Source organism: Cupriavidus nantongensis, from assembly GCF_001598055.1.
GTDB classification, from domain to species: Bacteria; Pseudomonadota; Gammaproteobacteria; order Burkholderiales; family Burkholderiaceae; genus Cupriavidus; species Cupriavidus nantongensis.
The window spans coordinates 1,728,967-1,954,308 of sequence record NZ_CP014844.1 but is presented as its reverse complement, the minus strand read 5'-3'; the positions used below and the strand labels follow the sequence as shown (position 1 = coordinate 1,954,308).

The 225,342-nt window shown below is 64.5% G+C and carries 220 protein-coding genes and 4 pseudogenes; 163 read left to right on the top strand and 61 right to left on the bottom strand.

Annotated features, from left to right (window positions below; all coding sequences use genetic code 11):
* Nucleotides 1-112: 112 nt before the first annotated feature.
* The 15 genes from A2G96_RS09170 (at nt 113) to A2G96_RS09100 (ending at nt 11,732) form a co-directional block, all read left to right on the top strand.
* Nucleotides 113-391: a hypothetical protein gene (locus A2G96_RS09170; protein ID WP_023108437.1), complete on the top strand. Its 279-nt coding sequence runs from the start codon at nt 113-115 to the stop codon at nt 389-391.
* A gap of 288 nt (nt 392-679) precedes the next feature.
* Nucleotides 680-1,504 carry a hypothetical protein gene (locus A2G96_RS09165; RefSeq protein WP_023108438.1) on the top strand — a complete coding sequence of 275 codons (825 nt, stop codon included), beginning with the start codon at nt 680-682 and terminating at the stop codon, nt 1,502-1,504.
* A gap of 123 nt (nt 1,505-1,627) precedes the next feature.
* On the top strand, nt 1,628-1,981 hold the full coding sequence (locus A2G96_RS09160; RefSeq protein ID WP_023108439.1) for a DUF3085 domain-containing protein: 354 nt from the start codon (nt 1,628-1,630) through the stop codon (nt 1,979-1,981).
* Between the two features lie 150 nt (nt 1,982-2,131).
* Nucleotides 2,132-2,974: a phosphoadenosine phosphosulfate reductase domain-containing protein gene (locus tag A2G96_RS09155; protein ID WP_033962283.1), complete on the top strand. Its 843-nt coding sequence runs from the start codon at nt 2,132-2,134 to the stop codon at nt 2,972-2,974.
* A gap of 5 nt (nt 2,975-2,979) precedes the next feature.
* Nucleotides 2,980-3,489 (top strand): XF1762 family protein, encoded by a 510-nt coding sequence (locus tag A2G96_RS09150; RefSeq protein WP_023108441.1) that lies wholly within the window; start codon nt 2,980-2,982, stop codon nt 3,487-3,489.
* Nucleotides 3,490-3,751: 262 nt separating this feature from the next.
* Complete coding sequence (locus tag A2G96_RS09145; RefSeq protein ID WP_011804694.1) at nt 3,752-4,681, top strand: DUF3577 domain-containing protein; 930 nt, start codon at nt 3,752-3,754, stop codon at nt 4,679-4,681.
* Nucleotides 4,682-4,737: 56 nt separating this feature from the next.
* Nucleotides 4,738-5,427: a DUF3275 family protein gene (locus A2G96_RS09140; protein ID WP_011804693.1), complete on the top strand. Its 690-nt coding sequence runs from the start codon at nt 4,738-4,740 to the stop codon at nt 5,425-5,427.
* Between the two features lie 92 nt (nt 5,428-5,519).
* Nucleotides 5,520-5,861 carry a hypothetical protein gene (locus A2G96_RS09135; protein WP_023108442.1) on the top strand — a complete coding sequence of 114 codons (342 nt, stop codon included), beginning with the start codon at nt 5,520-5,522 and terminating at the stop codon, nt 5,859-5,861.
* Between the two features lie 106 nt (nt 5,862-5,967).
* Entirely contained in the window at nt 5,968-6,375 is a 408-nt protein-coding gene (locus A2G96_RS09130; protein WP_011804742.1) for a hypothetical protein, read from the top strand.
* A gap of 16 nt (nt 6,376-6,391) precedes the next feature.
* The gene (locus A2G96_RS09125; RefSeq protein WP_003098905.1) at nt 6,392-6,652 is read left to right on the top strand and encodes a hypothetical protein; all 261 of its coding nucleotides are present in this window, start codon (nt 6,392-6,394) and stop codon (nt 6,650-6,652) included.
* A 76-nt stretch (nt 6,653-6,728) separates the two neighbouring features.
* Nucleotides 6,729-7,376 (top strand): hypothetical protein, encoded by a 648-nt coding sequence (locus A2G96_RS09120; RefSeq protein ID WP_003098901.1) that lies wholly within the window; start codon nt 6,729-6,731, stop codon nt 7,374-7,376.
* 40 nt (nt 7,377-7,416) lie between these two features.
* Nucleotides 7,417-8,550 (top strand): DUF6094 domain-containing protein, encoded by a 1,134-nt coding sequence (locus A2G96_RS09115; protein ID WP_254917107.1) that lies wholly within the window; start codon nt 7,417-7,419, stop codon nt 8,548-8,550.
* A 50-nt stretch (nt 8,551-8,600) separates the two neighbouring features.
* Complete coding sequence (locus A2G96_RS09110) at nt 8,601-8,921, top strand: hypothetical protein (RefSeq protein ID WP_023108443.1); 321 nt, start codon at nt 8,601-8,603, stop codon at nt 8,919-8,921.
* 89 nt (nt 8,922-9,010) lie between these two features.
* Nucleotides 9,011-9,316: a hypothetical protein gene (locus A2G96_RS09105; RefSeq protein WP_011804740.1), complete on the top strand. Its 306-nt coding sequence runs from the start codon at nt 9,011-9,013 to the stop codon at nt 9,314-9,316.
* Nucleotides 9,317-9,452: 136 nt separating this feature from the next.
* On the top strand, nt 9,453-11,732 hold the full coding sequence (locus A2G96_RS09100; protein WP_033986397.1) for a helicase-related protein: 2,280 nt from the start codon (nt 9,453-9,455) through the stop codon (nt 11,730-11,732).
* A 58-nt stretch (nt 11,733-11,790) separates the two neighbouring features.
* On the opposite strand, the gene arsH is transcribed toward A2G96_RS09100, so the two are convergent.
* Genes arsH through A2G96_RS09075 form a run of 5 tightly spaced genes read right to left on the bottom strand, consistent with a single transcriptional unit; the run spans nt 11,791 to nt 14,849 of the window.
* Nucleotides 11,791-12,513 carry an arsenical resistance protein ArsH gene (gene arsH, locus A2G96_RS09095; RefSeq protein WP_023108446.1) on the bottom strand — a complete coding sequence of 241 codons (723 nt, stop codon included), beginning with the start codon at nt 12,511-12,513 and terminating at the stop codon, nt 11,791-11,793.
* Nucleotides 12,506-12,928 carry an arsenate reductase (glutaredoxin) gene (arsC, locus tag A2G96_RS09090; RefSeq protein ID WP_011804686.1) on the bottom strand — a complete coding sequence of 141 codons (423 nt, stop codon included), beginning with the start codon at nt 12,926-12,928 and terminating at the stop codon, nt 12,506-12,508. The genes arsH and arsC overlap by 8 nt, the downstream gene beginning before the upstream one ends.
* 16 nt (nt 12,929-12,944) lie before the next feature.
* Entirely contained in the window at nt 12,945-14,021 is a 1,077-nt protein-coding gene (arsB, locus tag A2G96_RS09085) for an ACR3 family arsenite efflux transporter (RefSeq protein WP_023108447.1), read from the bottom strand.
* A gap of 10 nt (nt 14,022-14,031) precedes the next feature.
* Nucleotides 14,032-14,526: an arsenate reductase ArsC gene (locus tag A2G96_RS09080; RefSeq protein ID WP_011804684.1), complete on the bottom strand. Its 495-nt coding sequence runs from the start codon at nt 14,524-14,526 to the stop codon at nt 14,032-14,034.
* Nucleotides 14,527-14,528: 2 nt separating this feature from the next.
* Entirely contained in the window at nt 14,529-14,849 is a 321-nt protein-coding gene (locus A2G96_RS09075; protein ID WP_023108449.1) for an ArsR/SmtB family transcription factor, read from the bottom strand.
* A 168-nt stretch (nt 14,850-15,017) separates the two neighbouring features.
* Here A2G96_RS09075 and pilL2 (A2G96_RS09070) point away from each other — a divergent pair, with 168 nt between their 5' ends.
* The 7 genes from pilL2 (A2G96_RS09070) to A2G96_RS09040 are packed head-to-tail and all read left to right on the top strand — an operon-like array spanning nt 15,018 to nt 21,126.
* Complete coding sequence (gene pilL2, locus A2G96_RS09070; RefSeq protein ID WP_011804682.1) at nt 15,018-15,584, top strand: PFGI-1 class ICE element type IV pilus protein PilL2; 567 nt, start codon at nt 15,018-15,020, stop codon at nt 15,582-15,584.
* Nucleotides 15,581-16,216 carry a hypothetical protein gene (locus A2G96_RS09065; RefSeq protein ID WP_011804681.1) on the top strand — a complete coding sequence of 212 codons (636 nt, stop codon included), beginning with the start codon at nt 15,581-15,583 and terminating at the stop codon, nt 16,214-16,216. Before pilL2 (A2G96_RS09070) ends, A2G96_RS09065 begins: the two co-directional genes overlap by 4 nt.
* Nucleotides 16,217-16,232: 16 nt before the next feature.
* Complete coding sequence (locus tag A2G96_RS09060; protein ID WP_011804680.1) at nt 16,233-16,958, top strand: TIGR03759 family integrating conjugative element protein; 726 nt, start codon at nt 16,233-16,235, stop codon at nt 16,956-16,958.
* The gene (locus tag A2G96_RS09055) at nt 16,940-17,530 is read left to right on the top strand and encodes a transglycosylase SLT domain-containing protein (protein WP_062798599.1); all 591 of its coding nucleotides are present in this window, start codon (nt 16,940-16,942) and stop codon (nt 17,528-17,530) included. The genes A2G96_RS09060 and A2G96_RS09055 overlap by 19 nt, the downstream gene beginning before the upstream one ends.
* Entirely contained in the window at nt 17,527-18,075 is a 549-nt protein-coding gene (locus A2G96_RS09050; RefSeq protein ID WP_062798596.1) for an integrating conjugative element protein, read from the top strand. Before A2G96_RS09055 ends, A2G96_RS09050 begins: the two co-directional genes overlap by 4 nt.
* A gap of 4 nt (nt 18,076-18,079) precedes the next feature.
* A complete protein-coding gene (gene traD, locus A2G96_RS09045; protein ID WP_231909633.1) occupies nt 18,080-20,341 on the top strand; it encodes a type IV conjugative transfer system coupling protein TraD in 2,262 nt (753 codons plus the stop codon).
* Complete coding sequence (locus tag A2G96_RS09040) at nt 20,338-21,126, top strand: TIGR03747 family integrating conjugative element membrane protein (protein ID WP_062798594.1); 789 nt, start codon at nt 20,338-20,340, stop codon at nt 21,124-21,126. The genes traD (A2G96_RS09045) and A2G96_RS09040 overlap by 4 nt, the downstream gene beginning before the upstream one ends.
* Before the next feature lie 25 nt (nt 21,127-21,151).
* On the opposite strand, the gene A2G96_RS09035 is transcribed toward A2G96_RS09040, so the two are convergent.
* From A2G96_RS09035 to mads1 (A2G96_RS09005), 7 genes are all read right to left on the bottom strand, one after another.
* Complete coding sequence (locus tag A2G96_RS09035; protein WP_062798592.1) at nt 21,152-22,906, bottom strand: ATP-binding protein; 1,755 nt, start codon at nt 22,904-22,906, stop codon at nt 21,152-21,154.
* 35 nt (nt 22,907-22,941) lie between these two features.
* Nucleotides 22,942-25,677, bottom strand: coding sequence for a DEAD/DEAH box helicase (locus A2G96_RS09030; protein WP_062798589.1), 2,736 nt, complete (start codon nt 25,675-25,677; stop codon nt 22,942-22,944).
* Nucleotides 25,677-27,383 carry a site-specific DNA-methyltransferase gene (locus A2G96_RS09025; protein WP_062798587.1) on the bottom strand — a complete coding sequence of 569 codons (1,707 nt, stop codon included), beginning with the start codon at nt 27,381-27,383 and terminating at the stop codon, nt 25,677-25,679. Before A2G96_RS09025 ends, A2G96_RS09030 begins: the two co-directional genes overlap by 1 nt.
* Before the next feature lie 10 nt (nt 27,384-27,393).
* A complete protein-coding gene (locus A2G96_RS09020) occupies nt 27,394-29,160 on the bottom strand; it encodes an AIPR family protein (RefSeq protein ID WP_231909632.1) in 1,767 nt (588 codons plus the stop codon).
* A gap of 25 nt (nt 29,161-29,185) precedes the next feature.
* Entirely contained in the window at nt 29,186-32,272 is a 3,087-nt protein-coding gene (locus tag A2G96_RS09015; protein WP_082818880.1) for a TrlF family AAA-like ATPase, read from the bottom strand.
* A complete protein-coding gene (locus tag A2G96_RS09010) occupies nt 32,269-35,142 on the bottom strand; it encodes an SNF2-related protein (RefSeq protein ID WP_174549300.1) in 2,874 nt (957 codons plus the stop codon). Before A2G96_RS09010 ends, A2G96_RS09015 begins: the two co-directional genes overlap by 4 nt.
* Before the next feature lie 63 nt (nt 35,143-35,205).
* On the bottom strand, nt 35,206-35,406 hold the full coding sequence (mads1, locus tag A2G96_RS09005; RefSeq protein WP_062798581.1) for a methylation-associated defense system helix-turn-helix domain-containing protein MAD1: 201 nt from the start codon (nt 35,404-35,406) through the stop codon (nt 35,206-35,208).
* Nucleotides 35,407-35,614: 208 nt separating this feature from the next.
* On the opposite strand from mads1 (A2G96_RS09005), the gene A2G96_RS09000 reads away from it, so the two are divergent.
* The 16 genes from A2G96_RS09000 (at nt 35,615) to A2G96_RS08925 (ending at nt 49,664) form a co-directional block, all read left to right on the top strand.
* A complete protein-coding gene (locus A2G96_RS09000) occupies nt 35,615-35,998 on the top strand; it encodes an integrative conjugative element protein, RAQPRD family (protein ID WP_062798579.1) in 384 nt (127 codons plus the stop codon).
* Nucleotides 35,995-36,228, top strand: a complete 234-nt coding sequence (locus A2G96_RS08995) for a TIGR03758 family integrating conjugative element protein (protein ID WP_003050225.1) — start codon at nt 35,995-35,997, stop codon at nt 36,226-36,228. Before A2G96_RS09000 ends, A2G96_RS08995 begins: the two co-directional genes overlap by 4 nt.
* Before the next feature lie 16 nt (nt 36,229-36,244).
* A complete protein-coding gene (locus A2G96_RS08990; protein WP_003153634.1) occupies nt 36,245-36,604 on the top strand; it encodes a TIGR03745 family integrating conjugative element membrane protein in 360 nt (119 codons plus the stop codon).
* Nucleotides 36,605-36,616: 12 nt separating this feature from the next.
* Complete coding sequence (locus tag A2G96_RS08985) at nt 36,617-37,015, top strand: TIGR03750 family conjugal transfer protein (RefSeq protein WP_003105639.1); 399 nt, start codon at nt 36,617-36,619, stop codon at nt 37,013-37,015.
* Entirely contained in the window at nt 37,012-37,704 is a 693-nt protein-coding gene (locus A2G96_RS08980) for a PFL_4703 family integrating conjugative element protein (protein ID WP_023100424.1), read from the top strand. The genes A2G96_RS08985 and A2G96_RS08980 overlap by 4 nt, the downstream gene beginning before the upstream one ends.
* Complete coding sequence (locus A2G96_RS08975; protein ID WP_062798577.1) at nt 37,701-38,612, top strand: TIGR03749 family integrating conjugative element protein; 912 nt, start codon at nt 37,701-37,703, stop codon at nt 38,610-38,612. Before A2G96_RS08980 ends, A2G96_RS08975 begins: the two co-directional genes overlap by 4 nt.
* Nucleotides 38,602-40,032: a TIGR03752 family integrating conjugative element protein gene (locus A2G96_RS08970; protein WP_062798575.1), complete on the top strand. Its 1,431-nt coding sequence runs from the start codon at nt 38,602-38,604 to the stop codon at nt 40,030-40,032. Before A2G96_RS08975 ends, A2G96_RS08970 begins: the two co-directional genes overlap by 11 nt.
* The gene (locus tag A2G96_RS08965) at nt 40,013-40,468 is read left to right on the top strand and encodes a TIGR03751 family conjugal transfer lipoprotein (RefSeq protein WP_023124695.1); all 456 of its coding nucleotides are present in this window, start codon (nt 40,013-40,015) and stop codon (nt 40,466-40,468) included. Before A2G96_RS08970 ends, A2G96_RS08965 begins: the two co-directional genes overlap by 20 nt.
* Nucleotides 40,468-43,359, top strand: a complete 2,892-nt coding sequence (locus A2G96_RS08960; protein ID WP_023108456.1) for a conjugative transfer ATPase — start codon at nt 40,468-40,470, stop codon at nt 43,357-43,359. The genes A2G96_RS08965 and A2G96_RS08960 overlap by 1 nt, the downstream gene beginning before the upstream one ends.
* Nucleotides 43,360-43,383: 24 nt before the next feature.
* Entirely contained in the window at nt 43,384-44,148 is a 765-nt protein-coding gene (locus A2G96_RS08955; protein WP_023098544.1) for a DsbA family protein, read from the top strand.
* Nucleotides 44,149-44,323: 175 nt separating this feature from the next.
* The gene (radC, locus tag A2G96_RS08950; RefSeq protein WP_009518518.1) at nt 44,324-44,818 is read left to right on the top strand and encodes a RadC family protein; all 495 of its coding nucleotides are present in this window, start codon (nt 44,324-44,326) and stop codon (nt 44,816-44,818) included.
* 163 nt (nt 44,819-44,981) lie between these two features.
* A complete protein-coding gene (locus tag A2G96_RS08945) occupies nt 44,982-45,428 on the top strand; it encodes a TIGR03757 family integrating conjugative element protein (protein WP_009518519.1) in 447 nt (148 codons plus the stop codon).
* Entirely contained in the window at nt 45,425-46,372 is a 948-nt protein-coding gene (locus A2G96_RS08940; protein WP_023108457.1) for a TIGR03756 family integrating conjugative element protein, read from the top strand. The genes A2G96_RS08945 and A2G96_RS08940 overlap by 4 nt, the downstream gene beginning before the upstream one ends.
* Before the next feature lie 9 nt (nt 46,373-46,381).
* A complete protein-coding gene (locus A2G96_RS08935; RefSeq protein ID WP_009518521.1) occupies nt 46,382-47,776 on the top strand; it encodes an integrating conjugative element protein in 1,395 nt (464 codons plus the stop codon).
* A complete protein-coding gene (locus A2G96_RS08930; RefSeq protein WP_009518522.1) occupies nt 47,773-48,132 on the top strand; it encodes a hypothetical protein in 360 nt (119 codons plus the stop codon). The genes A2G96_RS08935 and A2G96_RS08930 overlap by 4 nt, the downstream gene beginning before the upstream one ends.
* A gap of 14 nt (nt 48,133-48,146) precedes the next feature.
* Nucleotides 48,147-49,664 (top strand): conjugal transfer protein TraG N-terminal domain-containing protein, encoded by a 1,518-nt coding sequence (locus A2G96_RS08925; protein ID WP_009518523.1) that lies wholly within the window; start codon nt 48,147-48,149, stop codon nt 49,662-49,664.
* Nucleotides 49,665-49,679: 15 nt separating this feature from the next.
* Here A2G96_RS08925 and A2G96_RS08920 read toward each other — a convergent pair whose 3' ends face one another.
* Genes A2G96_RS08920 through A2G96_RS08910 form a run of 3 tightly spaced genes read right to left on the bottom strand, consistent with a single transcriptional unit; the run spans nt 49,680 to nt 50,859 of the window.
* Nucleotides 49,680-50,057: a DUF3742 family protein gene (locus A2G96_RS08920; protein ID WP_009518524.1), complete on the bottom strand. Its 378-nt coding sequence runs from the start codon at nt 50,055-50,057 to the stop codon at nt 49,680-49,682.
* A 26-nt stretch (nt 50,058-50,083) separates the two neighbouring features.
* A complete protein-coding gene (locus A2G96_RS08915) occupies nt 50,084-50,542 on the bottom strand; it encodes a type II toxin-antitoxin system YhaV family toxin (RefSeq protein ID WP_009518525.1) in 459 nt (152 codons plus the stop codon).
* The gene (locus A2G96_RS08910; RefSeq protein WP_023098543.1) at nt 50,542-50,859 is read right to left on the bottom strand and encodes a type II toxin-antitoxin system PrlF family antitoxin; all 318 of its coding nucleotides are present in this window, start codon (nt 50,857-50,859) and stop codon (nt 50,542-50,544) included. Before A2G96_RS08910 ends, A2G96_RS08915 begins: the two co-directional genes overlap by 1 nt.
* Before the next feature lie 299 nt (nt 50,860-51,158).
* Between A2G96_RS08910 and mobH (A2G96_RS08905) the strand changes: the two genes are divergently transcribed.
* Nucleotides 51,159-52,976 carry a MobH family relaxase gene (gene mobH, locus A2G96_RS08905; RefSeq protein WP_023108460.1) on the top strand — a complete coding sequence of 606 codons (1,818 nt, stop codon included), beginning with the start codon at nt 51,159-51,161 and terminating at the stop codon, nt 52,974-52,976.
* Here mobH (A2G96_RS08905) and A2G96_RS34075 read toward each other — a convergent pair.
* From A2G96_RS34075 to A2G96_RS33115, 3 genes are all read right to left on the bottom strand, one after another.
* Entirely contained in the window at nt 52,958-53,200 is a 243-nt protein-coding gene (locus A2G96_RS34075; protein ID WP_073674113.1) for a MerR family DNA-binding transcriptional regulator, read from the bottom strand. The genes mobH (A2G96_RS08905) and A2G96_RS34075 overlap by 19 nt on opposite strands.
* 52 nt (nt 53,201-53,252) lie before the next feature.
* Nucleotides 53,253-54,164 (bottom strand): NAD(P)H-binding protein, encoded by a 912-nt coding sequence (locus A2G96_RS32325; protein ID WP_158213205.1) that lies wholly within the window; start codon nt 54,162-54,164, stop codon nt 53,253-53,255.
* A gap of 73 nt (nt 54,165-54,237) precedes the next feature.
* Nucleotides 54,238-54,435: a hypothetical protein gene (locus A2G96_RS33115; protein ID WP_023108461.1), complete on the bottom strand. Its 198-nt coding sequence runs from the start codon at nt 54,433-54,435 to the stop codon at nt 54,238-54,240.
* Here A2G96_RS33115 and soxR point away from each other — a divergent pair.
* Nucleotides 54,386-54,718: a redox-sensitive transcriptional activator SoxR gene (gene soxR, locus A2G96_RS08895; protein WP_231909631.1), complete on the top strand. Its 333-nt coding sequence runs from the start codon at nt 54,386-54,388 to the stop codon at nt 54,716-54,718. The two genes, A2G96_RS33115 and soxR, sit on opposite strands and share 50 nt — an antisense overlap.
* 234 nt (nt 54,719-54,952) lie before the next feature.
* Here soxR and A2G96_RS08890 read toward each other — a convergent pair whose 3' ends face one another.
* Nucleotides 54,953-55,375 carry a MerR family transcriptional regulator gene (locus A2G96_RS08890; RefSeq protein WP_003090234.1) on the bottom strand — a complete coding sequence of 141 codons (423 nt, stop codon included), beginning with the start codon at nt 55,373-55,375 and terminating at the stop codon, nt 54,953-54,955.
* 143 nt (nt 55,376-55,518) lie between these two features.
* Between A2G96_RS08890 and A2G96_RS33710 the strand changes: the two genes are divergently transcribed.
* From A2G96_RS33710 to A2G96_RS08795, 20 genes are all read left to right on the top strand, one after another.
* Nucleotides 55,519-55,953 carry a hypothetical protein gene (locus tag A2G96_RS33710; protein ID WP_079279895.1) on the top strand — a complete coding sequence of 145 codons (435 nt, stop codon included), beginning with the start codon at nt 55,519-55,521 and terminating at the stop codon, nt 55,951-55,953.
* Between the two features lie 154 nt (nt 55,954-56,107).
* Nucleotides 56,108-56,509, top strand: a complete 402-nt coding sequence (locus tag A2G96_RS08880) for a hypothetical protein (RefSeq protein WP_003090236.1) — start codon at nt 56,108-56,110, stop codon at nt 56,507-56,509.
* A gap of 11 nt (nt 56,510-56,520) precedes the next feature.
* Nucleotides 56,521-56,760, top strand: a complete 240-nt coding sequence (locus A2G96_RS08875) for a DUF2933 domain-containing protein (RefSeq protein WP_003090237.1) — start codon at nt 56,521-56,523, stop codon at nt 56,758-56,760.
* Entirely contained in the window at nt 56,757-57,407 is a 651-nt protein-coding gene (locus A2G96_RS08870) for a methyltransferase family protein (protein ID WP_003090238.1), read from the top strand. The genes A2G96_RS08875 and A2G96_RS08870 overlap by 4 nt, the downstream gene beginning before the upstream one ends.
* Nucleotide 57,408: 1 nt before the next feature.
* Nucleotides 57,409-57,567, top strand: coding sequence for a hypothetical protein (locus A2G96_RS33830; RefSeq protein WP_010791738.1), 159 nt, complete (start codon nt 57,409-57,411; stop codon nt 57,565-57,567).
* A gap of 10 nt (nt 57,568-57,577) precedes the next feature.
* Nucleotides 57,578-58,441 (top strand): polyphosphate kinase 2, encoded by an 864-nt coding sequence (gene ppk2 / locus A2G96_RS08865; RefSeq protein ID WP_003090242.1) that lies wholly within the window; start codon nt 57,578-57,580, stop codon nt 58,439-58,441.
* 32 nt (nt 58,442-58,473) lie between these two features.
* Nucleotides 58,474-60,939 carry a heavy metal translocating P-type ATPase gene (locus tag A2G96_RS08860; protein ID WP_062798571.1) on the top strand — a complete coding sequence of 822 codons (2,466 nt, stop codon included), beginning with the start codon at nt 58,474-58,476 and terminating at the stop codon, nt 60,937-60,939.
* 13 nt (nt 60,940-60,952) lie between these two features.
* Nucleotides 60,953-62,278: an MFS transporter gene (locus tag A2G96_RS08855; protein ID WP_062798569.1), complete on the top strand. Its 1,326-nt coding sequence runs from the start codon at nt 60,953-60,955 to the stop codon at nt 62,276-62,278.
* Nucleotides 62,275-62,886, top strand: a complete 612-nt coding sequence (locus tag A2G96_RS08850) for a LemA family protein (protein ID WP_023087277.1) — start codon at nt 62,275-62,277, stop codon at nt 62,884-62,886. Before A2G96_RS08855 ends, A2G96_RS08850 begins: the two co-directional genes overlap by 4 nt.
* A gap of 1 nt (nt 62,887) precedes the next feature.
* Nucleotides 62,888-63,793, top strand: coding sequence for a TPM domain-containing protein (locus A2G96_RS08845; protein WP_062798567.1), 906 nt, complete (start codon nt 62,888-62,890; stop codon nt 63,791-63,793).
* A 1-nt stretch (nt 63,794) separates the two neighbouring features.
* Nucleotides 63,795-64,292 carry a TPM domain-containing protein gene (locus A2G96_RS08840; protein ID WP_062802113.1) on the top strand — a complete coding sequence of 166 codons (498 nt, stop codon included), beginning with the start codon at nt 63,795-63,797 and terminating at the stop codon, nt 64,290-64,292.
* A 25-nt stretch (nt 64,293-64,317) separates the two neighbouring features.
* A complete protein-coding gene (locus A2G96_RS08835; protein ID WP_062798565.1) occupies nt 64,318-65,679 on the top strand; it encodes an MBL fold metallo-hydrolase in 1,362 nt (453 codons plus the stop codon).
* On the top strand, nt 65,676-67,217 hold the full coding sequence (locus A2G96_RS08830) for a thymidine phosphorylase family protein (protein WP_062798563.1): 1,542 nt from the start codon (nt 65,676-65,678) through the stop codon (nt 67,215-67,217). Before A2G96_RS08835 ends, A2G96_RS08830 begins: the two co-directional genes overlap by 4 nt.
* Nucleotides 67,214-68,113: a ribose-phosphate pyrophosphokinase gene (locus A2G96_RS08825; protein ID WP_062798561.1), complete on the top strand. Its 900-nt coding sequence runs from the start codon at nt 67,214-67,216 to the stop codon at nt 68,111-68,113. Before A2G96_RS08830 ends, A2G96_RS08825 begins: the two co-directional genes overlap by 4 nt.
* Nucleotides 68,114-68,166: 53 nt before the next feature.
* Nucleotides 68,167-68,811, top strand: a complete 645-nt coding sequence (locus tag A2G96_RS08820) for a DUF6629 family protein (RefSeq protein WP_003121541.1) — start codon at nt 68,167-68,169, stop codon at nt 68,809-68,811.
* Nucleotides 68,808-69,062, top strand: a complete 255-nt coding sequence (locus A2G96_RS08815; RefSeq protein WP_023098527.1) for a hypothetical protein — start codon at nt 68,808-68,810, stop codon at nt 69,060-69,062. Before A2G96_RS08820 ends, A2G96_RS08815 begins: the two co-directional genes overlap by 4 nt.
* Nucleotides 69,059-70,090, top strand: a complete 1,032-nt coding sequence (locus A2G96_RS08810) for a hydroxyacid dehydrogenase (protein ID WP_023098526.1) — start codon at nt 69,059-69,061, stop codon at nt 70,088-70,090. The genes A2G96_RS08815 and A2G96_RS08810 overlap by 4 nt, the downstream gene beginning before the upstream one ends.
* Before the next feature lie 86 nt (nt 70,091-70,176).
* Nucleotides 70,177-71,709 (top strand): ABC1 kinase family protein, encoded by a 1,533-nt coding sequence (locus A2G96_RS08805; RefSeq protein WP_174549313.1) that lies wholly within the window; start codon nt 70,177-70,179, stop codon nt 71,707-71,709.
* A 27-nt stretch (nt 71,710-71,736) separates the two neighbouring features.
* Nucleotides 71,737-72,792 (top strand): type II glyceraldehyde-3-phosphate dehydrogenase, encoded by a 1,056-nt coding sequence (locus A2G96_RS08800; RefSeq protein ID WP_062798557.1) that lies wholly within the window; start codon nt 71,737-71,739, stop codon nt 72,790-72,792.
* Nucleotides 72,789-74,051: an MgtC/SapB family protein gene (locus A2G96_RS08795; protein WP_062798556.1), complete on the top strand. Its 1,263-nt coding sequence runs from the start codon at nt 72,789-72,791 to the stop codon at nt 74,049-74,051. Before A2G96_RS08800 ends, A2G96_RS08795 begins: the two co-directional genes overlap by 4 nt.
* A gap of 161 nt (nt 74,052-74,212) precedes the next feature.
* Here the strand turns inward: A2G96_RS08795 and A2G96_RS08790 are convergent, their stop codons facing one another.
* From A2G96_RS08790 to A2G96_RS08755, 9 genes are all read right to left on the bottom strand, one after another.
* Nucleotides 74,213-76,642 carry a phosphoketolase family protein gene (locus tag A2G96_RS08790; protein WP_062798555.1) on the bottom strand — a complete coding sequence of 810 codons (2,430 nt, stop codon included), beginning with the start codon at nt 76,640-76,642 and terminating at the stop codon, nt 74,213-74,215.
* 106 nt (nt 76,643-76,748) lie between these two features.
* A complete protein-coding gene (locus A2G96_RS08785) occupies nt 76,749-78,077 on the bottom strand; it encodes an SAM-dependent methyltransferase (protein WP_062798554.1) in 1,329 nt (442 codons plus the stop codon).
* A gap of 154 nt (nt 78,078-78,231) precedes the next feature.
* The gene (locus tag A2G96_RS08780) at nt 78,232-78,684 is read right to left on the bottom strand and encodes a MerR family transcriptional regulator (RefSeq protein WP_062798553.1); all 453 of its coding nucleotides are present in this window, start codon (nt 78,682-78,684) and stop codon (nt 78,232-78,234) included.
* Nucleotides 78,685-78,901: 217 nt separating this feature from the next.
* On the bottom strand, nt 78,902-80,035 hold the full coding sequence (locus A2G96_RS08775; protein ID WP_031687137.1) for an acetate/propionate family kinase: 1,134 nt from the start codon (nt 80,033-80,035) through the stop codon (nt 78,902-78,904).
* A gap of 295 nt (nt 80,036-80,330) precedes the next feature.
* Entirely contained in the window at nt 80,331-81,998 is a 1,668-nt protein-coding gene (locus A2G96_RS08770; RefSeq protein ID WP_062798551.1) for a DUF3141 domain-containing protein, read from the bottom strand.
* A gap of 8 nt (nt 81,999-82,006) precedes the next feature.
* Nucleotides 82,007-82,306, bottom strand: coding sequence for a heavy-metal-associated domain-containing protein (locus tag A2G96_RS08765; protein WP_023093273.1), 300 nt, complete (start codon nt 82,304-82,306; stop codon nt 82,007-82,009).
* 18 nt (nt 82,307-82,324) lie between these two features.
* Entirely contained in the window at nt 82,325-82,651 is a 327-nt protein-coding gene (locus tag A2G96_RS32320) for a DUF2933 domain-containing protein (RefSeq protein WP_082818878.1), read from the bottom strand.
* Nucleotides 82,652-83,286: 635 nt separating this feature from the next.
* Nucleotides 83,287-84,711: a heavy metal sensor histidine kinase gene (locus A2G96_RS08760; protein ID WP_470290493.1), complete on the bottom strand. Its 1,425-nt coding sequence runs from the start codon at nt 84,709-84,711 to the stop codon at nt 83,287-83,289.
* The gene (locus A2G96_RS08755; RefSeq protein WP_062802112.1) at nt 84,695-85,387 is read right to left on the bottom strand and encodes a heavy metal response regulator transcription factor; all 693 of its coding nucleotides are present in this window, start codon (nt 85,385-85,387) and stop codon (nt 84,695-84,697) included. The genes A2G96_RS08760 and A2G96_RS08755 overlap by 17 nt, the downstream gene beginning before the upstream one ends.
* Nucleotides 85,388-85,641: 254 nt before the next feature.
* Here A2G96_RS08755 and A2G96_RS08750 point away from each other — a divergent pair, with 254 nt between their 5' ends.
* From A2G96_RS08750 to A2G96_RS08710, 9 genes are all read left to right on the top strand, one after another.
* Nucleotides 85,642-87,606: a copper resistance system multicopper oxidase gene (locus tag A2G96_RS08750; RefSeq protein WP_062798548.1), complete on the top strand. Its 1,965-nt coding sequence runs from the start codon at nt 85,642-85,644 to the stop codon at nt 87,604-87,606.
* A gap of 25 nt (nt 87,607-87,631) precedes the next feature.
* Nucleotides 87,632-88,612, top strand: a complete 981-nt coding sequence (locus A2G96_RS08745; RefSeq protein ID WP_005408883.1) for a copper resistance protein B — start codon at nt 87,632-87,634, stop codon at nt 88,610-88,612.
* Between the two features lie 37 nt (nt 88,613-88,649).
* Nucleotides 88,650-89,135 carry a DUF411 domain-containing protein gene (locus A2G96_RS08740; protein ID WP_003090303.1) on the top strand — a complete coding sequence of 162 codons (486 nt, stop codon included), beginning with the start codon at nt 88,650-88,652 and terminating at the stop codon, nt 89,133-89,135.
* A gap of 33 nt (nt 89,136-89,168) precedes the next feature.
* A complete protein-coding gene (locus A2G96_RS08735) occupies nt 89,169-89,441 on the top strand; it encodes a DUF2933 domain-containing protein (RefSeq protein ID WP_023108470.1) in 273 nt (90 codons plus the stop codon).
* A 113-nt stretch (nt 89,442-89,554) separates the two neighbouring features.
* A complete protein-coding gene (locus A2G96_RS08730; protein WP_071535739.1) occupies nt 89,555-92,035 on the top strand; it encodes a heavy metal translocating P-type ATPase in 2,481 nt (826 codons plus the stop codon).
* 141 nt (nt 92,036-92,176) lie between these two features.
* Entirely contained in the window at nt 92,177-92,563 is a 387-nt protein-coding gene (copC, locus tag A2G96_RS08725; RefSeq protein WP_003090319.1) for a copper homeostasis periplasmic binding protein CopC, read from the top strand.
* 4 nt (nt 92,564-92,567) lie between these two features.
* The gene (gene copD / locus A2G96_RS08720) at nt 92,568-93,494 is read left to right on the top strand and encodes a copper homeostasis membrane protein CopD (RefSeq protein ID WP_003090321.1); all 927 of its coding nucleotides are present in this window, start codon (nt 92,568-92,570) and stop codon (nt 93,492-93,494) included.
* 128 nt (nt 93,495-93,622) lie between these two features.
* Nucleotides 93,623-93,907, top strand: a complete 285-nt coding sequence (locus A2G96_RS08715; RefSeq protein WP_003090336.1) for a CopK family periplasmic copper-binding protein — start codon at nt 93,623-93,625, stop codon at nt 93,905-93,907.
* 230 nt (nt 93,908-94,137) lie between these two features.
* A complete protein-coding gene (locus tag A2G96_RS08710; RefSeq protein ID WP_003097524.1) occupies nt 94,138-95,028 on the top strand; it encodes a LysR family transcriptional regulator in 891 nt (296 codons plus the stop codon).
* A 4-nt stretch (nt 95,029-95,032) separates the two neighbouring features.
* Here the strand turns inward: A2G96_RS08710 and A2G96_RS32315 are convergent, their stop codons facing one another.
* Nucleotides 95,033-95,338 carry a helix-turn-helix domain-containing protein gene (locus A2G96_RS32315; RefSeq protein ID WP_071659031.1) on the bottom strand — a complete coding sequence of 102 codons (306 nt, stop codon included), beginning with the start codon at nt 95,336-95,338 and terminating at the stop codon, nt 95,033-95,035.
* A 107-nt stretch (nt 95,339-95,445) separates the two neighbouring features.
* Between A2G96_RS32315 and A2G96_RS32310 the strand changes: the two genes are divergently transcribed.
* The 5 genes from A2G96_RS32310 to A2G96_RS08685 all read left to right on the top strand — a co-directional run bounded on the left by A2G96_RS32310 (nt 95,446) and on the right by A2G96_RS08685 (nt 102,717).
* On the top strand, nt 95,446-96,087 hold the full coding sequence (locus A2G96_RS32310; RefSeq protein WP_071659050.1) for a LysR substrate-binding domain-containing protein: 642 nt from the start codon (nt 95,446-95,448) through the stop codon (nt 96,085-96,087).
* 286 nt (nt 96,088-96,373) lie between these two features.
* Nucleotides 96,374-96,685: a hypothetical protein gene (locus tag A2G96_RS08700; protein ID WP_006226245.1), complete on the top strand. Its 312-nt coding sequence runs from the start codon at nt 96,374-96,376 to the stop codon at nt 96,683-96,685.
* Between the two features lie 147 nt (nt 96,686-96,832).
* A complete protein-coding gene (locus A2G96_RS08695) occupies nt 96,833-98,068 on the top strand; it encodes a TolC family protein (protein ID WP_003090344.1) in 1,236 nt (411 codons plus the stop codon).
* Nucleotides 98,069-98,083: 15 nt separating this feature from the next.
* A complete protein-coding gene (locus tag A2G96_RS08690; protein WP_003090346.1) occupies nt 98,084-99,601 on the top strand; it encodes an efflux RND transporter periplasmic adaptor subunit in 1,518 nt (505 codons plus the stop codon).
* A complete protein-coding gene (locus A2G96_RS08685; RefSeq protein WP_003090347.1) occupies nt 99,598-102,717 on the top strand; it encodes an efflux RND transporter permease subunit in 3,120 nt (1,039 codons plus the stop codon). Before A2G96_RS08690 ends, A2G96_RS08685 begins: the two co-directional genes overlap by 4 nt.
* A gap of 133 nt (nt 102,718-102,850) precedes the next feature.
* Here A2G96_RS08685 and A2G96_RS34365 read toward each other — a convergent pair whose 3' ends face one another.
* The 11 genes from A2G96_RS34365 to A2G96_RS08635 all read right to left on the bottom strand — a co-directional run bounded on the left by A2G96_RS34365 (nt 102,851) and on the right by A2G96_RS08635 (nt 116,473).
* The gene (locus tag A2G96_RS34365) at nt 102,851-103,033 is read right to left on the bottom strand and encodes a DUF2790 domain-containing protein (protein WP_369824519.1); all 183 of its coding nucleotides are present in this window, start codon (nt 103,031-103,033) and stop codon (nt 102,851-102,853) included.
* Between the two features lie 274 nt (nt 103,034-103,307).
* On the bottom strand, nt 103,308-104,270 hold the full coding sequence (locus tag A2G96_RS08680) for an IS5 family transposase (RefSeq protein WP_062798546.1): 963 nt from the start codon (nt 104,268-104,270) through the stop codon (nt 103,308-103,310).
* A gap of 114 nt (nt 104,271-104,384) precedes the next feature.
* Entirely contained in the window at nt 104,385-104,591 is a 207-nt protein-coding gene (locus A2G96_RS08675) for a hypothetical protein (RefSeq protein ID WP_062797544.1), read from the bottom strand.
* On the bottom strand, nt 104,588-105,355 hold the full coding sequence (istB, locus tag A2G96_RS08670) for an IS21-like element helper ATPase IstB (protein WP_062797542.1): 768 nt from the start codon (nt 105,353-105,355) through the stop codon (nt 104,588-104,590). The genes A2G96_RS08675 and istB (A2G96_RS08670) overlap by 4 nt, the downstream gene beginning before the upstream one ends.
* Nucleotides 105,342-106,844: an IS21 family transposase gene (gene istA, locus A2G96_RS08665; RefSeq protein ID WP_062797539.1), complete on the bottom strand. Its 1,503-nt coding sequence runs from the start codon at nt 106,842-106,844 to the stop codon at nt 105,342-105,344. The genes istB (A2G96_RS08670) and istA (A2G96_RS08665) overlap by 14 nt, the downstream gene beginning before the upstream one ends.
* A gap of 1,168 nt (nt 106,845-108,012) precedes the next feature.
* Nucleotides 108,013-109,947 carry a tyrosine-type recombinase/integrase gene (locus tag A2G96_RS08660; protein ID WP_023083474.1) on the bottom strand — a complete coding sequence of 645 codons (1,935 nt, stop codon included), beginning with the start codon at nt 109,945-109,947 and terminating at the stop codon, nt 108,013-108,015.
* Between the two features lie 666 nt (nt 109,948-110,613).
* A complete protein-coding gene (locus A2G96_RS08655) occupies nt 110,614-111,522 on the bottom strand; it encodes a LysR family transcriptional regulator (protein ID WP_082047720.1) in 909 nt (302 codons plus the stop codon).
* A 285-nt stretch (nt 111,523-111,807) separates the two neighbouring features.
* The gene (phbB, locus tag A2G96_RS08650) at nt 111,808-112,554 is read right to left on the bottom strand and encodes an acetoacetyl-CoA reductase (protein ID WP_062798544.1); all 747 of its coding nucleotides are present in this window, start codon (nt 112,552-112,554) and stop codon (nt 111,808-111,810) included.
* Between the two features lie 10 nt (nt 112,555-112,564).
* Nucleotides 112,565-113,008, bottom strand: coding sequence for a phasin family protein (locus A2G96_RS08645; protein ID WP_013721835.1), 444 nt, complete (start codon nt 113,006-113,008; stop codon nt 112,565-112,567).
* Between the two features lie 108 nt (nt 113,009-113,116).
* Entirely contained in the window at nt 113,117-114,874 is a 1,758-nt protein-coding gene (locus A2G96_RS08640) for a PHA/PHB synthase family protein (protein WP_062798542.1), read from the bottom strand.
* 69 nt (nt 114,875-114,943) lie between these two features.
* Nucleotides 114,944-116,473 carry a transposase gene (locus A2G96_RS08635; protein ID WP_062798540.1) on the bottom strand — a complete coding sequence of 510 codons (1,530 nt, stop codon included), beginning with the start codon at nt 116,471-116,473 and terminating at the stop codon, nt 114,944-114,946.
* Between the two features lie 391 nt (nt 116,474-116,864).
* Here A2G96_RS08635 and A2G96_RS08630 point away from each other — a divergent pair, with 391 nt between their 5' ends.
* The 15 genes and pseudogenes from A2G96_RS08630 to A2G96_RS08560 all read left to right on the top strand — a co-directional run bounded on the left by A2G96_RS08630 (nt 116,865) and on the right by A2G96_RS08560 (nt 129,139).
* Nucleotides 116,865-117,473 carry a TetR/AcrR family transcriptional regulator gene (locus tag A2G96_RS08630; RefSeq protein WP_062798538.1) on the top strand — a complete coding sequence of 203 codons (609 nt, stop codon included), beginning with the start codon at nt 116,865-116,867 and terminating at the stop codon, nt 117,471-117,473.
* 187 nt (nt 117,474-117,660) lie between these two features.
* Nucleotides 117,661-118,086, top strand: a complete 426-nt coding sequence (locus A2G96_RS08625) for a hypothetical protein (protein WP_082818877.1) — start codon at nt 117,661-117,663, stop codon at nt 118,084-118,086.
* A gap of 27 nt (nt 118,087-118,113) precedes the next feature.
* A complete protein-coding gene (hlyD, locus tag A2G96_RS08620; protein ID WP_012584794.1) occupies nt 118,114-119,151 on the top strand; it encodes a secretion protein HlyD in 1,038 nt (345 codons plus the stop codon).
* 1 nt (nt 119,152) lies between these two features.
* A complete protein-coding gene (locus tag A2G96_RS08615; protein ID WP_062798533.1) occupies nt 119,153-120,925 on the top strand; it encodes an ATP-binding cassette domain-containing protein in 1,773 nt (590 codons plus the stop codon).
* A gap of 47 nt (nt 120,926-120,972) precedes the next feature.
* The gene (locus A2G96_RS08610; RefSeq protein WP_470290489.1) at nt 120,973-122,091 is read left to right on the top strand and encodes an ABC transporter permease; all 1,119 of its coding nucleotides are present in this window, start codon (nt 120,973-120,975) and stop codon (nt 122,089-122,091) included.
* Between the two features lie 4 nt (nt 122,092-122,095).
* A complete protein-coding gene (locus tag A2G96_RS08605) occupies nt 122,096-123,214 on the top strand; it encodes an ABC transporter permease (protein WP_004255143.1) in 1,119 nt (372 codons plus the stop codon).
* Nucleotides 123,211-124,749, top strand: a complete 1,539-nt coding sequence (locus tag A2G96_RS08600; RefSeq protein WP_004255142.1) for an efflux transporter outer membrane subunit — start codon at nt 123,211-123,213, stop codon at nt 124,747-124,749. The genes A2G96_RS08605 and A2G96_RS08600 overlap by 4 nt, the downstream gene beginning before the upstream one ends.
* Before the next feature lie 20 nt (nt 124,750-124,769).
* Nucleotides 124,770-124,979: a YgaP family membrane protein gene (locus A2G96_RS08595; protein WP_004255140.1), complete on the top strand. Its 210-nt coding sequence runs from the start codon at nt 124,770-124,772 to the stop codon at nt 124,977-124,979.
* Between the two features lie 160 nt (nt 124,980-125,139).
* Nucleotides 125,140-125,502, top strand: a pseudogene (locus tag A2G96_RS08590) (ATP-binding cassette domain-containing protein); the annotation flags it as partial.
* A 25-nt stretch (nt 125,503-125,527) separates the two neighbouring features.
* Complete coding sequence (locus tag A2G96_RS08585; RefSeq protein ID WP_062798529.1) at nt 125,528-126,112, top strand: hypothetical protein; 585 nt, start codon at nt 125,528-125,530, stop codon at nt 126,110-126,112.
* 48 nt (nt 126,113-126,160) lie between these two features.
* A complete protein-coding gene (locus tag A2G96_RS08580) occupies nt 126,161-126,580 on the top strand; it encodes a hypothetical protein (RefSeq protein WP_004255135.1) in 420 nt (139 codons plus the stop codon).
* Entirely contained in the window at nt 126,577-126,984 is a 408-nt protein-coding gene (locus A2G96_RS08575) for a hypothetical protein (RefSeq protein WP_043743379.1), read from the top strand. The genes A2G96_RS08580 and A2G96_RS08575 overlap by 4 nt, the downstream gene beginning before the upstream one ends.
* On the top strand, nt 126,981-127,424 hold the full coding sequence (locus A2G96_RS08570) for an LOG family protein (RefSeq protein ID WP_082047717.1): 444 nt from the start codon (nt 126,981-126,983) through the stop codon (nt 127,422-127,424). Before A2G96_RS08575 ends, A2G96_RS08570 begins: the two co-directional genes overlap by 4 nt.
* Nucleotides 127,421-128,617: a lipid A deacylase LpxR family protein gene (locus A2G96_RS08565; protein ID WP_043743378.1), complete on the top strand. Its 1,197-nt coding sequence runs from the start codon at nt 127,421-127,423 to the stop codon at nt 128,615-128,617. The genes A2G96_RS08570 and A2G96_RS08565 overlap by 4 nt, the downstream gene beginning before the upstream one ends.
* 48 nt (nt 128,618-128,665) lie before the next feature.
* Entirely contained in the window at nt 128,666-129,139 is a 474-nt protein-coding gene (locus tag A2G96_RS08560) for a cytochrome c (RefSeq protein ID WP_062798526.1), read from the top strand.
* 76 nt (nt 129,140-129,215) lie between these two features.
* Here A2G96_RS08560 and A2G96_RS08555 read toward each other — a convergent pair.
* Nucleotides 129,216-129,756: pseudogene (locus tag A2G96_RS08555) on the bottom strand (LysR substrate-binding domain-containing protein); the annotation flags it as partial.
* 396 nt (nt 129,757-130,152) lie between these two features.
* On the opposite strand from A2G96_RS08555, the gene A2G96_RS08550 reads away from it, so the two are divergent.
* From A2G96_RS08550 to A2G96_RS08445, 22 genes and pseudogenes are all read left to right on the top strand, one after another.
* Nucleotides 130,153-131,064, top strand: coding sequence for a LysR family transcriptional regulator (locus A2G96_RS08550; RefSeq protein ID WP_062798524.1), 912 nt, complete (start codon nt 130,153-130,155; stop codon nt 131,062-131,064).
* 554 nt (nt 131,065-131,618) lie between these two features.
* Nucleotides 131,619-132,374, top strand: coding sequence for a hypothetical protein (locus A2G96_RS08545; protein WP_062798522.1), 756 nt, complete (start codon nt 131,619-131,621; stop codon nt 132,372-132,374).
* Nucleotides 132,375-132,498: 124 nt separating this feature from the next.
* A complete protein-coding gene (locus A2G96_RS08540) occupies nt 132,499-132,717 on the top strand; it encodes an AlpA family transcriptional regulator (RefSeq protein WP_004255100.1) in 219 nt (72 codons plus the stop codon).
* Between the two features lie 40 nt (nt 132,718-132,757).
* Nucleotides 132,758-133,624, top strand: coding sequence for a ParA family protein (locus A2G96_RS08535; RefSeq protein WP_062798520.1), 867 nt, complete (start codon nt 132,758-132,760; stop codon nt 133,622-133,624).
* The gene (locus A2G96_RS08530; protein ID WP_062798518.1) at nt 133,608-133,844 is read left to right on the top strand and encodes a hypothetical protein; all 237 of its coding nucleotides are present in this window, start codon (nt 133,608-133,610) and stop codon (nt 133,842-133,844) included. Before A2G96_RS08535 ends, A2G96_RS08530 begins: the two co-directional genes overlap by 17 nt.
* Nucleotides 133,837-134,574 (top strand): annotated as a pseudogene (locus A2G96_RS08525) (ParB family protein); the annotation flags it as partial. The gene A2G96_RS08530 and the pseudogene A2G96_RS08525, both read left to right, overlap by 8 nt.
* Nucleotides 134,575-135,387: 813 nt before the next feature.
* Nucleotides 135,388-136,890, top strand: coding sequence for an IS21 family transposase (gene istA, locus A2G96_RS08520; RefSeq protein ID WP_062797539.1), 1,503 nt, complete (start codon nt 135,388-135,390; stop codon nt 136,888-136,890).
* Nucleotides 136,877-137,644, top strand: coding sequence for an IS21-like element helper ATPase IstB (gene istB, locus A2G96_RS08515; RefSeq protein WP_062797542.1), 768 nt, complete (start codon nt 136,877-136,879; stop codon nt 137,642-137,644). The genes istA (A2G96_RS08520) and istB (A2G96_RS08515) overlap by 14 nt, the downstream gene beginning before the upstream one ends.
* Entirely contained in the window at nt 137,641-137,847 is a 207-nt protein-coding gene (locus A2G96_RS08510; protein ID WP_062797544.1) for a hypothetical protein, read from the top strand. The genes istB (A2G96_RS08515) and A2G96_RS08510 overlap by 4 nt, the downstream gene beginning before the upstream one ends.
* A 104-nt stretch (nt 137,848-137,951) precedes the next feature.
* Nucleotides 137,952-138,881: pseudogene (locus tag A2G96_RS08505) on the top strand (ParB family protein); the annotation flags it as partial.
* A gap of 17 nt (nt 138,882-138,898) precedes the next feature.
* A complete protein-coding gene (locus tag A2G96_RS08500) occupies nt 138,899-139,459 on the top strand; it encodes a DUF2857 domain-containing protein (RefSeq protein WP_004255086.1) in 561 nt (186 codons plus the stop codon).
* 2 nt (nt 139,460-139,461) lie between these two features.
* Nucleotides 139,462-140,646 carry an STY4528 family pathogenicity island replication protein gene (locus tag A2G96_RS08495; RefSeq protein WP_062798516.1) on the top strand — a complete coding sequence of 395 codons (1,185 nt, stop codon included), beginning with the start codon at nt 139,462-139,464 and terminating at the stop codon, nt 140,644-140,646.
* A gap of 238 nt (nt 140,647-140,884) precedes the next feature.
* On the top strand, nt 140,885-141,637 hold the full coding sequence (locus A2G96_RS08490) for an OST-HTH/LOTUS domain-containing protein (RefSeq protein ID WP_062798514.1): 753 nt from the start codon (nt 140,885-140,887) through the stop codon (nt 141,635-141,637).
* Nucleotides 141,638-141,825: 188 nt separating this feature from the next.
* The gene (locus A2G96_RS08485; RefSeq protein ID WP_004362271.1) at nt 141,826-142,614 is read left to right on the top strand and encodes a PFL_4669 family integrating conjugative element protein; all 789 of its coding nucleotides are present in this window, start codon (nt 141,826-141,828) and stop codon (nt 142,612-142,614) included.
* A complete protein-coding gene (locus A2G96_RS08480; protein ID WP_062798512.1) occupies nt 142,611-143,159 on the top strand; it encodes a DUF3158 family protein in 549 nt (182 codons plus the stop codon). Before A2G96_RS08485 ends, A2G96_RS08480 begins: the two co-directional genes overlap by 4 nt.
* The gene (locus tag A2G96_RS08475; protein WP_062798511.1) at nt 143,156-143,539 is read left to right on the top strand and encodes a single-stranded DNA-binding protein; all 384 of its coding nucleotides are present in this window, start codon (nt 143,156-143,158) and stop codon (nt 143,537-143,539) included. Before A2G96_RS08480 ends, A2G96_RS08475 begins: the two co-directional genes overlap by 4 nt.
* 294 nt (nt 143,540-143,833) lie before the next feature.
* Nucleotides 143,834-145,849: a DNA topoisomerase III gene (locus A2G96_RS08470; RefSeq protein ID WP_062798508.1), complete on the top strand. Its 2,016-nt coding sequence runs from the start codon at nt 143,834-143,836 to the stop codon at nt 145,847-145,849.
* A 779-nt stretch (nt 145,850-146,628) separates the two neighbouring features.
* On the top strand, nt 146,629-146,865 hold the full coding sequence (locus A2G96_RS08465; protein WP_062798506.1) for a hypothetical protein: 237 nt from the start codon (nt 146,629-146,631) through the stop codon (nt 146,863-146,865).
* Nucleotides 146,866-146,890: 25 nt separating this feature from the next.
* Nucleotides 146,891-147,283 (top strand): hypothetical protein, encoded by a 393-nt coding sequence (locus A2G96_RS08460; RefSeq protein WP_011829941.1) that lies wholly within the window; start codon nt 146,891-146,893, stop codon nt 147,281-147,283.
* Nucleotides 147,284-147,533: 250 nt separating this feature from the next.
* Entirely contained in the window at nt 147,534-148,250 is a 717-nt protein-coding gene (locus A2G96_RS08455) for a DUF5983 family protein (RefSeq protein ID WP_062798504.1), read from the top strand.
* A gap of 290 nt (nt 148,251-148,540) precedes the next feature.
* Entirely contained in the window at nt 148,541-149,338 is a 798-nt protein-coding gene (locus tag A2G96_RS08450; protein ID WP_062798502.1) for a hypothetical protein, read from the top strand.
* 65 nt (nt 149,339-149,403) lie between these two features.
* A complete protein-coding gene (locus tag A2G96_RS08445; protein WP_062798499.1) occupies nt 149,404-149,769 on the top strand; it encodes a DUF3085 domain-containing protein in 366 nt (121 codons plus the stop codon).
* Between the two features lie 76 nt (nt 149,770-149,845).
* Here A2G96_RS08445 and A2G96_RS08440 read toward each other — a convergent pair whose 3' ends face one another.
* Nucleotides 149,846-151,093, bottom strand: coding sequence for an SH3 domain-containing protein (locus A2G96_RS08440; protein WP_062798497.1), 1,248 nt, complete (start codon nt 151,091-151,093; stop codon nt 149,846-149,848).
* A gap of 399 nt (nt 151,094-151,492) precedes the next feature.
* Between A2G96_RS08440 and A2G96_RS08435 the strand changes: the two genes are divergently transcribed.
* The 14 genes from A2G96_RS08435 (at nt 151,493) to A2G96_RS08370 (ending at nt 164,040) form a co-directional block, all read left to right on the top strand.
* Nucleotides 151,493-152,044 (top strand): STY4534 family ICE replication protein, encoded by a 552-nt coding sequence (locus A2G96_RS08435; RefSeq protein ID WP_062798495.1) that lies wholly within the window; start codon nt 151,493-151,495, stop codon nt 152,042-152,044.
* Nucleotides 152,045-152,099: 55 nt separating this feature from the next.
* Nucleotides 152,100-152,711, top strand: a complete 612-nt coding sequence (locus A2G96_RS08430; protein ID WP_062798493.1) for a DUF3275 family protein — start codon at nt 152,100-152,102, stop codon at nt 152,709-152,711.
* Nucleotides 152,712-152,800: 89 nt separating this feature from the next.
* Complete coding sequence (locus tag A2G96_RS08425) at nt 152,801-153,166, top strand: hypothetical protein (protein ID WP_062798491.1); 366 nt, start codon at nt 152,801-152,803, stop codon at nt 153,164-153,166.
* Between the two features lie 84 nt (nt 153,167-153,250).
* The gene (locus A2G96_RS08420) at nt 153,251-153,901 is read left to right on the top strand and encodes a hypothetical protein (protein WP_062798489.1); all 651 of its coding nucleotides are present in this window, start codon (nt 153,251-153,253) and stop codon (nt 153,899-153,901) included.
* A 65-nt stretch (nt 153,902-153,966) separates the two neighbouring features.
* Complete coding sequence (locus A2G96_RS08415; protein WP_062798486.1) at nt 153,967-155,076, top strand: DUF6094 domain-containing protein; 1,110 nt, start codon at nt 153,967-153,969, stop codon at nt 155,074-155,076.
* 101 nt (nt 155,077-155,177) lie between these two features.
* Nucleotides 155,178-155,483, top strand: coding sequence for a hypothetical protein (locus tag A2G96_RS08410; RefSeq protein WP_062798484.1), 306 nt, complete (start codon nt 155,178-155,180; stop codon nt 155,481-155,483).
* A 100-nt stretch (nt 155,484-155,583) separates the two neighbouring features.
* The gene (locus tag A2G96_RS08405; RefSeq protein ID WP_062798482.1) at nt 155,584-157,857 is read left to right on the top strand and encodes a helicase-related protein; all 2,274 of its coding nucleotides are present in this window, start codon (nt 155,584-155,586) and stop codon (nt 157,855-157,857) included.
* 197 nt (nt 157,858-158,054) lie between these two features.
* Nucleotides 158,055-158,624 (top strand): PFGI-1 class ICE element type IV pilus protein PilL2, encoded by a 570-nt coding sequence (gene pilL2, locus A2G96_RS08400; RefSeq protein WP_062798479.1) that lies wholly within the window; start codon nt 158,055-158,057, stop codon nt 158,622-158,624.
* Nucleotides 158,621-159,268: a hypothetical protein gene (locus tag A2G96_RS08395; RefSeq protein WP_062798477.1), complete on the top strand. Its 648-nt coding sequence runs from the start codon at nt 158,621-158,623 to the stop codon at nt 159,266-159,268. Before pilL2 (A2G96_RS08400) ends, A2G96_RS08395 begins: the two co-directional genes overlap by 4 nt.
* A 9-nt stretch (nt 159,269-159,277) precedes the next feature.
* Complete coding sequence (locus A2G96_RS08390; RefSeq protein ID WP_062798475.1) at nt 159,278-159,997, top strand: TIGR03759 family integrating conjugative element protein; 720 nt, start codon at nt 159,278-159,280, stop codon at nt 159,995-159,997.
* A complete protein-coding gene (locus A2G96_RS08385; protein WP_062798473.1) occupies nt 159,982-160,599 on the top strand; it encodes a lysozyme family protein in 618 nt (205 codons plus the stop codon). Before A2G96_RS08390 ends, A2G96_RS08385 begins: the two co-directional genes overlap by 16 nt.
* A complete protein-coding gene (locus A2G96_RS08380; RefSeq protein WP_062798471.1) occupies nt 160,596-161,129 on the top strand; it encodes an integrating conjugative element protein in 534 nt (177 codons plus the stop codon). The genes A2G96_RS08385 and A2G96_RS08380 overlap by 4 nt, the downstream gene beginning before the upstream one ends.
* An 8-nt stretch (nt 161,130-161,137) precedes the next feature.
* On the top strand, nt 161,138-163,294 hold the full coding sequence (gene traD, locus A2G96_RS08375; RefSeq protein ID WP_062798469.1) for a type IV conjugative transfer system coupling protein TraD: 2,157 nt from the start codon (nt 161,138-161,140) through the stop codon (nt 163,292-163,294).
* Complete coding sequence (locus A2G96_RS08370) at nt 163,291-164,040, top strand: TIGR03747 family integrating conjugative element membrane protein (RefSeq protein ID WP_062798466.1); 750 nt, start codon at nt 163,291-163,293, stop codon at nt 164,038-164,040. Before traD (A2G96_RS08375) ends, A2G96_RS08370 begins: the two co-directional genes overlap by 4 nt.
* 72 nt (nt 164,041-164,112) lie before the next feature.
* On the opposite strand, the gene A2G96_RS32290 is transcribed toward A2G96_RS08370, so the two are convergent.
* The 9 genes from A2G96_RS32290 to mads1 (A2G96_RS34515) form a co-directional block, all read right to left on the bottom strand.
* Nucleotides 164,113-165,810, bottom strand: a complete 1,698-nt coding sequence (locus A2G96_RS32290) for an ATP-binding protein (RefSeq protein WP_197672303.1) — start codon at nt 165,808-165,810, stop codon at nt 164,113-164,115.
* Nucleotides 165,807-166,964, bottom strand: coding sequence for an SIR2 family protein (locus A2G96_RS32285; RefSeq protein WP_082818876.1), 1,158 nt, complete (start codon nt 166,962-166,964; stop codon nt 165,807-165,809). Before A2G96_RS32285 ends, A2G96_RS32290 begins: the two co-directional genes overlap by 4 nt.
* A gap of 39 nt (nt 166,965-167,003) precedes the next feature.
* Entirely contained in the window at nt 167,004-170,042 is a 3,039-nt protein-coding gene (locus A2G96_RS08360; RefSeq protein WP_062798462.1) for a type III restriction-modification system endonuclease, read from the bottom strand.
* A 10-nt stretch (nt 170,043-170,052) separates the two neighbouring features.
* The gene (locus A2G96_RS08355; RefSeq protein WP_059301420.1) at nt 170,053-171,963 is read right to left on the bottom strand and encodes a site-specific DNA-methyltransferase; all 1,911 of its coding nucleotides are present in this window, start codon (nt 171,961-171,963) and stop codon (nt 170,053-170,055) included.
* 26 nt (nt 171,964-171,989) lie between these two features.
* Nucleotides 171,990-172,781, bottom strand: coding sequence for a DUF4391 domain-containing protein (locus A2G96_RS08350; RefSeq protein WP_059301308.1), 792 nt, complete (start codon nt 172,779-172,781; stop codon nt 171,990-171,992).
* A gap of 8 nt (nt 172,782-172,789) precedes the next feature.
* Nucleotides 172,790-175,012: a S8 family peptidase gene (locus A2G96_RS08345; RefSeq protein ID WP_059301422.1), complete on the bottom strand. Its 2,223-nt coding sequence runs from the start codon at nt 175,010-175,012 to the stop codon at nt 172,790-172,792.
* 129 nt (nt 175,013-175,141) lie between these two features.
* Nucleotides 175,142-176,128 (bottom strand): AAA family ATPase, encoded by a 987-nt coding sequence (locus A2G96_RS08340; protein ID WP_059301310.1) that lies wholly within the window; start codon nt 176,126-176,128, stop codon nt 175,142-175,144.
* 47 nt (nt 176,129-176,175) lie between these two features.
* The gene (locus A2G96_RS08335) at nt 176,176-179,376 is read right to left on the bottom strand and encodes a helicase-related protein (protein WP_062798460.1); all 3,201 of its coding nucleotides are present in this window, start codon (nt 179,374-179,376) and stop codon (nt 176,176-176,178) included.
* The gene (gene mads1 / locus A2G96_RS34515; RefSeq protein ID WP_277081877.1) at nt 179,373-179,825 is read right to left on the bottom strand and encodes a methylation-associated defense system helix-turn-helix domain-containing protein MAD1; all 453 of its coding nucleotides are present in this window, start codon (nt 179,823-179,825) and stop codon (nt 179,373-179,375) included. Before mads1 (A2G96_RS34515) ends, A2G96_RS08335 begins: the two co-directional genes overlap by 4 nt.
* Nucleotides 179,826-180,003: 178 nt before the next feature.
* Here mads1 (A2G96_RS34515) and A2G96_RS08325 point away from each other — a divergent pair, with 178 nt between their 5' ends.
* From A2G96_RS08325 to A2G96_RS08250, 16 genes are all read left to right on the top strand, one after another.
* Nucleotides 180,004-180,375 carry an integrative conjugative element protein, RAQPRD family gene (locus A2G96_RS08325; protein WP_062798455.1) on the top strand — a complete coding sequence of 124 codons (372 nt, stop codon included), beginning with the start codon at nt 180,004-180,006 and terminating at the stop codon, nt 180,373-180,375.
* Nucleotides 180,372-180,611, top strand: coding sequence for a TIGR03758 family integrating conjugative element protein (locus A2G96_RS08320; protein ID WP_062798453.1), 240 nt, complete (start codon nt 180,372-180,374; stop codon nt 180,609-180,611). The genes A2G96_RS08325 and A2G96_RS08320 overlap by 4 nt, the downstream gene beginning before the upstream one ends.
* A 22-nt stretch (nt 180,612-180,633) precedes the next feature.
* Nucleotides 180,634-181,002, top strand: a complete 369-nt coding sequence (locus A2G96_RS08315) for a TIGR03745 family integrating conjugative element membrane protein (RefSeq protein WP_031754986.1) — start codon at nt 180,634-180,636, stop codon at nt 181,000-181,002.
* 12 nt (nt 181,003-181,014) lie between these two features.
* On the top strand, nt 181,015-181,425 hold the full coding sequence (locus A2G96_RS08310; protein WP_062798450.1) for a TIGR03750 family conjugal transfer protein: 411 nt from the start codon (nt 181,015-181,017) through the stop codon (nt 181,423-181,425).
* On the top strand, nt 181,422-182,114 hold the full coding sequence (locus A2G96_RS08305; protein WP_062798447.1) for a PFL_4703 family integrating conjugative element protein: 693 nt from the start codon (nt 181,422-181,424) through the stop codon (nt 182,112-182,114). The genes A2G96_RS08310 and A2G96_RS08305 overlap by 4 nt, the downstream gene beginning before the upstream one ends.
* Nucleotides 182,111-183,025 (top strand): TIGR03749 family integrating conjugative element protein, encoded by a 915-nt coding sequence (locus A2G96_RS08300; RefSeq protein ID WP_062798445.1) that lies wholly within the window; start codon nt 182,111-182,113, stop codon nt 183,023-183,025. The genes A2G96_RS08305 and A2G96_RS08300 overlap by 4 nt, the downstream gene beginning before the upstream one ends.
* Nucleotides 183,015-184,448 (top strand): TIGR03752 family integrating conjugative element protein, encoded by a 1,434-nt coding sequence (locus A2G96_RS08295; protein ID WP_062798442.1) that lies wholly within the window; start codon nt 183,015-183,017, stop codon nt 184,446-184,448. Before A2G96_RS08300 ends, A2G96_RS08295 begins: the two co-directional genes overlap by 11 nt.
* Nucleotides 184,429-184,863 (top strand): TIGR03751 family conjugal transfer lipoprotein, encoded by a 435-nt coding sequence (locus A2G96_RS08290; protein ID WP_062798441.1) that lies wholly within the window; start codon nt 184,429-184,431, stop codon nt 184,861-184,863. The genes A2G96_RS08295 and A2G96_RS08290 overlap by 20 nt, the downstream gene beginning before the upstream one ends.
* Entirely contained in the window at nt 184,863-187,751 is a 2,889-nt protein-coding gene (locus tag A2G96_RS08285; protein ID WP_062798439.1) for a conjugative transfer ATPase, read from the top strand. The genes A2G96_RS08290 and A2G96_RS08285 overlap by 1 nt, the downstream gene beginning before the upstream one ends.
* A gap of 13 nt (nt 187,752-187,764) precedes the next feature.
* Nucleotides 187,765-188,508 (top strand): DsbA family protein, encoded by a 744-nt coding sequence (locus tag A2G96_RS08280; protein ID WP_062798437.1) that lies wholly within the window; start codon nt 187,765-187,767, stop codon nt 188,506-188,508.
* A gap of 195 nt (nt 188,509-188,703) precedes the next feature.
* Nucleotides 188,704-189,198 (top strand): RadC family protein, encoded by a 495-nt coding sequence (gene radC / locus A2G96_RS08275; RefSeq protein ID WP_062798435.1) that lies wholly within the window; start codon nt 188,704-188,706, stop codon nt 189,196-189,198.
* Between the two features lie 164 nt (nt 189,199-189,362).
* Nucleotides 189,363-189,812, top strand: coding sequence for a TIGR03757 family integrating conjugative element protein (locus tag A2G96_RS08270; RefSeq protein WP_062798433.1), 450 nt, complete (start codon nt 189,363-189,365; stop codon nt 189,810-189,812).
* A complete protein-coding gene (locus tag A2G96_RS08265; protein ID WP_062798431.1) occupies nt 189,809-190,753 on the top strand; it encodes a TIGR03756 family integrating conjugative element protein in 945 nt (314 codons plus the stop codon). Before A2G96_RS08270 ends, A2G96_RS08265 begins: the two co-directional genes overlap by 4 nt.
* Nucleotides 190,754-190,763: 10 nt before the next feature.
* On the top strand, nt 190,764-192,170 hold the full coding sequence (locus A2G96_RS08260) for an integrating conjugative element protein (RefSeq protein WP_043742202.1): 1,407 nt from the start codon (nt 190,764-190,766) through the stop codon (nt 192,168-192,170).
* Nucleotides 192,167-192,517, top strand: coding sequence for a hypothetical protein (locus tag A2G96_RS08255; RefSeq protein WP_043742204.1), 351 nt, complete (start codon nt 192,167-192,169; stop codon nt 192,515-192,517). Before A2G96_RS08260 ends, A2G96_RS08255 begins: the two co-directional genes overlap by 4 nt.
* A gap of 13 nt (nt 192,518-192,530) precedes the next feature.
* Complete coding sequence (locus tag A2G96_RS08250) at nt 192,531-194,048, top strand: conjugal transfer protein TraG N-terminal domain-containing protein (protein ID WP_043742206.1); 1,518 nt, start codon at nt 192,531-192,533, stop codon at nt 194,046-194,048.
* 14 nt (nt 194,049-194,062) lie between these two features.
* On the opposite strand, the gene A2G96_RS08245 is transcribed toward A2G96_RS08250, so the two are convergent.
* The 3 genes from A2G96_RS08245 to A2G96_RS08235 are packed head-to-tail and all read right to left on the bottom strand — an operon-like array spanning nt 194,063 to nt 195,236.
* A complete protein-coding gene (locus A2G96_RS08245) occupies nt 194,063-194,431 on the bottom strand; it encodes a DUF3742 family protein (RefSeq protein ID WP_043742208.1) in 369 nt (122 codons plus the stop codon).
* Between the two features lie 29 nt (nt 194,432-194,460).
* The gene (locus tag A2G96_RS08240) at nt 194,461-194,919 is read right to left on the bottom strand and encodes a type II toxin-antitoxin system YhaV family toxin (RefSeq protein ID WP_043742210.1); all 459 of its coding nucleotides are present in this window, start codon (nt 194,917-194,919) and stop codon (nt 194,461-194,463) included.
* Nucleotides 194,919-195,236 (bottom strand): type II toxin-antitoxin system PrlF family antitoxin, encoded by a 318-nt coding sequence (locus A2G96_RS08235; RefSeq protein ID WP_043742212.1) that lies wholly within the window; start codon nt 195,234-195,236, stop codon nt 194,919-194,921. The genes A2G96_RS08240 and A2G96_RS08235 overlap by 1 nt, the downstream gene beginning before the upstream one ends.
* Before the next feature lie 358 nt (nt 195,237-195,594).
* Here A2G96_RS08235 and mobH (A2G96_RS08230) point away from each other — a divergent pair, with 358 nt between their 5' ends.
* Nucleotides 195,595-197,415 carry a MobH family relaxase gene (gene mobH, locus A2G96_RS08230; RefSeq protein WP_043742214.1) on the top strand — a complete coding sequence of 607 codons (1,821 nt, stop codon included), beginning with the start codon at nt 195,595-195,597 and terminating at the stop codon, nt 197,413-197,415.
* Between the two features lie 117 nt (nt 197,416-197,532).
* Here the strand turns inward: mobH (A2G96_RS08230) and A2G96_RS08225 are convergent, their stop codons facing one another.
* The 6 genes from A2G96_RS08225 to A2G96_RS08200 all read right to left on the bottom strand — a co-directional run bounded on the left by A2G96_RS08225 (nt 197,533) and on the right by A2G96_RS08200 (nt 203,777).
* On the bottom strand, nt 197,533-199,566 hold the full coding sequence (locus A2G96_RS08225) for a DUF3732 domain-containing protein (RefSeq protein WP_043742215.1): 2,034 nt from the start codon (nt 199,564-199,566) through the stop codon (nt 197,533-197,535).
* Nucleotides 199,563-200,039 carry a three component ABC system middle component gene (locus A2G96_RS08220; RefSeq protein ID WP_043742199.1) on the bottom strand — a complete coding sequence of 159 codons (477 nt, stop codon included), beginning with the start codon at nt 200,037-200,039 and terminating at the stop codon, nt 199,563-199,565. Before A2G96_RS08220 ends, A2G96_RS08225 begins: the two co-directional genes overlap by 4 nt.
* Nucleotides 200,036-201,229, bottom strand: coding sequence for an ABC-three component system protein (locus A2G96_RS08215; RefSeq protein WP_150124079.1), 1,194 nt, complete (start codon nt 201,227-201,229; stop codon nt 200,036-200,038). The genes A2G96_RS08220 and A2G96_RS08215 overlap by 4 nt, the downstream gene beginning before the upstream one ends.
* A gap of 92 nt (nt 201,230-201,321) precedes the next feature.
* On the bottom strand, nt 201,322-202,218 hold the full coding sequence (locus A2G96_RS08210; protein WP_043742193.1) for a hypothetical protein: 897 nt from the start codon (nt 202,216-202,218) through the stop codon (nt 201,322-201,324).
* Nucleotides 202,218-203,303 carry a hypothetical protein gene (locus A2G96_RS08205; RefSeq protein ID WP_043742190.1) on the bottom strand — a complete coding sequence of 362 codons (1,086 nt, stop codon included), beginning with the start codon at nt 203,301-203,303 and terminating at the stop codon, nt 202,218-202,220. The genes A2G96_RS08210 and A2G96_RS08205 overlap by 1 nt, the downstream gene beginning before the upstream one ends.
* A 174-nt stretch (nt 203,304-203,477) precedes the next feature.
* Nucleotides 203,478-203,777: a helix-turn-helix domain-containing protein gene (locus A2G96_RS08200; protein ID WP_043742187.1), complete on the bottom strand. Its 300-nt coding sequence runs from the start codon at nt 203,775-203,777 to the stop codon at nt 203,478-203,480.
* 94 nt (nt 203,778-203,871) lie between these two features.
* On the opposite strand from A2G96_RS08200, the gene A2G96_RS08195 reads away from it, so the two are divergent.
* Nucleotides 203,872-204,555 (top strand): LysR family substrate-binding domain-containing protein, encoded by a 684-nt coding sequence (locus A2G96_RS08195; RefSeq protein WP_052484356.1) that lies wholly within the window; start codon nt 203,872-203,874, stop codon nt 204,553-204,555.
* Here the strand turns inward: A2G96_RS08195 and A2G96_RS08190 are convergent.
* On the bottom strand, nt 204,552-206,408 hold the full coding sequence (locus A2G96_RS08190; protein WP_052484355.1) for a tyrosine-type recombinase/integrase: 1,857 nt from the start codon (nt 206,406-206,408) through the stop codon (nt 204,552-204,554). The genes A2G96_RS08195 and A2G96_RS08190 overlap by 4 nt on opposite strands.
* Nucleotides 206,409-207,421: 1,013 nt before the next feature.
* Between A2G96_RS08190 and A2G96_RS08185 the strand changes: the two genes are divergently transcribed.
* The 20 genes from A2G96_RS08185 (at nt 207,422) to A2G96_RS08090 (ending at nt 225,302) form a co-directional block, all read left to right on the top strand.
* Nucleotides 207,422-208,177 (top strand): hypothetical protein, encoded by a 756-nt coding sequence (locus A2G96_RS08185; RefSeq protein WP_062798429.1) that lies wholly within the window; start codon nt 207,422-207,424, stop codon nt 208,175-208,177.
* Between the two features lie 119 nt (nt 208,178-208,296).
* Nucleotides 208,297-208,509 carry an AlpA family transcriptional regulator gene (locus A2G96_RS08180; RefSeq protein WP_003090093.1) on the top strand — a complete coding sequence of 71 codons (213 nt, stop codon included), beginning with the start codon at nt 208,297-208,299 and terminating at the stop codon, nt 208,507-208,509.
* A gap of 42 nt (nt 208,510-208,551) precedes the next feature.
* A complete protein-coding gene (locus tag A2G96_RS08175) occupies nt 208,552-209,427 on the top strand; it encodes a ParA family protein (RefSeq protein ID WP_062798426.1) in 876 nt (291 codons plus the stop codon).
* Nucleotides 209,411-209,680: a hypothetical protein gene (locus tag A2G96_RS08170; RefSeq protein ID WP_040277058.1), complete on the top strand. Its 270-nt coding sequence runs from the start codon at nt 209,411-209,413 to the stop codon at nt 209,678-209,680. The genes A2G96_RS08175 and A2G96_RS08170 overlap by 17 nt, the downstream gene beginning before the upstream one ends.
* Nucleotides 209,673-211,352, top strand: coding sequence for a ParB family protein (locus A2G96_RS08165; protein ID WP_040277057.1), 1,680 nt, complete (start codon nt 209,673-209,675; stop codon nt 211,350-211,352). The genes A2G96_RS08170 and A2G96_RS08165 overlap by 8 nt, the downstream gene beginning before the upstream one ends.
* Before the next feature lie 14 nt (nt 211,353-211,366).
* Nucleotides 211,367-211,927, top strand: coding sequence for a DUF2857 domain-containing protein (locus A2G96_RS08160; RefSeq protein ID WP_003090097.1), 561 nt, complete (start codon nt 211,367-211,369; stop codon nt 211,925-211,927).
* A gap of 3 nt (nt 211,928-211,930) precedes the next feature.
* The gene (locus A2G96_RS08155) at nt 211,931-213,163 is read left to right on the top strand and encodes an STY4528 family pathogenicity island replication protein (protein ID WP_062798424.1); all 1,233 of its coding nucleotides are present in this window, start codon (nt 211,931-211,933) and stop codon (nt 213,161-213,163) included.
* 430 nt (nt 213,164-213,593) lie between these two features.
* Nucleotides 213,594-214,388 carry a PFL_4669 family integrating conjugative element protein gene (locus tag A2G96_RS08150; protein WP_062798422.1) on the top strand — a complete coding sequence of 265 codons (795 nt, stop codon included), beginning with the start codon at nt 213,594-213,596 and terminating at the stop codon, nt 214,386-214,388.
* On the top strand, nt 214,385-214,912 hold the full coding sequence (locus A2G96_RS08145; RefSeq protein ID WP_062798420.1) for a DUF3158 family protein: 528 nt from the start codon (nt 214,385-214,387) through the stop codon (nt 214,910-214,912). The genes A2G96_RS08150 and A2G96_RS08145 overlap by 4 nt, the downstream gene beginning before the upstream one ends.
* Nucleotides 214,913-214,985: 73 nt before the next feature.
* Nucleotides 214,986-215,438, top strand: a complete 453-nt coding sequence (locus A2G96_RS08140; RefSeq protein WP_062798417.1) for a single-stranded DNA-binding protein — start codon at nt 214,986-214,988, stop codon at nt 215,436-215,438.
* Nucleotides 215,439-215,717: 279 nt separating this feature from the next.
* Nucleotides 215,718-217,739, top strand: a complete 2,022-nt coding sequence (locus A2G96_RS08135; RefSeq protein ID WP_062798414.1) for a DNA topoisomerase III — start codon at nt 215,718-215,720, stop codon at nt 217,737-217,739.
* A gap of 531 nt (nt 217,740-218,270) precedes the next feature.
* Nucleotides 218,271-219,881 (top strand): DNA cytosine methyltransferase, encoded by a 1,611-nt coding sequence (locus tag A2G96_RS08130; RefSeq protein WP_062798412.1) that lies wholly within the window; start codon nt 218,271-218,273, stop codon nt 219,879-219,881.
* Nucleotides 219,882-220,124: 243 nt separating this feature from the next.
* Nucleotides 220,125-220,682: a hypothetical protein gene (locus A2G96_RS08125; RefSeq protein ID WP_062798409.1), complete on the top strand. Its 558-nt coding sequence runs from the start codon at nt 220,125-220,127 to the stop codon at nt 220,680-220,682.
* Nucleotides 220,683-221,013: 331 nt separating this feature from the next.
* Nucleotides 221,014-221,235, top strand: coding sequence for a hypothetical protein (locus tag A2G96_RS08120; RefSeq protein ID WP_062798407.1), 222 nt, complete (start codon nt 221,014-221,016; stop codon nt 221,233-221,235).
* A 21-nt stretch (nt 221,236-221,256) separates the two neighbouring features.
* Nucleotides 221,257-221,649, top strand: coding sequence for a hypothetical protein (locus tag A2G96_RS08115; protein ID WP_062798405.1), 393 nt, complete (start codon nt 221,257-221,259; stop codon nt 221,647-221,649).
* Nucleotides 221,650-221,994: 345 nt separating this feature from the next.
* Entirely contained in the window at nt 221,995-222,516 is a 522-nt protein-coding gene (locus A2G96_RS08110) for a hypothetical protein (protein ID WP_470290488.1), read from the top strand.
* An 83-nt stretch (nt 222,517-222,599) separates the two neighbouring features.
* Entirely contained in the window at nt 222,600-223,337 is a 738-nt protein-coding gene (locus tag A2G96_RS08105) for a DUF5983 family protein (protein ID WP_062798402.1), read from the top strand.
* Nucleotides 223,338-223,433: 96 nt separating this feature from the next.
* The gene (locus tag A2G96_RS08100; RefSeq protein WP_023108437.1) at nt 223,434-223,712 is read left to right on the top strand and encodes a hypothetical protein; all 279 of its coding nucleotides are present in this window, start codon (nt 223,434-223,436) and stop codon (nt 223,710-223,712) included.
* 288 nt (nt 223,713-224,000) lie between these two features.
* Nucleotides 224,001-224,825, top strand: coding sequence for a hypothetical protein (locus A2G96_RS08095; protein ID WP_023108438.1), 825 nt, complete (start codon nt 224,001-224,003; stop codon nt 224,823-224,825).
* A gap of 123 nt (nt 224,826-224,948) precedes the next feature.
* Nucleotides 224,949-225,302: a DUF3085 domain-containing protein gene (locus A2G96_RS08090; RefSeq protein ID WP_023108439.1), complete on the top strand. Its 354-nt coding sequence runs from the start codon at nt 224,949-224,951 to the stop codon at nt 225,300-225,302.
* The last annotated feature ends 40 nt before the right edge of the window (nt 225,303-225,342 follow it).

Genomic DNA, 225,342 nt, shown 5'->3' with positions numbered 1-225,342 from the left:
GCTGGCCGGCGAATAGCTGCCAGACACATCTCCAGCCTTCCTTTTCATCACCGCATGCCGGCCCGTCTCCCACCAGGGAGCCGGGCCGGCGCACTTTCACAGGAGCGATCCCATGTTCCCCGACCTCATCACACCCGCATCCGACTTTGAGCACCAGCTTGGAGCCTGCGTCAACGCCATGAGCCAGGACGATGCCATCGGCCAGATCCTGGTATTCGAGCGCATGAGCGGCATGCTGCACATGCGCCATATCGCCAGCGCCGACCTGGTGGACACCGACGTGGATGACTACGAAATGGTCATCTTCGACGGTGGCAACACAAGCGGGGATACGTGGAAGCACGTGTTCTTTCCGCGTCAGCGCGAGCACTACTTCGTGTACCAAGCCTGACCCCTCCAGCCCCTTTCGAGGGGCTTTTTCTTGTATGCAGCACAGGAATGCGGGCGTGGTGCGGTGCCGTTTCCTGCGGGCAGGCCGATCACCCCGGGGCCATGCTTGCCCCATGTCCGTCGGCGCTGCCGACACATGCCCAGGCAGTCGAGACCTTCGAGGCTGCAAGCACGGGAAACCGTGCTGGTCGTTTCTTCCTACGGACCTACCGCGTCCGTCCACGCCACCCACAAGGGACCTCTCCCTTGCGGGCGGGGAATCCCTTGTTTTTCCTCAAGGAGTTTCCCCATGGACCGTTCCCTTATCAAATCCATGATGCCTTCGCTGGTCGCCGGCCATGTGCCCCGCAACGTGCGGTCGTTCAAGTACCGTGTGTTCGATGATCAGCCGCTGTCCTCAACGCTGGGCTTCGCCATCGATGCCCAACCCTTCGACGGCAAGGTGGTCGCCGCGACCGACGATGCCATCGTCGTCAAGCTCAAGCCTTCCGAGTTCGCGGTGCTCGATCCCAACCTGGTGACCACGGTTCCTGCCGAAGGCGCCAAGGTGCATGTCCAACCCTATGCCCGTCGTCGCTTCGACGGACTGCGCGCGGACACGCCGGAGGTCATCACCGAGAAGACTTCGGATGGAACGCCATACACCATCACGAGGCACATCCTCGGCTCGGCGCCGGCCAAGCTGCCCATTCCCACGCCGCAGTGCATGGAGTTGGGCCAGCTCATCGAGCAGTTGGAGGAGATGCCGGCCCCCGATCGCTTCCGGCGCCTCACCCACATGCTGGTGGATGCCGGTGCCCGCGACTTCACCTGGGTCGATCCCACGCCCTCCAAGATCATCGAGACCCCGCCGGCGATCAGCTTCACGGTCTCGACCGCGAAGTTCGAGGGCCGGGTGACGATCCTCTACGACCGCGGCGGAGACACCTACGTGGTGGAACTGCACCGTCAGAACGGTGAATCGGTCGAACTGGTCGATCGGCACGACGAGGTGTATTTCGACATGCTCGGCGAAGTGCTGGAGCGGCTCATCGACGACGGGCGCTGGCGCCAGATCGACGTGAGCATCCTCGACGCGAAGGCGGCCCGTAAGCGCCAAGCCGTCCCGGCATGACGCCCCTCGACTGACCCGAGGCACCCGCCACGGCGTTCCAGCCATTCCGGCCGCGTGCCCTACAGGCCCTTCATCCCATCGGGTGGAGGGCCTTTCTCTTTTTTCACACAGGAGATTTCATCCATGTCACTGCGATTCAAAGGCGCCGACCTGCGCCCCGTGCTGACCGAAGCCATCGCCAATCAGTGCCGCATCGTCCTGGTCAAGGACCAGGGCGTGTACTTCCTCGCCGAGCGTGGGGAGCGTCGCCCGGATGGACGCCAGCAACTGCTCGCCTACGCGGTCGGCTGCAACCCGGACACCGACCCGTTCGATGACTGGTGGCACCTCGCCGGCCGCGAGCTGGGCGGCGACGATTTTGCGGAGTATTTCGACCCGAAGGACGGCCTGTTCACGCGCCTCCTGCACTCGGCGGACGATCTCGTGCAGTCCGCCACCGCCACGCACCTGTCCTTGGCCGTGGTGCCTCCCGCCTGAAGCGGCAACCGCCGCGCAGCCCTCGCAGCCCCCGCACCGGGGGCTTTCTTTTGTTCGCACCGCGGCCATCGCCGCGCATGCGCGTTCGTCTCCAGCCGCCAAGGCACGCCCCGCCGGCCACAGCGCCGGCATGCCACCGGAGACGACCGCATGCACGACCCGTTCAAGATCAGTCAGCCCACCTGCATCAGCTTTTCGGGGGGACGCACCAGCGCCTACCTGCTCTGGCGCGTGCTGCAGGCCAACGGCGGCCTCCCTGCCGACACGGTGGTCTGCTTCGCCAACACCGGCAAGGAAGTGGAAGCAACCCTGCGCTTCGTGCGCGACTGCGCCGAGCACTGGCAGGTGCCGATCCACTGGCTGGAATACCTGCCCACGGAGCCTGGCTTCGCGCTGGTCGATTTCGACCAAGCCAGCCGTCAGGGCGGGCCATTCGAGGCGCTGATCCGTAAGCGCCAGTACCTGCCCAATCCCGTCGCTCGCGGCTGCACGACCAGCCTGAAGATACGCCCCATGCACCGCTATCTGCGGCATCTGGGCTGGACGGACTGGGACCAGATGATCGGCATCCGCGCCGACGAGCAGCGGCGTGTATCAAAGATCCGCGCACGCGGGCACTCCACCGAATCGACCCACGAGACCATGTGCATGCCGCTGGCGGACGCCGGCATCACCGTGCGCGATGTGGGCGCCTTCTGGCAGGTGCAGCCATTCAACCTGGACCTGCTGACAGTGAACGGGCGCACGCTCGAAGGCAACTGCGACCTATGCTTTCTGAAGCCGCGCGGGCAGCGCCTGGCGCTCATCAAGGCCCGGCCCGAGGCGGCGGTGTGGTGGATTCGCATGGAGTCCCTGAACCTGGCGAGCAAGCCCAGCGGCGCCAGATTCCGCGCCGATGGTCCCAGCTACGCCGACCTGGCGCGCTTCGCCGCCGACCAGGGTGACCTGTTCGACGCCGCCGAGGAATCGATCGCCTGCTTCTGCGGCGACTGACGCGCATGGATAAGACGCCGACCTCGCCGAGGCTGCATCTGCTGCCGGTGTCGCTCCGCACGGCCAATGCCTTCGTGCTGGCACACCATCGCCACCACCACCCGGTTCAGGGTGCGAAGTTCGCCCTGGCCGTCACGCTGGCCGACAGCGACCTGATCCGCGGCGTGGCCATCGTCGGCCGTCCGGTCGCGCGGCACCTGGACGATGGCTGGACGCTGGAAGTCACGCGGCTGTGCACCGACGGCGCACCCAACGCCTGCAGCAAGCTTTACCGCGCGGCCTGGAAGGTGGCAAGGGCGCTGGGCTACATCCGCCTGATCACCTACACCTTGTCCGACGAAGGTGGCGCCAGCCTGCGCGCCGCCGGCTGGCGGCTGGTCGGCGCGCGCGGCGGCGGCGCCTGGAGCCGTCCCGGCCGGCCGCGCGCCGATACCCCCGAGCACCTGCGCGGCCCTAAGTGCCTGTGGCAGGCGCCCGGCGGCGAGGACAAAGGGAAGCGCCCGGATGCCGATTGATTGCTGCCGCGCACGCAAGGCCCGGCCATGCTGACCCCATGCCTGCTGACGTTGTCAGCGACATGCCAGGCGACCATCGGTCTTCGAGGTTGCGGCGCAGTTCCCACTGCGTGACCGAGCCAGCTCGCACCGCATCCATCCGCGAGCGGCCACCAGCCTCTGGTGGCGGATGCTTTCGCCTTATCAACCCACCGCGGGGTTACGCACCTTCCCCGCATGCGTGGGCCGGTGTGTCTCCGCTTCATCCCAATGGAGATTCACCATGAACACCACGTCCAACGAGAAATCGTATTTCGACCTCCACACCTCGGGCATCGGCTACATCCAGCGTGTCCGTGAAGTGCCCGTCCGGGGCGGCCGCCGTGCGCAGCCTTTCCTGGCTTGCACCATCGCCGCGCTGGTCGGCCCCGCCCGGGACCCCAGCTACCGCTACTTCGACGTCAAGGTCTCGGGAGCCGAGGCCAAGAAGCTCGTTCAGCGCTACATCGGCGTTGACGATCCCAAGCAGCGCCCGCTGGTGCGCTTTCGCCTCGGTGACCTGTGGGGCGATGCGTACATCCGCGACAAGGGTGAGCAGAAGGGTCAGGCCGCCGCGTCCCTCAAGGCGCGACTGCTCAAGGCCGAACTGATCGACCGGGCCGAACTGGCTTCGATCGAGCAGCACGAGCTGATCACCCGCGGCATCGGCTATCTCAATCGTGTGAAGGACGTCACCCCGAAGGCTGGCGACTCGTTCCTCTCTTGCACGGTCGCAGCACTGGCCGGGCCTGTCGATGAACCGGAGTATCGGTACTTCGACATCATCGTCGCCACCCCGGAAGCCGAGCATCTGGCTCGCCGGTGCGTCCAGGCCATCGAGGGGGACCGTAAGGTCCTGATCGCCTTCCGTCTGAACGACATGAAGATCGATCCGTACATCCGCACCAAGGGCGAGCACGCCGGGGAACCGGCCGCAAGCCTGGAATCGACGCTGGTCCACATCGGTCTCATCAAGATCGACGGTACCCAGGTCTATCCGACGAGCCAGGCGCAAGCCGAGGCGTCGCCGGCCGAAGACGCATCCGCGTCCGAAGCCGACGAAGCCATCGACACTGCTGCCGACCCCGCTGCAGACCAGCCTGCCGAGCCCGCCGAGCGCGAGCCCGAGGCGCAAGTCGAGGAGCAGGAGCCGGCATTGGCTGCTTCGTTCTGATCCGGCATGGCCCCTCACGGGGCCTTGCTTTTTCCTATTCTTCAAGGAGAACCATCATGGCAGCCACACCGGCACCCGAGAAATCGGTCGCGCCCATCGTCGTCCCCGGCCAGCTCACGCTGCGCACCATTCGCGGCAAGAACGGCCCGTTCACGGTCGGCCGCCTCGCGACGCACCTCGGTACGTTCGAGGTCAAAGACCCGGAACTGGAGCAGTACCCCGAAGGGAAATACGACGGGGAGTTTGTGATCCGCTACATCTTTCCGAAGTCCTACCCGGTCGGGGGCGGCATGCGGTTCGAGATCCGCGCCAGCCTCGACGGGATGACGCTCAATGGCATCGACAAACTGAGCCGCGACGAAGCCCGCAGCTTCGCCACCCAGGACGTCGATCCGCTCGATGAAGAGCAAGGGGCGCAGCCTGCGGCAACGCCGGCCAAGCCCGCCAAGGCATCCAGGCCTGCCAAGCCCGCACCCGTGCAGGCGTCCGCGGACCCGCTGGTCGATACCACGCCCTTCGGCGTGGATGCGCCACCGCCTGCTGCGGCCGCTGCCCCCGGCAGCACCGAAGACGGTGACGCCGCGCTGTTCGGCCTGCTGTGGCCGCTGGGCGAGTCCGTGAAACTGGATTCGACCATCGACCGCCGCACCCTGCGCGCGCAGATCGCCCGCCTGGGCGAGCTGGGCTACGCGCTGGACTTCAAGACGCAGGAGTGGAGCCGCCAGGCCGAACCACAAGCTGCGTGAGCAGACGCCGCATGCGCGGTGTTCTTCATCCACCTGCCGGGGTTCCTTCCCCATGCGGGGGAGGCCCTGGCCATTTTCTGGAGGTCCCCATTATGTTCACCATCGCTTGCGATACCCCGCGTTCAACGTTGGATGAACCCGCGTGGCGGGAACTCTGCAAGGCGGCCGCCGCACACGCCCAGCGCGGTTGCGGCTTGTCCTACGACCACTACGTGACGCTCTTCAGTTCGGCGATCGACGCACAGGCCAATCGTTTGCCGGATGAGCAACGTGCTCAGGCTCTCGAAATCGCGGCCCAGGAATGGGACTACGCAACACCTGCCGAACGGCAGGAAACCCAGGACTGGAATGCGGAGCATGGCTATTGCTCGCATGGGATCGAGTTCGGCTGCTGCCCGGCCGGTTGTGATCGCGACGATGACGACTGGGACTAAGGCCAAGGCATAGGTTTTCCTTCGCTGCACCTGCGGCATTCCATCACCCACTGGGGGTTCTTCCCCACGGGGAGGCCTCCAGCTCAACTTTTCGAGGAGGCCTCTCATGGGCTGGTATTTCTCTCCCCAATCGCGGTCTGAACTGATCGCGGAACTGATCGCACCACAGCAGACCGAGCGCGTCAGCGCGAAGGTTATCGCTCACGCATTGCGCGGCAACGTGCTGTGGTCCGTGGTCGAACTGACCGCCAAGGTCGAAGGTGTGCATCGTGATCTCGCGCCGGGCCAGTCCCTGCGCTACATCCGCTGCGATCTGCTGGAACGCAGCGGCAACCAGTGGGGCTACAAGCCGCTGGAAGAGTCCATGCATCCGTACTATTACTCGTGCCCGCTGTCCTATCTGGACCTCGCACCGGAGCAGTCCGCCGACTGGCGTGCAGGCGTTCGCGCCTACCACGCCCGGCGGCGCACACCCACGGCTGTCACGGCACCCGCCGCGGCGCTGTTGGCCTGAGCCAGGAGGAACCGACATGGACCCGATCCTGGCTGCACTCCCGCTCTCGCTGTTGAAGCTCGTTGAAGGCAGTTTGTCCAACGACGAAGTTTCCTCCGACGAGGAAATGCTGGGGTACTTCATCGACAACGGCCTCACCGAGGAGCAGGCACGGCAGGCGCTGACCTACCGCGACCAGTACCTCAACAACATCTACCTGGACGGCTTCACGCCGATCACCGCGGTGGACGAGGCGCTTCACTTCAATCCGCACACCCAACAGTTCGAGCCGGACTGAGCGGTTTTCTTCCACCCCCTGGGGCAGTACTTGCCCCAGCGGGCGGTGCTGTTCCCGTTCATCCGAGGACACCACCATGCCCGCAAACACTTCTTCCACGCTGTACCGCATCGACGAATGCCCGGACGTGATGGCCGACGCCTGCGTCGGCGATGACCAGGGCAACCTGATCTTCCTGTCCATCTGGGCGCGGGACACCGCCGTCCAGCAGTTCCTTGCACGCCTGACCCTCGGGCGCGACGAGCAGGGACTGGACCAGTTCCACGTCATCACCGACCAGGGCGGCAGCGTCCCGGTATTCATCGGCAACGTCGATCGCCTGGAAAAGCGCATCACGCGCGCCTACCGGCGAACGCTGTTCGGTTCGCTGTCCAACGTGTGGCTGTTCGACCGGCGCTGCGTCAAGCCCGACAAGGCCAACGCCAGCGCATTGGCACTGCTGCCACGTGACAGCGCCCACCGGCTTGACCGCCTGTGGATGCTGGTGCGGGACACCTGCCCGTTGCCGCTGCTCGACCACTGGCGCGAGACCGTGCTGGAACTGCTGCAAAGCCGCGAGATGCTGGCCCGCCTTCCGTTCGCCCTCGGGCCGCTGGAAGGCCATCGGCTCGCCATCGACGTGCCGGCGCTGAGCTTGGCGCTGGGCTCCCTGATCCGCAGTGACGCGCTCACCGCCTATCCCTATCCGGCCAAGATTTGGACGCCGGAAGCGGTAGCGGCTTGACCCACCCTCGGAGGCACGCCTTGGCGTGCTTCCGTCATTCATCCCCGCCAACCAGGAGACTTCCATGGCTCTCATGTTCCCGCGGCTCGCCCGCAATTTCGCCAAAAATGGGTACTACCCGACCGACGAACCCACGCTCGAAAGAGCCCTCAACGCACTGATGCCCAGCGACGGGCCGATGTGCATCCTCGATCCCTGCGCCGGTGAAGGCGTGGCAATCGCCGAAGCCTCTCATGCCCTCGGGCGCGAACAGACCAAGGCGTTCGCCGTCGAATTCGACGCCGAGCGGGCGCGCCATGCCCGCGGCCTGGTCGATCACTGCCTGCACGCGGACCTGATGGACACGATGATCTCCAAGCAGTCCTTCGGACTACTGTGGCTGAATCCACCGTATGGCGACCTGTCCAAGGACGTCAACGGCAACATCGGCTATCAGGGCCAGGGCCGTGCCCGCCTCGAAAAGCTGTTCTATCAGCGTTCGCTGTCGCTGTTGCAATACGGCGGCGTGCTGGTCTTCATCGTCCCCGGCTACGTGCTCGACGCGGAGCTGGTCGGCTGGTTGACGCGCCACTACACCGATCTGCGTATCTACCGAGCGGTGGAAACGCAGTTCAAGCAGGTGGTGATCTTCGGCCGCCGGGTCCGTCAGCGGGAGCTGGCACCCGATGGCGTCAAGGCCGTGCGCAATCTGCTGCTGCAGGTTGGGCTTGGCGAAGTCGAAGCCGAGGAACTGCCGAGCGAATGGCCGTTCCTGCCGTACATCGTCCCCGCCAGTCCGGCCGAGCCGGAGCATTTCTTCCGCGTGACGATGGAGCCCGAACAGTTCGCCGACGAGGTTGGCCGGCTGCAAGGCCTTTGGCCGTCGCTGGACACGCACTTGGGGACCGCGCAGCAGTCGCTGCGTCCACCGGCGCGGGCCTTGTCCCACTGGCATCTCGCCCTGGCTCTGGCCGCGGGCGCGATCTCCGGCGTCGTGCGCTCCCAGACGGGGCGCGTGCTCGTCGTCAAAGGTGACACCCACAAGGACAAGACGCTCCAGCGGGAATTCACCGAACGCGAAGACGGCTCCATCGCCGAGACACGCATCCTCACCGACAAGTTCGTGCCTGTCATCCGCGCGTGGGACATGACGCCTGGCTCCCCGACACGGGGCGAGGTGTTGACCATCCGCTGATCCACCGGACGCGCTGCCGTCCTGCTGTACCACCTCGAAGGAGAAACACCATGTTCCCCAATCCATTCAAGCGGCCTGCGCCGCGCAAGCAACCCTTGTTCGCACCGAGTACGTTGAAGTTGAGCGAGAAGGTGCATTGGCTGGCTCGGCGAGGCCTGATCGACCCCTTGGCCTATGTCCAGCGCCATGTGCGCGGGGACTGGGGCGAGATCGATGAGGCCACCCGCCAAGCCAACGACGTCGCAATCCAACAGGACAACCTGATGATCTCCCAGTACCGGATCACGCCGAAACTGGTGTTGCTCGTGAAGACCAGCGAAGACCACCAGACCACGGTGGTCCAGCTTCCTGAAGAGCGCGACCTGATCTGAAGGCGCCGCCTCGTCATCCCATCCACTTGACGGAGCCACTTCACTCCGCCAGGGGTGTCGTGGCTCAATAGCCTTTCAAGGAGGAGCCCATGGCATCGCATCGCATCGAAACCTACTGCCAGAGGCTGGCGTTCCCCATCGGGGCGCTCATCTTCAGCCGAGGCATTGATCGCCTTGTCCGCGCGGGTCGCCTGGACCCGATTCCGTACTTCAGGCGCCACACCCGTGGCGACTGGGGTGACGTCAACGTCTACCAATGGCACGCCAACGGCGTTGCACTTCAATCGGGCGCGTCGCTGGAATCGCACTATGTGATCCACCCGGGACTCGCCATTCGCATCATCACCGATGCGGGGCGCAGTGTCACCGCCATCGTGCTGCCGTCCGAAGACTGAGCACGGTTCACCCGCAGGCCACTCAGGCCAGCATCTTCAACCACCTTCGGCCGCGCGCCGATGTACTTCCCACCACGGGGCGTGCCATTGCCCCGCTGGGGGTGGTGCATGCCCCATTTTTCATTGGAGCATCACCATGTCCCTCGATCTCGAAACCACTGCCGCTGACGCCGCGCCCGTACAGGGCGAACTGCTCGACGCGGAATCATCCCCTCTGACCCTGAGCCTTCAGGATTTCGTCGGTGAGTTCGGCGACGAACTGCTCGACTCGCTCAACCGCGCCAACCCGCCGGTCTATACCGGCCAACCGCAGGCGCATCGCCAACTCGTCGTCGCCAGCCTCAAGCGCAAGCTGTTCCAGGCTCAGGCCGAAGTCGTCCATGCCGCCGCCGAGCTGCTGATCGACCGTGGCGAACGCGCCGCGATCGTCAATGGCGAAATGGGCTGCGGCAAGACGACCGTTGGCATCGCCACTGCCGCCGTTCTCAACGCCGAAGGCTACTGCCGCACCCTGGTACTTTCGCCGCCGCACCTTGTTTACAAGTGGCGGCGTGAGATCCAGGAGACGGTGGCAGGCGCCAAGGTCTGGGTGCTCAACGGCCCGGATACGCTGGTCAAACTCATCAAGCTGCGCGAGCAGTTGGGTGTGCAGCCCACGGGCCAGGAGTTCTTTGTCCTGGGGCGCGTGCGGATGCGGATGGGATTCCACTGGAAGCCCGTCTTCACCACGCGGCGCACCCGCCATGGCGACGTGGCAGCGTGCCCTGACTGCGGCACGGTCATCACCGACCTCGACGGCGAGCCGGTCAACCCGGTCGCGCTCGAAGCCGAGGAGTACCGCAGGAAGTGCAGCCATTGCGCCGCGCCCCTGTGGACGCTGATCCGCCCGCGCAGCCTGTCCGGCAGCGACCAGTCCTCGGCCGTGCTGAAAGCCTTGAAGCGCATCCCGACCATCGGGCAAGTCACTGCGCAGAAGCTGATGCAGAAGTTCGGTGACGGGTTCCTGGCGTCGATGCTGGGCGACAACATCCATGAGTTCATCAACCTCATGGACGGCAACGGCGAGCTGGTGTTTTCCGACCGCCAGGCTACGCGCATGGAACGCGCTATGGCCAATATGGAGTTTGGCTTTGGCGAGGGCGGCTACCAGCCGTCCGAGTTCATCAAACGCTACCTGCCGCAAGGCACGTTCGACCTGCTCATCGCCGACGAGGCCCACGAGTACAAGAACGGTGGCAGTGCCCAAGGCCAGGCCATGGGCGTGCTGGCAGCGAAGGCTCGCAAGACCTTGCTGCTGACCGGCACGCTGATGGGCGGCTACGGCGACGATCTGTTCTACCTGCTGTTCCGAGCCCTTCCCGGGCGGATGATCGAAGACGGCTACCGCCCGACCACGAGCGGCAGCATGACCTCGGCCGCGATGGCGTTCATGCGCGATCACGGTGTCTTGAAGGACATTTATTCCGAGAGCACCGGCACGGCGCACAAGACCGCGAAAGGCACGAAAGTCAGTGTCAGAACGGTCAAGGCCCCAGGCTTCGGCCCCAAGGGCGTGTTGCGCTGCATCCTGCCGTTCACGATCTTCCTGAAGCTCAGAGACATCGGCGGCAACGTGCTTCCGCCGTATGACGAAGAGTTCCGTGAGGTCGCAATGGACACGGCGCAAGCCGCGGCCTACCGCGATCTGGCGGGTCGGCTGACCGCGGAGTTGAAACAGGCTCTGGCGCGACGCGATACGACCTTGCTGGGGGTGGTGCTCAACGTGCTGCTGGCCTGGCCGGATTGCTGCTTCCGGTCGGAAACCGTGGTGCATCCGCGCACGCGCAACACCTTGGCGTTCGTCCCGGCTCAGTTCAACGAGTTCGAGATCAGCCCCAAGGAGCGTGAGCTGATCGAGATCTGCAAGGAAGAGAAGGCCCAGGGCCGCAAGGTCCTGGCCTACACGGTCTATACCGGCACACGCGACACGACCAGCCGGTTGAAGGTGCTGCTGGAGCAGGAAGGTTTTCGGGTGGCGGTGCTGCGCGCAAGCGTGGATGCCAGCCGTCGCGAAGACTGGATTGCGGAGCAACTGGATCGTGGCATCGACGTGCTCATCACCAATCCCGAATTGGTCAAGACGGGGTTGGACCTGTTGGACTTCCCGACGATCGTATTCATGCAGTCGGGCTACAACGTGTACTCGCTCCAGCAGGCGGCACGCCGCTCCTGGCGCATCGGGCAGAAGCAGCCGGTGCGCGTGATCTACCTCGGCTACTCCGGTTCCTCGCAGATGACCTGCCTGGAGCTGATGGCCAAGAAGATCATGGTCTCGCAGTCCACCTCGGGCGACGTGCCCGAATCCGGGCTGGATGTACTCAACCAGGACGGTGATTCCGTCGAGGTCGCACTGGCCCGGCAATTGGTCGCCGCCTGAACTTCACGCAATGCCGACGACCGAGAGGTCGTCGGCTTTTTTTCAGCGCCTCGCAGCGTCAAATTGCACCTTGCCGTACACGCCTGGACAGTGATTCAGCGCTCTCCTTGCGCTCGCTGTACCGATCCACCAGATAGGGGACCGCGTCGCGCGTGAGCAGCGTGAACTTCATCAGTTCTTCCATTACGTCCACGATGCGGTCGTAATAGTCCGAGGGCTTCATGCGCCCGGCCTCGTCGAACTCCTGGTACGCCTTGGCGACCGAGGACTGGTTCGGGATGGTCAGCATCCGCATCCAGCGGCCCAGCACGCGCATCTGGTTGACGGCGTTGAAGGACTGCGAGCCGCCCGATACCTGCATCACTGCCAGCGTCTTGCCCTGGGTCGGGCGCACCGCGCCGACCGACAGCGGAATCCAGTCGATTTGCGTCTTCATCAGGCCGGTCATCGCGCCGTGGCGCTCCGGCGAACTCCACACCATGCCTTCGGCCCATTGCACCAGTTCGTGCAGTTCCTTCACCTTGGGGTGATCGGCTGGCGCATCGTCCACCAGCGGCAGGCCGGACGGATTGAACAATCGGGTCTCGCCGCCCAGCGCCCGCAGGATGCGCGCCGCTTCTTCGGCGGCGAGGCGGCTGAACGAGCGTTCTCGCAGCGAGCCGTAGAGCAGCAGGAAGCGCGGCGCGTGCGTGACCCGTGCCGGCGCGAACAGGTGTTCGGTGTCCGATTGCTGGAACAGCGCCGCGTCGATGTTCGGCAGGTCGAGACGGGATTCAGACACGGCGGCCATCCTGATCGACCACCGGTTCGCCGTCTTCCTTGCTGAACGCGCCGCGCTGCGGCTGCGGCAGCAGGTCGAGCACGGCTTCCGAAGGCCGGCACAGGCGCGTGCCTAGCGGCGTGACCACGATAGGCCGGTTGATGAGGATGGGATGCTGGAGCATGAAGCCGATCAGGTCGTCGTCGCTCCACTTCGGGTTGCCCAGGTCGAGTTCGGCATAGGGCGTGCCTTTCTCGCGCAGCACGTCTCGCACCGGAACGCCCATCGCCGCGATCAGCGCCTGGAGCGTGTCGCGGTCGGGCGGCGTTTTCAGGTACTCGATGATGGTCGGTTCCTCGCCGCTGTTGCGGATCAGGCCCAGCACGTTGCGCGAGGTGCCGCAGGCTGGGTTGTGGTAGATCGTGATGGTGCTCATGGATGCCTCTTGGAGATTACGAAGTGGTCGCGCGGCGTTCGTACCAGCCGCGTGAGCGATTGACCACGCGCACCACCAGCAGCATGACCGGCACCTCGATGAGCACGCCGACCACTGTTGCGAGTGCTGCGCCGGAATGGAAGCCGAACAGGCTGATGGCGGCGGCCACGGCCAGCTCGAAGAAGTTGCTGGCACCAATCAACGCGGATGGCCCCGCGACGCAGTGCTTTTCGCCCGCCTGGCGGTTGAGCCAGTACGCCAGACCGGAATTGAAGAACACCTGGATCAGGATCGGCACCGCCAGCATGGCGATCACCAGCGGCTGCCGGATGATGGCCTCGCCCTGGAAGGCGAACAGCAGCACCAGCGTCAGCAACAGCGCGGCGATGGACAACGGGCCGATGCGTTCCAGTGTTCGATCGAACACGGCCTGCCCCTTGCTCAGCAGCGCCCGGCGCCAGAGCTGGGCCAGGATGACCGGAATGACGATGTACAAACCCACCGACACCAGCAAGGTGTCCCACGGCACCGTGATCGACGACAGGCCCAGCAGCAGGCCGACGATGGGTGCGAAGGCGAACACCATGATGGTGTCGTTCAAGGCCACTTGCGACAGCGTAAATACCGGATCACCGCCAGTCAGCCGACTCCAAACGAAAACCATTGCGGTACACGGTGCAGCAGCCAACAGGATCAGGCCGGCGATATAGCTGTCGAGCTGATCGGCGGGCAGCCAGTCGGCAAAGACGTGGCGGATGAAGATCCACGCCAGCAGCGCCATTGAGAACGGCTTGACGGCCCAATTGATGAACAGCGTGACCCCCATGCCCCGCCAATGCTGGCGCACCTGGCCGAGCGCGGCGAAGTCCACCTTCAGCAGCATGGGGATGATCATTACCCAGATCAGCAGGCCGACCGGCAGGTTGACCTGGGCAATCTCCATGCGGCCGATGGCCTGGAATGCGGCGGGCGCGAACTGGCCGAGCGCGATGCCGGCGACGATGCACACCGCCACCCATAGCGTCAGGTAACGCTCAAAACCGCTCATCGCGGAGTTTGCGGGCGCGGTGCCGGCGGTATTGGTTGCACTCATCGCGCGGGCCTCACTGACGGCCGATGTCGCGCAATTCGCGCTGCAACGACATGGCATCGAGACTTTTGATCGGCAGCGACAGGAACAACTCGATGCGTCGGCGCAGCGTCATGGCGGTGTCGAAGAATGCTTTGCTTTGTCGTTCCTGGGTGCCTTCCACCGCGGCCGGGTCAGGCACGCCCCAATGCGCCGAAACCGGCTTGCCCGGCCACAGCGGACAGGCCTCGCCGGCGGCGTTGTCGCAGACAGTGAAGATGAAATCGAACACCGGCGCATCGGGCTTCAAGAATTCGTCCCAGCTCTTGCTGCGGTAGCCCGTTGTCGGCAGGTGCAGCCGCTCTAGCGTAGCGAGCGCCAGCGGGTGAACCTCGCCTTTCGGATGGCTGCCTGCCGACCAGGCGTGAAACCGCCCCTGGCCTATGTCGTTGAGGATGCCTTCGGCGAGGATGGAGCGGGCCGAATTGCCCGTACAGATGAACAAGGCGTTGTAAGTGGTATCGGTCATGGTCAGCAGCAGGTCTTGGATGGAGAAACCTCGCATACGCCACCTTGGCAGCAATGCTCGGTCAGGTAACCGATCAGACCGTCCATGCGGCCGTACTCGGCGCGATAAATCAGGTTGCGACCCTGCTGCTCGATGCTGACGAGGCCAGCATGGGCCAGCTCCTTCAAGTGGAACGACAAGGTGTTGCGGGCCACGTCGAGCTGGTCGGCTAGCGTGCTCGGGGTCAGTCCGCCCGGCCCAGCAACGACCAAGGCGCGGAACACGCGCAGGCGCTGGGTGTGAGCCAGGGCGTTTAAGGCGGAAATGGCTTGATCTTCTTGCATGATTCGATAATACAACAAGTATTGAATCAATATGCAAACCACGGTTGGGTTTGCGGGTTGCGCTATGTGTTGGACTGCAAAAGCGGGTAGCTCCGAGTTCGCATTCCTGACTGACCGCGCCGCCGCGCGCGGCCAAGGTATCGGCATCGCAACAGAAGAGCCGATGCCATGCCCGCAATCCATGTATCCCGGCACCTGGTCGGCGCCGGCCTCCTGGCCGCAGCCTTGGCCAGCGGCTGCGCGACCACCACGGCGCCGCTCGCACCCGATGCCATCGAGGAAGTCTCGGCCGCGCCCGAACCCGAGGCGCCCGAGTACATCCCGGTCGTGCGCTACGGCCGCTACACCCTGGTCGAGTTGGCACCCACGGCGGCGCAGCGCGACCTGCTGTTGCAGACCATCGACGTGTCCATGCCCGAGGATGCCCGCGCCACGGTTGGCGACGGGCTGCGGCATGTGCTCAAGCGCAGCGGCTATGGCCTTTGCGAGACCGCGCATGCCGTGATCGAGCTGTACGCGCTGCCGTTGCCTGCGGCACATCTGCACCTCGGCCCTATGACCTTGCGCGATGCGCTACTCACCCTTGCCGGCCCGGCCTGGGACCTGCACGCCGATGACCGGACGCGACAGGTCTGCTTCGAGCGGCACGGCCGCGATGCAGATGCCGATCCGGTTCCCGAGCCACTCGCCACCGAGGCGGTGCAGACGTTCCCGCTCGCGGGAGGTCAGCCATGAACAACGCACCACGGCCTTCCCAGCGCTCGACCGCCGCCGTGATCGTGCAGAGCCTGCTCTGGCTTTGGCTGATCGGCCTGAGCGTCTTCGTTGCCCTGAACCACCAGGCGATGAATGGCCTGGCCGACCAGGAACGGGTGGATTCCGGCCTGCAGCAGCTCGAAGCACAGGTGGTCGGGCTGACCGAGACCGTACAGCAGCGGCCGGCTACCGCAACCGCGGCGGAATTGCAGCACATCCGGCAGGCGCTGGAAGCCCGCATCGCGCAGGTTGAACAGGCGCTGGGCGGCCATGCCTCCAACGACGACCTTCAGGCCCTGCGCGCCGAGGTCGAGCAGGCCAAGGCTCGCCAAGCGACGGTTCGTGCCGCTGTGCCTGCGCAGCCGCGCTCACCAAGCAAGGCCGCCGCCAAACCTGAGCCTTTCCCGTTGCCGCTCCGCATCGTGGGTGCCGAACTGCGAGCCGGCCAGCGCAGCCTTTCCGTTGCACCAGCGACGGGCGAGTTCACTGCCGACCAGGTTCACGTGCTGCTGCCCGGCGATGCGGTCGGCCCGTGGCGCTTGCAGGCGATCGAGGGCAACACCGCCGTCTTCCAGGCCGGCGAGCAGACCCGCCGTTTGGCGATTCCCTGACGGAGACCGTCCCGCCATGAAGCCCTCGATCTTGCTCACCCTGTTCCTGCTGGCCGCAGCGCAGTTGCCCGTCTGGGCGCAGCAGCCCGCCACGGCCCAGTCCCGCAATGCCCAGAGCCAGGAGCGTCCCGTGATCGGCCGCATCCTGGACGACCGCGTGGCGAGCGACTGGGGACTGCAACCGCAGGAGTGGGCGCGCTACCGCGAACTGATGGAGGGGCCGCTGGGCATCTACTCGCCCAACCTGGACCCGCTTTCCGCGCTGGGCGTCGAGGCTCGCTCCGATGAAGAGCGGCGCCGCTACGCCGAAATGCAGGTGAAAGCCGAGGCAAGGCGCGTCGAGAAGTTGCTTGCCTACCAGCGCGCCTACGACGAAGCGTGGCAGCGCCTGAACCCCGGCATGCAGCGAGTGAACCTCCCCGATGATCTGCCGACCGCCGCAGGCGTGCGCGGCAGTAGCCGCACGGCGGTGTTCGTCAAGGACGGCTGCGCGGCCTGCGGGCAACTCGTGCAGCGCCTGCAATCCTCGGGCGCCGAGTTCGACCTCTACATGGTCGGCAGCCGCCAGGACGATGCGCGCATCCGCGACTGGGCCAAGCGCGCGAACGTCGATCCGGCGCGCGTGCGCGCCGGCAGCATCACGCTCAACCACGACGGCGGCCGCTGGCTGTCGCTGGGCCTGCCCGGCGATCTGCCCGCCGCCGTGCGCGAAGTGAACGGCCAATGGCAGCGCCAGCCGTAGCCTTGCCCCTGCGCGCACTGGTGCTCGCTGCCGGCCTGTATGCCGGTGCAGCCCTGGCCCAGGAGATTCCGCCACCGGCTTACCAACTCGCTGCCCAGCGCGCAGGCATCCCCTCGACCGTGCTCTACGCCGTGGCCTTGCAGGAGAGCGGCATCCGGCGCAACGGGCGCCTGGTGCCATGGCCGTGGTCCCTCAACGTCGCAGGCCAATCGCGCCGCTTCGCCACGCGCGCCGACGCCTGCGCTGGCCTGCAGCAGGCCATGCGCGCCACGCCGCACACGCGCATCGACGCGGGCCTGGGCCAGATCAACCTCGGCTACCACAAGCACCGCTTCACCGGCGCGTGCGACCTGCTGGACCCGTACCGCAACCTCGCCATCGCCGCCGAGATCCTGAAGGAACAGCACACCCTCGGCGAGGACTGGCTGCTGGCGATCGGCCGCTACCACCGCCCCGCAGGCGGCGAGCCCGCCGCCCGCTATCGGCGCAGTGTGTCCCGCCACCTTGCCCGCGTGCAGGGCACGCGCCCAACCGCCGCGGTCCTCGCCGCGCGCCAGGAGACTTCCCCATGACCAAACCCCATCCGGCGCATCTCGCGCTCACGAGCCTTCTCGTGCTGCTGGCAGGCCTGCCGCTGGCCTCGCGTGCCGGCGAGCCGCTGATCGTGGTCGAAGACCGTGGCGGCACGTCGGCGCTGCCGTACTACGAAGCCCTGAATCTCCAGCCGCGCGCCAACGCACCGGCGCGGCCGCCCATCCCGACGCCCCAGGTTCCTGCCACACCGGCGGACGAAGCCGCGATGCTGCCGGTGCGCAGCACCAAGCTCACGCCCGGTACCGTCGCCCGGCGCGTGATCGAAGCACCCGGCCTGCGGCCGTTCGTGGTCATCGGCGACGACGAGGCGTCCCGGGCCTGGTTGCAGCGCCGCGCCGCCGCTTTGCGCGAACGCGGCGCGGTCGGCCTGGTGGTCAACGTCGAGACCGCGCAGGGCCTGGCACGGCTGCGCGCCCTGGTGCCGGGCGTGCCGCTCGCGCCCGTGGCCGGCGACGACCTGGCCGATCGCCTGGGCCTGCGGCACTACCCGGCGCTGATCACAGCCACCGGCATCGAGCAATGAAGCCATGTCAGGCAAACAGCCGGTCGAGGTTCTGCTACGCCCAGCGGTGGAGCTATACACCGTCGCGGCGTGTGCAGGCGCCGCGTTTCTGTGCCTGGTGGCCCTACGCCCAGCGGTGGAGCTATACACCGTCGCGGCGTGTGCAGGCGCCGCGTTTCTGTGCCTGGTGGCCCCATGGTCGCTCGCGCTGAGCCCTTCGATGGGCGTCGGCAGCGCCTTGGCATTCGGTGCCTACGGCGCGATCCGCTACCGCGATGCCCGCGTCATCCTGCGCTACCGGCGCAACATCCGCCGTCTGCCGCGCTACGTGATGACCAGCAAGGACGTGCCGGTCAGCCAGCAGCGCTTGTTCGTGGGCCGCGGCTTTCTGTGGGAGCAGAAGCACACCCATAGGCTGATGCAGACGTACCGGCCGGAGTTCCGGCGCTACGTCGAGCCGACGCCGGCCTACCGGCTGGCCAGACGCCTGGAGGAACGGCTGGAGTTCGCGCCGTTCCCGCTCTCGCGCCTGCCGAAGCTCACCAGCTGGGACGTGCCTTTCAACCCCGTGCGCCCGTTGCCGCCTGTGGGAGGCCTGCCAAGGCTGCACGGCATCGAGCCCGACGAAGTGGACGTCAGCCTGCCGCTGGGCGAGCGCGTCGGGCATTCGCTGGTGCTGGGCACCACGCGGGTGGGCAAGACGCGGCTGGCCGAGTTGTTCGTCACGCAGGACATCCGGCGCAGGAACGCCGCCGGCGAGCACGAGGTCGTGATCGTCATCGACCCCAAGGGGGACGCGGACCTGCTCAAGCGGATGTACGTCGAGGCCCAGCGCGCGGGCCGTGAAGGCGAGTTCTACGTCTTCCACTTGGGCTGGCCGGACATTTCGGCGCGCTACAACGCGGTGGGCCGCTTCGGCCGCATCAGCGAAGTGGCGACCCGGGTGGCGGGGCAGCTCTCCGGCGAAGGCAACAGCGCGGCGTTCCGCGAGTTCGCATGGCGCTTCGTGAACATCATCGCTCGCGCCCTGGTGGAACTGGGGCAGCGCCCGGACTACATGCTGATCCAGCGGCACGTCATCAACATCGACGCGCTGTTCATCGAGTACGCCCAGCACTACTTCGCCAAGACGGAGCCCAAGGCCTGGGAGGTGATCGTCCAGATCGAGGCCAAGCTCAACGAGAAGAACATCCCCAGGAACATGATCGGGCGCGAGAAGCGCGTCGTGGCGCTGGAGCAGTACCTCTCCCAGGCGCGCAACTACGACCCGGTGCTCGATGGCCTGCGCTCGGCGGTGCGCTACGACAAGACCTATTTCGACAAGATCGTCGCATCGCTGCTGCCACTGCTGGAGAAGCTCACGAGCGGCAAGATCGCCCAGCTTCTGGCACCGAACTACTCCGACCTGGCCGACCCACGTCCGATCTTCGATTGGATGCAGGTCATCCGAAAGCGCGCCATCGTCTATGTGGGTCTGGACGCGCTGTCCGATGCCGAGGTCGCCGCGGCGGTCGGCAATTCGATGTTCTCCGACCTGGTGTCTGTCGCCGGTCACATCTACAAGCACGGGATCGACGATGGCCTGCCGGGCGCATCGGCCGGTGCGCGCGTGCCGGTCAACGTGCACGCCGACGAGTTCAACGAGTTGATGGGCGACGAGTTCATTCCGCTCATCAACAAGGGCGGTGGCGCGGGCCTGCAAGTCACCGCATACACGCAAACGCTGTCGGACATCGAGGCCCGCATCGGCAACCGCGCGAAGGCCGGCCAGGTGATAGGGAATTTCAACAATTTGTTCATGCTGCGCGTGCGCGAGACAGCCACCGCGGAACTGCTGACAAGGCAGTTGCCGAAGGTCGAGGTCTATACCACCACCATCGTCTCGGGCGCGACGGACAGCTCGGACATTCGCGGGGCGACGGATTTCACGTCGAACACCCAGGACCGCATCAGCATGTCCAGCGTGCCGATCATCGAGCCGTCACACGTCGTCGGCCTGCCCAAAGGCCAGTGCTTCGCGCTGCTGCAGGGCGGCCAGCTCTGGAAGGTGCGCATGCCGCTGCCGGCGCCGGACCCGGATGAAGTGATGCCGGCGGACCTGCAGCAACTGGCCGGGTACATGCGCCAGAGCTACAGCGAGGCCACGCAGTGGTGGGAGTTCACAAGCTCGCCGGCCTTGCAGGATGCGGCCTTGCCCGACGAGCTGCTGGACGATGCCGCTGCGGCCGAGCCCGGCGCGGTGGCCACCGGCGCCGACGATGGCGCGGGCAACGAGGCCGTGCCATGAAGGACGCAGCCTCGACCGCGCAGCGGGAACAGAACCAGCGCCAGGGCCTGATCGTCGGCACCATCACCTTGCCGTTTCGGCTGCTCGGGGTGCTGATCGGCTCGCTGCTGTTCTCGATCGTGGTGGAGTGCGTCGGCATGCACCTGTTCTGGAAGGACCAGGGCTGGCGCCACTCCCAGCAGATGTTGCAGTACGAACTAAGCCATCTGTCCAACCATTTCACGCGCAGCGTGGTCGTGCAGGAGCCGGGGCGCACGGCGCACGAGCTGGTCGATACCGGCTACGAATGGGTGTTCGTGCGCTCGGGGCTGCTGGAGCGCATGAGCCGGACCGCCGAACGCGCCCGCGCGCCCAGCCAAGGACAGACGCACAACTTCCGCTACTACATCAGCCAGGTCTATATCTGGACCGAGAGTTACCTGATCGCCGCGGCTTTCACGACGCTCACGTTCCTGGTGCGCCTGCTGGTCCTGGTGCTCACGCTGCCGCTGATCCTCACGGCGGCATTCGTTGGCCTCATCGACGGCCTGGTGCGACGGGACGTGCGCCGGTTCGGTGCAGGCCGGGAATCGGGCTTCATCTATCACCGCGCGAAAGCCAGCTTGATGCCACTGGCCGTGCTGCCATGGGTCACGTACCTGGCGCTGCCGATTTCAGTGCATCCGCTGGTCATTCTGCTGCCCAGCGCCGCCTTGCTGGGGTTGGCTGTAAGTCTGACTGCGGGGAGTGTCAAGAAGTATCTATACGCCGACCGAGCCGGTCAGCCAAGTCCTGTCCAAGGCTAAGTGCGCATCTGAAACACCGAAAAAATCATATACTCTCGGTTCGAAGCAGCCACTCACTCTGTCGCCGCGCAGTGCAGATGATCTGTCCAAAGATGCGGTCTTCAACATCCGGCTCGCGATTTCCGGTCGGAAAGTCGGCAGACCTACCTCCACCGACCAACCAAACCTGAACAGCAGAGCCAACGTACTTTGTCAGTTCATGTCTATAGCCAATTGCCTGTACGTAGTCACCGTGATTAAGCGCGTGGCTTGGCCGTTTGAACTCGATCAATAGATACTTGCCGCTCAGTTTCTCGTTGAGAAGCAGGTCAGGACGTTTGTCGGCCTTGTCTCCCGCATAGACCTTCCCAAGAACATCTACCACTTGTCGCCGCAATGTGCTGTTTGAGCTGAAAAGACAATACTCCGGACCAAACACCCACAAGTTGCGCTCCAGGGCTTTGTGCAAAACGGCTTCGGTAGTTGCCGCGTCACGATAAAGCGCCTCCAGTTGATCAAGAAAAACTTGGCGCGCCGCAGCTTGCTGTACCAGGAATGCCATCTCGGCCAAGCCAAACTCGTCCAGCCGCTCGGCCACCCCTGCGACGTCGCCCAGCGTTGCCTCCGCGATATGCTCCAGAAGAATACGGTAGTCGGAACGCTCCATCGCTTCCAACAGCACGTTTACCACCGGTTCGACTTTGCTCTCCGGCTCACCGTAATACTTGTCGAGAATCTTCTTGATCGCACGATCGGCAAATGCACGTTTGTGCTCTGGCAGAGCCGACAAGCGCGTGAGGATCGCTCTCTGCAGGCGAGCCTGCGCCAACTGAATTTCGCGCCGGTACTGCTGCTCATAGGCTTCGCGCAAGATAGGCTGGACGTAGCCTTCAACTTCTTTCAGAAGCTCGCTGTTCTCGACCGCCGCATCCCAGCCCGCCGTGATGTGGTCGCGCAGTCCATCTGCTTCGATCTCGCCGTAGAGCTTTCGCAGCAGCTTGGATGGAAAGTCATCTCGTTGATCCAGGCCGAAGAACCCAGGCCGTCCAACGGCCTTGCCATCCACACGCAAAATGATACCTGGCTGACGCAACCCGGACTTGCCGTCGCTGATAGAGAAACGCAGCTTTACCTTGCCGGCACCTGGGAGTTCCTCTTCCTGCTCCGAGTAGCTACCGGATACATCATCGACGTCGAGCCGCTTGCCGTCGATCGTGATGGCAAAGTCATCCTGTCGCCCGTAGTCCTGCAAAAGGATCTGGCGCAGCCGATTGGCATCCGGATAAGCCAGGCCCTGATGCAGATCGCTCAGCGTAATGGTCGTGCCATGCAGTTCCGGCCCACAAGGATCGCTCTGCAGGCCAATATTCAACTGTTCAATGTCTTGGACTTGGGACAGATCGTCCAGCCGCAAGGTGATACGGCACAACCGACCACGGGCCCGGGTTTCAAGCGTCATCACCGCTGCGGCCATGAGCCCGGCGAACTTGCCGATGCCCTTACGCCCTTTGACCAAACGGTTCTTTCCGGCCGTACGCTCCCCGCGTCGGGAGCGCCGATCAGATGCGATCGACAGATAGTGGCGGCGCAGCTCTTCCTCGGTCATGCCAGTGCCGTCATCCTGGATGACAAGAGGGTCTCCACTCAGAGGTTTCGGGAGGAGGATCGTTACCTGCTCTGCGTCGGCATCCCATGCGTTGTCCACGAGTTCCTTCAACGCTCGCTCGGACGAGGGATATTCCTGACTCAACAATGTGGCGAGGCGGGAATCTACCTGGAAGCGCAGATGAGCACGACTCATATCGGAACCTCCGTGGGTGAGCGACGGTAGCTGGACTACGCCTTGACCTCGTAGCGTAGGTAATCCGCGAGCCGTTTCGACTCGTTGATATCGTCGTGGGGCACCAGCAGGTACTTCCAGGGTTTGGTGCCTACGCTCGCCGCGTGATCGGACGCGTGCTTGCACCAGCGCATGGCGGCAGCGGCCTTGGCCTGAACCTCCTGCGTGTTGATGTCGGCGCGTGCCTTGGTCTCCACCATGAAGATGATCGCGTCCGTCTCGGCGACAAAGTCGGGGATGTATTCCGGCTGCTCGGTGCCGAGCTTGTAGTAGATCTGGAACTGCCCCTTCGCGGGCTTGAACCACTTCAACGCGTCGCGCTCCAGGATGATCGCGAAGCGCCGTTCGGTATCCGAGTCGAATTTCTGCAGTGGGTACAGGCAACGCGCGAAGCCGCCGAAGAGCATCTGCTTGATGCGACTGGTCTCGGTCAAGGTCTCCCGGAAGTGGTGAGCCGTCTGGCCTGCCGTGGCGGTGTAGTTGCACGGCTTGAGTTCGGTGAAGCCGCGACTGACCTGCACCTCGTACTCGGTCGCCTCTTCCCAGAAGTGAGCCATCATCTGTGCGTGGATCTCCCGTGCGATCAGACGACGGTCACGATCAAGGACGCTGATGGCTTCATCCTCGGACAGATAGCCGCGCAGGTGCTGCACCATCTGGCCTGCGAGGTCGTAGAGCAGATCGGCGTGGGTGAAGTAGTCGATGTCGTCGAAGTCCACCAGCGCGTGGACGATGTAGTCCTCCGGGCGCTGCTCCTTGAGCCCAACCTCGGCGGCCAGGGTGAACTGCTCGTTGGTGCGCAGCATCTGCCCGACGATCTCGCGCTCACCCGGCTGGAGGTGGAGCTGGCTCACATCCAGCTTGAAGGAGTGGAAGCCCGTTGTCACTTCGCCAGTCGGCACCACCGCGATGCGCGGGATGTCGATGGTTTGCTGCACCACGATCTCCGTTGTCTTCGCCACCACGGCGGACAAATCAAGAGCGGAGGCTGATGCATCCACGCCCGCCAGCAATTCGCCTTGCAGCGGCTTCAACCTCTCCGCGACCTCCGCGAGGATTTCCTTCTGCACTTCGGGTTTCAGCAACGCGCTGCTGGTGGGCACCAGATCGCGCTTGACCTCGTACTTGCCGATGACGTCCATGACCACGCGCGCGGCTTGCTTCTCCGCCTCCGTGCTGAACACCGGTTGGGACACGGAGACTTCCGCTCCACTGTCAGTGGCTGAAGCCCCCGTGACCACGATCGGGGCTTCCGTCAGACCGAGGCGCGCCGCTGCCCCGGACTGGACCTGCACGCTGACCTTCTTGTCGTCGGTGCTCGGCGCATCGAGGATGACCTGTTTCAGGCGAATCGGCGAGTCGCCGCGGTTGGCCTCGTCAATGATCTCCTGGAACTTGTCGTGCGCGACGATGTTCAAGCGATCCACCGCCGCGACGCCCGTGCGCTTGCCGTAGGGCAGACGCAGGCCACGTCCGATGGATTGTTCGATCAACGTGCGGGCATTGGCGGCGCGCAGCGGCACGATGGTGTAGAGGTTGGTCACGTCCCAACCTTCTTTGAGCATGTTGACATGAATCACGATCTCGGTCGGCTCGTCCACGCTCTCCACGGCCAACAGGCGGGTGATCATCTCTTCTTCTTCCGCGCCGGTACGGCTGGAATCGACCTGAATCACCTTGCCATGGTAGCGGCCCTCATAGAAGGCTTCCGACTCCAGAAGCGCCAGGAGTTGCCCCGCGTGCGTGGTATCGCGAGCGATGACGAGCATGAAGGGCTTGACCGGCTTGACACCGTTCTCGCGGGCATAGGTGAGCAGCTCGACCTTGGTCGTCTCGTGCAGGCGCACACCGTCTTCCAGTTTCGTCTTCTCGATCTCCTCGGGCGTGTGCGCCTTGGCGTCGAAGTTGCGCTGGGTGACCACGGCAGGCTCTTTGACGAAGCCGTCCTCCATCGCCCGCGCCAGCGGATAGTCCATCACCACGTTCTTGAACTGCACCGGCCCCTTGCTGGATTCGACGAATGGCGTCGCCGTCACCTCCAAGCCAAACAGCGGCCTCAGTTCATTGATGGCACGCACACCCGCGCTGGCGCGGTAACGATGCGACTCGTCCATCAGCAGTACGAGGTCGGGCAGATTCGCGAGATGGTTGAAGTAGCTGTCGCCCAGCACTTCCTTCATCCGCTTGATGCGCGGCTCCTTGCCGCCGCGCACCTCGGAGTTGATTTTGGAGATGTTGAAGATGTTGATGCGCACGTCGTGGGCGAAGCCCTGTGGCTGATCATCCACCGCCGCACCGGTCTGGTCGTAGTTGTCACCGGTGATGATCAGCGGCGGTTGCTGCGCGAACTCGGCAATCCCCTTGAACACGTACTTCGGCGTGTTGCGCGTGAAGTCCGTGATGAGTTTGTTGTAGATCGTCAGGTTGGGCGCGAGCACGAAGAAGTTGTTGATGCCGTGGGCCAGATGCAGGTAGGCGATGAAGGCTCCCATCAGGCGCGTCTTGCCCACGCCTGTTGCCAGCGCAAAGCACAGTGACGGAAATTCGCGCTCGAAGTCCTCCAGCGTGCAGAACTCGGCCTTCAACGTGGAAAGAATCGCCGAGACATCCCGCTCGTGGCCCAAAAGTTCGGGCGCTGCGTCGAGCGCGCTAACCAGCTTGACGAGAGATTCTGCCTGGGGCGGACGAAGAGACAGACGACCGGTGACGGCGTGCAGGACGCGGGCGTTCATTATTCGTTCTCCCCAAATAGCCCGCCTTGTCCCGCGTTGGCGAGGGCGGCTTTTCTGCTCTTGGTGTTCTTAGCGGTATTACCAGGGGCCACAGACTCGGCTTTCTCCATCTCCGCCATCGGCAAGTTACTCACATTCAGGCTGTAGTCATCGCGGCCCCAATGGCAGCGGGCCAGCACCATCTTCGGGATCTTCTTCAGCGTCAGGTTCGGCCAGCGCTCCGCCGCAGTGGCCGCCGTGACGCCGTGGAAAGCGGCGCAGCACACCAGCAGGCTTTGCTCCGCGCCGACCTCGTCCGACAGCGCCTGCAACTGCTCCGCAGACGGGTTCTGCGTGGTGACATAGATGAAATCGCGCTCGCTGGAATGGCCGTGCTGCCACCAGCGCGTCTCCGAGGGCGCGTAGGTGAAGCCTTCCAGCTTGGTCAGCGCCTCGGCCAACTGCGCAGCGTTGTATTCTGGATTGATGACCGAGTTGCCCCAGCGGTCGTTGACGATCAGGCTGGGCGCGAGGCGGTAGTAGCGGAAGCCGCCGCCGCCGTGCCAGCTCACACTTTCAGTGATGCCGCCCTTGTCTTCGCCATCAATGACCTTCCTCAGACGCGGGATGATGTGCGTGTGGCAGTGCTCACCCAGCTCAACCATGATCCAGCGGCGCCCCATTTTGTGCGCGACTGCGCCGGTGGTGCCGGAGCCAGCGAAAGAGTCGAGGACGAGGTCACCAGGGTTGGTAGCGATCTGCAAGACTCGATTTAGAAGTTTCTCTGGTTTTGGTGTGATGAATAGTTCTTCGGAGCCGTCCCCTAAAGCCCGAACCTCGTTCTTTGCTTCGCCGTTGTGACCGGCTTCAGAATAGGTCCACCAAGTAGAAGGAACAACACCGCCCTGAACCTCTGAGAGAAATCGCTTTTGCGATGGAGTGTTGTCACCTTTCTCACCCCACCAAATCTGAGCATCAGCATCCAACTCAAGAAACCTATCCTTTGACATCCTCCAGTAGGTTCCATGAGGTGGGCCCGCAATTACTCTTCCAGATGGCGAAGTAATCGAGTAAAGGCCTTTGCTGTAATAGTTTCGCGCATGGATCGGTGTGGCCTTCCATGGGCCGCGCGGATCCTTGTCGGGATTCTTATATGCATCGTCTTGCTTGGCGGTTCTCTCAAGATCATTTCTCCGCCAAACTTCTATATTCTTCGCATACACAAGCAGATAATCGTGCATTCCTGAGAAGTGCTTGGCTGAGTTCTTGGTTGTGTAGATCTTTTGCCAGACAATCGAAGCGATGAAGTTTCCTCGGCCGAAAACCTCGTCGCACAGAACCTTGAGATAGTGCGCCTCGTTGTCGTCGATGGTGATCCATAGCGAGCCGTCCTCCGCCAGCAAGCGCCGAATGATCTCAAGCCGGTCTCGCATCAGTCCCAGCCAGATCGAGTGCTCCAGTCCGTCGTCGTAATGCGTGAACGCGCTGCCGGTGTTGTACGGCGGATCGATGAACACGCACTTCACCTTTCCAGAGAACTCCTGCTCTAGCGCCTTAAGCGCCAGCAGGTTGTCGCCGAAGATCAGCCGGTTGTCGAAGATGTCGCCATCTGTCACGCGATGCTTGGCGTGATATGACTTTTCGGGATCTTCGAGCAGGATGCGTGGCTCCAGCTTGGGTCGCTTCTCCTTTCCGATCCAGGTAAGTTCCAGCTTTTGTTTGCTCATGGCACTGCTCTCATAGTTGTGGCGCCCGGCTCGACAAGTAGTCGATCAGGCGCTTGCGCGGATACGCGTCCGCTGCATTCTGGATATTGCGTAGGGGCGCTAGGGCCGGATCGGCACTCAGCGCGAAATGTGCTTCCATCAGCTCGGCCAGGAAGGCTGCGACGTTGCCCTGATTGCGGAAGTAAGCCAACGGCCCCTCAAGAATGAGCCGTTGCCCGCCGAGATCGAAAGTCTGCTGTCGGAGTTGATCGAGCGGCTGGCTGATCAGCGCGGGAATCGCAGCGGGGTCGATGACGGCTGCTGCGCGAATGCGGTTGCGCAGGCGCTTCATCATGACGGTCGTGATCACGTGAATGCCATGTCGATAGATCAGGCGTTCTTGACTGCGCGCAGGGGCATTTTGTTCGTAATCCACCACGAGGGTGCGAATCGCGCGGTGGTAAAGGACAGCGTTGACCAACAACGCCCCCGATAGGCCGGCGGTGAACAGCCCCTGATACTCGACGGAGTCGGGGTTGGCGAGCCGCGCCGGTTCGGTCTTGAGCCAAACAGCGTAGCGTGGGTCGTTCTGTTGCAAGGCCAACGCCCGCAGCGCCTCGTCGAGCGTGATGGCCCCGGCACCGGTTGCGAGAGCCTCGGGGCGATAGTGGTAATCGAAACCCAGGTGGCCAATCTCCTGCCGCAGCCGCTCCTGGTTCTCGTCAAGCGACGCGAAGTTCGCGGCTTGAACCGGGTTCTGGTGGTTGCGGGCCTTGGTCACGCTCTTGCCAAACTGGCCGTCTGCCGATGCCTTGATCAACGTGAGCATCACCTTGGCGTCATTGATGCTCCTGCCCGGATACTGGCGCACGAACTCGGCGGCCGACGCCACGGTCTGCGCGCCGTTGATGATGGACAGGCCCCGCACCTTAAACTTCTTGATGCCGTTCTTGTTGGCCTTGGGTTCGATCAAGTCGCAGACGGCAGTGACACCGTTATTCAAATAGAAGAAGTCCGCGGGACAGTCATGCAAGGTCGTCTTGATGGCCTTGTTGACATCGGATTTGCTGCTGCCTAGGAAGTAACGGATATTGCGCTCGTACAGGGCTTTTCCGTGCGCCTGATGCAGAGCCACCAAATCCGCCAGCCGCGCGATCCCGTAGTACGTTGTACGCGGCATCTCAACTTTCGCATGCTTTTGCAACGCGACATCCGTATGCACGGGCTGGTAGGCCTGTTCCGCCAGCAGGTCGCGGGTAATCTCGACTGCCGTGTAGTACTCCACCTGCTTGACCAAGCGCTCTTCATCGAGGTCTTCGTCATCGAGCAGCGCCTGCAACGCATCGCGTGCCGTTTGCGACACACCATCGCCGGTGTAAGGCACGACCAGCTTGATGTGGCAGCACGTATCGAGTGCGCCCTCGATATCGGCCTTCCGATTCTGGACGTTGCCGTTGAACGCGGTGAAGTCCTGTTTGAGCAACAGGCGAATGCCCTCGCAGAACGGCAGTGCATCCTCCTGCTTGAACTGCTCAGATTCCTTCAGCTTGGTTTGCAGAAGGTACAGCGTCTCCGACGGCGCGTGATAGTGGATCGCGTCGATGCCCTTGTCGTTGAAGTCGTCAACGACCGAAGCGGCGGCCGCCTGCGGCGAGATGTCGAGCAGCTTGTGCAGGGCAAAGGCGCTGAAGGCTCGTGAGAGCTGCTTTGCCGCCTGATCGGTAGGATTGGCGTTGCCGAGCAACGGGGGCAGGAACGGCACGAAGCGGGCGGCGAGCGCCTGCTTCAGGATGGTCATGTACTGAGGTTCGAGCGCCGCCATGTCAATGGTATTTCCCGTATCGGTTCTCGAATGCGGGCTTCGTACCTTCCAGTATGGTCACGACGACTTCGTTCAACCCTGTGTTCTCGATGGCTCCCGATTCATAGCTGATGGTGGAGTCCAACGCTCGGTCGAACCTCGCATGGATGATCTGCTCTGCATCGCAAACAACCGCCAGGTTGGGGTTGTGCGTAACCATGATGATCTGCCTCTGCTTTTTGGCTTCGGAGAGAACGGGAACGAGCAGACGGAACACCGTCTCGTTGTCAAGATTCTCTTCCGGCTGATCGAGAATGATGGGGGTCTTTCCCTTGTCCACCAGCAAGTAGAAGATCAGCAGAAGCGCGCCACGTTGGCCAGGAGACAGTTGCTCGATCTGCGTGTCCTGGAAGAGCAGCGAGTACCGAGGCTCAAGGAAGTTCAAGCCAAAAATGAGGTCATAGACTGCCGTGGCAGGCTGCCCCTTCTTCAGCAAGCTGAATATTCCGGCATCTGAACCGGATGCCTTCGCAGCGGCCAACACCTTTTCCTGCAAGGAAGCAATGAAGCCTAGCGCCCCGTCCTTGGTGTTCAGGTCATGGCCATCGAACAGTCTTCTGATGGTCGCCAGCGCGTCGTCCTGCCCGCGAAAGTCACCCGAGGTTTGCTTGATCAGCGCGAACAATTGGTCGGCGATAGCATCAGCGGATGCCGCCAGCGTTGCCTGAAACTGCAGCCTGTAGTCCTCGCGTATCAGGACGTTCTTCTGAATCAGGTCCTGCACCGGCTTGAACAATTCCGCGCGCGCACGCCGCTGTGCATCAAGAGTGTCGAAGATTTCCCCGGACAGCTGCAAACGCCTCGCTTCCAAAGCCTTGAGCTGCTGCGGAAGTTCCTTGATCTGCTCGATCCTGGTTTCCAATCCGACTTTGGTCTCAGGTTCGGTGATTGAGCCGATGAGTTCGTCGCGCTTTTTAGTCCACTCCCCAAGCTGGCGCTGGTAGGCCTCATACTGCTGCTGCGGTGCGTTCAACTTTGCGGTAAAGCCTTGCTGAGTTGCAGTGACGGCATTGAGGCTGTCAGCCAGCTTTTCGGCCTCAATCTTTATCTCGCCTTGCTTCGTTGCCAACTCGGTCGATTTCTGGTCCAGAACGGCGGTCTTGATTTCGATGGCAGCGAGATCGGTCCAAACGAAGCCGAGAAGTTTGACATCGTCGGAAACAGCTTTTTCGGCTTGATCGAAAGATCGTTGAAGCAACCTCAACTGCTCGCGAATATTCCCTATGGCCTTTTGGCGTTTGGCCAGTTCCGTGGTCTCGCCAGCAATCTCTTGGCTGCGCTTTCTGGCGGCTTCAGCCTGTTGAGTTGCTGCAGCCAAGCCTTCAGCCGCTTGCTTTTGCTCGGGGCTCATTGCTTCGGTCGGCGCCGCGACTTCCGCGGGCTTCAGCTTGTCGTGTTCCTCGATCTGCTTGCCCTTAAGCAAAAGCAGATCGGTGAGTTTCTTCAGCTCAATCGGTTGAAGCTGCTCCTCGATGCGAACGATGTCTGCGTTGGTCGATGCCAGCTCCTTACGGTACTCACCCAAGCGATTCCTGAGCGACTGCTCCTGCTGCTCGGTCAACTGATCAAAGTCGAGTGCGCCAAGCCGCATTTCTTCGCTCGCATGGGAGAAGATCACTGCCCTCAGCTCCTTCTCAAATGCGTTCGACTTGCCCGATACGTGCTCATTGCAAAGCTCTTCGAAGTAGCCCTGCGGGATGTAGCGAACAAGCTCCGCCTTCTCCTCTGATGGCGACTCATTCAATGGCCGGGACTCGGTGCTTTCGTCTCGCCAGGTCAGCGTTCCGGTGAAGTGACGTGCGGGCTCGCCGGTCTTGCCCCAAAAGCGATCCTTCTTTAAAAAGCTGAAGTGCTTGGATTGTTTGGAGTTGCCGAGCGTCGCGATGACATCCGCCAAAGCGCTCTTGCCGCTTCCCTTGTTCCCAATGACGGCGACAAGGTCAGGATTCAGGGGGATGTCACAGCCGTGCAGCCACTGCCCGACGCCAGCTTTGTCCACTGTCTTGCTAATCTCGATAGACTCGATGTAAAAGGTCTTGTTGGACTCGACTTCTTGAACCTTGGGCGGCCTGTCACCAATGAAGGAGCGCTTCGCCGGCTCAAGAATGGCTTGCTTGAGGCCATGGAACGTTGGGTCAGCTTTAATCCACGTCCTTTTCCCAGAGGGGAAGTCGCCATAGCCCCGCTTGTTGTTGTCGCCAGGTGTTCCAACGAAGCAGTGGGCGTCGCTTCCTGAGACTGCCAAGCGCGGAATATTATTCAGACCCGCTTGAAAGTTTTTGAACCACTTGGCGTTGCCGGCGGTCTGCTCGCCAACAAATGCGCCGCGCAGATCGGCGTCTCGCGTCTCGAAGATCGGAGAGGTTTGAAAGAGGTTCATGGCATAGGCGTAGTGCTCTTGCCATCCGACCTCTGCCAGTCCGTCATTCGTATCAAATGGCATGAGACCGATCGCGTGCTCATTCGGAACCTTCCGAATCGCTTCCCTGTACGAGTCAGCGTTGATCTCCGCAATCACCACTCCTGCGAGCAGAGCCTTCTCGTCGGAAGCATCAACATCAGATTTTTTGAAGCCGTGATGCTTCAACTTGTCCTCACCGACCTTCCTGGCAAGCTCTCTCAACGCAGGCTCGGAAAGTGGCCTGTCCACTAACTCAATGCGCAAGGCAGATATGAAATCCCTGAGCACCTGTTCATCGACCTCGTTCGAGAACAGTACGTGTGCATTCAGTCGCCGTTTCATTGGAGCAGCAAGCCGAAGTTCAATCCCTGGGAGGACGGTTTTTTTTAGGACGGGGGCATCCTCGTCCTTGAGGCGCTTTCGTAGTGCAAGCCAGCCGTCAAAAGTCCAGTAATCCATGATCGCGAACACAGCAGGTTCTGCCTTGTTCATAGCCTCGATCATTTCATCGACCAGCTTCTTGCTCTTTGCAGAAGAGAGATTGGCATCGAACCTATCTCCCGACCAATGAAACGATGCGGGCGTATGGACATGCAGGTCCCACTGCCTCCAAATTGCACCCCGAGAAATCTCTCTTTTTGTCATCATTTCAGTTCCCACTCGATGGTGAACAGCATGTGCTCCTCCACTTGCTGTTGAAGCTGCAATTCCAACTGGCCGATGAGCCCGTTGCGCTGTGCTTCCACTTCGTCCTGCCGGGAGAACAGATCGCGGCGGAGCTTGCTCCGCTTGCCCTCAAGCTCCCGTTGCTTCTTCTGCCAGGACAGCTTTTCTTCCAACGTCGGCGCGGTGGCGGCAGTGCTGCGCACCTCCTTGATTTGCCGGTCGATCTCCTTGATTTCCTGCTCAAGGCCCAACTTCAGGTCGTCAGCCCACGCATCCAGCTTCTGTACTTCTTGCTCGAAGTAACCGAGATTGCGCTGATTGATCTCGCGCAGCAGCTCGGCCTTGCGGGCTTCGACGTCGGACGCCAGTGCGGAGTCGTCCGCGCTGCTGAGCAGGCTGGGCGGCTGGGCAACGGCGGGCAGGCGCAGTAACTTCCTGGGATCGTCTTCCAGCAGAGTGATGCCATCCGACGTGATGGCCGTTACCAGCAGGTGCTGCTCCTGGTTGCCCAACGCATCGACTTCGATCAGCTTCAGTGTGAGCCATCCCGCTTTGCCGCGATAAGGCTCCAGGGTGCTCACCCTGGTACCGTATGCGTCGTAGTCGAACACGAGCTTCGCAGCCTCAAGCGTACGGGCCTTGGCCTTCTCGGTGACCCATGAAGCCAGCGGGTGATGGATTCGGTACAGGTGTGCGTCGCCGGAGCGACGGGGCAACTCATAACGTCCCAGCTCGATTCCAGCGCGTGCACTGGCATCAATGCCGTCCGGCACACGCTGCAGGAGGAAACCGTGGTCATCGAAGCTGGCAAATTCGCCCAGTTCCGCGGAGCTTAGCTCCATCAGCATCTGCTCGAATCTGCTCCGGGCGCTGTGGCTATCTTCCGCGCGGACACGGAGCTTGGCTTGCACTTCCTCATCGAAATTCTCCAAGAGGAGTTGACGCGTCTTGACCATGGCGTCGCTGATCTCTCCCGAAAGGTCAAGTCGGAGTTGCTCGAAACTGGACTTAATCTCCTCGGGCTCTCGGCAGTTTTGATAGATATCAGCGATGCGTCGTTCGAAATCGACACCCGAACCGATAGCGCCCAACACTTCGTCGCTGGCGCCAAACACGCCCTCGAAAAGTTGGAACTTCTGCGCCAGCAACTCGTAGACGCGTTTGTCCGCCTCGTTGCTGAGATCAACGAAGTTCACCACCACCACGTCGTGCTTCTGTCCGTAACGGTGGCAGCGCCCGATGCGCTGCTCAATGCGCTGAGGGTTCCACGGCAGGTCGTAGTTGATGACGAGCGAACAGAACTGAAGGTTGATGCCTTCGGCGCCAGCTTCGGTGGCAATCATGACCTTGCCGCGCTCCTTGAAGTGCTCAACCAGTGCCGCACGAGTGTCGGCAGTCTTGGAGCCGGTGATGCGGTCAGTGCCTTCGTGGCGTTTGAGCCAGTCCTTGTAGATCGCCTGCGCACGCTGGTCGCTGTTCGTGCCGTTGAAGAGCACGATGCCGTCGCCGTAGGGCGTGTCAGCCAGCAAGCTGAGGAGGTACTCCTGTGTGCGCTTGGACTCGGTGAAGATGATGGCCTTTCTGGCCGCGCCCAACCGGTCCAGCTCGGCAAAGGCGCGATCCAGCGCAGTGAGCAGCGCCTTGCCTTTGGCGTTGTCGCGGATGCTGGTTGCCAGCGCCTTGAAGTGGCGAAGTTCTTCGATTTCCTGCGCGATGGCATTCCGCTCTGAGCGGCTCGGCGTCGTAGAAGCGGCTTCCTGCTCGCTCCACTCATCAGCGGTTTCGTCCAGCGACTCGTAGTCCTCGTCGAGTTCTTCCGCCAGATCGGGAATCTCGGCAGTTTCGTCAAGCACTCCCTGAAGCCGTTTGGCCATCGTCTCCAGCGCGCCTGCGATGGCGTGCGAGCTGGACGCGAGCAACTTCCATAGCACCAGTGAAATCAGCTGGCGCTGTCCCTCGGGCATGGCCTTCAGGTTGGGGCGACGCAAGTAATCAGCGACGAGTCTGGACAGTTCCTGCTCTTCGTTTGACGGCGTGAATTCCTGGATGATGGCCTTGCGCGCCGTATACGACACATAGGGCTGAACCTGTTTGCGCAGAGTGCGCTTGCAGATGGGGGCCAGTCGGTCACGCAAGGCGTTGAAGGCCTGTTCCCGGCCAGTAAATTGTGAGCGAAAGCTGTCAAGGTCTCCGAACACCCGGTCATCGATGAAGCTGACCAGCCCATAGAGTTCGAGCAACGAGTTCTGCAACGGCGTTGCGGTCAGAAGCACCTTGGAGTGAACGTGCGACAACGCCTCCTTGAGTGTTTTGGCAATGACGTTGCTGGTCTTGTAGACGTTGCGCAGGCGATGCGCTTCGTCAAGGACGACCAGGTCCCAGTCGATGCTCTTGACATCGTCAGCCTTGGACTTGGCGAACTGGTAGGAGCAGATGACCGGGCCGGAGGCGAACAGAAATGGATGCTGTCGATCCTGCTTACGGATCGCGTTGTAGCTTTTGGCTTCGAGAATCAACCCTTGAAGGCCGAACTTGTCTTGCAGCTCCTGGTGCCACTGCTTGCGCAGGCTGGCCGGGACGATGATGAGAATCTTGCGCCGCCGTTCCACCCAACGCTGCGAGATGACCAACCCTGCTTCGATAGTCTTGCCAAGTCCGACTTCATCAGCGAGGAGTACACCGCGCGAAAGGGGATTGCGGCAGGCGAAGAGAGCGGCATCTACCTGATGCGGATTGAGATCAACCTGCGAGTCGACCAGTGTTGAGGCCAGCGACTCCACGGCGTCGCCCGCCGCACGGCGCGTGAGCAGCCACGCAACGTACTGACGTTGCTGCGGTGTCAAGAGCTGCATTCTCGTCAACTGCGATCTCCCCCATGTGTCCCAGGCGTTATTCGGCTGCGGACCTTTCCAGGCTCAGTCCGTCTCCGGTTTCATCTTGCTGATGCTGCTGGCGATCCAACTATCCAGTTCGGATCGCCGGAAACGCCACGTCCCTCCCAACTTGAATGCCGGGATCTCTCCCCTTTGAGCCAGGCGATAGACCGTCCGCTTGCCCGCTTTGAGGTATGCCGCGACCTCTTCAAGCGTAAGGATTTCGCTTTCGGCGTCAGTCATCTGAAAACCATCTAGGTTGGTCTTTCATAGCCTTCACTTGCCAAGTTTGCTCAATTCTATCAATGAATGCTCATTACAAGCCACTATCCAGTGTGGCGAGTTTCCAGCCACCCTATAACCCGGTTGTCGGGCAGTTCCTATTGTTTGAGGCATGAAGTTGTCCTGATCTCCACGATCTGACCATTGCTGATCACACAGGAATGGCGCGATGGTGGCTTCGATCTGGCTGCGCGCCGCGCATCGCGGCGTGCCCACTTTTCTCGTGACGGCCCTCCTGCTGGGTCAGTCCCAGATGGCCTTGGCCGAGTCCCCGGCACAGCGCCAGGAGCTGGTCGCCGCACTGCGCCAGCTCGACGCGCTGGAGCGCACCGTCGCGGACAGCGCCGCGCATGCCCCCATCCAGCCGGGCGAGCGCTACCACTTCGACTACCCGCGGCTGCTGGCTGACCTGGCGCGCGTTCGCGCCGGCATCCAGTTTCACCTGACGCCATCGCGCGCTCAGCCGCGCGACCCCTCCGAACTGGCCGGCGACTACCGCACCGAGCGGGCGGCCGAGCCGCTGCCGGCGACGACTGCGAGGGGCAAGCAATGAACGGCGCCCAGGTCTCGGCATTTCAAGCCAACAGCGGCATCGCGCCTTCCGCAATGGCGACCGTCCTGGTCGGCGTCGTGTTCGCGGTCCTGCTCGTGTGGGGCGTCTGGGCCATCCGAACGGCCTACGTGGGGTGGTCCGAGAGCCGCCTCAACCAGCGCCAGTTCCTCGGCGTCTGCATCCGCTTCGTCGCGATGTACCTCGTCCTGAGTTTCTTCCTTCTGTCCTGACCTGAAAGGCCCGACCATGCACAACCGCATCCTCACTTCCCGTCTCGCCCAGCGCGCCGCCATGGCCCTGGGCGCCGCCGCGCTGCCCGCGCTGTCGTTCGCGCAAGGCCTGCCGCAGTTGGAGAACCCGACGCGCGGCACCGGCAACGGCATCATGGAGACGATCCGCAACTACGGCTACGACATCATCATGCTCGTGGCCCTGCTGGTGGTGGCGTCGATGTTCATCGGCGTCTGCTACCACGCCTACGGAACCTACGCGGAGATCCACACCGGCCGCAAGACGTGGGGCCAATTCGGCCTCACGGTCGCCATCGGCGCCGTGTTGCTCGTGATCGGCATCTGGCTGCTCACCGAAGCCACGGGCATCCTGTAAGGCGAGGCCGGTATGTCCGAGCAGCAGCACGTCCGTGCGGACGGGACGGTCACGTTCCTTCCGCACCGGCTCAACCGCCATCCCGTTGTCGTGCGCGGCCTCACCGCCGACGAGCTGTGGATCTGCTGCGGCCTGTCCGGCGCCGCCGGCCTGCTGGTCGGCGCGCCGCTTTCGTGGGTGTTCCGCACGATCGCCATCGCACCGACGTTCGTTGTCCTGGGCGTGGCCTTGGGCGTGTTCATCGGCGGCGGCATCCTGCGCCGCCTCAAGCGTGGGCGCCCCGACACCTGGCTTTATCGGCAGTTGCAGTGGCGCATCGCAACGCGCCATCCGCTGATGGCCGGCTGGGTGGGCGGCCACGTGCTGATCTCGCGCTCGGGCTTCTGGTCCACCCGCAGGAGCATGCGATGAGTCGCTTCAAGAACGAGATCGCCCACCTGCAGGCGCACATCAAGACCTTGCGCCTGGGCGCGGGCGCGCTGGTCATTGTCGCCCTGGTCATGGGCGGCGGCTGGTGGAGCGCGCCGCGCGACCTGACCATCCACGTCCCGCCCGACCTGCGCTCTGGCAGTACCCGCAAGTGGTGGGAAGTGCCGCCCGAATCGGTCTATGCGTTCACGTTCTACGTGTTCCAGACGCTGAACCGCTGGCCGACCAATGGCGAAGAAGACTACTCGCGCAACCTCCACACGCTCTCGCCGTACCTCACCCCGTCCTGCCAGGCCTTCCTTCGCGCGGACTACGACTACCGCCGCTCCACCGGCGAGCTACGCCAGCGCGTGCGCGGCATCTACGAGATTCCCGGCCGCGGCTATGGCGACGACCCCACGGCGCGCGTGCGCACCGTGTCCGATCGCGACTGGGTGGTGACGCTGGACATCACGGCGGACGAGTACTACGGCGCCGAGCAGGTCAAGCGCGCCCTGGTGCGTTATCCGATCAAGGTCACGCGGGTGGACGTCGATCCCGCCCGCAACCCGTTCGGCCTGGCGCTGGACTGCTACGAAGGCGCGCCCCAGCGCATCAGTGCACCGGAGCCGGCGCGCCCGGCGCCGAGTGGCCTGTCTCCGCAAGCGCCTCAAGGAGGAAACACCCCATGAAGCATCCTGTACTCGCGCTGCTGGGGCTACTGGCCGTGGCCGCGGCACCCGTCGCCCAGGCGGTGGAGATCCTGCGTTGGGAACGCATGCCACTGGCAGTGCCGCTGAAGGTCGGTCAGGAACGCATCGTGTTCATCGACCGGAACGTGCGCGTGGGCGTGCCCGCGGGCGTGGGCGAACGCCTGCGCGTGCAGAGTGCGGGCGGCGCGGTGTACCTGCGCGCCAGCGAGCCGATCGAGCCCACGCGGTTGCAACTGCAGGACGCCGACACGGGCGCGCTGATCCTGCTGGACATCGCAGCCGAACCACCCAAGGACGGGGAAGCCGAGCTGGAGCCGGTGCGCATCGTCGAGGGTGACAGCGCACCGGGACGCTATGGCGAGCAGGCCGACAGTGCCGAGACCCCGGCACGCGCCCAGGGCCAGGCAGGTGCGCGGACCGCGCGGCGCGAAACCCCGGTCCCTGTCGTGCTGACGCGCTTCGCCGCGCAGAACCTCTACGCGCCGCTGCGCACCGTCGAGCCGCTTCCGGGCGTCATGCGGGTCAACCTGCGCCGCGACCTCGACCTGGACACACTGATGCCAACGCTGCCCGTGCGCGCGGTCGCGCTCGCGTCGTGGCGCCTGGAGGACCAGTGGGTCACTGCCGTGCGCCTGACCAACGGCAGCGGCGGCTGGATCACGCTCGACCCGCGCGTGCTGCAAGGCGATTTCCTCACCGCCACCTTCCAGCACGAGGCGCTGGGCCCGCGCGGCACGCCCGAGGACACGACCGTCCTGTACCTGGTCACGCGCGGCCGCGGCCTCGCGCAATCGCTGCTGCCGGCCATTCACCGCTTCGACCCGGCCGTGCATCTGCCGCAGCCGGACGGCGACGAGAACGCCAAGGAGGCCCGCCATGCGCAGTAACGGCCTGCTCAAGTGGCTGATGATCCCTGTCGCCATCCTGGTGCTGTTCGTCGGTATCCGGCTGTTCTCGGGTGGAGGCAGCACGGCGCCACCCGCGGCGGACAACGGTGCCCAGCTCACGCCCGATGAAATGAAGGCGCTGGGCATCGAAGGCGACACCCCGCGCGACACCGTGGCGACGCTCGTTGCCCAAGTGAAGCAGTTGCGCACCGAGCTTCAGACCGCGCTCTCGGACAACAAGTCGCAGCGTGAAGAGAACCAGCGGCTGCGCCAGCGCGAGAACTCCATCGACCAGCGCATCAACTCGGCGCTCGAATCCGAGCGGTCCAACCTGCGCCGCGACCAAGAGCAGGCGGCCAGCGCGCGCCAGCAGACCGAAGGGCTGCTCGCCGACCTGCAGCGGCGTCTGGACAGCATCGGCGGGCGCGGCGGCGGCCATGCGGACCTGCCTGTGGGCCTGGGGCTGCAGGGCGGCGACGAGGCCGGCATGGAGGGCGGCGTGCGGTGGGTCGAGCCGGACCACGCAAAGCCCGCCGAGGGGCGCAACGGGGGGCGTGGCGCGAGCGGCGGCATGAGCTTCCCCACGAGCTTCGGCCCGGCGCAGAGCACGCTCGAAACCACCGCGGAAACCGTGGCCAACGCGGGCGCCCGCGCCGCCGGGGTCAAGAGTGCCAAGCCGGTCTATACCGTGCCGACCAACTCCACGCTCATGGGTTCGGTCGCCATGACCGCGCTGATCGGCCGCGTGCCGATCGACGGCACGGTCAACGATCCCTATCCGTTCAAAGTTCTGGTCGGGCCGGACAACCTGACCGCCAATGGCATCGACATTCCCGACGTGGCCGGCGCCGTGTTCAGCGGCACCGCCTCGGGCGACTGGACGCTCTCGTGCGTGCGCGGTCAGGTGCGCAGCATCACGTTCGTCTTCCACGACGGCACGATCCGCACGATCCCCGAAGACCGCGAGGGCAACCAGCAGGACAACCAACAGCAGAACTCTCAAAGTGGGGGCTTGGGCTGGATCAGCGATCCCCACGGCATTCCTTGCGTCAGCGGCGAGCGGCGCAGCAACGCCCAGCAATACCTCGGCTCGCAGGCCCTGATCACCGCGGCCGGTGCCGGTGTGGCCTCGCTCATCGAGAGTGACAGCGGCCGCATGTCCTATGTCGGCTCGGACGGCTCCATCGGCACCGTGGGCATCACCGGCCAGGAAGCGGTCGGCCAGATTCTCGCGGGCGGTGTCCGGGACATGTCGGCCTGGGTCAACAAGCTCTACGGCCAAGCCTTCGCCGCCGTCTATGTCCAACCCGGCGCCAAGGTTGCGGTCCACCTCGAAAAGCCGCTCGCCATCGACTTCGATCCCGAAGGCCGCAAGGTCGATCACCGCGCAGGAGAAAGCCATGCACTCGAACTTGACTAACCTGGCCCGTGGCTTGGCACTGGCCCTCGCCGTCGCGGTGCTTGGCGGCTGCGCCACCAGCAAGGAAAAGCTGCTGACCCACGGTGACCGCACGATGATGGACATCTGGCAACAGGAAGCCGGCGACGGCGGTGGCGGTGGCGCAGCCGGGCGGAACGCCGGCCGCCAGCTGCTCGATGCGCGCCAGAGCCTGCGTCGGCCCCTGACCGACGCCGACGTGCAGGCCGCACCTGTCGAGCAGATGCGCTACACGCGCACCGCGCGCAATGAGGTCCACCGCCAGTTCCAGCGCCTGCCCAATCCCGATCTCGTGATGTACGTGTACCCGCACCTGGCCGGCACCGATCCCGTGCCGGTGCCCGGCTACACGACCGTCTTCCCGCTCTACCAGCGCATCCAGTACGCGATGCCGGGCGAGCGCGTGGAGGACTACTGATGCGGTGGAAACTCCCATGGCCGAAGCTGGCCGGCGCCGGCTCCAGTAGCCCGGCCAGCGATGAGCAGCCGGACAGCTGGCAGCGCCACGTCGAGGCCTTGCGCCAGGCCGGCATCCCCGAACCCGGTTCGGCAGTCCACGGCCGCAAGCCAGCGACCGTGGCCGACGAGCAGGCGCTGTACGACGTTGCGCCGTCCTTCGTGGAACTGCTGCCCTGGGTGGAGTTCATGCCCGAGTCGAAATCGATGCTCCTGGAGGACGGCCAATCGGTGGCGGCGTTCTACGAGCTGGTGCCGCTGGGCACCGAGGGCCGGGAGCCTGGCTGGCTCGCGCATGCCCGCGACGCCCTGGAAAACGCGCTTCAGGACAGTTTCGATGAACTGGACGAGAACCCGTGGGTGCTCCAGCTCTATGCCCAGGACGAACCGAGCTTCGACCAGTACATGCAGACCTTGCGCGATTACGTGCAGCCACGTGCGCGCGGCTCGGCGTTCACCGAGTTCTACCTGCGCTTCTTCGGCCACCACCTGCGCGCTGTGGCCAAGCCCGGCGGCCTGTTCGAGGACACGGTGGTCACGCGGCTGCGCTGGCGCGGCCAGACGCGGCGCGTGCGCATGGTGGTGTACCGCCGCGCGAGCGGACAGGGACAGGCAAACCGCCGCGGCCAGACACCCGAGCAGATGCTGGGCATCGTCTGCGACCGCCTGTGCGGCGGCCTGGCGAACGCCGGCATCCAGGCCCGGCGCATGGTCGCGGCCGACGTCCACGACTGGCTGCTGCGGTGGTTCAACCCGCGCCCCACGCTGCTCGGGCCTGGGGTGGAGGACCGGGAGCGCTTCTACGCGTTGGCGCGCTATCCGGACAGTACCGAGGAAAGCGAGGCCGGCGAGATCGAGCTGGCGAGCGGGCGGGATTTCAGCCAGCGGCTGTTCTTTGGGCAGCCGCGCTCGGACGTGGCGCAAGGGGCCTGGTACTTCGACGGCATGCCGCACCGCGTGCTGATCACCGACCGGCTGCGCATGCCGCCCGGCACCGGGCACCTGACCGGCGAGACCCGCAAGGGGGACGCGATCAACACGCTGTTCGACCAGATGCCCGAGGACACCTTGATGTGTCTCACGATGGTCGCCACGCCGCAGGACGTCCTCGAATCGGACCTCAACCATCTGGCGAAGAAAGCTGTGGGCGAGACGCTGGCGTCGGAGCAGACGCTCAAGGACGTGCATGAAGCCCGCTCCCTGATCGGCAGCGCGCACAAGCTCTACCGGGGCACTCTGGCGTTCTACCTACGCGGGCGCGACGAGGCGGAACTGGATCGGCGCGGCCTGGACCTCGCGAACGTGATGCTCAACGCCGGCCTGCAGCCGGTGCGCGAGGACGACGAGGTGGCGCCGCTCAACAGCTACCTGCGCTGGCTGCCGTGCTGCTACAACCCCGGCCAGGATCGGCGCCGGTGGTACGCGCAACTGATGTTCGCCCAGCATGCGGCGAACCTGTCGCCGGTGTGGGGCCGCGCCCAGGGCACGGGGCATCCCGGCATCACGATGTTCAATCGCGGCGGCGGCCCGATTACGTTCGACCCCTTGAACAGGTTGGATCGGCAGATGAATGCCCATCTGTTTCTATTTGGCCCCACCGGCTCGGGGAAGTCCGCCACACTCAACAACCTGCTGAACCAGGTGACGGCCATCTACCGGCCGCGGCTTTTCATCGTGGAAGCCGGCAACAGCTTCGGCCTGTTCAGCGACTTCGCGCGGCGCCTGGGCCTGACCGTGAACCGGGTCAAGCTGGCCCCCGGATCGGGCATCAGCCTGGCGCCGTTCGCCGACGCACGCCGGCTGATCGAAACGCCCAGCGACGTGCAGACGCTCGATGCCGATGCCCTGGACGAAGACCTGCCACCGGATGCCTCGGCCATGGAGGCGGATGAGCAGCGCGACGTGCTCGGCGAACTGGAGATCACGGCACGGCTGATGATCACGGGCGGCGAAGACAAGGAAGAAGCGCGGATGACGCGGGCCGACCGCTCGCTGATCCGCCAGTGCATCCTCGACGCCGCCGAACATTGCGTGGCGGAGAAGCGCACCGTGCTCACGCGCGATGTGCGCAATGCACTGCGCACCCGTGGCCAGGACCCGACGTTGCCCGAGATGCGCCGTGCGCGGCTGCTGGAGATGGCGGACGCGATGGACATGTTCTGCCAAGGCACGGACGGCGAGATGTTCGACCGCGACGGCACGCCGTGGCCCGAGGCCGACATCACGCTGGTCGATCTGGCGACCTATGCCCGCGAGGGCTACAACGCGCAGCTCTCCATCGCCTACATCAGCCTGATCAGCACGGTGAACAACATCGCCGAGCGCGACCAGTACCTGGGACGGCCGATCGTCAACGTGACCGACGAAGGTCACATCATCACCAAGAACCCGCTGCTCGCGCCCTATGTCGTGAAAATTACAAAAATGTGGCGCAAGTTGGGCGCCTGGTTCTGGCTGGCGACGCAGAACATCGACGACCTGCCACGTGCAGCGGAGCCGATGCTCAACATGATCGAGTGGTGGGTGTGCCTGTCGATGCCGCCGGACGAGGTGGAGAAGATCGCGCGCTTCCGCGAACTCTCGCCGGCGCAGAAGGCGCTGATGCTCTCCGCACGCAAGGAAGCGGGCAAGTTCACCGAGGGCGTCATCCTCTCCAAGAGCATGGAAGTGCTGTTCCGCGCCGTGCCGCCAAGTCTCTACCTCGCGCTCGCGCAAACCGAGCCCGAGGAGAAGGCAGAACGCTACCAACTCATGCAGCAGCACGGCGTCAGCGAGCTGGATGCCGCCTTCAAGGTGGCTGAGAAGATCGACCGGGCACGTGGCATCGAGTCGCCGACCCTGGACCTGCCCTGAATCTGCCGTACACCGGAGAACGCCATGGAACAGAAACGTCCTTCCATTCCGATGCAGGTGCAGGCGTTCCGCCGTCGGCACTGGCGGCCCAGCTGGCCTTGGACAGTGGCCGCAGCGCTGGTTGCACTGCTGCTGATCTGGCTCGTGTCCCGTTGGCCCGGGCAGTCCACGCCTCAGACTTCAGCGCCAGTCAGCGAGACGCAGGTGGCTGGGCCTCCGTGGCAGATGGGCAATCCGGAAGGACGCTTCACGCTGACGCTCTACGCGGACCTCGAATGCCCGTTCTGCCGGTCCTATTTCCCAGTGCTCAAGCGTTGGGTGGCCGGCAATGCGGACGTGGCCTTGCAATGGCATCACCTCCCGTTGGCAGCGCATGAGCCGGCCGCGTCCGCGGAAGCGCGCCTGGCGGAATGCGCGGGCCAAGCCAGCGGTCATGCCGCCTTCTGGCAGGCCGTCGAGTGGGTATATGCCCACACGCGCAGCGACGGTCAGGGCTTGCCCGAGGACCTGCGCTACCCCGACCTTACGCCACCCATCGAGCAGTGCATCGCGAGCGAGCGGCCCGACGCGGCGATTCGCGCCCAAACTGCGGAAGCCACGAACAGCGGCGTGACCGCCACGCCGTCGCTGCGGCTACACGATCGCGAAACCGGCAAGGCTATCCTGCTGCAGGGTCCGATCGAGGGCGATGCCTTGCTGTCGGCCATGGACATGCTCGCGGCCCGCGATCCCGCCGCCACACCTACATCGGAAATGCCTGCCGACGTCGTCGGCGACATGCCCAGGTAGCCCCGGTCTTCAAGGCTACGGCGCAGTCCGCTGCGCTGACCGCAACCCGTTCGCCTCGCATCCTGGCCGCGAACGATCACCGCTCCCGCGGTGATGGATGCACCTTGTTCGTTCCCCAGGAGGGCTTGCCCTCCCCGGGCGCGCGCCCTCCGATCTCACCATTTGGAGGTTCGCCATGTCTTTCGTCGTCAATGACTCCTGCCTGGAGTCGCTTTCCGCCATCGCTGCCCAGCACGAGGACTGGATCATCCAGCAAGCCATTGCACTGCTGGAGAAGCGGGTTTTCAAAGCGGGTCCGAAACTCCTCGACCCCACGGCCGTGCGCGACTACCTGCACGTGAAGCTGGTGGCCGAGCCCAACGAAATATTCGTCGCTGTATTCCTTGACAGCATGCATCAGGTGCTGGCCTACGAGCCGTTGTTCAGGGGCACGATCAACTCGACTTCGGTCTATCCGCGTGTCGTCGTACAGCGTGTGCTGGAATTGAATGCCGCTGCGGTGGTCTTCGCACATCAGCACCCCTCGGGCATGTCCGAGCCGTCGATCGCGGATCGCGTGCTGACCCAGCAACTGCAGGCCGCGCTGGCGCTCATCGATGTGCGGGTACTGGACCACATCATCGTCGGCCAGGGTGCCCCGTTCTCCTTTGCGGAGTCCGGCCTGCTGTAAGTGTTGCACTGCTTCGTTGATCAGCGCGGAGGCTTCGGCCTCCGCTTTTTCTTCGCGGCGACACAAGCAGGTATGCGGGGTGGCCGCGATGCGCATTGTTTGTTGGGACCGCATGGGGTTCGGCGTTTGACTATGGCCCTGATCAACTTCCGGGGCGCATGACATGCCAGCAGCTTTTACCCGGTTCGCACCAGGCTGGCGAACCCTTGGCCTGGCCGTGGCGCTGCCGGCGTCCCTGGCGGTGTTCAGCCCGGTCACCTTCGCCGCCGACGTGGTGGTCGTCACCGACGGCCACCACCCGGTCAAGACCATGGGCGGCGAACGGCTGATCGAGCTGGATGAAGCGCCGCGCATCGAGGCCGAGCTTTCGGCGAATCTGCCCACCGACCCCGACCAGGCGACAGCCCTGGTCAAGCGTCGGCTGACCCAGGGAGGCACTGACCTTCAGCGGCGCATCGCGACGGCCTACCAGGGCGTGACGGACGCATGGAGCCTGGGCATCACCGCCGTCCCGGCCGTCGTGGTGGACCAGCGCTATGTGGTCTATGGCGAGCCGGACGTGGCCCGCGCCATCGCGCGGATCGAACAGCACCGGAGGACCGAACCGTGATCCCCCCATTCGACCTTCTGCGCCGCATGCGAGCTGCTGTCGCGTCCGTGCTGCTGCTTAGCGCCACGGGCAGCTACGCCCTGAACACGGCAACCATCGTGGGTTCAGTGGCTTCGCCCGATTGCCTGGAATACCGGGTGGTGGGTATCTGCTACTGGCTCTATTGCACCTGGACCGGCTGCACGGTGCGTACCTCCGTCAAGGTCAGGCACTACATCCCCGATGCAGTGGTGTCGTCGTACTCGAACACCGGCGAGAACCCCTGGGTTGAAGTGCGCGCCATGAGCACGCCCAATCCTTCGGCCCAGGCCGGCGGGGACGGCACCACGAACGAGGATCATGAAAACAACCTCGCCAAATTCAAGAACAGCGATGTTATCGGCCATCCCGGCGGCGAGGTGTTCAACCAGTTCGCCTCGTCCTCCGGCTACTTCTGCCAAGGCGCGGGCACGGCCTTCATGCCGTATCTGCTCAGCACCCTGGACACGCTGGCCTGGCGCTACAACGTGCCCGAGATGGCCTACCCGGAGGCGTTGATTCCGGGCATGCGTGAGGTCGGTGCGCGCACCACGATGAACCTCTGGGGCAATGTCTATCCACGCGGTGGCTTCCTGCACCAGACCGACGACCACAAATCCGGGGCGGTGGTGGCCCAGCGCGCGGGCGATGTCGTCACGCGCCGCGGGCAGTTGCACGTGTACCAGCCACTGCTCGCCAACGCCCGTGACGGCTACTGGCCGGCCGGGGCGCTGGTCGAAGGCGATACCTCCACCGGGAAGTGGCAGGAGCTGACCCCTCGTCTGTCGAACACCTGCGTGGTCTTCCCCCACAGCGGCACGCTGACCCAGGCCCAGCAAGGCGACTACGCCTGGGCGCTGTGGCGGCCGTATGCCTGCTGCGAACGCCGCGGGCAGGTGTTCCTGGGCAGCGTCGATTTCCTCTGAGGTGCCACGATGAAGCGTCCTGAACCGATGAACCTTTCCGCCAAGGCGTGCTACTTGCTGCGCCCGACGGCGCTGGCCGGCACGCTCGCTCTGGTCTGCGGCCTGGCGTGGGCGCAGGTCGGATACCAGAACAGCGGCCCCGTCATTGGCGATGACGTCATGTACTCGATCGGAGGCGGCAGCGCGGTGTCCATGGGCCGCGCGGCTGGCATGCGCTCCATCGGGGTCGGCTTGGGGTGGAACAGCAACCTGATCTGCGGCGACATGAGCATCCAGACCACGCTGCGCAACCAGCTCAACGGCATCACGAACGGCTTCCAGCAGATCATGAGCAACGTGATCCAGAGCGCCACCAGCGCGGTGGCGTCCCTGCCGGCGCTGATCATTCAGCGCGCCGATCCCGGCCTGTACAACCTGCTGACCAACGGCGTGCTGCAGGCGCGGCTGGACTTCGACCGCTCCAAGCTGACGTGCCGCGCGATGGCCGAGAAGATGGCCGAGACGGCGGGCGGCCAGCTTGGCTGGAGCCAGATGGCCGAAGGCATGGCCCTGCGTGACGCGGTTGGCAGCAACGATGCCGTTTCGGCCGTCGAGCAGGCTGAGACGCGCCGCGGCAACGACGGCGTTCCCTGGGTGGGCGGCAGCAATGCCGGTGGCGCAGGCCAGTCCGCCATTCGGGTGGTCGGCGACGTCACCCGCGCGGGCTACAACCTGGTCAACGGGCGCGGCGTGACGGACACATCCTCCATCGCGCCCGCCAGTTGCGCGAGCCTGTCCTGCCAGACCTGGACGTCGCCGCAGCAGGCGACCGAATGGGCCACCCGGGTCCTCGGGGAACAGGTGCAGCGCACGTGCGATTCCTGCACCAAGACCGAGACGGTGCCCGGCGTCGGGCTGACGCCGCTGATCCAGGAGGAGTACGAAGCCAAACTGGAAGTCTTGCAGGAACTGGTTTCCGGCGTGCGCAACACCACCTTCGAGAACTTGCGCGAGGCCGGCAGCACGTCGCTGCCGATCACGCGCGGCGTCATCGAGGCGCTGCGCGACGAGCCGGACCAGGACCTGCTGGCGCGGCGCCTTGCGTCCGAGGTGGCGCTGTCGTCGGTGCTGGAGAAGGCCTTGTTGCTCCAGCGCACGCTGCTCACGGGAAAGAAGGAGCCCAACGTGGCGGCCAACGAGTTGGCGGTCGAGGCTGTGAACCACGAGAGCGACACGCTCGACCGGGAGATCCGCAACCTGAAAACGGAGCTGGAGCTGCGCCGCGAGCTGGCGAACAACTCGCCGATGGCGATCATCCAGCGCCATGGTACGCGCGCGGCCGGCTCGCGCGGCATCTACGAGGGCGATCCGGTGCCCGACCGCCTCGACCAGTTGCAGAAGGGCAATCCGGGAGTCCGGCCATGAGCGCAATGCGCATGACCTGGCGCCCCTTGCGCTGGCTGTTCAGCCGGCGCGCGGCGAAAGCACTGCTGTGGGCGGTGGTGATCGTCGCCGCTGCGGTGGGGGCCAACGTCGCCGGCATCTACCTGGTCGGGAGCGTGGCCGGCTGGGAGCGGTGGCTCGCGGCCGCATCGGGCTACTTCTTCGTGTGGCGGTTGTGCCTGTACGGGGCGACGGCCTATGGCTGGGTCTGGATGCGGCGCCGGCTGCTGGTACGTGAGGACGACGCCCAGGCGCGGCGCCGCCTGGTGCGCACCGAGGTCGCGGGCGTCGTCGCCATCGTGGCGCTGGAAGCCAGCCTGCTGATGCAGGCCGGTTGAGGGGAGATGGCGCGATGACGCTTTTCACGACCGACTACCTGGAGTACTACCTGACGCTGGTGTCCTGGATCGTCAACAACGGCATCTGGGCGGTGCTGGTATCCAGCGGGGTATTCGCGCTGCCTTTCGTCGCCATCATCGTGCAGGAGTGGTTGAAGGCCCGTGCGGAAGGTGCCGACGAGGGCAATAAAGGCGTGCTGAGCGCCGCCCGCATCGAGAACCGGGTCTTCGTCGCCATCGTGGTGGTGATGTTCGCCGGCATTCCGTTCATCGACGTGGACCTGAACACCATCCAGTACGACAGCTCGCGCTCGGCCCAGTGCCAGGTCAGCGTGCCGCAGCCCACGGATACCGGCTGGTCGCAGTCCTTCAGCACCATCAACAACCAGTCGGCGAAGGTGCCCGTCTGGTGGGCGTTCATGCATGCACTCTCGCGCGCCGTCACGAGCGCCTCGGTGGCGGCGATCCCGTGTGGCACGGACCTGCGGCAGATGCGCATGGAGATCGACGCCACGCGCATCGATGACCCGGTGCTGGCTCAGGAAGTAGCGGATTTCTCGCGGGATTGCTATGGGCCTGCACGGGCCAAATTGTTCATGCAGCGCCCTCAGCTCGATGAGCAGCAGATGCACGACGTGACCTGGATCGGATCGCGGTTCTTCACCGACACGAACGGCTACTACGACACGTACCGTTCCAGCACGCCGCGCGATGACTGGCCCTATGACAGCAACCGCGACGCCGGGCTGGCTCAGGTATCCAGTGGCGGTGGCTACCCGACCTGCAGGCAATGGTGGGCCGATGGCGGTAATGGCCTGCGGGCACGCTTGCTGGGACAGGTGGACCCGAGCCTGCTCAATCGCCTGGCGGGCTGGGCCGGGTTCCTGAGCCGAGCCGAGGTGGACGACTCGGTAATCCGCACGATCGCGTCACCGCGGCAGCAGAAATTGAACCAGGGCAGCGTCTATACCGACTACGGCGGCCAGATCGACAAGACCCTGCCGAACATTGTGACGCGGGCCACGGGCGATGTTGGGATGGCAGTCGGCGCGATTGCCGCGTTTCCAGCCATGGACGTCGCGAGGCAGGCCCTGCCCATGGTGCTTGCATTGCTCAAGATGGCACTGGTTATCTGCATCCCGCTCGTGCTGGTCGTGGGCACCTATGACCTGAAGACGGTGGTCACGGTCAGCGTCGTGCAGTTCGCGCTGTTCTTCACGGACTTCTGGTTTCAGCTTGCACGCTGGATTGACAGCACCATCCTCGACGCGCTCTATGGCTGGGGGTTCGGCTGGAACCGGCCGCACACCAATTTCGACCCGTTGGTAGGACTGAACAACGCCTTCGGTGACATGCTCCTAATGTTCGTCACGGGCACGATGTTTCTGGTCCTGCCGACGTTTTGGGTCGCTGCCTTGGGGTGGGTCGGAGTTAAGGCTGGGGTGATTGCTCAGAACCTTGCTGTCGGCTCCAAGGAAGCGCGTGATAGCGCCGGGTCAGGTGTAAACAAGGTAGCCGGCAAGGTTCTGTGACGGACAGTCCAAACCTCAGTCATCGAACGGATCGTTCGGGTCGTGAGGGTCGAGCCGCTGGCCATTGGAAGAATACAGGCCAAAGCCCGCCTCGCCATTGCGCAGTTCATCCTGTTGCGCCCAGCGGTCATCATCCCTAGCCGAATTGCCAGCCAACCATGCCGCCGCAACGCCCAGCAGTAGCAACACCGCCAGCCAGAAGGTGGTGTACAGCAGCACCCCGAGCGCAACCAGCTTGACCACCCACACGAACGCGGTGGCACCGGCCGCCGGCATCCCCTTGGACACCAACCAACTCGATGCCCGGCGTTCGCCGCGCACGTAGGCACGCCATCCGCGACCCAAGGTGCGGCCGAGGCGTTCTGCGGTGCTGATGCGTGTCGTGGTGTTCATGGTCGTCTCCTGCTACTGAGGGATGCCTATTCCAGTTTGCTCCAATCCTGCTTGCTTGCCTGTATCAGCGCGTGCCAGTCGTCTGGTGGGTTCCCGCGTCCGAGCATCTTCTCGAACACGACATACGGGTCCGATTTGCTACCCGAAGACCGCAGGGTCTGTTCATCGTTGACCCAGGCGTACACAATGACCTTCGCCTTCGAGTCGTACCGGAAGAACAGCCGGAACCGCCGTCCGATCTTGGCCCTTCGCCAGTGGCGGTGGGCAGGTCCCAAGGTGTTGCCCTGGCGGTACTCGTCGCGTGCCGGATCGCCTGGCACCACATCCAACATCAACTGGCTCAGGGCCCGGAAGAGCTTGACGTTGGCATTGGACTCGAAGCCCGCCGGGTCATTCTCCTGCGCGCGCCTCGCGGCCGCATGCAGTTTCTGCAACTGCTCGATCACGCAGTCGTGGAAGAGCAGCGTCCAGCCATGCCGTTGCATCAGAGTTCCACTTTCCCGTCGATCTCCTCGTCCAGGTTCACACCGTGGCCAGCATGCTCCAGCATGGCGCGCGCCAGATCCTCGGGCAGGCCCCGGACGTTCCGGCCAGCTTCGATGTCGCGGGCCAGCAGGCTCAGAAACGCGCCAATGGCGGGGTCCTCGTGCTCGGCATCAACACGGGTGACGACGACTTCGCTGCCCCGCAGATCGAACGCGAGCTTGCCGCCGGCATCGACGCCGAGCGCCTGCCGGATGGGCTTGGGCAGCGTGATCTGGCCTTTAGAGGTCAGCGTGGCGACTTCGTGGATGGCAGGCATGGCGACTCTCCTGATTGCGATACCTGCATGGTAAGGAAATTTCCTTACTTTGTCAATCTGAGGCCTTACAGCGTTCTCCCGAGTCCAAGAATCGGCCCATCGTAGGGCGTGAACAGCCAGCCTTCCTGTATCAATACGGCCCTTCCGCAACCCGCATTGGCGGTGGACGGTCAGCACCCGTCGCCCTATACCCAAAGGCTGTAAAAGGTCGAAATGGCGAGGGAATGGGTTGCAAGGGGAATGGCCCTACCTCGAAAAGGCAAAAAGGCACCCCGCTCGGCCCGCGACAGGACATCCGCATGCTCTCTCTGTTCCAGCGAAAACGGCCCGCGGTCGCTACCGCTCCGACGCCACCTCCCGCATCCGACCTCCCGAAAGGGTTGATGCGGCCCGAGTCGGCCGCATCGCTGCTGGCCACCCCGCGCCGGCAGAAACTGCTGGAGCACATCTGGCAGCGCACGTCGCTCTCACGTAAGCAGTTCGCCACCTTGTACCGGGCGCCACTGGAACGCTACGCCGAGCTGGTCCAGGCTTTCCCGGCTTCCGAGGCGCATCATCACGCTTACCCCGGCGGCATGCTCGACCACGGCCTGGAAATCGTCGCCTACAGCCTGAAGCTGCGGCAGTCCCATCTGCTGCCCATTGGCGCCAGTCCCGAAGACCAGGCGGCGCAGTCTGAAGCCTGGACTGCCGCAGTCGCTTATGCCGCGCTGCTGCACGACATCGGCAAGATCGCCGTCGATCTGCACATCGAACTGGCCGACGGCTCGCTGTGGCACCCCTGGCACGGCCCGCTGCACCAGCCATACCGCTTCCGCTACCGCGACGATCGAGAATATCGGCTCCACAGCGCTGCGACAGGTTTGCTCTACCGCCAACTCCTCGACCGTGATGCCCTGGACTGGCTCAGTGGCTATCCCGACCTGTGGGGACCGCTGCTCTACGTCCTGGCCGGCCAGTACGAGCACGCCGGCGTGCTGGGCGAACTTGTCGTACAGGCCGACCGCGCTTCCGTGGCCCAAGAGTTGGGAGGCGATCCCGCGCGCGCTATGGCCGCCCCCAAGCACGCGCTGCAACGCAAGCTGCTGGACGGGTTGCGCTACCTGCTCAAGGAAGAGTTGAAGCTGAACCAGCCCGAAGCCTCCGATGGCTGGCTCACCGAGGACGCCTTGTGGCTGGTGAGCAAGACGGTTTCGGACAAGCTACGTGCGCACCTGCTGTCAGAGGGCATCGATGGCATCCCTACGAACAACACTGCGGTGTTCAACGTGCTTCAGGACCACGGCATATTGCAGCCGACGTCGGACGGGAAGGCGGTCTGGCGCGCGACCGTGACCAGTGCGACCGGCTGGTCCCACTCATTTACCCTGCTGCGTCTAGCTCCCGCGCTGATCTGGGAAGCTGGCGAACGGCCAGCATCGTTTACCGGCACGGTGGCAATCGACGCTGCGGCAATCGAGAAGGATGCTGGCTCGGAGGCTGCCCCGCCTATGACTGCCGCGAAGCCTGTCTTGGAAGAACAGACGACGCCACCTTGGGAAGGCAGCAGCCCCGCTAACTTGGCTTCACCGCCCGCAGTTCAGCCCCTGCCTGACGTCATGGAAGACATGCTGGCGATGGTGGGCTCCGGACACCTCCTTGCGACGCGACAGGATGCAGAGCCCGTCCCGGCCTTCGCAACGAGTTCGCTGGTACTGCCTGTGCCAGCGTCTAAATCTTCGGCATCGACACAGCAGCCTTCGGGCGAGCACTTCATGGGCTGGCTTAGGCATGGCTTGCAGAGCCGAAAGCTGATTCTCAACGATGCCAAGGCACTGGTGCATACCGTGGACGACACGGTGTTCCTGGTAAGCCCTGGGGTGTTTCAGCGCTATGTCCAGGAGCATCCTCAAGTTCCAGCACTCGCCAAGCAGGATGCCGTTGTCGACTGGCAATGGGTCCAGAAGCGCTTCGAGAAGCTGCAGGTCCATCGCAAGCAGCCCAGCAGCTTGAACATCTGGACCTGCGAGGTCACCGGCCCGCGCAAGTCGCGCAAGCTGCATGGCTACTTACTCGATGACCCTGGCCAACTGTTCGATGAGCGGCCACCGAACAATCCCTACTTGAAACTGGCATAGGTGCTAGATACGGGCCCATAGAGGCACTGGTTGCCTGCCGTGCGTGTAGCATGGATCAACCTCTCTGCTTCATAGAAACGAACGTTGGACACGGTTACGCCGCCGAGGCTGGCGACGTCGCCAACAATTGGCACACGTTCCGTGGCAAAAGGCTTGGCGACCACCGTCGTCGGGGTGGCTGTTCGTACAGATCGTTGTTTCATCATCGTCTCGGCGTGGATCATGTACTGCAGCAAGCACGCCTGCAGCCTCTAGAGTCGAAGAAGTCGACTCGTCTCAAAGCCGGGGGGTGCTGGTGGACAACAGCAAATCGAGGCGGTGTTCGACCAGCACCGCCTCGATGCTGCGCGGCGGCTGACCGGTCATCTGCTCGATGACACCGTCGGAGAACGGCGCCAGCCCGCGTTTGGACACCTCTTCGATGATCAGCGCCTCTCGCACCGTGGATTTCGGAAAGCCCGAGACCTGCAGATGCAGCGCCAGGGCTTCCTCACTGACGGGCACCAGGTCGATGCTGGCTCCGAAGATGATATTGATGCTGTTCACCAGCGCCTCGGCGGTGAGAGCCTGCGGGCCGGTGATCGCCAGCTCTCCGGGCGGAACAGGGGCCGCCCGCAGTACCGCCGCAGCGGTGCGCGCCACGTCCTCGCCCGCCACGTAAGGCAGTCTGCCTTGCGGCGCTGAGCTAAACCATTTCCCGCACCGAAGCGCCAGGATGATCCGCGGAAACAATCGCTCCATAGGCCAACTCACCCGCAAGACTGACAAGGCTAGGTTGCGAGCCTCGCATGCCTGTGCCACCGTCTCGCATTCCCGCGCTACAGTCATCAGCGAGGGGTCGAACACTTCGATCTGGGCCGCGTACACCACGGTGCGGACGCCGACGCGCGCTGCGGCATCGATCATGGCCTGCAGTTGGCGACGCCGCGACCACGAGCCGTCGGCAGCGCCCGGCAGGAGCAGCAGGCGGTGTGCGCCGGTGAAGGCGGCATCCAGGGACGCTGCATCGTCGGGATCCGCGCCGCGAATACGCGCCCCACGGGCAGCCAGATCCACAAGGTGCACTGGTTGGCGGCTGGTGGCGATGACCTCCGTTTCATCGCGGCGCAGCAGCAGTTCGACGACGCGCCGGCCGAGCGGATCATGGGCACCGGCAACCAGCAGGCACGGAGAAAGCAACCGGGTCACCGGATGGCTCCCCCTGGCGGAGTGTGCCGGCTGCGCAGAAATGCGATTGCCGCGATGCGCGGGCTGCGCTCGTTCATGGTCGAGCTTCCTCCTGAACGGATCCAACGGTGCGGGCGCCATCGTGCAGCAGGCCGGCGAGCACACACATTGCCAGCACGATCGAGGGCGCCAGCACGCGGCCGGGCTCGCCGTTGAGTAGCACCGTCGCACCGGCGCACGCCATGATCAGTGCCCCCAGCACCGCGCCCCATATCTTGAGGTATCTGGCCATCGTCAAAGTCGCGCAGCGGGCCGGACTATCGCTGGACGAAGTGCTCGACGCTCTCGGGCAGTATCAGCCGGGCGTTCATCTGATTGCTGCGCATTGGCGCCGTGTGGCGTCTAGGTGGCGTGAAGACCTTGACGACCGCATTACGCAGTTGATGCGGCTGCGGGACGAACTCGGGGGATGTATCGGGTGCGGTTGTCTCTCTCTCAAAGAGTGCCCGTTGCGTAATCCGGGCGACATACTCGCGGGCCAGGGGCCCGGTGCGCGTATCCTTGAGCGAGAATAGGCGGGACTTGTGAGATTGACAGTCGACTGAGTGGATCGCGCCGGCAGGGTCGACGTAGGGCGATGTATCCGCTACGCCGACCGCCGCAGTTCACGTCGTCTAAGTCGGCCGTGAGATTGCTGAAAATTCATTCGGCATTTTTGTGCAGCGAACAGTCCGCACGACCATTACCAACGAAGTGCGACAGGCCTCGTTCGCTTTCCTTGGGTCTCGTCTGTTCCTCACAGCGCGCAATCATTCGGACGTATTCAAAGGCCCCATGAGCGCAGCAATGATAGGGCAAGGAAGCGCCTCTCCCGTGTCTTCGCACCTCTCCAGCATGTCTCTCAGAGCGCCTCGCATGCGCTGAAGGTCGCCAACCTTCTCATCGATCTGGTCAAGGCGCCGCCGTGTCACCGTCTGAATAGCCCGGCGATTCCGCCCATCCTCCAGATCCAAGAGCGACTTCACCTCGTCCAGCGAGAACCCAAGGCTCTGAGCGCGCTTGATGAAGCCGATCCGCTGGATCATCGAAGCGGGGTAGCGCCGGAAGCTGCCGGCGTTCTTCGGGATCGGCAACAGGCCGCGTCCCTGGTAGTAGCGGATTGTCTCCACGCCGACGCCAGCGACCTTCGCCAGCCTGCCAACCGTCATCCAATCACCCAAACCTTCGTTCATCGAGCGATCCACTGTCTATTCACGAGCAACACAGAATAACGCAGTACCGCGTAGTTGACCCTTGCCTCCATTTGATCCAAATCAATTTCCCGCAGCTCAGTTGGGAATAGAATCACAGGTGTCAATGGGTCAATAGGCCGCACATGCGCACACTTCTCAACCACCGCAGGATTCGCGCCATCGCGTGGATGGTGCTCGGGGTATGGCTGTTTGCGCTCGGGGCCGGGGTGGCCAATGCCTGCCTTCTGGAGTCTCCGCAGCAACATCGGCATGCTGTCGGGTATGAGCATGTCCCATCGTCCGGGCATGGAAATCATGAAGGCCTCCATGGTGAGCACGAAGAAGGTTCCCACGACCCGTCGAAGGCCCCGTGCCTGAAGCTCTGCGGCGACGTCAACCAGTCCGCCATTCAGAAAGCACCAACCTTTGCGTTCGACCTCGTCGGTTTGGCGCCTCCCGCCTATGGAGACCAGCTGCTGGCTCCGACGTTGGCTCTGCGAGCCATCCCGTCGAGGGGTCACCAGCGACCACCTCCCAAGCGGCCGTCGTGGCTGCTGTTCGAGCGTCTCGCGCTGTAGCGCCTCCTTTGAGTTGCCGTGTCGGTCACACCCGGCGCACAACTCATAAGCCTTGACTCTGTACCCGACTACGGAGTTTTCATAGGGCTTTGTCCGCTTGCGGCGACATCGGTTTCGCCCCAATGGCAGGCACCCGCGGCTAAAGGAGAGAGAAATGAAATTCACGCATTCGATCGCGGCCATCGTTGGCGCCGCACTGGTCACCTTGTCTGCGTTCGCGCAGGACAACCATCAGGCCCATCACCCCGCAGGTGCGAGTCCGACCGCGGCCGAGACGCCAAGGGCGCCGACCACCGAGGGCATGGATGCGCAACTGAAGTCGATGCAGGCCATGCACGAACGGATGGTGGCTGCGAAGACGCCTGCGCAGCGCAAGGCGCTCATGGCCGAACACATGCAGGCCATGCGGGCTGGCATGGCGATGATGGGCGCAATGAAGGATGGAGCCGAGTCGGCGCCGACAGCTGAGCGGCAGCAAATGCTCGAAATGCGCATGGACATGTGCCAGTCCATGATGCAGATGATGATGGACCGGATGCCTGAGCCGGCGAAGTGAGGAGGACGACCATGACAACTTCTCACCGCACCGGTCCAAGGTTTTCGCGCTCGCGATGGTTCCTGGGCTTTCTGGTCTTCCTGGCCGTGAGCATCTACATGCTGCTGACGGAACACCGCGGGCACTACCTGGCCGCGCTGCCACTGGTCCTCCTGGCGACTTGCGTCATCGCTCATGTGCTGATGCATCGCCATGCCGTACCAGGCGACGGTAGCAAGGCGAATCCACCGTACCCGGGAGAGCGCAAATGAACCACGATGCGCCCGCTTATGGGCTTTGGCTGCTCGTCCTCGTGAACTCGGCGGTCTTCATCATGTTCGCCTTCAGCTTCTTCAAACCGCAGACCTCGCGCGACTGGAGAACCTTCGGGACATTCGCAGCGTTCATTGTTGCCTTGTTCGTCGAGATGTACGGCTTTCCGCTGACGCTGTACGTGCTGTCCGGCTGGCTTCAGACCAAGTATCCCAGTCTGGACTTGCTGTCGCACAACAGCGGCCATCTCTGGTCGACCCTGCTGGGCGAGAGCGGCGACCCTCACTTCAGCCCGCTTCATATCGCGAGCTACATCTTCATCGGGGGCGGCTTCTGGCTTCTGTCGAGCGCCTGGACGGTGCTCTACCACGCGCAACGGCACGCCCAACTTGCCGTGAGCGGCCCATACGCCAGGATTCGGCACCCGCAGTATGTGGCCTTCGTGGCGATCCTTTTCGGCTTTCTGCTGCAGTGGCCGACGCTGTTGACGCTGCTGATGTTCCCCTTCCTCGTCGTGATGTATTCGAGGCTGGCTGTCAACGAGGAGAAGGACATGCGCAAGCAGTTCGGCGCCGAGTTCGACGCCTATGCCGCGCGCACGCCGCGCTTCCTTCCCTCCCTCTCGGACACGCGCCAGCGAGGCTGACATGAAGAAGACCCGCTGGCGTCAGCGCATCAATCGACCGTACCTGGCTGCAGCCTACGGACAAGGCGATGGCTGCGGCTCCCGCTCGGATGCGGACATGAGCGCCGCGCCCCGCCGGGCGTCGACACACGCTATGCTGATCGCCTGCGACCAGACCTAACGGAGAACCCATGGCAAAGAACAAGAAGGGCGCCAAAGGCGCCAAGCACAAGGCCGATGTGGACGGCACCGGCACTGCCCACGGCTCAGCGCGCGACGAGACAGCGACACGCTCGATCGGCCGCGAGGACTACGAAGCACAGTTGCACATGCTGCAGATCGAACTGGTGAAACTGCAGCGGCATTTCATCAAATGCAACGACCGTATCCTGATCCTCTTGGAGGGAAGGGACGGCGCAGGCAAGGACGGCAGCATCAAGCGGCTGGTCGAACACCTGAGTCCTCGGGAAACACGGGTCGTCGCGCTAGGAAAGCCCTCCGACCGGGATCGCACGGGCTGGTACTTCCAGCGCTACGTCCCGCACCTGCCAGTTGGCGAAGAGCTCGTGGTGTTCAACCGCAGTTGGTACAACCGTGCGGGCGTGGAACCGGTGATGGGCTTCTGTACCGCCGAGGAGCACGAGGAATTCATGAACTCAGTGCCCAAGTTCGAGGAGATGCTGGTCAACTCCGGTATCAAGCTGCTGAAGTATTACCTCGACATCGGCAAGAAGGAGCAGAGCCGCCGGCTCGGGGAACGCCGCCGTGATCCCCTCAAACAGTGGAAGTCGAGCCCGGTGGATGCCGTCGCGCTGAAGCACTGGGACGGCTATACACGGGCGCGCGACGAGATGTTCATGCGCACCCATACGGCCGCGGCGCCCTGGTCTGTCGTGCACGCCGACAACAAACGGTTGGCGAGGCTCAACCTGATCAGAGACATCCTCTCCCGGCTGCATTACGCCGGCAAGAAGCACAAGGTCATCGCTCCCGACCGGGAGATCGTCTTCGAGTTCTCGCAGGACTGCCTGGACTCGGGCCGACTCGCTCGTTGAGACCACGAACACAGCGAACAGGAAGAACAGCCATGAAGTCGATCAACGTTGAAGTCGGAGGGCTCGTATCGAGCCTGAGCGCGGAGGGAGTACGCCGCAAGCTGCTGCAGCTTCCCGGCGTCCATCATGCAGATGTCAACTATGTTGCGGGAAGCGCAACGGTCCATCTCGATGAGGGACAACTCAGTGTCGAGGATCTGCGCCAGCGCATCGCCGAATGCGGCTATCACTGCCGTGGCGAGCAGACGCCCAAGCACGTGTGCGCGCCCGCCGCTGGCGTCTCTGCCGACCCCAGCCATGCGGTGCACGGCCATCACGGCGCACCCGCACGTCAGGCGCAAGAGATGGGGCATGAGGGGCACCACGCGCATGCCCCCGCCACGGCCGCACGCGCGAAGGCTGCGGCCACGACGCCCGCCGCCCATGCTGCGCACCAGGCCCACGCAGGCGACCCTGCGATGGACGACATGATGCACGACATGGGCCACGGGTCGGGCTCGATGCAGGACATGGCTCGGGACATGCGCAATCGCTTCTTCGTGGCCCTGGTCTTCGCCATTCCCGTGTTCTTCTATTCCCCGATGGGGAAGATGTTCGGCGACTTCCAGACGCCGTTCGGGCTGGACGACAAGCTCTTTCTTTTCTTCCTCGCAAGTGCCGCGATCATCTATCCAGGTTGGCCTTTCTACGTGGCGGCGTGGCGCGCGCTGCGCAACGGCGTCGCCAACATGGCCACGTTGGTCGTGCTGTCGGTGGGCACCGGCTACCTGTTCAGCATCGGCGCGACCTTCTTCTACGAGGGTGAGGTGTTCTATGAAGCGGCATCGGTGCTGCTGGTCTTCATCCTGCTGGGGCACTGGCTGGAGATGCGCGCCCGCGCGGGCGCATCCGACGCGATTCGCGCGTTGATGGATCTCGCCCCACCCATGGCCACGGTCGTGCGCAACGGGGTGGAGACCAAGGTACCGACCGCCGAGGTTGCAGCCGGGGAACTGGTCGTGATCAAGCCCGGCGACAAGATCCCGGTGGATGGCGAGATCGTCGAGGGCGCGTCACAAGTGGACGAGTCGATGCTGACGGGCGAGTCCATGCCGGTCAAGAAGGGCGTGGGCAGCACCGTCGTAGGCGCCAGCATCAACAAGAGCGGGAGCTTTCGCTACAAGGCCACGAAGGTCGGCGCGGACACGGCCTTGGCGCAGATTGTCAAGCTGGTCCAGGAGGCCCAGAACTCGAAGGCCCCCGGCCAGCTGCTGGCCGACCACGCATCCCAGTGGCTGGTGCTGGCGGCGATCGTGATTGGCCTGCTGACCTTCAGCGTCTGGTACTGGGTGATGGGACAGACATTACTGTTCGCACTCACCTTGACCATCACCGTGTTCGTGATCGCATGCCCTGATGCGCTGGGGCTGGCCACCCCGATGGCCATCATGGTCGGGACCGGGCTGGGCGCAATGAACGGCATTCTCTTCAAGAATGCGGCCGCATTGGAGAACGCCACCAAGTTGACGGTCGTGGTGTTCGACAAGACCGGCACCTTGACACTGGGGCAGCCCGATGTCGTCGAGATGGTGGCCGCGCCCGGTGTCGAGGAGACGCGGCTTCTGGCGACGGCCGCCGCGGTGGAGAAGTTCTCCGAGCACCCCCTCGCGCTCGCAGTGCTCAAGCGTGCGGGAGACATGCCGACGGAGGTCACCGAGAACTTCACCAACATCGATGGGCAAGGCGCACGGGCCACTATCGGGGGCGAGACGGTGCTCCTGGGCAACCGGCTGCTGATGCAGTCGGAACAGGTGGATCTGGCTCCCCTTGCCAGCGAGGCAACGCGGCTGCAAGGCGGGGGGCGCACTGTGGTCCACGTCGCGCGCGGTGGCCGGCTGATCGGCCTCATCGCGATCGCCGATGCCGTGCGGCCGACCTCGCGCGAGACGATCGCCAAGCTGCAGGCACGCGGCGTGAAGGTCGCGATGCTGACCGGCGACAACCAGGCGACCGCCGAGCGCATCGGCAAGGAACTGGGCATCGACATCGTGCTTGCGGATGTGTTGCCCGGGCAGAAGGCCTCCAAGATCAAGGAACTGCAGCAGCAGGGTCACAAGGTCGGCATGGTCGGCGACGGCATCAACGACGCTCCGGCGCTGACGCAGGCCGACGTGGGCTTTGCGATTGGCGCGGGGACGGACGTTGCGATGGAAAGCGCCCAGGTGGTGTTGATGAAGAGTGACCCCTACGACGTGGTCGGGGCCATCGAACTGTCCCGGGCGACGCTGCGCAAGATGCACCAGAACCTCTGGTGGGCCGTGGCCTACAACGTGCTCGCCTTCCCGCTGGCGGCCGGGGTGCTGTATCCGTTCACCTTGTCGCCCGAGGTCGCTGCATTGTCCATGTCGGGCAGTTCCGCGATCGTCGCGATCAATGCGCTGATGCTCAAGCGCACGCGCCTGCCGGGGATCAAGCGCGTGACGTCGCGTGCCAGTGTCCCAGCGGCCGCGTCAGCCTGAGCGGCGGGCCACCATGGTAGAGAGCCGCGCCATGCGATCACCGCGCGAATCCGGGCCCACCCGCCAGCAAGACCTCGGCGTCGCGCAGCTGGGTTGGCTCGCTGCGGCCGTATTCGTCGTCTCGGCCGGATATGGGGCACTGATGCCCTTGATCCCCGACTGGCTGCGGCCCTTGATGGGCGACGCGGATCCTGCGGCGCTTGCGCGCCATGTCGGCTACCTCAGCGGCATCTACACGGCGGGCATCCTGCTGGGTGCGCCCCTGTGGGGCATGCTGGCGGACAGGCTGGGGCGTGCCCGCGTGTTGCTGGTGGGCCTGATCGGCTACGTGGCCAGCCTGCTCCCGCTGCTGCGCCCCGAGTCCCTGGGCGTGGTCGGCATCTATGCGCTGCGCGGCGCGACGGGCTTTTTTGTGGCCGCGGTCGTGCCGGTGGTGCCGGCGCTCGTCGCGCAGTACACCCCAGAATCGATTCGCGCCAGGCGCTTTGCATGGCTGGGTGCGATGTCGCTGCTCGGGTTCCTGTTCGGCCCCGGCCTGAACACCGCTGCAGAACGGCTTGTCGGCCTGGGCTTCTTGAGCGTGCTGGTACAGGGCTCATCGACCACGCTCGTGATCGCACTCTCGGCCGCGCTCGGCGCGCTGATGATGCTGGGCCTGGCCGCAACGCTTCCCGCACCTTCCTCCCTTGGAGAGGCGGACGCAGCCGATCACGACGGAGCACCCCGGAGCCGCTCCCTGGCGCTCTGGATTCTCAACGGTGTGGTCATGTTCGTGCTTGCCGGCTTTGAACTCGGCATCGTGCTGCAGGGCCAGCGCCACCCCGATCTCTCCTCCCGAGAGGTGTCGTTGATGTTCGCCGAGTGCAGTCTGGTGATGCTGGGCGTCAACGCGGTGCTGTTCTTCACCGGCCTGCTGGAGCGCGCCGACCCACGCCGCGTACTGGCCTGCGGCATGGTCCTGGGCATCGCCGGGCTCCTGATGCTGGCCCGCCATGGCAGCGAGATGTGGCTGTACGTCGGCGTGAGTTTCATGGCTGCGGGCACGGGTCTTGTGCTCCCCACCCTGGCCTACCTCGCTGCCGGCACCTCGGCGCGGCGGCTCGGTATCGCGATGGGAGGGCTCGCCGCGGCAGCCGGCCTCGGACAAACACTGGGATCGGCCACCAGCGGATGGCTATTCGGCGCTGTGATGCAGAGCACCTTTGCGTGGCTGTCGATTCCACTGGCCGCCACACTCGCGCTGCTGCTCATTCCGCGGCATTGGTGGCCAGCCAACCCCGTCCTGGTGAGCGCTTCACCGTCCCGCACTTTTCTCACTTCCACGGAAACCGAACCATGAGACTGATCCTGATGTCCCTGCTCGCAGCGCTTGCCCTGTCGCTGAGCGGATGCGGCTACAACGACTTCCAGCGGCTGGACGAGCAGACCAAGTCCGCCTGGTCCGAGGTGCTGAACCAGTACCAGCGGCGCGCCGACCTGATCCCCAACATCGTCGCGACCGTCAAGGGCGAGACCAACTTCGAGCAGGAGACGCTGACCCGGGTGGTCGAGGCCCGCGCGAAGGCGACCTCGATCCAGGCCACGCCGGAACTCGTCAACAACCCCGAGGCGTTCCAGAAGTTCCAGGCGGCACAGGGCGAACTGTCCGGCGCGCTGAGCCGGCTGCTGGTGGTGAGCGAGAACTACCCGCAACTCAAGGCGAACCAGGCTTTTCAAGACCTGCGTGCCCAACTTGAGGGCACGGAGAACCGCATCACCGTGGCGCGTGGGCGCTACGTGAAGGCGGTGCAGGATTACAACGTGCTCACGCGCAGCTTCCCGACCAACATCACGGCCAAGCTGTTCAGCTACGACGTCAAGCCCAATTTCTCGGTCGCCGACGAGAAGGCCATGGCGGCGCCGCCACAGGTCGATTTCGGCGCCTCGGCGCCGGCGGCGCGCCCCTGACATGAGAACGCCCAGAACAGCGGTGCTCTCTCCGGCGGCCCCTCTTCGGCTGGCCCCCGCTCTGGCCTGGCTGCTGCTGAGCCTGTTCCTTTCGGTCGCGTCCGCGCAGGAGTTGGTCGCCGTTCCCCCGCTGCAGGCGCGCGTCACCGATCTCACGGGAACGCTCGCCGCCGATCGTGTCGCCGCGCTGGATGCGCAGCTTCGGGCCTTCGAGCAACGCAAGGGCGTGCAGATCGCCGTGCTGATGGTCCGCTCGACGCGGCCCGAACCCGTCGAGCAGTACGCCCTGCGGGTGGTAGAGCAATGGAAGCTCGGCCGTCGCAAGGTGGACGACGGCGCGTTGCTCCTGGTGGCCAAGGACGACCGCACCGTGCGCATCGAAGTCGGATACGGCATCGAGGGTGGGCTGAGCGACGTGGTGTCGCGGCGCATCATCGACGAGGTGATCACGCCGCGCTTTCGCCAGGGCGATTTCGACGGCGGCATCGCCGCAGGCGCCGAACAGATCATGCGGGTGATCGATGGCGAGGCCCTGCCTGCGGCGGACCCACGGCGGCAGGGGCAGACCAACGACATCGGGCAGGCCTGGCCCTTCCTGTTCGTCGCGGCCCTGATGCTGGGCGGAGTGCTGCGCAACGCCCTCGGCCGCCTTCCAGGCTCCCTGGTCACGGCTGGCGTGCTGGGTGCCGCTGCGTGGCTGTTGGTGGGCACCTTCGCGGTGGCCGCGGTGGCTGGACTGGCGGGATTTCTCGTCACGCTGCTGCGCATCGGCATGGGTGGCCACGGCGGCCTGCACGGGCGCCACCGGGGAGGCGGCTGGCCGGGCGGAGGATTGGGCGGTGGTGGCGGTGGATTCCGCGGCGGCGGCGGCGGCTTCGGTGGCGGCGGCGCGTCAGGACGGTGGTGAGATGAACATGCAACGACTTCTTCGCCACCTTGCGACCACGGATCGCGCAGTCCGCCGCGCCTTCCCCCCGCGTGCCCTGGATGCGATCGAGCAGGCCATCCGCACGGGAGAGTTCCAGCATGGGGGCCAACTGCGCTTCGTGGTCGAGGGTGCGCTGGACGGATCGCCACTGTGGCGCAACCAATCGCCGGGCGAGCGGGCGCTGGACCTGTTCGCACGCCTGGGTGTGTGGGATACGGCGCACAACAGCGGCGTCCTGATCTACGTGCTGCTGGCCGACCGGGCCGTGGAGATCGTGGCCGATCGCGGCATCCATGCCTGTTGCGGTGCCGAAAGGTGGTCGGCTGTGTGCCAGCGCATGGAAGCCCAGTTTGCGCAGGGACGCTTCGAGGCCGGAGCCCTGGAAGGCATCGTGGCCGTCAGCCACCTGCTGGCGCAGCATTTTCCGCGGGGCGCGGACCACGGCAACGAGTTGCCGGATCGGCCGGTCCTTCTTTGAACGACAACATCCTTGGAGACCTACCATGCAACTTCAGTTTCTGGGTGCCACCGGCACCGTGACCGGTTCCAAATACCTGCTGCGCCATGGCGACGCGACCATTCTGGTGGACTGCGGCCTGTTCCAGGGATTCAAGCAGCTGCGCCTGCGCAACTGGGAGCCGCTGCCGGTCGCGCCCAAGACCGTCGACGCGGTCGTGCTCACCCACGCCCACATCGACCACAGCGGCTACCTGCCACTGCTGGCGCGACAAGGCTTTCGCGGCCGGGTTTACTGCACGTCCGCGACGCACGAGCTGTGCAAGATCCTGCTCACCGACAGCGGCCATCTGCAGGAGGAAGAGGCGAAGTTCGCCAACCGGCACGGTTTCTCCAAACACCAGCCCGCGCTGCCGCTGTACACCCGTGAGGACGCCGAGCGCTGCCTGAAGCTGTTCGCGCCACGTCCGTTCTCTCAGGACTTCGAGGCGCTGCCCGGACTCACCGCGCGGTTGACGCCTTCCGGGCACATGCTCGGCTCGGCCTTCGTGCACCTCAACGACGGCCGGCGATCCGTGCTCTTCTCCGGCGACATCGGCCGGCCCAACGACCCGGTGCTGCGCCCGCCGGTGCAGGTCCCCGGCGCCGACTACCTGCTGGTGGAATCCACCTACGGCAACCGCAAGCATGAAGCGTCCGACGCACTGGCGCAGCTGGAGACTGTCATCAACAAGACGGCCGCCCGTGGAGGGGTCGTGGTCATCCCAGCGTTCGCTGTCGGCCGAGCGCAGAGCCTGATGTACGGCATCTACCAGCTCAAGAAGCAAGGGCGCGTCCACCAGCACCTGCCCGTGTACCTGGACAGCCCGATGGCCATCGATGCCACACGGCTGTACCACGCCCATCGCGACGAGCACCGGCTCTCGCCCGAGGAATGCGAGGGCATGTGCCATGCCGCGAAGATCGTCAACAAGGTCGAGGAGTCCAAGGCGCTCAGCGCCGGTCGTGGACCGATGGTCATCATCTCCGCCAGTGGCATGGCCACGGGAGGACGCGTGGTGCACCACCTCAAGTCATTCGCGCCCGACCATCGCAACACCATCCTGTTCGCCGGCTACCAGGCGGGCGGCACCCGTGGCGCCGCGATCGTGCACGGCGCGTCCACCGTCCGCATCCATGGCCAGGACGTGCCGATCCGCGCCGAGGTGGCCTCGCTCGACAACCTTTCCGCCCACGCCGATGCCGACGAGATCCTCGCGTGGATGCGCGGCTTCACGCAAACACCGCGCCGAACCTTCGTGACCCACGGCGAGCCGGAGGCGGCCGATGCGCTGCGCGCGCGGATCGACCATGAACTGGGCTGGTCGGTTGCCGTGCCCGAGTACCTGCAGACGGTGGATCTGGTATGACGGCGCACCTGCACGAGACCGGCACCGGAGAGGATGGCGTGAACACGCTGCAGGCGTGGCGCACCGGCATCGACACCCATCAGGAGCCGGTGGTCTACATGCGGCGCGACTGCCCTGTCTGCCGGTCGGAGGGTTTCACGACCCAGGCGCGCGTGCAGCTGACGGCCGGCCGCCGCAGCATCGTGGCGACGCTCAGCGTCGTCGATGGGAATTGGCTGGCCGAGAACGTCGCTGGCCTGTCCGAATCGGCATGGGCGTCGCTGGGGGCGCAGCCGGGCCAGCTGGTCACGGTGACCCATGCACCGCCGCTGGATTCGCTCAGCCATGTCCGGGCCAAGGTCTACGGCAATGCCCTGGGCGATGCCGAGTTCAGCGCCATCATCTCCGACGTCGCGGCGGGCCATTACTCGGACCTGCATCTGGCCACCTTCATCACCGCCTGCGCCGGCGATCGCCTGGACCTCGCGGAGACCGTCTCGCTCACGAACGCCATGATTGGCGTCGGTGACCGCATCGATTGGGGGCGCCCGCTGGTGGTGGACAAGCATTGCGTCGGCGGCCTGCCCGGCAACCGCACGACCCTGCTCGTGGTGCCCATCGTGGCCGCCTGCGGCCTCACGATGCCCAAGACCTCCTCGCGCGCCATCACCTCGCCGGCCGGGACGGCCGACACGATGGAGGTGCTGGCGCCGGTGAACCTGGATGTGCCGAGCATGCGGCGCGTGGTCGAACGCACGGGCGGCTGCATCGTCTGGGGCGGCTCGGTACGGCTCAGCCCCGCCGACGACATCCTCATCCGCGTCGAGCGGCCGCTGGACCTGGACAGCGAGGGCCAGCTCGTCGCCTCGGTCCTGTCCAAGAAGGCCGCCGCGGGCTCGACCCATGTGCTGATCGACCTGCCCGTGGGTGCCACCGCCAAAGTGCGCAGCGCGCAGGCCGCGGCGGCGCTCGGTCGGCGCCTGCAGGAGGTGGGCAGCGCCATCGGCCTGCACGTGGCCTTGCGCGTCACCGATGGTGAGCAGCCGGTCGGCCGCGGGATCGGCCCGGCACTGGAGGCCCGCGACGTGCTGGCCGTCCTGCAAGGGACGCCCGAGGCCCCGGCCGACCTGCGGGAGCGAGCGTTGCGGCTGGCGGCGGACATCCTCGAAATGGGCGGTGCAGCGCCCGCCGGCGGCGGCCTGACGCTCGCCACGCAGGTGCTGGCCGACGGCCGCGCCTGGGCCACGTTCCAGGCGATCTGCGCTGAGCAGGGCGGCCTGCGCAGCATCCCGGTGGCAACGCATCGGCACACCGTCGCATCGCCGTCCACGGGACGGGTCTCCCGAATCGACAACCGGCTGCTCGCGCGGGCGGCCAAGCTCGCCGGAGCACCGACCGCCGCTGCCGCCGGCATCGACGTGCATGCGCGCCTGGGCGACCAGGTCGAAGCGGGACAGCCGCTCTTCACGCTGCACGCCCAGGCGCCGGGCGAGCTGGCCTATGCGCTGCAGTTCGTCCGCTCGCGCCCACCGATCTTCCAGATTTTGGAGAACCTATGAAACCTCTCGTTTTTCACCTGCCGGGCGACGAAGACTTCGCCGATGGACTGATCCGGGCGTTGGGCGCGCAGCGGGCTGCCCTGCAACTGCACCGGTTCCCGGACGGCGAGTCGCTGGTGCGGCTGGACGCCGACGTCACCGGCCGCACCGTCGTGATCGTGGCCAGCCTGGCACAGCCGGACGCCAAGGCGCTGCCCTTGTTGTTCGCCGCGGACGCAGCGCGCGACCTCGGCGCCACCCGCGTGTTGCTGGCTGCCCCGTACCTGGCGTACCTGCGTCAGGACCGGCGCTTCAACACGGGCGAAGCCATCACGTCCCGCACGTTTGCTGCGCTGGTGTCGACGGTGTTCGACGGTGTCGTCACCGTCGATCCCCATCTGCACCGCTACCGCTCGCTCGGCGAGGTCTACCGGGTGCCGACCCGTGTGGTCCAGTCCGCGCCCGCCATCGCGGCCTGGGTCGCAGCCCATGTGGACCGTCCCGTGTTGATCGGACCCGATGCGGAAAGCGAGCAATGGGTCCAGGAAGTCGCGCGCTTGGCTGGCGCGCCGTTCACGGTGTTGCAGAAGATCCGCCGGGGCGACAAGGACGTGGAGGTCAGCCTTCCCGACACCGCGGCCCTGGCAGACCGCCAGCCCGTGCTCATCGATGACATCGTGTCCAGCGCGCGCACGATGATCCAGGCAATCGCCAGTGTGCGCAGCGTGGGATTGCCGCCACCGGTGTGCATCGGGGTGCACGCCCTGTTCGCCGCCGACGCGTACCACGCACTTCTTGCGGCAGGGCCCCAGCGGGTGGTGACCTGCGACACCGTGCCGCATGTCTCCAACGGCATCAGCGTGGTGGCACCGCTGGCGACAGCGGTGCAGGAACTGATGGAAGCCGGCGCGCCATGAGCCGCTGCGCCGCGCTCGCCATGACGCTCACGATCGAGGGGAGATGACTGCCCATGTGCTTTTCCGCACCCGCCAGTTTCACGGCCGCAGCGGTTCTGCTGGGCCTGGGGACCGTCACCATGCGCCGGGCCCGCTCACGGCGCGAACTGCCGTATGCCGCCATCCCGCTGCTGTTCGGGGTCCAGCAACTGCTCGAAGGCATGCTGTGGCTGACGTTCCCCGACCGCGCGCCCTTGCTGAACGTGGCGCTGACGCATCTCTACTCGTTCTTCTCGCACGTCCTGTGGCCGATCTACGTCCCGCTGGCTGCGCTGGCGCTGGAGAGCGTCCGTTGGCGCCGTCGGGTTCTGGTGGCCATTGCAGTCGCGGGCGCGCTCGTCGGTCTGTACCTGCTGGCGATGCTGGTGAAGCTGCCCATCACGGCCCGCGTGGTCGGCCAGCACATCCTCTACGACTCGCCGCACTTCTACGTGATGACCACGATGGCCCTGTATCTGATCGGCACCTGCGCAAGCCTGATGGTTTCTAGCCACCGGCGCGTGGCGGCTTTTGGGGTGGCCGCCTTTGTCTCCGCAATCGCCGCCTACATGTTCTATGCAACCTGGTTCATCTCGGTGTGGTGCTTCTTTGCCGCTGTGCTCAGCTTCATCGTGCTGTGGCAGTTCCGTGAGCCCCGAGCGAGGCTGGCCGTGCCATGACGAATCCTCCGGCCAGATTCAAGCCCGCACTGGCCTACGCGGACTGCGGTCCCACGCAGGGCCCGATGCGCCGCGCGGCGTTCTTCACGGTTCAGTTGCTCGACGGATTCGAGACCATGCGCGATGCGGTCGCCGGCCGGCTGCCGACGGTATTCGCGCAAGCGGGACTCGCGCAAGGCACCAAGATCGGGCACTTCATCGCCGCGTTCTGCATTCTGTCCCTGCACCGGGTAATCGAGGAGGGCTCATGACCGCACAGAACCGTCTGTCCGTTCTGTTCTCCGACATCGCACCGGCGGACCAGGCCGCGCTGCAGCAACGGCTTCCGACCCACTGGCACGCGCATTTCGTCCAGAACGAACGCCTGGTGGTATCCGATGTCGGCGATGAAGACACCGAGGTGCTGTGCGTCTTCGTGCGCACGCGCGTTGACGAATCGGTGCTCCGGTTGCGGCCGCGCGTGCGGCTCGTGGCAACGCGCTCCGCGGGCTTCGATCACATCGACCTGCAGGCTTGCCGCCGACGCGGCATTGCCGTGTGCCACGTGCCGGACTATGGGTCTGCCAGCGTCGCCGAACATGCCTTCGCGCTGCTGCTGGGCGTGGCTCGCCATCTGACACAAGCCCACGAGCGGGCGCGCCAAGGTTCGTTCGCTTACCGCGGCCTCACCGGCTTCGAGCTGGAAGGCAAGACGCTGGGCATCGTCGGGCTGGGCCGGATCGGGCGCCACGTGGCCCGTATCGCCCTGGGCTTCGGCATGGAAGTTCTCGCGTACGACCCGGCCCTCGCCCCATCGCTCGACATCACGGCAGCGCCCATCGCCGGCGTCCGCGTGGTGACGTGGGAGCAGATCCTGCAAAGCAGCGATGTTCTGAGCCTTCATGTTCCGGCCACGCAGGCCACGCACCACCTTCTCGATGGGCAGGCCTTCGCGCGCATGAAACCGGGCATGGTACTGATCAACACGGCACGGGGTGCGCTCATCGACGAGGCCGCCCTGCTGCACGCACTGGAGGCAGGTACCGTCGCCGCAGCAGGACTGGACGTGCTGGAACAGGAAGGGGATCTGTCTCCCGAAGTGCCCACGGGCTGCGGCGGACTGGGTTGCGATACCGGCTGGTCGGCATCCAGCCCACTGCTGACGCATCCGCGTGTGCTCGTGACACCGCATGTCGGGTTCAATACGTCGGAGGCGATCGCGCGCATCCTCGACGAGACCATCTCGAACATCGCAGCCTGGCATGCGGGCCGCCTGCGCAACAGGTTGGATGAGCCATGACGCGACCGAACCGCCCCGTTTCCACCGTGCGTCTTGCGGGCCGCCCAACGCAACGCTCGGCGCTGCGCCGGGCCACGCAGATCGCTATGGCCCTGAGCGGGCTCCTGCTCTGGGTGGCCTGGCACCGGGGCCTGATGCGCTGCGATACCCACCGGGCGGCCGACCGCTTCGCCGAAGTGCTGCAGCGATTGGGCACGACCTTCGTGAAGCTGGGCCAGCATCTCAGCCTGCGGGCCGACATTCTGGCGCCCGATGCGCAAGAGGCTCTGGCCAGCCTGCAGGCCAATGTGGCGCCGTTTCCTCCCGAGCAGGCGGTCCAGGAGGTCGAGGCGGCGCTCGGCCGCCCATGGCAGCAGGTCTTCGCACGCTTCGACATGCACGCGCTCGCCGCGGCCTCGATCGCCCAGATTCATCGTGCAGCCCTGCCGGACGGAACGGAAGTGGTGGTGAAGATCCGCCGTCCTGGCGCGGCCGAGCAGGCCGAGACCGACATGCGCATCCTGCGCCGCATCGTCCTGGTCATGCAGGGGCTCGTGCCCTCGCTGCGTCGCTGGGGGCTGGCAGCCATCGTGGACGAGGTTGCGGCCAACTTCCGCTACGAGATGGATTTGTCGCGCGAGGCAGCTTCCGTGCGACGTTTCGCCGACGCCTGGCGCGGCTCTGCCGACATCGTGATCCCCGACGTGGTGGACGGCCTGTGCACGCCGACCGTCATGGTCCAGCAGTTCAGCCACGGAGCTCACCTGCACGGTCTGCCTTCGTCCACCGCGGTGGCGGCCGCGGGCAAACTCGTGGACAGCTACGTCGCCCAGATCTTCCGCGATGGCTTCTTCCACGGCGACCCCCATCCCGGCAACGTCTTCGTGATGGACGATGGCCGCATCTGCCTGCACGACTTCGGCATCGTGGGCCGGGTCGACGGCAACATGCGGCGGGCGCTGGTGGCGTTCGCCCTGGCCTTCGTCGAGCAGGATGCCGAATGGGTGGTCGATGCCTGGCTCGACCTGGGCCTGCTCGGCGACGGCACCGATCGGGCCGTGTTCGTGCCTGTCGTGCGTGCCCTGGTCGCAGACTGCGCACAGAGGCCGCTGAAGGACTGGTCGCTCTCAGGTGCTCTCGCGCAGCTCGTGGCGGCGGGCCGGACCCAGGAAGTCCGGCTGCCCAGGGACCTCCTCGTGCTCACGCGTACCCTGTTGTTGCTCGAAGGGACGGTGCGCCTGCTGGCACCCGAGTTTTCCATCATCGAAGCCATCTCTCGCCACACGACCACGGGCGTCTTCGACGAGCCCAAGTCTGCGGCATCGCAGCGTCTGCCCTATGAACTGGGGAACGCGGCCCACGCCCTGCCCTCCCTGCTGGCGCGGCGTCTGCACAGCGTCTTGCGGCAGGGTGACCTGCTGCAACTGTCGATCAAGCCGGATGCCAGGATGCTGAGCGGGATCGACCGCCTCGGCCGTCGCGTCGCGCTGGCGCTCGTGACGCTCGGCCTGTACATCGCATCGAGCTTGTTGATGCAGCACGGCGTGGGCCCGCGCTGGGGCGACATGCCGGTACTCGCGCTGCTGGGCTATGCGCTGGCGATCCGGTTCACGTTTTCCATCGCGCGCAGCCGCGGCTGAAGCGCCTCATCAAGCAAGGAGTCAGGCATGAACAAGGTCAGAGTGGCAGTGAACGGATACGGTGTGATCGGCAAGCGGGTGGCGGATGCGGTCGCACTCCAGGAGGACATGGCGCTGGCCGGCGTCGCGGACGTGGTGCACGACTATCGCCTGCAGGTGGCCGCGCAGCGCGCTTTCCCGATTTACGCGGCGACCGCTGAAGCCGCACAATCGATGCGTGCTGCGGGGCTTCCCGTCGCGGGCGATCTGGCCGACCTGCTCGCCAACGCGGACGTCGTGGTCGATTGCACACCCAAGAAAGTCGCCGCGGTCAACAAGAGGGCGTACGACGCTGCCGGTGTGAAGTCCATCTTCCATGGCGGCGAGTCCCACGCGTTGACCGGTCATTCGTTCGTCGCGCAGGAGAACTACGCAACCGCGATCGGCCGCACCTCCACCCGGGTGGTGTCCTGCAACACGACGTCGATCGTGCGCACCCTGGGGGCGCTTCGGACAGCGGGCCTGCTCAAGCGAGCCCGCGGGACGCTGATCCGCCGGGCTTCCGACCCGTGGGAGGCGCATGCGGAGGGCATCATCAACACGCTCTTGCCGGAGAAGACGATCCCCAGCCATCAGGGACCGGACGCGCGCACTGTGATCCCGGACCTGGACGTCGTCACGATCGCGGTCAAGGCACCGCACAACAGCAGCCACCTGCACACCTGGTGGGTCGAACTGACGAGGCCGGCCACGCGCGACGAGGTGCTGGCGGCCTTTCGCGCTGCGCCACGGATCGCGTTCGTGCGATCCTCGGATGGTCTCGTGGCCCTCAACAGCACGGTGGAACTCATGGCCGATCTCGGCCGACCGCGCGGCGACCTGTGGGAGGTCGCCTTGTGGGAGGACGTCCTTTCGGTCGATGGCGATCAGGTGTACTACACCTACCAGGTCTTCAACCAGGCGATCGTGATCCCCGAAACCATCGATGCCATTCGCGCCTTGAGCGGCATCGAGACCGATCCCCAGACGTCGATGGCGCGGACCGATGCTTCGCTGGGACTGCAGCGTGATTTCATCCGAGACCGCGTCCAGGTGCGACGATGAGTGAATTCGATGATCCCGCGCTGGTCGGGCTCGCGCTGGCACTCGCTTCGGGACTTCTGATCGGCCTGGAACGGGGTTGGCAGCAACGTGAGCGGCCCGAGGGGCATCGGGTCGCGGGCGTTCGCACCTTCGCGCTGATCGGCCTGCTCGGCGGTCTTGGTGGGCTGATGGCCCAGCGCTGGGGAGCCGGCATGCTCATCGCGCTGCTGGTACTCGTCGGGTTGTATCTGGCGGTCGGTTACCTGGTGACGGCGCATATGCATGCCGTGATGGGACTGACCACATCCGTCGCCGCCCTTGCGACATTCGCCATCGGGGCGCTGGCGACCAGCGGCGCTTGGCAAGTCTCGGCGGCTGCCGCCGTGGTCGTACTGGCACTGCTGCGTTTCAAGCAGTTCTTGCATGCCGGCGTCGGCAAGCTGTCGGAGGCGGAGATCAGCAGCGGCACGCAGTTGCTGTTGATCAGCGTGGTCGTGCTGCCGGTGCTCCCTGACCGTGGCTTTGGCCCCTATGAGGCGCTGAATCCCTATCGCCTTTGGTGGGCCGTTGTCCTGCTGGCTGTGCTGTCGTTCACTGGGTTCGTCCTGATGCGCTCGCTCGGCAGGAAGCGAGGGCTAGTATTCACAGCGCTGCTCGGGGGAATCGTGTCGAGCACCGCCACCACGGCCACGTTGGCTCGGTGGGCCGGGCAGACGCCAGGGTGGCGTCCACTGGCAGCGGCGGGTGCGGCGCTCGCGTGCGCAGCCATGTTTGCCCGCATGGCGGCCCTCGTCGCCATCGCGGCCCCCGGCATCGGCTGGGGCCCGGTGGTCATCTTTGTGGCCATGGCCGCAGTTGGCGGTGTTGTGGGGACGTTCCTGGCGGCGCGGTCGTCAGCCGAAGACTTGCCCGAACTGCAACTTGGAAACCCGTTGCAACTGCGCTCCGCGCTACAGTTCGCGGCGTTCTTGGCCACGGTGATGCTGGCAGGCCGCTTTCTTGCCGATCGCTTCGGGGATGCCGGAGTCATGCTCACCGCCGCCGCCTCGGGTCTTGTGGACGTCGATGCGATCACGCTCTCGATTGGCCGTCTGGTAGACGAAGGCGCCGTCACCGCCGCATCGGCCACCCTGGCGTTGTTCATCGCGGCGTCCGTCAATCAAGCCACCAAACTTGTCCTGTTAACGTCGTTGGACGGAAAATCGCTTGCGTGGAGAGTGTTCCCGTCGTATGCGGCAATGGCTGCGGTTGGCTTCGCAGTCGCCTTGGCCCTGACCTGACGGAATGCCAGGGGCAACGGGACAATGGCGGTCTTGCGACTCCAGCATGGGCCGCCGCGACATCCGACCACACCCATTCCACAAGACGGCGACCCGCGGCAGGGCGGTCTGTCGCTGCAGACCGCCGATAAATCCGGTCGCGCCATGTGACCGAAAGGGGTTCAAGCCGGGGCCATCACCACGCGCGGGTCGCCATGCCCCTGCACGGCCGCCAACTCCTCGACGCTCAGCAAGCTCACCGGATCGACACCGAGCCCTTGAGCCGCCTCGGCCGCCACGTGCGCCCACGTGCAACGGTTCGCGAACAGCATGCCGGCCACATCGAGTGTCCCGCCGCGCGCCTGGTAGCCCAAGGCACGGGTCTGCCGCGCCCCTGTATCGATCCGGCGCATCAGGCCCAGCGTCGGCTCGGGTCGCATGTGCGAGACGATGACGCGCACGGCGGCAGTCTCCGGGAACAGGGCGCGCAAGGCCTGGTCGCCGGCCACAAAGTCCTGCTCGCGTTCGTCGCGGGGTGCTCTGAAGCGGCCCGGCTCGATGACGCAGGTCACTGCGGTCCGATGTCCAGCGGCTTCGAGGCGCCGCCCCGCAAGCAGGGCCTGCTGTAGCTGGTATGCGCCGATGGCAACCAGCAACACCTCGGGGGCGTCGCAGGGCTTCACCACCCAACCACCCTGATCGACCAAGCGTTCGGCCTGCTCGGCACTCAACTGGCTGGCGACGGCCCGCTTGGGAACGACCAGCGTCCAGAACTGGCCATGCGAGGCGTAGGCCGCGCGCAGCGCCGCAACGGCACTGTTGGCATCGACCGGGAACAACACGCGCGAGGTGTCGGACATTTCGCCCAACAGCGCTTCGGCCAGCGTCGGATCCTGGTGCGACTGCTCGTTCTTGCCGTTCTCCCAGGTGTGGGACGTCGCAACCGTGACCACCGACAGCCATCCGGGTGGTGTGCCTGCCTGCGCCTGATGTCGCGCGAACAGGATTTCCTGGCGCAGCGCGCCCAGCATCTTGACGGCAAATGCCTCGTAAGAGACGACCAAGTTGATGCCGCCCTTGTTGCCCAGCGCCGCGCTGACCACCGCTTCTTCGTTGAGCGCCGTGATCACGGCGCCATCGACGGCCTCCGCCAGGCCCGGTTCGGGCGTGAAGACGCGGTGTTTGAGCAGGTCCAATGTCTGGCCCATGCGGTTGCTGCGCAGCTCGTCCGGATTGCCTACCCGCGGACGCAGCTGTGGGTTGGCTTGGACGAGGGCCGCGAAGGCTCCGTCGAGTGCCGCCATTGGCGAGACCTCGCCCTGGCCCGCAACATGCCACTGCGGAACCGGAAGTCTGGGGGCCGCCACCTGGCGGTGCGCCAGGGCATGGTCCCGCTCCAGGGGACGATGCTGCACTTCGTGCCGGCGCAGTAGTGCGACCGCTTCGTCGAGTTCGTGCGACGGCACGAAGAGAGCGCGAGCACCCTCGTTGAACTGCTGAAGCGCTATCTGGTCGACCCGGGGGTTCCCCTCCAGCGGCAGGTTGTGCGCGGCATTGGTTCCAGCACCGGGGAAGCCGAATCCCTTGGGCGCTTCGGCGATGGTGTAGTGGAGGGGTACCGGGTACTGAACGGTGCCCTGCGAAACTCCAGCCGCGCAGGCCGACAACCGCTCCTCCATCGCGTGAACGGCCCAGGCGAACGCGGCGGGGTCGGTGCCGTCGATCTCCATCGGGTCGAAGCCGTTCAGCCGCAGATGCTGGTGGAACCATTCTCGGCCCCCCTGCTGCTGCATGGTGCTGCGCTGTTCGATGCGGCGACCGTTGAGGATCATGAACGGTGCCACGAAGCCGCTGTCTTCTGCCCGCCACCAGCGCGGCGCCCAGTCACTGCCACGCTGCTCCTCGAAAGCGCCGTCGCTGAGGAACACCACCAGCCGCTCGCCGGGCAAGGGCATGTGCACGTACTGCAGTTCGGCAAAGCCGAGATAGCCGCCCTCGGACAGACCGCCTGCCGTATTCGGGCCGACGTGGCTGCCCAGCGGCGAGGCGGGACGCCCCTGTGCGTCGATCGCGTAGCTATAGAAATCCCGGGCAAAGCGCGTGAGGCCGCTTTCGCTGCGGTCGTATCTCTCGGCGTGACGCGGCGTCATGTTGCCCACCAGAAGGTTGCAGGCATCGATGCCCGCGACGCAATGGCCCTGGCCCATCAACCAGCCACGCGTCAACCCACTGAGCGCGTTCGCGGCCAGGTAGCCGACATAGGCCGGCACGATGTTCAGCGACCCACCGGTATGCCCCTCCGGCGTCTCCTTGAAATCCTCGGCTCTCATCCCCCGGCCATCGGGATAGACCCGGTCGGCGTAGGTCATGTGAACCGTCAACCACATGCCTGCCACGGCCAGGCGGTCCGCCGCCCACAGCGTGCGATACACCGCGGTTGTGTCGCTCGCCTTGCCTTCGGCAACCAGCACCTGTGCGAGATCGTGGACTCGCAGTTGCGTGAGATCGTTGTGGGTGATGGGGCCGTGGCCGCGCGCCCAGCGGGCGAACTCGGGATCAGACTCGCGGAACACGCGGACGCGCTCGGCGACCCAGGGAAGCTCGTGGTTCATGTGGAAAGTCCTTGAGAGCCGGCACGCAGGTAAGCGCGACGGCGAGATTGGGAAGGCTGGCGTCTGCGATCGTCTTTCGCGCGCCAGCGGCACGGCCATCTAGCGTTCATGGCTGGTGTTCTCCATAAAGATCAGAGCGGGTCAAAGGCACGGGCCAGCTTCCGCCGTCGCGTTTGGACGCGACGATCTGGTAGATCCCAGTCCCCCCGGCCTCGAATTCCAGTGCACACGCCGCCATGTACAAGCGCCAGATGCGGAAGGTCACCTCATCGACCTCCCGCAAGGCCTCCTCCCGGCGCGCTTCGAGCCGCTGGACCCAATGACGCAAGGTCAGCGCGTAGTGGGGTCGAAGACCTTCGACGTCATGGATCTCGAAGCCGGAGCGCTCCATCCCTAGCTGGATATTGCTGACGCAGTCCAATTCGCCGTCGGGGAAGACGTAGCGGTTGATGAACTCGGTCGCGACGGTTCGGTTCCAGCCCTCCTCGTCATGGGTGATCCCATGGTTGAGGAAGAGTCCTCCTGGCCGCAAAACCCGCTGGACCACGGCGTAGTAGGCCGCTAGGTTCGCGAGTCCCACGTGCTCGAACATGCCAATGCTTGACACCTTGTCGAAAACGGCCGTGCCTTCGAGGTCACGGTAGTCGCGCAGTTCAACGGTGACGAGATCCTGCAGGCCCTCCGAGCGGATGCGCTCGCGCGCGTATTCGAGTTGCTGTTGGCTGAGCGTGATGCCGTGCGCACGGACGCCATGTTCTCTTGCCGCCCAGCATACGAGCGCGCCCCAGCCGCAGCCGATGTCGAGCAGGCGTTCGCCTCGCTGCAGGCGCAGCTTGCGGCAGATGTGCTCCAGCTTGTTGCGCTGAGCCTGGTCCAGCGTGTCATCCGTCGCCTTGAAATAGCCACATGAGTAGACCCTCTCGGCATCGAGCCAGAGGCCATAGAACGCGTTGGACACATCGTAGTGAAAGGAGATCGCGGCCTGATCGGTTTGACGCGAATGGCGATGGGAGAAGCGACGTGCGACGCGCGAGGCCAGACTCCGCGAGGGCTTCAACCCGTCCTGGTCGGACACACGCAGCAGCAGTGCGTCGCGCAACAGGGCCAGTTTGTCGCGCCAAGAGAGCGAAAACTTCTCGAAATGCGCCTTGAGCCCGAGCGCGGTGTACAGGTCTCCCTCAATGTCGATGGTGCCGCGGAAATAGGCTTCCGCCAGCAGCAGCGGATCCGGGCGCAGGACCAAGCGACGCAGCAGTCCCGGGTCACGGATGATCAGGGTGTATTCCGGGTGCGATTCGAGCTCGTGCAAGAGCATATCGCCCAGACGCAACGCCGGCGGGCGCTCGATGCCGGCCAGCAGCCGGCGCAAGATCCGTAGCGCGGCGGCATATCCGTCGGGCGATACGGTTCGATCCCGTGTCGTGAGGTGGCTCATCGGGGGCGCCTCGCTCGCTCGTGTGCAGCGGATGCTGCGAAGTGGATAGACGACTCACACTTGGCGCTGGCGTGATCGGCACGACCACAACCGCTGCACCGCATGTACGTAGAGCGTCGTGATGCCGGGGAATGTCGACGATGATCAGAGCGATTCATGCGCGTACACGACGGGACTTCGCGCGCACCCAATTGCGCTGAACGTCCGCATCCGCTCCTTCGATCAAGCCGCAGACGGAATGGCCATCCGGGACGCCGTCCGGCAACCGCTTCCAGTCGCGCTCTGCCTGCTGCATGCGGCGATGCAAATCCGTCGCCTCCTTCAGCCGCCGGGCCTGCTCGTCAAGCCGTTCGCTCAGCAGCGCCCGCGCGCGCGGACAAGGCGATGCACCGCGCTGGCTCATCTCGACAAACTCTGCAGCGTCCTTGAGCGTGAAGCCGAGGGCCAATGCATTGCGTATGAAACGCACCCGGGCGACGCTTCGATCCGAGAATGCGCGGTAGCCGTTCGTGCCCCGGCCATCGGGCACCACAAGCCCCACCCGAAGGTAGTGACGCAACGTGTCCGGTGTGACGCCTGCCGCCTTGGCGCATTCAATGAGTTGCATCACCATCCTCCAGCAAGGTTGTCTTGAATCCCTTCACTTTCGAGAGAGTTTGAACCCAGGTGCTGCACATGGGTCAAGGGCCCGGTGTCTGAACCGCTCCGTTTCTTCCTTCAACGTGCGGTTGGATGGGCAACTGGACCATCTTCGGCGCGAGCATCAACGGGCGTGGCTCCCGGCCCGGAGGAAGACTTATCGTGGCCTTGTCCCAGTTCATTGCCTATACCAAACCACTTGCCTGGTCATTCAGCGCTCGGAACGTCTCACGCGCGATCGCTAACTGCTCGCGTGCTTGAACCACCAGCACGGCGACGGCGGATCGGGATGACTGCAACTGGGCGACTTCAGTGTTGGGCGAGTAGGCGCGATTGCGCTCTTCGTCTAGTTCCAGGCCGATGAACTCCAGGCCATCAACGATGCGCCGACGCAACGCGGCCGAATTTTCTCCAGCTCCGCCAGTGAAGGCCACAGCATCGCAACCGCCCATCGCGGCGGCGTAGGCGCCGATGTACTTGCGCACGCGGTACGCGTGTACCTGCAATGCCAGTTGGGCGGCTGCGACTCCTTCTCCCGCGCGCTTCTCCACAATCCGCAGGTCCGAACTCTCACCCGACAATCCTTTGAGTCCACTGTCGCTGTAAAGCGCCGCCTCGATCTGCGCCAACGTCAAACCCAGTGCGCGTGCGACGAAGCCGGGTACGCCAGGGTCGAGGTCTCCACAGCGCGTGCCCATCACAAGACCTTCAAGCGCGGTCATTCCCATCGATGTATCGATCGACCTTCCGCGATCGATCGCGCAGACGCTGGCGCCGCTTCCAATGTGGCAGCTCACGATACGAAGTTCTGACGGCGGCCGTTTCAGCTCGGTGCTGACGGCGGCCAGTACACCCTGGTGGGACAGGCCATGGAAGCCGTATCTCCGTACCCCTGCCGCGCGCCACGATGGCGGAACAGCATAGGAATGGGCGTATTCGGGCATGTCGTCATGGAAAGCGGTGTCGAAGACCGCGACGTGGCGCACGCCGGGCCAACGCTCACGGGTCAGGCGTATGCCGGCCAATGCGGCAGGATTGTGATGCGGCGCCAGAGCCGAAGCCTTGCCGATCTCGCGTTCGACTTCTTCATCCACGAGCACCGCGTTGCTCAACAGTGGGCCACCGTGTGCGACGCGGTGACCAATGCCATCGATCGTTGTGACACCCGCCCTGTGCAAGTGCCGCTCGATCTCCTCGAAGGTCGCAGCATCCACCGCAGGATGATCAATCGCCGAGTCGATCAATGGCAAGGTACGAGCCGACTCGAAAACTCCGAACTTCAGGGTCGCACTGCCGGCATTGATGGCGAGGACGCGCATGTCGGAGCTCCGTCAGCGCCGGTCAGTGCCGACGTCGCCGCCATTGGCAACGTTCATCAGATCGAATTGCCAAGTTTCGCTCGGCGCTAGCAGCACGCGAGGCCGCCGATCAGGCCCATGCTTCCGATGCTGTAGCGCCGTTGCTGGCGTGGTGATACGGGAGAATCCAACTTTGATCCGTGCCTGGACGACGCTGAAAAGCGGAATCGGCCGTGGCAGGCGCATCGCCTCCGACAAGGAGCGTGCTGCTTGCGACCCGTGAGCGTCTCTTTTTGCAGCCACAGTGGAGGGTCGTTCAGTTGGCATAGGCCTGCTCGAACACAAGCTCAGCCCACAGGTCCCGGCTCTTGCGCCATGATTCCATGGCCTGCCCAATCGCGTCTGCACCAGTTCGCTCAAGCTGATACCAAGGATTTTCGGCCCGATGGGGATCCTGCGCACTCCACTGCTCAAGCCATCGTTGCACCCATGGCAGCAGCGCCAGGGCCGGGGTCACCTGCTCGGACCAGACCTTGCGACTGACGCGCATGGGGTGCAGCGCGCGAAGTTCACGAGCCGAGTCGGGGGTGACGGCGAAGCGGACCCACGGCGACACCCACTGCGAATAGAAGCGCTCGGTGATCTCCGAAAGTGCTTCGACCTTGTCGAACCCCGCCGGGTTGGCGTCGTAAGGCAGGTCTTCCAGCCGCCGCGGCTGGAACTGCGCAGCGGCGGCCGACTCCGAAGAGGCGCTGTCCTCCAGAACCATCTCGTAGAGTCCAGGCTTGAGTGCCTGGATCGATTCGGCATGATGCAAGATGGCGCGGTGCTCGCGTCGCGCCACCCCCGCGGAGACGAAGATGCCAAGGTGGCCAACATGTTGGTGCAGCAGGTACACCACGCGCTGGCCCGCCGCCACCAGGTCTGCGGTCGTCGGATATACCGCTTTGAGCCAGCCGAGCGCCTGGTGGGGCGGTGTGATGTTGTCGCCGTTGGAGCAAAAGACTACCAGCGGTGCGCCAATGCGGCTGAGATCCGCGCGGCAGTGGCCATCGACCACGACCTCGCCGCTCTCCAGGTGATTACCTACGAAAAGATCGCCTGCGATCGACAACATTTCCTCGCGGGCAAGCTGGTAGAAGCCATTCCACCAACGCTCGAACTCCAGGAAACGATCGCGCTCAGTCTCCGGCTGCGCGAAGAGCGTGTCGTATTTCTTGAACACGCCCTCGGGCCGCAACGCCTCGAAGTTCTGGACCAGCCAGGCACCGTCGAATCGCCCGGCGCCGAGGTCCGACGCCCAGTGCGCCGGCCAGATGCCGCCCGTGAACCCACCGAGCAACCGCATGGGGTTGATGCCTCTCTCGCCTGCCCAGTACGACAGCGGCGAGCCATTGAGCACTGCCAAGGCGGCACGGTGCTCGCAGTGCGACAGCGCCAGCGTGATCGCCCAACCGCCTTGGCAGTTGCCGTAGACGATCGGGGCCTTGCCTCGGTGGCGCTTGGCCACCATGTCGATGAATGTGGCCAGGGTCTGGACGACTGCGCCCATGGTCTGGCCCTCGACGGGCTCCGGATCGAACACTACGAAGTACACGGGATGGCCTTCGAGCAGTGCCATGCCAACTTCAGAATCGCGTTTGAAGCCGCCAATGCCAGGGCCATGGCCGGCGCGTGGATCGACCACCAGCACCGGCGCGGCGCCTTTGCGCACATGCTTCTCCAAAGCGTCGGTGCCACAGCGAGTGACACGCAGGAGCCGGTAGTTGCTCGCCGGTTGCAAGTCGTGGCCGTCAGCCACCTGCTCTGACTCGAAGTGGAGCAGCGGCGGCATACCCGCCGCTTCGTGTTCGGTCATGTTGTTGGCGCGCTGTCTCAGCGCTTCGCCGGACGCGACGGTCCGCCACAGCATGTCGCCCCAGTAGGCAGCAAAGAGCCCAAGCGGTGCGGCGGCGATACCCTGGGAGTTCGTGCGTGCGTCCATGGCGTCGATCAGCGGCAGCAGCAGCCGCCATGCCCCTTTGAACGGACAGCGGCCGGCGCATGGGAGGCACCGGCACCCGCCGCAATGCCCGGCGAGGAATCAGCGGATGCCTCGTAGCCCGCGGCAGCTAAGGCCGCGATCAGCTCAGGCGTCTTCTGGGCCGTCTGGTCGCCGGTGACACTCGCTGCGCCGCGAGCGAGATCGACATGCACGTCTTGCACACCAGCTACGCGCTTGAGCGCCTTGCTGACCGAGTTCGCGCAGGAGGCGCAGGTCATGCCGGCAACCTTGAGTTCGATGGTTTCCATGATGATGCTCCGGTGGTTTCAGTGGTGGTGCCCGGACTGGCCGACGGATTTCGGGCGGCTCCGGTCGTCTGATCGGCGCGCAGGCGAACCCTCTTCATCGCCCCGAGGCGGCTGATCTTGATGGTCATGACCGCCATGTGCGCCGTGACTGCCATGGCCGAAGATGTGCATCAACGGACAGGCGAGGATGAAGAGGAAGGGAAGCAGTTGCAGAAGATGGGCGTTGTGGCGGTAGAACATCCAGGCAACGGCGGCGGCGAGGCCGAGCCACAGCAGCCACTGGTTGATGCGAGACCAGTTCGGGCCGTTTCCTGTGCTCTTACTTCGATCGGGCGGAATATTCATGGCGATGCTCCTTCGTGAAGTTGACCCTTGTCGATTGGCGAGATTCCCGCATTCGAGTGCCGTGCAGGGCGCTGATCAGGCCCATCCATAAAACAGGTATGCCAGAAAAATGGGGCTGAACACCGGAGATATCCATGGCCCCGGGCTAAAAAGTCCTCGATATTTCTGAGCATGATCGACCCGTGCCAAATGTGGCTTGTTAAGCTCAGCATAGAGCTGAGGTAAAGGCAGTACCTTGATCTTGATCAAAAAGACTCTCTGTACCCAGCTACGGGGTACACACCCCGCGCAGCGAACCTGCAGACCAGCTCACCTCAGGGGCTCAGCGCACACCGCCAAGTGAGCGCGCGACAGATGTGCCGAGCAGGCAGACGTTCGGCACCGATCGGAGGCTATCTACGAACGGTGACCGGAACTGTGACCGGATCGCGGCCGAGCAAAGGCCCTCGCGCGCGGTGTGGACGTAGCGATGGGATACACAAGCGCATGATGACGGCGCCTGCCGCTAGGACTGGGCACGTGGCAGTCACGGAGAAAAAATGTCCCGCTCGCGTAGCAACGTGGCCGGCCGGGTAGATCCCAGAATCAGGCAAAGAGATACGCCAGTTGGCTGGACGGACCGCAGCACCCTCGGACTACTGCCGCAGATGGGGCAATACCAAGTCAAACCTGGTGACAAGCTCACTGGAGGTCACGGCAACGGAGCCACCATGTGCCTCCGCAATCGATTTCACGATGGCAAGGCCAAGACCGGCGCCCGCCGTATTTCGTTGCCGTGCCGGATCAACTCGGTAGAAGCGGTTGAAGAGCTTTGGTAGATCGGGCTCAGGAATTCTCTCACCGGGATTGACCACACTGATCGTTGTCCACTGCTCATCTTGCGAAAGCAAGACCGTGATGCTCTTGCCGCGAGGCGTGTGTCGAATTGCATTCGAGAGAAGATTGTTCAGCGCCCGGGTGAGCATTTCCCGATCCGCCGCTATGCTGCCGATCGCCCCTTTAACACCAAGCGTAATGCCGCTATCTTCTGCCAGCGCCTCGAAATAGTCGAACAGACTCCGCACCAACTCGGACAGATCAATGGTAGACAGACGCAAGTTGCGGGGATCATTTTCCGTTTGGGCAAGAAACAGCATGTCCCCAATCATGCGTCCCATCCGATCAAACTCTTCCAAATTTGAATAGAGGATTTCTCTGTATTCCTCGTTGCTGCGCGGCTGGCCAAGCGCCACGTGAGTCTGCGTGACCAGGTTGGTGACGGGCGTGCGCAACTCGTGCGCGATGTCTGCGGAAAAGTGTGATAGCCGGGTGAAGCCTTCCTCGATTCTCGCCAACATATCGTTGAAGGCGAATACCAGTTCCGCCAGTTCGATCGGCACATCCCGAGGATCCAGCCTCACATCCAGCTTTGAAGAGCGAATCGCCCGAATCTCTTCATTGACCTTGCGAATCGGCAGGTGGCCCCACTGCACCGCCAGCCAAGCCACACCGAGCGCCAGACACATGACCAAGCCGGTTGCCCACCAGAGCATGCGCTTGAACTCCGCCAGGAAGTCGAGATGAAAGCCGATGTCCATGGCGGCGACGATGCGGTAGCCGGGCGCCGCTGAATCGTCAGCAGGCAGTTGTATCACCACACCTCGATATGACCTCTGATCCTCCTGCCACACGATCAAATCGTCAGCGGTGATGCGGTTGACCAACTTTTTGCTACTGGCAAGTCTCGACAGGTCAGGGCCGGGCGTGGCATAGATGCTATTGCCAGACCCATCGTAGACGCCGTACGTCATCCCATGATGTCCTGCGACTGCGTTGGCCAAGTGTTGCTTCAGTTCGTCGCTTGCGATGTCACTTGCAAGCTGGTGCAAGGGCTGAGCCAAAGCGGTTGTCACTGCCTCCAGTTCGTGGGCATCCTGTTGAGCAAAGTGGTGCTCCAACGACCGGAGAATGACCCAGTTGAACACAAGAAACACCAAGGTCGTGGCGATACCAACCAGGGCCGTGACCCTTAATGCAAGCGACGCTGGACGGCTTTGCCGCGGCTTATGGCGCAGGGGCATCATCGGGCGCATCGAGCGTGTATCCCATTCCACGCACGGTGTGGATGAGCTTCGGATTGAACGCATCGTCTATCTTCGCGCGTAGACGGCGGATGGCTACATCGATGACGTTGCTGTCGCTGTCGAAATTCATGTCCCATACCTGCGACGCGATCAGAGAACGTGGAAGGACCTCCCCCTGGCGACGGGCCAGGAGCTCAAGCAACGCGAACTCCTTGCTGGTGAGATTGATGCGTTGGCCAGCGCGCGTTGCGCGCCGGCGCGCCAAGTCCAGTACCAAATCGGCAACCTGGATGCGATCAGGCTGGTTCGGAGCGCTTCCGCGTCGCAGCAGCGTCCGCACCCGCGCCAGCAACTCAGAGAACGCGAATGGCTTGACGAGGTAGTCGTCCGCTCCCAGTTCCAATCCCTTGACACGGTCGTCTACACCGCCACGCGCCGTCAGAAAGAGCACAGGAACCTGTTTACCGGCATCTCGAAGGGCACGCACGATGCGCCAGCCATCGACATCCGGCAGCATGACATCCAAGACCACCAGATCGTATGTCTCGCCCATGGCCAGGTGGTGTCCGTCCAATCCGTTGCGCGCCAGATCCACGACGAATCCCGCCTCCATGAGACCTTGGCGGACGTAATCCGCCGTCTTGTTCTCGTCTTCAACGACCAGCAGTTTCATCGCATGTCCCATGAAATCGCTACGGCGCAGAACAATAGCCGCTCACGATGTACGCATTCATCCACTTTCAATCAGCAATTTACTGGTTGCCAGCTTCCACGAACATGACACGAACATTACATGAATGTAATTCAGGGGTCATTCGATGGAAAGTGCCCAACCCATAGCATGACCTGCATTGCGTCGAACTGTGCCGCTCAGGATGGGGTGGCGTTTAGAACGACTTCCGAGTCATCTATGGAGGATTTCAGGCCATGCCGCCTCGTTCACCCTTTTTTATCGTGCCCACACAGGGCCTTTCTCGTCGGCGTTTCGTCCAAGGGTTAGCCGCCGGCGGCGTTCTCGCTGGGCTGTCCACGCCGGCGTTCAAGGCATTTGCCCAGCAAGGCTCCGCGACGCGCGGTGCCGCCCCTGTGCTGAAGGGCACCGAGTTCGACTTGGTGATCGCCGAATCGCCCGTGAACTTCACGGGCAAGCCAGGCGTGGCTACGACCATCAACGGCTCGCTGCCGGCACCGACATTGCGTTGGCGCGAGGGTGACACCGTCACAATCCGTGTAACCAACAAGCTGCGTGAAGCCACATCCATTCACTGGCACGGGATCATCCTGCCGTATCAGATGGATGGCGTGCCGGGCATCAGCTTCAATGGCATCGCTCCCGGCGAGACCTTCACGTACCGCTTCAAGGTTCAGCAGAGCGGCTCCTACTGGTACCACTCGCACTCCGGCTTCCAGGAACTCACGGGCATGTACGGGGCGATCATCATCGACCCCGCTGGCGCCGAGACCATCCACGCCGACCGTGACCACGTGCTGCTGTTCTCGGATTGGACCGACGAAGACCCGATGCGGGTGTTCACCAAGCTCAAGTCCCAAAGCGACTATTACAACTACAACCAACCTACCGTCTTCGACTTCTTCCGGGACGCCTCGCGCGAAGGCACGGCCGCTGCGATCGACAAGCGCAAGATGTGGAACGAGATGCGGATGAATCCGACGGATCTCGCAGATCTGTCTGCCGCCACGCTGACCTATCTGGCCAACGGCGTCACCCCCGCCGGCAATTGGACGGCGCTGTTCCGACCGGGTGAGCGCGTGCGGCTGCGCATGGTCAACGGTGCGGGCAACACCTTCTACGACGTACGCATTCCAGGACTGAAACTCACGGTGGTGCACGTCGATGGTGTTGACGTGGAGCCGGTGACCGTCGATGAGTTCCGATTCGGTCCTGGCGAAACCGTCGACGTGATCGTCCAGCCACGGGATGACGCTTACACGATCTTCGCCCAGGCGATGGACCGGACAGGCTACGCGCGTGCCACGCTGGCCGTGCGTGAAGGTCTTCAAGCTCCCGTGCCTGCCCTCGATCCGGTCGAATGGCTGACCATGAACGACATGATGGGCGGCATGATGGGGGGCATGGACCATGGCGGGTCCGGCCAGGCCATGGAGATGACCGGGATGACCGGGATGACGGGCATGACCGGGATGACCGGGATGACCGGGATGACGGGCATGACCGGGATGACCGGGATGACCGGGATGACCGGGATGACCGGGATGGGCTCGGGTTCGATGTCCGGGATGGATCATGGGGCGATGGCAGGCATGAATCACGGCGCCATGAACCACGGTGGCATGGCGATGGATCACAGCCAACACGCCGCGGCTGCGGGGGGACTGGCTGTGCCCAGCACTACTGCTCGCCACGCTCGCACCGAGTATGGTGCCAGCACGGACATGCGCGTTGACATGGCGCGCACCAACCTCGATGACCCCGGCATCGGACTGCGCAACAACGGTCGGCGCGTGTTGACCCTCGCGGATCTGCATACCCCGTCGGGGCCGCTGGACAAGAGAGGCCCCGGCCGGGAGGTCGAACTGCACCTCACGGGCAACATGGAACGCTACGCATGGTCCCTGGACGGGCTGGAGTTCGGAAAGTCCACGCCGGTGCACTTCAAACACGGCGAGCGGCTGCGGGTCATTCTGCACAACGACACCATGATGACCCATCCCATGCACCTGCACGGCATGTGGAGCGAGCTGGAAAGCCCCGACGGTCGCTTCCTTGCGCGCCGCCACACCCTGCCGGTGCAGCCGGCACAACGCATCAGCTTCCTGGTGACAGCCGACGCGCTCGGCCGCTGGGCGTGGCACTGCCACCTGATGTTCCACATGGATGCCGGCATGTTCCGCGAAGTCGTGGTGTCTTGAACCCAGCGCACAAGGAAGACCAAGAATGTCCAAAGCACTCCCCACTCGCGCACTGGCCACGACGCTTCTGGCCCTGGTAAGCGTCGCCGCCCAGGCACAAGCACAGAACGACCATGCAGCGCACGGCCAGGCCGACGCTCAAACGGCCGCGCCATCCACTCAGACCGTGGCTCCTGCCGCCGACCCGCACGCGGGTCACGCGACGTCGGCGAGCGGCTCGACCGCGGCCCCGGCCATGGATCACGGCAACATGCAGATGCAGGGCGGGTCGGCGCCTCCTGACGCCCGCGATCCGCATGGCTACTCCAATGGCCTGACATTGGGATCGGGCGACTACGCCGTACCCGGTGTGCCGCGGCTGATGCTGGCCGACGAACACAGGTTCTTTTCGTTGCGCGGCGAAACCCTGGAACGCCGCTTCACGCGCAAAGGGGACGATTCCACGGCCTACGACCTCCAGGCGTGGTATGGGACGACCTACAACAAGGCAGTCGTGAAGGCCGAAGGCGATATCGCCAAAGGAAAGCTCGAAGAATCGCGTACCGAGCTTCTCTGGGGGCACGCCGTCGCACCGTACTGGGACACCCAGCTCGGCGTTCGGGTGGATAACGGGGAAGGCCCGAGCCGTCAATGGTTGGCTTTCGGCATCCAGGGCCTCGCCCCCTACTGGTTCGAGCTGGAGGCGACGGGCTACGTGGGAAGTGGTGGACGTACGGCGCTGCGTGTCGAAGGCAGCTACGAGCTGCTGCTGACCCAGCGACTGATTCTGGAGCCTCGCGCCGAGTTGCAGTTCTATGGCAAGGACGACCCGGAACGCGGTATCGGCAAGGGCCTGGCCGAAGCGTCTGCTGGCTTGCGCCTGCGCTATGAATTCAGTCGCCAGTTCGCCCCCTATATCGGCGTGGAACGGGCGGGCAGCTTCGGACGCACCGCGGACTATGTGCGTGCTGAAGGCGGCCGTGCGCAGCAGACGCGCTGGGTGGCTGGCGTGCGATTCTGGTTCTAGAACCTAGCGGGTTTGATCATCTGATGAGAGGCAATCTATGAACATGCACTACGACAGAAGCCAGGGCAAAGTGCCAAGACGCCAGGCATTGATCGCTGGCCTGTTGGTGATGGCACTCGCAGGACCGAGCCTGGCGCAGAGCCGACCGATTGCCAAGGTCTGGAAGGACCCGAGCTGCGGATGCTGCAAGGACTGGGTCTCACACCTGCAAGGCGCAGGCTTCGATGTGCAGGTTCTCGACACCGGGAACACCGCAGCGCGCACACGGCTGGGCATCCCGCAGAAGTACGGTTCTTGCCACACGGCGCAGATCGGCGGCTATGCCATCGAGGGTCATGTGCCAGCCTCGGACATTCAACGCTTGCTGCGCGAAGCCCCGCAGGCCATCGGCCTCGCGGCGCCGGGCATGCCGGTCGGTTCGCCCGGCATGGATGGTCCGGCCTATGGTGGACGCAAGGACGCCTACGACGTGCTGCTGATCGGGAAAAACGGTAGCAGCACGGTCTATCAGTCGCATCGCTGACCATCCATCAACCCTTCTCCGTGGAGATATGCCATGCAGCATCAGCACACACAGACCCCCAGCGATCGCCCCCGGTGCTGGCGATCGCGCTACGGCGTGGCGTTCCTCATCATCGCCGCTGTCGCCGCGTATTTCCTGCTCAAGGAGCACACGGCACATGTTGCCGGCTATCTCCCCTTCCTGCTGCTGGCGGCTTGTCCGCTGATGCACCTGTTCATGCACCGTGGTCACAGCCACGGCGGACACGATCATGCCGCGCGTCAGGGTAAGGAAGGTGCCGCAGCCTCCAAGGAGCAGAAGCAATAAGTCGAGGCACTCGCACCGTGCGAGCACGCGACGCCGCGCTTGTCTCCTTGCGCGCCTGCGGCCTGCTGCGATCACCAGACACCAACAGTTAACGGCGGAGGGCACTTGTCACTATGAATTCACCCAGCAAGTCTTCAGGACATGAGCACGCAGGCATGGCGGCGGGTGCCACAACGTCCGGCCCGCATACCCACCACCATCACGCCAGCCATGCTGGAAGTGACGACGCGGGCGGGTCCTCAAGCCACACGCAGCCCGATGCCGCGACGCGAGATCCGGTGTGTGGCATGGCGGTCACGGCGGCGTCGGAGCACCGCTCCACGCACTTGGGGAACACGTACTTGTTTTGCAGCACCGGATGCAAGGCCAAATTCGACGCCGATCCGGCGCGATATGCCAGCGGTGACGCGGGCATAGGCACAGGCAGCGGCCATGCACCGCATCACCATGCCAGCACCGCAGTTTCACCGGCCCCGGCGGCATCGCCAACCGCGCCCGGAACCATCTACACCTGCCCGATGCACCCGGAGATCCGCCAGGATCATCCGGGAACCTGCCCCAAGTGCGGGATGACGCTGGAGCCTCTGCTGCCCGACCTCGATGACGACAACCCGGAGTTGCGTGACTTCTCGCGTCGCTTCTGGTGGACCTTGCCGCTGACGCTCGTGGTCCTGGCGCTGGCGATGCTGGGCGAGCGGCTGCACCTGATGGACATGGCTACACAGAGCTGGGTCGAGTTGGTGCTGTCGTTGCCGATCGTGCTGTGGGCCGGCTGGCCCTTCTTCTCCCGCGGCTGGCTGTCCGTGGTCAACCGCAGCCCGAACATGTGGACACTGATCGGCCTGGGAACGGGTGCGGCATTCATCTACAGCGTTGTGGCAACCGTTGCGCCGGAAGTGTTTCCAGCTTCCTTCATGTCCATGGGACGGGTCGGCGTGTATTTCGAGGCCGCCGCCGTCATCATCTCGCTGACACTGCTCGGCCAGGTGCTGGAACTCAAGGCCCGCTCCCAGACTTCGGCAGCCATCAAGTCGCTGCTGGGGCTGGCACCCAAGACGGCGCGGCGCATCAATGCGGACGGCAGCGAGGAAGACGTGCCACTCAGCCATGTGCACGTCGGCGACCTGCTGCGCATCCGACCCGGCGAGAAGGTGCCGGTGGATGGCATCGTGCACGAGGGCAGCAGCTCGATTGACGAATCCATGCTGACCGGCGAACCGCTGCCCGTCAGCAAGCGCGTGGGCGACAAGGTCATCGGGGCCACACTCAACACCAGCGGCGCGCTGATCATGCGTTCGGAGCGGATCGGCTCGGACACCGTTCTATCGCAGATCGTCCAGATGGTCGCCCAGGCGCAGCGTTCCAAGGCACCGATGCAACGCATGGCCGATGTCGTTGCCGGCTACTTCGTGATGGCCGTCGTCGCCATTGCGGTAACGACGCTCCTTGTATGGGGATTCTTCGGGCCACAGCCCACCTGGGTCTATGGACTGATCAATGCGGTGGCCGTCCTGATCATCGCCTGCCCGTGCGCGCTGGGTCTGGCCACGCCGATGTCGATCATGGTCGCAACGGGCCGTGGCGCCACGCAGGGCGTGCTGTTCCGCGATGCCGCGGCGATCGAGAATCTTCGCAAGGTCGATACCCTCGTCATCGACAAGACAGGAACCCTGACCGAAGGCCGACCTGCTTTCGATCAGGTCGTCGCAGCACCCGGCTTTACGAACGACGAGGTGCTGCGTCTTGCGGCCAGCCTGGACCAGGGCAGTGAACACCCCCTGGCCGACGCCATCGTGCAGGCCGCGCGTGCCCAGGGCCTCCAACTCGTGAAGCCTCAGAGCTTTGAATCGGGAACCGGCATCGGCGTGCGCGGAAAGGTTGAGCACCGGCAACTGGCGTTGGGCAACACAGTGCTGATGGAACAGTCTGGCGTATCGGTGGAACCGCTCGTACCCCAGGCCGAAGCTCTGCGCGGCGAAGGGGCCAGCGTCATGTACCTGGCGGTGGACGGGCAGCTCGCGGGCTTGCTCGCCGTGTCCGACCCGGTCAAGGGCAGCACCCCCGAGGCCCTGGCCGCGTTGAAGGCTGCGGGCCTGCGGGTCATCATGGCCACCGGGGACGGGCAGACCACCGCCAAAGCCGTCGGTGCACGCCTAGGCATCGACGAGGTGCATGGTGAGGTCAAGCCGGCGGACAAGCTCATGTTGATCGAGCGACTGCAGAAAGAAGGACGCATCGTCGCCATGGCCGGAGACGGCATCAACGACGCGCCGGCCTTGGCGAAGGCAGACGTGGGCATCGCCATGGGAACGGGAACCGACGTGGCGATGAACAGCGCCCAGGTCACGCTGGTCAAGGGTGACCTGCGTGGCATCGCTGTCGCTCGCACGCTCTCGGTGAGTACCGTGCGCAACATGAAGCAGAACCTCATGTTCGCCTTCCTCTACAACGCGCTGGGCATCCCCATCGCCGCCGGGGTTCTCTATCCCCTCACGGGCTGGCTGCTGTCGCCGCTGATCGCAGCATTGGCGATGAGCCTGAGTTCGGCGTCGGTCGTTGGCAACGCCTTGCGCCTGAGAGCGAGCCGACTGTGACCGGATTTTCCTTCTGAAACTACAGGAGCCTGCTATCGCCCAGCAAACCGTTTCTTTCGTTCCACGCCGTTGCAAAGGTGCAAGCCTTATCTCGGCATTTCGTTCTTAAACCACACCTCACACATCCAGGTAGAAACTTCTATGACCCGTTCACATTTCATCGCCAAGCTCGTCGCGCCGATCGCTGCTGGTCTGTTCGCCACCGCCGCATTCGCGCATCCTTCGCTGGTGTCTTCAACGCCGGCCGACAAGTCGCAGGTTTCTGCGCCAGCCACCATCGAACTGAAGTTCTCCGAGACGCTGGTGCCGCAGTTCTCCGCCGCGAGCCTTGTCATGACTGGCATGCCGGGAATGGCGAGCCATGGCCCGATGAAGATCAACGCCAGCGTCGCGGCTGCCGGCGACGGCAAGACCATGGTCATCACGCCGGCACAGGCGCTCCAGCCCGGTGACTATCGCGTCGAATGGCGTGCCGTCTCCTCGGACACGCATCCGATCACGGGTAACGTCACCTTCAAGGTGAAGTAAGCCCATGGCCGGGGATTGGTTGACCATCGTCCTGCGCCTGGCGCTGTATCTGGACCTGGCGGCGGCGTTTGGCGTCGCCATGTTCGGTCTCTATGCTTTGGGCAACGACGAGCGATCCTCGACGATCTCGCGCCGCTATCGCGTCCTCATTGGCGCATCCGCTGCCATCGGCATTGCCCTGTCGATGTGGGGCATGACGGTCATGGCCAAGGCCATGTCCGGTGCCCAGAGCTACGCGGAGCTGTCAACGCACGTCTTCGACATGCTCATTACGGGCACGCACATGGGCATCGCCTGGTGCATTCGCATCCTCGCGCTGTTGGTGTGTGTGCTCGTCGCAATGTTGAAATTGAACGCTACCTTGCGATTTGCAGTGATGGCGCTCTCCACCGGCGTGGCGCTGGCGACCCTTGCGTGGGCAGGCCACGGCGCGATGGACGACGGCGTTCGCGGCTACATCCATCTTGCGTCGGATATCACGCACCTCTGGGCAGCGGGCGCTTGGGTGGGCGCATTGGTGGCGTTCTTGATGCTGGCATCCCACAAGCAGGATGTCGCGCAAGACCCGGTAGCGGTCCTCAGTCGGACGTCGAATGGCTTTGCTCGCATAGGTACAGCGATCGTGGCTGCACTCGTCGTGAGTGGAATTCTCAATTACCTGTTGATCGCCGGACCATCGTTTGATCCGCTCATCTCGACGCTGTATGGCCGGCTGCTGATGGTAAAGCTCTTGCTTTTCGCAGGCATGCTGGCGTTGGCTGCTGCCAATCGGTATCGGTTGAGCCCGAGCCTGGAGGCTGCTTTGAAGGCAGGCAATCGCGCACAGGCAGTCATCAAGCTTAGGCAGAGTCTGTTCACGGAGGCGACCTTGGCCGTTTTGGTTCTGGCGAGCGTTGCATGGCTTGGCATCTTGTCTCCCACTGGACCCTAGTCCTTCATGGGCGGCAGATGACAGCACATGAATTGAATGTAATGCACGGGTAAGCGCTCTGTAGACGGCCTGCTTCTACATTTAACGACGCGGCGCAAGTTGTCGTCGTTTTTACAAAGGAGTCGATCATGAAATCGCAAATTGTCATTGCCGCCCTGTTGAGCGCTCTCTCCGTGCCAGCCTTCGCCGGTCATGCAGCAGCCCAAGCAGCCAAGGAGATGGTTCCCTTGGCTGACGGTGGAACGCTGTACATCTTCAAGGACGGAAAGATGGCACAGGAAAGCCGCTTCGGGCGCGCCGTCTATCTCAATGTCGGGGCTTCGGTGTCGACGAAGGATGGGCGCAACATCGCGATCACCAGCAATGAAGTCGCTCGCCTCGGGTCGCTGCTACAAAAAGAGCACGGCGGATGACGCCGCGGGTGCGCGGTGCTTTTCAAAGCTTCTGCACAGTGTGACAGAGACGCGCGCCCTGATTGGGCGCGCGCGCTTTGGACGCGTCACGAGCAACCACGAGCGCTCAGATGCCAGTTTTTGCGATGTCAAGCGCATCAACTTCCCTGGAATGGATCCAGTCTCCCCATCCACCGTGATTCGTCCACGGGACATCTGGCGCGAAGGAGAACCTGCGAGGAGCCCGATTTATGGAGTTGCGTCATCTACGATGCTTTGTCGTCTTGGCAGAGGAGTTGCATTTCACGCGGGCGGCCGAGAGGCTGCACATAGAGCAACCCCCCTTGTCTCGCGCGATCAAGGAATTGGAAGATGAGCTTGGGGTCACGCTGTTTGACCGCGACCGCAGGGGCACACGGCTGACCGTGGCGGGGGCGGCATTCTTGCAGGACACCCGCCGACTCTTCACTGTCCTGGAGCAAGCGCGTGAGAATGCCAGAGCCATTGCCGCGGGCCTGAGGGGCAGCCTGCGCATTGCAATTTCCGATGGTGCGATGGACCCACGACTATCGGCGTTCCTAGCTCGTTGCCGCGCGGAAGAGCCCGAGGTCGAGATACGTCTCTCCGAGGTACCGCTGACCGAGCAGATACGGGGCCTACGGTCTGGCGACTTCACGATCGGATTTGCACACGCGGCGGATGTTGGCGAAGGCATCGTGGCTGAACCGATCTGGCGAGACCCGATTGTGATCGCCGTGCCAGCGCGGCACTCGCTTCTTGCGCACAAGCAAGTTCCGCTCAACGAACTTCAGGGTCACCCACTGGTTCTGTGCGACAAACTGGCCTGCGAAGGCTACTGCCGAGAACTAAATCGGCTGCTACAGGTTCTGGAACACAGGCTCAACGTTGTCGAAGAAGTGTCGTCGCTGGACATGATGCTAACGCTGGTCGGCGCAGGCTATGGGATTGGTTTCATGACAGCGACCAAGATTCCCATCAGCCAGAGGCCGGACGTGGTGATTCGCCCTCTGGCGCAGGACACGGCGGTAATCACAACCTATCTGCTTCGGCCAGAAAGCAGCAACTCATCGGTTTCGCTGGATCGCTTCATCGAACGTCTGCGAGGACCTCCGGATGACTAAAGCGTCAATGCCTATCTGAATCGTGCGCCGCGGCACGAAGATTGCGTTCTGCTGCGCTGACGAGTTCCGCAGCACTAAGCTTGAGTCCGGCGGCGATTCTTAAGATCAGAGCGAGAGTGGGCATGTGCTCCCCACGCTCTATTTTGCCCATGTGCGATCGCTCGATCCCTGCTTTCGCAGCCAGTTCTTCCTGAGCAATACCTTGCGTCAGGCGGGCGACACGAACGGCCGCTCCGAATGCCAACGCTGGCTCGGCGTCGAAAGTGGTAGTGCCTGGGGGACGGCCTCGTCGGACAGTTCGCTTCTCCATCCTTGGAAGCGTCGAACAGCCCCGACACTTTAACCACGTTAAGTTTAACTCAAACTAGCTATCATGAAGACTTTCCATCCTTGTCTTATCGCTTCTTGGGGCCTCTCATGCACGACGCCACCAGCCCACGCCCACAGCTCAGGCTCGCCATAGCGCCTGGTGTGGCCTCTTCGAACCTAGCTGCATTGCTTGCCCTGCAGCGCGCGGAGGAGCCCGATGTTTCTATGGAATTTAATGAGGTTACGACGAGCGATCTCATTACAGGCCTCTACAAACGGCGCTTCGACGTCGGCCTTTCTCTGAAGCAGGTGAGCGATTCTTCGCTGAAGAGTCTTTCTCTTTGGTTTGAGGCGACAGCTCTTGCCACGCCGCTGCGATACCCACTGCTCCGGCAGCAGTCAATCAGAATAGATGAACTTAAGGAGCACTCCGTGTTTCGATGGAAGGCCGAATATTCTCCTTCGCTGGACCAGTACCTGTCCTCCATGTCATCAACGGAAAGGCCGAATGTCCAGCATGTCAGTTCTTTTGAGATGTTGTTGCTCTGGGTCGCAGCTGGATATGGCGTAGGGATTTCTTCGCGATCACGCATCGAAACCGCTAGCCAGTGCGGAATCTGCACGCGTCCAATAGCCGATGGCCCCTACGAGGTCATTACGCACCTGCAGCGACTCTCGGGACAGACGAATCTTGTAGCTGATCGATTTGAGCTTAGAGCCTTGCGAGTTGCCGAGGCGCGTAAAGCATGACAACCACGTGCGGTGCCCGCTCTTGCCGGTGGATATGCAGTGGGTGCCGGTTCGGGCCAAGGCGCCGTCCAGACGCATCAATTCATCCTGGAAACTGACCTTGATCAATTCAACTCCCCACAACTTCCAATAGTATGTCCGCATGATCGGCTTAAGGCGCCTTCTCGCAAGATGGAGCCGCTGGATTACCAGCGGCCTAGTCGTAACCTTGCTTTTCTCGCAGGTTGCGATGGCGATGTACGTCTGTCCCAAGCCAGACCCGAGGGCATCTGTGGAAACCACGCAAATGCGTGCCACGATCTCGATGCAGCAGGCTGACAAGTTGCCAATGTCGGATTGCACCGGCATGCCTGATTCCATGGACAGCGAAGCGCCACAGTTGTGCCACGCTCATTGCAGTGGCGATCGGGAGTCGGCGCTTTCATGGCAGGGGCTGGACATTCAGTTTCTCGCAGCGCACGTGATGTGGCTCGCCAACTCGCTGCCCGGGTTGGTTCTCGACCGGGTAGCCCTCAGGCGGCACGTTACCTATATTCCTCCCAATCCCCGCGCGGGCTTTCCGCCGATCTACCTCACGTTCCAAGTCCTGCGGAATTGATTTATGTGTCCGTGCTCGCCGCGCACCGATGCGGCAGACCACGTGATTTCGTGAACACCAATTCCGAGGACAACCATGTTTACTCCCTTTTTTGGCGCCCCCGAGGGTCGCACGTCGGCGCACGGCCGAGGCACAACGCCGGCCTCGATGCGATTGCATTGTCTGAAAGCTATCAGCATCGCGTTGGCGGGCAGTGCGCTTGTTTCGCCTGTAGCCTACGCCCTCGATTTTGCTGAGGCACGCCTTATCGCGGAGCAGCAGAGCCCGCGCATAAGCGCGCAGCAGTTGCAGGTCAACGTCGCCGAATCCGTGCAGAAGGCAGCAGGCTCGCTGCCCGATCCCAAGCTCTCGCTCGGCATCGAAAACTATCCCATCAGCGGCATGGATCGCTGGAGCATGACGCGCGAATCCATGACGATGCAGCGCCTGGCGCTCATGCAGGAAGTGCCCAACAGGGCCAAGCGCGACGCCCAGGTCGCCAGTGCGCAGGCGCGTGTGGATCGAGAGCGCGCGGCGCTGGTTTTGCAGCGATTGCAGATCCGCCAGGAACTCAGCCTGGCGTGGATCGCCGCGCAGGCGGTGGAGCAACGGGAGATACTGCTGACGGAACTGCTCGCGGAGAACCAGCGCCTGCAAGACAGTCTCCCCGCTCGCGTCGCCGGCGGCACGGCCCAGGCTGGCGACCTGTTGGTCGCGCAACAGGAGGCGCTGACACTCACGGACCGCCGTGACGATCTACAGCGGGACCGGGCCAAGGCCAGGGCCGCATTGCGGCGCTGGGTGGGCTCCAGGGCCGACGAAGCACTGCAAGGCGATCCAGGCCCGCTCACTCGCCCCGTCGCGCAACTGCGCACAGAACTGGCGAATCACGCGGAGCTTGAACTCTATCCGGCGATGCAAAGCATGGCCCGGGCCGAGTCCCGCGAAGCCCAATCAGAGACCCGCGGCGATTGGGCCTGGGAGATAGCCTATAGCCGGCGTGATCGCCGATGGGGCGACATGGTGTCATTTCAGGTGACATTCGATCTGCCTTGGCAGAAGGATCGACGCCAAGTGCCCATGATCGAGGCAAAACGGCACGAGTTGGAACGTCTGGACGCCGAACGCGAAGACGTGGCGCGGCGGCATTTGCAGGAGCTGGACGACAGCGCCGCCGAACTCCAAGCGTTGAACAGCCAGATCGACCGCCTGCAGACCGCCGGCTTGCAACTGGTACGGAACCGAGCGGCGCTTGCATTGAGCAACTACCGATCCGCCAAGGGGGACCTGAGCGCCGTGCTCAGTGCACGCGCCCAGGTGCTGGAGACGCGCATGCGTCTGATCGACCTTGGAGCGCAGCGCGACAGCCTCGTCGCCCGACTGAACAGCCTGATCGCGGACTGAGTGGAGACCCTCGCCATGAATACCTCTTCGAGAAACATCCTTGCCGGCTTGACGCTGGTTGCTGCCGGTATTGCCGTTGGATGGGGCGTCGCCCAATGGCGCGCCGGCCACCTCAGCGGCTCCCCCGCTGCCAACGTCACCGTTGCAAGCGCTCCGACCGAGCGCAAGGTGCTGTATTGGTACGACCCGATGGTGCCGACCCAGAAGTTCGACAAGCCCGGCAAGTCGCCCTACATGGACATGCCGTTGATGCCGAAGTACGCGGATGAAGACACGCAAGACAGCACGGGCCTCAGCGTGTCGGCGCAAGCGGTGCAAGCCCTAGGGCTGCGTACAGCCGAAGTCCTGCAAGGCAAGATCGGCGCAGATGTGAACGTCGTGGGCACCGTGCTGCTCAACGACCGCGACGTCAGCATCGTGCAGGCGCGGACCGCTGGCTTCGTCGAGCGTGTCTACGCACGGGCTGCGGGCGACGTGATCGCAGCAGGGGCACCGCTGGCTGACCTATTGCTGCCGGAGTGGATCGCCGCACAGCGCGAGTTTCTCTCGGTTCGCGCGATGGGCGACGCACCGTTGACCGCAGCTGCCCGCCAACGGCTGCTGCTGCTCGGCATGCCGCAAGCCCTGATCGCCCAGGTGGAGCGCACAGGCGAGCCCAAGGGGCTGTACACGGTCACAACACCTCAAGGCGGCTTGGTGGCCGAACTGATGGTGCGCCAGGGCATGACGGTTTCCGCCGGGGAAAGCCTGGCCCGGGTGAATGGCTTGGCCACGGTGTGGATCGAAGCGGCCGTCCCCGAAGCACAAAGCGGACCATTGCAGGTCGGCCAAACGGCGCAGGTCCGGCTGGCGGCGTTTCCCGGTGAAGTGCTCCAGGCGCGCATCGTGAGCATCCTGCCCGAAGCCAACCGCGACACCCGTACGGTGCGAGTGCGGCTTGAAATGGCCAATCCCGGCCAGCGCCTGAAGGCCGGCATGTCCGGCCAGATCGCGCTCAAAGGCAACGAACAGCCCGCGCTGCTTGTTCCCAGCGAAGCGGTCATCCGCACCGGCAAGCGCGCACTGGCCTATGTGGTCGATGGACCCGGCAAGTTCCATCCCGTGGAGGTCCAGGTGGGCGCGGAGGTAGGCGATCAACTGGTGGTCAACGGCGGGCTCGCGGCGGGACAGCAGGTGGTGGCCTCGGCGCAGTTCCTGATCGATTCGGAAGCCAGCCTGCGGGGCGTGCTGCCTGCAGGTGCCGCGGCGTCCGCGCCTGCATCGCCGCACAACGGGCACGACACCTCGTCGCCACCGGCCGCGGCCACCAACGCTTTCGTGGTGCGCGGCGTGATCGAGGAGATGTCGCCCACCGAGCTGACGCTGGCGCACGAGGCCGTGCCAGCCCTCCAATGGCCGGCCATGACCATGGGCTTCAAGATGAGCAGCCCGCAGCTCGCCGCGGGTCTTTCGGTTCGGCAGCAGGTGCAATTCACCTTCTCCAAGCAAGGTGAGGACTACGTGATCACCGCCATCGAAAAGGTGCAGCCATGATCGCCAAGCTGATTCGATGGTCGGTGGCCAATCGCTTCCTGGTGCTGCTGGCCACCGCCATGCTCACGGCATGGGGCGTGTGGGGCGTTCGCAGCACGCCCGTGGATGCGCTGCCGGACTTGTCAGACGTGCAGGTCATCATTCGCACCAACTACCCAGGACAGGCGCCGCAGATCGTCGAGAACCAGGTCACCTACCCGTTGGCCACCACCATGCTGTCGGTGCCAGGGGCCAAGACCGTGCGCGGCTTCTCGTTCTTTGGCGACTCGTTCGTCTATGTCTTGTTCGAGGACGGAACCGACCTGTACTGGGCCCGCTCACGGGTACTGGAATACCTGAACCAGGTCCAGGGCCGATTGCCCGCCACGGCGAAGCCGGCCCTGGGTCCGGACGCCACAGGCGTCGGCTGGATCTTCCAGTACGCGCTCGTGGATCGCACGGGCAAGAACGATCTGGCGCAACTGCGTGCGTTGCAGGACTGGTTCCTCAAGTTCGAACTCAAGAGCCTGCCCAACGTGGCCGAGGTGGCATCGGTGGGGGGCATGGTCAAGCAGTACCAGGTCGTGCTCGACCCGATCAAGTTGGCGTCCTATGGCCTCAGTCAGGCTCAAGTCCGCGATGCCCTGATGGCGGCCAACCAGGAGACCGGCGGCTCCGTCCTGGAATTGTCAGGCGCGGAGTACATGGTCCGCGCGAGCGGCTACCTCAAGACCCTGGACGAGTTCCGGGAGATCCCCTTGACGGCACGCGGCGGTGTGCCGGTGCGGCTGGGGGATGTTGCGACGCTCCAGATAGGCCCGGAGATGCGGCGTGGCATTGCCGAACTCGACGGAGAAGGCGAGGTCGCCGGCGGCGTGGTGGTGCTGCGCTCCGGCAAGAATGCCCAGGAGACGATCGCTGCCGTCAAGGCCAAGCTCGCGGAGCTGCAGGGCAGCCTGCCGCCGGGCGTCGAGATCGTCACCACCTACGACCGCAGCGCGCTGATCGAGCGGGCCATTCGCAATCTCACGACCAAGCTAGGCGAAGAGTTTCTGGTGGTGGCGCTGGTCTGCGCACTGTTCCTTTGGCATCTTCGTTCTGCGCTGGTGGCCATCATCTCGCTACCTCTGGGCGTGATGACGGCGTTCTTGGTCATGCGCTACCAGGGCATCAACGCCAACATCATGTCGCTGGGGGGGATTGCCATCGCCGTGGGGGCGATGGTGGATGCAGCGGTGGTGATGATCGAGAACGCCCACAAGAAGCTGGAGGCTTGGCAGCACGCGCACCCAGATCAACGGCTGCAGGGCAAGGAACGGTGGGACGTGATCACACAGGCCGCGGAGGAAGTCGGTCCTGCGCTCTTCTTCTCACTGCTCATCATCACGCTCTCGTTCATCCCGGTCTTCACCCTAGAAGCGCAGGAAGGCCGGCTGTTCGGCCCGCTGGCGTTCACCAAGACCTACGCGATGGCCGCGGCCGCAGGGCTGTCAGTGACGCTGATTCCCGTACTCATGGGCTACTGGATTCGCGGGCGTATCCCGGATGAGCAGAAGAACCCCATCACCCGCATCCTGATTGCAGCCTACCGGCCAGCACTGGAGTGGGTACTGCGCCGGCCCAAGGCGACGCTGCTGATCGCCGTGCTGGCCTTGGCGACCACGGCCTGGCCCTTGGCGCGGCTCGGCGGTGAGTTTCTGCCGAGGTTGGACGAAGGGGACCTGCTCTACATGCCCTCGGCCCTGCCGGGACTCTCGGCGCAGCGCGCCACGGAGTTGCTGCAGCTGAGCAACCGCATGATCAAGACCGTACCTGAAGTGGACAAGGTGTTCGGCAAGGCAGGACGGGCCGAAACTGCGACCGATCCGGCGCCCCTGGAGATGTTCGAGACCACGGTTAAGCTCAAGCCCAGGGAACAATGGCGTCCAGGCATGACGCCCGAGAAGCTCGTGGAAGAGCTGGATCGTGCCGTGAAGATCCCGGGCCTGTCCAATATCTGGATTCCCCCTATCCGCAATCGCATCGATATGCTGGCTACCGGCATCAAGAGCCCGATCGGGGTGAAGGTGACCGGCAACGACCTGGGCGTGATCGATCGCATCGCTGCAGAGGTCGAGCAGGTCGCCAAGGGCATTCCCGGCGTGACGTCGTCACTCGCGGAGCGCTTGACGGGCGGGCGCTACGTGGATGTTCAGATCGACCGCGTAGCCGCCGGTCGCTACGGCCTGAACATCGCCGATGTCCAGGCGGTCATCGCCGGCGCGGTGGGTGGCGAAAACGTCTCGGAAACGGTCGAGGGGCTTGCCCGCTTTCCGATCAATCTGCGCTACGCGCGAGAATGGCGTGATTCACCACAACGGCTGGCAGAACTACCCATCTTCACGCCGATGGGTCAGCAGATCACGTTGGGGACCGTGGCACGCATCGCGATCACCGATGGACCGCCCATGCTCAAGAGCGAGAACGCACGGCCCTCCGGTTGGGTCTATGTCGATGTGCGCGGCCGTGATCTAGCCTCGGTGGCCAACGAACTGCGCGATGCCATCGGGCAGCAGGTCAAGCTGGAGCCGGGTGTGAGCATCACCTACTCCGGGCAGTTCGAATACATGGAGCGGGCCAATGCACGCCTGAAGGTTGTGGTGCCTGCCACCCTGTTGATCATCTTCGTTCTGTTGTACCTGACCTTCGCGCGTGTGGACGAAGCGGGCTTGATCATGGCGACCTTGCCCTTCGCGCTCACGGGGGGCATCTGGTTCCTGTACCTGCTGAATTACAACCTGTCCATCGCCACCGGCGTGGGATTCATTGCGCTGGCAGGTGTGGCGGCGGAGTTCGGCGTGGTGATGCTCATCTATTTGAAGCAGGCCTTGGCGGAACGTTGCCCCGATGGGCGCAACCCAACGCGAGAAGAACTGCTAGATGCGATCCGGGAAGGGGCGGTGCTGCGCGTGCGCCCAAAAGCGATGACCGTTGCGGTCATCCTGGCGGGCCTGGTACCCATTGTTTGGAGCAGCGGCACGGGCTCTGAAGTCATGAGCCGCATAGCAGCTCCGATGCTCGGCGGGATGGTGACCGCACCGTTGCTGTCGCTGTTCGTGATTCCGGCTGCCTATCTGCTGATGCGTAAGCCGCGCTAACGTTGCAACGCGGCAGGGTCTCATAACCGAGGCCCTGCCGTTTCCGGTGCGGCCTATCGGCACCCCAAGTGAACAACCTATTGAAACATCACACCTAGGGCAAGTTGAATACTGTAAATCGCATCTCGTACAGTCAGTTCTCGTTTCGACAGCCGCTCCCCGAAGCGCGATATTCGAGTATGTTGATTTCTCCTTTCGATTCCACATAAGACATCTGCGCCGGAATTATTCCGCACTTTCCATAGGTGGGCGTGAGCCCGATGACCTTAGCGATATCAAGCGTCATTCCGTAGCGATAATGGACGACGGGAGGCAGGATTCTTTCCTGCGTTCAAGGCATATGCACGTGTGGAAGCTTCATTTGCTTGCAGCGTTTCACCATACAGTCGATCCGTCGAGCCGTCAGCAAAGGCGGGAGCAAGAGCGATAATTGCTAGTGCGATGATGTAATTTCTGAATAACTTCAGGAACGTCTGAATAAGTAACAACAGATAAGAACATTGAGGGGATTTGCTGTTGCGATGAATGAGACGAAGGCGGAATGGGCCCGGCGAGCATCAATTTACAGGCCTTTTCAGGCATCTCTGCATTCAGCAGGCGCATCTTGCCTTCTGGACGCTGAACAAGTGCCTGCGCGCCATGAAGAGATTCGCCAGCGCGGCCACCACGAACAGGCGGTTGCCGTTCTTCGCCAGTCCCCGATAGCTCACCTTGGCAAAGCCGAAGATGCGTTTGATGACGAGGAAGGCATGCTCGACCTTGGCGCGTACTCGCGACTTGGTACGGTTCTTCTCCCGCTCCCGGTCAGTCAACGCTTGGTGCCGGTGGCCTTTCTGATTCGTGAAGTCTTTTGCCTCAGGGGCTGCTCGGGCGATCAGATCCTTCTGGCTGGCATAGGCGGAGTCGCCATAGACTCGCTTCTCCTTGCCATGCAGCAACTGCGGAATGGCGTGCTTGTCATGAACGTTGGCCGAGGTCACGACCACCGAGTGGATCAGCTTGGTCTTGCTATCCACCCCGATGTGGGCTTTCATGCCGAAATGCCACTGCTTGCCCTTCCTGGTCTGGCGCATCTCCGGGTCGCGGGCCTTGTCTTGATTCTTGGTCGAACTCGGCGCACTGATGATCGAGGCATCGACGATAGTGCCGGTCGAGACCTTCAGCCCCTTGCCTTGCAGATGCCTGCCGACTTCCTCGAACAATCGCTGGCCCAGATCATGTTGCTCCAGCAGGTGGCGGAACTTGCAGACGGTGGTCTCGTCAGGGGCGCCTTCCCGGCCCAGGTCAATGCCGACGAAGCTGCGCATGGACAGCGAGTCGTACAGCGCTTCTTCCACCGCCGGGTCGGAGAGATTGAACCAGTTCTGGAGAAAGTAGATGCGCAGCATCCGCTCCAGTCCAATCGGCGGGCGACCGTTGCCGGCCTTCGGATACACCGGCTCGATCAAGGTGCAAAGTGCAGACCACGGCACCACACGATCCATCTCGGCGAGAAACGCCGCACGGCGCGTCGTCTTGCTGTGTCGATCAAAGCTACCTGCCGACAATGTCATCTGCTGTTGACGGCGGTGTAAAAGCGACAGTAAATGGCGGCGTATGGTTGGGTCAGAAGGTCAACAGCAAGGGGCCGCATGCGGCCCCTTGCTGTTTGGGTTGGATGGTGCAGGCTAGAACGGATCGTCGAGGCTTTTCTCGGGGGGCGAGCGCTGCTCACGCAGCAGGTCATGCAGTGCGAGCTGGTAGTGCGCGCAGATTCGCTCGCGTAGATCGTCGATGAGTTCGACGACGGCGAGGGCCTGTTCTGGGGACCAGTTGTCTGGGATCAGGAAGTCCAGCCCGTTGGTGATTCCTGAAGGCAGGTGCAGATGCGTCATGATGGCTTTTTCTCCGCCCGGGCCACGCTGCGTTTCTTTGCTCGCTGATCGGCCCGCTCACGCGCTTCCTTGACGCGATACGACTCGCCCTCGATCGCGATGACTTCGGCACGATGCACCAGTCGGTCAACCAGCGAGACGACGCAGGCGGCGTTCGGGAACACCTCCGACCATTCGGCGAATGGTCTGTTTGTTGTAACCACCGTACTGGTGGCGCCATATCGGCGACTGATGAGCTCGAACAGCAGATCGGCATGTCGGTTCGAGTACGACAGGTAGCCGACCTCGTCGATGACCAGAACGTCCGGCGAGGCATAGCGGTGCAGGCGTCGACGCAAGGCCGAATCGCTGTCGAGGGCGGCCAGCTCGCCGAGCATCTGGCCGGCGGTGGTGAACAGCGCTGTGTGCCCTTGGACGAGCGCCTGATAGGCCAGATTCAGCGCCAGGGTCGATTTGCCGACGCCGTTCGGGCCGATCAGCACGACGTTGGCCGAGTCCTTGACGAACTCCAGCGACATCAATTCTTCGACGGCGGCCCGGTCGCAGCGCGTCGGCCAGGCCCAGTCGAAGTCGCACAAGGGCTTGAAGTTGCCCAGTCGGGCATCCCGGATGCGTCGCTCCAGCGAGCGGCGCGAGCGCTCCTCTTCTTCCCATTGCAGCAGCGGCGCCACCCAGCCGGCGTCGGCGACCTCCGGCCAGTGTGCCAGTAGCCCATGCAGGCGCAAGGCGTTCGCACGGCTTTGCAGGTTCTCAGGCGTGTTCATTGGCATCTCCCGTGAGCTGATCGTAGATGTCGAGGCGGTGGGGTATCACCAGCTTGTCCTTGTGCCGGACGTGTTCAGGTAGATGGATACCCACGGGCGGCGGTGCCTGGCGCGCCTCGCGCCGGCGCTCCAGCGCCAGGCGCACCGGATTCTGGTGAGGCGCCGCATCGCTGGCGAGGATTTCCTCGATCGCCGCTTGCAATTCAGCGGCGCCATAGCGGTCGAGCAGCCGCAGCAGGTGGGTGGTGATGTTGCCCAGATTGCCGCCCCGTTCCGCTGCGCGCTGCAGCAGCGCCTGGCTGGCCGGCGCCGCCCGAGCCAGATGGTCAAGTCCGCGATGGTGGCGGGCTTCGCGTTTGCGTTCGACCAAGGCATTGATGTGCGCGGCAATCTCTATCTGCGCGCCGCGATCGTAACTGCGCTCATGAGTGGCGAGCAGTTCCGTGCCATCGAGGATGCGTACCTGCCGGGGACTGGCCCGCACCGTGAGCGTGCGTCGCACATGCGTATGCGGGATCGTGTAGTCATTCAGATCGAAGCGCACATACGGTGTCTTGCCGACCTTGACAGCCAGTTGCAGTTCGCATGGATAGGGATTCTCCGGCAAGGCGAGCAGGCTGGGCTGCTCGCGGGAGAACGCCTCGCGTACGCTGATCGTCGGTTCTTCCCGGCAGGGACGATCGGCCGCAAGTCCCGCACACCAATGGGCGGCTTGGGCGTTGAGCTCATCGAGGTCGGTCACGGTGCGTCCGGCGAAGAAGCTCTCGCGTACATAGCGGATGGCGCGCTCGACGCGCCCCTTCTCGTTGCCACGGGCGACGGCAACCGGCCGGGGCTCGTAGCGGTGATGCGCCGCGAACGCGAGCAGTGTCGGATGGAAACGGATCGCATCGCCCTGGCGTTCCAGCACGGCACTCTTCAGGTTGTCGTAGAGCAGGACCCTGGGAAGGCCGGACCAGGCTTCGAAGGCACCGGCATGGCCGGCCAGGAAGCTGTCCATGCGTGCATCAAGGTAGAAGCGCAGATAGATCTGCCGCGACCATGACAGCACCATCACGAAGGCCATCAGCGGCCGGCGTGCGCGGCCGATCTGCAGATGGCCGAAGTGACCCCAATCGACTTGCCCTTGTTCGCCCGGCAAGGTACGCAGACGCAGATAGGCTTCCGGCTGTGGGCGCGGCCGGTGCAGCGCGATCATGTGCCGGAAGTGGTGCTGGCTCCCGCGGTAGCCGCGTTCGGTCACCATCGCATACAGGCGGCTGGCCGTGAGCGACGGGAACTTCTTCAACGTCTCATGGATGAATGGCAGGTAGGCGTCGATCTGCGACGGCCGCTGCACGCTGCCAATCCTGGGCAGGCCGGCCTGCGCCAGCACACGCTGGACGGTGTCGCGGTGCACATGCAACTGGCGCGCGATGGTGCCGGCGCGCCATTTCTCGACGTGGTAGTAACGCAGGATCTGGGCTTCAAGTTCTACTCCAATGGTCATGGGTCGTGTCCTGTGCGGTCAGTCGTACGAACATCACGGAAGACCCGACGACGCAGTGGTCCGAGGCGGACAAAGCCCGAATATGTGCAACGGCAGAAGTGGCAATGCTCAGGCACCGGTGTTGAGGCGCCAGCGGGCGCCGGTGCTCTGGCCGGCGTCGTCAAGGTCAGCGGCAGTAGAGCATCGGCGGCCTGCGCGGCGGAACCCTGATGCGTCACTTTCTTTTGGCGACAGCGGTAGCGGCGCATCCGCTCCGCGTGCGCCAAGCGGCCGCGGCGGCTGCGTTGATAGCGCTGAGCGGCCTCGCGCAGGCTGGCGCGACGCGCTGCTTGCGAGCAGCCGCCATTGCAGTAGATCTGACCGCGGTCGCAGCGGCGGCAAACAACGACCTGCGCCCGGCAATGGGCGCACACAAAGAGGCGGCCCGTGGCCGGCATCGGCGATCCCCCAGTCATGCCGAAACGGCCTCGACGGGATGGACGAGCCGTGCCATACTGGCTCGGCACGCGCGCCCTTGGCACGAGTGGGGCACGACATCGGGATGAACTTGGCGGTTTGGACCGGTGTCGTGCCTGTTTCTTTTCGGCGGTAAAGCCAACCTTTTTACCGCATCCCCACTGCGACGTCACCACCTTGCGGAATGCCCATCACCGGGCGCGTCTGCACTCGCCCTACGGGCTCGCTCCGACGCGCCCGGTGGCCACCTTCAATATCGAATCAGAAGACCTCGAGACAATCCTGCAATGCAGGAGTTGCTCCGCATCTTTAAGCCGCGCCGCCGTTTAGTGCCGGTTTTAGACAGCCATTCACATCTGCTTCATCGTTTCCTTCTCCCTGATCCGCCCTTCACTTCCGACAGATCAGACAGCAACTCGTTCACTACTTAATCAGAGATTCCTTCATTTTTTAAATCTCCCTCAGTAGGAGATTTAATCCTAGGAATTCAGACATTTCAGTGAGATGACGACCCCATTACATCTCGCTAATTACTGCGGCGCGCTCACTAATACGACCACTACATTCTGGGACGACGTAGGGGCTGACTCAGTCCTTCAGGATGGCCGCACGCCTCATCGCGCCGCGCCGTATGCGCTGTGGACTGCAAAGGCCCGCATCCTGTAGCTCAATTCCGACGGCCAAAGCATCCATCTTTGGCCGTCGGCCAGCGTCAGGCACTTTCGAGCATTGCCGCATCATTTAGCAACCGTTGAATGCGCTGGCGAGTCTCCTCTGGAATACCTTGCACAGACGAGTCAGGTCCGGGCCTGTTTGGCTGCTGCTGGGTGCCCGCGATGACCCGCACGACCATGCCCAAATTTCCTGGTGTCACGATGTCGATGGCTGCGCGATCACCCAGGTCCGGATGTGGGCGGGTCAGCATCCGGTACAGGTCCCACGGATCCGCATGCGGGCACTGGTTCATGAGCACCTGTGCCAGCTTGTGCTTGAGGGGTACCAGCTGCCAGTCGGGCACGCGTTGCCCGCGGTTGCCCAAGCTGATAGACAGCAGCTTGCCCGCCTTCAGCTCGCGGTTGATCTGGTCCTTGGACTTCCCGGCCAACTTGCCGAACAGCGGGACCGGCAGACTGCTCGGCGATTCGTAGATGGCCAGCATTTCCTCGCGCTCGCGCTGGATGACTGACACCTCCGGCTCTGGCGCATGCGTCGGGGGCGGTGGTACCTGCGACAGTCGCTGGAAGGTGATTCCCCCGTCGTTTGGCGTCACGACGATGGGTTCGGCCACCACAGGCGGAACGGATGCCGCAGAAGCAGCAGCGACGATGGTGTTGGGCTTGTCCTCCTCTGCCATGGCCGGCACGCCCTCGATATGGATCGTGAGGTGCGCGCTGGCCGCTTCCACTTGGCCCTGTTCGAGCAGATCGAGACGATCCGCCCAGTCCTGCATCATCCGGCGGCGCGGCTCAACATACTTGGCGTGGTTGTAGGCCGAACTCACCTTGTTCGGGTCCGAGTGCGAAAGCTGCGCGTCCACCCAAATCTTGGGATAGCCGATCTCGTTGAGCGCCGTCGAGATGGTTCCGCGGATGCCGTGACCGGTCAGTTGATCCTCGTAGCCCATTCGTTTCAAGGCCGCGTTGAGGGTGTTCTCGCTGATGCGCTTCTTGAGTTCGCTGCGGTGCGTGAGCAGATGGACCTGAGCCGGCCTCATCACACCCAACAGGTAGCGCACGATCTCGATGGCCTGCACGGACAACGGCACGATGTAGGGCGGAACGTCCTGCGGGCGCTTGCCGGCCTTGCGCATCTCGTCCTGGAGTTGCTTGACGATCTGCGGCGGGATGATCCACAGGCCACGGTCGAGATCGAACTGGTCCGGGGTCGCCAGCCGCAGCTCGCCGGTACGCACGCCGGTCAGGAACAGCAGCCGGATGCCGAGTTGGGTCTGCCAACCACGAGGGTTGTAGAGCCTGAGCTTGTGCAGGAACTCGGGGAGCTCCGGAAGATGCAGGTAGGGGTTGTGGTTCACCGGGGGCTTGGGCTCGGCCACCACGTCCAGGTCGGAGGCCGGATTGGCTTCCAGCCCCTCCACGATGACGAGGGCATAGCGGAACAACTGCCCCAGCCAGGTGCGGACCTTCTCGGCAGTGGTGAACGCCTTGCGCTCCTCGATCCTCGCCAGGACGCCCAGGAGTTGGGGCCGGCGAATGTCGTAGATCGACATCTGCTTGAGGCTAGGCAGCACGTCCTTGTTGAAGATCCGCAGGATCTGCGACAGCGTGCTGTTCCTGCCCTCCTTGATTTCCTTGCGGCGATGCTCGACCCACGCATCGAAGACGGCCTTGAAGGTGTAGTCGGCCGCAAGCTTGACCGCGTGTCGCTTCTGTTTCCGATCGGTATGGGGGTTGACGCCCTTTGCCAGAAGCGCCCGGGCTTCGTCGCGCAAGGTGCGCGCTTCGCGCAAACCGATCTCGGGGTAGTTCCCCAGGGAGATGCGCTTTTGCTTGCCGAGCCAGTAATAGCGCAAATGCCACGACTTGCCGCCGGTGCGGGCGACCACCAGGCCGAGGCCATCGGTGTCGGGGATGCTGTAGGTTCTCTCGGCGGCCTTGGCTTGCCGCACGGTCAGATCAGAGAGTGTCATCATCAAGCTCCTAAGTCTTGGACTTAGGCCCGATGCTGCTTGTCATCCCGATCCAACCCCAGCAACAACCCGGAACCGGCACGACCCGCATTCTTTGGCCTTGTTTTTGGCCTCAAAAATGGTGGCTGTCAGTGGACTTCCGTGGCTTTCGCTGGAATGAAAAAAGGAGCCGAAGCTCCTCTTTTCAATGACTTACAGACGTCAGTGGAAGTCTGTAGATCATAAATTGGAGCGGGAAACGAGACTTAAATCCCCGCTTTAACTCCTTGATAACGCAGCAATTTTTACTTCTCATTGTGCCGCGAAGGACTGCATTATGTACTAACAGCTCTCGCCTGGCAACACCTTCGCGGTACTTTTTGCGACACCGACTCTGTCCGGCGCGGCGCAGGCGGCGGAGCGCGGATCCTTCGCGAATCGCCAAAGATCAACTGGCCAGAGTCGCGGGTCTCGATCCTATGCGAACCACCCGCTCTATGAAGCGGGTGAAGGGAACAGCACCCACAACCCAACCGGTTGATCAACAAAGAATTTCTTGGGGTCAGCTCCCCAAGAAGGCCTCTATTCTGGACTCAAAAATCCAAGTCGGTCAACGTGACGGACCAGATAAGTCCACCCAGAGCCGGAGACGGCTGCCAATAGCCAACGTACCTGGACCGATGCGGGTCAAGGAGCGTGCACATCGCCTTGCGGCCGGAACAACCGCCGAGCACGCTGCAAGAACCGCTTCATCGGTTCCGAGGGCTCGCTCTGACGGCGCAGCAGATAGGTCGTCAGCGTGGGCGTGATGCCCGCCAGCGGGCGTATCGCAATGTCGGGCCGCTGGCAAGTCTGCACCTGTGCACCGATGGCAAAGCCGATGCCATAACCGGCTCCCACCAGCGTGAGCATCACGCCAAGGCTTGTCACGTGGTCGGCTATCTTGGGCGTGATGGCCGCGCCGTCGAGCAGTGCCTGAATCTGGTCATGGCAGCCCGACGCCGCATCCGGGTGACACAGGACCAGCGGAAACTTCAAGGCGTCTTCCAACTTGACCTGTGCATGCGCGAGCAGCGGATGGCGTGTCGGCACGATCACCGATAGCGGATCGCTCCAAGCAGGCTCGGCGATCAGCCCTCCGGTGACCGCATCCGACAGCGCGAAGCCGACATCCAGCAGGTCATCGTGCAGGCCCTTGAGCTGCCGCGAAAACGGCAGATCGAAGACCCGAATCCCCAATTCAGGTTCTTCCTCGCGACTGCGCGCCAGTAGCGAGGCGATGCGTGGCTGGGCAAGGCTGTCGCAGATGGCGATGCGCAAATAGCTCTGGTAGCCCTGCGCTGCAGCCTTGGTAGCTTGAACCGCTTGGTCCACGGTGGCCAACACGCGCCGAGCTTCGCCCAGCAACACCTGGCCGGCCCAAGTCAGCCGCGTCTGCCGGGCACTGCGGTCGAACAATGAGACGCCCAGCAGGCGTTCGAGGTCGCGCATTGCTCGTGATACGGGAGATTGCTCGATGCCGAGACGCTCGGCCGCGCGGGCGAGATGCAGCTCTTCCGCGACTGCAACGAAATAGCGTAGCAATCTAGGCTCCAAGGCAGCCTCCTATCGGCCCTTTCCACCAGACCTTGGTACGAGCCAGCCACCAAGCGATGGGGGTGTCGATCAGGATCAGGGTGAGGACGCCTGCTAGACGTGCGGTCAACCGGAGGGCTTGCAGATCACTATCCGTCAGCACGCAAACACCCTCGTGTCAATGCGCATGCTTCGGGTCCGAGCACCCGAGTGTGCCAAGGATGCTCTTCGGTGAATTGCAGCGACCGGGGGAGACGTTGCCCACGCGAATGGTCCAGACTTTCATGCCGCAGGCTCCTCGACTACTCAATACATATGCTGGCCGCCGTTCATCGCCACGTTGCTGCCGGTCATGAAGGCGGCGGCTTCGCTGGCGATGAAGGCGACAAGTGCCGCAATCTCGGCCGGCTGACCGAGACGGCCAATCGGAATCGCATCGATGATCTTCTGGCGCACATCCTCGCGCACCGCCATCACCATCTTGGTGGCGAAATAGCCCGGCGAGACGGTGTTGACCGTCACGCCCTTGTGCGCCACCTCCTGTGCGAGCGCCTTGGTGAATCCATGTACCCCGGCCTTGGCCGCCGAATAATTGGTCTGCCCGAACTGGCCCTTGCTGCCGTTGATCGACGAGATGTTGACGATGCGACCCCAGCCGCGCTCGACCATCGGATCGACGAACGGCTTGGTGACGTTGAACATGGAGTCCAGGTTGGTGCGCAGTACGGCATCCCACCCGGCCTTGTCGAGCTTGCGCAGCGTTGCGTCGCGGGTGATGCCGGCGTTGTTCACCAGGATGTCGATCCGATGACCGTCGGCGTGGATGCGCCGCGCCAGTTCCTGCGTTGATTCGTAGTTCGATACATCCACCCCGTAGGCAGCAAATGTGTAGCCCTGTGTCGCTTGCGCTTGCTGCCACTGGCCAATCGTGGTGTTGCCGGGGGTATGCGTGACGATCACGCGGTGGCCGGCATCGTGCAGGGCACGGGCGATCGCAGCGCCCAACCCCCGGTTGCCTCCCGTCACCAGCGCCGTCCGTTGCGTCGTATTCATTGCCGTCCCCTCATTTCTTGGTCTTGCCCTGGGGTACGGCGCTTGGGGCGGTCCAGGGCTGCGTCCAGCGCTGGCAAAGCTGCGTGAAAGAGGCTGCGTCGCCACTCGCGCCGAATGCCTCGGAGACAGACTCCTGCCAAGTCGTGAGCGCCTGGCGCAGTCCATTGGCAAAGGCCGTCTGGCTCTTGGCTGCTACTTGCCCGACCGCTTGGGCATCGCCCATGCGGCCTTGGCACAGACGCCAGAACACTTCGGACGGCAAGGTCGCGAGCGCTTGCCAGTCGGCCGCCTGTTGGAGGCCCTGGATGCGCGAGGTGGTCTCCAGCACGCTGCCAGCGCTGAGCTGTTGCATGACCTCGAGCCAGTGATGGCTGCTCTCCTGCAGCAAGCGCGTGATCTGCAGTTGCAGCTCGGCATTGGCTTTGTAGAGATGGATTGGCAGTTCGTTGCTCATTGCAGTGCCCTTCGGTCATGGTGGGCCCCCTTCGGGGCGGGTGTAGGCCATCCTTAGCGATGTCCCTGTTGAAATGGTCTTGTCTTGTCTCGGCTTCGGCGCGTCGTATCAGCGCATTGCCACATAGGTTCCCGGTGCATCACCAAGCGGGACCTGCGTGCCGCCCATGGCAGGCGGCGATACCCGCTCGGTCGAATGTCGTGCCAGCCACTGCTGCCAGGCTGGCCACCAGGAGCCCTCGTTCAGCGGGGTTTCGGTACGCCACGTTTGCGGATCGACGTAGCGAGCGCCGACGCTGCGGGTCGCAATCTGGTAGCTGCGCCGGGGGTGCCCCGGCTCGCTGACCACGCCGGCGTTGTGCCCGCCGCTGGTCAGTACGAAGGTCAGCTCCGCATCACTGAGCAGATGCATCTTGTACACGGATGGCCAGGGGGCAACGTGGTCGCGCACCGTGCCGACGATGAGCATCGGCACTTCGATGTCGGCGATCGCCACCGGCCGTCCGCCGACCTGGTAGCGTCCCTCGGCCAGATCGTTGTTCAGATACAAACGCCGCAGGTACTCGCTGTGCATGCGATACGGCATGCGCGTCACGTCGGCATTCCATGCCATCAGGTCATTGAACTCCTGCCGTTCGCCCAGCAGGTACTCGCGCACGCGGCGCGACCAGATCAGGTCGCGCGAGTTGAGCATCTGAAACGCACCGGCCATCTGCTTGCCGTCGAGATAGCCTTTGTCCCACATGCCGGCTTCGAGCCAGGCCAGTTGACTCTCGTCGATGAACATGGCGATTTCGCCCGATTCGCGGAAATCGGTCTCCGACGCCAGCAGCGTCAGGCTGTGCAGCCGATCGTCACCGTCGCGCGCCATCGCGGCAGCCGCAATCGCCAGCAAGGTGCCTCCCAGGCAATAGCCAACCGCCTGCACCTTATGTTTGGGCACGATGGCCGTGACCGCATCGAGCGCATCCATGACGCCGAGCCGACGGTAATCCTCCATGCCGAGGTCACGGTCTGCCGGGCCCGGGTTCTTCCAGGAAATGATGAACACCGTATGCCCCTGCCCCACCAGGTAGTTCACCATGGAATTGTGCGGCGACAGGTCGAGGATGTAGTACTTCATGATCCACGAAGGCACGATCAGGATCGGCTCGGCATGCACGTCGGGCGTCGTCGGTGTGTACTGGATCAGCTCGATCAGGTCGTTGCGCAGCACTACCTTTCCCGGGGTGACCGCCACGTCCTTGCCGACCTCGAAGCCTTCGACTCCGGCGGGCGCATCGTCAAGCGCGAGACGCTGCGCATCATCAAGGAAGTTCATGGCGCCGCGCCACAGGTTGGCGCCGCCGCTGGCCTTGATGGCGTTCAGCACTTCCGGATTGGTCCAGACGAAATTCGAAGGCGACCACATGTCCAGCCACTGCCTTCCGGCAAAAGTGACCATGTTCTCGTGATGGCGCGACACGCCGCGCACGCCGGTGGTGGCGTTGTGCCACCACTGCTGCTGCAGCAAGAAGCTCTGGTGAATGACGTTGAAAGGCCACTGCTGCCAGGCCGGAGCCGAGAAGCGCCGGTCCTGCTCCAGTGGCTCGATGCAAGTTGGGCAGCTGTGGGCGCTTGCAGCGTGCGCGGCGTAGCGCGCCAGGCGTTGCTGCTTGTGCAGCCCCTTTTCGATCAGGCTGCGCTGCTTGCCCGGAGAAAGGCTCAGGTGCAGCGCCCAGTCGTACCAGGCCAGCGCCCCCGCCGCTGGTGACAAACCGCCCGTACCGCGTGCCCGCCAGGCATTCGCCAGCGTATCCAAGGCATCGGGGCGACAAACTTCGGAAGATGTCGTCTCAGATTTGTCAGGCGTGGCAAGAGTATTCATGTTTGACCCTCCAATTTTGGAAGTGACTTATTACCCTAAAAACCTCAGTTACCCCACCCGGTTTGCATGCTAAATCAGCAAACGAAGGGGTGCCGGTGGTCCGATGGCCGCGATGGTGCGCTTGAGATGGTCGCAACAGCGCAGCCAGACCGATGGGGCGTTGAACTGCTCCGCAGCTTCGCTCATCCAGGTTTGAAGCTGGCTGGACACGCGCATGAGCACTTGGCGGGCCTTGTCGAAATAGGCGTGCTGCCCGGTCAGCGTGATCGTGGTCTGGCCCGCATGCTCGGTGCGTCGGCCGACCGAGGACATCAACCAGGGTCGGCTGGTCATGGCTTCGAGCCGGGCTTCGGGGTTGGCCAGGCGCACAAACAGGCTCCACCAGTTGTAGATCAGGGCGACCGCGCGCGCCGACAATTGGCAGCGATGCAGATCGTGCGTGGTGAAGCCGCCCCAGCCCCACTGGTTCTTGAGTTCGTCGAAGGCGTTCTCCGCGTCGGCGCGGTCACGGTAGAGCTGGCCGAGCGAGAGGATTTCGTGGTCCAGGTTGGTGACCAGCACAGCGTACTCGTAGCCGGTGATGCGCTTTCCGCCCTTGCGGTCGGCCTCGATGAAGCCCAGCAGTTGCTGACCGTTGTCCTCCTGGGCGACGAGCATTTCGCCCCGCAGGGGGCGGCGCAGCACGACCACGCGACGCGTGTCTTCCCATCCGGTGAGTGCCAGCGTGCTGTCGATCCCTTCCCAGCCCTGACCGGCATCACACCAGCCCGAGACCCGGAACAGGCGCTCAATGTGGCGCTTGACGTTCTTCGACAGGCGCAGCTTGAACAGGTAGGGCTGTGCGCGCGCTTCGAGCTCGCGCATGATGCCGTCCGACCCGAACCCGCAGTCGCCGCGTACCATCTTCGGTTTGTGATGGGCGGGCAGCTCATCGAGGATCGTGAGCAAGCCGGGCAAGGTGTGACTGCCCGAGTGCTCGTTGCCCGCCTTGACCTCAACCCCCATCACCAGGCGCAGCCCGGCCATCAGGTAGGTGTGGTAACTGTGCGAAGGCCGCCCCGGCTTCTTCGGGTTGTACGACACGACCGCCCCCTCCTGCTTGCCGTACAGCGGCTTGATCGTCGTGTCGATGTCCAGAATCCAGGGCACATCGAGCAAGGGCGCGGTGCTCTCGCGCAGGTGGCCGTCGAGCCAGCTCACCCCTTTGTCTTCGGGAATCGCCACCAGCGCCCGGCGCAGCGCGTCCTCGCTGATCACCTTGTTCATCCCCAGCAGCCCCGGATTGACCCCATCGCAGCGGATCGTCGTGACGTGCGAGTAGCGCCGGTGCCCAGACAGAATCGACAGCAGCCAGGTACCGAGCACATCGGCCTTGGTCGGTGCGTTCGGGCTCGAGTACGACAGCGGGCAGCGATCCTGCCAACACGACCACAACCCGGTCAGTGTCAGAAATTCAATGAAGTAGGCCAGTTGCCCCATCGGCGTGGCCGCACTGTCGGTCTCCCAACGAACCCGCACGCGACCGCCCGCCGTCTGCACCCCGGCACACGACAAAAGCATTTCCTCACGCTGCAAATGCTTCAATTTCGACTCACCCATCGGGTGACTCCCTCGATCAACAGCAAACCCGTAGCCTGCCAGCGGTTCGAGCAAGCTGCACATCACCAACTGAGATTTTTAGGTTACTATCTTACTGCTTGCAAAAAAAGATGCAAGCCTTGCCGGTCGTCCGAGCGGGGAATTCGCGACCGTGCCCGAGTGAGGTGACTTCTGACGTTAAGAATGAACTGCTGGGCTCGTTGGTCCATGGCCTTGTCAGCCAATTGAAGAATGCATTCTCTTCTTGAGGTCTATCAAGGGCAACTATTGACGGCTTCCGAATGGGCAAGGGCTGGCCACTCCCGTGCCAATCGGTCGGTTTTGTTCTTGCATCATGGTCATTTTGCGGGTTAAGAAAGTAATTGGTTACTTACTTCATGGAGTCTGATCGGTGAGCGAACGTCCTCAGTATCTGTCCGCTGAAGAGCGGCGCGCGGCCACGGTGCAAGCCGTGGTCGACTTGGCAGCAGAGCAAAACCCGGCCGAAATCACGACCACGGCCATCGCCGATCGAATGGGTTTGACGCAGGGCGCGCTGTTTCGCCACTTTCCCACCAAGGACGCGATCCTGGAGGCAACGATGACCTGGGTCGGTGAGCGTCTACTGGTGCGCGTGGACAAGGCGGCCGAGGGCGCCGCGTCTCCTGCCGCAGCACTCGAAGCCATGTTCATGACGCACATCGACTTCGTGGCCAAGCATCCCGGCGTGCCGCGCATGCTGTTCGGAGAACTGCAACGCTCTGGCGAGACGCTCGCCAAGCGGATGGTGCAGACCTTGCTCCGTCAATACGAACAGCGCCTGCGCCGCCTGATGGAGGCAGGCAAGGCGCAAGGCGACCTGGATGCGGATCTGGACGTGGATGCCGCCGCCGTGTTGTTCATCGGCACGATCCAGGGACTGGTCATGCAGTCGCTGTTGGCCGGCAAGGTCAGTCGCATTCGTCGTGATGCGCCAGCCGTGTTTGCCATCTATCTCCGTGGCATCACGCACACCCGATGAAACGCCTTCCATCCTGCCGCCACGCAGTTGCCCGGTCGGCCGAGAGGCACACCACGGTCATGCGATCGCGTTGCGCCTCCAGCGCGAATCCGCGTCATTCAACACTCAGCCCGACCGCCCGGCGGAACGCACACGCACGCCGCGACGACGGCGAAGGCTTGGGAGTTTCCGCGATCAAGTAAAGGCCATGAAGATGACCACTCATCCACAACGCAGCCTCTGGCACTGGCTGATCTCCCTGCTCGCGATCGGCTTCGGCCTGCTCACTCTTCGGGAGGGCGGCGCCGTTCTGTTTGTCGACGGCGCGGCGCGCCAAGCCGCCGGCCACTATGTGCCTTTCGTGCTCTGGTTCAATTTTCTGGCCGGGTTCGCCTACATCGTCGCCGGCGTCGGCTTGTGGATGCGCCGGCGCTGGGCCGCGTGGTTGGCGATTGTCATCACGGTGGCGACCGCACTCGTGTTCCTCGCTTTCGGAGTGCATGTGGCTCTGGGTGGCGCCTGGGAGCGACGCACGGTGGTCGCCATGACGCTGCGCACGTTGGTGTGGGCTGGCATAGCGGCCATCGCCTGGCGCCGGTCAGCGGCGAATGCGCCGGTCGCACGCGAGCACTGAGCACCTTTATCCAGCGGAAACCCATCGATGAAAACTCCAAACCTCCTCTCCAGAAAAACCCGTTGGGTCGTGATCGCCGTCGTCTTGCTCGCTCTTGGCGGCGCACTGGCGTTCTGGCTGTCGCGCGACCATGGACAACAAGATGCATTGCGCCTCTACGGCAACGTCGATATCCGCGAGGTGCAACTGGCCTTCCGTCAGCCCGGGCGCGTGATGCAAATGGCTTTCGACGAGGGCGATGCCGTCAGCGTGGGCGCGCGCCTGGCGGCGCTTGACGCGCAACCCTATCGGGAAGCCCTTGCGGCAGCGCAGGCCCAGGTGCAGGTGGCGCAGGCGGAACTGGCCAAGCTGCGCCGCGGCCTGCGACCGCAGGAAATCACCCAGGCGCGCGAGGCCCTCAGGCAGGCACAGGCGCTCGCCACCGAGACCGAGCGGAATTTCAAGCGCCAGAGTGGCCTGCTGACATCGGGTGCCAGCAGCCAGCGTACGGTCGATGCCGCCCGCACGGCGCGAGACCAGGCAGCCGCTGGCGTCGAAGCAGCGAAGGCGGCCCTGTCGCAAGCATCCGAAGGCTTCCGCAAGGAAGACATCGCCGCGGCAGAAGCTCGCCTTGCGGCCGCTCAGGCTGCCGCAGCGCAAGCCACGACAGCCTTGGCGGACACCGAATTGGTGGCGCCCAGTAGTGGCACCGTCATCGCACGGGTGCGCGAGCCCGGCAGCATGGTTGCAAGCCAGAGCGCGGTCTACAGCCTGAGCCTGGACAAGCCGGTTTACGTGCGCGCCTACGTGGGCGAGTCGGACTTGGGGCGCATCGCGCCCGGTACTGTGGTACGCGTCAAAAGCGATTCATCAGAGAAGGTCTATCGCGGCCAGATCGGCTTCATCTCGCCGCGCGCCGAGTTCACCCCCAAGACGGTGGAGACGACGGATTTGCGCACGGATCTGGTGTACCGCCTGCGCATCGTCATCGACGAAGCCGACAGCGACAGTGCCTTGCGCCAGGGCATGCCGGTGACGATCGAGGTCGATGCGAAAGCCGGCACCGGTATCCCGGGGGAGCGGTGAAATGCAGGCAAGCCGTGCCATCGCCGCCGTGCCTGCTGGTGCGGGCGAAGACGCTGCCGTCGTCATCGAGGGCGTGGACAAGCATTTCGGCGACATAAAGGCTCTGCGGGGCTTGAGCGCGCGCATCCACTATGGGCGGCTGACCGGTCTGGTCGGCCCGGACGGCGCCGGCAAGACGACGCTGATGCGGATTCTGACCGGCCTCCTGGTGCCGAACGCCGGCCACGTCACCTTGGCAGGCTATGACGTGGTCAAGGACAACGACGCCATTCACGTCGCCAGCGGCTACATGCCGCAACGCTTTGGACTGTACGAAGACCTGTCGGTGATGGAGAACATGCGCCTGTATGCGCAGTTGCGCGGCATGGATGCGGACCGCAACGCCGATCTGTTTGCCGAGCTGTTGGACTTCACGCGGCTCGGACCCTTCACCAAACGCCTGGCCGGCAAGCTCTCCGGCGGCATGAAGCAGAAGCTGGGCCTGGCCTGTGAGCTCATGGCGCGGCCGAAGGTGCTGCTGCTGGACGAGCCGGGCGTGGGTGTCGACCCGGTCAGCCGCCTGGACTTGTGGCGCATGGTGCAGGCGCTGACCGATGAAGGCATGGCCGTGGTCTGGTCCACCGCCTATCTCGACGAAGCCGAGCGCTGTGAGAGCGTGCTGCTGCTGAACCAAGGGCAGCTCCTGTTCGAGGGCCCGCCGCAGGAGCTGACCGCGCAGCTCGAAGGCCGCAGTTTCCGTCTGGAAGACGTCGGTGCCGAGCGCCGAGCGGTCCTGACCCAGGCACTCGACCTGCCCAGCGTGAGCGATGGCGTGATCCAGGGCGCCGGCGTGCGCGTGGTGTTGCGCGAGGGCGCTCAAGCGGAGCAGCTCCAGGCCCTGTCCGATCAGGCGCAGGTGCGACTGGCGCAGGTGCCCGCGCGCTTCGAAGACGCCTTCATCGATCTGCTCGGTGGCGGCCCCGGCGGCACTTCGACGCTGGCCGAGCGTCTGCCGCCGGTTGAGCTGGGTTCCGATATTGCCGTGTCGTGCCGAAACCTCACCAAGCGCTTCGGTGAGTTCACCGCCACCGACAACGTCAGCTTCGAGGTGCAAAAGGGCGAAATCTTCGGCCTGCTCGGCCCCAACGGCGCCGGCAAGTCCACCACCTTCAAGATGTTGTGCGGCCTGTTGAAACCCACTGCTGGCGAAGCGCATGTGGTGGGCCATGATCTGCGCCGCGCCACCGGCGCAGCCAAGAGCCGGCTCGGCTACATGGCGCAGAAGTTTTCGCTCTACGGCCTGCTCTCGGTGCAGCAGAACCTGGAATTCTCGGCCGGCGTCTACGGACTGGAAGGCAACACCCGGCGCGAGCGCATTGCCGAGATGATCGAAACCTTCGATCTGGGCGACTGGTTGTCCGCCACGCCCGATTCCCTGCCGCTGGGACATAAGCAGCGCCTGGCCTTGGCTTGTTCGCTGATGCACCGGCCGCCCGTGCTGTTCCTGGATGAGCCCACTTCGGGCGTGGACCCGATCACCCGGCGCGAATTCTGGACCCACATCAACGGACTGGCCCGCAAGGGCGTGACCATCATGGTCACCACCCACTTCATGGACGAGGCCGAATACTGCGACCGCGTGGCCATGCTCTCGCGTGCGCAACTGATCGCGCTGGATACGCCCGACGCGCTCAAACGTTCGGCGGTCAGCCCCGAACGGCCCGACCCGACGATGGAGGACGCCTTCATCCACCTGGTGGAGTCGTCAGACCGCGAGCTGGAGGCCGCCACATGAACGGCGCCACAATGCACAAAGACGGAAGTGACTCCCTGCAGACCGACTTGCGCCATTTTGATCTACGGCGCTTGATCGCCCTGGTGACCAAGGAAAGCTACCAGGCGCTGCGCGACCCCTCGACGCTGCTGATCGCGTTCGTGCTCCCGGTGGTGTTGCTGCTGCTGTTCGCCTATGCGGTGTCGCTGGATGCGAAGGATGTCCGTGTCGGCGTGGTCCTGGAGTCGCCCGGCGCATCGGCACAGTCGCTGGCCGCAGCGTTTTCGGGCACTCGCTTCCTGAATACGCACTTCGCCCATGACCGGCGCGAAGTAGCCGACCAACTGGTCTCAGGCGACCTGCGCGGCTACGTGGTGATCCCGCAGGATTTCGAGCAGCGTCTGGCCCTCCGTGGCAGCGAGCCGCTGGTGCAGATCGTCACCGATGGCTCCTACCCCAATACCGCCAACTACGTCGAGAACTACGCCCGTGGCGTGGTCCAGTCCTGGCGTGCCGGACTGGACGTCGGAGCACCGGCGCAGTCCATCATGCTGGAGCCGCGCTACTGGTTCAACCCCGAACTGGAAAGCCGACGCGCACTGATTCCCGGCGCCATCGCCATCGTCATGATCATCATCGGCACCATGCTGACTGCACTGGTGGTGGCGCGTGAATGGGAGCGCGGCACCATGGAGGCAGTGCTGTCCACGCCGGCCTCGGTGGCCGAAATCCTGATCGGCAAGCTGCTGCCGTACTTCGCGCTCGGCATGCTGTCCACGCTGGGCGCATCGGCGCTGGCGGTGTTCGTGTTCGGCGTCCCGATGCGCGGCTCCTTGCTGTCCCTGTTGCTCTTGTCGGCGGTGTTCATGGTGCCGGCGCTGGGTCAGGGTCTGCTGATCTCGTCGCTGGCACGCAACCAGTTCCTGGCCGCGCAGATCGCGCTGTTCACGGGCTTCCTGCCGGCCTTCATGTTGTCGGGCTTTCTGTACGAGATCGACGCCATGCCGGCACCGATCCGCGCCATCACCTTGGTGGTTCCGGCGCGCTACTTCGTCGATTCGCTGAAGACGGTGTTCCTGGCCGGCGACATCTGGGCCGTGTTCCTGCCCAACCTGGCGGCCATGGCGGCGATCGGGGTGCTGTTCTTCGTGATCGCCAAGCGCGCCACGCGCAAGAACTTGGAGTGACGCGATGTTGACTTCCGCATTCTCGTTCACCCGCCTGCGCGCCCAGTTCATCAAGGAAGTGCTCAGCGTCCTGCGCGATCCGCGCAGCCGCATGGTGGTGTTCGTGCCGCCGATCCTGCAGTTGCTAGTGTTCGCCTTTGCCGCGACGCTGGAAGTGCGCAACGTCGATATCGCCGTCTACGATCAGGATGCGGGGCGGTGGTCGCACGAGTTGGTACAGCGACTGGACAGCGCCCGCTTCATCACCCACGTCCGGCATGTCGACAGCCAGCAGCAGCTCCACGAGCTGATCGACCGTGGCGAGGTGATCGCCGCGCTCGCCATCCCGGTGGATTTCTCGCGCTCCATCGCGGCCGGCGAAAGTGGCCGCGCGCAGGTACTGGTCGATGGCCGGCGCAGCAACTCCGGGCAGATCACCGTGGCCTATCTGTCCACCATCGCCGCCGATGTCGGCGCCGAGGTCGTGCCCGACGCTCAGGCACCAACGCCCGTGGTCGTGCGCCACTGGTTCAACCCGAATCTGGTCTACCGCTGGTTCATCGTGCCCGGGCTGACGGGCATCCTGGCGCTGTTCAGCTCGCTCTTGATCACCTCGTTGTCGATCGCGCGCGAGCGCGAGCTGGGCACCTTCGACCAGTTGCTGGTGTCGCCCACCTCGACGCCCGAGATCATCATCTCCAAGTCGCTGCCGGCACTCGCAATTGGCACCGGGCTGGGCCTGTTCATGATCAGCGCGGGCGTCTTCCTGTTCGGCATCCCATTTACGGGCTCGTTTGCACTCCTGCTTGCCAGCCTGGTGCTGTTCATCGCCTCGGTGGTCGGCATCGGTCTGATGATTTCCGCGGTCAGCATGACGCAGCAGCAGGCCATCCTGGGGGCGTTCGCCGTCGGCGTGCCGGCGGTGCTGATGTCAGGTTTTGCGACGCCTGTGGAAAACATGCCCGTCGTTCTGCAATGGCTGGCTCAGGCCATTCCGCTGACCCATTTCCTCATCATCGTCGAAGGCAGCTTTCTCAAGGCCATGCCGCCCGGTGACATTCTCGCCAGCCTGTGGCCGCTGGCGATCATCGCCCTCGCCACGCTGACGATGGCCACCGTATTCGTCCGAGGACGCCTGCAATGAAATCCAAGACCCGCACTCCCTTTCTTCGCGCAACCGTCACCGGCCTGACCCCTGGGCGCGTGCGTCCGGTCGCGCTGGCCCTGTCGTGCGTGCTGCTGACTGCCTGCGCAACCGTGGGCCCCGACTACCGCGAGCCGCCGCCGGTCGACGTCGGCAGCGGCTGGACCTTGCCGTTGGCAAGTGAATCCCAGTCCGCAGACTTGAGCCAATGGTGGTCTGCACTGGACGATCCAGTCCTCGATCGCCTGATGGCCACAGCGCTGGCACAGAACCTGGATCTGCGCCAGGCTGCGGCACGCATCGATGAGGCACGCGCCCTGCGCGAACGTGTGGCCGGCGAGGCACTGCCCACCGCCGCCGCAGGCGCGAGCGTCAACCGGCGCCGTCAAAGCGAGAACGGCCCCTTGCCCGTAGGCTCCATCCCCGGTCTTGACGCCACGCAGACCATCTACGACGCGGGCTTCGACGCGGCCTGGGAGGCCGACTTGTTCGGGGCCAAGCGGCGCGCCCTGGAAGGCGCCAGCGCCCGCCTGCAGGCGACCGAAGCCGAGGCACAGGGCGTACGCATGCGTATCGTGGCCGAGGTCGCGCGCACCTGGTTCACCGCCGTCGGCGCCCGCTACGAGTTGCACGCACAACGCGCCACGCTGGATACGCTGCAGCAGACCTTTGAATTGGTGCGCCTGCGGCACGCGCTGGGCGACGCGTCGGCCGCCGACGTGGAGGCGGCGTACGCCCAATGGACAGCAGTCAACGCGCTCATCCCGGATATCCAGGCGCGCCAGCGCACCGCGGTGCTCAGCCTGGGCGTGCTGCTGGGCGCACCGCCGGAGCGGGAGCTGGCACTGCTTGATGGCCCCTTGACGCCGAGCACGCTGCGGGCACTGCCGGTGGGCGAGCGCGCAGATATGCTGCGCCGACGTCCTGACGTGCTGGCTGCGGAACGTCGCCTCGCAGCGAGTTCTGCCGACATCGGCGTGGCCACGGCCGAGTTGTTCCCCAAACTCTCCATCGGTGTCGGCGGCGGGTTTCAGGCGCTCAGTACGGGCGATTGGTTCGATGCATCCAGCTCGCGTTTTTCCATCCTGCCGCTGATTTCCTGGCGCCTGTTCGACGGTGGCCGTGTGCGAGCCGAAATTCGGGCACGCGAGGCGGCCGAGCGGCAGGCCGCGCTGGCCTATGAGCAGGCCGTGCTGACGGCGCTGGGCGACGCCGAGCGCGCGCTGGGCGACTACCACGGCGGGCTGGACACACTGGAACGCCGCGGCATGGCACTGGATGCCGCGCGCACAACCTACGGCCACACCAGGACGCGCTACGCGGCGGGCGACATCGCGCTGGTCGAACTGCTGGCTGCCCAGCGCAGCCTGCATGAGGCCGAAACCGCAGCCGCGCGGGCACATACCAACGCCGCCGTGCAATTGGTGGCGCTGTACAAGGCCCTTGGCGGTGGCTGGGACGTATCCACGACGGCATCGACCGCAACCCATCCGCTGCGGGGCGCTGCCGCCCCCGTCGCGTTTTCAAGCCGCTGACTCAACACAAGGAGACCGTCATGCAAATCAACGTTGGACGGCTCGACCGCATTGTGCGCGTCGTCATCGGACTGGTTCTCCTCAGTCTCCCATTGTGGCTGGACTCATCCTGGCGTTGGCTGGGACTCATTGGATTCATGCCTCTCATCACAGGGCTGGCTGGCCGCTGCCCAGGCTACCGCCTGTTCGGCCTGAGCACCTGCCCGATGCAAGAGAAGAAGCCGGAGTGAACATCCCATGAAGCTGAGTTTTCTGGGTGCGGCACGCGAAGTCACGGGCTCGTGTTTTCTGGTGGAAGCTGCCAACGCCCGCCTCCTGGTGGAATGCGGCATGGTGCAAGGCGGGCGAGAGGCACCGACGCGTAACCGCAAGCCATTCGAGTTCGATCCGGCATCCGTCGCGAATGGGGAGTCGCGCGCGAAGGCGCTGGAACTGCTTACGGCGCTCGATGTGCAACACCGGGCTCGCGCCATGCCCTCGCAACTCTCCGGTGGCGAGCAGCAACGGGTCGCCATCGCATGCGGATTGGTCAATCGCCCGCCGGTGATCCTGGCCGATGAGCGCACCGCGCCTCTCGACAGCGAGCGCGCCATTGCTGTGATCCGCATCCTCAATGACATGGCCCGGAAGTTCGAGACCGCCATCATCGTCGTCACCCATGACGAAAAGATCATCCCCACATTCAAGCGCATCTACCACATCCGCGATGGCGTGACCCATGGAGACGCCGGTGAAGGGCGGGGGTTTGAATGACCTTGCAAATAAGGGAGGAGGCACCATGACGGACGACAGCATGAATCGTTTCGAGCAGGAGCATCTCAAGCGGTGGTGGGAAACCACGCGCCACTACCTGTTCGCGGATATGAAAAGTCTGCTTGGAACCGCCGCCGCGGCCGAGGATCGATGGTCGCCTCCGCAGACGGACAGCCGCGGTAGCCGAAAAAGGTTTATTGCCAGAGTGAGAGGCCGGCTCTTGCGCTCAGTCAAGAGCGAGAGGAAAGACGACCCGCTGCGGGAACTGGAGAGCGTATTCCAGCAGCAGATCGCGTTCATCGCCAGGCACCCCGGCGTTCCCCGGCGACTGTTGTCGTGGTTGGCACAGGATGGCGACCCCAGCCTTCAGCGGCGCATCCGGATGCTCATCGCTAACTACGCCACCCGCCTAGCCCGAATCATCGCCCGCGCCAAACAGCAGGGCCTGGTCAGGGTCGACGTGCAACCAAGTGCTGAGGCAATTTCGCTTGTCAGTGTCATCCAGGAACTGGTGCTCCGGACCCCTACCGCGCCGCAGTGGAGGGGGTGGTTCTTGCGGGAGGCCGTCGAGGCCTTCGCCCTATACCGGGCGGGACTGGCTGTCTCTTAGGGGCTGAAGGCAAAAGCGAGTCATGGAGTAATGACTATGCGAGGACCCATGCAGCAGCGCGGATTTCTCATCCGGGCCATGTCCCTGATCGCGGTCGGGTTCGGTCTGCTGACCATCAAGGAAGGCGGCGCGATCCTGTTCGGTGGAGAAGCGGCGCAAGCCTCTGCCGGGAACTTCGTGCCGTTCGTGCTCTGGTTCAACTTTCTGGCCGGCTTCGCCTACGTCATCGCTGGCGCTGGACTGTGGCTGCGGCATCGCTGGGCGGTGTGGCTGGCCGTCGTCATCGCCGCAGCGACTGCATTTGCCCTTGCGGCATTCGGCGCGCACGGCTATGCCGGCGGGGCCTATGAAATGCGCACGGTCATCGCGATGAGCTTCCGAACGCTGGTGTGGGTGGCGATCGCAGCCATTTCCTGGCACGGCCTGTCGCGCGGGCAACCCGCCATATCGGCGAGAGATATGAAATGAACCTGAAGAAGCATCTCGCCACCGTGCTGTGGCTCGGTTTGGCATTGGTCGCCAGCGCCATGGCCGCGCCGCCTTCCCCAGCGCAAGATCATGACGGCGGTGTCGTCATGAGCTTCGTCACGGGGGAGGCACAGGAGGATGGAAATGTATCCGCGGCTCCGGCGATCAGTGACGCGGAATCGCAATGCGGGTCGGCTGGTGCGGCTCACTGGGCGCTGTATCAGCGTCTTAGAGATCGGAGTGTGCCTGCATCGCCGCCCAAGCCGGATTTTTCCGGCGCCGGGCTCCTCAACACCAAGGCTAGCGACGATCTGCAGGAAAAGGCCAAGGAGGTCGCGCAGGCATCAATACAGGCCAGGGGCGGAGGGCGCGGGATGGGCGACGGCCCCGTAGGAAAACCGTGAAGAGCCAAGCAGCCAACCACGGTGCTTTCGAGGTTGGCGCACGTTCGATTGGCCTCAACATCACGCTGCCCCACGAACAGGCACCCAACCCCTACATGTGCCCGGATTTGGCGTTCCGATGCCACTGTTTTGCGCTGCGCAAGATGCACTTCTTGTTGCACGCCAAGGGCTTGGTGGCCTTCCCCGGTGGCTATGGAACGCTCGATGAGCTGTTCGAGGTGCTCGCCTTGATCCAGACCGGAAAGATGCAGCGTATTCCGGTGGTGCTGGTCGGCCGTGCATTTTGGCGTCGCGTAGTTGATTTCGACCTTCTGCTCGACGAAGGCTATGTCTCTCCATCCGATCTCGACTTGTTCACCTGCGTAGACGAAGCAGAGGAAATCGTCAGTGCCCTCGAACGCTTTTACGTCACCAGCGCAGCAGGCGATGGGGCAACATGATTGGCATCGACGGGTATCGCTGGAGCCTGCGCTACACCAAGGTGCAGGCGATGCAGTGCGTCACCTTGTTGATTACGGGTGCATTGTTCAGCCCGATTTCCGCTTTCGGTTCCGAAGTCTCGCTCTCTACAAATACTTCCTCCTGCTCGCCAGAGCAATCCCTGCGCTGGCGGGGCGGCACCCTGCGTCTGGAGAACGACTTGTTCACCGGCTCCGATCGCAACTACACCAACGGTGTCGCGCTAACAGCAGTCTCACGCGATCTGCAAGGCGGGCTCCGTCCGGAGTGCCTGCCCCAGCCGATCGGTTTGTACGCTCGCTTCATCGGCTGGGCCGATCCCGGCTTCTGGGACGATGCCGGCGCCCACTCGTCATCGCAAAACCTCGTTGTGCGCTTTGGCCAAGCCATGTACACGCCCGAGAACAAGACGCGCACCGATGTGATTCCAGATGACCGACCGTACGCTGGTTTGCTCTACCTGGGTTTGGCTTGGAATCGCCGCATCCATCCGCAAGCCGCCAGTTACGAAATGCTTGACGTGCGTGAGTTGACCCTGGGCGTGATCGGCCCCTGGTCGCTGGCCGAACAGTCTCAGGACCTTGTGCACCGGGTACGCGGCATTGAGCGCTTTCGCGGCTGGGACAACCAGTTGCGCAACGAGCCGGCGTTTCAGATGGCCATGGAGCGCAAGTTCAAGCCGTACACGGAGGGTGCGGTCCGCCCTGGATGGGGCAGCGACGTGATCGGCAGCTATGCCCTGCGGGTCGGAAACATCGAAACCGCCGCCAGTACCGGCGTGGAGTTTCGCGCGGGCTGGAACATACCGAACGACTTCGGCAGCTATCCGATTCGCCCTGGCGCGGAGAACCGCCCGCCCTCTGGTGTTGCCGATCTGCGCACGACAACGCCGCAATCGGTCCTGGCGCCCAAACCTGGGGCACATGTCTTCCTGAACCTGGAGGGTAGAGCCGTCGCCTGGGACTTCTCACTCGACGGAAACATGTTCCGGCATAGCCATCATGTCAGCCGGCGGCCTTGGGTCGTGCAAGCAGCTCTCGGCATCAGCAGCCAATGGATCGTTGCTGGACGTGGCGTGCGGCTTGCCGTGATGCGCGTTTGGAGAACCCGCGAGTTCGACCAGCAGGCGGGCCATCATGCATTCGGATCGATCGCGCTGAGTCTGGAATTTTGAGGACACCTGCAACCATTCGTTAGACCCAAAGCATTCGTCACAACATCAATGGAGAAATTCGTGAACCAGCCCTTGAAACCCAGATCGTTCTTCACCGTCTCGCTGTCCGTGCTCTTGGCAACCTTCGCCACGGCACTCGGTGCGCAGTCCGTAGAGGCGGCAAAGCCAATGGCGCTTCGTACCATAATGGAAAGACTCGGGCGCGACATGCAAGCCGTCACGGGCGCGATCTCCAAAGAAGACTGGCCACTGGTCGCCGAGCTAGCACCACGAATCGCCAAGCATGCCGAGCCGCCCATGTCGGAAAAGATGCGCATCCTTGCCTGGCTTGGGGCAGACGCTGGAAAGTTTCGGGGTCTGGATGGACAGGTGCATGAGGCCGCGACCGCCATGGGCGAGGCTGCACAGCGGAATGACGGCCAAGCAGTCATCGCGGCTTTCTCCAAAACCCAGCAAAGCTGCCTAGCCTGCCACCAGAGTTACCGTCGCCCGTTCGTGGAAAAGTTCTATGGAAGCCGCTAGCAAGGGATGGCTACACCTGTTGACGGAAGACTAGCTTCTGTCCAATCAATATACCTCGACGCGTTTCAGGTTCCCAGGAAGCCACCCGTGCAGCGATCACGGGTTCCTGCTTCACCCGCGGCAGCACTCGTTGGATCTGACGTGCATGACTCCCGTATGCATGTGGGTCACCAGCACCAGCGGATAACGCAGCACCTCGTCCAGTGAGATACGTTTGTGCTTGAGCAGCGGATGCCATGCCGGCGCCGCGACCATGAGGGGGGCGCTCCAAAGCGCCTTGGCCACGATGTCGTCACCCACTTCACCAGACTGGGCCCTAGGTCATACAGATCGCCATGCAGCCCCTTGATTTGCTGCGACAGTGACACCTCGAGCAGGCGCAACTCGACGTCGGGCTCCTCCTGCCCGCATAGCGCCAGCAAGGTCGGCAAGCGCGACGGGGTGATGCCATCGGACAGCGTAATGCGTTGCTGACCGTGAAAGCCGTTGGCCGCTCCCCTCACGCTGTCGCGGGCTTGCTGCAAGGCAGTGAAGATGCGCGGCACATGTTGCAGGAATTGCTTGTCCGCCCGCGTCAGCCGCTTGCTGCGACTGCTCCGGCCGCAGTGCTTCAGCAGCGCGGTTACAGGTGGCGATCTCGAATTCGCCGAACATGCCCATCGACAGTTCATCCGGCGCGATGCCCGCTGGCGCGAACTTCAGACGCTGCGCCGCCGCCCGTGTCGACAGACCAAATCGCTCGCCCTCGGGGAGTGACGTAAGACGCCGCGACTGTCTTCCTCGGGTCGCTGCGGCCACAGAAGACTAGCCGAGGCGCGCTGGCGCGAGTGCTCTAGCTAGCCATCCGCCATGATCGCCGCCCGCGTTCAAGCAGCGTTGCAATAACTCCGGACACCATTGCCCGCGTGCTGTGAGCCGGCGACGGCAGCCGCTGCAAGACATGCCGGTCTCATCTCCGCACGCATGCGGCTCCCTACGATCATAAGGACTGGTCACGTCACGAGGGACTGCGCATGAACTTACGTCATCTTCGCTGCTTCATTGCTGTAGCCGAGGAACTGCACTTCGGTCGAGCCGCTAGGCGGCTGCATATAGAACAATCTCCCCTATCACGCACGATCCGCAAGTTGGAGACAACTCTAGGCGTGACGTTGCTCAGTCGCACGCCGCGGGGCACAACCCTGACTTGGGCAGGGCGAGTCTTCCTCGACGACGCCCGCCGCGTCATGTTGAGCGTTGAGCAGGCAGTGGCCAGCGCGAAGGCTGCTGCCTCCGGTTCTCAGGGCATTTTGCGAATCGCGCTGTCGAGAGACATAGGACGGGCGAGGCTATCAGCACTGCTTGCGCTGTGCCGCGAAGAGTCGCCGCAGGTAAACATCCGGCTCTCCGAAGTACCGCTGACCGAACTCGTGCAGGGGCTGAACGCAGATCTGTTCGACGCCGGCTTTGCAATGGTCAATGAAGTGGAGGACGGGATCATTGCTGAGCCGCTGTGGGCCGACCCCTTGGTAGTGATCCTGCCCGCACGGCACCCGCTTGTAGCCTTCAAGGAAGTGCCGTTGCAGGAAGTGGTGAGCTATCCGCTGGTACTTTGTGATCCACGGGCATGCCAAGGTTGCGGTCGGCAGAGCGAACGACTGTTCCGCTCTGTCGATGTCCAACCGATTGTGGCTGAGTATGCCGCTTCTCACGGGCTGATGCTGACGTTGGTGGCCGCAGGGTACGGGCTAGGTTTTTCCACTGCCGCGCACTTGGCAACTTGCCAGCCGGCGGATGTTGTTGTCCGCCCGTTGGCCGGTCAGAGCGCATCGATAACCACCTATCTGTTACGAACCGAGGGTGGCATGACGGAGCCGTTGCAGCGGTTCATCGAACGCGCCGAACGTATATGTCATCAGGACGCAAGCACATCACGCGCGATCTGACGCGGATCTATCGGAAGGTGCGCGGCTAGTTTTCTCGGATTGCGCGATTCATCTTTGGTCTTGCGACTGACCCGATCGGCATGGCTCATGCGCTGTACTGATTCCAGTTTCGACGCAATTGCTGCGCCCTTCCGTACTCCGGCACTCGCCTGCGGGCTCGCCGCCGCGGTCATTTCACTGACGCGGAACGCATGAGCTTTTGCTGGTTGCAAACCGGCTCATCCCGTTGACGCATTGGCACTTTACGCCGTTGGAATTCCTACGGAAAACTTTGACCAGGTTTCGGGTAAAGCGCGGCACCCATGCTTGACTCCAGGGGAGCGCGACCACCAAGCCGCGTGCCGGTCCAAAGGCAAAGCGCCCGCATCATGGTTGAGGAGTTTCAAGCGTAGCAAGATGTAGTTCGCCCTTGGCCGGCCGTCAGCGCCGATGCAACGCTTCCTTCCACGATCCCGGCCGGCCCTGCGCTTCATCCGGATTTCTGGGCAATCGCCTCGCCCACTTGGGCGGTGCGCGTCTGCCAGAGTTCGATCCGACGATGGGACGCACGCGACATGGAGAAATCGAGTTGCCTTGCCTTTGGCGCCAGGATCTACTACCGCCCGATCGAGGCGGCCGTCCGTTGGGCGGGACTGTTGCGCTTTGAGCCGCGGATTCTGGAAACGCTCGGGCCACGTGCCATGCCTGAGCCGAACGATTTTCCGCGCTGGCCCTTGCTGCGCCTTTTCTCCGAGCGCATCTTCGACGCATTGGCACACGATGAACTTTCTTACGGCAAGGCAGGCATGGCGCAGGAATCTCAGCGCCCCGCACTCGACGATCCTGCGTTGATCGTGCGCCACGTCGCCCTGAAGGCGTGGATGTCGCATTACTACCCCGGTGAGCGGCCTCCATTCCTGTTCGACGGCATCGAGCGCGAACTGCATCCTGCGGTGAGCGTCGCCATGCTGAACGTGTTGCTGGCCGATCGCGAGGCCGCCAAGCTGCAGCTTGCCGAACTCGCACAACTACATGCGGCGCTGAAGGCACAGCACGAAGCGTTGGCGAAGGAGCATGCCATTAGCATTCGTGAGGGCGATACGAGTGAACCGGGCCTGCGCAGCGAATCGACTTACTTGAACATCATTGGCGGCCTGCTGACATTGCTGTTGGGCAAGTCCCCGGCGGGCTCTGCCTACTCGTCCTTCCGCAACATGGATGCGGTGATCAGTGCACTACTGGCCCACCATGAAGGTCGGCCCGGCATCAGCGAGCGGACGCTGTGGAGCAAGCTGGCACAGGCGCGTCGCCACCTGGAGGCATCGCGCTGAGCCTGTAACAGCAGACTGCAATTGCAGTTGCGTGTTATGCAGTTGCAGTGAATCTCGCAGCAGCAGCATATGGAATGCGAGGCACTTTCTGAACAACGCCATCGAGCGTCAAGGAGTGCCTCTCATGTCTTCGCAGACCATCGCGCCGGCCTTGCCGCCCGAGCACCGCATCCTGCGCCGCGCCGAGGTCGAAGCCAAGACCGGCTTCAAGCGCGCGCACATCTACAGCCTGATGAAGGAAGGCAAGTTCCCCAAGGCGCTGCGCCTGGGCGTGCGCGCGGTGGGCTGGGACTCGGTGGAGATCGAACAGTGGATCGCCGATCGCCTCAAAGAACGCGCCTGACGCTTCTTCTCGGTTCATGCCATTCGACGAGGAGAAGCTCATGCAGGTGGTGTCCATCATTTCGACCAAGGGCGGCGTGGGCAAGACCACGACGGCCGCCAACCTGGGCGGCTTCATCGCCGATGCCGGGCTGCGCGTGCTGCTGCTGGACCTGGACGTGCAGCCCACGCTGTCGAGCTACTTCACGCTGGACGTGCGCGCGCCCGGCGGCATCTACGAGATGCTGGCCTTCAACGAGCGGCGCATCGAGCAACTGGTGTCGCGCACCGCGATCGCGGGCCTGGACCTGGTGCTCTCCAACGACGACCGCGGCGAACTGAACACGCTGCTGCTGCACGCACCGGATGGGCGCCTGCGACTGCGCCATTTGCTTCCCGTCTTCCGCACGCACTATGACTTGCTGCTGGTCGACACCCAGGGCGCGCGCAGCGTGCTGCTGGAGATGGCGGTGCTGGCGTCCGACCTGGCGCTGTCGCCGGTGACGCCGGAGATCCTCGCGGCGCGCGAGCTGCGGCGCGGCACGCTGCAACTGATCGAGGACATCGCGCCGTATCGGCACCTGGGCATCGAGCCGCCGCCGCTGCGTCTGCTCATCAACCGTGTGCATCCGGTGTCGTCGAACGCGCGGCTGGTCCAGCAGGCGCTGCGACAGGTGTTCCAGGAACAGGCCGGCGTGCAGGTGCTGGGCACCGACGTGCCGGCCATCGAAGCCTATCCGCGCGCTGCGACACGAGGATTGCCGGTGCATCGGGTGGAATACCGGCAGCCGGCGGGGCGCACGGCACCCGCGGCGCTGGAGACCATGCGCACGCTGGCCGGCGAGCTGTTCCCCGCGTGGCGGGAGCGCTTCGCGCTGGTCTCCGGCCGGGCCGATGCGGGAGGGGCCGGCCATGGCGAGCGCGCATGAACTGGCGCGCGGCCGTGAACGGCTGCGCGCGCTGATCGAGTTCGCGCTGGGCGAAGGCTGGCGCGTGGTGCGCACGTCCGGTGGGCACCTGAAATTCACGAAGCGAGGCTGCGCGTCGATCTACACCAGCTCGACGGCGAGCGACCACCGTGCCGACCGTAATGCCCGCGCGCAACTTCGCCGCGCCGACCGGCCGGCGCAGGAGAACGGCCGTGGCTGAGCTGACGCCGCAGGACATGGCTGCCAAGCTGCTGGCCACCGGCTTCGAGCGCAGCGGCCCTTCGGCCGCGACCTTGAGCGACCCCATCGCCGACACGCCGATGGTGGTGACGCTGGACCAGTTGCGGCCCTACGACCACGACCCGCGCGTGACGCGCAACCCGGCCTATGCGGAGATCAAGGCGTCCATCCGCGAACGCGGGCTGGACGCTCCCCCCGCGATCACGCGCAGGCCGGGCGAGGCGCACTACATCATTCGCAACGGCGGCAACACGCGGCTGGCGATCTTGCGCGAGTTGTGGAGCGAGACCAAGGAGGAGCGCTTCTTCCGCATTGCGTGCGTGTTCCGCCCGTGGCCGGCGCGCGGCGAAATCGTGGCGCTGACCGGGCATCTGGCCGAGAACGAGCTGCGCGGCGGGCTGACCTTCATCGAGCGGGCGTTGGGCATCGAGAAGGCGCGCGAGTTCTACGAGCAGGAAAGCGGCCAGGCGCTGTCGCAGAGCGAACTCGCGCGGCGACTGACTGCCGACGGCTATCCGGTGCCGCAGTCACACATCAGCCGCATGAACGATGCGGTGCGCTATCTGCTGCCGGCGATCCCGACGCTGTTGTACGGCGGATTGGGCCGGCATCAGGTGGACCGGCTCGCGGTGCTGCGCAAGGCGTGCGAGCGCACCTGGGAGCGGCGTGCGCTGGGCCGCACCGTGACCGTGGACTTCGCCACCTTGTTTCATGTGAATGGCTGTCTAAAACCGGCACTAAACGGCGGCGCGGCTTAAAGATGCGGAGCAACTCCTGCATTGCAGGATTGTCTCGAGGTCTTCTGATTCGATATTGAAGGTGGCCACCGGGCGCGTCGGAGCGAGCCCGTAGGGCGAGTGCAGACGCGCCCGGTGATGGGCATTCCGCAAGGTGGTGACGTCGCAGTGGGGATGCGGTAAAAAGGTTGGCTTTACCGCCGAAAAGAAACAGGCACGACACCGGTCCAAACCGCCAAGTTCATCCCGATGTCGTGCCCCACTCGTGCCAAGGGCGCGCGTGCCGAGCCAGTATGGCACGGCTCGTCCATCCCGTCGAGGCCGTTTCGGCATGACTGGGGGATCGCCGATGCCGGCCACGGGCCGCCTCTTTGTGTGCGCCCATTGCCGGGCGCAGGTCGTTGTTTGCCGCCGCTGCGACCGCGGTCAGATCTACTGCAATGGCGGCTGCTCGCAAGCAGCGCGTCGCGCCAGCCTGCGCGAGGCCGCTCAGCGCTATCAACGCAGCCGCCGCGGCCGCTTGGCGCACGCGGAGCGGATGCGCCGCTACCGCTGTCGCCAAAAGAAAGTGACGCATCAGGGTTCCGCCGCGCAGGCCGCCGATGCTCTACTGCCGCTGACCTTGACGACGCCGGCCAGAGCACCGGCGCCCGCTGGCGCCTCAACACCGGTGCCTGAGCATTGCCACTTCTGCCGTTGCACATATTCGGGCTTTGTCCGCCTCGGACCACTGCGTCGTCGGGTCTTCCGTGATGTTCGTACGACTGACCGCACAGGACACGACCCATGACCATTGGAGTAGAACTTGAAGCCCAGATCCTGCGTTACTACCACGTCGAGAAATGGCGCGCCGGCACCATCGCGCGCCAGTTGCATGTGCACCGCGACACCGTCCAGCGTGTGCTGGCGCAGGCCGGCCTGCCCAGGATTGGCAGCGTGCAGCGGCCGTCGCAGATCGACGCCTACCTGCCATTCATCCATGAGACGTTGAAGAAGTTCCCGTCGCTCACGGCCAGCCGCCTGTATGCGATGGTGACCGAACGCGGCTACCGCGGGAGCCAGCACCACTTCCGGCACATGATCGCGCTGCACCGGCCGCGCCCACAGCCGGAAGCCTATCTGCGTCTGCGTACCTTGCCGGGCGAACAAGGGCAAGTCGATTGGGGTCACTTCGGCCATCTGCAGATCGGCCGCGCACGCCGGCCGCTGATGGCCTTCGTGATGGTGCTGTCATGGTCGCGGCAGATCTATCTGCGCTTCTACCTTGATGCACGCATGGACAGCTTCCTGGCCGGCCATGCCGGTGCCTTCGAAGCCTGGTCCGGCCTTCCCAGGGTCCTGCTCTACGACAACCTGAAGAGTGCCGTGCTGGAACGCCAGGGCGATGCGATCCGTTTCCATCCGACACTGCTCGCGTTCGCGGCGCATCACCGCTACGAGCCCCGGCCGGTTGCCGTCGCCCGTGGCAACGAGAAGGGGCGCGTCGAGCGCGCCATCCGCTATGTACGCGAGAGCTTCTTCGCCGGACGCACCGTGACCGACCTCGATGAGCTCAACGCCCAAGCCGCCCATTGGTGTGCGGGACTTGCGGCCGATCGTCCCTGCCGGGAAGAACCGACGATCAGCGTACGCGAGGCGTTCTCCCGCGAGCAGCCCAGCCTGCTCGCCTTGCCGGAGAATCCCTATCCATGCGAACTGCAACTGGCTGTCAAGGTCGGCAAGACACCGTATGTGCGCTTCGATCTGAATGACTACACGATCCCGCATACGCATGTGCGACGCACGCTCACGGTGCGGGCCAGTCCCCGGCAGGTACGCATCCTCGATGGCACGGAACTGCTCGCCACTCATGAGCGCAGTTACGATCGCGGCGCGCAGATAGAGATTGCCGCGCACATCAATGCCTTGGTCGAACGCAAACGCGAAGCCCGCCACCATCGCGGACTTGACCATCTGGCTCGGGCGGCGCCGGCCAGCCAGGCGCTGCTGCAGCGCGCAGCGGAACGGGGCGGCAATCTGGGCAACATCACCACCCACCTGCTGCGGCTGCTCGACCGCTATGGCGCCGCTGAATTGCAAGCGGCGATCGAGGAAATCCTCGCCAGCGATGCGGCGCCTCACCAGAATCCGGTGCGCCTGGCGCTGGAGCGCCGGCGCGAGGCGCGCCAGGCACCGCCGCCCGTGGGTATCCATCTACCTGAACACGTCCGGCACAAGGACAAGCTGGTGATACCCCACCGCCTCGACATCTACGATCAGCTCACGGGAGATGCCAATGAACACGCCTGAGAACCTGCAAAGCCGTGCGAACGCCTTGCGCCTGCATGGGCTACTGGCACACTGGCCGGAGGTCGCCGACGCCGGCTGGGTGGCGCCGCTGCTGCAATGGGAAGAAGAGGAGCGCTCGCGCCGCTCGCTGGAGCGACGCATCCGGGATGCCCGACTGGGCAACTTCAAGCCCTTGTGCGACTTCGACTGGGCCTGGCCGACGCGCTGCGACCGGGCCGCCGTCGAAGAATTGATGTCGCTGGAGTTCGTCAAGGACTCGGCCAACGTCGTGCTGATCGGCCCGAACGGCGTCGGCAAATCGACCCTGGCGCTGAATCTGGCCTATCAGGCGCTCGTCCAAGGGCACACAGCGCTGTTCACCACCGCCGGCCAGATGCTCGGCGAGCTGGCCGCCCTCGACAGCGATTCGGCCTTGCGTCGACGCCTGCACCGCTATGCCTCGCCGGACGTTCTGGTCATCGACGAGGTCGGCTACCTGTCGTACTCGAACCGACATGCCGATCTGCTGTTCGAGCTCATCAGTCGCCGATATGGCGCCACCAGTACGGTGGTTACAACAAACAGACCATTCGCCGAATGGTCGGAGGTGTTCCCGAACGCCGCCTGCGTCGTCTCGCTGGTTGACCGACTGGTGCATCGTGCCGAAGTCATCGCGATCGAGGGCGAGTCGTATCGCGTCAAGGAAGCGCGTGAGCGGGCCGATCAGCGAGCAAAGAAACGCAGCGTGGCCCGGGCGGAGAAAAAGCCATCATGACGCATCTGCACCTGCCTTCAGGAATCACCAACGGGCTGGACTTCCTGATCCCAGACAACTGGTCCCCAGAACAGGCCCTCGCCGTCGTCGAACTCATCGACGATCTACGCGAGCGAATCTGCGCGCACTACCAGCTCGCACTGCATGACCTGCTGCGTGAGCAGCGCTCGCCCCCCGAGAAAAGCCTCGACGATCCGTTCTAGCCTGCACCATCCAACCCAAACAGCAAGGGGCCGCATGCGGCCCCTTGCTGTTGACCTTCTGACCCAACCATACGCCGCCATTTACTGTCGCTTTTACACCGCCGTCAACATTTCAGGACGTGCTGACGCAGTTCGACACACAGCCGGACGACTTCTCGCCGCAGCGGGTGCAGGACGAGCTGGTCGGCCAGATGGCCGAGCTGCTGGAGGCGGACTACGACACGCTGGCGCTGGAGATCAACGACAGCGAAAGCCGCCAGCGTGCGCTGACCAGCGAACCGGCGGCGCCGACGCCACCGGCAGCGCCTGTCGTGCCTGCTGATCCTCCCCCGCCGGTCTCCGCGCCTCAGCAGCCACCCGCCTCGTCTGTGCCGCGCGACACCACGCCGGTCGCGCCTTCGGCGCCAGCAGCGACACCGCCTGCATCGCCCGAAGCGCCGGAGGACCAGCACGGGGAACGCGAAGAGCGCCTGCAGGGGCACATCGTGACACCGGCACCGACCACCGAGCGCCTGCAGTCCATCCAGCGGATGGTCGCGGACCAGCTCGGCGACAAGCTGCCCGACTTCGAGGCCGATGCGTTGCGTGCGATCCCCGTGCAGGTCGGCGGGCTCTATCCCATCTCGGACGTCTGGTACGTCGAGCCGGGGCTGGACGTGCCGGATCGCCTGCGCGTGCACATCGCGCAGTTCGCGCGCGAGATCGGCGAGGAAGCGGCGGTCGCCGACCACATTGAGGCCAGCGTCGGCGGCATCGGCTTCGTCTGCGCGGCGCCGGTTGTGGGCCAGGCGAAGGCGCTGCCGGCGTTCGCGCGGGCGGTGCTGACCCTGCTGCATGTGCTGAGTGCGGCTCCGCCCTCCGCGAACGGATTGGACCGCGCGCGGCTGGCCGACGAGCTGGCGGCGCTGCTGCATGGCCACGGCGGCTCGGCCACACGCCTGAGCGATGCTGCGCTGGTGAAGCTGTTCCGTCTGCTGCGCCTGGCGCGCCGGCTGCTGGATCTGGAAGCCGGCGTAGCGAGCCAGGATTCCTGAGCGCAGGAGGCTCCCGTATGTCGGCACCGCACCCGCTCAACCAGGCCGTGATCGCCCAGGCCCTGCATGACCTGCGCAACGGCCAGTTGCGCCGCTGCAAGGCCATGGGCTTCGGCGAGGAGGAGCTGGATGCGCTGAAACACCCCGAGCTCGTGAGCATGCTGGTGAATGCCACGGTGTCGTGGTGTTCGGTGTCGGTGAACCGGGAGGTATTGAAGCGGCTTCTGAGCCAGGTGCACGACGTGGAGCGGGAGATCGCCACGGTGGACCGCATGCTGCGCCTGGGGGCGAGCACGGAGATGGTCAGCAAGTTCTACGGCCTCACGCATCAGGAAGTGGCGCTGCGCCGTGACATCCTCGGGCTGCCCAAGCGCAAGGGCCGGCATCCGGTGCTTGATGAGGCGCAGGACGTGGCCTTGTGGGAGCGCTGGAAGGCCGGCGTCGCCGAGCGCCATATCGCCCTGACCGACGACATGGCGATGCTGGCGCTGACCATGGACCTGGCCGAGGCCATGACCCTGCCCATGTCGGTGATCTGGTCGGCGATACGGAACTGGATCGACCAGGGGCTGGTGTAGCCATGACCACGGGCAGCGTATCACGGCGCGATGGCCCGGTTGCGCTGTCGGCGTTGTTCGACGAGGCGCTGCGGCACCTTGAGCCGAAGGAACCGGCGCAGGGCACGGCGCCGGCCGCCGACGGTTTCCTCTACAGCGGCAACCGCCATGAGAGCGTGCCGCGCAGGCTGTTCCTCGACCGGCGCCTGACGCCGCTGGAGCGCAACGCCTGGCAGGTGTTCCGCCTGCAGCTCAACGACGACGGCGTGACCGCCTTTCCCACCTACGACCAGCTCCGCCCCTATCTGGCGTCCATGCCCTGTGCGGCGCAAGCCTCGCACGAGACCGTGGCGCGCGCCTTGACGCTGCTGCGGCTGACGCGCTGGCTCAGCCTGGCGCGGCGGCGGCGCGACCCGAAGACCGGCCGCATCCAAGGCAACCTCTACGTGCTGCACGACGAACCGCTGTCGCCCTTCGAGGCGATGCAGCTCGATGCCGACTACCTCGGCCTGGTCAGCCAGGCGCTGACCCATGCCGCCAAGGCGGTACAGATCGTGGGCATGAACACGCTCAAGGAGATTGCCGGAGACCCGCTGCTCAGCGGCCGCACATTGCCGACCCGCTTGCAGGTGCTGGCGCAGCGCATGGCGCTGCATGGCTGGACGACGCCAGGTTATCCACAGGAGGGTGCGGACCACGAATCCGAAGAAGGCCAGGAAGCCCTTCTTCGGAATGCTGCGCGCCCGTCTTCGGAATCCGAAGCAGGACCGAAACCCGCGCCGGACGGCTCACTTCGGATTCCGAAGGAGGACCGTACAGTACGTAATGATCGTATAAATGAAGTACGTACAGTACCGCGCGCGAGGGCCTTGCAGAACCTGCGGCTACCCGAGCGTTTCCTGCGCTTGAAGGACGAGCAGCAGGCCGGCGCGCTGGTGGCGCTGCAGCAGGTGGACGAGGCGCAGAGGCAGGCCGTTCTCGACGAGTGGGCGGCACGCTGCCACAACAGCGCGGTACGCAACCCGGCCGGCTACCTGTTTGGCATCATCCAGAAGGCGATCCGCGGGGAGTTCAAGGCCTGGGCCGGAGAAAGTGCATCGGCGGCGCCAGCGTCCCCGCCATCGTCACCACCGGCATCCCGTGCGGCTGACCCCGAGGTGGCACGTGCCTACCTGGCACAGCTCCGAGAAGCCTTGCGTGATCGCTGATGTTGACTATCCCCAGGGGATAGCTGGAACAGACGCCTTTCCGCCGCGCTCAATTGTCGCCCGCCGAACGACAGGCGAAACTGTCGCCTGTGAATCAGACGAGGACAGCCACGCACGAGCCCGGCCGATGATGGACATGACGACTTCCCCCGTCACAAACGTACTGCAACCACTGCAGCGAGACGTTCAGCGCTTGCTGGGCAGATGCCTGTTGCGCCTTCAACAATACGAGCGCCTCATGAAAGCCATCGTGGCCCACCACGAGATTTCAGGCCCGGCGCATTCGCTGGAGGCCATTCGCGCAGCGCGGATTGAAGATGCCGCGACCAAGACCCTGGGCACGTTGGTCGGACAACTGTTTGGTTCGTATGTCGTCACCGATGGAAATGGCGGCGAGGAACGCGACGACGCTCTTCCCGGCGACGTGATTTCCTTTCGCACGCGCGTGCAACTGAGCCTGTCTGCGCAGGACTACGCCAACACCCAGGCCGACCTCAAAGACCTGGTATCGCTGCGCAACACTCTGGTGCACCACTTCATCGATCAGCACGATCTATGGACCGTGGACGGGTGCCGCGTTGCACAGGACGAACTCGGTTCCGCCTACACGCGCATCGATCAACACTTCGAGCAGCTGCGCGGCTGGGCCGAGCACATGGATCAGGCGCGGCGCCTGGCAGCGGAGTTCGTCCCGTCGGATGTGTTCCACGACCTGGTGGTCAATGGCATCGCGCCGGACGGCACGGTGGACTGGCCGGCCGCCGGCATCGTCCGCGCGCTGCGCGAGGCCGCCGCGCAGTTGGCCGTCGAGGGCTGGACACCCATCGCCGCCGCTGGCCGCTGGATCGCGGACCGGCATCCCGAGCAGCTTCCAGCCAAGTACGGCTGCAGCAGTTGGCGGCAGGTGGTGCATGAGTGCCGCCTGTTCGAGCTTCGCTACCGTGAGGTGGAGGGGCAACGGGCCGCCTGGTACAGACCTCGCGAAGCATAGCCCCGCAACGCGGTCTCACCTCCGCGCGAGCCGCGAACACATCCGCCGAGCTATCCCCAGGGGATAGCCGGCACACACAGCCTTCCGCGCGGAACAAACCGGGCGCGCATGGGCTGCGGTTTGTTGACTGACAGCCTTCCGGCCGATGCCGATGCTGGCGACTCGCCAATTCACCGCGAGTCGCTCCCATGGCCAACGAACGCACAGAACCCCTGCAACTGAATCTCGGATCGCTGCGCAGCGCGATGTCGCTGACGCTGCACACGCACCACGCTTCGCGCATCTGGCACGGCCGCGCGCCGACCGAGGGGCGCCCCGGCATCATCGGTCTCAACGGCTTCATCGGCGCCATGAACAAGATGAAGCGCGGCGCCGAGCAGGACGACCCGTACTCGGACTGGTGGATGTTGCGGATCGAGGACAAGCTCGCCGACACCAAGACCCGTCTGCAGACCCTGCGCGACCAGGTGGATCAGGCCTTGGCCGACGTGCCATCGGCGCTGTCGCTGGGCGAGAACATGAACGTGCAGCCGGTGAAGCTGCCGCTGTTCGTGAACGCCCAGCTCGGCTTCATGGCGGTGTATCTGCTGGCCGACTACGACGACCTGGCACGCAAACTCATCCTGGCGCACCACACGGCGCTGATCGACCGCAGCACCTTGGAGCGCTGGCTCAATGATGGTGCGCACGCGCTGCGCAGCCTGTTCTCGCTGGCCCAGCAGTACCGCTACTCGGGCACGACGCGCGACGACTTCGCGGCGAAGAACGCGGCGGCGCGAGCGGCGCTGGAGAAGTTCGGCGAGTTGCCGCAGGACGTGCTGGAAGGCACGCGCCGCTCGCGCTTCGCGCCACCCATCGCGCGGCGGACGAACAAGCCCGGCACGCCGCCTGCTGCGCCTGCCATCGTGCCCGATGCGCAGGCTTCCACGGGTGGCGCAGCCGATGGTGCGGCGGGCGATGAGGGTGCTGGCGCATGACAGCATCGCCCCCTATCAGCCACTCCACGCGCTTCGTGGCGCTGGAACAGGCGGACTTCCAGCGGCTGGAACACGCAGGCTACCTAAAAGGCCTTTTACAGCCTTTTAAGGGTAAGGGGAGTCTGGAGACCTGGGCCAGCCAGTGCGCAGCGCTGCGCGACGACGTGATTGGCCTGGCGCAGCGGCGCGTGCTGCCCCAGGCGCGCGCCTATCCATTCAGTCTGCTCGACGTGCAACTGGCCCAGCAGGCCACTGGCGCAGGGACGACCTTCCTGCGCTGGCGCAACCTCGACCGTTCCTCCATGGGCGTGGCGTTGTGGGAGGCCCTGCTGGCCAACCCCGCGACGCCGGCCTCGCTGATCGACGAGCTGTACGCGATCGAACTGCAGCGCATCGTGCTGAACATGCAGATCAGTCTGACCCACAGCATCTCTCGCCAAGCCCTGGAATGCGCCAACAAGGCCGCGCAGGCCGAAGCGGCTTACCTGCGGCGCGTCCACGGGCATACCGCGTCCGTTCCACCCACCACCAAGGAGTCACCATGAGCACGCACTTCGTCGGCGAGGGCAACATCGGTTCTGCGCCGGACTACCGCGAATTTCCGAACGGCAACGACGAGCCGCGCCGGCTGCTTCGCCTGAACGTCTACTTCGACAACCCGATCCCGAAGAAGGACGGCGAGTACGAAGATCGCGGCGGCTTCTGGGCGCCGGTGGAACTGTGGCATCGCGAGGCCGAGCACTGGAAGACGCTGTACCAGAAAGGTATGCGGGTGCTGGTCGAGGGCCGCACCGTGCGCGACGAATGGGAGGACGCCGACGAGAACGAGCGCGTGACGTTCAAGGTCGAGGCGCGGCGCGTGGGCATCCTGCCGTACCGCATCGAGTCGGTGGCGCTCAGCGCCAAGCCGGCCGGCGGACAGTAATTCGCCCATCGCCGTTCCCCCGAGGGCGGCTGTAGCAACCGTCATACGCCCGCGATGCACCAGCGAGCTATCCCCAGGGGATAGCTCCAAGGTCGTCCACGGAGTTCCAGCCGCCCTCCCGAAACGACGCTCTTGCTGTGCCAGCTCCTACGATCTATGCACACCGCTGCGGCAACGAACCGCCTGCCAATCACAAAGCGGTGTCTGCATCAATCGACTTCCTTGCTGCCGGCATCTCCTGGCCCCGCCAAGCTGACGCCCATCCGATGAACCGCACATTTCCAAGGAGGCTTCATGCGCGTGTTCCTGTGCGAGAAGCCGTCCCAGGGCAAGGACATCGCCCGTGTGCTGGGTGCCGTTCAACGCGGCAACGGCTGCTACAGCGGCGCGGGTGTCGTCGTGACCTGGTGCATCGGTCATCTGGTGGAGGCGGTTCCGCCCGAAGGCTACGGCGAGCAATACAAGCGCTGGGCCATCGAGCAACTGCCCATTCTTCCCGAGCGTTGGCGTGTCGAGCCCAAGGCGGCGACCGCAGCGCAATTCAAGGTCGTGCAGCAGCTCGTCGCCAAGGCGGGCGAGCTGGTGATAGCGACCGACGCCGACCGCGAGGGCGAGATGATCGCCCGCGAGATCATCGACCTGTGCGGCTACCGCGGGCCGATTCAGCGCCTGTGGCTGTCGGCGCTCAACGATGCGTCGATCCGCAAAGCGCTGCGTGCGCTCAAGCCGTCCGCCGAGACGCTGCCGCTGTATTTCTCCGCACTCGCCCGATCGCGCGCCGACTGGCTGATCGGGATGAACTTGAGCCGCTTGTTCACACTGCTGGGGCGTCAGGCCGGCTATACGGGCGTGCTGTCGGTGGGGCGCGTGCAGACGCCGACGCTGAAGTTGGTCGTGGATCGTGATCGCGAGATCGCGCGATTCGTCTCCATGCCGTATTGGGCCGTGGATGTGCTGCTATCCCATGCCGGCCAATCCTTCACCGCGAGCTGGATACCGCCCGAAGGCAGCACGGATGCAGCGGGTCGCTGCCTTCAGCAGCCGGTGGCGCAGCAGGCTGCGGATCGCATTCGCGCGGCACGCGATGCGCAGGTCGTGTCGGTGGACACCGAGCGCGTGCGCGAGGCACCGCCGCTGCCGTTCGACCTGGGCACGCTGCAGGAGGTGTGCTCCAAGCAGTTGGGCCTCGACGTGCAGGAGACGCTGGACATTGCCCAGGCGCTGTACGAGACGCACAAGGCGACAACGTACCCGCGCTCCGATTCGGGCTACCTGCCCGAGAGCATGCTGGCCGAGGTGCCGACCGTACTCGACAGCCTGGTCAAGACCGACCCCAGCCTGCGGCCGCTGATCGAGCGCCTGGATCGCAACCAGCGTTCGCGTGCGTGGAACGACGGCAAGGTGTCGGCTCACCACGGCATCATCCCGACGCTGGAGCCCGCCAACCTGTCGGCCATGAACGAGAAGGAACTGGCCGTCTACCGGCTGATCCGCGCTCATTACCTCGCGCAGTTCCTCCCGCACCATGAGTTCGACCGGACGGTAGCGCAGTTCTCGTGCGGCAGTCAGTCGCTGGCGGCCGTGGGCAAGCAGATTGCCGTCATCGGCTGGCGTGAGGTGCTGGCGACGCCGGGGCCGGACGATGCCGGTGGCGAGGATGCGCAGCACAGCCAGGTGCTGCCCGCCCTGCATGCGGGCCTGTCCTGCCCGGTCGGAAAGGTGGATCTCAAGGCGCTGAAGACGCTGCCGCCCAAACCCTACACGCAGGGCGAGCTGATCAAGGCCATGAAGACCGTCGCCAAGTTCGTGACCGACCCGCGCCTGAAACAGAAGCTGCGAGATACCACCGGCATCGGCACCGAGGCGACACGCGCCAACATCATCAACGGTCTGATCGGTCGCGGCTACCTGGTCAAGAAAGGCCGCGCCGTCCGCGCTTCCGACGCGGCATTCACGCTCATCGACGCGGTGCCCTCGGCCATCGCCGACCCCGGCACCACGGCGGTGTGGGAGCAGGCGCTCGACATGATCGAGGCCGGCCAGATGGCGCTGGACACCTTCATCGAGAAGCAGTCCGTGTGGGTCGGCCAGCTCGTGCAGCAGTACCGCGGCGCAACGCTCTCGCTCAAGCTGCCGCCGGCGCCGGCCTGCCCGCAGTGCGGCGCACCGATGCAGCAGCGCACGGGCAAAAGCGGCGCGTTCTGGTCCTGCTCGCGCTACCCGGACTGCAAGGGCACGTTGCCGATCGAGTCCCCGACGGGCCAGCGCAGCGCACCGCGCAAGCGGCGCGCTGCCTCCAAGGCGTCCTGATCCTCGCTTCCCCCCTGCCGCGCCGGCCACTTCACTGGCGGCGAGGCAAACGTCCCGCACCGCGCGGGACTCCAAAGCGCGCGTCTCCTTCTGCAACGGTGTGCGCGCCCCGTCTGCCCGCCATCGGGCGACGGGGCGAGAAGGTCATTGCTCCACGAATCGCGCCCGCCGCCATTCCCTTGATCGGTGTGCCTTGCCTCGGCCACGAGGGGCTTCCTGACGCCTTGCCGCCGCGCGAGCCGTGAGGAGGCCCCTTGGGCCGAGGGTATTCCGTGCCGGTGCCCTCCGGCGGAACAACGGGCTCCCTTTGTGCGCGTATGCGTGCCAAAGGTTTCCGGCCCCAGCCACGAAACGGGCCGGGTGCGATTGCTGACGCAGCGAACGGCTTTGACGACGGCCTGCGCTGACGCAGCCCACAGGTGGTTTTCCTTCCTCTCCAGCCGAAGGCCCGCGTGGCCTTCGGCGCCCTGGTCCTTGCCTTGTCCCGTGACGCGGGCCTGCCCTAAAGCGGGCCGTCCGCGATTCGGTTTTCCCTGCGACGGCAGCCATGCTTCGCGCCCATCCTCACCCATGCGTTGCTGACAGTCGTCAGCGGCATGCCCTGGCAGTCTCGGTCTTCAAGACTGCAACGCGGTTCGCCGCGTTGACCGATCCAGTCCGCTTCGCATCGCCCACCGCGGACGCTCGCCGGCCTGGCGACGATGCACTTTTCTCAACCACCCGAGGGGAACCCCATCCCCTGTGGGATGCGTGCTCCCCGACCCACCAAGGAGCACGGCATGTCTGAACCTTCCGCATCTTCCTCTGCAACCGCAGTGCGCAGTGGTGCGCTGGCGCTGACCTGGACCGGCAAGCGTCTGCCGCTACAGGTGCTGCGCAGCGCGGCCGGCCAATACATCGGCACGCAAGACGACGAAGGCCCGGTATCGCGGGAGTCCGTCGAGTATTTCCCCACCCACCTCGCAGCACAGCGCGCCCTGGATACCCATGCCTGGACGCAGCGCGCTCACCCCTGATTCCCACCCTTCAAGGAGTTCTCTCATGAATCTGTCTTTGCCCGAAGACGTGCTCGATCAGATGGCGCTGGAACAGGCGCACTTCGACGCTGCACCGCAGGCCTTCTTCGAGGCCTGGAAGCGCGGCGCGCAGATCGCCGGCCACGAGTGGTTCGGCGACGGCACACGCGAAGGTCTGCAGCGTGCCACCACCAAGTGGGATCTGCGGCCCAACATGCTGATGCTCAACGACGCCCTGGGCGTGCTGAGCAGCGGTCAACGCATGTTCCTGTCCGCGATGGTGAGCTTCTACAACGCCCGCGAGGGTGGCGCGATGCTCAAGCGTTGCGGCTTCGAGGGGCTGTCCGACTTCGGCGGCCTCGATCTGGAACGGCGCCAGGTCATCGCTGACCTCACGCTGCACTACAACGGCTGGTGAGCCGCGCCTGGCAACCCACCGTCCTTTCATCCCACCCCACGAGGGACATGCGTCCCCGTTCGGGGCCATGTCCCTCCTTCTTTTCGCAGGAGCGGCCATGTCCCGAATCAGCATCTTCCACTGACCCGCACCGCCCGCCACCAGGGCGGTCCGACGCCGCGGCCGGCTGACCGGCTGCCACTTCATCCACTCGCTGGGGTTCAATCCCCGGCAGGGGATTGCCTCGGCCATCCTCTGCTGGAGGAATCCCATGTCCCATTCCAACAATCCCTTCGTCCGCGGCTACGATAGCCTGTCCGTGCAACGGCTGCTGGCGATTGCCTACGACGACGACTGCCCGCTGAGCTACCTCCCGCTGCACGTCTCGCAGTCGCACCTGCCGGACAGCCAGGTCGAGCTCCATGCCTGCGTCTTCTGCGACGACTTCGCGCTGATCACGGAAGGCCAGAACGTGCCGCCCGAGCTGGACGCGCAGTGCCCCAGCCATGGCATCGCCCGAAACCTCGTCTACGCCGTCATGGCCGAAGAAGCCGGCAAGCCGCTGCACGTCGGCGACACCTACTCCGAGGAAGCCGCGGGAGAGGTGGTACGCCGCCTGCGCTTCGAGACCGGGTTCTACAGCCGTGCCTGGGAAATCAGTTCGGCGCACATCACCGAGGAGGCCGGCCGCTATCTGGCCAACCTGGCCGACATCGCCACGCCGAGCGGTTTTCTGTTCGTCGCCTTCCGCATCCCGTACAGCCCCGCGATCGGCGTGAAGTTGATCGCCACCCCCTGGACGGATGCGAACCTGCAGCATGTCGAGGGCATCACCGCCGAAGAGCTGCGGCAGGAGCACCGGGCCAAGGGCGTGCCGGAGTCCCTCGTGGAAGTGTTGCACCTGGCTGCGCTCGCTGACGTTCGCATGTTGGTGTTCGATGCCGACGCGCCCGTGCTGGACGGGCTGACGCTCTACGACGACAAGTAACCCGCAACCCATTCGAGCCCCCACGTCGGGGCTCTTCTTTTTCGCGGAACGCGGTGCCGGCGCATTGCCGATTCCCAACGGACGGCCGCCGCCATGTGCCGCACGCTGGCCGCATGTTCGCTGGCGTTGCCGGCAGCATGCCCAGGCAGTCGAGACCTTCAAGACTGCGGCGCGGTTCGCCGTGCTGGTTGCTTCGTTCTCCGGGCGCACCCGCGTCCATCCACCTCACCCTCAAGGGACAGACCTCCCTTGCGGGCGGGAGTCCCTTGGTTGCCACAAGGAGTCTCCCCATGGATACCCAAGCCATCCGCGCACAGATGCCGACGCTCGTTGTCGGTCATGTGCCTTCCAACGTCCGTTCGTTCAAGTTCAACATCTTCGACGGCCAGCCCAAGGTTTCGACGCTGGGCTTTCACATCGACCCGAAGCCTTTCGAGGGCAAGGTCATCGCCACCACCGACGAGGCCATCGTCGTCAAGACGGGACGGGCCGAGTTCGCGGTGCTCGATCGCACCCTCGTGACCGAAGTGCCCGACGAGGGCGCCAAGGTGCAGGTCGAACCCTATGTCAGACGCCGGTTCGACGGTCAGCGGGCGGACACGCCCGAGGAGCAAACCGAGTTCACCGCCGATGGCCAGCCCTACACGGTGAAGCGGTTCGTGCTCGGGTCCGCACCGGCGAAGCTGCCGATCCCCGAGCCGCGCTGCCCCGAGCTGCAGGAACTGGTCGACCAACTGGAGCAGTTGCCCGCTCCCGACGGTTTCCGGCGCATCACCCACATGCTGGTGGATGCCGGTGCGCGGGACATCACCTGGGTCGATCCGCTGCCCGCCGACATCATCCGCACGCCACCGGCCATCGGCTTCACCGTCGCCACGATGAAGTTCCAGGGTCGCGTCACCGTGCTGTATGAGCGTGGCCTCGACCTCTACGCGGTGGAGCTGCACCGCGCCGGCGAGCTGGTCGAACGGGTCGATGAGGTGTTCTTCGACACCCTCGGCGAGACGCTGGAACGGCTGATCGACGACGGGAGCTGGCGGCGCATCCGCGTGCAGTGCCTGTCGGGTCGCAAGGCTGTCCGGCACTGACCTGCACACAGCCTCCCGCTCTCTCGGCGGGAGGCCATTCATTCTTTTCTCTCGAGATTACATCCATGTCAGTTCGATTCAAGGGCTCGGACCTGCGACCCGTGTTCGCCGAAGCGGTGGTCAACCAATGCCGCGTCATCCTGGTCAAGGACCAGGGCGCGTACTTCCTGGCCGAACGCGGCGATCGCTGGCCCGACGGACGCCAGAAGTTCATCGCCTACGCCGAGGACTGCAGTCCGGATGTCGATGCGTTCGATGACTGGTGGGAGCTGGCGCGCGCCGAGTTCCGTGGCGACGACTTCGGCGAGTTCTTCGATCCGCACGATGGTGTCTTCGCGCTCATCCTGAGCAGCGAGGGCGACCTCGAGGTGTTCGCCACGGCAACGCAGCTGTCGCTGCAGGCCATGACGCCGATGCAGAATGCCAATTGACCACCCTGTCACAGCCCCCAGTTTCGGGGGCTCTTCATTTCTGGTGCGGTTTCCCGTTCAGACGGCCCAAGGCGGGCTACCTCGCATCTTTGGAGTAGTTCGTCGGCACTCGTTCCAAGTACTTCTTCAGGACCCAGCCCGTGCGGTACTCCTCATGCAGCCAGTGGTAGTACTCGACCTCGACCCACTTGCCGTCCTTGTCAACGGCACGCACCACCTCGTTGGGCAAGAGCTTCCCTGCGACAGTTGCCCCGTTCTCGGGTTTCGAGCGCACCGTGGCCGTTCGTTCGCGTACGACGAACCGCGTCTCTGGCTCCTCGGCGGCCTGAGCCAAAGCCTTCTCCAACAGCACGGTGAGGCTCTGAATCTGTTGGGCCTGCACCTGCAATGCCGCCGCGGTCTGTGCCTGAAAGGTCTCCGTCCTGGGCTGTTGCAGCGAGTTGTTGTACTCCTGGTACACGAAAATCCAGAGTGTTAACAGAAAGCTGAGAATGGCCAGGGCATCAGCCTGTTTTCGGCTGAGAAGACCCTTCTCAGGACGCTCGGCCAGTTCGCGCAGTGTCCCATCGGGTTCAACCCCGAGCAGGGCAAGTTGCTCCTCGATGCCTTCTCGCCCCAAGAGCCTCGCCAGGGTTGCAGCGGAGTCCCAGTCGATAGTGGGCAATGCCACTTTGCCAAGCCGGTCGTGAATCTCCTTGAACGAGCCCACCATGTCCAGCACCTCGCTGGGCACCTTCCACCGCCCATTGACGTGCTCGAAGTCCCTGACATAGTTCTGGATGCTGTTGCCAACTCCCAGGTCGTCGAAGAGCCTCCTTGCCTGAACCCGTGAGTTTTCGATCTGCTGGGCCCACATCTTGGCAGCAGACCCGGCCCCAGTGGCTTGAGACAGGATGTCGTCGAGCCGATCTCGGAGCGAAACCCCCTCGGTAATCTCCTTGATGAGCCTTTGGGTGGAATCGTCCAGCATGAGGCTCTTGCGGATGTCGGCCAATGGTTCGAGCATTCTGCGGACGCTCTCCTGCTCGGCACGCTGCGCCTCTTGCCACAGTTTCAGAGTTTCCATCGCTGAGCAGTCTGCCCGAAGCAGGCCCGTGCATTCCCGAGCAATGTCGGACGCTGGGAACTGCAACGCCTTGATGTCCCTCAGCACTTGTCCATAGGCCGAACCCGCTTGCGTGAGCTCTTTCATTTGCCTGGCGATGGAGTCGGTATGGGCCAGGGCGTGACGCCATGAAACCCGCTCATCTTCCATTCGGGCCATTTCTCGGGCGAGCATCCCCTCCGCGGTCACTTCACGAATTTTCCCCAGATCCAAGTTCATCCCCAGAAGTCATTCTCTGCCACAGGTCATGGAATTAGACCTCATTTCAAACCCGCATCGGCAAACTTCTGGAAGGCTTCCCTGTGCATCCAGGCACCGGAAAAACGGATCCCAACCGCGTCCGATTCAGGCTCGCCTCCGGCACGCCCTCATGCCACGGTTGTCGCCATGTTCCGCTGACCCTCGTCAGCAACATTCCCACGTAGCCACGATCCTCAAGGCTACGGCGCGGTTCCGGCCGCGTTGATCACCCCAGTTCGCACCGGCATCCATGCGCGAACGGCCATCGGTTCTCGATGGCGATGCCACCAAGCTGTTCCTTCAACCCACGCGGGGGTTCCACACCTTCCCCGCCTGGGTCGGGTGTGTCTCCGCCTCATTGTTCTCAGGAGATTCACCATGACCACTTCCACCGACAAGTCCTACTTCGATCTGCACATCACCGGCCTCGGGTATCTCAATCGCATCCGCGAAGTGAAGCCCAAGAAAGGCGATGCGTTCCTGGCCTGCGACATCGCGGCCCTGAACGGTCCCAGCGATGACGTCTCGTACGTGCGTTTCGACACGCGCGTATCGGGATCGGAAGCGCAGCACCTGGTGCGCCGCTGCATTCAGGCGGTCGACGCCGAGAAGAAGGTGATGATCGGCTTCCGCCTGGGCGACCTGTGGACCGACACCTTCACCTACTCCAAGGGCAAGCGTGCCGGCGAGCAGGGGGTGAGCCTCAAGGCCCGCCTGCTGTTCGTCAGTTGGATCAAGGTCGACGGCAAGCTCGTCTACAAGGCCGAACCCAAGCCGACCGAGACCGACGAGCGGGACCCGGAAGTCCCTGTGACGTCCGACGCGCCCGCCGCGCAGCAAGCCTCGGCACCGGAGCCTTCCAAGCCCCTCGCCGATGCTGCCGACGACGCAGCCAATGCCCCCGCATTGGCCGTTGCCGAGTCGTTCTGATCCGCAAGGCCCCATCCCCGGGGCCTTGTCCTCTCTTCGTCAGCAGGAGACCTTCATGATCACCATCCCCGGCCAGTTGGCCATCAAGACCATCCACGGCAGGAACGGCGACTTCAACGTCGGCCGCCTGGCGACCTCGATCGGCGAGTTCGTCGTGAAGAACGCCGAACTCGATCAGTATCGCGAGGGCAAGTACGACGGTGATTTCGTCATCGTCGAGATTCGCCCCTCCACGTATAACGCCAACGGCCGCATGGTCATCGAAATCCGCGCCCATCTGGGCGGAATGACGCTGTCCGCCATCGACGCCCTGAGCCGCGACGAAGCCCGCCGGCTGAGTCCGCAGGAAGTCGATCCGATCGACGAGGAAGCGCAGGCGCCCGTGCCGGCATCGCCCCCGGCCAAGCCGAAGGCGGAGCCGCGCAGTCCGCGCGATCCCCTGGTTGATACCACGCCGTTCGGCAGCGAACCGGCTCCCGTGTCCGCTGCGGCCTCGGCCGAGGCAGACGACGCGGCGCTGTTCGGTGCCTTGTGGCCCCTGCGCGAGACCGTGAAGCTCGATGCGACCGTGGATCGTCGTGTGCTGCGTCAGCAGCGCGACCGTCTCGACAAGCTGGGCTACGAGTTCGCTCCGTTGTCCCAGGACTGGCACCTCAAAGCTGCCTGATCCATCCGCCGCCTTGCGCGGCATACCGCCACCCGCCGGGGTTCTCCCCCGACGGGGAGGGCTCCGGCCTTTTCTTCAAGGAGACCCTCATGGGCTGGACCTTCGTTCGTCAGACGCGCGATCAGTTGATCCGCGAGCTGCTCGCTCCGCAGGCGTCCGAACGCGCTTGCTGCGAAGTCATCGACCACACGCTGGACGGCGACGTTCTGTGGACCGTGGTTCGCGTCACCGCCAGGCAGGCGGGCGTCATGGGCCTCGTGGCCGGTGAGTCCGTCTGCTACATCGGCTGCCATCTGCTGGAAAGCTCGGGCGGCGATTGGGGCTACAAGTCCCTCGATGAGTCCGTGCATCCGTACTACTACTCGTGCCCGCTGCGCTACCTCGACATGGCGCCGGTGCAAAGCTCCGAGTGGCGCGAGCGGGTTCACCGCTTCCACGCGGGACGCCCTGTCTAGCGGCACGCATCTTCCTTCACCCAACCGGGGCGAGCACTGCCCCGCGGGCTGTGGTTGCTCCTTCATTTCCAAGAGGACATCACCATGCCTGCACCTTCTTCCGCGAAACCGCTGTACCGCATCGACGAATGCCCCGACCTCATGGCCGACGGTTGCGTCGGTGACGAGCAGGACAATCTCGTCTTCCTGTCGATCTGGGCGCGCGACACCGCCGTTCAGGAGTTCCTCGCCCGCCTGACCCTCGGCCGGGATGAACAGGGACTGGATCAGTTCCACGTCATGACCGAGCAGGGCGCATCCATCCCGGTCTTCGTCGGCAACGTCGAGAACCTGGAAAAGCGCATCACCCGCGCCTATCGGCGAACGCTGTTCGGTTCGCTGACGAATGTGTGGCTGTTCGATCGTCGCTGCGTGAAGCCAGACAAGGCCAACGCCAGCGCGCTGGCGCTGCTGCCCAGGGATTCCGCTCACCGGCTCGACCGGCTGTGGACCCTGGTGCAGGACACCTGCCCGCTGCCACTGCTCGACCACTGGCGCGACACCGTGCTGGAGCTGTTGCAGACACGGCGGATGCTGACCGGTCTTCCCTTGGCCCTCGGGCCACTGGAAGGCCATCGGCTGGCCCTCGATGTCCCGGCGCTGACGAAGGCGCTGGGCGAACTGATTCGCAACGGCACCCTCGGCGCCACGCAGTACGAACTGGCCGCGAACGCACCGCTTCGGCGTGTGGCGTGAGCCATCCCCACGGGCATGCGCGCCGCGCGTGCCCGCCTTCCCTCATCCATCACCAGGAGAAATCCATGGCACTCATGTTTCCGCGCCTGGCGCGCAATTTCATTCGTAACGGCTATTTCCCCACCGACGAGCCGACGCTGGAGCGGGCCTTGTCCGCACTGGCGCCGTGTCCCGGCTCCATGTCCCTCCTCGATCCCTGCGCCGGCGAAGGCGTGGCGATCGCCGAAGCTGCCCACGCCCTCGGGCGCGAGCAGGTCCAGGCCTTCGCCGTCGAGTACGACGCCGAGCGTGCCCGCCACGCACGGCAACTGGTCGATCACTGCATCCACGGTGACCTGATGGACACGCTGATCTCGCGCCAGTCCTTCGGGCTGCTGTGGCTGAACCCGCCGTATGGCGACCTGAGCAAGGACGTGAACGGCAACATCGGCTATCAGGGCCAGGGCCGTGCGCGGCTGGAAAAGCTGTTCTATCAGCGCGCGCTGCCGCTGCTGCAATACGGCGGTGTGCTGATCTTCATCGTGCCGTCCTACGTGCTCGACGCCGAGCTGGTCGGATGGCTGACGCGCCACTTTGCCGACCTGCGCATCTACCGTGCGGTGGAAACGCAGTTCAAGCAGGTAGTGATCTTCGGTCGCAGGATTCGTCAACGCGACCAGGCATCGGAGTCGGTCAAGGCCACCCGCGGTCTGCTGCTGCAGATCGGGCAAGGCGACGCCGAAGCCGAGGAACTGCCGCTCGAATGGCCGTTCCTGCCGTACACCGTCCCTGCCAGCCCGGCCGAGCCGGAGCACTTCTATCGCGTGACGATGGAGCCCGAGCAGTTCGCCGATGAAGTCGGCCGGCTGCAAGGGCTCTGGCCGGCGCTCGATACGCACCTGGGCGGCGCGCAGCAGTCGCTGCGTCCACCCGCGCGGGCCTTGTCGCACTGGCATCTCGCCCTGGCCTTGGCCGCGGGCGCGATCTCCGGCGTGGTGAAGTCCAAGAGCGGGCGCGTGCTCGTCGTCAAAGGTGATACCCACAAGGAGAAGACCCTCCAGACGGAATACACCGAACGCGACGACGGCTCCGTGGCCGAGACGCGCATCCTCACCGACAAGTTCGTGCCGGTCATTCGTGCATGGGACTTGACGCTGGGCTCGCCCACGTGGGGCGAAGTGCTGACCATCCGCTGATCGCTGTTCCCTGACGGTTCGCCGTCGCTTTCATCCACCCACCGGGGTCACGTTGCCCCGATGGGGTGCCGTGGCCCGCTTTTCCGAAAGGAGAAACCACCATGGCACTCGCAATCCTCAACCTCGCGTCACAAGCACGCTTTTCGCCCGGGCAGGTGGTCATGACCGCCGGCGTCAACGAGCTGGTCCGACAGGGTCGGCTCAACCCCACGCCGTACCTGCGCCGCCATCTTCATGGCGATTGGGGCGACCTGGACGACAGCGATCGACGGCAGAACGATGCCGCGCTGAAGTCCGGCGAGGATCGTCTGTTCTCGTCCTACCAGGTCACGCGCGACCTGAAGCTCTGGATCATCACCGAATGGGATCGCAGCGTCACCACGCTGCTGTTGCCCAGCGAATACTGATCCGCATCCAGCGGTCTCGCGCCGCTTCTTTCTTCCCACCCAGGGGCATGTCACCGCCCCGTGGGGGAGGTGACATGCCCCATTGCCTTGGAGCATCACCATGTCCCTCGATCTCGAAACCGTTCCCGAAACCGCTGTGCAGGGCGACCTGCTCGAAGCGGCCGCTTCACCCCTCACGCTCAGCCTGCAGGACTTCGTAACGGAGTTCGGCGACGAGTTGCTCGATTCGCTCAACCGTGCCAATCCGCCGGTCTACACCGGCCAGGTGCGGGTGCATCGGCAACTGATCCTCGCCGCGCTTAAGCGCAAGCTGTTCCCCGCGCAAGCCGATGTGGTCCATGCCGTCACCGAGCTGCTGGTCGACCGCGGCGAACGCGCCGCGATCGTCAACGGCGAGATGGGCTGCGGCAAGACGACGGTGGGTATTGCCACCGCCGCCGTGCTCAACGCCGAAGGCTACCGCCGCACCCTGGTGCTCTCGCCACCCCACCTGGTCTACAAGTGGCGGCGCGAGATCCAGGAGACGGTGGCCGGTGCCAAGGTCTGGGTGCTCAATGGCCCGGACACGCTGGTCAAGCTGCTGAAACTGCGCGAGCAGTTGGGCGTGCCGGCGCAGGGCCAGGAGTTCTTCGTCCTGGGCCGCGTGCGGATGCGGATGGGGTTCCACTGGAAACCTGTCTTCGTTCGGCGGCGCGCGCCTCACGGCGACGTGGGGGCCTGCCCGGATTGCGGGCATGTCATCACCGACCTCGACGGCGAGCCGATCAACCCGGTCGAACTCGAAGCCGAGGAGTCCCGCCGCAAATGCAGCCACTGCCGTGCACCGCTGTGGTCGTTGATCCGTCCCAGAGGCCTGTCCGCCAGCGACCAGTCCTCGACCGTGCTCAAGGCACTGAAGCGTATTCCAACCATCGGGGAAGTCACCGCGCAGAAGCTGATGCAAAAGTTCGGTGACGCCTTCCTCGCGTCGATGCTCGGGGACAACATCCACGAGTTCATCAACCTGATGGATGGCAACGGCGAGCTGGTCTTCTCGGACCGGCAAGCCCACCGGATGGAACGCGCGATGGCCAACATGGAGTTCGGCTTCGGCGAGGGCGGCTACCAGCCGTCCGAGTTCATTAAGAGGCAGCTTCCCCAAGGCACGTTCGACCTGCTCATCGCCGACGAGGCGCACGAGTACAAGAACGGCGGCTCCGCACAGGGCCAGGCCATGGGCGTGTTGGCGGCCAAGGCGCGCAAGACGCTATTGCTCACCGGCACACTGATGGGCGGCTACGGCGACGACCTGTTCCACCTGCTGTTCCGAGCCCTTCCGGGGCGGATGATCGAAGACGGCTACCGGCCGACGAAGAGCGGCAGCATGACCTCGGCCGCGATGGCGTTCATGCGCGATCACGGTGTCTTGAAGGACATCTATTCCGAGAGCACTGGCACGGCGCACAAGACGGCCAAGGGCACCAAGGTATCGGTGCGCACGGTCAAGGCGCCGGGCTTCGGTCCGAAGGGCGTGCTGCGTTGCGTCCTGCCGTTCACGGTCTTCCTCAAGTTGAAGGACATCGGTGGCAACGTGCTGCCGCCCTACGACGAGGAGTTCCGCGAAGTCGCGATGGACACGGCGCAGGCCGCGGCCTACCGCGATCTGGCGGGTCGGCTGACCCAGGAGCTGAAGCAGGCCCTGGCGAAGCGCGACACGACGCTGCTCGGTGTAGTCCTCAACGTGCTGCTGGCCTGGCCGGACTGCTGCTTCCGGTCGGAAACAGTGGTGCATCCGCGCACGCGCAACACCCTGGCGTTCGTACCGGCTCAGTTCAACGAGCTGGAAGTGATGCCCAAGGAATGCGAGCTGATCGAGATCTGCAAGCAGGAGAAGGCAGAAGGTCGCAAGACCCTGGTCTATTCGGTCTACACCGGCACGCGCGACACCACGTCGCGTTTGAAGGTGCTGCTGGAGCAGGAAGGCTTCAAGGTGGCGGTACTGCGCGCGAGCGTGGATGCCTCCCGCCGCGAGGACTGGATCGCCGAGCAGTTGGACCGTGGCATCGACGTGCTCATCACCAATCCCGAGCTGGTGAAAACCGGCCTGGACCTGCTGGAGTTCCCGACCATCGTGTTCCTCCAGTCCGGCTACAACGTGTATTCGTTGCAGCAGGCCGCCCGGCGCTCATGGCGCATCGGCCAGAAGCAGCCGGTGCGCGTGATCTACCTCGGCTACGCCAACTCCTCGCAGATGACCTGCCTGGGGTTGATGGCCCGGAAGATCATGGTGTCGCAGAGCACGTCGGGCGACGTGCCCGAGTCCGGACTCGATGTCCTGAACCAGGACGGCGACTCGGTGGAGGTGGCACTGGCACGGCAGCTTGTCACGGTCTGATCCATGTGCTCATGCCGGCGGCCCCTCGGGGTCGCCGGCTTCTTTCCACGGCCCTTCGGGGCCGTTTTTCTTGGGCGTATGACAGTCCATGGCGCCGCCCGCCATGTATTCGGGCGGGCGTCAGTGCGTTTTGTTTGCTGCCCGCAGGCCAAGCGGCGGCGATGGTGAGCGCTCCGTGTTCCAGGGAAGCGCCCTCCATGCAACCATCCATCCGCGCTGTTCACCGCCTGGCCCTCGCCGCTGGCTTGCTGGCCGGCAGTCTGTTGGCCGCCGGCTGCGCCACGACCGCCGCACCGTCTGCGCCAGCGGTGCCGGCCGCATCGCCAACCGCCGTCGCGCCGGAGCCGGGTTTCGTTCCGGTGGCCCGCTATGGCCGCTACACCCTGGTCGAGCTGGTGCCGGAGCCCGCGCAGCGTGATCTCTTGCAACAGGCGGTGGAGGTCTCGATTCCGCCCATGCTCGATGCCAGCGTGGGCGACGCCATGCGCCATGTGCTCCTGCGCTCCGGCTACCGGCTCTGCGATGCGGCCGAAGCCGCCACGCTCTACGCGCTGCCGCTGCCTGCCGCACACCTGCGCCTGGGTCCGCTGATGCTGCGCGATGCCTTGCTGACCCTTGCCGGCCCCGCCTGGGAGCTGTCGGTCGATGACTTGACCCGCCAGGTCTGCTTCAGCCGGCACGGTGCTCCCACCTTCCTTTCCGCCAACCCGCCCGGCGCCGCCACGTCCGTGCCGGACGCCGACCGGCCCGAGGAGACGCAGCCATGACCTTTCCCCAAGCGCCATCCGAGCGCGATACCCGCACGCGCTGGCTCAAGGTCGCCGCGGCCTTCTGGCTGGTCCTCATCAGTGCCGTGGCACTCATCAACAGCGTCGGCCTGTCGCGGCTCGCCGAACAAGCCCAGAGCAGCGCACAGGATGCGCAGCTCAATGCGCTGGGCCTGCGCGTGGCCGATCTCGAACAACGGGCCGATTCGGACAAGCGCCGGCCGGCGCCGATCAGTCAGGCCGAATTCGCCAACGCGCGGCAGGCGCTGGACGAACGGATGACGCGCCTCGAAGAGGCCGACGAGGCGAGGGCCATGGCCGTCGACCTGCAGACGCTGCAGGCGCGCGTGAACGGAATCGAGACCCGCCTGGAGAAGACCCGGCAGGTGGCATCCGCCGCTCGCCCGCGCGCTCCGGTTGTGACGAAGCCCAAGGTGCCGGAGCCGCCGTTCCGTGTGCTCGGCGTGGAGCTGCGGGGAGGCGAGCGCTTTCTGTCGATCACCTCCACCGCCGCGGCCTCGCTCGCGGGCGCCCGGCTGCTGCGCGAGGGCGATGCCGAGGGCGGCTGGCAACTGCAGTCCATCGAGGCGCAGGCGGGCGTGTTCCAGGTGAACGGCCAGACGCAGCGCGTTGCGGTGCCGTAGGAGGTCGCCATGAACCTGCGGCCGTTGCTCGCTGCCGTCGTTCTGTTCGCCGCTTTCGGCGCATCCGCCCAGCCGGCCCCGGTGACGAACTCGCGCATGGTGCTCGCCCAGGTGCAGCCGGGCGCCGATGCCGCGCTCGACGAGAGGCAGGCACGGGAATGGGGGCTTCAGCCCGAGGAGTGGGCGCGTTACCGGCAACTGATGCAGGGGCCGCTCGGGGTCTATTCGCCCCAGCTCGATCCGCTCACGGCGCTGGGCATCGAGGCACGTAGCGAGGAGGAGCGCAGGCGCTACGCAGAGTTGCAGGTGCAGGCCGAGGCCCGGCGCGTCGGCAAGACGCTGGCCTACCAGCGCGCCTACGACGCGGCGTGGCAGCGCCTGTTTCCCGGCCAGCCGCGCGTGAGCCTGCCCGGCGCCAAGGCGCAGGGTGCCGGCAACACCGGCTCCGGGCGCCTGGCGGTCTTCGTCAAGGCCGACTGCGCACCGTGCGCGCAGCGCGTGCAGCAGTTGCAGGCGGCCGGTACGGCCTTCGATCTCTACATGGTCGGCAGCCGTCAGGACGACGCGCGCATCCGGCAGTGGGCCACCCAGGCGGGCATCGACCCGGCCCGGGTGCGCGCCCGCGCCATCACGCTCAACCACGATGCGGGGCGCTGGCTGTCGCTCGGCCTGCCCGGCGAGCTGCCGGCCGTGGTGCGCGAGGTGAACGGCCAATGGCAGCGGCAATAGGTGCTCCGGGCCGGGAGCGTCGGCCATCCCGCGCCATCCGCTGCGCCAGCGCCGCGCTGCTTCTTGCCACCGGCGGCTGGGCGTTGGCCGCCCTGGGGCGGGAAGTGCCGCCGCCGGCCTATCAACTGGCGGCGCATCGTGCAGACGTGCCGGCGGCGGTGCTGTACGCGGTGGCCTTGCAGGAGAGCGGCGCCATGCTGCGCGGGCGCCTGATCCCCTGGCCGTGGACGCTCAACGTCGCCGGCACGCCACAGCGCTACGCCACCCGCGCCGAGGCCTGCGCGGGGTTGCGCCGGGCACTCGCCCGCACGCCGGCCAATCGCATCGACGCCGGCCTCGGCCAGGTCAATCTCGGCTACCACACGCATCGCTACACGCAGCCCTGCGAGCTGCTGGACCCGTACCGCAACCTCGCCGTCGCTGCGGAAATCCTGCGCGAACAGCACACGCCGGGCGAGGACTGGCTGCTTGCCATCGGCCGCTATCACCGGCCCGCCGGCGGAGCACCCGCGGCGCGCTACCGGCGCAGTGTGCATCGGCACCTGACCCGCGTGCTCGACGCCGGCGTTCCCGTTCCAACCCTCCAGGCCACCACGCCATGAACCACATCGTCCTCATCGCCGCCACCGGGCTGCTGTCCACGACCACCGCCTTCGCCCAGACCGCCTCCGCGCCGCTGATCGTCGTCGAAGACCGCGGCGGCGACTCCGCGCTGCCGTACTACCGGCCGCTGAATCCCCAGCCGGATCAGGCCACACCGCCGCCCCCGATGCCAGCCCCTCGCGCGGGCAACGCGGCTGACGCCGAAGCCGCCATGCTGCCGGTGCGCTCGACGCAACTGTCGCCGGGCGAGGCGCAGCGCCGCGTCATCCGGGCGCCGGGCCTGACAGCGCTGTTCCTGATCGGCGACGACGAGCGTTCGCGTGCCTGGCTGCGGCAGCGGCAGGCGGCGCTGCGCGAGCTGCAGGCCGTGGGCCTGGTGGTCAATGTGGAGTCGATGGCCGCGCTGACGGCGCTGCGCAGGCTGGCTCCCGGCCTGACCCTCTCGCCGGCCTCCGGCGACGACCTGGCCCAGCGCCTGGGCCTGCGCCACTACCCGGTGCTCATCACGTCCACCGGCGTCGAGCAGTAGGTGCGCAAATGGCCCAACCGCATGCGGTCGAGGTTCTGCTGCGGCCAGCGGTGGAGCTATACACCGTGGCGGTCTGCACCGGCGCCGCGATTCTGTGCCTGGCGGCACCGTGGTCGCTCGCGCTGAACCCGCTGCTCGGCCTGGGCTCGGCGCTGGCTTTCCTGACCTTCGGCGCGATTCGCCTGCGCGATGCCTGGGCGATCCTGCGCTATCGCCGCAACATCCGCCGCCTGCCGCGCTACGTGATGACCAGCCGCGACGTGCCGGTGAGTCAGCAACGGCTGTTCGTCGGCCGGGGCTTTCGCTGGGAGCAGCGGCACACGCACCGGCTGATGCAGACCTACCGGCCGGAGTTCCGCCGCTATGTCGAGCCGACGGCGATCTACCGGGCCGCCCGGCGGCTGGAGGAGCGGCTTGAGTTCGCGCCGTTTCCCGTCTCGAAGCTGGCGCGCGCGCTGGCCTGGGACAGCCCGCTCAACCCGGCGCGGCCGCTGCCGCCGGTCGGCGGAATGCCGCGCCTGCATGGCATCGAACCGGCCGAGGTCGACGTCACCCTGCCGCTGGGCGAGCGCGTCGGCCACACCCTGGTGCTGGGCACCACGCGCGTGGGCAAGACGCGGCTGGCCGAGTTGTTCATCACGCAAGACATCCGCCGCAAGGTCCGCGGCGAGCACGAGGTGGTCATCGTCTTCGACCCCAAGGGCGATGCCGACCTGTTGAAGCGCATGTACGTCGAAGCCAAGCGCGCCGGGCGCGAAGGCGAGTTCTACGTCTTTCATCTGGGCTGGCCGGACATCTCGGCGCGCTACAACGCGGTGGGCCGGTTCGGGCGGATCTCCGAGGTGGCCACGCGCATCGCCGGACAGCTCTCGGGCGAAGGCAACAGCGCCGCGTTCCGCGAATTCGCCTGGCGCTTCGTCAACATCATCGCGCGCGCCCTGGTCGAGCTGGGGCAGCGGCCGGACTATCTGCTGATCCAGCGCCACGTCATCAACATCGACGCGCTGTTCATCGAGTACGCCCACCACTACTTCGCCAGGAACGAGCCGAAGGCCTGGGAGGTCATCGTCCAGCTCGAAGCGAAGCTGAACGACAAGAACATCCCGCGCAACATGATCGGGCGCGAGAAGCGCGTGGTGGCCCTCGAACAGTACCTCTCCCAAGTGCGCGTCTATGACCCGGTGCTCGACGGCCTGCGCAGCGCCGTGCGCTACGACCGGACGTACTTCGACAAGATCGTCGCTTCGCTGCTGCCGCTGCTGGAGAAGCTCACCACCGGCAAGATCGCGCAACTGCTCGCACCGAACTATTCCGACCTGTCCGACCCGCGACCGATCTTCGACTGGATGCAGGTCATCCGCAAACGCGCGGTGGTCTACGTGGGGCTGGATGCGCTGTCCGACGCCGAGGTCGCGGCGGCGGTGGGCAACTCGATGTTCAGCGATCTGGTCTCGGTCGCCGGCCACATCTACAAGTTCGGCGTCGATGACGGGCTACCCGGCGCAGCGGTGGGTGCCAAGATTCCGATCAACGTCCACGCCGACGAATTCAATGAACTCATGGGTGACGAGTTCATCCCGATGGTCAACAAGGGCGGCGGTGCCGGCGTGCAGGTGACGGCCTACACGCAGACCTTGAGCGACATCGAGGCGCGCATCGGCAACCGTGCCAAGGCCGGCCAGGTCGTCGGCAACTTCAACAACCTGTTCATGCTGCGCGTGCGCGAAACCGCCACCGCCGAACTGCTGACGCGACAACTGCCCAAGGTCGAGGTGTACGCCACGGCACTGATGAGCGGCGCCACCGACAGCTCCGACCCGCACGGCAATACCGCGTTCACGTCCAACACGCAGGACCGCATCAGCACGACCAGCGCGCCATTGATCGAGCCCGCGCATGTCGTGGCGCTGCCCAAGGGGCAATGCTTCGCGCTGATCGAGGGCGGCAACCTCTGGAAAGTCCGCATGCCGCTGCCGGCACCCGATCCCGACGAAGCCATGCCAAAGGATCTGCAGGAGCTGGCCGGCTACATGCGTCAGCACTACGTCGAGGCAGGAGACTGGTGGGAGAACCAAGGCATCCCCGGCCTGCAGGACAAGGCGCTGCCCGACGACCTGCTGGACGACTTCAAGCAAATGGCCGCGGCTGAAGAGGCCGAAGCATGAGCGATCCGGCCGTCGCGGCCCAGCGCCAGCAGCAACGACAGCAGGGGCTGATCGCCGGCCTGGTCACGCTGCCGTTCCGCTTCTTCGGCGTGCTGTGCGGCGCGCTGCTGCTGTGCATCCTGATCGAATGCGTCGGCATGCACTTCTTCTGGCCCGATCAGGGCTGGCGCCACGCGCAGGGCATGCTGCACTACGAGCTGGATCAGCTCTCCACGCATTTCACGCGCAGCGCACTGGTGCAGGAGCCGGGGCGCACTGCGCACCGGCTGGTCGAGCAGGGCTACGACTGGCTGTTCGTGAAGAGCGGTCTGCTGGACTGGATACGCGACGCCTCGGCGCAGGCCAGCGCCGGCAGCCATCGCCCAACCAAGGATTTCCGCTACTACATCGGCCTGGTCTACGTGCATCTGGAGAGCTACCTGATCGCCTCGGCCTACACGACGCTGGTCTTCCTCGTGCGGCTGCTGGTGCTGTGCCTGACCCTGCCGCTGTTCCTGATGGCCGCCTTCGTCGGGCTGGTGGACGGCCTGGTGCGCCGGGACATCCGCCGCTTCGGCGCGGGACGCGAGTCGGGGTTCATCTATCACCGCGCCAGGGCCAGCCTGATCCCGCTGGCCGTGCTGCCGTGGGTGACTTACCTAGCACTGCCGGTTAGCGTGAACCCGCTGCTGATCCTGCTGCCCAGCGCGGCACTGCTCGGCGTGGCGGTGTGCATTGCGGCGGCGACGTTCAAGAAATATCTGTAGATCACTCCGGCTGCCAGGCGCAATCTGCCCAGTGCGCTTCGTAGCGTTTCACAAGATCAATAAAGGCAATGGTCATCGGCGCTGATATCTCCAACGGTTAACGACATCTTCGATCTGTGCATCAGGGGTTGCATCATTTTGCCACCCCTTATCGAAGTCGATGTCATTTGATTTCGGTAACTGCTCAGGCTTCAAATCCCGTATAAGAATGCGCGAAGGCAGCATTGCAGCCTGGCCAACAAAGATCGCTTCCTGCCTCCGCAGGCCAGATAGCATCTTCGTCAGACCGGACATCGAATCTGGCAGTATGGATCGAACGTGCTCCCTGTCGGTGTCATTAGTGATTCTCAGAACAATCCAGCTATTACATTGTGAAAGAACAGTTGCCTCTACTTCGCTCGGGCGCTGGGATACCAACAAGAGCCCAACACCATACTTTCGTCCTTCCTTGGCGATGCGCCTGATCGCCTCTTGAGCGGCCTCATATTGCGCTTCGCCCCGATTCGGAACATAGCGATGAGCTTCCTCGCAAACCACTAGGACCGGATCAGATTCCCGTTCTGGCTGCGTCTGCCATATCTTCAAATTGAATAGGGTTCGAGCAATACCCGCACTTGATACACCGGCTACTTCGTTGGGGACGCCGGACAGATCGATAATGCGTGGCTGAGGTCCGTCACTAGTGAGTTGCTTAATGACTTCAGGGAATGGATCGTTACCATCACCGTTCCCTTCCGTCATCATGAATCTAAGTCGGGCATCGGTCATCAATACTTCGAGTTTTTGAAGTATCGAGTTATGAGAATCCTGTTTGCTCGCCTGTGGAGGTTTGTCCGCTTCTATTTTTGTTTTAAGTGCCGACAGCTTATATGGAACGGGAGAGTCGACAGTAATGAGATTGGCGTCAAGACCGAGCTGCTGTGCTCCCTCTTCACGGGCGGACATGAGGGCGCTCTTGACGATATTGGCCTGTGATGTCGCGACAAATTCAGTCTTTCCAATCAACAGGGCAACTGTCTCCTGGAAGTCCAACAGCCAGTATGGAAGGGTTAACGTTCCGTCATCAGAAGAAAGTTTGGTGTGATCGGCAAATGCGCTGCCGTATTCCCCATGGGGGTCGAGGATAATTATCCTTGGCTTCCATTTGTCATATGAATTTGTGTCGCCCCTCTCAAGAATACTATGAATGATGGCGGCAACCGTACCCGATTTTCCAGCGCCAGTGGACCCGAGAACTGCTGTATGTTTACCGAGTAGTTCGTTCAAATCCGCAAGGCAGGGGGTTCCGCCGGAACCGACATGCTGCCCGAGCTGAACAACGGCACCCTTAGCTCTCCCGTAAATAAACCGCAATTCAGCTTTTGGAGTCAGATAAACCGTTTGCTGCGGGAGTGGGTAGGTTGAAACCCCACGTTCAAAACGAAGTTCCCATTCACCGGATGCCCCATGAACCCATTCGCCTTCGCCGAACAGGTCTGCTTCGACAATTCTTTCATCCGAAGATGATGCTGGCACCAATCCTCGCTCCGCCTGAAATTCCGATTTCATCCTCAGTCGGCCGACCAACGCGTAAACGAGGCGACGCCCGAAATGAATTCTGATAATGGAACCAAATTGTCCGATGGGATAGGTTTCTCCCGCATACACACGCGAGAGTTCCGAGAGAGTTGGATTCAACTCGGCTACAAGGCGAGATCCATCAACCTCAATTATCTGTCCGATTGCCAGATTCTCAATTGGCTCGTTGGGGTTGCGAGTCGACATGTTCATCTTTCACCTCCAAGCAGGCGGGTCAGATTTTCAAACTTCCACCAAAGTAGGTCGGCGTCGGATGACGTTCTATTGCTACCATGAAAGAAGCCGCGATTTGCGAAAACTAGGACCTGTTCGGAGATAGCGGGATCATCATGCCACCTCTTCAGTTGGCCTTGTGGATCATTATCAGAGGTAAATACCACGACGGTAAGACGGCCATCCGATTCGCGCAAAGCACGGTCAATTTCTAGATTGATGTGTGAATCTCCAAAGCGATACCCGCACGTAACGAGAATTCTCTGTGACCCCGGAGTGGCCCTTAATGCGCTTCTCCCATGTTGGGCCAATTGTGCGTATGGGTCTCTTTGAGTCTCGCGGTACTTGGTTGACGCGGGCCAAATTAGGATTCTTTTATCGCCTTCAGATTGCACATTGACATTGCCGGCGACACGGCGAGGAAGAGGATCGCCATCGAACTCACACCAGTTAATGGAACCGTGCAATTTGAAGATCCGCGACGAGAGCCCATCGCGCTCAAAAACTGTGGGGTTCCACCATCCGGTTACTCCACCGTCCAGACCGTCTGAGAAAGAAATTCTCTCCAGCGCAAGCGCATCTTCAAGCAGCGTGTCGTAGTTGAGGCAGAGATAATCCACGCAACCAAGACCGTCTGTTTTGCCCGGTCGAATTGGGCGGTGAACCGCTTTCACGAATTCCCGATGAACCGATACATCAATTTTCTTATCGCCACACTCAATGATGTCGGCAATAGTTCGCTTGATTTTTTCAGCAGATTCTCTCAGTTGCTGTCCAGAATACTGTTTGTCTTTGATAGATACCTGGTTATCGGTCGCGCCTCGCTCAGTCCTTCTCTCAGCAATAGCCAGCAGGTCAATAATCTCACTAAGGTAGTCCTCAATGTTGGGGCCGCTCGCGCCAATGAATCTGTCCTGAATTCCATTGAGAATATCTGTGGTGTCAGCATCCAGCACACCGCTATCCAGTACCTTGGCAGTAAGTTCTTCCATCAACGGTAGGCCCGCGCATTTGCTGCAACCCGCGCCGATCAGAAACACTCTCCCATGCTGGGCCATAAGCGCATCCAAGGCATCCAGCGCGTCACCAAATGGAGCAGCCCAAACCGGTTCGAGATTGTCAGATGCGCTCATTTAAAACCCTCCTCAGTTTGGTTCCGAAGTCCAAGGCATTCACGCCCCACCCCTGATCTGTGCCTTCGCAGCCTCCACCAGCACGTCGTCCACCGAACGCGCCACGACGTACCTTGCCGGATTCTCGCCGACCGCCAGCGCATGAAAATGCGCCTCCCCGCAGGCGATCTTTGCGCGCTCCTTGTTGCGCAGGTCGTCGGTGAACAGGCTGCCCTTGGTCTCCACCACGAAGTACAGTCGCTGCGCTCCACCTTCCTCCACCAGTACGGCCCAGTCCGGGTTATAGGTTCCCAGCGGCGTGGGCACCTTGAACCAGCCTGGCAGCTTGGCGTAGAGCTTAATGGCGTCGTTCTTCTCCAGCGCGTCGGCGAAGTCGCGCTCGGTGGTGGAGTCGTAGACCACGTGCTCGTAGATGGACTTGCCCGTGTCCATCAGCATGTTCTTCAGGTAGCCGGTCAGCTCTTCCTGCTCGAACAGTTCCTGTGCATAGACGTGCTGATCGCCAAGCTTCTGGTACTTGATGCCGTCGACCAAGGCCAGGCGCTTGCAGCGGTTGATGGTCTCGGCGGTCAGCTCGATGAACTGCTGCGGGTTGCGCTTGAAGTCGTCCAGCCGCCCGCTGCCGCTCAGGATGGTGGCGATGCTCCGGCGGGTGAGTTGGGTGCGATCCTGGAGGTCGGTGAGCAGGTCCGGCAGCTCGATGTCCGTCTCGTCCAGGACGACAGTTGCCGCGCCCGCTTTCTCCGTGGCCTCCACCCCTGCCTTGCCGATGGCGATGTCGGCCTTGCGCCATTGCAGCCGGGCCTTGGGGATGGCCGGGGCTTGTCGAAGCGAATCGATGCAGTTCTGGATCAGCTTGTCATTATCGAACTGCACCCGATAGGTCGTCTTGTGCTTGATGCGATCCCACAGCTCCTTGAACTCGGGGCTGAGATAGACGCCCTTGCGCACGGCAACCTGCTTGCGCTCGTCGGCGTTCTTGATTTCCAGACGGCCCGACACCTTGCGCAGCACCTCGGCGATTTGACTGCGCTGCGCGTCGAACTCCGCAGGTAGCGCCAGGGTTCCATCCTTTAACGCCGTCTTCAACGAATCCTGGACCTTGCCCTTGGCATCGATGTGGCCGGCAGCTTTCAGGTGCTCCCACAGCGCTTTCGATTGATCGACGCCCAGAGGCACGGTTTGGCCGTCGGCCCCGGTAACGGTGATGGCGGCGAACTGGTGCTGCTCGACGATGCCAAAGCGGATGCCGGTGTCGGCCTCGATTTCCTTCTGCAGGTTCTCGGCGAATTGCTCGTAGTTCTCGGTGGCAATCACGGTGAGGGTATTGACCTCGAATCCGCGCACGCGCTCGCCGTTCTGGTTCACGGCGAGGCGTAACCCCCGGCCGATGGTCTGGCGGCGCTCGCGCTCGGTCTGTATGTCGCGCAGCGTGCAAATCTGGAACACGTTGGGGTTGTCCCAGCCTTCCTTGAGCGCTGAGTGGGAGAAGATGAATTTCAGCGGCGTATCGAAGGACAGCAGCTTCTCTTTCTCCTTCATGATCAGGTTGTAGGCACGCTCGGCGTTCTCGCGGTTGCCCGCGGTGTTTTCACTGGTGTCCGTCCAGCCGCCTTTCTTGTCGATGGAGAAGTAGCCGTTGTGGACTTCCTCGGCGGCACTCGCCAGGTCGATTTCGCCGAACAAACTCTGATAAGCGGGCAGCTTGGCCGCGCGGCGATATTCCTCTTCGAAGATGCGCGCGTAGTCGCCCTTGACCGGGTTGCCGTCGGCGTCGTACTGGCGGTACTTGTCCACCGCATCGATGAAGAACAGCGATAGCACCTTGATGCCCAGCGGGCGCAGGCGCTTTTCCTTGTCGAGGTGCTCCTTGATGGTGCGGCGGATCATCTCGCGCTGCACGGCCAGGGCATCGACATCACCATGCGCTTGCCCCACCCTGAGAAAGGTTTCGCCGCCGGGGTAGCGCAGCTCCAGGAACTCTTCACCCTTGGCGGTATTGATCTCACCGACGCGAAAATCGGCGTAGATGGCGCGCTCGGCGGCCTGCTCCAGGTCGTCACCGTCGGAGACCGTCACCTCTTGCCGTCTCACGCCGTTGGCAGTTGCCACATCGAGCTCCACACGGGCAGAGATCGTTCCGCGGCGGTTGGCGACCGACACCAGCCGAACGAACGGCTTGTTGTGGGCATCTTCCACCGTGGCCGATGCCACCTCGATTTGCTTGACCAGCTTGCGCTCGTAGGCATCCACGGCGTCGAGGCGGAACACCATGTGGTGCTTGTCCACGTGGGTCGCGGAATAGCGCAGCGTGCATAGCGGATTCATCGCGTCGAGCGCAGTTTTGCCCGCGCCGGTCAGGCCGCCGTCCACGCTTTGCGGCTCGTCGACGATCACGACGGGCCGCGTGGCCTTGATCAGATCGATGGGCTTCTCGCCGCCGGTCTTCTCGCTGTCCTTGTAGAGGTTGTTAACGTCCTTCTTGTTGATGGCACCGACCGTGACCACCATGACCTGGATGTTCGAGCTGGTGGCGAAATTGCGCACCTGCCCAAGCTTGTTGGAGTCATACAGGAAGTAGTCGAAGGGCACGCCGGCATAGAGTCCCTTGAAGTGCTCCTCCGTGATCTGCAGGGTCTTGTAGACGCCCTCCTTGATCGCCACCGACGGCACCACGATGACGAACTTGCTGAATCCGTAGCGCTTGTTCAGCTCGAAGATGCTGCGCAGGTAGACGTAGGTCTTGCCAGTACCGGTTTCCATCTCGACGGTGAAATCGCCCGAGACCAATGCGCCGGAAGGCGGCAACCCCCCACGCAACTGGATGTCGGCCAGATTCTGGTGCAGCTCGTCGTCCAGCAACGTGAGGCGGTTGCCGACGCCCAGGTCCGATTCGGCCACGCCGAGGGTCAGTTGCTCGGGCTTGGTGCCCGGAAACATGTCGTCAGCAGCTGGCGGCGGCGCCTTCATGGTCACCGTGAACTCGGTACGGCACACCTCCTGGCCGCGGAACAGATCGCAGACCGCCTCGATGGCCTGAAGCTGGTAGTCGAGGTTGGGCTCGAAATGCAGTTTCATCACCACGCCCTCACAGACTGCGCACGTTCTGGATGCCGTGTTGCTCCAGGATCGCGGCCATATTGGTCTTGGTCACATCGTCCGCGAAGGCGCTATCGCGAAACACGCAGGTGGTGTCCCCCGCGGGCTGAAGCTCCTCGTGGCAGGCCACGATACCTTGCGCCAGCGGCTCCACGTCGTCGCGGGTGATGTGCTCGGCGAGGCAGGCCATCAGCACGCCGCCGCCCACCGAATGCATGTCTTTGCCATGGATCGAGCGCTTATCCATTGGTACGCACAAGTCGAGTCCCAGCTTGAGCAGCAGCTCGTAGAGGATGTCCGATTCGCTGCGGCCATCGACGAGATGATCCTGGTGGCCGAACAGGGTCTGCTCCAGATCCGCGGGGTTCGGGTTCCAGGCGCGGATGTTGGAGGTATCGAGTCTGAAGACGCGGAAGCCGGTATCGCCGGCGAACATCGGGTTGTCCGCCTTCACCTTTGCAGCGGCACGACGAAGGCGTTCTTTGGTCAGCTCGGCGATGCTACGAGGCTTGCCTAGTTGATCACAGTAGCTTGCTGCAACCCCTTGGTCTCTGTTGCCCACATCAAGAGGCTCGGGGAGCTGCACCAAAATGTACCGTCGCTTACCTTCATCGATCACATTTTGCGACATCACAGCGTGGCCGGTTGTGCCAGATCCAGCAAAGAAGTCCACAACCAAGTCGCCTTCTCCTGTTGTCTGCTCGACGATTCTTCGAAGCAGCTCGCATGGCTTCGGAAAGGAGAACACCTCTGCCCCGAACAAGTCTCGAATCTCCTGCGTTCCATCCGCCGTGTATACGCCATCAATGATGGTGCGGAACGCAATGAACTCCGACTGCATCTCACTCCGAAATTTCTTCTCTCTGGGCCGACCATCGTCCTTGCTCGGAAAGAGAATCCGTCCTTCAGAGATGAGAAGTGCCATTCGCTCGCGGGAGTACCGCCAACCAGTCGCCGGATTGGGCGGAAACTGTCGCCCGGTGACGGGATCAATCAAATCGTAATGCAGGTTGGGGCGCTGATCGCGCGTTGCGAGCCCAAGGATGCTACGACTCATCCAAGGTCCACGAGGGTCGTCGTCAGGATTTGAGAATTTCGATTCGTCTCTTTCAATTCCGCGAAGCGAAAACGCAGACTCTCTCGCATAGGCGAGGATGTACTCGTGGTCAGTGGATACGTTTGTATTTGCTCTCGCGTCAGTGAACTGACGTGCCCTCCAGACGAACTGTGCGACGAAGTTTTCTTCGCCAAAGATATCGTTAAGAAGACAGCGGAGATTCTCGACTTCACCGTCGTCGCATGAAACGAAAAGCGCCCCGTCCTCGCGGAGCAGGTTTCTCGCCAGCTTTAACCTCGGATACATCATGTTCAGCCAATCGGTATGAAACCGCCCGCTGGCCTCGGTGTTGCTGCTGAGCTTTCGCCCGCCTTCGACCTGCCCAGTCAGCTCCAGATAGTTCTTGATGTTGTCCTGAAAGTTGTCCGGGTACACGAAATCCTTGCCGGTGTTGTAAGGCGGGTCGATATAGATCAGCTTGACCTTTCCGGCGTAGCTCTTCTGCAGGAGCTTGAGTACCTCCAGGTTGTCGCCCTCGATCATCAGGTTCTGGGTGGTGTCCCAGTCCACACTCTCGTCGGGGCAAGGCCGCAGGGTGCCGGTCGAGGGCGTCAGCGCCAGTTGCCGCGCGCGCCGCTTGCCATGCCAGTTCAGGCCGTATTTCTCGTCGGCGTCCGTGAGCACCTGGTGGCCGACCAGGGCCTTGAGCACGTCCACATTCACCGAAACGCCGTTCGGCCCCTCGGTGATGAGTTCCGGGAACAGGGCTTTGATCTGTTCAATGTTGCCGGACACTAGATCCGCGGACTGAGCCAGTGGACTCGCGGCGTCGATGATCTGCATTTTCTTCTCCGTCATTCGTTCGATCTTCAAAGCTGTTCGCGTGCTGCAGCCAGTTGGGCCAGCACGCGCTTGAGCGCGAGGTTCAACTCGACCTGTCGCGCCAGTTGTTTTTCCTTGCCGGCCTGGGCGCGCAAGCGAGCCGCCTCGGCCTCCAGCCGCACGCATTCCTGCAGGGCATGGCGGCGAGCTGCGGCCTGTTTCGGGCTGTCGGCGGCCTTGAACGCTCCGGTCATTTTCGCCGCCAGCAGGGCCTGCACGCCGTCCATCCACCCCTGGTAAAGCGCGAGGAGGCTAGACCGAGGCTGGCGGGCCAAGGCGACGGTCTGCATGAATGCATCCATCGCATCGGCGCCGGGCGCGTCCTCGGGAAGCGAGGCGGCCACGAGGCCGCCGTCCAGCACCACCTTGCCCGCCTCGTTCTGCGCCCAGCGCTTATGTGCCAAAGAGAGCGTCATGCTCTGCCCGGAGCACAGCAGCAACAGGACCGGATAGGGGACCGCACGGTGCACCAGTTCGGCGAGGCGGGCAGCGTTCGCTGGCTTGGCTTTGTCTTGCCCGGGCTGGCTGCGCAGCGTCACGGCAAGCACCGCGATCTCCAGGTACTCGCGCTGGTCGTCGCGATAGTCGGGCACGCCGATGGTGTTCGGCTTGAGCGCCGCGACCCACTGTATCTCCTCGACGGTATCGGCGATCAGTCGCTTGTCGGCAGCCGTGGGGGCTCCGTTCTCCAGCAGCAGCTTCTTCGGCACGCGCTGATCGACTCGGCAGCCGTCGGGCAGACCAAGCGAGGCGATGAATCCTGGTACGTCCAGCAGCATGGTTCGCGTCACACCCTCGCACGAGCACGCGCCTGGACGCGGGCTTCAAGCACGGCGCGGACATGGGCGTAGAGCTGGGCATTCGCCTGCTCGCGGTCGGCGAGCACCGCGGCGAGCGCATAGGGTTCTTCGCCATCGCGGCCGTTCGACCATGGGCTGTCCTGGCGAGTCACCACCACGAAGATCTTGTTGTCGTTCGCAAGCGCCTGTTTGAAGCTCCAGCGAGAAACCTGCAACGTGCCATTCTTGCGTGCGTCGTTGGACAGCCAGCGACCGTTGCTGCGCTCTCCCATGCCTTGCTCACGGTTCCGACGGAAAGCCTGTGTCACCTCGTCCAGGCCACTCGCTGTTACCACGGAGAACCACAGTTTGCTCATGCGGTAGTCCAGCCGCGTGGTACGGACGGCTGGACTGTGCGCCAGGGCAACCGTTATCTCCCGCGTACGGCGGCCGCCCGCCCAGAAGCTGTCAGGCAGCGGCAGCTCGAAAAAATGGTGCTGGTCGTTGCCGATGCGCTCTTCGGTCAGCAAGGTGACGGTGTGGTCCAGCGAACGAAAGAGGGCGGCATCCTCTACACACCCATAGCCGATCAGACGCAGCAGCTTGTCGCGCCCTTCACCGTTGCCGTTGGGGTTGAGCAAGGTCTCGCAGGCTTGTGGCCAGCTGGCATGCGCGCCGATCAACGCACGCAACAGGTTCGGGGTGGCATTCGGCAGTTCGGCCAGGATCCTCGCCGCCTTATGCGCGACGACCGGGGCAGCATAGCTCGTCCCAATGTCCTCGCTGAACCCTGGTCCGCCGGCAAAGCCGCCGTTGAGTGAGACCACGCCCAACCCTGCATGCCGCGGACGTGCTACCGCCCGCATCAGCGCGACGTTGCCGGCATGCTCGACGACATCGGGTTTGATCGCGCCATTGATCGATAAGCCGCATCGCGTGAGCGGAAACGGCTGGTCAGTTCGCGCCAATGGTTGATCCTCAAGGGCGTTCGGATGCCGCTGCGCGTCCCTCGTCGCTTCGTTCTGTGCAATACCGCCTACCGTGAGCGCGTTCAGGGCAGTGGCCGGATCGAGCAAGCGCGCGAAGTCGGCAAGCAGATAGTCGGGATAGCGTTCTCGCGCGTCGGCTGGCAGCTCGGAAAGGTGCAGGTTGCCGGTGGGCACTACGAACAGGACACCGATCTCCCGCGTCAGGCGATCCAGGGTGTAGGCCAAGCCGCGAACGTGGCGCCCGTCATAGACCTTGTTGAGATCGCCATAGCTCAGATTGAAGACACGACACCCGTACTGGCCGTGCAACTCGCGCACAGCCTCCTCCACCGCCTTCTCGACGAACTCGGTCTGGTCGTTGCCGTCGTCATTGAAGACCTTCCCGGAGAACAGCCGGAGCTGCGGGACGAAGCGCCCGTCGCGGATCGCAGCCCCCACGTCCCCATACAGCGCCAAGCCGGCGACAAAAGTTCCGTGCCAGGGCTCATCGTCATGCGGGGTCCGATGGGGAGAAAGGTAGCCTTGTGCATCGCCCACTGCCGGCCCCAGCAAGGGGTGTCCCGGCGTCAGTCCCGAATCGAGAACGGCGACGGACGGAGCGCCGCCATCTGGAGGCAAGACAGCGGGAAACTGGTTGACGTCAGTGAGCAGCAACTGGACGGCAATGCCGAGTCGCGGAGGAAGGTCGACCGTGCGCACGTCGCGATGCCGCAGGACCCGATCCGCCTGCTCTCGCGTACAGCGCATCCGCACCATCAGGAGGGAAGGCTGCGTGAGGCTATCCAGCCGCTCTATGCCGTATTCCTGCAGCCAGCGGGAAAACGCCTCCATGAGCGCCTGGCGTCTGTCTTGCCGCTCCTGGGGCCACAGTTCGACGTCGAGCGTGAAGGACTCCTCGGCGGGAAACCCCTGCTCGCGTAGCGCCGCGCCGGTACGGTCCTGGGACGTCCAATGGTCGAAGTCCTCGATGACAAACAGGAGTTCCTTGCGCGTCACCACGCCGTCGCGGGCGAGTGTGCTGAGACGGCTCTCGAACTCTGCGAGACCCTCTTCCGTCGCGAAGGCCAGCACGATGGACTCGTCTTCTTGGCTGACGATCTCAACACCGGGAATCGTGTCGAATGCAGGAACGCTTTTGTCACCGGCATGCAGCTGAATCTTGAGAAGCTTTCGATCGTCGAATCCACCCAGATCTTCTTCGCCGATCCGTTCCCGCGCCACGACGAGCTTCTGTGCCAGCATCGCGCCGTGGGCGCGGGGGTCAGCCGGCCTGAATCGAGGCCTCTTGTCCTGACGTCTATGGCGATCCGTCAGCGGCGCTTCTCTCCCCAGGCGCAGATGCTCATAGCCCACTGTCACTTCCCTCCATGCTTAGCTCTTATGGCGATATTCGCGAGCCAGCGCAGTATCGACATGGGCCTTCTCAAGGAATTCTCGCCCCGAAAGGATCATCTCCTTCACGGCCCGGCGCAGTACGCGCTCGATGTCGGCATGGGACATTCCTTTGAACTGCGAGGCAACTTGGCCGTCGTCCGCCTCGAAATTTCGGCGAATGCCGGATAGCTTCAATGACAGCAGGCGTTTGATCTGCTCCAGACTGGGCAGCTCGAAACGCAGAACCTCGTCGAAACGCCGCCACACCGCCTTGTCCAGCAGGGACTCGTAGTTGGTCGTGGCGATGAGGATGCTCTCCCCACGGTAGCCGTCCATCATCTGCAGGACTGCGTTCACGGAGCGCTTCAGCTCGCCGTGATCGGCGCTGTCGCCACGATCTTTGGTCAGCGCATCGAATTCGTCGAAGAGCGCCACCACCGGCTGACTCGCCACGTAGTCGAACACTTTGCGCAGATTGGCCGCCGTTTCACCCAGGAAGGACGAAATAAGCGAATCGAGCCGAACCAGAACCAGTGGCATCGACAAGCTGTGCGCGATGACCTCCGCAGCCAGCGTCTTGCCGCAACCCGGCGGCCCACAAAACAAGAGCTTCTGCGCGGGGTGCATCCCAAAGGATCGCAACACATCGGCACGGTTGTGTTCCATCAGAATCTCATCCAGCGCCGACTTCGTGGCGTCCGAGAGGATGATGTCCTTTTCCTCTCGAATCACGGCACGCTCTTCGAGCAGCGCCAGACCATTGTCCTTGTTCGTGGGCAGATCGGTCACGGCATGCAGCCTGCGGGAGCCAGGACCGGGTTTGGCCTGATCGCCGTAAAGCAGGTGCTCGAGATCGTTGGCGAGCAGATGATGGTTCTTCTCGCGCTCTTCCTTGATGACCGCTTCGGAGGCGGAACGGAATCTGGCGAGATCCCCTTGTACGCCGGATTTGATCAATTGCCTGAGCAATTTTCCGCTAGCCATAAATGTCCCCTAGATTCTTCAACGCATTCTCTCGGTATGTTTCCTGTTCACTCTTGGGACAGCGCTACCATGAATGCCAACACTTCAAAGTCATTGCTTCCGGCGAACTCGCCTTTGATTGCATGCGTGCCGCCTGGCGAAAACAGACTGGCCACTGCGCGTTCCTCGTTCTTGCCGACAACCGACGCTACGCTTGCTGCGAGCAGCTTTTGCGCATGGCGCATGTCTTCGCCGTGCTTGGTGGCTTTGTCGAAGCGGGCGCAGGCGCCAGCGTCGGGCAGGTCGCGACCCAGCGCCAGGCGCTTGAGCCGGTCGAGAATGCGTTTGGCCTGCGTGTAGGGCAGCAACACGGCACCGTCGTCGCCGACATGGACGAGGTAATGGGGTGCCAAGGGGTAGTCCGATTCCTTGGCTTTGTGTGCCGCCGGGCCCTCGGCGCGCAGGCAGAAGATCACACCAGGCGGAATGTCGGCGTCGATGCTGGTGGTGACGGCGTAGGCCCCCAGCGGCTGCTTGTCCAGTTTGCCGGGATGCGCCTTGAGGTGCTGGGCCAGATCGATGCGGAAGTCGGTGAGCGTCAGGTCGGTAATTGATACGCCGGTGGACAGGTCTTCCAGGTCGATTACCGTGTCCTGCAGCTTGAGCAGCTGCTTGCGCCGGTACTCCAGATCGTTCATCGGGTTGCCGGACTGTTGCTCGATGAGGTTTTCCTCACCGGTGGCGGAGACGTCGAGCAGCACCATGCGGCCGCTGACGCGCTGTTCCAGATTGATGTATTCCTCCAGCTCCATGTTGGGCCAGAAGTTAACCAGCTGGATGCGTTCGTTGGGCGAGCCGATGCGGTCGATCCGGCCGAAGCGCTGGATGATGCGCACCGGGTTCCAGTGGATGTCGTAGTTGATCAGCCAGTCGCAGTCCTGCAGGTTCTGGCCTTCGGAAATGCAGTCGGTGGCGAAGAGCAGGTCCAGCTCGCCCTCGTCGGCCAAATCCGCCGGCCGCTCCTTGGAGCGCGGCGAGAACGCCGTAAGGATGGACGCCAGGTCCTTGCGCAGATGTGGCAGCGTGCTCTGATTTCGGCCCGAACCGGTAACGAGCGCCGACTCGATGCCGAGCGTGGCCTTCGCCCACGGCGCCAGTTGCGCGTAGAGGTATTCGGCGGTGTCCGCGAAGGCGGTGAAGACGATGAACTTGCGGTTGCCGGCATTGATCGGGTTGCGGCATTTGTCCTCGATCATGTTGCGCAAGGCGGCCAGCTTGGCGTCCCGGGCAGCATCGACCTGCTTGGCTGCGGCCAGCAGGGTGGCCAGACGGTTACGGTCTTCGATCAGGTCTTGTTTCCAACGGATGAGGTCGACGTCGCTGAGCAGTACCTTGACCTTGCGCCCGACCAGCAAGGTCTCGAAGGCGGGGTCATCGATGTCGACGTCGGCGATGTCGATTTCCTCGATGTCGGAAGCAGAAGCCTCAATGCGTGCGAGCATGGTCTCCACGTCGCGAAGCTGGCGCTCGACGGTCAGGGTGAAGGAAGACACCGCGCTTTCCATGCGCTTGAGCACGTTGACTCGCAGGAGGTGGATCAGGCTCTCTTCGCGGTCCACCTGGCGGAAGAAGCTTTCACCCCCGCGGATCTGAGTGCTGTACTTCGCGTCATAGGCGGCCTGTTTGTGGGGCAGGACGTAGCGCAATGGCGCATAGCTGGCCAGATTGAGCCGCCGGATCTCTAGGTTGATGTCCCGGATGCTGCGGAACTCGCCGGCACGGTCCACGTCGGCCTTAATGTTGATCGGTGGCAGACGATCCGGGAAGCGGCCCGTCTCGCTGGTGCCGTAGTACTTCTCGATGTGCTTGCGCGAGCGGGCGATGGTGAGGTGATCCAGTAGGGTGAAGTAGTCGAAGCCCAGCATCTCGACCAGCCTCGCGGGTGTCTTCTCGGACTCGTCGAGGTTCAACCAGCGGTTGAACTGGGTCTGCGCCTTGCGGGTGGTCGCCTCGATGCTGGCGATGCCGTGTTCCAGCAAGGCGGTGTCGTCGCCCTCCGTGACGAAGGCGATCTGGTTGCGCAGGTCGGCCAGGCGGTTATTGACGGGCGTGGCCGACAGCATCAAGACCCGTGTCTTGACACCTTCCTTGATGATCCGTCGCATCAGACGGTCGTAGCGGGACTCCTTGCCCTTGTGCGTGGCCTTATTGCGGAAGTTGTGGGACTCATCGATCACCACCAGGTCGTAGTTGCCCCAGTTCACGTGCGACAGATCGATGTCGCCAGACGTGCCGCCGTCGCGCGAGAGATCGGTGTGGTTCAGGACATCGTAGTTGAAGCGGTCGGCCGCCAGGACGTTGCGCTTGTCGTTGGCCTTGTAGAGCGTCCAGTTGTCGCGCAAGCGCTTGGGTGCCAGTACCAGCACGCGATCGTTGCGCAGCTCGTGGTACTTGATGATCGCCAGGGCCTCGAAGGTTTTGCCGAGGCCCACGCTGTCGGCGATGATGCAGCCGCCGAAGCGGTTGAGCTTGTCGATGGCGCCGACCACACCATCACGCTGGAATTTGAAGAGCTTCTTCCACACCACCGTATTGCGGATACCCGTGGCGGACTTGACGATGCGCTCCTCGTCCATTTCATCGCCACTGTCGCGAAACAGGTGATGCAGGATGAGTGCATACAAGGAGAAGGGGTCGCGGTGCTCGCCAATCGTGCGGAGAGCTTCGAGTAAAACTTCACGCCCACTGTTGGCGTCCGCAGAGTGAGTCCGCAGAGCGGCCCATTGATGATCGAACCATCTGGCAAGTTGCGCGGCTTCATCGGCCGACTCGGAAGCCTGGATCAAGCTTAATGGGTTTCCCGGAGTCAAGCCGAGCCCATCGGTGCTGAAAGCAAAGGAACCGAGAACTACCTGCTCCGGCTGCTCTTGACCATTTCGTATGACTGCCGCCCCTTGCGGCACCGGGCCCGCAGCTCGGCGCAAGTCGACCTTGTCGCCGATCCATTTCGCACACTGGTTGGCTAGCCACCGGACCTGTAGGCGGTTGCGTGCGGCACGATCGCCTTCGACACCCAAGAACCCCAACTCCGCGTCGCCGGGAGGCAGAACGAGCTGGACGCGTTCCAGCGCCGTGAGCGCATCTCGCAACTCTGCAAACGCGAAGAGGGAGAACGACGGGGTCACGCAGCCGAGCTGGTTGCCATGCTTTAGATGGGGGCGCATTAGGTCGATGACGCGGTCTGCGCCCGTGTTGTGGATCAGTTTCATGACCGGCGCCCCCCTTTCAACAGATCATCCCCGCCTTCCTGCTGATCGCCCAACGACTGCTGCCTGATCCAGCCGTCGATGTCCGCACGGGAGAAGCGCCATATCCCGCCCACCTTAAAGGCCGGAATCTTCTTGGCCGCTGCCAAGCGATAGACCGTGCGCTTGCCCACCTTGAGGTAGGCAGCCACTTCATCGAGGGTCAATATCTGTCCGGGCTCGTCTTTCATTGCTTCCCCACCCGGCGAGGGTGGCACAGGCGGTAGTGACAATCCTGGCAAGTGTAGAGCAAACCAGTGCAATGCTGAACAGCTAAATGCGCAGTTCGCCGCATCCTCACCTGTGGCCACGTCGCGCCAAGCCGCCACCGCGGTGACGACCTCGGCCAGCACCGCCAGCGCATCGGCCTCGGTCGGAGAGAAGTAGGCGCACCGCGCCAGCAGGCTTTCCACATCAGTGACCGGCCCGTCTTGCTCTCACAGCCAGGTCTTGGACTCCCGGTCCTTGTCCGCAAACGCGCTACGCCAACCATCGAGGCAAATCCGGTGCACCGCCCGTTCCGATTCTTTGCGGCACACCCAAGCTTCACGCCGCAGCATCCCGCCATCCAGACGACTGTGGAACGGCGTGATGACACCCCTTGGCAACCCGACGACCCCCTGCCGCCGTGTGCCGGCCCTGGCCTTGGCGCTGACCATCGCGCTGGCCGGCGCATCGCCCGCATCGGCCGGCGATGCCACCGCTGAACACGAGCAACTGGCGGCCCTCGCCCGCCAGCTCAACCTGATCGACCGCCTCGCCGAGCACGCCGCCAATACCGCTCCGCAGGAGCGCGCCCGCTACCACTTCGACTACGTCCGACTGCGCGCAGACCTGAAGCGCGTTCGCGTCGGCCTGCAGGACTACCTCGTACCCCAGCGCGCCCAGCCGCGCGATCCCGTCCCGCTGGCCGGCGATTACGTCCGCCGCGACCGCGCCGACGATGAGGAGCCGTCGCCATGACGCCCTCTGCCGATCAGGTCGCCGCCTTCCAGGCCAACGGCGGCTTTGCGCCTTCGGCCGTCTCTGCCGTGGTGCTGGGCTTCGTGTTCGCCGTGTTGCTGCTGTGGGGCGTGTGGGCCATGCGCACCGCCTACGTCGGCTGGGCCGAGCACCGCATCACTGAACGTCAGTTCCTCGCCGTCGTCTTGCGCTTCGTGGCGATGTACCTGGTGCTGACCTTCTTCCTCCTCTCCTGACCGTCACGAAAGGCCATACGCCATGAACACGCCACCGACATCCCATCGCATTCCGTCCCGCATCGCCGCGCCGCTGCTGCCGCTGGCGCTCGCGGGCCTGCCGCTGTCGGCCTTCGCGCAGGGCCTGCCGACCATGGAGGACCCTTCGCGCGGCCAGGGCAGCGGCATCCTGCAGACCTTGCAGAACTACGGCTACGACATCGTGCTGCTGATCGCGCTGCTCGTGGTCGCCTCGATGTTCGTCGGTGTCTGCTATCACGCCTACACACGCTACTCGGAGATCCACACCGGCCGCGCCACCTGGGGCCAGTTCGGCCTGACGGTCGCCGTGGGCGCGATCCTCCTGGTGGTCGGCATCTGGCTGCTCACCAAGGCCACCGGCGTGCTGTGAGGGCGGCAAGCGATGGCCGACCCTTCGGAGACCCCGAGCGACACGCTGGTGACCTTCCTGCCGCACCGGCTGAACCGCCAGCCGGTGGTCGTGCGCGGGCTGACCGCCGACGAGTTGTGGATCTGCGCCGGCCTGTCGGCCGCAGCCGGGTTCGCGCTCGGCCTGCCGCTGGCCTGGCTCACGCACAGCATCGCCATGGTGCCCACGCTGATCGTCGCCGGCATCGCGTTGGGCGTCTTTGTCGGCGGCGGCTTCCTGCGCGCGCAGAAGCGCGGCCGGCCCGACACCTGGCTGTACCGGCAGCTCCAGTGGCGGCTGGCCCTGCGGCACCCGGCGCTGGCAGCGCTCCTGGGCGGGCAGCGCCTCATCACCCGCTCGGGCTACTGGACTACCCGGCGCAACGCCGATCGAGGTGCGCCATGAGCCGTTTCAAGAACGAGGTTGCGCACCTGCAGGCGCATGTGAAGACGCTGCGCCTGGGGGCCGGCGCGCTGTTCGTGGTGGCGCTGCTGCTCGGCTTCGGTTGGTGGAGTGCGCCGAAGAGTCTGACCATCCATGTGCCGCCGGACCTGCGCTCGGGCAGCACGCGCAAGTGGTGGGACGTGCCGCCCGAGAGCGTGTATGCCTTCTCGTTCTACATCTGGCAGCAGGTGCAGCGCTGGCCCACGAACGGCGAAGAAGACTATCCGCGCAACCTGCGCGCGCTGTCGGCCTACCTGACGCCGAGCTGCCGGGCCTTCCTGCAACAGGACTACGAGTACCGGCGCGCCAGTGGCGAGCTGCGTCAGCGCGTGCGCGGCATCTACGAGATTCCCGGTCGCGGCTACGGCGACGATCCGGCCGTGCGCGTCAAGGTGGTTTCCGATCGCGATTGGATCGTCACGCTCGATGTGAGCGCGGACGAATACTACGGCTCCGAGCAGGTCAAGCGCGCCCTGGTGCGCTACCCCATCAAGGTCGTCCGGCTGGACATCGACCCCGAGCACAACCCCTTCGGCCTGGCGCTGGACTGCTACGCCAGCGCACCCCAGCGCATCGAAACGCCGCCGACGCCGAGCCAGGCCGGCGCGCCCGCCAACGCCTCCGGCCACCTGCAGGGAGACTCTCCATGAAGCCCGTTGCCTTGTCGGCCCTGGCCGGCGTCCTGCTGATCCTCGGTTTCGTGCCGGCCAGCCAGGCCGTGGAAATCCTGCGCTGGGAGCGGCTGCCCCTGCCGGTGCCGCTGGTGGTCGGTCAGGAGCGCGTGGTCTTCATCGACCGCAATGTGCGCGTCGGCGTGCCGGCCAGCGTCGGCGACCACCTGCGCGTGCAGAGTGCCGGCGGCGCGATCTACCTGCGGGCGAGCGAGCCGATTCCGCCCACGCGGCTGCAACTGCAGGACGTGGAATCCGGGGCGCTGATCCTGCTCGACATCGCCGCCGAGCCGGCGAAGGACGGCCAGGCGCCACTGGAGCCGGTGCGCATCGTGGAAGCGGAAGCCCCCGCGAAGCGCTACGGCGGCGGCGCAGCAAGCGGCGCGGACGAGCAGGTCGATGCGCCCGCAGACAAATCCGTTCCCCAGCGCGAAACGCCGGTACCGGTCGTGCTGACGCGCTATGCCGCACAAAACCTGTACGCGCCGCTGCGCACCGTCGAGCCGGTCGCCGGCATCGGGCGCGTAAACCTGCGCCGCGGCCTCGCGCTGGACACCTTGCTGCCGACGCTGCCGGTACGCGCGCGGGCACTGGCCGCGTGGCGCCTGGAAGACCAGTGGGTGACGGCCGTGCGACTCACCAACGCCGCCGCGCGCTGGCTCGACCTCGACCCGCGCGCCCTGCAGGGGAACTTCGTGGCGGCGACCTTCCAGCATCCGAACCTGGGCCCGGCCGGCACCCCGTCCGACACCACGGTGCTCTACCTGGTCACGCGCGGCCACGGCCTGGCCGAGTCGCTGCTGCCGGCGCTGAGCCCGATCGATGCCACCGTGAACCTGCCGCCGGCCGCCGCGGCCGGCTCGACCGGGGGAGCGCGCGATGAAGAGTAATCCGCTGCTCAAGTGGCTGCTGATCCCGATGGCGCTGCTGCTGGTGTTCGTCGGCATCAAGCTGTTCTCCGGCGCCCCCGGCGGCCAGCCCGCCCCCAAGGGCGCGGCCGGTACGCTCACGCCCGAGGAGATGAAAGCCCTGGGCATCGCCGGCGACACGCCGCGCGATACCGTCGCCACGCTGGTGGCCCAGGTGAAGCAGTTGCGCACCGAGCTGCAGAGCGCGCTCGGCGACAACAAGCAGCACAAGGCCGAGAACGAGCGCCTGCGCGCGCGGGAAAGCGCGATCGACCAGCGCATCCAGAGCGCGCTGGAGGGCGAGCGCAACCGCCTGGAGCAGGAACGCACCCAGGTGGCCAGCGACAGGCAGCAGACCCAGGGGCTGCTGCAGGATCTGCAGCGGCAACTGGACGGCCTTGCCGGCAAGGGTGGCCCGTCCGACTTGCCCGTCGGGCTGGGGCTGGAAGAGGGTGACGGCAAGCGCTTCAACCGCGGCACCAATGGCACGCAGTGGGTCGAGCCCGACGATGCCAAGGTCGACGCCAAGAACGGCAGCAAGGAGCCGAGCTTTCCCCTGAGCTTCGGGCCGGCCCAGAAAAGCCTGTCGGCCGCAGTGGAATCCGTCGCCGACGTCGGCAGCCGCGCGGTGGGCGCATCCACGAAGGCCGTCTACACCGTGCCATCGAACTCGACGCTCATGGGGTCGGTTGCCATGACGGCGCTGATCGGGCGCGTGCCGATCGATGGAACCGTCAACGACCCGTACCCTTTCAAGGTGCTGATCGGCCCGGACAACCTCACGGCCAACGGCATCGACATCCCCGATGTGGCCGGCGCCGTGGTCAGCGGCACGGCCTCGGGCGACTGGACGCTCTCGTGCGTGCGCGGGCAAATCCGCTCGGTCACGTTCGTGTTCCAGGACGGCACCATCCGCACGGTGCCGGAGGACAGTGGCAAGGGCGGTACCAGCGGCGGCAACGCGGGTCACAACGGCGCCAGCATCCAGGGCGGCCTGGGCTGGATCAGTGACCCCTACGGCATTCCCTGCGTCAGCGGCGAGCGGCGCAGCAACGCCCAGCAGTACCTGGGCAGCCAGGCGCTCATCACCGCAGCGGGCGCCGGCGCGGCCTCGCTCATCAAGTCCGACAACGGCAGCGTGGCCGTGGTCGCCAACAGCAACGGCTCGCTGGGCACCGTCGGCATCAGCGGCAACGAAGCGATGGGCCGCATCCTCGCGGGCGGCGTGCGCGACATGGCCGATTGGGTCAACAAGCTCTACGGCCAGGCCTTCGCGGCGGTCTACGTGCAGCCTGGCGCCAAGGTGGCCGTGCATCTGGAGCAACCACTCGACATCGACTACGACGCCAAGGGGCGTCGGGTCCACCACCGCACCGGAGAAGCCCATGCCTCGGATCTGGATTGACGCGGCCGCCGTGCTGCTGGCGGCCACCCTGCTCGGCGGCTGCGCCACCAGCAAGGAGAAGCTGCTGCCACACGGCGACAGCACCATGCTCGACATCTGGCATCAGGAGACCGGCGGCAGCGCGGGCGGCGGCCAGGCCGCGCGGCAACTGCTCGATGCGCGCCAGGGCCTGCGCCGGTCGCTGGCCGATGCCGATGTGCAGGCGGCGCCCGGCGTGCAGGCGCGCTACACCCGCACCGCGCAGAACGAGATTCACCGCCAGTTCCACCGCCTGCCGAACCCCGACCTGGTGATGTACGTGTTCCCGCACCTGGCGGGCACCGACCCGGTGCCGGTGCCCGGCTACAGCACGGTGTTCCCGCTCTACCAGCGCGTGCAGTACGCGATGCCGGGCGAGCGCATGGAGGACTACTGATGGCCTGGTCGCTGCCGTGGTCACGCAAGGGCGACGCATCGCCTGCTGACGCCGTGGATGCGGCCGATGATGCCTGGGCACGGCACGTGACGGCCTTGGCGGCACAGGGTGTCGCCGAGCCGGGCAGTGCGCTCGGCCGGGGCCGGCGCAGACCGGCCACCCAGGCCGACCACGATGCGCTCTATGGCGTCGCGCCGTCGTTCGCGGACTTGCTGCCCTGGGTCGAGTACCTGCCCGACACCAAGTGCATGTTGCTGGAAGACGGCCAGTCGGTGGCGGCCTTCTTCGAGCTGGCGCCGGTCGGCACCGAGGGCCGCGAGATGGCCTGGCTGTGGCAGGCGCGCGATGCGCTGGAGAACGCCCTGCAGGACTCCTTCGACGAGTTGGACGACAACCCCTGGGTGGTGCAGCTCTACGCCCAGGACGAGGCCGACTGGGACAACTATCTGCGCTCCCTGGCGAACTATCTGCAGCCGCGTGCGCAGGGCAGCGCGTTCAGCGACTTCTACCTGCGCTTCTTCGCCCATCACCTGCGGGCCATCGCCAAGCCGGGTGGCCTGTTCGAGGACACCACGGTGACGCGCCTGCCGTGGCGCGGCCAGGTCCGGCGCGTGCGCATGGTGGTCTACCGCCGCACGTCTGCGGCCCCGGCCCCGCGGCGTGGCCAGTCGCCCGAGCAGGCGCTGACCACGATCTGCGACCGCCTCGTCGGCGGGCTGGCCAATGCCGGCGTGAAAGCCCGGCGTCTCGGCGCGGCGGACATCCATGCCTGGCTCCTGCGTTGGTTCAACCCGAATCCGACCTTGCTCGGCGCCACTGCCGAAGACCGGGAACGCTTCTACGCGCTGACCCGCTACCCGGAAGAGCGGGAGGAGGGCGAGATCGAACTCGCCAGCGGCACCGACTTCGCGCAGCGCCTGTTCTTCGGCCAGCCACGCTCGGACGTGCCGAACGGCCTGTGGTTCTTCGACGGCATGCCGCATCGGGTGATCGTGATGGATCGCCTGCGCACGCCACCCGTGACGGGCCATCTGACGGGCGAGACGCGCAAGGGCGGCGACGCCATGAACGCGCTGTTCGACCAGATGCCCGAGGACACGGTGATGTGCCTGACGCTGGTCGCCACGCCCCAGGACGTGCTGGAGGCACACCTCAACCACCTCGCCAGGAAGGCCGTCGGCGAGACCCTGGCCTCGGAGCAGACCCGGCAGGACGTGCAGCAGGCGCGCGGCCTGATCGGCAGTGCGCACAAGCTCTACCGCGGCGCGCTGGCGTTCTACCTGCGCGGCCGCGACCTGGCCCAGCTCGATGCGCGCGGCCTGCAGCTCGTCAACGTGATGCTCAACGCCGGCCTGCAGCCGGTGCGCGAGGAAGACGAGGTGGCGCCGCTGAACAGCTATCTGCGCTGGCTGCCGTGCGTGTTCGATCCGGCTGCCGACAAGCGCCAGTGGTACACCCAGCTCATGTTCGCGCAACATGCGGCGAACCTGGCGCCGGTCTGGGGCCGCAGCCAGGGCACGGGGCATCCGGGCATCACGTTCTTCAACCGCGGCGGCGGGCCGATCACCTTCGATCCGTTGAACCGCCTCGACCGGCAGATGAACGCGCATCTGTTCCTGTTCGGCCCCACGGGTTCGGGCAAGAGCGCGACGCTCAACAACATCCTGAATCAGGTGACGGCGATCTATCGGCCGCGCCTGTTCATCGTCGAGGCGGGCAACAGCTTCGGCCTGTTCGGCGACTTCGCCGCACGGCTGGGTCTCACCGTGCATCGGGTGAAGCTCGCGCCCGGCGCGGGCGTCAGTCTGGCTCCGTTCGCCGACGCCTGGCGCCTGGTCGATACGCCGAGCCAGGTACAGACGCTGGACGCTGATGCGCTCGACGAAGACCAGACCGATGCCGGCATGGCCGTGGAAGGCGATGAGCAGCGTGACGTGCTCGGCGAGCTGGAGATCACTGCACGGCTGATGATTACCGGCGGCGAGGACAAGGAAGAAGCGCGCATGACGCGCGCCGACCGCAGCCTGATCCGCCAGTGCATTCTCGATGCGGCCCAGCATTGCGTGGCGGACAGACGCACGGTGCTCACGCGCGATGTGCGCGACGCGCTGCGCGAGCGCGCCCGCGACGCCACGCTGCCGGAGATGCGGCGCGCACGGCTGCTGGAGATGGCCGACGCTATGGAGATGTTCTGCCAGGGCGTGGACGGGGAGATGTTCGACCGGTCCGGCACGCCGTGGCCCGAGGCGGACATCACCATCGTGGATCTCGCCACCTTCGCGCGCGAGGGCTACAACGCCCAGCTCTCGATTGCCTACATCTCGCTCATCAACACCGTCAACAACATCGCCGAGCGCGACCAGTTCCTGGGCCGCCCGATCATCAACGTGACGGACGAAGGCCACATCATCACGAAGAACCCGCTGCTCGCGCCCTACGTGGTCAAGATCACCAAGATGTGGCGCAAGCTCGGCGCCTGGTTCTGGCTCGCCACGCAGAATCTGGACGACCTGCCGAAAGCGGCCGAGCCCATGCTCAACATGATCGAGTGGTGGGTCTGCCTGTCGATGCCGCCCGATGAAGTCGAGAAGATCGCGCGCTTCCGCGAACTCAACGCTTCGCAGAAGGCGCTGATGCTCTCGGCACGCAAGGAGGCCGGCAAGTTCAGCGAGGGCGTCATCCTGTCCAAGTCGATGGAAGTGTTGTTCCGCGCGGTGCCGCCCAGCCTCTACCTGGCGATGGCAATGACCGAGCCCGAAGAGAAGGCCGAACGCTTCCAGTTGATGCAGCAGCACGGCATCAGCGAGCTGGATGCCGCCTTCCGCGTGGCCGAGAAGATCGACCGTGCGCGGGGCATCGAACCCCTGGCGCTGGACACGCTGGCCTGACGGGAGCGACACGATGCGCATGCCTTCCTTCGCCCGCCGTCATCCCCGGATCGGTCTGCTGATCGTGGCGACGATTGCGGTGGCCTCGTGGATGCTGCTGCGCGCGCCGCATCCGGCAACCGAGTCCATGTCCCTGGTCGCCGCCGGGTCCGAAGCGCCGAAACCGGCCGGCCCGCCCTGGCTGTATGGCCGTGCCGATGCGCGCTTCACGGTGGTCGGGTACGCCGACCTGGAGTGTCCGTACTGCCGGGCCTACTTCCCCGCGCTCAAGCGCTGGATCGACGCCCATCCCGAGGTGAACTGGCAGTGGCACCACCTGCCGCTGCCCATGCACGAGCCGGCCGCGACTGCTGGGGCACGCCTGGCCGAGTGCGCGGGCGAGGCGGGCGGACATGCCACGTTCTGGCAGGCCGTGGCGTGGCTCTACTCGAACACCCGTGGCGACGGCCAGGGCCTGCCGGAGGGCCTGCGCTATCCCGACCTCACGCCAGCCATGCAGGGTTGTCTCGACAGCGATCGCCCCGATGCGGTCATCCGTGCTCAGGCGGCGGAAGCCGCACAGCAGGGCCTCGCGGCCACGCCGGCCCTGCAACTGCGCGACCGCGAGTCCGGCAAGACCCTCCTGCTGCACGGCCCCGTCGAAGGCGACGCCTTGCTGTCGGCCATCGACCTGCTTGCCGCCGGCAGCACGACCGCGGCCGAACCCGCCCATTCCCCAGACATGCCCGCCGGCGTCGCCGGTGACATGCCCAGGTAGCCATCGATCTTCAAGGCTGCGGCGCGGCTCGTCCGCGTTGATCGAAACCCGTTCGCATCGCATCCCTTGACGCGAACAGCCACCGCATCCGCGGTGGTGGATGCCCGCTCGTCACCTGTTCCATCCCCATCGTCCCCCGGAGGGTTTGCCCTCCTGGGGCAGGCGCCCTCCGATCTCATCCATTGGAGGTTCGCCATGTCTCTTGCCATCGCCGACTCCCGCCCGGAGTCGCTCACCCTGATCGCCGCCCAGCACGAAGACTGGATCATCCAGCAGGCCATCACCCTGCTGGAGAACCGCGTGTTCAAGGCCGGTCCGGCGCTGGGCAGTCCCGCCGCCGTGCGCGACTACCTGCGCCTGAAACTGGTCGCGGAGCCGAACGAAATCTTCGCCGTCGTGTTTCTCGACAACCAGCACCAGGTGCTCGCCTTCGAGCCGCTGTTCAAGGGCACGGTCGACCAGACTTCGGTGTATCCGAGGGTGGTGGTCCAGCGTGCGCTGGCGCTCAACGCTTCGGCGCTGATCCTGGCGCATCAGCACCCCTCGGGGAACACCGAGCCCTCGGCCGCTGATCGTGCGATCACCGAGCGGCTGAAGAGCGCCCTGGCCACCGTCGATGTCCGAGTGCTGGACCACTTCATCGTCGGCAAGGGCAGCCCGTACTCGTTCGCCGAAGCCGGCTTTTTGTAGCAGCACCCCACGCGCATTCATTTCATCACCACGGGAGCCCTTGGCTCCCGCTTCTTTTCACCGGTCCGCAGGAAATCGGGACTGACCGGTTTCGGTTTCTTTGTCGTTCCCTGATCTGCGTTGCGCTCGACTACGAGTCTGCATCGACTCCGCGGAGGCGCGACATGCCGGCTCATTCCCTCAACCTTCCTGCCGCCTCGCGGCGCCCCCTGGCCGCCCGGCTGGCCGCTGGACTGTGCGCAGCGCTGCTCGGTCCCATCGCAGCGGCCGCCGATGTGCTCGTCGTCACCGACAGCCGTAATCCGGTGCAGGCCCCGGCCGGCGTGCGGATCATCGAGCTGGACCAAGCCACGCGCATCGAGGTCGAACTCGCCGCGCACCTGCCGGCCGACCCGCAACAGGCCGCAGCCGTGGTGCGGCAGCGGTTGCATGACGGCGGCGAGGCCCTGCAGCGCCGCATCGGCCATGCCTACCAAGGTGTCGCGGATGCCTGGGGGCTGGGCATCGCCAAGATTCCCGCCGTGGTGGTCGATCGACGCTATGTGGTCTACGGCGAGCCCGACGTGTCCCGCGCCGTCGCGCGCATCAACGCCTACCGGAGCACGCAGCCATGAGCCTCCTGCTGGCGTCCCGGCGTCTGCGCGCCACCGCCGCCTCGCTGCTGCTGGGCGCGGCCACATCGACGTTCGCCCTGGACACCGCCACCATCGTCTCGTCGGCGCTGTCCCCCGACTGCCTCGAATACCGCGTGGTCGGAATCTGCTATTGGCTGTACTGCACGCCCTTCGGCTGCTCGGTTCGCACCTCCGTCAAGGTGCGCCACTACGTCCCCGATGCGGTGGTGTCGAGCTACTCGAACACCGGCGAAAACCCGTGGCTGGAAGTCAGGGCGATGAGCATGCCCAACCCGACCGCCAAGGCTGGCGGTGACGGCACGACCAATCACGACAACGAGAACAACCTCGCCAAGTTCAAGAACGCCGATGTCATCGGCCATCCGGCCGGGATGGTGTTCAGCCAGTTCGCCAGCGCCTCCGGCTACACCTGCGCGGGGGCCGGCACGGCGTTCATGCCCTACCTGCTGAGCACGCTCGACACGCTGGCGTGGCGCTATAACGTCCCCGAATCGCTGTACCCGGAGGCGCTGATCCCCGGCCTGCGCGAGATCGGCACGCGCACGGCCCTGAACCTGTGGGGCAACGTCTATCCACGCGGCGGCTTCATGCACCAGGTGGACGACTACAAGAGCGGCGCCGTGGTGGCGCAGCGCGCGGGCGACATCGTGACCCGTCGCGGCCAGATCCATGTCTACCAACCGCTGCTCGCCAGTGCGCGCGACGGCTACTGGCCTGCCGGCGCGCTGATGGAAACCGATGCCTCGACGGGCAAGTGGCAGGAGCTGACGCCGACCCTCTCGAACACCTGTGCGGTGTTCCCGCACGGAAACACGCGCGTGCAGGCCCGGCAGGGCGACTACGCCTGGGCGCTGTGGCGGCCCTATAGCTGCTGCCGGCGCCGGGGGCAGGTCTTCCTCGGCAGTGTGGATTTCATGTGAGGCGTGTCCGATGAAAGCACTCCTATCCCGCCTCGCCCAGCAGGCCAGGCCCCACATCCTGGCCATCGCGCTCATCTGCGCGGCAACGATCGCGGCGGCTGGCGTCGCTTGGGCGCAGACCCGCAGCGGCGTGCAGCACCAGGGCAGCGTCATCGGCGACGACGTGCTCTACAGCATCGGCGGCGGCCGCGCGGTGTCGATGGGCGGTGCGGCCAACATGCACTCCATCGGCGTCGGCGTGGGCTGGAACAGCAACCTGATCTGCGGCGACATGAGCATCACCACGACGCTGCAGAACCAGCTGAACGGCATCACCAACGGCTTCCAGGCCATCATGTCCTCGGTGATCCAGAACGCCACCGCAGCCGTGGCGTCGCTGCCGGCGCTGATCATCCAGCGTGCCGATCCGGGGCTCTACAACCTGCTGACCAACGGCGTGCTGCAGGCACGGCTCGATTTCGACCGCAGCAAGCTGACCTGCCGCGCCATCGCCAACCGCATGGCCGACATGGCCGGCGGCCAACTCGGCTGGGACCAACTCGCCGAGGGCATGGCGCTGAAGCAGTCGGTTGCCAGCACCGATGCCGTGTCGGCGATCGACGAGGCCGAGGCGAACCGGGGCAACAACGGCGTGCCCTGGGTGGGCGGCGACAACGCCGGCGGCGCCGGCCAGCCCCCGGTGCGCGTGGTCGGCGACGTCACCCGCGCCGGTTACAACCTCATCAACGGCCGCAGCGTCACCGACACCAGCTCGATCGCGCCGTCCAGTTGCAGTGGCAACCTGGCCTGCCAGACCTGGAGCTCGCCCGATGCCGCCGCGGCCTGGGCGGTGCGCGTGCTGGGTGAACAGGAGCAGCGCACCTGCGATGCCTGCACCAAGACCGTGACCACGCCGGGCGTGGGCCTGACCCCGCTGATCCAGGAGGCGTACGAGGACAAGCTGGAGGTCCTGCAGGAACTGGTGGCCGGCAGCCGCCCCACCGGCTTCGACAACCTGCAGGCCGCCGGCAGCGCCTCGCTGCCGGTCACGCGCGGCGTGATCGAGGCGCTGCGCGACGAGCCCGACCAGGACCTCCTGGCGCGACGCCTGGCCTCGGAGGTCGCGCTCGCCAGCGTGCTGGAGAAGGCCCTGCTGCTGCAGCGCACGCTGCTCACCGGCCGCAAGGAGCCCAACGTGGCCGCCAACGAACTGGCCCAGAAGGCCGTCACCAACGAGAGCGACATCCTCGACCGCGAGATCCACAACCTCAAGACGGAGCTGGAACTGCGCCGCGAGTTGGCGAACAACTCTCCGATGGCGATCATCCAGCGCCACGGCACGCGCGCGGCCGGTTCGCGTGGCGTCTACGAGGGTGACCCGGTGCGCAACCGGCTCGACGAGCTGCAGCGGCCGCCGTCCGGCGGGAGCAACCCGTGAGCGCGGGATGGTGGCGCCTGCGCTGGCTGTTCAACCGGCGCGTGGGCCTGGCACTGCTGTGGACCGTGCCGCTGCTGATCGCGGCCGTTGCCGTCAATATGCTCGGCATCAGGATCGCCGGCGGCATCGAGGGCTGGCAGCGCTGGATGGATGCCCACGCCGGCGTCTTTCTAGTCTGGCGGCTGCTGCTGTACGGCGTGACCGTGTGGGGCTGGCTGTGGATGCGCCGGCGCCTGCGCGTGCGGGAGCCGGACGCGGTCGCCGGACAGCGATTGCTGCGCGTGGAGATCGCGGCCGTCGTTGCCGTGGTCGCGCTGGAAGCAAGTCTGCTGATGCAGGCCGCGTGATGCGGGGTTCGCGATGACGCTCCTTACGACCGATTACCTCGAGTACTACCTGACGCTGGTCTCGTGGATCGTCCACAACGGCATCTGGGCGGTGCTGGTCGCCAGCGGCGTGTTCGCCATCCCGTTCCTCGCCATCGTGATCCAGGAGTGGCTGAGGGCTCGCGCGGAAGGCGCGGACGAAGGCAACAAGGGCGTCCTGTCCTCTGCCCGCATCGAGAACCGCGTGTTCGTCGCCATCGCGGTCATCATGTTCGCCGGCATTCCGTTCATTGACGTCGATTTCAACACGATCCGTTACGACCGCTCGCGCTCGGCGCAGTGCCAGGTGAATGTACCGGAGCCGACCGACACGGGCTGGTCTCAGTCCTTCAGCACGATCAACGACCAGTCGGCCAAGGTACCGGTGTGGTGGTTCGCGATGCACGCGATCTCGCGCGCCGTCACCGGTGCCTCGGTGACGGCGATCCCGTGCGGCACGGACCTGCGGCAGATCCGCATGGACATCGACGCCACCCGCATCGACGACCCGGTGCTGGCCCAGGAGGTGAGCGACTTCACCCGCGACTGCTACGGGCCGGCGCGCGCCAGGCTGTTCATGACCCGGCCGAACCTGAACGAAGAGCAGATGCACGACGTGACCTGGATCGGCTCGAACTACTTCGTCGGCACCCCGGGCTTCTACGACAGCTACCGCTCCAGGACGCCACGCGACGCCTGGCCCTACGACAGCGCCCGTGATGCCGGGCTGGCCGAGGTGCCCAGCGGAGGCGGCTATCCGACTTGCGAGCAGTGGTGGTCCGATGGCGGCCACGGCCTGCGGGCGCGGCTGCTCGCCCAGGTCGATCCCGGCTTGCTGACGCGGCTGGCGGGCTGGGCGGGTTTCCTGAGCCAGGCCGAGGTGGGCGACTCGGTGATCCGCGCGATCGCATCGCCGCGCCAGCAAAAGCTCAACCGTGGCGCGATCTATTCGGACTACGGCGGGCAGGTCGACATGACCGTGTCCAACGTCGTCACCCGCGCCGCCGGCGACGTCGGCTTGACCATCGGGTCCCTGGGCTACTTCCCGGCGATGGACGTGGTGCGCCAGGCCCTGCCCATGGTGCTGGCCCTGCTCAAGATGGCGTTGGTGATCTGCATCCCGATGGTGCTGCTGATCGGCACCTACGACCTCAAGACCGTGGTCACCGTGAGCGTGGTGCAGTTTGCGCTGTTCTTCGTGGACTTCTGGTTCCAACTCGCGCGCTGGATCGACTCGACGATCCTCGATGCGCTCTATGGCTCGGGCTTCGGCTGGAACCGGCCGCACGCCAACTTCGATCCGCTGATCGGGCTCGACAACGCCTTCGGGGACATGCTGCTCAACTTCGTGATGGCGGCGATGTTTATCGTGCTGCCAGCGTTCTGGATTGGAGCCCTTACATGGGCTGGAATCCGCGCAGGAACCATCGCAAACAGCTTCTCGGAAGCCACCAAAGGAGCAAGCAACGCCGGCGGAAAAGGCGCTGGAGCAGTCTCGAGCAAACTGAAGTAGGGAGGCCCTGGGCCTTAATCCTCCTCGTACATCTCGTGCGATGTGTCGTTGTAGAGGTTCGGGTCATACCCAGGTTTCTTCCTGAGTGTCTCCAGCGTCGTGAACGAATGCTCGTCCTCGCGATCTGTGGAGGTTTGCCCAGCCGTCCAAGCGGCAGCTACGACAAACACCAGCAGCAGCGCGATCCAGAACGCGGCGTACAGCAGTGCTCCAAGCACGGCCAGCTTGACGATCCACAGCAGCGCCGTGGCGCTACCTGCTGGCATGCCTCGCGCAATCAGCCAACCGGACACACCTCGTTCTTGACGCATGAACCCACGCCACAACCCGCCCAGCCAGCGGCCGAGGCGCTCTGCATTACCTGGACGGGTTTTCGTGGTCATGGGCCTCACCTGCTACATGCGTGATCCAGTTATTCCGTTTTGCTCCAATCCTGCTGGCTGGCTGCCATCAACGCGTTCCAATCGTCGGGCGGATTGCCCCGCCCCAGCATCTTCTCGAAGACCGCATACGGATCGGACTTGCTGCCCGCCGACCGCAGGGTCTGCTCGTCGTTGACCCAGGCGTAGACGATCACCTTCGCCTTGGAGTCATAGCGGAAGAACAGGCGGAACCGCCGTCCGATCTTCGCACGTCGCCAATGCCGGTACGCAGGTCCCAGGGTGTTGCCCTGACGGAACTCGTCGCGTGCCGGATCGCTCGGCACACCGTCCATGATCAACTGGCTCAGCGCGCGGAACAACTTGACGTTGGCGTTGCCTGCGAACCCCCGTGGGTCATTCCGCTCCGCCCGCTGCGCCGCCGCGTGCAGTTTGCGCAACTGCTCGACCACACCCTCGTGGAACAGCAGCGTCCAGCCGTGACACTCCATCAGAGCGCCACTTCCCCATCGATCTCTTCATCGAGGTTCACGGCGTGGCCGGCATTCGCCAACATCGCGCGGACGAGATCGTCCGGCAAGGACTGCAGGTGCCTTCCGGCGCGGATGTCGGCTTCCAGCAGCCCCAGGAATGCACCGATCGCCGGATCTTCGTGTTCGAACTCGGCGCGCGTGACGACGACTTCGCCGCCGCGCAGCTCGAATGCCACCTTGCCGCCGGTATCGACGCCCAGCGCCTGCCGGATCGACTTGGGTAGGGTGATCTGTCCCTTTGACGTAAGTGTGGCGAGTTCGTGGATGCTGGACATGGCCAAACTCCTGCTCTCAGTAGCGACACCTTCAATGTAAGGATAATTCCTTACTACGTCAACCGGCGCACGTCCGGACATATCCTGTTTCAGCGCGTCGAGCATGATGTCGGGCCTGCAGTGAGAAAGATCTCATCGTAGGCGCGGCACAGCCAGCCTTCCGCCCTCAATCCGGAAAGGGCCAACACCGCATTGGCTGTAGTTGGACGAGCGTGGCTGTCATATACCCAAACGGTTCCGGTAGGGGTGGAAAGGCTGGGAAGGGGCAATGGAAGGGGAGCAAGGGGAAAGGCCCTACCCGAAAAGGCCAAAAGGCCAAAAGACCCTCCTTCCCGCCACGACCACAGGGATCGCCACCATGCTCACGCTGTTCCAGCGCAAAAAGACGCCACCATCGACTGGTACCTCGTCGTCCGGCCCTGCCGATGCGTCCAAAGGGCTGACGCGGCCGCAGTCGGCGGCGGCACTGCTGGCCACGCCGCGGCGCCAGAAACTGCTGGAGCACATCTGGCAGCGCACCTCGCTCTCCCGGCGACAGTTCGCCACGCTCTACCTCGCACCGCTGGAACGCTACGCCGAACTGGTCCAGCAGTTTCCCGCCTCGGAAGCGCATCACCACGCCTATCCGGGCGGCATGCTGGACCACGGTATGGAGATCGTCGCCTACGCGCTCAAGCTGCGGCAGTCGCACCTGCTGCCTGCCGGCACCACGCCGGAGGCCCAGGCCGCCCAGGCGGAAGCCTGGACCGCCGGCACCGCCTACGCCGCTCTTCTACACGACATCGGCAAGATTACCGTGGATCTGCATGTGGAGTACGCAGACGGCACGATCTGGCACCCCTGGCACGGCCCGTTGCAGCGGCCGTACCGCTTCCGCTACCGCCAGGAGCGCGAATATCGGCTGCATGGCGCCGCGACCGGGCTTCTCTACGCCCGGGTGCTCGACCCGAACATCTTCGACTGGCTCAGCCTCTATCCCGATCTGTGGTCAGCACTGCTGTTCGTACTGGCCGGACAGTACGAACACGCCGGCACACTCGGCGAACTGGTCGTGCAGGCCGACCAGGCATCGGTCGCCCATGAACTCGGCGGCGACCCTGCGAAGGCGATGGCCGCCCCGAAGCATGCACTGCAGCGCAAGCTCCTCGACGGCCTGCGCTTCCTCCTGCGCGAGGAGTTCAAGCTGAACCAGCCGCAAGCCTCGGATGGCTGGCTGACCCAGGATGCCTTGTGGCTGGTCAGCAAGACCGTCTCCGACAAGCTGCGCGCCCACCTGCTGTCGCAGGGCATCGAAGGCATCCCGTCGAACAACACGGCGGTGTTCAACGTGCTGCAGGATCACGGCATCGTGCAGCCGACTGGGGACGGCAAGGCCATCTGGAAGGCCACCGTCACGAGCGACGCTGGGTGGTCGCACAGCTTCACCTTCCTCAAGCTGGCGCCGGCGCTGATCTGGGATGCCGGCGAGCGGCCGGCGCCGTTCGCGGGAACGGTGCGCATCGAACAGGATGAGGCATCGCCCGAGGCCGGCCCACCGCCGGCGACGCCGACCACCGTGACCGCTGATGCCGCCGCAGTCGATGCCGCTCCCGTGACCGTCACTCCTGACATCGTTCCGGCGGATCCGTTTTCCGGCCTGCTGGAAATGCTCGATGAGCCGCCCATGTCGTTCGCGCCCCCCTCACCCAACACCTCGGCCGGTACCGAGCCACTCGCCCCGCCACCCCTAGCAGCAGCGACCGCACCTGCCGACGTGCCGTCGATCGCCTCGGAAGTGATGGTCCCGTCCACGATCGAGCCCTCCGGCGAGCATTTCATCGCCTGGCTGCGGCACGGCATCCACACCCGCAAGCTCATCATCAACGATGCCAAGGCCCTGGTGCACACCGTGGCCGACACCGCCTATCTGGTCAGCCCCGGCGTGTTCCAGCGCTACGCGCAGGAGCACCCCATGGTGGCGAAACAGGCCAAGGAAGCCGAACTCGCCGACTGGCAATGGGTGCAGAAGCGTTTCGAACGCCTGCAAGTACACCGAAAACAGCCCAACGGCCTGAACATCTGGACCTGCGAGGTGACGGGGCCGCGCAAGTCGCGGAGGCTGCATGGCTATCTTCTCTCCGACCCTGAGCGGCTATTCAGCGACGTTCCGCCCAACAATCCCTACTTGCAACTGATGTGACAGCATTCGGCCTACGCCACTCCGACATCAACAGGCCGCGCCGCCCATGACCTGCGCGTCTCGGTCCGGGGACAGGGCGTCCTCGGAGAGTTGGGCAGCCGACTCCCGCGAGCTTCATCATCTAGAGTTCGGTCGCCGTTTCCAGTGTTTCGGAATCAACGCCTCCCCGGACGCACGGGTCCAGCGCGCCTTCGTCGCCGCCACGTAGCGAGGATCGTCTTTAAAGTATGCATGCTCCAGCAGCAACACCTGCAGCCCCTTGCGCGCCTCGACCTGACTGAACAGGAAGTCGATGTGCTGGCGCATGGCTTGGAAATCCTCGTCCCCCTCGCTGATGGCAATCACGTCGCGCCCCGCACGGTCAGCACCTGCCTCCGGATCATCGTCTTCAACGCTGCCGACCACGACGGCCTTCTCTTCCTCGCCCTTGTTCGGGAAGTACGGGCGGCTGAGTTGGTCCAGCACGAGCAGTCCCGGCACGGGGCGTTGTTCTTTCTCGAAAAAGCGCTGAAAACCGAACGCCAATGCAACATGGACCGCCAGCCAGTTCTGATCTGAGCCCAGATCAGCCATGGACAGAATGGCGCCGCCGGGTCCCGGCTCAACGATGCTCACTTGTGGCACCCTGGAGGAAAACTGCAGTTCCGCATCGACACACGGCTCCACTTTCGGTAGATCCGCAAAAGCCTCGGAAGCGAATCGCGACACGTCCGCTTCGGCGCGCTGGAGACGTACGCGCCGGCTGTCGTTGTCCAGGCGTGTTTCCAGTTCCGCGATCTCCTCGCGCAACGCACTCAGGTCCTTCCCAGGACGCAGCAGCTGGTCGTCTAGCGTTTCCAGGAAGAAGCTAGCTTTGCCTCGGAAATACGCCTGGGCCTGCGCCAGATCAGTAAGGCGCCTGCCCTCCTGGATTTGACTCAGGGCCGAAGCAATGCGCGCATCCAGTTCCCGCAGTTGGGAGCTCAGGGTCTGTATCCGTTCCGCGAGCATACTTACCGAAGCGTCGAGTTGCGGTCGGATACGGCCGACCTCGCTGGCCTCGGCGCGGATCGTTTCCAGGGAACGCTTGAGCGCCAACGCCGCGGACGCACCAGCCGTGGTGTCCGACTGGCATATCGGACAGGTCGAGGGAACCTCCAACAGATTTAAGTGTTCTGCGATGTGCAGCTTGTCGTGCTGCTTGGCCACCGCATCCTGATAGCTAAGCGATTCCTGAGCCGCAGTCATCATCGCCCGGTGCCTGCGCTTGGTCTGGTTCAGCTCTGACAGCACCGACTGGCGGCGTTCATGCAACGCATCCAGTTCCCCCTCGCTAGGATACTGCATCGCCTTCGCATCTGAGGACATCGCGCTTCGCAGCATCGCCAGCAACTCGAACTCGTCGGCCTGTTCGAATGGGGCAGCGGCCAATCCAATCTGGCTCGCCTCGGTCAGCAGGATGCGCATGCGCTGCTTCACCAAGCTCTCATTGGACCTGCGCGCGTTCTCTCGCGCGACCTCAATGTCTAACGCCTTGCGCGCCTGCCTCAGCCGGCGCTCATCTGCGGCCGTCGACTCCGTCACCACGCCAAGGAAATACGGTAGAGTCGCGATGATGTGGCCGGCCTTGCGCCTGTCATCCAGCCCATGAAGCAGTACCGTCTCGCTGTCGATGACCTCCTTCGTCACAAACACATACGGCGTAACGTGGCGTACCGTCGCGCGATCACGCGATTCCCGTCCCGGCACCGTTGAATCTGGCTGACCAACGTCACCGATCCCGAATGCCTCCTCCAGCCGGGTCTTGGCCGCCTCCACATTGGTCCGACCCTCGAACTGTTCCACCAAGCGAGGGACTGACAAGCCGCGCCCCGTCGTCACGTACATGTGATCGCTGCTGCGCTGCCCAACTGGCGGCACGAGACGGCAGGAGATCAGCTCGTCAGCCCCGCGCACCCACTTGACCCCCACTGCGACACAGTGTCGTCGTACGTATACCGGCAGTTCGCAGCTCGAAGAGCCCAGGCAGTAATCCAGCGTCTTGATCACGGCGGACTTGCCTGTGCCCGACGCACCCGCGATCACATTGACCTTGCCGGCGTCCAACTCGATCTCTCGGAACGCTCCTTCGATCCCGAGGTAGAAGATACGTGCAATATTCCATCGCGTCATACTGATACTCCCATAGCCTCCATCACGGCGCGCGCAGACCCGGCTTCGGCAAACCAGGAACCCAGTAGCCGCGCTCGCTTCAGCGCCGGACCAGCGACACCGGATGAAACCGCCGCAGGCAGTTTTCTGTGCGACGAGGCGATAGCCCCCTCGCCTTCCAAGCGCAGCAGTCCGGCGATACACCCAAAGCGAATGGCCTCCGTGGACACCGGCAAAGTGGCGTTCACGCGCCCGGACAAGCCAACTCGTATGCGCGGACTACGATCCAGCCACACGAGAAGACCCGTGCTCTTGACACACTTGTCGAAGGTTTCGGCGAGATCCTCGGACAGCACGATGGGGAGCACCAGATAGGCCACAGCAAGCGCTGGGGCTCGCCCCCGGTGCTCGTTATGCGACGCGCAGAACTGAGCGAGCACGGCAGCGCAGTACGCTGGGTTTGTCTCTGCATAGATGTCGTGCGCGCGGTTCATGAGTTGGACCCCAGAAGCCTCCTGAAGTCCGGATGCCAGCCGACCAGCAAGTCGATGGCCAACACCTGATAGCTGCCGCGCACATAGTAGGTCGCACTCCAGTTGGGGGCGAAGGGTCGCACCTCGGTGTGCGCGAGGTCATAAGACCAGCGCAGAAGTTGGTGCCCGCACTGGCGTTTGTGAGTTTCCTCCTCTTCGCCGCACTCCTCGCACATTCGCTCGTGCTTATCCTGCCACCTCTCCTGAAGCAAGCTGTCGTACTTGACGATGCGCGATGCCATGTCAAGGCGCTCCGATATCCACTTGTGCCGCTGCGAGCGCGCCCGCCATTCTTCACGAACGGCTAGCCGCACATCACTGGGAGTTCCACCTACCAGCTCGATCTGGCGCGTGAGCATGGAATCCGGAACATGGTCCGTGGGCAACAGAGCCGTCTCGAAATCCGGCAGTAGCTCGTCGCGCTCAATTTCTCCGGCGAGTTCGGCAATCTTCAGTTGGACCTCGAGCTTGGTAATGAAACGCTCCCGTTTGCCGCACAGGGTGAAGATGACCTGCAGGTCCCACCACTCAATGAGGCGCGTGCAGAGGACAGGGCGCTGTTGCGGCGGGAAATTCACCAGGCAGTCCGCAATTTCACCACTGATGGCCGTGATATTGCTGCTGCCCGGCCGCACGGTGATTTTGGACAGCAGGGAGCGCCTCGTGTCTTCGTCAAGTTGGAGGAATGCCATGCAGCCTCCTACTCTATCCGCATGGGGTGGGGTTCCAGCGTGCTTAGCCGCCTCGTGCGCGTCCACAACCCTTCGCGCCTCCTGCAGCAGTTTGACATGCAGGGATTCGCGATCGGCGGACTCCGTGAGCAAACTCCCCAGGACGCCTTCGGCATCAAGAGATGCCACCGTAACAAGCTGGAATCGCGTTGCCTCCAGAACCACCTTCGGCAGCACGTCGATCCATGCCTTGAACGTGCGCCAGAGCGCACGCGAGGCCAGCGTCACAGCAGCCGGTTTCTCGCTCATCGAGTGCTTGAGCTGCACCAAAAGCGGCTCGCCGTTCGAGACGAATTCCACGTCGTCGAGCCGCTCGAGGCACACGGCGGCGTCGTCATGGGGCTGCTCCAGGATGCCACGCAGCGCATGGAGCGACTGAAAGTAGAAGCCGAGCGCCGCGCCTTCGGCGGCATGGGTCAAAGATCCGTGCTCTGTCATCGGCCCCTTTCTTGCACTACCCCGCGGCGCGCACCCTCTGATGTCTGCCGGAAAATTCATGCCACCCTCTCCCATTAGCCGATCCGGATGAGGAGCCGATCGATGACATCGCTCGCTTGCCGCTGCCTCAAGGCTCGCGCCTCGCGCTGCCCCGGCTCGTCGCTCTCGCCCAACTCGAACTTGGCCACCGCGACGGGCCCATCCTTGCGATAGCCCTCGGTCCCGCCAACCTGCGCAAACCGGGACCGCAGAATGGCAAGTGCGCTCTTGACCACCTCGCCGTGCTTCCCTTCACGCTCCTTTCTGAACGCCTCAGCGACCGCCTCGCCTCCATCGGGTGCATGCTCGATGCAGTAAATCAGGTCGTGCGCGTCCTTTCGCTCGAAGCGCTGGTCGAAGGCAAATGCCTTCAGGCAAGTGAAGCTGACCAGGTTGGCATGCTTGATCCTCTCGACGGCAATGCCATCGCCCCCAAGCAGTTCCGCCTCGATCTCGCTGATCTGATGCAGGTCGAAGACAATGGACGAATGCGGAATGTTGAGGGCCGAGATCGTGCCATCGGTTGGGAGCGGCTGCACCTTGCCGCCAGCGATCTCCGGCGCATCCGCCAGGAGTTCCAGCACCATGAGGGCACCGTGTTCGGTGCGGGTTTGCCAGCGCCAGGAGAGCTTCTGCCGCTTGTCGTTCTCGGCACGCTCGAAGCCCATCTTCCTCAGGTTGTCTTCGAGCGTGTGATACGCCTCAGTGTCGGCGAGGATCTGCAGGTCGATCACGATATCGACATCCAGCGTTCCGGCGTGCGCCGGTACGACGGGTGGCCGCGCCCTCACCAAATACCGGGGTGTGAGACCGCCGACGAGATAGACCGACTCTTTCCAAGGTCCAAGCCCACGCAGCAGCGTCACGAGGACACGTTCGCAGTCCTGCGTGTACTGGTCGCTGTAGCAATCGAGTGTCTTGGGCTTGGCCATCAGAAACCGATCTTTTCCCTGCGGAGATGTTCGGCCATCTCTTTGGCGCGACCTTCTCCGCGCAACAGATCGAGATAGATCTGGATGGGGCTTGCCAGCCAGACGCCGCCGACCTGCTGGCGGAACAGCAACTCCCCAGCCGACTTCGTTTCGATGACCGCGAGGTTGGCGCCTTCGCTCACGACGCGTGCATCCAGTTCGGCTATCGCCGCGTCAGCAGCGGAGCCGGGCAGCATCCATGTGCGAACCTGCGAGATGCCGGACAGGAACGGTGCATAGCGCTGGGCTGCGGCTTCGTAGCTCACCGCATAGTCGACCCGGTGCGCGTCAAAGACTTGCCCGAGCCGTTCGATCAGAGCGTCAGCCTTCAAACCGGGCACGTAGTAGCGACGCAGTGCCGGCGAGCGAGAGGAAGCGACTTGTTTGCCCCAGGCGTCGAGCAGCGCACCAGGTTCGCGCAGATGGCGTTCCTTGCCGGGCCCCTGCCCGCGCGACACAAGCCAGTCGAACTTGTCCAACTCGGTCAGCACATCCGAAGCGGTCGATGGCGCGACGTGGGCCTGTTCGGCTACCTCGGTGACACCGAACCAGTCCTCGTGATGAACCAGAAGTGCGTGCAACACCTGCGCGCGTCGCCCGGAGAACAGCGAGCGCACCGACTTCTCCAATGGCTTCGGGGGCGGCTTGTCGATGTAGATGTAAGCGCCTGGAGCCGACAGAAACAGGCTTCCTCCGCTGTCGTAGTAGCCAACGTGCTCGGCCCTAAGCAGTTCCTTAGCGCCGGGGGAGATGGACTCAGCCAGGAGCAGGGACTGCGCATCGGCGACGTACTGTCCCAGATTCAGGGCCTTGAGCTGCCAAAGCAGTTGGCGTACATCCCGGGGATAGACGGCTTTCTTGATCTCTAGTAGCAGGACGAGCGACTTGCCCGCGACACTCAGGTCGACCTTGGCATCGAATCCCCGATCAGCGATCTCGGCGGCAGAATCCAGCGCATCTGGCTCGGCGCGCACCCCCGGCAGCCCCCGGAGCGACTCCAGGAACTGCTCGATGAGGACGCGTTCAATAGCGCGGGACTGGAACATGGCAGCCGTTATTCCCTGTACAGCGAATAACGGCACTATACCGAATGTTCGACTCAGAGTGAATATTCGCTGCTCAGTGAATCTCGCCCTGCCCCAGCGTGCGCGTCAAGGCTGAGCCTGCGCTCCGTCAGGAAGTGCGGATTTCCGGCTTTGAACCAACCCGCCACTGCGCCATCATCCTTGCCCGTCTTTGAGCTCTCCGAGCTTCTGCTCGGTCTCCGCCATCAGCGTCGTCGCACTGCACCCCAACGCTCGCGCGATTCGGAAGATCAAGGCCAGAGTCGGCATGTGTTCCCCACGCTCGATCTTGCCCATGTGGGATCGTTCGATCCCGGCACGATGTGCGAGCGTCTCCTGGGCCATACCTTGAGCGGTCCGGGCCTCCCGCACGGCGGCGCCAAAGGCGAGCGCGGGCTCAGCTTCGAAAGAGGTGGAGCCGGCCGGACGGCCGCGTTGTATCGGACGCTTCTGCATCGGCAGAAGCGTCGAAGATCAGTACATCTTAAACCACGTTAAATTTAACTCACTAATGCTAATCTCCGGGAGATCATCCACTTGGACGATGCCAATGTCGACGCATGCTCCCGGCGCCTCCAGGCTCCGGCTTGCCATCAGCGATGCCGGTGTTCAGCCACCACTGGCTCATCTTCTGGCCCATCAACGCAGCGAGGAGCCGGACGTTGAGCTTTCGCTCTCCGAAGCCATCCTTGGTCGCCAAATCGAGGGCTTGCTGACTGGCTTGTACGATGTCGGGTTGGCAACGTCAGGAGAGGAGCGCAGCGGATTGACTGCCGAGCCCATCTGGCGGGAGCCGCTTGCGCTCGCAGTGCCGGCGCGCTCTCCCCTCCTCGCCTACACGCACATCCCGTTGCCCGAGGCGCTGCGCTACCCGATGGTGTTATGGGATCCGACAGCCTGCACGGGCATCCATCGGCAAGTCGATCGCATCCTTCACGACGTGACCGACGCCCCAATCGTGGCCGAGCGCGTCGCGTCCTCCGCCTTGATGATGACCCTCGTGGCTGCAGGCTACGGCACCGGCTTGGCGCCGGCCACACAGATCGTGGCCTATCGCCCGCTCGGCGTGGTGATGCGACCGCTGGCCGGGCTATCGCCGCAGTTGATCACCTACCTGCTGCGGCCGAAAGCCGAAGCCAGCGACAGCGTGTCCCGGTTCGCCCGGCGCGCCATGCGCGTCGGTTCGATGCGCATGGGCGATCTGGACGGGGCGTCATCACCGGATTCGCACTAGACCACCTGCCTCAGTGCCGTCACCGCGCGTTCTGGCTCGCCGAGCAGACCCAGGACGCCAAGCACCGCATGCATGGCGTCGCGGGCGGCGCCGGCGACCACCGCCTCCAGCGGGGACAGTCCGCCCAGCGCATCCACCGGCTCGCACAGGGCGCGATATAACATCCAGCTGTCGAGGTCGCCGACGCGCGCCAGGACGGCACGAGTGAAGTCCTGGCGCACCGGATCCAGCTGCCAGTCCGGAATGCGCTGCCCCCGGTTGCCCATGCTGAGCGACAGCAGGCGACGGGCCTGGATGTCTCGGTTGATCTGATGGCGCGACTTGCCCACCAGCTTGGCGAACGCCGGCAGCGGGAGGTTGTGGGGCGACTCGAAGGTCGCCAGCACCAGGGCCCGTTCGCGCTGGATGTCGGTCAAGACCGGCTGAGGACGCTGATCCTTGCGCGCGACGAGCGTGAGCACCGGGGATCTCTCCAACTCATCGCCCTCGCCTGCCGCCACCTCGGCGGGTGCGCTCTCCACATGACCGTCGCGGATCGGAAGGGGCTCGACGGCGGGAACGGGCGGCAGCCGACGGTCCCGCGGCATCGAGGGCGCCATCTCCGGATCGGCCTGCAGGCCTTGCATCTCCCACTGGTCCAAGCGGTCCGCCCAGTCCTGCATCATGGCCCGGCGCTGCTCCACGTACTCGGCGTGGTTGTAGCTCGCCCGAATCTGATTGGTGTCGGCATGGGAAAGCTGCGCCTCCACCCAGTCCTTGTGGTAGCCCAACTCGTTGAGTGCGGTCGAGACCGTCGCCCGGATACCGTGGCCCGTGAGCTGGTCCTTGTAGCCCATGCGCTTGAGCGCGGCGTTGAGGGTGTTCTCGCTGATGCGCTCCCTGGGCTTGCTGCGGTGTGGCAGCAGGTAGCGCTGGGCTGGGGACTTGGCGCGGAGCAGTTCCCGTACGATCGCAACAGCCTGCCGAGGCAGTGGCACCAGGTAGGGCGGAATCTCCGTGCAGTCCTTGTTCTTCTTGCGCATCTGCTCCTGCAGTTGCTTCACGTTCTCCGGGGGAACGATCCAAAGGCTGCGCTCGAGATCGAACTGCTCCGGCACCGCGGAGCGCAGTTCGCCGGTACGCACGCCGGTGAGCAACAGCAGGCGCAATCCCAGTTGCGTGTTGAGATCGCCGCCATAGTGGCGCAGCTTCACCAGGAACGCCGGGAGCTGTTCCATGCGCAGAAAGGGGTTGTGCTTCACGCGCAGCTTCGGCATCGCCACGATGTCGAGATCCGCCGCCGGGTTGCTCTGCAGCTCGACCTCGACCATCGCGTAGCGGAAGAGCTGGTTGAACCAGGTCCGGCACTTCTCGGCGGTCGTGTGTGCGCCGCGACGCTCGATCTTGCGCAGGACCTCCAGCAAATCGGCGCGCGTGATCTCAAAGATGGATTGCGGGCCCAGCGTCGGCAGCAGGTCCTTCTTGAAGATGCGGTCGACCTGCGACAGGGTGCTTTGGCGCCCGGCCTTGAGGCTCAGCGCCTTGAAGTCGCGCCAGGATCGAAATACCGCCTCGAAGGTGTTGGAGGCGGCGAGGAGCGCCGCCTTGCGTTCCTGCCGACGGTGGATGCGGGGGTCGACGCCCTTGGCGACGAGCGCGCGGGCTTGATCCCTGAGTTCGCGGGCTTCCTTGAGGCTGATCTCGGGGTAGGTGCCCAGCGAGATGCGGGGTTGCTTGCCGGCCCAGGAAAAGCGGAAGTGCCAGTTCTTCGCCCCGCTGGCGCCGACGAAGAGCGCCAGGCCGTCCCCGTCCTTGAGCGTGTAGTCCCTGCCGGTGGGTTTGGCCAGACGGATTGCTGTGTCTGTGAGAGGCATCGTACATCTCCCCGTCTCGTTGGATTGAGGAGAGATGTACCGCCAGCAGCGGGACCACACCCGGAGGAAACCGAACCGCCGCTCGCCCCGATTGATGTACTGGAAAATGTACTAAAAATCCGTGGCTGGGGGTGGCTTCCAGCGGACGCCGCTGGAATGAAAAAAGGGACCGAAGTCCCTTTTTTCAACCACTTGCGGAATTCAGTGGAACTCCGAAGCAGTGCATCTGGAGCGGGAAACGAGACGTCTACTAGAGCAGTAAGTCGTTGTTTCCCAAACACTTTCTTCGCTTGGGTGGTCAGCGAAGACCTCAATTGTAGCCTTATTTTTCGTCCTCGGCAACAAGGATCATCCAAAGAGCACCACTAGCGGCCACGGACACGTACCCGGCACATCAGACGCGCCCTCAGTCCGCGACGGACCAAGGTTCGCTGGCTGACCCTCTGCTCCCGCTTCAAGACCACGACGCAGGCCAGCCAGATGCCTCCGATGTCGGCGCAGTTCGCATGTCGCCTTGAAGCGGCAACCGCGAAGCGTCGAGCGCACGTCCGCCATGTGGTCAGTTCACCATGAAAGAGCGCGCACCCTAGCCATCGTGCCTATGCGCGCGATTCTTTATCGGTATATCAGGATGCCTGGATGGGTATGACAGGCGTGGTTTCGCTGCGTTTAACGGGACGGTAGACGACAACAGCCATGCCACTGCGCCATGTGACACCGCTGGCATATAAGGCCATACCGAGACAGTTTTGCAGAAGCCGCAACTTATTACGACGCTGATAGCGTGAGCGTCACTGTCGAGCCTCTATCTCGACGCTCGACCTTCTAGCGGTCGATGAATTTTTACACATTGGGCACATGACGGCTACCAGTAGAACGAACTGGTGGGAGGTGCTCAAGCCTCATGACGAACCGGGCCTCGGGGTTCGCTTCCTGCACAGACAACTGCCCGACCACGGGGTCGGCGACAAAGGAGTCGGCCATGTAGTTCTTCTCCTGGAAGGAGACGGAGCATGCACGAGAACAAGAATGATGCACCAACATCAAAGGTGTTCTATCGCCCGATTGAAGCGTCCATCCGTTGGGCTGGGCTGCTGCGGTACGAGCCCGTGATCCTGGCCTCGATTTCATCTCCCAGGAATCTGCCAGAGTCGTTGGACTGCCCACGCTGGGGCGAACTGCGGCTGTACACCGAACGTATCTACGATGGCATCCTCAATGGGGAACTGCCCTTCGGGGAGAACGGCATCACGACACGCGATATCGCATTGATCGAGTCCCCTGATCTGACGGTTCGCCATGTCGATCTGAAGCGCTGGATGCGCCAGCACTACCCCGAGCAACGTCCTGGCTTCCTGTTCTCGCGCAGCGAGCGTAGCGCCCATCCTGTCATCTCGCTAGAAACGGGGCAAGCCATGCTGGTCGAACGACTCGCCCTTAAATCTGCCTTGGGTCTGTACAAGCGTCAACTGCAAGAATTGCAGGAGAAGCACGATGCTCTTCTCAAGCAGTCCACGGCGATCCCCGCGTGCGCTCAATGCCCCATCAGCGACCGGGCCGAAGCTACCTATCTGAACATCATCGGAGGGATGCTGGACCTGATGCTCGGCCAAGCTCCATCTGGCACGCCGTACTCCAGCTTCAAGACCCAGGAAGCCGTTGTCAGCGCACTAGTTGCTCATCACGGCGGCGCCATGGGTATCGCGGAGCGGACGTTGAACGGCAAGTTCGCCACTGCAAGGCGCCGGCTGCGTAGCGCATCCCTCTGAAGTTTTTCCAGCTTGTATGTGCAATCGCGGAGATTGCATTTGCAATGTCTTTCCGCAGCCATGTCTATTGAATAGAGGTCACGCCAACAAACGCCACCGAGCGTTCAGGAGTGACCGCCATGTCGCAGACACCTGTACTCCCGCCTAACGAGCGCCGCATCCTGCGCCTCGATGAGGTCGAAGCGAAGTCCGGCTTCAAACGCGCCCACATCTACAACCTGATGAAGAAGCGCCAGTTCCCCCAGGCGCTGCGCCTGGGCGTGCGCGCTGTGGGCTGGGATTCGATCGAAATCGACCAGTGGATCGCCGAGCGCCTCAACCACCGGACCTGACCCGCTCTCCCGCGGACTTCCCATTCCTAGCCGGAGAGCGCCATGCAGGTCGTGTCCATCATTTCAACGAAGGGCGGCGTCGGCAAGACCACGACGGCCGCCAACCTGGGCGGGCTCGCCGCGGACGCGGGCCTGCGCGTGCTGCTGCTCGATCTCGACGTGCAGCCCACTTTGTCCTCCTACTACGAGCTGACCCAGCGTGCGCCGGGCGGCATCTATGAGCTGTTGGCCTTCAACGAGCGCGACCTCGACCAGCTCGTGTCCCGCACGATCATCGCGGGCCTGGACCTAGTGCTGTCCAACGACCATCGGGGCGAGCTGAACACCTTGTTGCTGCATGCGCCGGATGGCCGCCTGCGGCTGCGGCATCTGCTGCCAGCGCTTGCTCCCCTCTACGACCTGGTGCTGATCGACACCCAGGGCGCGCGTTCCGTGCTGCTGGAGATGGCGGTGCTCGCCTCCGACCTTGCGCTGTCGCCCGTCACGCCGGAAATACTCGCGGCCCGGGAGCTTCGACGCGGCACCATGCAGTTGCTCGAAGACATTACGCCGTACCGGCACCTGGGCATCGAACCGCCGCCGCTGCACCTGCTCATCAACCGCGTCCACCCGGTGTCGGCGAACGCCCGACTGATCCAGCAGGCCCTGCGCGACCTGTTCCAGGACCATGCCGGTATCCGTGTGCTCGCCACCGACGTGCCCGCCATCGAAGCCTATCCGCGGGCCGCGACGCGCGGCCTGCCGGTGCATCGGGTCGAGCACCGCCAGCCGGCCGGCAGAGTCGCCCCTGCCGCGCTCGACACGATGCGCGCGCTCGCCAGCGAGTTGTTCCCGCAATGGCAGGACCGACTGGCTCAAGTATCCGGCCGCCCGCAGCGACCTCTTGATCCTGGGAGGCCGCATGGCGAACGCACATGAGCTGGCCCGCGGCCACAAGCGGCTGCGTTCCCTGATCGAGTTCGCGGTCGGTGAAGGCTGGCACGTCAAGCGCACGCCGGGCGGGCACCTCAAGTTCACCAAGGCCGGCTGCGCGGCGATCTACACCAGCTCGACCGCGAGTGACCACCGGGCCGAACTGAACGCCCGTGCGCAGATCCGCCGCGCCGAGCGAGAGGCCCGCACGGCGCCGGCCGGCGGTCGCGGGGACTGCGAGGGGTGCGGCCATGGCTGACATGACCTCGCAGGACATGGCCAGCAAGCTGCTCGCGGCCGGCTTCGAGCGCAGCGGCCCAGCGGCTACGGCCTTGAGCGACCCGATCGCGGACACGCCCATGGTCGTGACGCTGGACCAGTTGCGGCCCTACGACCATGACCCGCGCATGAAGCGCAACCCGGCTTACGAGGAAATCAAGGCGTCCATCCGCGAGCGCGGCCTGGACGCGGCGCCGGCCATCACGCGCCGGCCCGGCGAGGACCACTACATCATCCGCAACGGCGGCAACACGCGGCTGGCGATCCTGCGCGAACTCTGGTCGGAGACCAAGGAAGAACGCTTCTTCCGCATATCGTGCCTGTTCCGGCCATGGCCCCAGCGCGGTGAAATCGTCGCGCTGACCGGGCATCTTGCCGAGAACGAACTGCGCGGCGGCCTCACATTCATCGAGCGCGCGCTCGGCGTCGAGAAGGCACGCGAGTTCTACGAGCAGGAGAGCAGCGCCGCCCTGAGCCAGTCGGAACTGGCCCGCCGCTTGGCGGCTGATGGCTTCCCCGTCCAGCGGTCACACATCACCCGCATGGCCGACGCGGTGCGCTACCTGCTGCCCGCCATTCCCACTGTGCTCTATGGCGGCCTGGGGCGCCACCAGGTCGAGCGGCTATCGGTCATGCGCACGGCCTGCAAACGCACCTGGGAGCACTATGCCAAGAACCGCACGCTGCCGCTGGAATTTGACAGCTTCTTTCAGGAGGTGCTGGCGCAGTTCGACACGCAGGGCGACGAGTTCGCGCCGCAGCGCGTGCAGGACGAGCTGATCGGCCAGATGTCCGAGCTGCTGGGCGTCGGCTACGATGTGTTGGCGCTGGACCTGACCGAATCGGAAAGCCGCCACCGGGCGCTGGTCAGCGACCCGATGCCACCTGCGGCGCCGCCGGCGTTGCCTTCGCCCACCGCCAGCACGCCGACTCCCCCGGGCGCAGCATCGTCCATCGCCACGCCTGCAGCGGCGGCCGGTCCTCCTCCCGCCAGCCCTCCGGCGTCCGAGCCCACCTTGCGCCACGACGACACGGCGGCTGGCGAAGCGGCCACGGGAAGCCCGGCGGCTGCACCGAGCGATCTGCTTCGCGAGCACATCGTCTCGCCGGCACCGACGACCGAACGGCTGCAGTCGATCCAGCGCATGGTCGCCGACCAGTTGGGCGATGCATTGCCGCCCGACTTCTCGGCGAGCGTGCTGCAGTCCATCCCGGTGCAAGCCGGCGGGCTCTATCCGATCTCCGACGTCTGGTACATCGACGCCGGCCTGGACACGACCGATCGGCTGCGCATCCACATCGCGCAGTTCGCGCGCGAGATCGCCGGGGAGGCAGGCTTGGACGAGTGCATCGAGGATCGCGCCGATGGCATCGGGTTTGCGTGCCGCGCCCGCGGCCAAGCCCCGTCGCCGCTCGGCCGCGCGGTGCTGACGCTGCTCGCTTCCCTGACGGGTCAGCCCGTCGCCGAAGCGGGCCTGGACGGCGCGCAGCTCGCCGCCGACCTGCCGACCCTGTTGCACGGCCAGAGTCAAGGCCATGGCAGCGGCGCAAGGCGCTTGAGCGACGCGGCGTTGGTCAAGCTCTTTCGGCTGCTGCGCCTGGCCCGGCGTCTGCTGGACCTGGAAGCCGGCACCACGGCGCCCGGGACGTGAGCGAGGGAGGCCGCATGTCCACATCGCATCCGCTCAACCAGGCCGTGATCGCCCAGGCGCTGTATGACCTTCGCAACGGCCAACTGCGCCGCTGCAAGGCCATGGGCTTCGGCGAGGCCGAGCTGGATGCGCTCAAGCACCCCGCGCTGATCAGCGTGCTGGCCAACGCCAGCGTCTCGTGGTGCTCGGTCACGGTCAACCGCGAAGTGCTGCAGCGCCTGCTCAACCAGGCGCAGGACGTGGAGAAGGAAATCGCCACGGTCGATCGCATGCTGCGGCTGGGGGCCAGCACGGAGATGGTCAGCCGCTTCTATGGCCTGACCCATCAGGAAGTCGCCCTGCGGCGGGAGATCCTCGGCCTGCCCAAGCGCAAGGGGCGCCACCCCGTCCTGGACGAGACCCAGGACACCGAACTGTGGCGGCAATGGAAAGCCGTGACCAGCAGCAGGAACGTCGATCTGGAGGACGAGACCTCGATTCTCGATGCGGCCATGGACCTGGCCGAGGGCATGTCACTGCCGCTCTCGGTGGTCTGGGCCGCGATCAGGAACTGGGTCGATCAGGGATTGGGCTAGGCCATGGCCGTGGACGACACCGCCCCACGAGCCCCGCGTCAAGGCCCAATCGCACTCGCCGACCTGTTCGATGCTGCGCTGAAGGACCTCACGCCCAAGCCAAATCCCAGCGCGCCAAAGCCCATGGCAGTGCCCACGCCTGCCGCGTCCGGCGACGCCTTCCTGTTCAGTGGCAATCGGCACGAGAGCGTGCCGCGGCGGCTGTTCCTCGACCGCCGCCTGACACCGCTGGAGCGCAACGCCTGGCAGGTGTTCCGATTGATGCTCAACGACGACGGCGTCACGGCATTTCCCACCTATGAGCAGTTGCGGCCGTGGCTGGCGTCGATGCCCTGCGCAGGCCAGGCCTCCCATGAGACCGTGGCGCGGGCGCTGACGCTGCTGCGCCTGACGCGCTGGCTGAGCCTCGTGCGACGACGGCGCGACCCCAAGACCGGCCGCATCCTCGGCAACCTCTACGTCCTACACGACGAACCGCTGACGCCGTTCGAGGCGATGCAACTCGACGCCGACTACCTGGCCCTGGTCAGCCAGTCGCTGGGGCATTCGGCCAAGGCCGTCCAGGTGGTGGGACTCAACACCCTCCAGGAGATCGCGGACGACCCGATGCTGTCCGGACGCACCTTGCCGTCGCGGCTGCAAGTGCTCGCCGAGCGCCTGGCCAAGCAGGGCATCACCCCCTCCGAAAGTTATCCACAGGAGGATGCGGTCCACGATTCCGAAGAAGGGCCCACGAGCCTTCTTCGGAATGGCGAACGCCCCTCTTCGGAATCCGAAGCAGGGCCGAAACCCGCGCCAGACGGCGCTCTTCGGAATCCGAAGCAGGACCGTACAGTACGTAGTAGTCGTATTAATGAAGTACGTACTACCGCGCAGGCGCGTGCGCTGGGCGACCTGCAATGGCCCAAGCGCTTCGCGGAACTGAAGACGGAACAGCAGGCCGGCGCCAGGATGGCGTTGCAGCAGGTGGACGCTGCCCTGCGGCAGGCCGTGCTGGACGAATGGGCCGCACGGTGCGGCAAGCATGGCATCCGCAATCCCGCCGGATATCTGTTCGGCATCATCCAGCGCGCCATGCGCGGCGAGTTCAATGCATGGGCCAAGCAGACCGGCCCGGCACCGCCAACACCATCGGCGGCGCGAGCGCTACCGCCCGAGCCGCCGCGCAACGTCGTGCCGCCCGAGGTGGCCCGGCAGCACATCGAGCGCCTGCGCGACCTGCTGCGCAAGACCTGAGCACAGGGCTTGTCAAAGCCGTGAAGTAGATCTCCATGGCGGTCGGCAGAAACGGTCCCCTGGGGACGGCTGTGCGGTGAAGCGCCGGGTGACGGCGCGACATGCTGCGCGAAACCTGGGCAAAGCGCCTGGCAAGGCCATGAAGCAGGCCTCCATGGCGCTCAGCGGAACGGTCCCCTGGGGACGGCCGTGCTGCGAAGGATGGCGTCGAACGACAGCGCGACGTCCGGTGCAGCACGCAACCCATCGACGACCGAGGCCCGGAGCGCCGACGTGAATGCCCATCTGCGGAGCAGTCCCCAGGGGACCGTTGCGCGCTGCGCCGCCGGCGCGCACAGAACCGGGGGCCGGCTCATTTCGGTTTGTTGACTGACTGCCTTCCGCCGCATGCGGATGCTGGCGGCTCCCTGTCCACCAGCGAGCGATCACCATGGCAACCAGCAACGAACCATTGCAACTCAACCTCGGCTCCCTGCGCAGCGCAATGTCGCTGACGCTGCACACCCACCACGCCTCGCGCATCTGGCATGGCCGCGCCGCCGCCGAGGGGCGACCGGGCATCGTCGGCCTGAACGGCTACATCGCCGTCATGAACAAGATGAAGCGCGGCTCGGAGCAGGACGACCCGTACAGCGACTGGTGGATGCTGCGCATCGAAGACAAGCTCGACCAGACCAAGACCACGCTGCGGACGCTGCGCGAACAGGTGGACCAGGCCCTGGCCGGCGTGCCCGCCGCGTTGACCCTGGGCGAGAACCTCAACGTGCAGCCCGTCAAGCTGCCGCTGTTCGTCAATGCGCAGTTGGGCTTTGCCGCCGTCTATCTCCTGGCCGACTACGACGACATCGCGCGCAAGCTGATCCTCGCCCACCACACCGCGCTGATCGACCGCAGCACCTTGGAGCGCTGGCTCAACGAGGGCGCGCATGCGCTGCGCAGCCTGTTCTCGCTGGCCCAGCAGTACCGCTACTCGGGCTGCACCCGCGACGATTTCGCGGCGAAGAATGCCGCAGCGCGGGCCGCGCTGGAGAAGTTCGGCGAGTTGCCGCAGGACGTCCTCGAAGGCACGCGCCGCTCGAAGTTTGCGCCACCCATCGTGCGCCGTGGTCTGCAACAGCGCGGTGAGAGTCCTGCCGCAGCCGCTACCAGCGTCGATGGTGATGCGGCCGCTGCTGCCGACCCGTCCGAAGGCGCAGCCACTGCCGGCGAGGACGAATCCGCATGAGCGATCTGAACCAGCCGACCCGCTACTTCCGGGGCCTGCAACAGGGAGCCTTCATGCGCCTGGAACACGCGGCCTCTCTAAAAGGCCTTTTAAAGCCTTTTAAGGGTAAAGGGGACTTGGAGGCCTGGGCCAGCCAGTGCTTCGCCATGCGCGACGAGTTGATCGGCCTGGCGCAGCGACAAGTGCTGCAACAGGCCAGTGGGCATCCCTTCCACCTGTTGCCCGTGGAACTGGCCCAGCAGACCACTGGCGCGGGAACGACGTTCCTGCGCTGGCGCAGGCACGACCGCTCGGCCATGGGCGTGACCCTGTGGCAGGAGCTGATGGCGAGCACCAGCACGCCGGTCAACCTGCTGGCCGACCTGCACGCGATCGAGCTGCAGCGCATCACGCTGAACATGCAGATCAGCCTGTTGCACACCCTGGGCAAGCAGGCCCAGGAGTGCGCCAGCAAGGCAGCCGAGGCGGAAGACGCCTACCTGCGCCGGCTCGCGTCCATACCCCCCGCAGTGCGCGATCGGTGATCGCGTCGGGCACCCCAGCACGCGCCCGACGCCGACATGGCACGGGTATTTCAACCACCACGGAGATCACACCATGAGCACGCATTTTTCTGGCGAGGGCAACATCGGTTCGCCCCCCGAATACCGGGAGTTCCCCAACGGCAACGACGAGCCGCGGCGCTTGCTGCGGCTGAACGTGTATTTCGACAACCCCGTTCCCACCAAGGGCGGCGACTATGAGGATCGCGGCGGCTTCTGGGCGCCGGTGGAAATCTGGCACCGCGACGCCGCGCACTGGAAGGATCTCTACCAGAAGGGCATGCGCGTGCTGGTCGTCGGCCGCATGGAGCGCGAACCCTGGACCGACAACGAGGATCAGCCGCGCGAAACCTGGCAGATCAACGCACGCAGCGTCGGCATCCTGCCGTTCCGCATCGAGTCCGTGGTCCTCAGCCCCAAATCCCAGGAGACCGCACAGGACGCGCAGCCCAAGCCCCAGGCCACCCAGGAACCGGCTGCGCCGAAGGAGCCCAAGCGCAGGAAGTGACCCGACATGGGGGCGGCCGCAGCACGTCGCCGCCCCCCATGCCCTCGCGAGCTATCCCCTGAGGATAGCTCCACCGACGTCCACCGGCTTCCACGCGCTCCCGAACATCGCGGCTCCCGGCCCGCACACTGCCGGCCGCACGCCGCCATCCTGCCGGGGCCATTCCATCGGCGTGAAAGCGGTCGCCGCCGCATGCAGCTTGTTTGCTGCTGCCCCAACAGGCGCTCGGCATCCTCGATCCCAGCAACTCCATGAACAACGGGAAGCGGATGGACGGACATGCGGCTCTTTCTGTGCGAGAAGCCCTCCCAGGGCAAAGACATCGGCCGGATTCTTGGCGCCACGCAGCGCGGTGAAGGCTGCCTCAACGGCTCCGGCATCACGGTCACCTGGTGCATCGGCCATCTCGTCGAAGCGGCAGCACCCGAGGTCTATGACGCGGCGCTCAAGCGCTGGTCGCTGGAACAGTTGCCCATCATTCCCCAGCAGTGGCGGGTTGAGGTCAAGCCGAAGACCGCCACGCAATTCAAGGTCGTCAAAGCGCTTCTGGCGAAGGCGACCCAGCTTGTCATCGCCACCGACGCCGACCGCGAAGGCGAACTGATCGCCCGCGAGATCATCGACTTGTGCGGCTACCGCGGCCCCATCGAACGCCTGTGGCTGTCGGCGCTCAACGATGCGTCCATCCGCACCGCGCTCGCCAAGCTGCGGCCCTCGGCCGACACGCTGCCGATGTACTACTCGGCACTGGCGCGCTCGCGCGCCGACTGGCTTGTGGGCATGAACCTCAGCCGGCTGTTCACCGTGCTCGGGCGGCAGGCCGGCTACGACGGCGTGCTGTCGGTCGGACGTGTACAGACCCCGACGCTCAAACTCGTGGTGGACCGCGACCGAGAGATCGCGGCCTTCGTGTCCGTGCCGTACTGGGCCATCGATGTGGCCCTGTCTGCAGGTGGTCAGGCGTTCATCGCACAGTGGGTTGCTCCGGACGCCTGTACCGACGACGCTGGTCGCTGCCTGCAGCAGTTTGTCGCCCAGCAGGCCGGGCAGCAGATCCGCGCCGCAGGCAGTGCCCAGGTGGTGTCGGTCGAGACCGAGCGCGTGCGCGAAGGTCCGCCGCTGCCGTTCGACCTGGGCACCTTGCAGGAAGTCTGTTCCAAGCAACTTGGGCTGGACGTGCAGGAAACCTTGGAGATTGCTCAGGCCCTGTACGAGACGCACAAGGCCACGACGTACCCGCGCTCGGATTCCGGCTACCTGCCCGAAAGCATGTTCGCCGAGGTGCCTACGGTCCTCGACAGCCTGCTCAAGACCGATCCCTCGCTGCGCCCGATCATGGAGCAGCTCGACCGCTCCGTGCGTTCGCGCGCCTGGAACGACACGAAGGTGTCCGCGCACCACGGCATCATCCCGACGCTCGAACCTGCGAACCTGTCGGCTATGAGCGAGAAGGAACAGGCGGTGTACCGTCTGATCCGGGCGCATTACCTGGCCCAGTTCCTCCCTCACCACGAGTTCGACCGCACCGTGGCCGAACTTGCCTGCGGCCAGCAGAAGCTGGTGGCTACAGGCAAGCAGGTCAGCGTCAAGGGCTGGCGCCTGGTGCTGGCCGAACCGCAGGCGGACGAGGACGGCGATGGCACCGCGCGCAGCCAAGTGCTTCCCGAACTGCGTGAGGGCATGGCGTGCCCAGTGGCCGAGGCCGAGATCAAGGCGCTCAAGACGATGCCGCCCAAGCCCTATACCCAGGGCGAACTGGTCAAGGCGATGAAGGGCGTTGCGCGTTTCGTGACCGACCCGCGCCTGAAGCAGAAGCTCAAGGACACGACGGGCATCGGCACCGAGGCGACGCGGGCCAACATCATCAGCGGGCTGATCGCCCGCGGCTACATCGTGAAAAAGGGACGCTCCATCCGCGCATCGGATGCGGCGTTCACGCTGATCGACGCCGTGCCCGCGGCGATTGCCGACCCCGGCACCACCGCCGTCTGGGAACAGGCGCTGGACATGATCGAGGGCGGACAACTCACCCTGGATGTGTTCATCGGCAAGCAGGCCGCCTGGATTTCGCAGTTGATCGCGCAGTACGGCAGCACGTCCCTGTCCATCAAGGTTCCCCAAGGGCCGGCTTGCCCGCAGTGCGGCGCGCCCACGCGCCAGCGCTCCGGCAAGAGCGGCCCGTTCTGGTCGTGCAGTCGCTACCCCGACTGCAAAGGCACGCTGCCGGTGGCAACCGGCACGTCCAGGCGTGGTGCCTCGCGTCCACGCCGTACCAGTGGCGGCGGCCGCAAAGGCGCCTGACCGCCCCGATTCCCCGTGAGCCATGCCCGCCATCGGCGGCATGGCCCGTGTCCCGCACACCCTGCGGGACGCCCCAGCGCGCAATGCCTTCTTGATCCGTGCGCGTGTCCCGTCCGGCCGTCCCCGGCCGCGGGACCTGAAGGTGGCTTCTCCGCGAACCGCACCCCGCGCGTTCTCCTCGTCTGCATTCCTTCCGCCGCTGCGAAGGGTCCCCCGATGGCTTGCCTGTGCGAGCCATCCGGAGACCCTTCGCGGTCAGCGGTATTCGGTGCCGGTGCCCGCCGGCGCAAAAACGGGCTCCCTTTGTGCGCGGATGTGCGCCAGACGATGCCGGCTCCAGCCACGACATGGGCCGGGTGTGATTGCTTGATGAGCAGACGGTTCTAGCGACGACCGGGCCTGCCAATCAGCCCACGGGTGGTTCTTCCTTCCTCCCGAGCCGAAGGCCCCTGGGGCCTTCGGCGCCTTTCTCCTGCCTTTCAACGCCCCGGCCAGGGCGATGGCCCTGCGCCATACGAACAGGAGACCGACATGCACCCGAAACCTTGCGCACCGCCGCGCAACGCGCCGCTGCTCTACGGCAGCGTCTGCAGCGGCATCGAGGCCGTGAGCCTCGCCTGGCAACCCCTCGGCCTCGAAGCCGCGTGGTTCGCCGAGATCGAGCCGTTCCCGAGCGCCGTGCTCGCCCACCGTTACCCCCACGTGCCCAACCTGGGCGACATGACCGCGATCGCCCGCCAGGTCCGCGCCGGCACCGTGCCGGCTCCCGACATCCTGGTCGGCGGCACGCCATGCCAGTCGTTCAGCGTGGCCGGTGCACGCCAGGGTCTGAACGACCCGCGCGGCGCCCTGACCCTTGCCTATGTGGAGCTTGCAAATGCCATCGACCAAACCCGCCATGAAGACCGCCGCCCGGCGGCAACCCTTGTCTGGGAAAACGTCCCCGGCGTCCTCAGCGACCGCAGCAACGCCTTCGGGCACTTCCTGGGAGCACTGGCCGGCGAAAGCCGTGCGCTCGAACCGCCAGGGCAAAAATGGGCGCACGCAGGTTGTGTGTCTGGACCCCGGCGCCGCATCGCCTGGCGCGTGCTCGATGCTCAATATTTCGGCGTCGCCCAACGGCGCCGTCGCGTGTTTCTTGTGGCAAGTGGTGGAGGTGGCGTCGATCCCGCCGAGGTACTTTTTGAGCGCCCAGGCCTGCGCGGGGATTCTTCGCCGGGCTTCGCGCCGTGGCAAGACGCTGCCGGCGCTGCTGGATCGGACGCTGCGGCAGCAGGCGGGTACTCGGGATATGCAGGACTGAAGCAGCCCTACGGCAAGGCCACGGTGACGTTCGGATTCGGTGGGGGCAACACCGCAGGACCCGTCGACGTCGCGGCCTGCCTGACCGCGGCACCCGGCCCGAAGAACGACTTCGAGGTCGAGACCTTCGTGGCGCAGTCCGTCGCGGGCAGCATCAGCCACACGCTCAGCACCGCCAACGGCGGCAAGGGCTGCAGCGAGGACGGCACCGGCAAGGGCGTGCCGATCACCGCCTTCACCGCACAGGGCTGCGGGGCGGACGCGACGACGAACCATGCACCGACGCTGCGTGCCGGCGGACATCGCCTCAGCCACGCGAACGCCGGCGTCGTGCCGGCCATCGCGTTCGCGCAGAACTCGCGCGGCGAGCTGCGGCTCGAATCCGGCCACGGCCAGCTTGCCGGGACGCTCTCCACGGGTGGCGGCAAGCCGGGCCAAGGCCGGCCGATGGTGATCGGCGTGGCGCTGCGCGGTCGCACCGAAGGCCTGGCCGCTGAACTGGGCGATGGCGTCTCGACCGCGCTGCGCACCAGCAGCGGTGGTGCCGACAAGCCCCATGTGCTGGCACCGGACTTCGAGGCACATTTCCGCTACGACTGGAATAACCCCGGTCCGGGCGACTGGTCGCAGTGGCGGGTGCGTCGGCTGATGCCGGTCGAATGCGAGCGGCTTCAAGGCATGCCCGACGACTACACGCTGGTGTCGTACCGCGGCAGGCCCTCCGCCGACGCGCCGCGCTACAAGGCGATCGGCAACTCCATGGCCGTGCCGTGCGTCGCGTGGCTGGGCCAGCGGCTGGTGCAGTGCCTGCACAAGACGGGATCGAGCGCTTCGGATTGATGCACGACGCGGCCGGCGGGCCGCGTGATCCTCCCTCCTGCATTGCCGACGCATCGGCAACAGCCAGCAGCCAGGGTGTCAAGGCTGCCGTGGGTTCCTCCCACGCCACCCGCCAGTTCGCCCCGGCATCTCTCCGGCGAACGCTGCCCACCGGGCATCGATGCCACCTTCCTCCAACCCACGGGATGTATGCCGCGTCCCGTCAGGGGCGTGTCGTCAACCCCGTCGATAACAGGACTTCCTATGGACACCATCACCCGACAAGACCGCATCACGCTCAAGAACCTCAAGGTCGCGGATTTCGCGAGCGAGGAAACGCTGTGCTTCACCGCCACCGTCATGTTCGACGGCAGGCCCATCGCCGAAGCCCGCAATGACGGACACGGCGGCTCGACGTTCGTGCGCCCGCTGCAAGGCCAAGCCGCGCTGCTGGCCCAGGCCGAGGAATTCGCCAAGAGCCTGCCGCCGGCATCGCTCGACGTCGAACACGAGGACGACGAGCCGCTTCTCATCGACATGACGCTCGACTTCCTAGTGGACCAGTTGGCCGATGCCATGCACGCGGAGCGCAAGCTGCGCACCGCGTTCAACCGCGACATCGGCAACAAGGTGCTGTTCATCAAGGACGGCCGACTGCTGTTCCTCAAGGGCATCAAGCTCAAGGTCATTGCCGACCGCGCGGCGTATTTCGCAAAGCTGCGCAGCCGACAGGACCAGCCCATCGTCATCCTGGCCGAGCTGCCAGCGGACGAGGCATTCGCCATCTGGAAGCAGCATGTCCTGGGTGACAAGCCCCGCTGATCCAGCCTCACCGCACCGTCATGACCGCCCCGCACTCGTTGCGGGGCTTTTCTTTGTCCTGCGCACATCAATCGGGGCTGGACCAGATGCCGATTTCCAACTGACGTGGCGCGGCACCCTCACGAAGCTGTCCGCATGTTCGCTGATTCGTCAGCACATGCCAGCAGCCAGGGTTTCAGGCTGCCGCGGGATTCTCTCCGCGCAACCCACCAGTCCGCATCGCATCCATTGCGCGGACGCGCGTTCCCAAGACGCTGATGCTTTTTTTCAACCGCGTGCGGGAGCTGCCATCCCGTGAGGGACAGGGCCCCGCTTTCCAAGGAGCCCATCCATGTCCCAGCAAGCCTCTTTCGGCCGATTCGGTCAATTGGCCTTGACCTACTGCGGCAAGTTCCTGCCGCTCGAAGTCCTGCACAGCGCCGCCGGCCACTACATCGGCACGCGCGATACCGAAGGTCCCGTTTCGCGGGAATCTCGTGAGTACTTCGCCAGCCATGCCGCGGCTCAACGTGCCCTCGAAAGAGGCGGCTGGTCCCAGCTCGCCATTCCCTGATCCAACTGGAGGAATCACGTCATGAACCAGCTACTGCCGCAGGAAGTCGTCGATCAGATCGTTCGGGAAGAACGGCATTTCAGCGCCGCGCCCCAAGCCTTTTTCGAGGCATGGAAGCGTGGTGTCGAGATCGCCGGCCCGCAATGGTTTGGCGATGGCACCCGTGAAGGTCTGAACCAGGCCAAAAGCAAGTGGGATCTGCGCCCCGACATGCTGCGCCTCAACGACGCCCTCGGCGTCCTGAGCAGCGGGGAACGCATGTTCCTGTCCGCGATGGTCAGCTTCTACAACGCGCGCGAGGGCGGTGCCATGCTCAAGCGCTGCCACTTCAACGGGTTGTCGGACTTCGACGACCTCGATCTGCCTCGTCGCCAGGTGATCGCCGACCTGCTGCTGAACTACAGCGGTTGGTGAGCCGGTCCCTGGCACACCTTCATCACTGCGTTCACGCGACCCCATGAGGGACATGCGCCTCGTCCGAGGCCATGTCCCTCGCATTTTCTCCCCGCCCAGTGCCATCCGGCATCAGGCGGTTCCCCTGCGGATGCCATCGTCCGCAAGGGCTGGCTCCGTTCATTCATCGAAAGGAGCCTTCATGGCCAACAACTACTACGAAGCCACCGGCGTTCTCGTGCTCGACCGTGCGACCCCGTCATCCAGGCGCTGTTCGGCGCCTTCGCGCTGGACGAGAGCCATCCCGGCAACGGGCAGGCCTACATCGCCCAGATCGCCGAGACCACCAATCCGCAATGGCCGGACGTGCTCGATGGTCTGGAAGACCTGGCCACGCAACTCGGCATTCCGATGCCGGACGACGAAGGGCTGTCGATCCCGCCGCTGCTCGAACTGCTCGCCGTGCACTTCGGTGCCGATGAGGACGAAGAGCTGGGGAACTTGATCGAGCGTCATTCGTTCGAGGACACCGCCGATCTCGACGCATTGTTTCTGATCGCCACCCGGTTCGATGACGGCCACCACCTGACCGCCATCCAGTTCGAGGGATGCTGGTATTGCAGCAAGCCGCGGCTGTTCGAGTTCGGCGGCAACGGCTGCTACCTGAGCCGCGAGGTCCGCGTCATCAGTTCCTCCTCGCAGGCGCTCCAGCTCGGCGACCAACTGCGCAAGGCCATTGTGGCCGCCGACATCGAAGAGGCCTCGGCCCTGATCGCGCTGGAGGCCATCAATCTGCTGGCGGGCGTCAGCGACGAGCCATTCCGCATGAATTTGCGCCGGCGCGTCGCCGAGAGATTGGCCCAAACGCCAACGATCAGCGCCATCTGACGCTGTTCCCTTTCTTTCCACCCACCGGGGTCAATTCCCGGTGGCGGGGATTGGCTCCATCATTATTCTGTTGGAGAAATCCCATGTCCCAGAACCCCAATCCCTTTCTACGCGGCTACTGGAATCTGAAGGTCGTCCGCACGCTGTCCATCAGCCACGAGGACGGAAGCCCACATGTCTGGCGAAACATCCACCCGAGCCAGCAGCACCTCTCCGACGAGGCACTGGTTTCTTCCCCCTGCATCGTCACCAGCGACTTCGCGGTGGTCAGGACTGGCACCGAACCTGTCGGCGCCGCACTGATCGCCGAAAGCGACGCGGCTGAAGGGGTCAGCGGCGAAGGCGTGGTGGGTGCCGTGGTGTACGCGATCCACGGCGACGACTTCGACGGCCGCCCCGCCCACATTGGCGACACCTATTCGGCCGAGGCCGCACGGGAAGTCGTGCAGCGGTTGAGCTTCGAGACCGGCTACTACAGCCGGTGCTGGGAAATCAGCAGCGCGCACATCAGCCACGAAACCGGCCAGTACCTGGCCAACCTGGCTGACCTCGCGACGCCGGAGGCCTTTTTGTTCGTTGCGTTCCGGCTTCCCTACAGCCCGGCGATCGGCGTCAAGCTGATTTCCACGCCCTGGACGGACCAGCACCTGCAGGACATCGAGGAGATCTCCGCCGAGCAGCTTCGGCAGGAGCACTGCAGCAAGGGCATGCCGGACGACCTGGCACAGATCCTTGCACTGGCCGGCCAGGCCGATGTGCGCATCCTCATTCTCGATGCCGACGCACCCGTGTTGCCGGGCCTGCCGCTGGCCGGCGAATAGCTGCCAGACACATCTCCAGCCTTCCTTTTCATCACCGCATGCCGGCCCGTCTCCCACCAGGGAGCCGGGCCGGCGCACTTTCACAGGAGCGATCCCATGTTCCCCGACCTCATCACACCCGCATCCGACTTTGAGCACCAGCTTGGAGCCTGCGTCAACGCCATGAGCCAGGACGATGCCATCGGCCAGATCCTGGTATTCGAGCGCATGAGCGGCATGCTGCACATGCGCCATATCGCCAGCGCCGACCTGGTGGACACCGACGTGGATGACTACGAAATGGTCATCTTCGACGGTGGCAACACAAGCGGGGATACGTGGAAGCACGTGTTCTTTCCGCGTCAGCGCGAGCACTACTTCGTGTACCAAGCCTGACCCCTCCAGCCCCTTTCGAGGGGCTTTTTCTTGTATGCAGCACAGGAATGCGGGCGTGGTGCGGTGCCGTTTCCTGCGGGCAGGCCGATCACCCCGGGGCCATGCTTGCCCCATGTCCGTCGGCGCTGCCGACACATGCCCAGGCAGTCGAGACCTTCGAGGCTGCAAGCACGGGAAACCGTGCTGGTCGTTTCTTCCTACGGACCTACCGCGTCCGTCCACGCCACCCACAAGGGACCTCTCCCTTGCGGGCGGGGAATCCCTTGTTTTTCCTCAAGGAGTTTCCCCATGGACCGTTCCCTTATCAAATCCATGATGCCTTCGCTGGTCGCCGGCCATGTGCCCCGCAACGTGCGGTCGTTCAAGTACCGTGTGTTCGATGATCAGCCGCTGTCCTCAACGCTGGGCTTCGCCATCGATGCCCAACCCTTCGACGGCAAGGTGGTCGCCGCGACCGACGATGCCATCGTCGTCAAGCTCAAGCCTTCCGAGTTCGCGGTGCTCGATCCCAACCTGGTGACCACGGTTCCTGCCGAAGGCGCCAAGGTGCATGTCCAACCCTATGCCCGTCGTCGCTTCGACGGACTGCGCGCGGACACGCCGGAGGTCATCACCGAGAAGACTTCGGATGGAACGCCATACACCATCACGAGGCACATCCTCGGCTCGGCGCCGGCCAAGCTGCCCATTCCCACGCCGCAGTGCATGGAGTTGGGCCAGCTCATCGAGCAGTTGGAGGAGATGCCGGCCCCCGATCGCTTCCGGCGCCTCACCCACATGCTGGTGGATGCCGGTGCCCGCGACTTCACCTGGGTCGATCCCACGCCCTCCAAGATCATCGAGACCCCGCCGGCGATCAGCTTCACGGTCTCGACCGCGAAGTTCGAGGGCCGGGTGACGATCCTCTACGACCGCGGCGGAGACACCTACGTGGTGGAACTGCACCGTCAGAACGGTGAATCGGTCGAACTGGTCGATCGGCACGACGAGGTGTATTTCGACATGCTCGGCGAAGTGCTGGAGCGGCTCATCGACGACGGGCGCTGGCGCCAGATCGACGTGAGCATCCTCGACGCGAAGGCGGCCCGTAAGCGCCAAGCCGTCCCGGCATGACGCCCCTCGACTGACCCGAGGCACCCGCCACGGCGTTCCAGCCATTCCGGCCGCGTGCCCTACAGGCCCTTCATCCCATCGGGTGGAGGGCCTTTCTCTTTTTTCACACAGGAGATTTCATCCATGTCACTGCGATTCAAAGGCGCCGACCTGCGCCCCGTGCTGACCGAAGCCATCGCCAATCAGTGCCGCATCGTCCTGGTCAAGGACCAGGGCGTGTACTTCCTCGCCGAGCGTGGGGAGCGTCGCCCGGATGGACGCCAGCAACTGCTCGCCTACGCGGTCGGCTGCAACCCGGACACCGACCCGTTCGATGACTGGTGGCACCTCGCCGGCCGCGAGCTGGGCGGCGACGATTTTGCGGAGTATTTCGACCCGAAGGACGGCCTGTTCACGCGCCTCCTGCACTCGGCGGACGATCTCGTGCAGTCCGCCACCGCCACGCACCTGTCCTTGGCCGTGGTGCCTCCCGCCTGAAGCGGCAACCGCCGCGCAGCCCTCGCAGCCCCCGCACCGG

Excerpts from the sequence above, each read along its gene's own strand:
- A2G96_RS09170 (WP_023108437.1), top strand. The coding sequence starts at position 113 with ATGTTCCCCGACCTCATCACACCCGCATCCGACTTTGAGCACCAGCTT.
- A2G96_RS09165 (WP_023108438.1), top strand. The coding sequence starts at position 680 with ATGGACCGTTCCCTTATCAAATCCATGATGCCTTCGCTGGTCGCCGGC.
- A2G96_RS09160 (WP_023108439.1), top strand. The coding sequence starts at position 1,628 with ATGTCACTGCGATTCAAAGGCGCCGACCTGCGCCCCGTGCTGACCGAA.
- A2G96_RS09155 (WP_033962283.1), top strand. The coding sequence starts at position 2,132 with ATGCACGACCCGTTCAAGATCAGTCAGCCCACCTGCATCAGCTTTTCG.
- A2G96_RS09150 (WP_023108441.1), top strand. The coding sequence starts at position 2,980 with ATGGATAAGACGCCGACCTCGCCGAGGCTGCATCTGCTGCCGGTGTCG.
- A2G96_RS09145 (WP_011804694.1), top strand. The coding sequence starts at position 3,752 with ATGAACACCACGTCCAACGAGAAATCGTATTTCGACCTCCACACCTCG.
- A2G96_RS09140 (WP_011804693.1), top strand. The coding sequence starts at position 4,738 with ATGGCAGCCACACCGGCACCCGAGAAATCGGTCGCGCCCATCGTCGTC.
- A2G96_RS09135 (WP_023108442.1), top strand. The coding sequence starts at position 5,520 with ATGTTCACCATCGCTTGCGATACCCCGCGTTCAACGTTGGATGAACCC.
- A2G96_RS09130 (WP_011804742.1), top strand. The coding sequence starts at position 5,968 with ATGGGCTGGTATTTCTCTCCCCAATCGCGGTCTGAACTGATCGCGGAA.
- A2G96_RS09125 (WP_003098905.1), top strand. The coding sequence starts at position 6,392 with ATGGACCCGATCCTGGCTGCACTCCCGCTCTCGCTGTTGAAGCTCGTT.
- A2G96_RS09120 (WP_003098901.1), top strand. The coding sequence starts at position 6,729 with ATGCCCGCAAACACTTCTTCCACGCTGTACCGCATCGACGAATGCCCG.
- A2G96_RS09110 (WP_023108443.1), top strand. The coding sequence starts at position 8,601 with ATGTTCCCCAATCCATTCAAGCGGCCTGCGCCGCGCAAGCAACCCTTG.
- A2G96_RS09105 (WP_011804740.1), top strand. The coding sequence starts at position 9,011 with ATGGCATCGCATCGCATCGAAACCTACTGCCAGAGGCTGGCGTTCCCC.
- A2G96_RS09100 (WP_033986397.1), top strand. The coding sequence starts at position 9,453 with ATGTCCCTCGATCTCGAAACCACTGCCGCTGACGCCGCGCCCGTACAG.
- arsC (WP_011804686.1), bottom strand. The coding sequence starts at position 12,928 with ATGAGCACCATCACGATCTACCACAACCCAGCCTGCGGCACCTCGCGC.
- arsB (WP_023108447.1), bottom strand. The coding sequence starts at position 14,021 with ATGAGTGCAACCAATACCGCCGGCACCGCGCCCGCAAACTCCGCGATG.
- A2G96_RS09080 (WP_011804684.1), bottom strand. The coding sequence starts at position 14,526 with ATGACCGATACCACTTACAACGCCTTGTTCATCTGTACGGGCAATTCG.
- A2G96_RS09075 (WP_023108449.1), bottom strand. The coding sequence starts at position 14,849 with ATGCAAGAAGATCAAGCCATTTCCGCCTTAAACGCCCTGGCTCACACC.
- pilL2 (WP_011804682.1), top strand. The coding sequence starts at position 15,018 with ATGCCCGCAATCCATGTATCCCGGCACCTGGTCGGCGCCGGCCTCCTG.
- A2G96_RS09065 (WP_011804681.1), top strand. The coding sequence starts at position 15,581 with ATGAACAACGCACCACGGCCTTCCCAGCGCTCGACCGCCGCCGTGATC.
- A2G96_RS09060 (WP_011804680.1), top strand. The coding sequence starts at position 16,233 with ATGAAGCCCTCGATCTTGCTCACCCTGTTCCTGCTGGCCGCAGCGCAG.
- A2G96_RS09055 (WP_062798599.1), top strand. The coding sequence starts at position 16,940 with ATGGCAGCGCCAGCCGTAGCCTTGCCCCTGCGCGCACTGGTGCTCGCT.
- A2G96_RS09050 (WP_062798596.1), top strand. The coding sequence starts at position 17,527 with ATGACCAAACCCCATCCGGCGCATCTCGCGCTCACGAGCCTTCTCGTG.
- traD (WP_231909633.1), top strand. The coding sequence starts at position 18,080 with ATGTCAGGCAAACAGCCGGTCGAGGTTCTGCTACGCCCAGCGGTGGAG.
- A2G96_RS09040 (WP_062798594.1), top strand. The coding sequence starts at position 20,338 with ATGAAGGACGCAGCCTCGACCGCGCAGCGGGAACAGAACCAGCGCCAG.
- A2G96_RS09035 (WP_062798592.1), bottom strand. The coding sequence starts at position 22,906 with ATGAGTCGTGCTCATCTGCGCTTCCAGGTAGATTCCCGCCTCGCCACA.
- A2G96_RS09030 (WP_062798589.1), bottom strand. The coding sequence starts at position 25,677 with ATGAACGCCCGCGTCCTGCACGCCGTCACCGGTCGTCTGTCTCTTCGT.
- A2G96_RS09025 (WP_062798587.1), bottom strand. The coding sequence starts at position 27,383 with ATGAGCAAACAAAAGCTGGAACTTACCTGGATCGGAAAGGAGAAGCGA.
- A2G96_RS09020 (WP_231909632.1), bottom strand. The coding sequence starts at position 29,160 with ATGACCATCCTGAAGCAGGCGCTCGCCGCCCGCTTCGTGCCGTTCCTG.
- A2G96_RS09015 (WP_082818880.1), bottom strand. The coding sequence starts at position 32,272 with ATGATGACAAAAAGAGAGATTTCTCGGGGTGCAATTTGGAGGCAGTGG.
- A2G96_RS09010 (WP_174549300.1), bottom strand. The coding sequence starts at position 35,142 with ATGCAGCTCTTGACACCGCAGCAACGTCAGTACGTTGCGTGGCTGCTC.
- mads1 (WP_062798581.1), bottom strand. The coding sequence starts at position 35,406 with ATGACTGACGCCGAAAGCGAAATCCTTACGCTTGAAGAGGTCGCGGCA.
- A2G96_RS09000 (WP_062798579.1), top strand. The coding sequence starts at position 35,615 with ATGGTGGCTTCGATCTGGCTGCGCGCCGCGCATCGCGGCGTGCCCACT.
- A2G96_RS08995 (WP_003050225.1), top strand. The coding sequence starts at position 35,995 with ATGAACGGCGCCCAGGTCTCGGCATTTCAAGCCAACAGCGGCATCGCG.
- A2G96_RS08990 (WP_003153634.1), top strand. The coding sequence starts at position 36,245 with ATGCACAACCGCATCCTCACTTCCCGTCTCGCCCAGCGCGCCGCCATG.
- A2G96_RS08985 (WP_003105639.1), top strand. The coding sequence starts at position 36,617 with ATGTCCGAGCAGCAGCACGTCCGTGCGGACGGGACGGTCACGTTCCTT.
- A2G96_RS08980 (WP_023100424.1), top strand. The coding sequence starts at position 37,012 with ATGAGTCGCTTCAAGAACGAGATCGCCCACCTGCAGGCGCACATCAAG.
- A2G96_RS08975 (WP_062798577.1), top strand. The coding sequence starts at position 37,701 with ATGAAGCATCCTGTACTCGCGCTGCTGGGGCTACTGGCCGTGGCCGCG.
- A2G96_RS08970 (WP_062798575.1), top strand. The coding sequence starts at position 38,602 with ATGCGCAGTAACGGCCTGCTCAAGTGGCTGATGATCCCTGTCGCCATC.
- A2G96_RS08965 (WP_023124695.1), top strand. The coding sequence starts at position 40,013 with ATGCACTCGAACTTGACTAACCTGGCCCGTGGCTTGGCACTGGCCCTC.
- A2G96_RS08960 (WP_023108456.1), top strand. The coding sequence starts at position 40,468 with ATGCGGTGGAAACTCCCATGGCCGAAGCTGGCCGGCGCCGGCTCCAGT.
- A2G96_RS08955 (WP_023098544.1), top strand. The coding sequence starts at position 43,384 with ATGGAACAGAAACGTCCTTCCATTCCGATGCAGGTGCAGGCGTTCCGC.
- radC (WP_009518518.1), top strand. The coding sequence starts at position 44,324 with ATGTCTTTCGTCGTCAATGACTCCTGCCTGGAGTCGCTTTCCGCCATC.
- A2G96_RS08945 (WP_009518519.1), top strand. The coding sequence starts at position 44,982 with ATGCCAGCAGCTTTTACCCGGTTCGCACCAGGCTGGCGAACCCTTGGC.
- A2G96_RS08935 (WP_009518521.1), top strand. The coding sequence starts at position 46,382 with ATGAAGCGTCCTGAACCGATGAACCTTTCCGCCAAGGCGTGCTACTTG.
- A2G96_RS08930 (WP_009518522.1), top strand. The coding sequence starts at position 47,773 with ATGAGCGCAATGCGCATGACCTGGCGCCCCTTGCGCTGGCTGTTCAGC.
- A2G96_RS08925 (WP_009518523.1), top strand. The coding sequence starts at position 48,147 with ATGACGCTTTTCACGACCGACTACCTGGAGTACTACCTGACGCTGGTG.
- A2G96_RS08920 (WP_009518524.1), bottom strand. The coding sequence starts at position 50,057 with ATGAACACCACGACACGCATCAGCACCGCAGAACGCCTCGGCCGCACC.
- A2G96_RS08915 (WP_009518525.1), bottom strand. The coding sequence starts at position 50,542 with ATGCAACGGCATGGCTGGACGCTGCTCTTCCACGACTGCGTGATCGAG.
- A2G96_RS08910 (WP_023098543.1), bottom strand. The coding sequence starts at position 50,859 with ATGCCTGCCATCCACGAAGTCGCCACGCTGACCTCTAAAGGCCAGATC.
- mobH (WP_023108460.1), top strand. The coding sequence starts at position 51,159 with ATGCTCTCTCTGTTCCAGCGAAAACGGCCCGCGGTCGCTACCGCTCCG.
- A2G96_RS34075 (WP_073674113.1), bottom strand. The coding sequence starts at position 53,200 with ATGATCCACGCCGAGACGATGATGAAACAACGATCTGTACGAACAGCC.
- soxR (WP_231909631.1), top strand. The coding sequence starts at position 54,386 with ATGATCAGTGCCCCCAGCACCGCGCCCCATATCTTGAGGTATCTGGCC.
- A2G96_RS33115 (WP_023108461.1), bottom strand. The coding sequence starts at position 54,435 with ATGGCCAGATACCTCAAGATATGGGGCGCGGTGCTGGGGGCACTGATC.
- A2G96_RS08890 (WP_003090234.1), bottom strand. The coding sequence starts at position 55,375 with ATGAACGAAGGTTTGGGTGATTGGATGACGGTTGGCAGGCTGGCGAAG.
- A2G96_RS33710 (WP_079279895.1), top strand. The coding sequence starts at position 55,519 with ATGCGCACACTTCTCAACCACCGCAGGATTCGCGCCATCGCGTGGATG.
- A2G96_RS08880 (WP_003090236.1), top strand. The coding sequence starts at position 56,108 with ATGAAATTCACGCATTCGATCGCGGCCATCGTTGGCGCCGCACTGGTC.
- A2G96_RS08875 (WP_003090237.1), top strand. The coding sequence starts at position 56,521 with ATGACAACTTCTCACCGCACCGGTCCAAGGTTTTCGCGCTCGCGATGG.
- A2G96_RS08870 (WP_003090238.1), top strand. The coding sequence starts at position 56,757 with ATGAACCACGATGCGCCCGCTTATGGGCTTTGGCTGCTCGTCCTCGTG.
- A2G96_RS33830 (WP_010791738.1), top strand. The coding sequence starts at position 57,409 with ATGAAGAAGACCCGCTGGCGTCAGCGCATCAATCGACCGTACCTGGCT.
- ppk2 (WP_003090242.1), top strand. The coding sequence starts at position 57,578 with ATGGCAAAGAACAAGAAGGGCGCCAAAGGCGCCAAGCACAAGGCCGAT.
- A2G96_RS08860 (WP_062798571.1), top strand. The coding sequence starts at position 58,474 with ATGAAGTCGATCAACGTTGAAGTCGGAGGGCTCGTATCGAGCCTGAGC.
- A2G96_RS08855 (WP_062798569.1), top strand. The coding sequence starts at position 60,953 with ATGGTAGAGAGCCGCGCCATGCGATCACCGCGCGAATCCGGGCCCACC.
- A2G96_RS08850 (WP_023087277.1), top strand. The coding sequence starts at position 62,275 with ATGAGACTGATCCTGATGTCCCTGCTCGCAGCGCTTGCCCTGTCGCTG.
- A2G96_RS08845 (WP_062798567.1), top strand. The coding sequence starts at position 62,888 with ATGAGAACGCCCAGAACAGCGGTGCTCTCTCCGGCGGCCCCTCTTCGG.
- A2G96_RS08840 (WP_062802113.1), top strand. The coding sequence starts at position 63,795 with ATGAACATGCAACGACTTCTTCGCCACCTTGCGACCACGGATCGCGCA.
- A2G96_RS08835 (WP_062798565.1), top strand. The coding sequence starts at position 64,318 with ATGCAACTTCAGTTTCTGGGTGCCACCGGCACCGTGACCGGTTCCAAA.
- A2G96_RS08830 (WP_062798563.1), top strand. The coding sequence starts at position 65,676 with ATGACGGCGCACCTGCACGAGACCGGCACCGGAGAGGATGGCGTGAAC.
- A2G96_RS08825 (WP_062798561.1), top strand. The coding sequence starts at position 67,214 with ATGAAACCTCTCGTTTTTCACCTGCCGGGCGACGAAGACTTCGCCGAT.
- A2G96_RS08820 (WP_003121541.1), top strand. The coding sequence starts at position 68,167 with ATGTGCTTTTCCGCACCCGCCAGTTTCACGGCCGCAGCGGTTCTGCTG.
- A2G96_RS08815 (WP_023098527.1), top strand. The coding sequence starts at position 68,808 with ATGACGAATCCTCCGGCCAGATTCAAGCCCGCACTGGCCTACGCGGAC.
- A2G96_RS08810 (WP_023098526.1), top strand. The coding sequence starts at position 69,059 with ATGACCGCACAGAACCGTCTGTCCGTTCTGTTCTCCGACATCGCACCG.
- A2G96_RS08805 (WP_174549313.1), top strand. The coding sequence starts at position 70,177 with ATGGCCCTGAGCGGGCTCCTGCTCTGGGTGGCCTGGCACCGGGGCCTG.
- A2G96_RS08800 (WP_062798557.1), top strand. The coding sequence starts at position 71,737 with ATGAACAAGGTCAGAGTGGCAGTGAACGGATACGGTGTGATCGGCAAG.
- A2G96_RS08795 (WP_062798556.1), top strand. The coding sequence starts at position 72,789 with ATGAGTGAATTCGATGATCCCGCGCTGGTCGGGCTCGCGCTGGCACTC.
- A2G96_RS08790 (WP_062798555.1), bottom strand. The coding sequence starts at position 76,642 with ATGAACCACGAGCTTCCCTGGGTCGCCGAGCGCGTCCGCGTGTTCCGC.
- A2G96_RS08785 (WP_062798554.1), bottom strand. The coding sequence starts at position 78,077 with ATGAGCCACCTCACGACACGGGATCGAACCGTATCGCCCGACGGATAT.
- A2G96_RS08780 (WP_062798553.1), bottom strand. The coding sequence starts at position 78,684 with ATGCAACTCATTGAATGCGCCAAGGCGGCAGGCGTCACACCGGACACG.
- A2G96_RS08775 (WP_031687137.1), bottom strand. The coding sequence starts at position 80,035 with ATGCGCGTCCTCGCCATCAATGCCGGCAGTGCGACCCTGAAGTTCGGA.
- A2G96_RS08770 (WP_062798551.1), bottom strand. The coding sequence starts at position 81,998 with ATGGACGCACGCACGAACTCCCAGGGTATCGCCGCCGCACCGCTTGGG.
- A2G96_RS08765 (WP_023093273.1), bottom strand. The coding sequence starts at position 82,306 with ATGGAAACCATCGAACTCAAGGTTGCCGGCATGACCTGCGCCTCCTGC.
- A2G96_RS32320 (WP_082818878.1), bottom strand. The coding sequence starts at position 82,651 with ATGAATATTCCGCCCGATCGAAGTAAGAGCACAGGAAACGGCCCGAAC.
- A2G96_RS08760 (WP_470290493.1), bottom strand. The coding sequence starts at position 84,711 with ATGCCCCTGCGCCATAAGCCGCGGCAAAGCCGTCCAGCGTCGCTTGCA.
- A2G96_RS08755 (WP_062802112.1), bottom strand. The coding sequence starts at position 85,387 with ATGAAACTGCTGGTCGTTGAAGACGAGAACAAGACGGCGGATTACGTC.
- A2G96_RS08750 (WP_062798548.1), top strand. The coding sequence starts at position 85,642 with ATGCCGCCTCGTTCACCCTTTTTTATCGTGCCCACACAGGGCCTTTCT.
- A2G96_RS08745 (WP_005408883.1), top strand. The coding sequence starts at position 87,632 with ATGTCCAAAGCACTCCCCACTCGCGCACTGGCCACGACGCTTCTGGCC.
- A2G96_RS08740 (WP_003090303.1), top strand. The coding sequence starts at position 88,650 with ATGAACATGCACTACGACAGAAGCCAGGGCAAAGTGCCAAGACGCCAG.
- A2G96_RS08735 (WP_023108470.1), top strand. The coding sequence starts at position 89,169 with ATGCAGCATCAGCACACACAGACCCCCAGCGATCGCCCCCGGTGCTGG.
- A2G96_RS08730 (WP_071535739.1), top strand. The coding sequence starts at position 89,555 with ATGAATTCACCCAGCAAGTCTTCAGGACATGAGCACGCAGGCATGGCG.
- copC (WP_003090319.1), top strand. The coding sequence starts at position 92,177 with ATGACCCGTTCACATTTCATCGCCAAGCTCGTCGCGCCGATCGCTGCT.
- copD (WP_003090321.1), top strand. The coding sequence starts at position 92,568 with ATGGCCGGGGATTGGTTGACCATCGTCCTGCGCCTGGCGCTGTATCTG.
- A2G96_RS08715 (WP_003090336.1), top strand. The coding sequence starts at position 93,623 with ATGAAATCGCAAATTGTCATTGCCGCCCTGTTGAGCGCTCTCTCCGTG.
- A2G96_RS08710 (WP_003097524.1), top strand. The coding sequence starts at position 94,138 with ATGGAGTTGCGTCATCTACGATGCTTTGTCGTCTTGGCAGAGGAGTTG.
- A2G96_RS32315 (WP_071659031.1), bottom strand. The coding sequence starts at position 95,338 with ATGGAGAAGCGAACTGTCCGACGAGGCCGTCCCCCAGGCACTACCACT.
- A2G96_RS32310 (WP_071659050.1), top strand. The coding sequence starts at position 95,446 with ATGCACGACGCCACCAGCCCACGCCCACAGCTCAGGCTCGCCATAGCG.
- A2G96_RS08700 (WP_006226245.1), top strand. The coding sequence starts at position 96,374 with ATGCGTGCCACGATCTCGATGCAGCAGGCTGACAAGTTGCCAATGTCG.
- A2G96_RS08695 (WP_003090344.1), top strand. The coding sequence starts at position 96,833 with ATGCGATTGCATTGTCTGAAAGCTATCAGCATCGCGTTGGCGGGCAGT.
- A2G96_RS08690 (WP_003090346.1), top strand. The coding sequence starts at position 98,084 with ATGAATACCTCTTCGAGAAACATCCTTGCCGGCTTGACGCTGGTTGCT.
- A2G96_RS08685 (WP_003090347.1), top strand. The coding sequence starts at position 99,598 with ATGATCGCCAAGCTGATTCGATGGTCGGTGGCCAATCGCTTCCTGGTG.
- A2G96_RS08680 (WP_062798546.1), bottom strand. The coding sequence starts at position 104,270 with ATGACATTGTCGGCAGGTAGCTTTGATCGACACAGCAAGACGACGCGC.
- A2G96_RS08675 (WP_062797544.1), bottom strand. The coding sequence starts at position 104,591 with ATGACGCATCTGCACCTGCCTTCAGGAATCACCAACGGGCTGGACTTC.
- istB (WP_062797542.1), bottom strand. The coding sequence starts at position 105,355 with ATGAACACGCCTGAGAACCTGCAAAGCCGTGCGAACGCCTTGCGCCTG.
- istA (WP_062797539.1), bottom strand. The coding sequence starts at position 106,844 with ATGACCATTGGAGTAGAACTTGAAGCCCAGATCCTGCGTTACTACCAC.
- A2G96_RS08660 (WP_023083474.1), bottom strand. The coding sequence starts at position 109,947 with ATGACACTCTCTGATCTGACCGTGCGGCAAGCCAAGGCCGCCGAGAGA.
- phbB (WP_062798544.1), bottom strand. The coding sequence starts at position 112,554 with ATGAATACGACGCAACGGACGGCGCTGGTGACGGGAGGCAACCGGGGG.
- A2G96_RS08645 (WP_013721835.1), bottom strand. The coding sequence starts at position 113,008 with ATGAGCAACGAACTGCCAATCCATCTCTACAAAGCCAATGCCGAGCTG.
- A2G96_RS08640 (WP_062798542.1), bottom strand. The coding sequence starts at position 114,874 with ATGAATACTCTTGCCACGCCTGACAAATCTGAGACGACATCTTCCGAA.
- A2G96_RS08635 (WP_062798540.1), bottom strand. The coding sequence starts at position 116,473 with ATGGGTGAGTCGAAATTGAAGCATTTGCAGCGTGAGGAAATGCTTTTG.
- A2G96_RS08625 (WP_082818877.1), top strand. The coding sequence starts at position 117,661 with ATGAAGATGACCACTCATCCACAACGCAGCCTCTGGCACTGGCTGATC.
- hlyD (WP_012584794.1), top strand. The coding sequence starts at position 118,114 with ATGAAAACTCCAAACCTCCTCTCCAGAAAAACCCGTTGGGTCGTGATC.
- A2G96_RS08615 (WP_062798533.1), top strand. The coding sequence starts at position 119,153 with ATGCAGGCAAGCCGTGCCATCGCCGCCGTGCCTGCTGGTGCGGGCGAA.
- A2G96_RS08605 (WP_004255143.1), top strand. The coding sequence starts at position 122,096 with ATGTTGACTTCCGCATTCTCGTTCACCCGCCTGCGCGCCCAGTTCATC.
- A2G96_RS08600 (WP_004255142.1), top strand. The coding sequence starts at position 123,211 with ATGAAATCCAAGACCCGCACTCCCTTTCTTCGCGCAACCGTCACCGGC.
- A2G96_RS08595 (WP_004255140.1), top strand. The coding sequence starts at position 124,770 with ATGCAAATCAACGTTGGACGGCTCGACCGCATTGTGCGCGTCGTCATC.
- A2G96_RS08585 (WP_062798529.1), top strand. The coding sequence starts at position 125,528 with ATGACGGACGACAGCATGAATCGTTTCGAGCAGGAGCATCTCAAGCGG.
- A2G96_RS08580 (WP_004255135.1), top strand. The coding sequence starts at position 126,161 with ATGCAGCAGCGCGGATTTCTCATCCGGGCCATGTCCCTGATCGCGGTC.
- A2G96_RS08575 (WP_043743379.1), top strand. The coding sequence starts at position 126,577 with ATGAACCTGAAGAAGCATCTCGCCACCGTGCTGTGGCTCGGTTTGGCA.
- A2G96_RS08565 (WP_043743378.1), top strand. The coding sequence starts at position 127,421 with ATGATTGGCATCGACGGGTATCGCTGGAGCCTGCGCTACACCAAGGTG.
- A2G96_RS08560 (WP_062798526.1), top strand. The coding sequence starts at position 128,666 with ATGGAGAAATTCGTGAACCAGCCCTTGAAACCCAGATCGTTCTTCACC.
- A2G96_RS08550 (WP_062798524.1), top strand. The coding sequence starts at position 130,153 with ATGAACTTACGTCATCTTCGCTGCTTCATTGCTGTAGCCGAGGAACTG.
- A2G96_RS08545 (WP_062798522.1), top strand. The coding sequence starts at position 131,619 with ATGGAGAAATCGAGTTGCCTTGCCTTTGGCGCCAGGATCTACTACCGC.
- A2G96_RS08540 (WP_004255100.1), top strand. The coding sequence starts at position 132,499 with ATGTCTTCGCAGACCATCGCGCCGGCCTTGCCGCCCGAGCACCGCATC.
- A2G96_RS08535 (WP_062798520.1), top strand. The coding sequence starts at position 132,758 with ATGCAGGTGGTGTCCATCATTTCGACCAAGGGCGGCGTGGGCAAGACC.
- A2G96_RS08530 (WP_062798518.1), top strand. The coding sequence starts at position 133,608 with ATGGCGAGCGCGCATGAACTGGCGCGCGGCCGTGAACGGCTGCGCGCG.
- istA (WP_062797539.1), top strand. The coding sequence starts at position 135,388 with ATGACCATTGGAGTAGAACTTGAAGCCCAGATCCTGCGTTACTACCAC.
- istB (WP_062797542.1), top strand. The coding sequence starts at position 136,877 with ATGAACACGCCTGAGAACCTGCAAAGCCGTGCGAACGCCTTGCGCCTG.
- A2G96_RS08510 (WP_062797544.1), top strand. The coding sequence starts at position 137,641 with ATGACGCATCTGCACCTGCCTTCAGGAATCACCAACGGGCTGGACTTC.
- A2G96_RS08500 (WP_004255086.1), top strand. The coding sequence starts at position 138,899 with ATGTCGGCACCGCACCCGCTCAACCAGGCCGTGATCGCCCAGGCCCTG.
- A2G96_RS08495 (WP_062798516.1), top strand. The coding sequence starts at position 139,462 with ATGACCACGGGCAGCGTATCACGGCGCGATGGCCCGGTTGCGCTGTCG.
- A2G96_RS08490 (WP_062798514.1), top strand. The coding sequence starts at position 140,885 with ATGAAAGCCATCGTGGCCCACCACGAGATTTCAGGCCCGGCGCATTCG.
- A2G96_RS08485 (WP_004362271.1), top strand. The coding sequence starts at position 141,826 with ATGGCCAACGAACGCACAGAACCCCTGCAACTGAATCTCGGATCGCTG.
- A2G96_RS08480 (WP_062798512.1), top strand. The coding sequence starts at position 142,611 with ATGACAGCATCGCCCCCTATCAGCCACTCCACGCGCTTCGTGGCGCTG.
- A2G96_RS08475 (WP_062798511.1), top strand. The coding sequence starts at position 143,156 with ATGAGCACGCACTTCGTCGGCGAGGGCAACATCGGTTCTGCGCCGGAC.
- A2G96_RS08470 (WP_062798508.1), top strand. The coding sequence starts at position 143,834 with ATGCGCGTGTTCCTGTGCGAGAAGCCGTCCCAGGGCAAGGACATCGCC.
- A2G96_RS08465 (WP_062798506.1), top strand. The coding sequence starts at position 146,629 with ATGTCTGAACCTTCCGCATCTTCCTCTGCAACCGCAGTGCGCAGTGGT.
- A2G96_RS08460 (WP_011829941.1), top strand. The coding sequence starts at position 146,891 with ATGAATCTGTCTTTGCCCGAAGACGTGCTCGATCAGATGGCGCTGGAA.
- A2G96_RS08455 (WP_062798504.1), top strand. The coding sequence starts at position 147,534 with ATGTCCCATTCCAACAATCCCTTCGTCCGCGGCTACGATAGCCTGTCC.
- A2G96_RS08450 (WP_062798502.1), top strand. The coding sequence starts at position 148,541 with ATGGATACCCAAGCCATCCGCGCACAGATGCCGACGCTCGTTGTCGGT.
- A2G96_RS08445 (WP_062798499.1), top strand. The coding sequence starts at position 149,404 with ATGTCAGTTCGATTCAAGGGCTCGGACCTGCGACCCGTGTTCGCCGAA.
- A2G96_RS08440 (WP_062798497.1), bottom strand. The coding sequence starts at position 151,093 with ATGAACTTGGATCTGGGGAAAATTCGTGAAGTGACCGCGGAGGGGATG.
- A2G96_RS08435 (WP_062798495.1), top strand. The coding sequence starts at position 151,493 with ATGACCACTTCCACCGACAAGTCCTACTTCGATCTGCACATCACCGGC.
- A2G96_RS08430 (WP_062798493.1), top strand. The coding sequence starts at position 152,100 with ATGATCACCATCCCCGGCCAGTTGGCCATCAAGACCATCCACGGCAGG.
- A2G96_RS08425 (WP_062798491.1), top strand. The coding sequence starts at position 152,801 with ATGGGCTGGACCTTCGTTCGTCAGACGCGCGATCAGTTGATCCGCGAG.
- A2G96_RS08420 (WP_062798489.1), top strand. The coding sequence starts at position 153,251 with ATGCCTGCACCTTCTTCCGCGAAACCGCTGTACCGCATCGACGAATGC.
- A2G96_RS08415 (WP_062798486.1), top strand. The coding sequence starts at position 153,967 with ATGGCACTCATGTTTCCGCGCCTGGCGCGCAATTTCATTCGTAACGGC.
- A2G96_RS08410 (WP_062798484.1), top strand. The coding sequence starts at position 155,178 with ATGGCACTCGCAATCCTCAACCTCGCGTCACAAGCACGCTTTTCGCCC.
- A2G96_RS08405 (WP_062798482.1), top strand. The coding sequence starts at position 155,584 with ATGTCCCTCGATCTCGAAACCGTTCCCGAAACCGCTGTGCAGGGCGAC.
- pilL2 (WP_062798479.1), top strand. The coding sequence starts at position 158,055 with ATGCAACCATCCATCCGCGCTGTTCACCGCCTGGCCCTCGCCGCTGGC.
- A2G96_RS08395 (WP_062798477.1), top strand. The coding sequence starts at position 158,621 with ATGACCTTTCCCCAAGCGCCATCCGAGCGCGATACCCGCACGCGCTGG.
- A2G96_RS08390 (WP_062798475.1), top strand. The coding sequence starts at position 159,278 with ATGAACCTGCGGCCGTTGCTCGCTGCCGTCGTTCTGTTCGCCGCTTTC.
- A2G96_RS08385 (WP_062798473.1), top strand. The coding sequence starts at position 159,982 with ATGGCAGCGGCAATAGGTGCTCCGGGCCGGGAGCGTCGGCCATCCCGC.
- A2G96_RS08380 (WP_062798471.1), top strand. The coding sequence starts at position 160,596 with ATGAACCACATCGTCCTCATCGCCGCCACCGGGCTGCTGTCCACGACC.
- traD (WP_062798469.1), top strand. The coding sequence starts at position 161,138 with ATGGCCCAACCGCATGCGGTCGAGGTTCTGCTGCGGCCAGCGGTGGAG.
- A2G96_RS08370 (WP_062798466.1), top strand. The coding sequence starts at position 163,291 with ATGAGCGATCCGGCCGTCGCGGCCCAGCGCCAGCAGCAACGACAGCAG.
- A2G96_RS32290 (WP_197672303.1), bottom strand. The coding sequence starts at position 165,810 with ATGAACATGTCGACTCGCAACCCCAACGAGCCAATTGAGAATCTGGCA.
- A2G96_RS32285 (WP_082818876.1), bottom strand. The coding sequence starts at position 166,964 with ATGAGCGCATCTGACAATCTCGAACCGGTTTGGGCTGCTCCATTTGGT.
- A2G96_RS08360 (WP_062798462.1), bottom strand. The coding sequence starts at position 170,042 with ATGAAACTGCATTTCGAGCCCAACCTCGACTACCAGCTTCAGGCCATC.
- A2G96_RS08355 (WP_059301420.1), bottom strand. The coding sequence starts at position 171,963 with ATGCAGATCATCGACGCCGCGAGTCCACTGGCTCAGTCCGCGGATCTA.
- A2G96_RS08350 (WP_059301308.1), bottom strand. The coding sequence starts at position 172,781 with ATGCTGCTGGACGTACCAGGATTCATCGCCTCGCTTGGTCTGCCCGAC.
- A2G96_RS08345 (WP_059301422.1), bottom strand. The coding sequence starts at position 175,012 with ATGCTGGCACAGAAGCTCGTCGTGGCGCGGGAACGGATCGGCGAAGAA.
- A2G96_RS08340 (WP_059301310.1), bottom strand. The coding sequence starts at position 176,128 with ATGGCTAGCGGAAAATTGCTCAGGCAATTGATCAAATCCGGCGTACAA.
- A2G96_RS08335 (WP_062798460.1), bottom strand. The coding sequence starts at position 179,376 with ATGAAACTGATCCACAACACGGGCGCAGACCGCGTCATCGACCTAATG.
- A2G96_RS08325 (WP_062798455.1), top strand. The coding sequence starts at position 180,004 with ATGACACCCCTTGGCAACCCGACGACCCCCTGCCGCCGTGTGCCGGCC.
- A2G96_RS08320 (WP_062798453.1), top strand. The coding sequence starts at position 180,372 with ATGACGCCCTCTGCCGATCAGGTCGCCGCCTTCCAGGCCAACGGCGGC.
- A2G96_RS08315 (WP_031754986.1), top strand. The coding sequence starts at position 180,634 with ATGAACACGCCACCGACATCCCATCGCATTCCGTCCCGCATCGCCGCG.
- A2G96_RS08310 (WP_062798450.1), top strand. The coding sequence starts at position 181,015 with ATGGCCGACCCTTCGGAGACCCCGAGCGACACGCTGGTGACCTTCCTG.
- A2G96_RS08305 (WP_062798447.1), top strand. The coding sequence starts at position 181,422 with ATGAGCCGTTTCAAGAACGAGGTTGCGCACCTGCAGGCGCATGTGAAG.
- A2G96_RS08300 (WP_062798445.1), top strand. The coding sequence starts at position 182,111 with ATGAAGCCCGTTGCCTTGTCGGCCCTGGCCGGCGTCCTGCTGATCCTC.
- A2G96_RS08295 (WP_062798442.1), top strand. The coding sequence starts at position 183,015 with ATGAAGAGTAATCCGCTGCTCAAGTGGCTGCTGATCCCGATGGCGCTG.
- A2G96_RS08290 (WP_062798441.1), top strand. The coding sequence starts at position 184,429 with ATGCCTCGGATCTGGATTGACGCGGCCGCCGTGCTGCTGGCGGCCACC.
- A2G96_RS08285 (WP_062798439.1), top strand. The coding sequence starts at position 184,863 with ATGGCCTGGTCGCTGCCGTGGTCACGCAAGGGCGACGCATCGCCTGCT.
- A2G96_RS08280 (WP_062798437.1), top strand. The coding sequence starts at position 187,765 with ATGCGCATGCCTTCCTTCGCCCGCCGTCATCCCCGGATCGGTCTGCTG.
- radC (WP_062798435.1), top strand. The coding sequence starts at position 188,704 with ATGTCTCTTGCCATCGCCGACTCCCGCCCGGAGTCGCTCACCCTGATC.
- A2G96_RS08270 (WP_062798433.1), top strand. The coding sequence starts at position 189,363 with ATGCCGGCTCATTCCCTCAACCTTCCTGCCGCCTCGCGGCGCCCCCTG.
- A2G96_RS08265 (WP_062798431.1), top strand. The coding sequence starts at position 189,809 with ATGAGCCTCCTGCTGGCGTCCCGGCGTCTGCGCGCCACCGCCGCCTCG.
- A2G96_RS08260 (WP_043742202.1), top strand. The coding sequence starts at position 190,764 with ATGAAAGCACTCCTATCCCGCCTCGCCCAGCAGGCCAGGCCCCACATC.
- A2G96_RS08250 (WP_043742206.1), top strand. The coding sequence starts at position 192,531 with ATGACGCTCCTTACGACCGATTACCTCGAGTACTACCTGACGCTGGTC.
- A2G96_RS08245 (WP_043742208.1), bottom strand. The coding sequence starts at position 194,431 with ATGACCACGAAAACCCGTCCAGGTAATGCAGAGCGCCTCGGCCGCTGG.
- A2G96_RS08240 (WP_043742210.1), bottom strand. The coding sequence starts at position 194,919 with ATGGAGTGTCACGGCTGGACGCTGCTGTTCCACGAGGGTGTGGTCGAG.
- A2G96_RS08235 (WP_043742212.1), bottom strand. The coding sequence starts at position 195,236 with ATGTCCAGCATCCACGAACTCGCCACACTTACGTCAAAGGGACAGATC.
- mobH (WP_043742214.1), top strand. The coding sequence starts at position 195,595 with ATGCTCACGCTGTTCCAGCGCAAAAAGACGCCACCATCGACTGGTACC.
- A2G96_RS08225 (WP_043742215.1), bottom strand. The coding sequence starts at position 199,566 with ATGACGCGATGGAATATTGCACGTATCTTCTACCTCGGGATCGAAGGA.
- A2G96_RS08220 (WP_043742199.1), bottom strand. The coding sequence starts at position 200,039 with ATGAACCGCGCGCACGACATCTATGCAGAGACAAACCCAGCGTACTGC.
- A2G96_RS08210 (WP_043742193.1), bottom strand. The coding sequence starts at position 202,218 with ATGGCCAAGCCCAAGACACTCGATTGCTACAGCGACCAGTACACGCAG.
- A2G96_RS08205 (WP_043742190.1), bottom strand. The coding sequence starts at position 203,303 with ATGTTCCAGTCCCGCGCTATTGAACGCGTCCTCATCGAGCAGTTCCTG.
- A2G96_RS08200 (WP_043742187.1), bottom strand. The coding sequence starts at position 203,777 with ATGCAGAAGCGTCCGATACAACGCGGCCGTCCGGCCGGCTCCACCTCT.
- A2G96_RS08195 (WP_052484356.1), top strand. The coding sequence starts at position 203,872 with ATGTCGACGCATGCTCCCGGCGCCTCCAGGCTCCGGCTTGCCATCAGC.
- A2G96_RS08190 (WP_052484355.1), bottom strand. The coding sequence starts at position 206,408 with ATGCCTCTCACAGACACAGCAATCCGTCTGGCCAAACCCACCGGCAGG.
- A2G96_RS08185 (WP_062798429.1), top strand. The coding sequence starts at position 207,422 with ATGCACGAGAACAAGAATGATGCACCAACATCAAAGGTGTTCTATCGC.
- A2G96_RS08180 (WP_003090093.1), top strand. The coding sequence starts at position 208,297 with ATGTCGCAGACACCTGTACTCCCGCCTAACGAGCGCCGCATCCTGCGC.
- A2G96_RS08175 (WP_062798426.1), top strand. The coding sequence starts at position 208,552 with ATGCAGGTCGTGTCCATCATTTCAACGAAGGGCGGCGTCGGCAAGACC.
- A2G96_RS08170 (WP_040277058.1), top strand. The coding sequence starts at position 209,411 with ATGGCGAACGCACATGAGCTGGCCCGCGGCCACAAGCGGCTGCGTTCC.
- A2G96_RS08165 (WP_040277057.1), top strand. The coding sequence starts at position 209,673 with ATGGCTGACATGACCTCGCAGGACATGGCCAGCAAGCTGCTCGCGGCC.
- A2G96_RS08160 (WP_003090097.1), top strand. The coding sequence starts at position 211,367 with ATGTCCACATCGCATCCGCTCAACCAGGCCGTGATCGCCCAGGCGCTG.
- A2G96_RS08155 (WP_062798424.1), top strand. The coding sequence starts at position 211,931 with ATGGCCGTGGACGACACCGCCCCACGAGCCCCGCGTCAAGGCCCAATC.
- A2G96_RS08150 (WP_062798422.1), top strand. The coding sequence starts at position 213,594 with ATGGCAACCAGCAACGAACCATTGCAACTCAACCTCGGCTCCCTGCGC.
- A2G96_RS08145 (WP_062798420.1), top strand. The coding sequence starts at position 214,385 with ATGAGCGATCTGAACCAGCCGACCCGCTACTTCCGGGGCCTGCAACAG.
- A2G96_RS08140 (WP_062798417.1), top strand. The coding sequence starts at position 214,986 with ATGAGCACGCATTTTTCTGGCGAGGGCAACATCGGTTCGCCCCCCGAA.
- A2G96_RS08135 (WP_062798414.1), top strand. The coding sequence starts at position 215,718 with ATGCGGCTCTTTCTGTGCGAGAAGCCCTCCCAGGGCAAAGACATCGGC.
- A2G96_RS08130 (WP_062798412.1), top strand. The coding sequence starts at position 218,271 with ATGCACCCGAAACCTTGCGCACCGCCGCGCAACGCGCCGCTGCTCTAC.
- A2G96_RS08125 (WP_062798409.1), top strand. The coding sequence starts at position 220,125 with ATGGACACCATCACCCGACAAGACCGCATCACGCTCAAGAACCTCAAG.
- A2G96_RS08120 (WP_062798407.1), top strand. The coding sequence starts at position 221,014 with ATGTCCCAGCAAGCCTCTTTCGGCCGATTCGGTCAATTGGCCTTGACC.
- A2G96_RS08115 (WP_062798405.1), top strand. The coding sequence starts at position 221,257 with ATGAACCAGCTACTGCCGCAGGAAGTCGTCGATCAGATCGTTCGGGAA.
- A2G96_RS08105 (WP_062798402.1), top strand. The coding sequence starts at position 222,600 with ATGTCCCAGAACCCCAATCCCTTTCTACGCGGCTACTGGAATCTGAAG.
- A2G96_RS08100 (WP_023108437.1), top strand. The coding sequence starts at position 223,434 with ATGTTCCCCGACCTCATCACACCCGCATCCGACTTTGAGCACCAGCTT.
- A2G96_RS08095 (WP_023108438.1), top strand. The coding sequence starts at position 224,001 with ATGGACCGTTCCCTTATCAAATCCATGATGCCTTCGCTGGTCGCCGGC.
- A2G96_RS08090 (WP_023108439.1), top strand. The coding sequence starts at position 224,949 with ATGTCACTGCGATTCAAAGGCGCCGACCTGCGCCCCGTGCTGACCGAA.